Genomic DNA, 192761 nt, shown 5'->3' on the forward strand with positions numbered 1-192761 from the left:
TTGCCGGGTTGCTGTTTAAAGACTACTCGCCTCACTTAAAATGTCTATGATGGCTCTAATTTACTTCAATTAAGGGTTTTATCAAAATAAAAAAGAAGGCGTCCTTTACTTTTTGGACACCTTCTTTTTGCTTTTATACCAAACCTATTCAACAATTTTAATCCAAAGCTCATCCATATACCTGCCATCAATTTTGTTTTGACGTACTTGATTGGCCTTGGCATAAGTATCAAACTTAAACAGATACACGTAGTACATGTTGTTGTTTTTGTCTTGGAAATAACGCGCGTCAAAGCCCTTGTTTTTCAATTCGGCGGTTAAACGCTCAGCGTTGCCAAGGTTAGAAAACACACCGGCGACTACATAGAAGCCCCTAGAGCCTGGCACCACATTGCTTGCCATTTCTGATTGCTGTATGGATTGGCCACCAGAGGTGAATCCAGTGCCTCCTTGTGGTTGATTACTTCCTTGTGCCGGCTGCTGCGGTTTAGTATTGCTTTGAGTCGTTGGCTGAGTAGCCCTTTGTCCATCAGTTTGCTGATTGGTCTGTTGTTCGGCCTGACGTTGGTATTCACGGCGAATTTCTTCGCGAAGCTCCTCCAAACGGTCTTTGATCATTTTTTCGGTATTGTCGTCCTTTTTGCTTTGCTGTTGTTTGAGCTTCTTAATTTCAGTTTCCAGTCGATCCATCTTGGAGCTGCTGCCAAATCTCCACATTAGGATGATTTCATTGCTGTTGCCCATTGCTCGGCTGTATTCAGAGATAGAGAAATCGTGGGCGTAGCCGATCATGAGTTGATCAGTGAGATTAACCCCTATGTTAAGAGTTACGGCATAATCGGTGCGATACATAAAGCCTAAATGGCCGTATTTAGGCACTCTCAATATTGCCCCGGCATCGACCATCGCCGGAACTCCCTCAGCTCCGCGAATCATCACAAGGGGGCTCAGAAGCGCTCGGTCGCCTTGAACATTTAGATCGTACTGTGCCATCAAATTGTAGTGTCTGTAGGCACTAAACAGCACTTGAGCAGTGGGCTGATCGAGAAACTTAATTGGCGATGAAAACAGCTGAGGAACGGCAGCTCCTACCATTAAATTGTTGATGCGCGCGTTCACACCGATGTTTACATCAAAGATTGATCTGCCATTCACCTGTCCAAACACAGCAGGGTCAAAGCGATCGGAGTTGCGAATAAGAGTAACGTTGATTGATTGATTCAAGTAGCCGGCTCCAATGCCAAAATCGATGAAGTTCTTGTCGCCAAACTGCACTTTATAGGCATACGCTCCATAAATGGCATTACGCTCCAGCAAACTTGCCTGGTCGTTATACGCATAGACTGAATAACCGACTTTATTTGAGAGAGATGCACCGTTAAAAGCTAAAGCAGCTGTTTGAGGTGCTCCGTCGAAACCTGTCCACTGTCGGCGAAAAATAGCTGAAAGCTCAGGAGTAGCTGACAGACCACTCATGGCTGGATTGTATATGTACGGTGTGAAAAAATAATTGCTGTAAAGAGGTACTTGCTGCGAGAAAGCCGATATGGTCAGACTAAATGCTACTAGAGACAGTCTAATTTTTTTTATTGTATTCATTTCGCTACCCTTTTAAAATTGATTTTGAAGGATTGTCACTGAACCTCTGTATATCACCTCATCGTCGCAAACAACCAAAATGTAGTAGGCTCCATCGGGCAGAGGTGCACCAGCATTGTCGGTACCAGCCCAATTGTGTGTATATGGCAATGCATTGTAAACGATCTTCCCATATCGGTTCATTACTATCAGTTCGCATATTTGATTGTTTATCAGTTCACTCAAGTCAAGAACATCGTTTACTCCATCACCGTTTGGAGTTAGTAAATTCGGAACATTCCGGAAGATTTCGATACTGTCGTTAGCTACGGGTTTTACCACAAAAACCAACATACTGTCAATTCCCTGGCAGCCTCCTGCATCTGTTACGAGCAGATAATAAGTGATAGTATCCGGCTGATTTGTCTGAGGAATGGATGAAGTGACTTGTGACAAAGGATTGCTGAACGAAACCGGTTTGTTGGCAAACCAATAATACATTCCGCCCGGACCAGCTCCTGAACCAATCAGCGTTACGGTTTGACCGATTTCTATTGTTTGGTCAGGACCAGCATTAGCAATAGGATTGCTCAGGGTAAGACGGATGGTGTCGTACGATTCACATCCACTTTGATTAGTAGCCCGTACAGGATATACACCCGGATTTTTCAGAACAATAACATTGTTGTTTAATGGCGGAGTTGTTAACCATGTAAAATTTACACCTGGTTGATTCGCTGATGCGACAACTATGACGCTATCACCGGCACAAAGCTCAATGCTGCGGGGCACATTGAAGCTGATAACAGGAAAATTAACCACATTTACTTGTAGGACGTTTGAGGTAAATGAGCATGTTTGGTTTGATATGATCACTCTATATTGGGCAGTGTCGTTGATTGTTACTCCATTAATCACTGGAGTGACTGAAAACCAAGCATTTGTGGCACCTGCAATGTCAGTAAAGGGTGACCCTACTGGATAAGAAATCTGCCATTGATAGTTTAGCGAATTAGTGTCTTTTACTGAAAGCATTGTTGAGTCACCAGAGCAAATGGTTAGGCCTTTAACAGAATCGCCCGGATAAGCTACAGGCATAATGGAATCCTCTGGCGGAAAATCGGTAATAACGGTTATGTAGCTGGATGTATCCACACAAAAGCCGTCAAACACGCGTACACGATATCTGCCAGCCACATACACTTCTTTGAAAATCAAGGTGTCATTCACCAGAGTTTTTGGATGAGGATTATTAAACACATCTAAAGTATCTACCATCCATTGATACTTGCGGCCAGGGCCTGCTGGTGCTGTTATGGTGATGAAATTACCGTCGCAGAAGCGAAAAGTATCAGCACTAATAGGTATAACACCAGGTTGAGGTTGAACTGTAAGATTTGTTGTAGGTTTGTAAGCCACTACTAAGGTGTCTTTCGATATTGAGTCGCATGAACCCAATGAAACTCTCAAACTAATAGCAGCTGTTTGCCAAAACTTAAACGTCTTTTGATTAGCTCCCGGAACAGGGGCACCGTTTACTCGCCATTGGTAAGAATAGGTTTCGCCGATGCCCGGATCGGGTCCTTCAAAAGTGATCGTATCACCTTCGCAAAAGCGGTATTCACCTGGAAATTGAGGGTTTAAAAACCCGCCTGAGATGGTAAATTTTGAAGAGGGTCTTTTGCCAATGATTATGATCGCGCTTGAATCGCTTACAGCTGTAGGCGAGCTCGAAGTAACCCTAACCCGATAGGCGCCTTGAGGAGTATTACAAGGAACCACAGCTTGAATGGTGCCTACTGTTCCGTGTACAGGTCCGTTGGGTGGAACGTTGTTTCCAAAAGGAAGTGGAGCGATTTGTATAAAATTACCGCTGAATGTTGAGCCACCCGGATTAGAGAGTTCGACTCGAATTAAATTATCACTTTGTAAAACCCCCGGATTTACAAAAAAGGTAACTTGTACGGTATCGCATTGGCACAGCTGCGTATTAAGTGCAGGTGAGGCTACAAAAACCTGCCCACTGACTGAATACGAAAGTGCCAAGACGAATGAAAGGAGGTTAAATTTTAAACTTTTTTTCATTCTTTTTTATTTTTGAGCAAAATAAATGTTTAAACAAATATACCTTGAATCTTTATTACCTTCGATTTTACATTTAATCAAAAAGGGCTTTTATTACAATCTTTTGTTAATTTAAAGCTGTTTTTTATGCACTGTTTTTTTAAAAAAAAAAGTGTTTGAATAGCTTTGCCCGATTGAAAGCATTTTCACCAAAATGAAAAACGAAATTAGCATAGCTGATTTATATAAAATTCAACCGATTGGAAGGGAAATTACGATTAGCGGCTGGGTTAGAACATTCAGGAGCAATCGATTCATTGCTCTCAACGATGGTAGTACTGCAGCCAATTTTCAGTGTGTTGTTGATTTTGAAAAATTTGAAGATTCGCTGTTAAAAAGAATTACAACCGGATCATGTGTAAGAGTAAAAGGAATAGTCACTAAATCACTTGGAAAAGGACAGCCAATCGAATTACAAGTTCAAACGATAGAAATTCTTGGAGATTCGGATGCTGAAAAATATCCTCTTCAGCCCAAAAAACACAGTCTTGAGTTTTTACGTGAAATTGCACACCTGCGACCGAGAACCACCACTTTTGGAGCCATCTTTCGTATTCGTCATCATTTAGCTTTTGCAATTCACGAGTATTTCAACAAAAACGGATTTTTTTATATTCACTCACCCATCATCACAGCTTCTGACGCTGAAGGGGCTGGTGAGATGTTTAATGTGTCGGTACTCGATAAGAGGAATATTCCGCTTACTGAAAACGGTGAGGTAGATTATTCAAAGGATTTTTTTGGAAAGGAAGCTAACTTAACCGTAAGTGGTCAGCTCGAGGCTGAGCTTTTGGCTATGGGGCTCGGCAAGGTGTACACTTTCGGGCCCACTTTCAGAGCTGAAAACAGCAACACAGCTCGCCATCTGGCTGAGTTCTGGATGATAGAGCCCGAAATGGCCTTTTATGAGCTGAAAGACAATATGGACCTGGCGGAAGACTTTTTAAAATACATTATAAAATATGCTCTTACCCATGCCGCCGATGATCTAGCCATTCTCGACCAAAGATTAGCCGAAGAAGAAAAGTCAAAACCAGCCGATCAGCGCTCGATGCCACTACTGGAGAAGTTGAAGTTTGTAACAGAAAATGCTTTCCAACGCATCACTTATACCGAAGCAATAGACATACTCTTACAGTCTCCATATCACAAAAAGAAAAAGTTTCAATTTCCTGTAGAATGGGGTATCGATCTGCAGAGCGAGCACGAGCGCTATTTGGTAGAGAAGCACTTTAATTCGCCGGTAATAATCACTGACTATCCGGCGGCCATTAAGGCATTCTACATGCGACTTAATGACGATGGAAAAACGGTGCGCGCTATGGATATCCTAGTGCCCGGCATCGGTGAGATTGTAGGTGGGTCGCAGCGCGAGGAGCGTTATGACGTATTGCTTTCTAAAATTCGTCAGTTTGGCATTTCTGAAGAGAGTTTGTGGTGGTACCTCGATACGCGCAGATTCGGTACTTGTCCGCATAGTGGCTTCGGATTGGGTTTTGAAAGGCTCGTTCAATTCGTTACTGGTATGTCGAATATCCGCGATGTAATTCCCTTCCCTCGCACGCCGGGCAATTGCGAGTTTTAATCACATTACAAATCGCCAAATAAGCTTACCCATTACATTTACCGAAGCAGTGGTTAAGCCCCGATCAGGCAAAGGACGGAGGGTTTGATTCGCAATAAAAAAGAAATCAGCCCCTGGAAAGGGTATCCACTGCAGGCGGTAATTCATTAAATATTCTTGGGTAGCACTGTTGTACTGCGCTAAGATGAAACCAAAAGTGTTAGGATTGAAGGCATATCTCACGCGCAGGGAGGTTAGCAATACATCAAAACCAGATTGCTGAAACATCCCTTGCGAATAGGTATTAAGCAAAGTGAATTGAATAAACCGACTCGTGCGCACATTTACATCCACCGATACATCGGTGCTACGGCCGTCAAAGAGTTGACCAATTGAATAATTGCCTGAAAACCATATTTTCCTACCTCTGAAAGTGGACAACTCAGCGGAATAACGCGTAAACCAATATTCCCCTGGCTCAATTATCGTATTGGCAAAGATTCGAAAGGGAACAAAAATGCCCTCTGCATGTCGGGTGGCATATAGGTAAATGCTCTCGCCAGAGCGCGTTTCTAAGCCAATGGGGGAAAAAGAATATTGAAACGTTTGTAGGCGATTTCCTTCGTTTATACGCGTCAGAGTTACACTGCCCGGACTAATTACGAATTGACGTATCCACTTCCATCGACCATTGGGATTGGGGCGGGGCTGGTAATTAATGATGGCAAAATATTCGTTGAAGTCTTCTCGGCGCATGAGGCCTACCTTAGGTGAAAAGTTTCTTCCTGCTTGCTGTGTACTTAAGAAAATGTTGAATTTGTCGTTTGGATATTGTACGAAAAATCGGTAAGCGAAATTTTCATTATTCAATGCTGTTTGGCTAGTGGCAGTGCCTACCAGAGCTCCCCCGATGTTTAAATTTTTTGAGCCTAAAAAATGAGAGGTGCTATATCGAAAATTTACACCAGTGGTAGTGTGTTGATAGTTTTCGTTGATGCGGAGAATGGTCATGCCACCTACTGTCGATTGTATTCCAAGGTCTTTTCGCATTGAAAAGGCTGAAAAATTCTCGGCAATGGCATTGTTGGTTTTTGCTGTTTGTATGCTCATTGCGCCTAAGGTGGTTCCTTTTGATTTGCCAAGTAGTCGAACGCCTGCCAGTATAGGTATCGGTTGATAATTGCTGTCGAGTCCAATTCGGCGAGTGTAGAATGGGATAATTCGGTCGCCTCCAAAGCCCATGTCGAAAAAATCTTGGCCTTCGAGAAAAAATTCCCTCAACTCGGGGAAAAAAAGAGGAAATCGCGTAAGATTCACTTGCTGGCGGTCGCTCTCTATCTGGGCAAAATCGGTATTCAAGCTTATGTTAAGTCTGTATGAAGCATTGATGAGATAGTTGATATCTAAACCGGCATTTACCAGCGAGCGCCAGTTGAGCGAATTTTCACCGTTTCGCTGACCGCCTACGCCCGAAATTCCGTAGGGTTTAAACTCCGTAAATTTTTTAGAGTTGGGAACGTTCGAAAGGTGGATTTGGCCGGCATTTGTCACCAGATTTAAGCGAGAATCGCGTTTCCAGCCCATCCATAGCGATTGTTCTCTTAGATATCTGATGTTGCGCTCGAAATTGATGCCCCAAATTGTTGAATCTGATTTCGATTCAAAGCGAAGTGAAATAAACGGTATAACGAATTCGGCAGTCCATCCAGCTGAGTCAATGGAAGTTTTTACATCCCATACGGTGTTCCAATTCAAATTTGTGGCTTTGCCATTGTCAAACACTTGATAGTCACCTCTTGCTCCTCGAGGATTGGTGTAAAAAACAAAGGCATTTCGCTTGTCGTAATATGTGTCAATCAGTATATAAAATACATCGTCGAGCTGTACGTTGAAATCTCTCGCTAATTCATAAGCAGTGATCGTGTGGCGCGGCTGTTCGCAGCGGATAGCTATGTATAGATTTTGAGCGTCATGCGCTATTCCAATCCATGTTTTATGCTCTGATGGTTTGCCTTCAAAAAGCTCGCGCTGGGTGAGGGCAAGCGGTTGAAGTATTCCCTCCCAAACAGATTCGGAGAGCTTTCCATCTACTTTTATAGGTTCATTTATGTACTGAGATTTAAGGCTCTGTCCATTAATTTTCAAGAAAAAAAGAAAGAGGGTTATCCATGTAACCCTTTTCAATATCGACAGCATCAAAAAGGAGTAGAAGGTTTTTGTGTGCTTTGCAAAAATTATTTGTTCAATAATTTTTTAACTGCCTCTGAAATAGCTTTTCCATCGGCTCTGCCAGCCAGTTTTTTAGAGGCTACGCCCATTACTTTTCCAAAGTCAGCAGGTGAGGAGGCGCCCAGTTCTTGAATCAGTTTTGAAACTTCCTCATGAAGCTCTTCTTCAGTTAATGGTTTAGGGAGAAATTCTTCGATTACGCGCATTTGAGCCAATTCTTCGGCAGCGAGGTCTTCTCGATTTTGCTGAATGAAAATCTCGTAGCTTTCTTTGCGCTGTTTGTGTAGTTTTTGAAGAATTTTTACTTCTGTATCTTCAGATAGCGTATCAGTAGCGCCCTTTTCAGTATGTGCTAATAAAATGGCTGATTTTATAGCTCTCAAGGCATTTAATCTGTCTTTGTCTTTGGCCTTCATGGCCTCTTTTATTTTTTCATTGATCTGATTCTCAAGACTCATTTTGCTAAAGATTTAAAAGAAAATTTCATAATAAGTCTGACAAAAATAAAACAGCCTCCCAAGTTAAGCGGGAGGCTGTCTATAAGTTAAGATTATATCTTTAATTATTTCAGCGTAATTCTTTCTGTAAGGGTTGTTGTACCGTTTGTAATGTTGATCAAGTAAATGCCCTTAGCCATTCCGCTGAGGTCAAACTTGAAGTTTGCTCCATCGTGGAGGTACACATTTTCCGACTTCAATACTTGACCTAAAAGGTTTACAACACGTACATCGTATCTGCCAGCCTGAATATTTTCAACACTTAGATTGAGTTCTCCATTAGTTGGATTTGGATAAACCCTCACACGACCTCTTTCAAATTCATCCTTTCCAATGGTGCTGTTTCCGGTAACGAAGAATTCGATGTATGGGGCAAAGGTAAGACTGGGGCTTATCAACTCGTTGCTGAGCTGATTTGCACTGTTTCCATAACGGGTACCTACAAATAGGTTTCCGAAGACTGCTCTTGATTGTGGATATAAATCATAAGCTTCAAGGAAGGTTGGAACGTTTTGCTGCGCTTGTGGATCACGAGCGTATATCGGTCTGAAAAAGTTTTTTCGGATCGGATTTGTTGTGTTGTTTCCATCGTACAAGGTGTCACCAGCTTGATAGGTGTATCCTGGCTTGAAGTGTACTACTGCAGCCACTTTGTTGCCGGCAGGTATATTTAGCGACTGGGGCAGTGGCAGTCTAAATTCCACTTCTGCACTGTCCGAAACGGTAAGTCTGTAATGTAGTACTACTCTGTTTGTAGCAGTCAATCCATTATGGAAACCGTGATTTGGACTTCCACTATATCTAGGTACGGTTAGTGGGATAGCGGCAGTTTGACCGGGGAATGAATTAGCCGGATATTGTACACCAGTCCTCCAGGTGGTATTGTTGTTAATGTCCCCCCAAATAATATCTACGCGAATAGAGTCACCTGTGAAATTTTGAAGATTTGGGGTAGCTATATCATAAAACCCGTATACAATCACAGTATCAATGTTTATTGCATCAGTGGGTGCAAAGTAGTCGAGCTGAGCTAGAGCAAAAGCCTGAGAGTTCGGGTCTAATACACTGGAAACAGCGTGGATGTTTACTCTGGTAGCACCTGATGATGTAACCATCGTTAATTGAGAGTCGGGGAAAAAACCATTAGTTAACCATACAAAGTTTAACTGCTTTAATGCCGCAACGGGGTCGACATGACTCATGCGCTGTGCAACAGCTTTGTTGCCCTTATTGGTATAACGAATATTGCGGGCGTCTTGTAAAGCTTGAATCAGCTTTTCTTTTTTGTGCTGGGGAAGCTCTTGGAAGAGCAATTTAGATTCCATCATAGCTGCATTCTCAACGATGGACTGTGCTGAAGTTGAGATACCAGCGATGAGTAGAAGGCTTAGTAAGGTTTTTTTCATAGGTCTTTAAATTTTCGCTAAATTACATAAAAGTCACGATTATTTAAAACTTTTCTATTTCTAAAACGTACGTTAAAACTCATTCAGCATACGAAGAGGTTGGCTCACAGGTACATACGAGATTTCGGTCGCCATAGGCGTCGTCCACACGGCGCACTGAAGGCCAAAACTTGTTTTCAGCCACATAGTCAAGCGGATAGGCTGCTTTCTTGCGGGTGTAGGGCAGTGACCATTCTTCTGCCGTCAGCATCTCGAGGGTGTGAGGTGCGTTTTTCAATACATTGTTGATTTTATCGGCGTTGCCGAGGGCGATTTCTTCAATCTCCTTTCGAATGGAGATCATCGCATCGCAGAAGCGATCTATTTCGGCTTTGCTTTCGCTTTCAGTTGGTTCGATCATTAGGGTTCCGGCCACTGGAAAGGATACCGTAGGCGCGTGGAAACCGTAGTCCATTAAACGTTTTGCAATATCTACTACTTCAATGCTGGCATCGCGTTTAAAGGCGCGGCAATCGAGGATGAGTTCATGAGCCACTGTGCCATTTTCGCCTGTGTAGAGAATAGGATAATGTTTTTCTAAACGTGCCTTAATATAGTTAGCATTCAGAATGGCATATTTGGTAGCATTCGTTAGCCCCTCAGCACCTAACATTTTTATATAAGCATATGAAATAATCAATATCAAACCACTTCCGTAAGGGGCTGCTGATATGGGCGTAATGGCGTGTTCGCCTCCTGTTTTCACAATGGGATGACCCGGTAAGAAAGGTGCTAAATGTTTGGCTACACAGATTGGCCCCATACCCGGCCCGCCACCACCGTGCGGAATGGCGAAGGTTTTATGCAAATTCAGGTGGCATACATCTGCTCCGATGGCTGCAGGATTGGTGAGTCCTACCTGGGCATTCATGTTGGCTCCGTCCATATATACCTGTCCTCCATGTGTGTGGATGATATCGGTAATTTCTTTTACCGCACTTTCGAATACACCGTGAGTCGAAGGATAGGTAATCATAAGCCCTGCCAGTTCGTTGCTGTGCTTTTCAGCTAGCGAGCGCAGGTCGTTTACATCGATGTTGCCGTTTTCATCGCATTTTACTACTACCACTTTCATGCCGGCCATCACAGCTGAAGCTGGATTAGTACCGTGGGCAGAGGAGGGGATAAGTACTACGTTGCGATGTCCTTGGCCTCTGTGCTGATGGTAGGCACGAATTACCATTAATCCGGCGTATTCGCCTTGAGCTCCGGAGTTGGGCTGCAGCGATACGCTGTCAAAACCGGTGATTATTGCCAGGTCTCTCTCCAGCTCGCGGATGATGTGCATGTAGCCTTCTACCTGATCGGCTGGTGCAAAGGGATGAATGTCAGAGAACTCAGGCCATGAAAGAGGTATCATCTCCGTAGCGGCATTCAGCTTCATAGTACAGCTGCCGAGGGCGATCATACTTTGGTTAAGAGCGAGGTCCTTGCGTTCAAGTTTTTTCAAGTAGCGCATCATCTCAGTTTCGCTGTGATAGCTATTGAAAACCGGATGAGTCAAGAAAGGTGAGGTGCGCAATAGATCCTCAGGCATTGTGGTTTCAACTTCACCGGGTAATGAAACTGGGCTTACCCCCTTGGCCTCGGCAAATACGCGAACAATGTCTTCAAGGCTTTCGTCATAAGTGGCTTCGCCTAAGCTAATTGAGAGTGTTTTAGAATCTATATAGTTGAAATTCATCATATTGCGCTCAGCTATTTGGCGCAACTTCGAAATTTCGACCTCTCCGAGGTCGATACGAATGGTGTCGAAGTAACTTTTATTGAGTTGTTTATATCCAAGAGCGTCAATTGATGAAGCGAGTCTAATGGCGTTATGGTGAATTCTGCGGGCTATGTGGCGTAGGCCATCAGGTCCGTGGTAAATGGCATAGGCAGCAGCCATGACTGCTAGTAATACCTGTGCGGTACAAATGTTTGATGTGGCTTTTTCGCGCTTGATGTGTTGTTCTCGAGTTTGCAAAGCCATGCGCAGAGCCGGTTTGCCATCTTTGTCGATGGTTCGACCAATGATTCGACCAGGAATGAAGCGCTTGTACTCATCCTTCGTGGCAAAGTAGGCAGCGTGAGGCCCTCCGAAGCCCAATGGAATGCCGAAGCGCTGTGTGGTACCTACCACTACATCGGCGCCCCACTCTCCTGGGGGAGTGAGTAGTGCAAGGCTCAGGATGTCGGCCGCTACGATTACATGAATGCCATGTGCTTTACATTCATTTACAAATGTTCTGTAATCTTGAATTTCACCGTTGGCATCAGGATATTGAACGAGTACGGCGTAATATTCGTCGCGAGGTTTGAAGGTTCTAAAATCGCCAAATTCGAGTTCTATTCCCAGTGGTATAGCCCTTGTTTTCAGAAGAGCTTTGGTTTGAGGAAATACACTGTCGCTTACAAACAGCTTGTGGCTGTTCTGTTTTTCTTTCGTACGTGCGGAGTGCAGCATGGTCATAGCCTCGGCTGCGGCAGTGGCTTCATCGAGCAGCGAAGCATTAGCGATTTCCATACCCGTCAGGTCACAAACCATTGTCTGATAGTTCAACAGCATTTCCATGCGACCTTGGGCTATTTCGGCTTGATAAGGCGTGTAAGCTGTGTACCAGCCAGGATTTTCAAATATGTTTCTTTGAATCACACCCGGCAGCACAGTTCCGTAATAACCCATCCCGATGTAGTTGCGGAACAATTTGTTTTTAGCTGCAATTTTTTTCAAATGGGTTAAAAAAGTTCTTTCGGTCTTTGGCGCATCGAGTCCTTCGAGCGGTTTGATACGAATGTTTTCGGGTACAGTTTTTAGAATCAATTCGTCCAACGACGATACCCCAATTTCACGGAGCATTTCAGCTTCATCATCTTTCCGGATGCCTATATGTCGATAGGCAAATGAATTGTAATTCATATTCTTAAATTGTGTGAGTTCTATTGATTACAGTGAAAGTGTTGAAATGTTTTTCAATGCAAATGTAATGGGGCATCTGGCTTATTCGCTTGATGTGGTTGAGAATTATACTAACGCAATATTAACCAAGTTACATTTTTAATCCATTGATTACCAGAACAATACTCTCCAGGTGGTCGCCTATTCGCTCCAAGTCGTTTACAACATCCAAATAAAGTAGCCTTACTTGTGAATTAGATTGATTGTTCGAAAAATCTTTTAAAAATTTGGCTCTAAAGTCTTTGTATAAGTCATTGATTTGAAGTTCTATTTGTTCAGATTCCATCAATTTCTCTTCGCTTTTTTCAAAAGAATATACACTGTCTTTAGTGACTTCAAAAGCACGTTCAACGAGCATCATAAGTTGCAAAATGTCATTTCGCTGCTTGGGTGTAAAAAACATTTTATTTTCTTTCTTTCTTTTGAAACTGACTGCTATGCGCAAGGTAAGGTCAGTAATTCGCTCCAAATAGCTCACTACGCTGAGCATTTTGCGAATCAAAATGGATATTTCTACGCCGGCATCCTGTCCGTTTACTTTGAGTAAAAATTCTGTAAATTTTACTGAAGCTCTATCGGCTTTATTTTCAAAATCGAGAATTTTTTCAAATTTCTTTTCAAAGGTTTCGCCCTCGATTTCGTTCATTATTTCAGAGAGCAATACGAATGACTTTTCAGCATTTACAGTGTATTTGTATATTTCTTTTTCAGCTTCTAAGTAGTTGAGCGAAGGGGTACCAACTATGTAGTTCGAAATGAACTCTATTTCTGTCTGTTCGTCTTCTGTTTTAGATGGATAAATTTTTAAACAAAGTTTTTGAATTTGGTCAATAAATGGCAGAAGCAGTATTGTATTGGTTATGTTGAAAAGTGAATGGAAAATCGGAATTCCTTTCACCAAACCTTCAGAAGAATCAAATGGGGTAATTCCAGTGATGAAATGAGTAATTTCTGAAGAGATGTTAATGAGCGGTACGAAAAAGAGAATAGCCCAAAAAACACCAATTACATTGAAAATGGTATGAGCTATGGCAGCTCTTTTTCCTTGTATATTTGCCAGCAAAGCAGCCAAATTTGCAGTGGTTGTTGTTCCTATATTTTCACCCAAAACGATGGCTGCAGCCATCGGAAATGTAATAAGATTTTCAGAAGCGAAAATGATGGTTACAGCAATAGCTGCAGTGGAAGATTGTAAAAAGATGGACAGGAGAATTCCAATGAAAATAAACAAGAGAATAAAAAATAAATTTTGAAGGGTGAATTTTAAGCTTATGTCATAGAGCGATATCCATTCAAAAAACTCAGTATTTGATTCTATTAAAATCGTGTTGTTTTGCATAAATTTTAATCCAACAAAAAACAACGAAAGACCAACAATCATCTCGCCGTAATAGCGCACTTTTTTTGTCTTAAAAAAGAGCATCACAACCCCAGGTATGCTCAATATATATGCATAATCAATTAGATTAAAAGTTCCTAAACCCAGATAAGATATAATCCATGCCGTGAGTGTGGTACCAATATTGGCACCCATTATGAGTGAAATCGATTGAAAGAGCGTAATCACTCCAGCACTAGCGAAGCCTACAATCATCACTGTAGTGGCCGATGAAGATTGTACTAAAATGGTGGCTAAAGCTCCGGAAAGTACTCCTAAAATTCTGCTTTTAGTCATAAAATCGAGTACTTTTCTGAATCTGAGACCTGCCACTTTTTGCAGCCCTTCACTTAGCACTTTCATGCCATAGATAAAAATGGCTAAGCCACCAAGTAAATTGAGTATAATCAGAGTGATATTCACTGTTCGATTTTTTGAAGAAATGCAAGAAATTTTTCTAAAGCTCTTTTTCGATGACTTATAGAATTTTTTTCATCCAGCGTCATCTCTGCAAAGGTTTTATTAAATCCATCCGGTAAAAAAACAGGGTCATATCCGAAGCCTTGATTTCCTCTCGGGGAGTCAACTATTATGCCTTTAACTTCCCCTTCGAAGTAGTGCACATCACCGTCTTTTACGAAACAAAGCACTGTTACAAATCGAGCCGTCCGATCGGTAACAGTCTCAAGCTCGGTCAGCAGTTTTTCCATATTTCTTTTGGCATTGGCCTCCGGACCTGCATAGCGCGCTGAATACACGCCAGGAGCGCCATTTAGGGAATTTACTTCGAGCCCGGTATCATCGGCCAAAACAGCGTTTAATCCTTTTTTTCTCAAAAAATCGGCCTTGATAAAGGCATTTTCTTTCAATGTGTTACCCGTTTCTGGTATTTCGGCCTCTATTCCGGCCTCTTTCATGCTTCTTATATGCACACTTGGTGGTAACAGAGAGGCGATTTCCTCCAGCTTATAGGCATTATTACTTGCAAATACGATATCAATCATGATGGTACGGATGGTTGTGAAGAATGGTAAAAGCTCTGTAGAACTGCTCCAAAACTATGACTCTGACCAGTTGATGGCTGAAAGTCAATTTCGACAGCGATATGATCTTTTTTGCTTTTGAATATAAGTCTGAATGAAATCCATAGGCCCCACCTATTACCCATAGTGAATGACGCACAGAATTGTTTTGCAACTGACCAATTAAAGCTGCTAATTCTCTGCTGCTCAGCAGCTTTCCTCTTTCATCGAAGAGTATCAAGCAATCAGATCCTTCACTTTCGCGCAAGATAAGCTCCATTTCAGCCTTTTGGACCGATGTGATATCGGCATTCGCCACTTTTTTTGGCTCTTGTTTTAGGTATTCAAAGCGGGTGTAGTGGCGCAGTCTGGGCAGGTAGTAAGTTTCAGCTTCGTTTACGTAGCTAATGTTTGATTTACCAATCGTGAGAAGGGAAATTTTCAAATTCGTAGGGCTGATTGTAACCTTTGCAAAAGTATGAAGCCGCGATTTTAGATGAACAGACCGATGTACTTTGCCACTTTCGAAGAAGAACTCGACTATTTTTTAAACTATACACTACAAGAAGATATTGGCTCGGGCGACCACAGCAGCCTGGCTTGCATCTCTTCTGATGCTGTCGGGACTTCAAAATTGCTTGTAAAAGAGCCCTGCGTCCTTGCTGGATTAGAGGTGGTTGAGGCCATTTTTAAAAAATTAGACCCCAATACCCGCATCCATTTTTATAAAGTGGATGGCGCTGCCTGTGAGGTAGGTGAAATTGCCTTTGAAGTGAAGGCTCGAATTCATGCGCTTCTCTCTGGTGAGCGCTTGATGCTAAACATCTTACAGCGCATGAGCGGGATTGCTACACGCACGCGACGGTTAGCCGATATGATAAGTCATACCCGTTGTCGGCTGCTCGATACACGCAAGACCACGCCTGGCATGCGCTTTCTCGAAAAAAGAGCTGTAGCCATTGGCGGTGGATACAATCATCGCTTTGGTCTCTACGACATGATCATGCTTAAAGACAACCATATCGACTTTGCAGGTGGCATTGAAAAAGCCATCAAAAAAACCCATCAATACCTAGCCGAAAAAAACCTCTCTCTAAAAATTGAAGTCGAGTGCCGAAACCTCCCAGAAGTGGAACAGGTTTTGACTGTGGGCGGTGTGGATCGGATTATGTTTGACAATTTCTCACCTTCGATGATTGTAAAAGCCCTACAACTCGTAAAAGGTGCGTTCGAAACAGAAGCCTCCGGCGGCATTACCGAACAGAATATCGTAGAATATGCAGAAACTGGGGTGGATTTCATCTCCATGGGTGCTCTGACGCATAGCGTCAAATCCATTGATCTAAGTTTTAAGGCGGAATGAGGTTTTTGAATACTTTACTTCAGAGATACAAGAATTTTTTACGGTTAGTAAAAATTTACTTTCAGCTGTTTTTAAAGGTTTTGCGTTTTATCAAAATTCCGTTTTTTCAAGGCCAGAGCCTCTATGACGTTCTACGTTTTTTCTATATTGGCATAATTGAAGGCAATGTCACCTCTCGGGCTGCCAGTGTATCCTTTAGTTTTTTTCTTGCATTGTTTCCGGGTATCATTTTTCTTTTTACCCTCATACCTTACATACCGATTGACGGCTTTCAGCAAGTGCTCTTCGAATTACTACACGAAATAATGCCGCCCAATACCTTCGAAGCTGCTGAAAGCACCATCGACGACATCATCAACAATAAGCGGGGCGATCTTCTCTCCTTCGGTTTCATTGCGGCCCTCATCTTCGCTACCAACGGTACCAATGCTCTCATTAGCAATTTCAATGCGACTGTTCACCAATTCAAAACCCGGAGCTTCTGGCGACAAGAGCTGGTTGCTATACTTCTCACACTGCTTCTTTCCGTTTTGTTTATCATTGGCATCGCGCTTATCATCTTTACAGAGGGCTTCACCGATTGGCTCATTGAGATTAAAGTCATTCCTTCCGAACTCAAGTCATTTCTGCGCATCGGCCGATACGCTTCTCTCGTTGCGGTCATCTTTTTTTCCATTTCGCTGCTTTATTATTTCGGACCAGCGGATCGACGACTTTTTAAATTTCTTTCGCCAGGCTCTATTCTCGCCACTGTTCTCATCCTTATCGGTTCCGAAATCTTTAGTTACTACATCAACAATTTCAACCAATACAACCGCCTGTATGGCTCCATTGGTACTTTATTGATCATCCTTCTTTGGATTTACGTAAATTCGCTTATCCTCATCATCGGTTTTGAATTCAACGCTGGTATAGCGGCTGCTAAGCGCAATGAAATAAAACACATTTTAGGCGATAAAGTCTAATTTTCAAGCATACTACGGCCACTTTTAAGTAAGTTGTAAACAACCAAATTCTTTTCGAAGCACTACTTTTGCCCCACTTAACAACAATTCTGGCTTCATAGTACAATGGATAGTACGTGGGTCTCCGGAACCCAAGATTCCAGTTCGATTCTGGATGAAGCCACAATCTTCATAACACAAAAGCGCAATCAGCTTTTTTACACATGATTACTGTTTCTAACGTCTCTTTACAATTCGGAAAGCGCGTCCTCTTCGACGAAGTAAATCTCAAATTCAACGGCGATAATTGCTACGGCATCATCGGTGCAAACGGTGCTGGCAAGTCCACTTTTTTAAAAATCTTGACTGGCGAAATAAATCCTACCTCTGGCCGTGTGGAGATAGAGCCAGGTAAGCGCATGGCTGTGCTCAAGCAAAATCACTTTGAGTTTGATGCGTATCCTGTACTCGATACCGTCATTATGGGCCATAGAGAGCTTTACGACATCATGAAGGAAAAGGAGGCGCTCTATGCCAAGGCTGATTTCACAGAAGCCGATGGCATACGCGCTTCAGAGCTTGAAAATCGCTTCGCAGAGCTCGATGGCTGGAACGCCGAAAGCGACGCTGCGGCTCTACTTTCAGGTCTTGGCATAAAGGAAGATGCCCACTACAAGCTCATGAGCGAGCTCTCCGGTAAGGAAAAAGTCCGCGTACTGCTCGCTCAGGCCCTTTTTGGCAATCCCGACATACTCATTATGGACGAGCCTACCAATGACCTCGACGTCTATACCATTGGCTGGCTCGAAGACTTTTTGCTCAACTTCAAAAACACCGTCATTGTCGTTTCGCACGACCGACACTTCCTCGACACTGTGTGTACACACATCTGCGACATTGACTACGGCAAGATCAAGCTCTACACCGGCAACTACACCTTCTGGTACGAAGCCAGCCAACTGGCAGCCCGCCAGCGTGCTGCAGCCAATAAAAAAGCTGAACAAAAAATTGCCGAACTCAAAGAATTCATCCAGCGCTTCAGCGCCAATGTATCGAAGAGCAAACAAGCCACCAGCCGCAAAAAGCTCCTCGAAAAAATCAACGTCGAAGAAATCCAACCTTCCAACCGCAAGTATCCAGCCATCATCTTTCAACAGAATCGCCCCGCTGGCGATCAAATCATAGAAGTCAATAACCTCGCTGGCTACGACACCGATGGCACCCCACTGTTCCGAAACATCACCTTTAAGGTAAACAAAGGAGACAAAATCGCCTTCCTCGCCGACAATCCCCGCGCCATTACCATCCTCTTCAAGATGCTCGCCGGTGAGCTCCAGCCCGATGAAGGCTCCATCTTCGTTGGCCAAACCATCACCATCGCCTACTTGCCAAACGACAACTCTGAATACTTCCAAAAAGACCTTAACCTAATCGATTGGCTGCGCGACTATTCGCCTATTAAAGACGAAGTGTACATCCGCTCCTTCCTGGGCAAAATGCTCTTCACCGGAGAAGAAGTCCTTAAATCCGTAAAAGTGCTCTCCGGAGGCGAAAAAGTGCGCTGCATGCTCTCTAAAGTGATGATGACCGGCGGAAACCTCCTCATCCTCGAAGAGCCTACCAACCACCTCGACCTGGAGTCTATAACCGCCCTAAACAACGGCATGATCGACTTTCCCGGCAATATCCTTTTCACCTCCTTTGACCACGCTCTCAACCAATCTGTGGCCAATCGCATCATCGAAATCACTCCAAATGGCCTGATCGACAAGCTCATGACCTTTGACGAGTACATCGAAAGCGAAAAGGTAAAACAACAAAAACAAGAGCTCCTCTTAGCCTACTAAGGTTTTTTTGTTTTTCTTTTTTTTACATACCCCTGGTATTGCGCTGATTGCGCCTTCGCCATGGACGGGTTTATCCAGACAAATCGGCTCTTGTTCATTTAGTCTGTGACTAGTGGCTCCTATTCGCTACTATCCCTCACGCGGCAGCGGCCTCTATCCACTATTTAAAACTTAAACTACAACTAAAACTTTTTCTGCACAAATCTGCGAGTTCAGCGGGAAACACTCCCCCTCTTTGTCGCTTAAGGCAATAGAGAGGGGCTGGAGGGTGAGTAAGAAAAAGAATAGGGCGCTTCTCAGCGCCCTACCCAAAACACATGAAAACACAAACAAAAACCCCCCTTTTTGTTTGCTCCGCAAAGTTAACTCAATACTCTAAACCAACTCCGATGTATTTTGTTCTACTTCGAGTTCATTCCTAAGCCTGCGAATAATTACGCGATACCTCCATAAGAGCATTCCAGCAGACATCGTGAGTCCTATAGCCAGAAAAATCCAAATGGCCACTACACTCTTACTCTTGTACACCCCAAAGTAATAACTTCCCGGCAAAGCAAATACCCAATAAGCCACAAAGGTGATCAGCGTCGGTATCCGAACATCTTTAAGTCCTCGCATAATGCCCAGTCCGACCGCCTGCACACCGTCAGATATTTGAAAAAACACCGCCACAATCAAGAGCTTCGAGGCAATCTCCACCACTTCCGTTTCTCTGCTGTACAGCGTTGGGAAGAAATTTCTACCCATCAGAAAAACCATACCCGCAAAGCACATCCACATCACTGTCATTACCAGTATTGTGCGTACTGCTAAGTGTAGGTTTCTTCCATCGCGCTTGCCGAGCAAATTGCCTGTACGTATCGTAGCGGCAGCAGCTAATCCTGTGGCTGCCATGTACGAAATCGACGCCAAATTGATAGCAATCTGATGAGCAGCTTGACTCGCCGGACTAATCATGCCTGCTAATACCGAGGCCGCAGCAAAAGCACTAACCTCAAAAATGTACTGAAATCCGCTCGGTACACCAATAGCCAGAATTTCTTTTGCATCTGTTCGAACCACCTTTGACGGACTAAAAACAAATTCGATATGACGAAACAATCGACTTCGAAGCACAAAAAAGGCCATTGCCCCGAGCATCACAAGCCGCGCAATCAACGTGGCATACCCTGCACCATTGAGTCCAAGGGCTGGAAACCCAAATTTTCCAAAAATCAATAGGTAATTCAATACTACATTCAGCACATTCACAGCTATGGTGATTTGCATGGCCTGTCGAGTATGTCCCAGCCCCTCAGCAAACTGCTTAAAGGCGTAATAGCCCAAAATTGGAATGATCGACATTCCTACAATGGTCATATACGGCCCGGCTAGCCGCACCACTTCCGGATCTTGCCTCATGTGCTTCAGCACTGGTGTCAGACTCTCGAGCAAAAGAAAAAGCACCAGGCCAATGCCCAGATTCAGCCAAAGTGAGGCGTTCAACAGTAGGGGTAATTGCTTCAATCTGCCTGCCCCATGCGCATTAGCAATCAGGGGTGTAAGGCCATAAGCCACTCCAATTCCAAAAACGAGTATTACAGTAAAAATCCCGTTTACCAGCGATGCTGCCGCAAGCGGTTCTGTGCCAAGCTGACCTACCATTACATTGTCGGCCACTGCCACGGTGATTTGTCCCAACTGACCGATCATTACAGGCCAAGCCAGGCGAAAGTTTTCCCGGTAGTGTTGATGTGCAGCTGACGCCATTAGAGCAAAGAGATCAGAGCTGTGAGGTTGTCAATTTCATAGGTGGGTTTTACATCGCTTTTTTGGCCTTCGGGGTTGTACCAGATTTGGTCGATGCCCACATTGCGAGCTCCTGCAATATCAGCCTCCAGGTGGTCGCCGATCATTATGGTTTCTTCCCGTTTCGACTGGGTTTTCTTTAAGGCTGTTACAAAGATTTTTGCCTCCGGCTTATTTGCGCCAGCCATTTCGCTGGTCACGATTTCTTTAAAATATTTATCCAGTCCTGATGACTTCAATTTAACCAGCTGTACTGAAGTAAATCCATTGGTGATGATGGCCAGTTGGTATTTTTCGTACAAATAATTTAAGGCTTCCAAAGCTCCGGGCATCAGAGCGGTTTGTTGAGGTGATCGCTCTACATATTGCTGCTCAAAATAGTTGCCCAGGTGTACCTCTTGTATCTGAAAATGTGCTAAGGTATCTGCAAAGCGTTCCTTGCGCAATCGGTATTTGTCGATCTTGCCTTCGCGGTACAAGGCCCACTTTTGATCGTTCACGCGGTTATAAACAGTGTAAAACTCCTCAAATTCAAGACCTTTGAGGTGTAATCCTGTTTCAGTGAAAATTTCCTTTAGCACCGTTGTACTGTTGGTGTGAAAATCCCAAAGCGTATGGTCGAGATCAAAGAAGAGGGTCTCGTAGCTGCGCAAAGCCATTATAAGTACTTAATGTAAAATCAGAGGATTTAATAATCACCCAAAGTTTCCGGATTTTGTTCGAGGGCACGACGCAGTTGCTCGTCGTTAGGCGCTATGCCGTGCCATTCGTGGCTGCCCATCATAAAGTCCACCCCATGGCCCATTTCGGTTTTCATAATGAGCACCACAGGTTTTTCGTTGCGTGTGAGGCTTTTTGCGAGCAGTAAGGCTTCTGCCACTTCGACCAAATCGTTGCCATTTTCGCACTCTACCACGAGCCAGCCGAAAGCTTCAAATTTGGCTTTTAGATCGCCCAAATCCATTACCTCGCTCACATCTCCGTCGATCTGGCGATTGTTTCGATCGATGGTCACCACAAGATTGTCAACTTTGTGATGAGCGGCAAACATGGCAGCTTCCCATATCTGCCCTTCCTGTAGTTCGCCATCGCCTTGTAGCGTATACACGGTGTGTAGGTCGCCGTTGAGCTTTTTGGCTAAGGCTGCTCCGATGGCCACACTCAGCCCTTGGCCGAGCGAACCAGTCGCTACCCTTACCCCCGGCAGATGCTCGTGGGTGGCCGGATGCCCTTGCAAGCGAGAATTAATCCGCCGAAAGGTGGCCAACTCACTGACCGGAAAAAAACCGCTTCGAGCCAGTACGGAATAGTACACCGGTGTGATATGACCGTTGCTGAGAAAGAATATGTCCTGATCGCGCCCGTCCATTGTGAAAGTAGCCGGGTCGTGATCCATCACATACTGAAACAGCGCTACAAAAAATTCGGTGCATCCAAGACTACCTCCCGGATGACCGCTTTGTACAGCATGTACCATGCGCACAATATCACGGCGTACCTGTGGCAGCCATGCTTTTAATTCGTTTATATCTGATTTAATTCCCACGATTGCTTACGATTTTTTGGTTTTGCGTTCGATTGCTTTCATAGCAGCTTGTGCCACGTTTTCAGGTGTAAGGCCGTATTTGGCCAAGAGCTCTTCCGGTTTGCCGCTTTCGCCGAAGGAGTCATTTACTGCCACATACTCTTGTGGTACAGGGTGATGCGTTAGAATCACCTGAGCTACGGCATCCCCAAGTCCGCCAAAGCGGTTGTGTTCTTCAGCTGTTACGGCACAACCGGTTTTAGCTATCGACTTAAGGATGGCTTCGCGATCTATGGGCTTTATGGTGTGAATGTTGATGATTTCAGCGTCTATACCTTTGGCTTCCAGGAGTTTTTGAGCTTCTAAGGCGATCCACACCATATGTCCGGTGGCGAAGATGCTCACATCGCTGCCCTCGATCAGAGTAATGGCCTTTCCGATTTCAAAGGTTTGATTTTCAGGTGTAAAGTTTGGCCATTTTGGTCTTCCGAAGCGCAGATACACCGGCCCTTCGTAATCAGCTATAGCTATGGTAGCAGCCTTCGTTTGATTGTAATCGCATGGATTGATTACCACCATGCCCGGCAACATACGCATCAAGCCAATGTCTTCCAAAATTTGGTGGGTGGCACCATCTTCGCCCAAGGTGAGGCCGGCGTGTGAAGCACATATTTTCACATTCTTGTGCGAGTAGGCGATCGACTGGCGGATCTGGTCATACACGCGTCCGGTAGAGAAGTTGGCAAAGGTGCCGGTAAAAGGTATGTAGCCACCAATGGTCAATCCTGCTGCTATGCCCATCATGTTTGCCTCAGCGATGCCCACCTGAAAGAAGCGTTCCGGAAAAGCCTTTTTGAAAGCATCCATTTTTAGCGAACCGGTCAGGTCGGCACACAGCGCCACTACTCGTTCGTTGCGCTTGCCCAGTTCCAACAACCCCGCTCCAAAGCCCGAGCGCGTGTCTTTGGCACCGGTATCTACAAAGGTATTTTTCATTCTTTAGAATTGAATATCAAATAATTATGACAAAAAGTGCCGCAAAGGTACGATGGCTACTGGTTAAAAGGTGTGTAAAGTTTTACGGGTGGGGGGGGGGGGGGGGGGGTGAGACCACCCACACCTGCCAGGCGATGGCAACTGCCAAGGGTTACAGAGTATCTAAAGGGCTTTGAATGCGCCTAAGAGCCTCGTCCGTCACGTGCGTGTAGATTTGTGTAGTTCTTACAGAACTGTGCCCTAGAAGTTCCTGTAGCACACGGATGTCAGCGCCGGCTTCCAGCAAATGTGTAGCGTAGCTATGCCTGAGGCCATGAACACTTACTTGCCTGAAAATACCCGCCGTATGCATAGCTTTTTTAAAAACCATTTGCACACTTCTAGCGGAATACTGCCTGCCCGGCGCCCCCTCAAAGAGCCAAGCTTCAGGCCTGTAGGCATTGTAATATTCTGCCAATTGACTTTTTACCCGCTCGGGCAAGGGCACATAGCGATCTTTTTTGCCTTTGGCATGTTCGATCAATACCCGACTATCTGCACTATTGATATGATGTAATTTGATGCCTATAATTTCACTTACGCGCAAACCCATACCATAGCACATTTCTAACATCAGTCTGTGCTTTGGATTTTCTACGGCTGAAAAAAGTAGTTTAATCTCTTTTTTAGAAAGAACTTTTGGCAGCGATTTTTTTGATTTTGGGCGTGGAATTTCGATAAACATTTTCTTCTGCCCGAGCACTTGTTCGTAATAAAATTTTAGTGCATTTACTACCGAGTTAAGCGAGGATTCGCTGAGCTTTCTTTTCTTTAAAACATAGAGCAAATAATCTTTTATTCGTTCAGCTGTAAAAGATGCAGCCGGATGTGATTTTATTATAATTAAAAAACGCACAAATTCACCCACATATACTCTAATAGTATTGGCACTGTAAGCTTTGAGTTGTAGTTGCCGGATGTAATTTTTTAGATCCGAATGATGAATGGTGTGGACTTTTGAAAAATACTCTTCATAAGGGCTTTTTAATGGAAAATTCAATTTTTCCCTATGCTCTTTGGTATCAAGCACCCACCAGGCTTTCAACGTCGGATGCCACCGAACTTTAGGAAGAAGATTTTTTAAAAAAACCTTCCGCTCATCCGTATATTCAAATGAAATCCAAAGTACATCTCGATGCCCAAATGTACCGGTAGTAACAGTGTAATACTTTAAAGACCCCATGCTTCGCGAAATAAATATCAAACGTATGACATTTGAAGGGCATTATATGTAAAGATATCATTATCACGAACAAAAAAAATTGTCTAATCATATGAATATCAATGATCTAAAATTTTTAAAAAATTTTTCACATATCGATATATAAATTGCTAGTTGCGTATATTTTTGTGTTATAGCCTATGCTAAAAAGACGACAACAATGGAACTATCTGAAAGAATTAGAAAAATCCGAAAGGCATATAATTTGACTCAGGCAGATATCGCTTGTAGACTAGATATTGCACCTTCTAGTTATGGGCAAATAGAAAGAAATGCAATAAAGGCTTCCTGCCAAACGCTTTTAAAAGTGGCAAATGCCATAGGAGTTTCATTAACTTTTCTTGTTGACATCGAATCTAGAAAATTTGTTGAAGATAAAAATACAGGTTAAAGCCTGTTTTTAAATTCATTTTCTAGAAATATTTTTGTTCAACTAACTTTAAATTTTATCAATATGACACCACAAGCAAAACAAACAGCAACTACATTTCTTAGTAGCGTGAATTTCATTTTACCAGCTCTACCTCATGATGAACAAGTACCCAAACTCAAACAACTTGTTTACACATCTTCCGACTCGTGCGGCAGTTTTGGACAGTGTGACGAATATTTAAGACTTGCAGAGCGTTCTGCTGTTTTCGGACAGCCTCAACAAGTCATAGATTTTAACATACAACGAGGCGAACGCTTTAACATAATCGGCTTAAACACATTAGACCGTGCTTTAGAGCATATCAATGAAATTGTAGGAATAGATTTAGGAAATGATTTTGATATTCCACCAACGGAAGTTGGAAAATACAATAATTTTCTAGCCGCGTTAAAAGATGACCTTGCTGATGTAGATGTAAAGAAAGAAGATGCCCAAATTATTCTTGACATATTCAACGAAGTTGTGGGCGTGTATCAGAATAGTGGCGAAAATGGGTTAACTAATTATATAAAACTAAAGTTAGAGGAGCTTCACAACTATAGAAGCTAAGATAATAAAGGAAGGGTGAGCAATTTGCCTTGGTGGAAAATTGTAGCTATTGCAGCCCTAATTGGAATAGCGATATTTGTTGTAGTTAGGTGTTTCAGGAGGAACAAGTGCGAATATCTCGTAAGAGATTTTGCATATTTAGCACAAGGCATTTATTACCTCGTTAAACTTTGCTAGAATATGGCTAATTTAAAGCATCTACTAATATTCTTAACCGTTATTAGTTTAGACAACACTGTTGTCAAAGCACAAGAAAGTGATTTGCCACTCCAGAAAAATTATTTTATATTAAACTCATCCTTATTTGTTAATGAAGCAAGTTTGAACTCCGAAAAAAGTCAACTTATTGGCAGTGGACATTCATTTGCAATTGACTATAGAAGATTAATTATGAATAATGAAAGAGGGTCAATTTATGCAATTTTAGGAATAGGTGACTTCCGAATGGGGTATTCAGGATGGATAGACAATAATGGTGTTAGTGAAAATTTTAGTGCGACAGAACGCTACACTGTGCTAAGTGGAGGGTTTGTTGGTTCATTAAAATCTCGTCAAAACCCACTTGACTTTTTAGACTTAGAGATGACCTTTGCCTATTGGAGATTGAACAATCAAAGCTCATTTGTAAATGGCACAAGCACATTCCCCAAAGCAGAATCCAGACTTTCACTTATGTTTTATCCGCATTATTCGAAAGTTTTTGACAATGTAAAATTCAGCATTGGACCATTTGCAAACATTGATTTGGCAGAAATTAATGAAACAGGAAAGCCTTTTGACTTAGCATTAATTGGTCTTAGACTTGGTTTTGGAATAGGTTTCTAGTCCCATAAACGACAGGAAGCACAGGCTATAACAGCAGTTTTGCGTCAGGCGGGGTTTCGTACTTCGTTTGACGCATTTTTGCATATATTTAAGTTTGATTCTTCGTATAAAAATTAGTGCTAAAAATCCCGCCCGAACGCAAAGCTGCAAACCGTTGGGCGTAATGCTATGGTGACAGTTAACATTGAAAATTACGGTTCGACAAACGAACTTTTTGATTAAATTTAAAGATTGACTTTTAATAATATGGCGACAGCAAAAAAATATAAAATCAAGGACGAGAAACCTTCAATAGTTGAAGACCTTTTCAATCCTTACAATGTGGGTGCAAGACCATTTTTAAAATGGGCAGGCGGCAAAGGACAATTACTCGATAAATTTCGAGAACTCTATCCCAAACAGCTAAAACAAAAAAAAATTAAAACTTTTTACGAGCCGTTTTTAGGTAGTGGCGCAGTTTTCTTTGACATTGCACAAAATTACGACATAGAAAGTGCATATCTATACGACATTAATGAAGAACTAATTTTAACTTACCAAGTTATTCAAAAAGACGTTTCAAAACTGCTTGAATTTCTGTATCGTTACCAAAAAAACTATCTGAAACTCGACAAAAAACAAAGGCAGGAGTTTTATTACGAACAGAGGACTAACTACAATTTACAACGCTTCAACATTGACTACAACAAGTATTCAGAACAATGGTTTCCGAGAGCAGCCCAACTTATTTTCTTAAACCGGACTTGCTATAACGGACTTTATAGAGTTAATTCAAAAGGAGAATTTAATTCACCGGCAGGCGACTACGAAAACCCAACAATTTGCGATGAACAAAACTTAATGGCAGTTCACCAAGTTTTGCAAATTGCGGAGATTAAAAAAGCTGACTTTAGACAAGTTGTTGCAGACTTGAAGGAGAAATCATTTGTGTATTTCGATCCGCCATACAGACCTATTAGCAAGACAGCAAACTTCAAATCATACAGCAAACACGATTTTACCGACAACGAACAAATCGAACTTGCAAAGTTATTCAGAGAACTTGACAAGGAAGGAATAAAAGTAATGTTGAGCAATTCCGATCCCAAAAACAATGACACTACTGACAATTTTTTTGATAAATTATACAGCGACTACAATATATTGAGAATTCCTGCAAGAAGAATGATAAACTCCGACCCAGCAAAACGTGGTGCAATTAATGAAATCGTTGTTACAAACTATTCAATCGCATAAATGGAAAAGGGAACTAAAAGCAATATTACAGGTAATCAACTTGAAGTAGCAGTAAAGACAGTTTTGACAGGAAAAGGATTTGAGCTATTAAATTATCGAGTTTGGGAAAAAAACAAAGAGAAATACGGAGAAGAACTACTTCTCGAAAATGTTCCATTTACAACAATTTACGAGCATAAAGGTAACACAGAATTTCTGCTCATATCCAAAAAATATGACTTAAGAATAAGAATAGAATGTAAGTGGCAACAAGTCGCAGGTTCAGTTGACGAGAAACTACCCTATTTGTATTTAAACACCATAGAAGCAATGCCTGAAAATTCAATTATGATTTTAATTGACGGAGTAGGTTGGAAAGCGGGAGCAATTAAATGGTTAAAGGACGCTGTTAAACAAAAGAAATACACCACAGAAGATACAAAGAACAAAGAAATTTTTGTGTTCAGTTTGACAGAATTTTTCACTTGGGCAAACAAGACATTCAACAAGTGACGAAAGAAGAAGCACATACGCCCAACACGGGTTTTGCGTCAGGCGGGGTGACGTGCAAACTTGGAGCTTTGTGCTTCTATTCAAATTCAATGCTGGTTGACAGTTTTGTGCTCCAAAACCCGCCCGAACGCAAAGCCCGAAACCGTTAGCACACATTTTATGAAAGATTACCGTTTTAACTTTTTTAAAAGAAAATAATAGATGTTAAATAGCTATATTTGTGATGTTTAACCATTAAATGTTTTAATATGAAAAATTATGGAAACTGGGCAAATCTTGCAAAGTGCGAGATTCCAAACAAAAAGAACCCTTAAGACAATGCTGGGGCAGAGCATAACAGATTAATGGCTGTAATTGAATCAAAAGGTAATCCAAAAATGTCTTTGGACGAAGTTTTTGATTTGTGCGATGAAGTTCTAAGAGACGAATTTGGTTCTCAATTAATACCAAATTATTCGTCCAAAAAATTGGCTACTCCAATCATTAATATTAGTAGCGAACGAGAATTTGAAACATACATAAATAGTCTTGATTTAAATCAAGAAACTAAAGACTATTTGTTTGAGCTTTACAGCATTTTGTTTGAGTACGACTCTACTAATTTATGTTCTGTTGTCAGTAAAGTAAAAGAATTTGAAGATAAAATATTAGCTTCAAAAGGTTCTGCAAACATAGAAAATATCTTAATTTCATCTTCTGTTGGGCGGTATTCTTTAGCCTACTGGAATGACAGATATGGGAATGAAAACTTTGTGGCAAGAGCATTTTGGAAAAAGTTTTTTACCGCAGTGGCTGATTGTGTAGGTGCAACTGCTGGTGCAATTGCAGGGTCTGCAACTGTTGTCGGTGGTATAGCAGGTGGCATTACTGGTGCTATTGGAGCAAGTGCAGGTTTTTCAAGAGTTTGGGATGTTTTTGCAAATTAGTTAAATATTTAATTTATGAAAACTTTCAAATTAGGTTTAATAAAAGCTTGTCTGCTTTTATTACCAATAGTTTCTTGGGGTCAATTTGACCCCATATTCTACAATATTATGATTCCTCACGACAAAGTTGAAACAATAGCATCAATGTTAAAAAAAGAAGGTGTTGAACTTAATATTGAATCTCAAGGATATGCTATTGTTAATCAAGACAAAAATTCTTTCCTTTTATTCAAGAAAAAGGAAAAATCAGATATTCGTGCATTCAAAATATTGAGAAAAACAAATAATTTTTATTTGTTATGTTCAGATGACGTTGAATTATGCAATTGTAAAGGTAACACATTTTTATATTTTAGTCAGACCCATAAGCTTCAAAGAATACAACGTCCTTTTAGTGTATCAATGAAAAAAGATTTACTAAGAAGGATGGAGCAGTTTTCGATAAAGTTCCCGCAAGAACATAAACAACTTGATTTTTGTGAATTATTAAGTAAAATTGAATAATTATGAAAAATTATGGAAACTGGGCAAATCTTGCAAAGTGCGAGATTCCAAACAAAAAGAACCCTTAAGACAATGCTGGGGCAGAGCATAACAGATTAATGGCTGTAATTGAATCAAAAGGTAATCCAAAAATGTCTTTGGACGAAGTTTTTGATTTGTGCGATGAAGTTCTAAGAGACGAATTTGGTTCTCAATTAATACCAAATTATTCGTCCAAAAAATTGGCTACTCCAATCATTAATATTAGTAGCGAACGAGAATTTGAAACATACATAAATAGTCTTGATTTAAATCAAGAAACTAAAGACTATTTGTTTGAGCTTTACAGCATTTTGTTTGAGTACGACTCTACTAATTTATGTTCTGTTGTCAGTAAAGTAAAAGAATTTGAAGATAAAATATTAGCTTCAAAAGGTTCTGCAAACATAGAAAATATCTTAATTTCATCTTCTGTTGGGCGGTATTCTTTAGCCTACTGGAATGACAGATATGGGAATGAAAACTTTGTGGCAAGAGCATTTTGGAAAAAGTTTTTTACCGCAGTGGCTGATTGTGTAGGTGCAACTGCTGGTGCAATTGCAGGGTCTGCAACTGTTGTCGGTGGTATAGCGGGTGGCATTACTGGTGCTATTGGAGCAAGTGCAGGTTTTTCAGTCGTTTGGGACGTTTTTGCGAATTAAAAAAAATAAAAAAAACGTGTGCTAATTTTGTAAATAAAGGTACTGTTTTATTTGAAGTCGCCGATTTGAGCAATGTATGGGTTTTACTGGATGCGTATGAAATAGATTTGCCATTTTTGAAAGTAGGTCAAAAAATCACTTTGACCGTTCCATCACTTCCTGGAAAAGAATTTACAGCATACATATCTTTTATTGACCCATTCATCAATACACAAACGAGAACTGCTTCTGTAAGAGCTGAATTAAACAATCCACAACTAATTCTTAAACCAGAAACGTTTGTTATGGGTAAAATTAGAGCAAAACTACCTGTTTCTGAAAAGTCGGTGGTTATCCCAAGAACAGCTTTACTGTGGACTGGTAAACGTTCTATTGTCTATGTAAAAATTCCAAATGCAGAATTTCCTTCTTTTGAAATGAGAGAGATAACACTTGGAGCATCATTGGGAGATTACTACATTGTTGTAAGTGGTTTATCCGAAGGCGAAGAAATCGTTACCAATGGAGTATTCGCTATTGACGGTGCTGCACAACTCAATGGCAATTACAGTAAAATGGTTTAAGAATTAAATAATTTTGGAATTGACGGTGCTGCACAACTCAATGGCAATTACAGTATGATGAATCGGGCAGTGGATAACACAATTGCCGCTCCTGAAAAGTTTACCGAACAACTAACAGATTTTGTAAACCAATATTTCGAACTCAACAAGAGTTTAGTTCAAAGTGATTTTAAAATGACACAGTCCAACGCCAAAAAGTTGGAAATAAGTTTGAATAAAATTGATAAGAAGTTGCTTGACGAAGAAGCATACAATGCTTGGTTGGAGCAGTTTTCTACACTAAAAAAGCAAATTGGACAGTTGCAAACCGCTAAAGACATCGAGAAACAACGAGAAATATTTTCTGACCTTTCAAATCAAATTATTGAAATTGCAGAAACATTCGGACTAAAGATAGAGACCGTTTATGTAGCATACTGCCCAATGGCACTAGACGACAAAGGTGCATTTTGGTTAAGCGAAAAAGAAGAAATCAATAATCCATACTTTGGTGATAAAATGCTAAGATGTGGAGAAGTGAAAAAGAAAATAAGAACACAAAGTAAGCAAGGAACTAAAACAAATCAGCCACAAGGACATCAACACTAAGCCTACCCTATTTGCAAGCACATTGCCAAAGCCCCTCAGCTCTCCTGAGTTTATCGAAGGTAGCCAACACGCAGACCCCCGCCAACTTAAGAGAACGAAACATCGACCATGGGTTACCAGCACGGACGACAAAAGGCCTACTGGTAGCAACGTGTAGCCGCAGTTGGCGGTGATGTGAAAAATTGAAGCTGAGTGCAACGATCCACCTTTTGTCCAGGTTTACAGCTTTGCACTCCAATAGCCCCCCTTTACGGCAATTTTTAAGTCGTCGATACAAAAAGCTGAATCCGAAAAAATCAACCGAAAAAGAATGACTTTTAATACCAAAAAACAATCTTCTGGACAACAGCAATACTCGCTTCCGGTTTGACCTCTTGTGCAGGTCTTAAAAACACCCACTGTCCTCTCAACCTGATACAAACTATTGCCGCCAACACATTGCAAAAACCTACTCAAAAGACGATTTACCCAAACCCCTGCATACTCTTGCTATCGACAGTGCTCTGACAAACAGATTTTCCTTCCAATCGCTCAATGCAGCCAATGCAATAGGCATCCTTGATGCATTGGCTGAATTTGTACATTTAAAAAATTCTTTCGACATCCATCCTACCCTGGAAAAAAAACTAAAAATCGTAGAACTTTCTCAAAAAATCTATCAAAAAATCAACATTTCCTCTCTCGAAATTTCGGCCATCGCAAGTGAAATGGATTGCGAAGAAGAACGCGCCGATCAAATCGCCTCCTACGTAAAGGGAAAAGAAGATCATATTGAAACTAAACTGACAGTCAGCGCCATTGTAGCAGGAGCCATAGGTGCCATTTCAGCGGGTATCCTTTTAGCCAATACTGCATCCGGAAATACGCCTGAAGTGGTCGGTATTGGCACAGGTCTGATAGAAGCTACTCTGGGTATTCTCATCCTGACAAACAAGCGAAAAATCACGTATTACCACCCGGGAAATGCTTTAAAAGACATATGGACGGCGCCGGAAACTTCTTCAATTTTTCCCGTATCCATTTGGTAGTATTTGACCTATGAAAATCCACACTCCGGTGTCAAATCTCTCAGACAACAACTCGTGGACAGATGGTTAGGCTATGGACAAATCGCAGACACCAAAGAAAAAAACAAAGAAAAAATCTATGCCTTATATTTGGAAAAGGAGGAAAATACACCGCCTCTCAACTCATCAACAGAGCCAATATGTACGACCAGCCGGAAGCCTATATCAACTTAATGAAACAAGACCTGAAAGTATTGGCATCGGAGCTGGAGAAATTCATTGACGATTGATAAGAGCAAAATGCGATATGCCAACCATCACCGAAAGTTGAAATGGACCATGCAGTTGTATCAGAAATAAAAATTTTATCAATAGTTTTTTGATTCCACACATTCTGACCCAAAACGTGTCCATCCGATAGCCAAAAAGTTAACAAATATTTTAAATCAGCGCTGCATTTCGCACAAAACTTTTCGATTAATTGCACAGTACTATTTTCATTGCCTGTTGACTTCAATTTAGGAACATTTTGAATTTCAAGGTTAGATGTACTTATTTAACCAGTAAAAAATGCCATTTTTTTTTCACTTCTTCTGTCAACAGTTACTATTTTGAGTACACCTTTTCAAGTGGTATCACGAGGAGTTGAAACACAGAAACCTGTGCAAAGAGAAATCCGGATCGGTGCATACATCAGTTGTGTAACCCACTTATATGAGACGATGGGTCAGAAGCATGCCTTTTTGCCCCTTCAATCGGTTGGAGTCCCGGTTGGTATCAATCTATGGTTTGACAGGGATATAGCTTTTTCCATCGAGTTTGTGCCGGACGTTGGAGTCGGAGGACATATTTTGATGGACAATTTTTTGTTTCATCCTGGGTTTATCCGGAGTTTATCAGACCGCGCCAATATAGCCCTTCGTTTGGCTTTTGACACGTCCGGACGAATAGGTCTTACTCCTGTGCTCGGATATAAACTCTTCTCCACCAATCAATCTTCCGTTTCTTTGAGCATTCCGTTTCCGATGAGGTTTGGCAATGGTCTTCCCGCCTCATTTGCTACAGGAGTACAGCTTGGTTGGGGATTTTGAGCTACAATTTTTTGCTTCCAATGGCAGAATTCCGTCAGTTAACAAAATTGCAACCATGCATCATAAAAATACATCACTATTGGAGTTGGTTAAAATTTTATTGTATATTTGGTGTTCTTATATACAATGCTTCTGATATGTGGAGTACTCCGGAATCCTGTACTGTGCCAAACGGCCAAACGTCAGCAAACATGGGAAGAAGCATACTACATTTCAATATGAAGAAATTACACCAAACGCTTATCAGATTAAGTAAAGCTTTTAAGTATGACCCATCAATCCATTTACCAATACATTTTGTCAAAATGAGAGCAACAATTTCGTTGTGTTTTCTAACTTTCATTTCGCTTTCCGGATATACTCAGAATCCGGGCAATGATAAGAGCTGGATACTTGATAATTCTGTTTCAGATGATTTTAGTGGAATAACAATTGACCAAGCAAAATGGGACTATCATCCTCCTTGGAGTACCTGCCATGGTGAATCATGCCTGACTACTGATTCTAGTAATAGAAAAGTCGAAAATGGAGTTTTAAAACTAATAGTTCGAAAACAAACGTGTACATGCATTGATTGGGATGGAACAACTCATAATAAAAACTACACATCTGGTGCGATTTTTTCAAAAAGTACTTTTAAATATGGTTATTTTGAGATAAGATGCAGGATTCCTGAACTTAAAAATTCTTACTTCACAGGGAAAGGTTTTGGCCCAAATTTTTGGATGTGGCCGAGTTTAGATTGGAAGTCGACCTATCCTTCTGTGGAATGGAGTGAGATTGATATTTATGAATTTGATGCGGAGACCAATTTACATACTTGTAATGTTCATTACAAAGATACTTCTATGTTATATAAATGGGAATTGAGAAGTTATCCTGACCCTTATGATTTTACAGTGGATTTCAGTTCTTATCATACTTTTGGTTGCGAATGGACTCCATCGTATATTAACTTCTACATCGATGACAAATTAATTCGCTCGACAAACACGCCATATGCTGAAAATCTAATTCCTATGAATATATGGGTTGATATTAATGTACCTGCAACAAATTTCAATAAGAATTTTGTTCCAAACTCTTTATTCCCATATACATACGAAATAGATTATGTTAGAATATATAATTTACAAATGGATTGTAACACAGTTGTTAACCAGTCCAATATTAACTTTTCTACCTTTAATTATGCTTTAATTATGCAGTTAAAAAGTCCATTACAATTAGCAATTCAACGATACCTTTCTATAATAAAGTTACATTAAGAGCTACCGATTTTGTTCAAATCAACGGAGAATTTACCGTACCATTAGGAAGTGAATTTGCAATTGTACCAACTCCTTGTTTTTAAATATTGTATAAATTAAAAAATACTAGTCATGAAAAACGCAGCTATTACCTTATTACTAACTTTATTTACATTAAATGCAGGATTTTCACAACTAAAAGTGACTAGTGAAGGAAGTGTATCTATTAATTCCTATGCTCCAAATTGGGGAAGAGCACTAAGAACTACTGTACATTATCCACAAACTTGTGCTTATCATTTGACTTATTTAAACAAAGATAGGTTTTATGTTTGCGCTGAGGGATGGCTTTGGGTAGAGAAAGGAGGTTATTTTGGCTCTGACTTAAAAATAAAGCAAAATGTTAAAAAGATTAGTTCCCCATTATCTACTGTATTTAAGTTAAACGGCATCCAATTTACCTTTATTGATGAGGAAAATTCATTGAAATCTACATCATCAAATACTTCTTATTATCGCTTAGGTTTGATTGCCCAAGAGGTAGAACAAGTGCTTCCGGGAATTGTTAAAACCATGCCAGATGGTTCAAAGGCCATTGCATATACCGATTTAATAGCTTTAGTAATTGAAGCAATTAAAGAACAACAACTTTATATTAGTAATCTAAAAAATGAAATTCAAGAACTCAAGGAACAAATTGCGTCGAACAAAACTCAGTCAGCAAATATTGCGAAGGGTTTACCACAAATTGTAAACAGTCCATTAGTATTTCAAAACAAACCCAATCCTTTCAATCAATCAACTGAAATAAACTATTTTTTACCGGATACTGTAAAATCTGCACACATCTTTATCTATGATGTAAATGGTGCACAACTTAAAAAAATTCCCATTGAAAATAAAGGAGAAGGTTCTGTAATACTCCATGGGGCTGAATTAAAGGCTGGTATGTATCATTACGTTTTAATTGTCAATGGTCAAATAGTTGACTCAAAGAAGATGATTCTGACAGATTAAGTTTTGGAATGAATGTATAGGCAGGTGCAATAACCTGTTCTTCTTTTTAAATTTGTTTTGTTTAAAATTACGTGTATGATTATCCAATATTTTTCAACTTTCTTTGAAAGTAAATATCTTTTTTACGTTACTTTACTGATAAATGTACTTCTCCTTTTTTCTACAAAGTTTTATCCATCAATGGATGGTCCTGCTCACCTTTATAATGCCAATATTCTTTTACACTTACTAAGAGGTAATGATTTTTTAAGTGAGTTTTATTCCATAAATAACTTACCCATACCAAATTGGATAAGTCACATTATTCTGTTAATCTTTCAAAGTTTTCTACCTTCCTGGATGGCAGAGAAGATTCTTTTAATTATTTACGTATCTGGTATGGCTTTATCATTCAGATATTTGATAAAAGTGCTAAATCCAAAAAATATTTCTTTAAGCATTCTAATCTTTCCGTTTATCTACTCATTCTTATTTCATCTTGGTTTTTACAATTTTAGTCTTTCGTTTATATTATTTTTTTCAACCCTGGGATATTGGATTCATAGTTTTAACTCAAAAAATAAATATAAATATTTCATTCTCTTCTTACTGATTACAATGACCTATTTTTCCAATCTTTTAATATTTGGATTTTTGGGGTTAACCATGGGACTATATGTTCTGTATTTTTCTGTAAAAAAATATTTGGACGACCATGATATGCTCAACGCATTGCGGTTTTGCAGCAGGAATTTATTAATATTGTTACTTATTTCACTGCCTGGATTAATATTCTTTTTAATATTTTATGTAAACGTACAGTTTTATCCTTCAGAGGAGGCATATTCTGTAAAAGAATTGATTAAATGGATAAATGATGCAAGACCATTCATAGTATTTGATTATGCCGACGAAGAAATTATAACGGAACAATTTCTTCACGTTTTATTGCTGCTTTTAGGCACCAGTTTTCTGCTAAACAATGAGGAAAAATCGAATTACAACAACATTGAAAAAGCTAATGTAATAGCAATACCTTTATTACTCTCTATCTTCCTCTATTTCGTTACTCCAAATGGTTCAAGTGCCGGGATGATGTCTGACAGATATTGTCTGATTTTATATATGCTGGGACTTGTTTGGGTAGTTTCCAGGTCAGTTGCTACAAAGTTTAATGGCATACTCATTTTTAGCATCCTAATTTTACATTTTGGTCTACTTTTTAAACATTTAAATGACACAATTAAAAAGCTTGATGCAAATGCAATTGCCATAAACATGGCTGATGAATACATTTCCGAAAATAGCATTGTGTTGCCGGTTAATCTTTCTGATCATTGGTTGGAAACTCATTTTTCTAACTATTTAGGAGTTGACAAGCCGATGGTAATCTTGGAAAATTACGAAGCAAGTGTGAACTGGTTTCCAATCAAATGGAATTCCGAAAAAATTCCGAATATTCTCCTGAAGGACAAAAATTCAATTTCTGAGATACAGTGGATAAACAACATAAATTCCACATCAACCAAACAAATAGATTACGTCTTATTGTATGGAAACCTGAATAAAATAAATGATCCGAAATGGAGTGATTTAAAAGAACAATTATCAGCGGGCTTTAAAGTAAAGTACATTTCCGAAAATCATTATGTGGCACTTTACGAGAAAATATAATATTATCTTCATTTTGCTTTTCATCTTTGCACCTTGTAATTTTCCACACACTTCAACACTAAAAAAACATAAAGCCGCCGGAAAATGGACTTTATTTCCACTCTATCGACACAGTATAAACTGCTAATATGATTGGAGAATAAACCCCATTTGCTAATATGCTGTCATAGGTCTTTAACGGATTTGTGATGTATATTTAAATGTACCAGCTTGCATCAAAAACAGTTGAAAAAGAAGGACAAGCAACGGTTGTATTCGTTACAATTAAACCCAGAGAAGATTTGTGGTTACTTTTTCACCTGGGACTAGTAAAAAAAACTTATACTCAATGGGGTAGGTTACGATTATCAAGACCTGCATGAATATCAAAAGTACGTTGTGCGATTAATCATAAAATATAAAAATAAAGCACAGACCATGATTCGTAATGCGGAATCTGTAATTGACGAATGTTACGTTTATCAAATTTTACCCGACACTTTTGACAACGACGTTTTTCAAGGTTATGATAAAATACATATCTCATGAGACCAGATAATACAAGTTATATAGAAACACAACTGGAAAACTGCATTATAAAATCAAAAAGGCGTTTACCTGATTACCGACAAGTCAAATGGCAAAATGTATGTTGGCCCGGCTTATGGAGAAAATAGGATTTTAGGACGTTGGAGAGCATATATTGCAACCGGACACGGTGGAAACGTTGGACTTACAAAACTATCCTTTGACCATATAAAACAATATTTCAAATACTCAATCCTCGACATTTACAAACCAACAACCGATGACCAAATCATAATTGACAGAGAAAATGGGTGGAAAGAAATATTGCAAGCAGACAAATTGGATACAATGAAAGCTAACGGGCGATAAAGGACCACTCGCTGTAATTAGGCTTCTGCGTCCGTAAAATACAGAGCAAAATTTTTATTATCTTGCATCTACAAGCTTTCATTTTCTTGATTATTTATAATTCAGTTTTAAATTAGCACACAGATATAAAAATCTAATTTTAAAAGCATATCCATTATAAAATTGATATAAACAAAATAGTTTTGCGCATAAAAACTAAGTACAGAGTACTAGAAAAAGACAAATAACAAAATAAATGGGAAAGACATTAAGAAGAATTAGAACTCATAGAAAAGCAAAGCAGACAATTAATAGTCTCTATGACAATGATTCCTATTGTTTAATAATTCACTTTTCCTGTGAAAATTTCTATAATACTAAAGATGTTAAGACACCAAGAGTAACTTCAATAGCAGTCAGATATTTAAATTCTGCACAGACAAAATCATTTTCAATCCATAAAGTAGCGGAACTTAATCAAATTCCAATTCACGAAATCAATCAAAACTATGACCAACTGGAAAAAGAAATGCTTAACGAATTTTACGAGTTTGTAGAAGAACATAAACATTATAAATGGATACATTGGAATATGAGAAACATCAACTATGGATTTGAAGCATTGGAACAAAGAGCAAAAATTTTTGGAGTAAAAACATTTGATATTAAAGTCGAGAACAAATTTGACCTAGCAAGATTACTTATTGACAAATATGGAGAGAATTATTCATCACACCCAAGACTTAATTCAATAATGCAAATGAACAAAATCAGTCCCAAACATTGGCTAAATGGTGACGAAGAAGCTACTGCTTTCGAAAATATGGAATATGTTAAATTGCATCAATCGACATTAGCGAAAGTTGATGTACTTGAGAACATCTTAAATTAACGGCAGAAGAAAGTTTAAAAACGAAGTCTAAGTTAAAGGACATATATGGCATTAGTCCACAAGGACTTTTCGAACTTGCTAAAGACAATTGGCTCTACAGCATAATTTTAATAATATTATCAGCTCTACTAGGTGCATTTTTTGGAAAACTAATATGACGACAACTTAAAACATATTAAGAAAAGAATTGCAATCCACCTACAGCCATTTGCTAAATGTAAAGTTACAGTTCTTTGGTAGATGGGTTTTTAATATAATATATTTGTTCAAGGTTAATCCAAATAATCGGTAGTATTTTAAAGCTCTCCCTACGCCAACCCGCAAATCGTTAGCTGAAAGTATAAACAACAAGACCAGACAAAATAAAAAGAATGACAACATTTGGAAAAAGCATTAGAATTTACCTTAAAGACGGGACTGTAACCGGGATTAAGTTTGGAGAAGTAGTAAATCAAACTATCCAATCTATTTCTTGCCCTAGACTTCGTATCTCAGAACTTAATGAATATAATGAAGCTAAAAGACCAGGAGTATATTTCCTATTCGGACAAGACGAAGATACGGGCGACCCAAAGCTTATATTGGAGAGGCAGAAAATGTTTATGACAGACTTCTAAATCACGTAGCAAACAAAGAGTTTTGGAATGAAGTAATTCTATTCGTCAGCAAGGACGAAAATCTGACTAAATCACATGTTAAATATTTAGAAAGCCGGCTAATTCAAATAGCCTTTTCGACAAGAAGATATAAAATTGACAACAACAATCAATCACAACTTTCTTCTTTGCCTCCTGCTGACCGAGACGCAATGGAAGAATTTTTAATCTACATCAAGTTACTAATTGGTGTTTTAGGACATAAGCTTTTAGAAGATGTCACTACTTCAAGTAAAAAAAATGACGAACACAATACATTTACTGCAACAACCCAAGACAATCAAGTTGTTTCAATGACACGTAATTTAGAACTATTCCTATCTGTTTCAGGACTTAAAGCATCGGCTTTGCAGACTGACGAAGGTATTGTGGTTTTAGAAGGCTCAGAAGCAGCAAAAGACATTAAACCAAGTTTGCATAGAGGTTACAGAGAACTTAGAGAGAAATTAATAAAAAATGAAACTCTTGTTTTGGAAGGTAACAAATATGTATTTAAGAAAAATACACTTTTTGACACAGCAACACCTGCTGCAGCAGTAATCGTAGGTTATAGTATTACCGGACCACAGACTTGGAAAAACAAAGATGAAAAATCATTAAAAGACATTGAACAAGAACTACTAAAAAAACAGAACAGCAGCCACTAACCTCCGTTTTACCCCACCCGGCGGGTGACGTGGTTAATTGAACATTCTGCCTCGCATCAACTTTTGTGGTGTATTGACAGTTTTGTGCTTCGAAATCCCCCACTGCGGCAAGCGGCAAACCGTTAGCTGCAAGCGTATTACGACACGACACAACAGAAAATGACCGTTAAACAGACAAGAAAAAAGTAAACCATTTTGACAGTTGACAGACAACATAAAGACCATACTTCAACAGGACATTTGAGCCGACACTCAAGCCGACCCGATGTTTTTTATTTTTTTCCCACCGCACATTTTTTAAAACCATTTTTGAAAGACAGCCACCGCACAGCAAGCACATTTGCATTTTTGTCAATGCACAAGCCGACCCAAAAAATGCAAAAGAGCTTGCTCTTGCCTACGCACCCAAGCCCACCCACCACTCTGACACAATACGAATGGATTTCAAGAGAAAAACGGGCAGACAACGGTATTAAATTTTAACTTTGACAATTGGATAATTGAAGTAATAAATGACGACAAAAACAGAAACAAAACAGTTTCAATACGAAATACAAAGCTATCAAGAGGACTGTGTTACAAACATTATCAGTCTTTTTGAAAGCCTTCGCCAAAAAGCGAATTTTGGTGAGGTGCTGACAGCACACCATAAAAAGAACAAATACAATTTTCCTGTTCAAGATACCAAGAACATTGACATAATGATGGAAACAGGAACAGGGAAAACTTTTACATATATTAAAACTATCTTTGAACTTTGTAAACACTTTGGCTATAAGAAATTTATCATACTTGTTCCGTCTGTTGCCATCCGTGAGGGGGTTAAAACAAATTTAGACGATACCAAAGAATATTTTAAGAGTTTATATGCCAATGAAAAAGAAAAAGAAATCGAAGTTTTTGTTTACGAAGGAGGAAACATTTCAGCCGTAAGACAATTTATTGGCACTTCTCACTTATCGGTTTTGGTAATGACACCAAGCTCATTTAGCCACAAAGACAATATTCTAAATCGACCGTTAGAACGAGAAATGAACCATCCCGAATTATTTGTAAATAATCAGGAACCGCCAAAATCATATTTGGAATGCTTAAAACGCTTAAATCCAATCGTAATAATGGACGAACCTCATCGTTTTGATGGTGATGCCTTTAAAAAATACTTTGAAGGGTTTGATAATTATTACTTGCGTTTTGGTGCTACTTTCCCGAAAAAGAAAGATAGTTTGCCTTTGTCAAATGTAGCGTATGTGTTAGACAGCATTTCTTCGTTCCGACAAAGTTTAGTTAAGAAAATTGTGGTTTATACCCAAGACATAGTTGAGAATACAGACACACTCATTGGCATTGAAAACAAAAAAGCAATTGTAAGCACTTTAACCAACGGAATTATTACTAGAAGAGAATTAGGCATAGGTGCAGTTTTCAACGGAAAAAGCATTAAAAAAATAAACAAGGACAACATTGTTTTATCGGACGATACGATTGAAAAGGTTGATTACTCTTTGTCGGACGAATCGTTGCGGGCAATGATTAAGGAAACCATCAAAATTCATTTTGAAAAAGAAAAGACATTATTTGAACAAGGCATAAAAGCATTGACCTTATTTTTTATGGGTAATGATATAAGTCTTTACAGAGGCGACAATCCTAAAATCAAGAACTTTTTTGAAGAAGAATACATAAAACAACGCCTTGAAATTTTAAGCAAACTTGACCAAACAAGTGAATATTATAAATACTTGCAAAACGATTTTGATAGCGAAAATAATTTACAGGTTCATAAAGGATATTTTTCTGGCGATAAAGGAAACACAGACGAAAAAGTAAAAGCAGGAGTTGATGAAATTCTGAAAGACAAAAAGAAGTTGCTTTCGTTTGAAAGTCCTACTCGTTTCATTTTCTCCATTTGGGCCTTACAAGAGGGTTGGGACAACCCGAATGTATTTACCATCTGTAAACTTTCCAATCAGGGAAGCGAAATATCAAAATTGCAACAAATTGGTAGAGGTTTACGCATTTGCGTAAATCAAAATTTACAACGTCAAACACTCAAAAACCTGAATGACGAACAGGAAGCATTTTGGAAAATCAATAACCTTGATGTGGTTGTATCAAACAAAGAACACGGTTTTGTTGAGGCTATTCAAAATGAAATTTTAAGTAATTCATTCCTCATTTCTGAAACATTTACCGAACAAGAACTCATTAAGATACTTAAAGAAAAATCGGGCTTTGATGATGATACAATTGTTACATTGGTTGATGATGTATTGATAGACAAGAAAATGATTGTTCGTAAGGCAATTGTTGACGGACAGAAAATTTACGAAAAATCACCTGATTTTTCAAAAATTCTTAAAGAGCAGAATTTACCCGAAGAACAAGTAAAAGCAATTGAAAGCTTATTTGCAACCGATACAAGCACTTACGTTCAGAAAGCGGAGAAGAAAAAAGAGAAAAAGAAAGTTTTCATAAAGCCAACGCATTTGCAAGAGTTCCAAAACCTTTGGAACGCTATCAATAAAAATGCTTTTTATGTGTTGGAAAATTTGACCGAAGAACAAGAAGAACAATTGATACAAAACATTAAAACTCAAATAGAAGACCTCAACATTGATGAAATTTTGTTACAAACCATTCGTGCGGAACTAAATGTAAACAAAATTGGCCAACATGGAGCAATTACAGAAAAACTAACCGACACAGTTTCCTACAAAAGCAAAGTTGATTATTTGGAGTTGGTTCGCACTTTGTCCAACAACACCAAAACGCCAATTTCTTTTGTGGTAAAGATTTTCAATGCCTTGAGCAATGATTTCAAGACCAAAATGCTCTGCAACAATCCTGAACAGGCACAAAGGGAAATTACCCAAATAATCAACAATAACTTAATTGCTATGCTCAAAGCAAATATTAAGTATGACGGTATTAACGGGACAGGTTTGCCAAATGTCTTCAAAACAGAAAAAGGCAAAACCTATTTAGATACAGGAAGCGTAGGCAAATTTCAAAAAGACATTGCAGGCGATTTCAGTTTGAAAACCAAATGGGTATTTGAAGAAGTAATTGAATACGACAGCGATTTTGAATTGGAAATTGTGGAGCAAGACCCTGATATTGAAAGTATTGAAATTTTCGGTAAATTGCCTCGCCTGAAAATCAAAACACCATTGGGAGATTACAACCCCGATTTTTGCTATTGCTTAAAAAGCACCAAAGGCAACAAAATATACCTTGTAGTAGAAGCCAAAGGATATAAATCGTCAACAGAAATTCCCGAAGATGAAAAAGGAAAAATTGACTTTGCCAAAAAGTATTTTGAGGCATTAAACGAACACTACAAAGGCCAAAAGATTAAAATTTCATTTAAAGAACGTATCAATAAAACACAATTAGCAGCATTGATAAAAGGAGATTAAATTATGACAAGTAAAGAAGATTTTATACAAGCAGGTTTTACAGTAGTTGGTTCAGAAACCAACGAAAACAAACTTTTAAAGTTTTTGAAAGAAAACTACCCAAGTGTAATAAAGGGTAATGAAATTAACCTACAAGAACTCAAAGCCATAGCGGGTTTACCTATTGACACAAAGGTAAACGGTTACGGATTAAACTTTGTGGGCAGAAACTTTGCCCGAGCTAAATATGTCCAAAAGACAGATAAAGAACTACGCCTTAATACTGCAATGAGTAAAAACATTGACACAACCCAAAACTTAGTATTAAAAGGCGATAACCTGGATTGTCTTAAAATACTTAAAAGTCATTACAGTGGTAAAATAAAGTGTATTTACATAGACCCACCTTACAATACCGATAGCGATGAATTTGTTTACCCCGATAAGTTTGACAAGGAAGAATTAGAAGTGTTGGGCTTGGCAAATTTAAGTGAAGATGATATTGCACGTATGGAATTTAGCTTCAAGACTAAAAAGAGCCATAACGGTTGGTTGGCTTTTATGTATCCTCGCCTTTTATTGGCAAGAGATTTATTGAGTAAAGATGGGGTAATTTTTATAAGTATTGACGACAACGAACAAGCCAACTTGAAACTACTTTGTGATGATGTTTTTGGAGAGGAGAATTTTTGCGGGCAAATAGTTTGGCGAACGGCAACGGACAATAATCCAACTCAAATTGCAACGGAACACGAATATGTTATAGTGTATGCAAAATCAAAAGATGTTCAAGATAGTTGGGAAGCAAAATCCGAAAAAGGGCAATTGATTCAGAATAAATACGAAGAATTAAAATTACAGTATGGGGATAATATTGATGTAATTCAAACCGAGCTTAGAAAATGGATAAGAAAACAAACCAACGGCGACAACTTGTCGGGAGTTGCTCATTATTCCTATGTAGATGAAAAAGGAGTTTATTATCCGGGCAATTCGGCAAACACAAAGCCCGGTGGTTACGATTATGATATTATTCACCCGATAACAAAAAAAGTTTGTGCCAAGCCCGAGTTTGGTTATAGATGGAAATATGAAACATTTAAAACGGCAGCAGATAACGGAGATGTTTTGTGGGGAGAAACTGAGAAAACGATTCCTAAAATTAAAAAACGTCTTGACACGACAGTAGAAAAATTGAAAAGTTATTATTACGAAGATAATAGAGGAACTTCGGCAGAGTTGAAGGCTCTATTTAATGGCAATATGGTATTCAAAAACCCTAAATCCACTAAATTTTTAATACATATTTTGAAATTTGTAACAAATTCGGATTCCACTATCCTCGACTTCTTTGCAGGTTCAGGCACAACAGGACACGCAGTAATGCAACTCAACGCAGAAGATGGTGGCAACCGTAAATTCATTTTATGCCAAATAGACGAACCAATCAAAGAAGATAAACCTGCCTATAAATTTTGCATAGAAAACAATTTGCCTCCTGTAATATCAAGCATAACTATTGAACGTCTAAAACGTGCAGGGGAAAAAATCAAAAAAGAAATAGAAGACCAAAACAGCAAAACAGGTTTGTTTGAAGAAGACAAAAAGCAAGTTCCTGATATTGGCTTTAAAGTGTTCGATACTGTAGAAGCCCCAAAACTGAAAGTTGATGACAACGGGCAAATACAATTCCCTGAACTGAATAACGACGCTTTAAGTCGCATTTACAATATGATTTTTACTGTTGGTTTAGACGAACCGACACAAGTTCCTGAAGAAGTGGTAGAAGACTGCATTTACAAAATCGGCAACCATTATTACATCACTAACAGTGAGAAAGTAGGCAAAGAACAATTTGCCGAATGTATCAAAAACGGAAAAGTATTTATTGACGGTTGGACAGCGAGCTTGAATGGGACATTACAGAACTATAAAGAAGATGTGAAGATTGTGTTTTAAGCCAACGCATTTTGCAAGCACATTTGCAAACCGCTCAAGCCAACACACAAGCCTAGTTTTGCAAAAGAGCTTTCAAAGCCAACGCAGACAAAAATGGTTTTAAAAAATTTTCCGACCCTTCAAAAAAAATAAAAAACGCCACGCACAACCCGACAGACAAAAGACAGGAAACCGAACAACGACAATGGTTTACAGGCACGGTGGACAAGAACGCCAGCAGCTAACAGCGGCTTGGCGTAATGGCGGGTGCAGTGCTTCGTAAGACAGTTTTGTGGTAGGTTAAAGTGCAGTTCTTCGATTGAACTTTTGTGCTAAAAATCCGCCACTACGCCAAGCCGCAAACCGTTATGCGGCATTTATCATGAAGCTTGGACTAACAATAATATTTCTAGGACTGGTTACTGGACTAAATGCTCAGTCATTGACAGACATTGAGAAGAGATTAAGATTTCTGGAAAAAAGTGCTCCGCTAACTTATGACACGACAGGCTTTTCAACACTCCCTAAAGTTAAGTATTTGTGTGACGAACACTTTGATGCTTACGAATTCCCCGAGAACAAAAAGACTGAAGACTACTATCATGTAGTTGATTTGAATAATGACGGACTTAAGGACCTAATTTATTCTGGACCGTGCCTACCTTATGACCAGACTGGTATATTTTTGAATGACGGAAAGTCTTTGAAACTAATCCATGGTTATCCAGGAGAAGTTGTTTCACTGGAGAAGTCGATTGACAAAACTACAATCAATATTCTCAAAAAATCCTGTTGCTGTGACTACTACTCAGACTATATCCAAGTGACAATTTGGAATGACTCACGTGTTGACAAACATCAGATTACATTTTTCGGCAATCCAGAAATTAAAATTGATAAAGTAACAGAGTTAAAAACGAAAGGAGTACTGAGAACCTCACCAGAAGTAAATGATATAAAGAAAAAAGACGACTGCTCTGACCAAATAATGGAAGGAAACCACTTGACAAGAATTGACAAAATAACAACAGTAGTTCAGTTGAGTCAATCGGGACAATGGAAATTGGTTTTATATTCAGTGGACAAAGAGAATTCTTACATAGGTTGGATCAAATAAACGCCCCACAACACCAGGTTTATGCCAGCTGCGGGTGACAGGTTGAAATGTAATTTGGTTTTACTAACTTCGTTTTCAACACATAGGACAAACCCGGCTTTGAAAACCGCAGCCGTCATAAACCCAAACCGTTACCTGCTATGTTAGAAAGACGACCATACAAGACAACGACACGTTTTGACGGACTGACAATCTACCTTAGCGGACAAACGGGGATGCCGAAAACCGACCAGAGTAGGCACAACAAAAAACAATTTTTAATATGGCATTAAGCTGGTATCAATGCAAAAATTGCGGGACTTCTATCAAGAAGGATTCCAGTCCAAGCACCTCTGGTTGCTCGGCAAAAGCTTTTCACTCTTGGACAAAGTTGGGTGAAGTTGGCGACACTAATTACAGTTGTAAAAAGTGTGGCACAACAATTCAGACCAAATCTTCTCCAAGCACATCAGGCTGTCCAGATTCGGCATTTCACTCTTGGACAAAGCTCTAAACGATTTAATCGGTGGTGGCTTCGCCACCACCGATTTTTTTAACAACACGAATAATTTAAAATGGAAGCATCAACAACAATAAAACAAATGTTAGCAGGGAACAGAATTTTTGTTCCTACTTATCAAAGAGCATATTCTTGGGACACAGAATTTGAAAAAAGCAAAACGCCAAAACAGGTAAATGTTTTTTTATCGGACTTGGAGGACTACAACAAGAGTTCAACAAAATCATTTTACTACTTCGGACACTTTCTTTTTGAAGAGAAGCTCGACAAAAAATTTGGCGTAATTGACGGACAGCAAAGACTTACAACAATTGTAATTTTTCTTTCTGCTCTATTCAAACGACTAAGTTCAATTAGAAAACTCACAGAAACCGAACAAGAAATTTTTGAAGATATTATCAAACGAAATTCAACTTATCGTTTTGAAACAGTTGATTATGACAAACAACTTTTCAAAGATTATGTAATTGACCAAACCAAAAAAGACAAGAACGGACTTGAAACTGCATCAGCAAAAAGAATTGTAAACGCTTTTGACTTTTTCACTTCGCAATTAGAAAACAAGGACGAACCTTATTTACTTAAAATGTTGAACACAGTGCAAAACGCAACTTGCACAACACATCCGGTAAAAGACGAATCGGAAGCAATTCAGATGTTTATTTTCCAAAACAACAGAGGTAAAAAACCTTCAAACTTGGAAATAATCAAAGCTCAATTTATGTTCAACGTTCATCTTTACGGTGGCGAAGAAAAAGAATCACTAATTGAAGAAATCAAAAATCGCTTTGAAAAAATCTACAAATCAATTTCATCAATAGAATACAACATCAATGAAGATGATGTTTTGGTTTACACTTTAAGAGTTCATTTCAATTCACTTTGGGAAACAAACGCAATTGAAAAAATCAATAAACTACTTTCAGACGGAAATCCAATTCCGTTTATAAAATCATTCACTCACTCATTAGCAATCAGTTTTGAGCATCTAACAACATTCTTCGGTAAAGACGAAAGAGAACAATTAGAAGTTCATTCACTAATTACGCTTGGAGGAATTGGAATCGCAATTCCTTTTGTAATCAAAGCTTACAAATTCGGTTTGCCGATAAATACGATAAATCAACTTTGCAGTAAACTCGAATCAATCGTTTTACGACATCGTTTAATAGGAACAAGAGCCGACATTACTTCAAGAGTAAATGAGGTTTTCCAAAATTTCACGGAAGAGAAGCCAGACATTAAACCAATCACTGACAAAATAGACTGGATGAAAAAAGCAGGTGGCGACTCTTGGTGGTGGGCATATTGGAATGACACAGAATTTGAACGTTCAATTCAAGCAGCAATTCCTCACTCGACAGCTAAATATCTTCTTTGGAAATACGAAAACTACCTAGAAGGACAAGGTAAAAGCGGTTATTCACCGACACGTTTTGACAAAATTATTAGCCCTGAATTGGAACACATTGCACCGCAAACACCAACGGACGGAAAACCCGTTGCAGCAGGTTATTGTGAGTATGACGAGGAATTTAAACAACAATACATTGACTGTTTAGGCAACTATCTATTACTTTCAAAATCTCATAACTGTTCCGTAGGCAACAATCCATTTGCGGACAAGAGAGCAACATATAATCACTTGGCTCAACAGCGTGAAATTCAAGAAATGACAAAGGATAACTTGACTTGGACAAAACAAGAAATCCAATTCCGAAAGGAGAAAATCATCAAATTTTTAAAGGAGAACATATAAAATGGAAAAAGACCAAATTATTGAACAACTAAAAATCATTCGTGACAAAAAAGAAAAAGCAATTACAGCTCAGAGTTACGAAATGGCATCTCAACTACGTGACAGGGAGAAAGACTTGTTAAAACAATTAGAAGAAATCGAACAGAATGACAATAAACACAGCAGGTAACAGCCGTTTGCCGCAATGGGGGCTGACGTGGTTAAATCAAGTGCAGTGCTTCTATCAACATTTGTGCTTGGTTGACAGTGAAGTGCTCCGAAATCCCCCACTGCGGCAAGCGGCAAAACGTTGTGTGCAATGTTTTCGGAAAACGCCTAAATTTTGACACTCCTAAAAATTTAATTTTCTTTGCAAGAAAAATGAATGTAAACATCATTACATACAATATTGAACATAAAAACTACATTGTAGAAATTTTTAAATCTAACTGTCCTAAATATTTTGACATAAATGATTTGGACGACTTGCTCGATTTTTTGGACAAATACGCTGACGAAAATTTTAAAGTTTTAATTATTGACAACGAAATTATTGGTTGCGGAGGACATTATGTAAACGAAAATGAGAAAATATTTGGAATAGCTTGGGTAATGTTTAAGAGGAATTCATTAGGATTGAGGAAGTTTTTAACCGTTTCCAATATCTTCTTTGAGCATCTAATGGAAAATATAAGAAATGAAAATAAGCCTTTTGACATTTTAATTAACACAACTCAACTACTTGAAAAAACGTTTAATAATTTTGGATTTTACACGGAGAAAATTATAAAAAATGGATTTGGAGATAATTTAGACCATTACGTAATGCGAAAAAAAATAGTTGAAAATTAACACTGCACATAACACGGGTAACTGTTGCACAACCTCTATTTAAATGCTATTTCTCAGCTTTTGAGTTTAATTTCAACAGCATTAGGCCTGTTTTAAACTACCCTTTATTTTACAACCGATTTTCTCATTTTAATTTTTGACTGGCCTATGTCAGCTCTAATGTGGTTTATAACCTTCTATTAAAAAATTTTTCCTTGCTTGCCATTCTATCTGGGGTTTCAACATGGATTGCGCTTTGCTTTGAGCTTTTCTTTTGATGAAGTTTATATATTTCTTCAGGTTATAACTCAACGCACTGAATAATACATGCTTGTTCGCTCCACTCATCCCTCGGGTGTTCACTCTCCGAAGATTCATATAGTTCAGCAGCAGCGTGCCCAATACCGGCTCTACCGTTTTGCTTCTGATTTTACACATTGCATTCTTTGCCATAATACTTCGCTATAGTCTTACACAAAAAGTGTAGTTCAACTGCTTAAGACAACTTGCGATAAAATTTACCTTCAGGTACCATAAGGTCAATATGCAGCTTAAACATTATGAGATATAATTTTTTTCTGCTCTTCAAATTTCGATTTTTACCAATTATTTTTCAATAAATTTTCCTTCTTCTAGCTTGTATTTAACTAATTTAGGTCGTCAGAATCACAGGGACAGCCGTTTTCCGCAATGGGGACTGATGTGGTTAAATCAAAAGTAATACTACTATCAACATTTGTGCTTTGTTGACAGTTTAGTGCTCCAGACCGAAACCTCTTAGTAGGTACAAAAATCGCACGAACGCGATGGCGGAAAACGTCAATTGTACTAAAAAAATAAATACGATGTTTTTAATCAACAATTTTAAAATTTATCTACAATCATCCATTTAATTCTGATAACAAATTTGGCGGAATAATGAGATTCCTGAAATGGCAAATTAATTGTCGTTAAAATCCTTATCCGATTGTATATTCTTTTACTGAAAATTCAAAATTTATAATGTGGAGGGGTTTGGCTGGTGCCACAGGAAATCTCTACTGTGGTTAGGTTGAAAACGATGAAATGGCATTTCTTCTGCACTTTTTACGACCAGAAGATTTTATTGTTGATGTAGGAGCAAATGTGGGTGTCTTCACTATTTTGGCTTTTGCAGAAGTTAAAGCAACCACAATAGCAATCGTGCCTGTTCCTTAGACTTTTAAACACTTGATGGATAATGTTTTGATCAACAAAATACAGGACAAAGTAAAAGCATTGAATATTGGCCTAAGTAGCAGTAAAGGATTGTTAAAATTTACACAGGAGTTAGATGCCGTGGATCATTTAGTAACCGAAAATGAAACAAATACCATCGATGTTGAAATTAACTCACTAGATTCAATTTTGATAACCGAGCAATTTCCTGTTCTGATAAAAATTGATGTCGAAGGATTTGAAACAGAAGTTTTAAATGGTGCCACAATAACTTTAGCTGACAAAACATTAAAGGTAACAATAATAGAACTAAAGGGTTCTGGTTAAAGGTATGGTTATAACGAAAATCAAATTCACCATTAATTAATTGAATACGGATTTAAACCTTACAGCTACGATCCTAAACTAAGACAAATAATTAAATTAGATACCTTTGGAACTAATAACACAATCTATTTAAGTGATACAGAATTTGTTAACAACAACATTAAAACTTCAAGACGGAAAAAAATCGGCAACACTCAATAAGTGGTGTAAAACATTTTTCTGGCATCTAAGTGTCAGATAACCAAAGAGATAAAGCTGATTATATCTGTTGCAGATTTTCCGAACATCCTAAAAGTTTACAAGTAGCCAAAGTGCGGTTTTTTGTTTCTAACGTTGCGATTGTAGGCGTAAAAGCGGAGTTTTTATGAAGGGTCTTACTTGTAGATCGGTCTAATCCCGCTAATGAACATTTTGCTATTAGTACTCATCAGCGTATAGGAAGTACTTGACACTAAAACTTTGTGTAATAATCGCTTTTAAACTCCTTGTTCTATCTGTTGCGTTATTTTTCACATTCCTTCTTTAATAATTCAAGCCATGTGTGCATACCTTTTTCCAGGTTCTTATTGAAGGACTTTTTAAAGAGTTTTGCCAGGAAACCGTCCATACTTTCATCCACCGTAACCATAGTTTGTCCGTTAATTTCCGTTAATGTCCAGTTGTGAATCGCAAACATACCCGTTGCTTTTCCTGTCCAGCCAAACCTTTTAAAAGGCTCAACCGTGTGAAGCGTAGAGTGAATTTTTACTCCCCCGGTTTTCCAATCAAAAGTTGTTTCCGGCAGTAACTCACCATTCAGTTTCGGATTATGAATCTCGGTTTGCCAGGTATTCCAATTGTCAATATCTGTTAAGATTTTCCAAACCCGTTCGCTACTTGCGTTAATAGTGATGCTTTTGCTGCATTTTACGGGTGCCTTGTTGTTGATGCTTTTCATTTTGCCGTTATTTTGTGCAAATAAGCCTGCAGAAATGATCAGGCTATTTACAGTTAGTAAAATGGATTTTAAGTACATGATCGTTTGTTTTAACGATGCAAAGGACACCATAAAATCAGGAACTACACTTGATAAAAATCAAGAAGTTTTGCCTAAGGTTTTTTTTCTGATTCGGCTCAATGTTTCAGGTGTCATACCAAGCATTGAGGCCAGGTATTGCAACGGCACTTGATTGAACAGTTCTTTATTAAAAGTAAAAAGTTGGTTATAGCGCTCTTCCGCTGTAAGTGCAATATGTTGTATAATCCTGTCTTCTAAAACGGTGAAGCATTTTGCGATGAAAAGTTTTTCTAACTCGGTCCATTTGGGTACGATTTGTCCTATTTGTTCATAGTCTTTTTTATGAATTACGTACAGTTCGCAATCTGTGAGGGCCTGAATGTTCCAACGAGCTGTTTGCAGAAATAGAAAACTGGCCAAATCCACCATGAAATACCCCCTGGTTGAAATCCATTTCGTTACTTCTTTGCCATCTATGTAAACAAACTCCCTAACCATACCTTGCTCAACAAATCCGAGTTTATCGGAATAGGTTCCGGCTTTCAGAAAAAAGTCTCCTTTTTTCAGGGTTAATGGTTTGAAATATGAACGGATCTTTATTAGATCGTCCTCATTTACGGAAAAGAAATTTTGTATTTGTTTTTCCAATTCAGTCATACTTTTTGGTAGTTTTTCAGTGATCGAAACATTTTATTTCGTGTATACAATTACACCAATGCTGCTGTTGAAACCTTACAAGATTACCGAAGCCCGATTTTCAACATTCTCAGGGAGTTTGATGCTGGCAAAAATATCCAGGGTATTGCCCGCGATCGCTGGATTTCGAAAGCTGCCATTTACAACAGGAAGGCAGCACCGCAGCTGAATAGAAGCATAAACTTTCAATTTTGCTCGTTACCCGTCATTACGCCAAACCGCTGTGCTTGTTGCACAACATTAACTGTTTCAAACATACAGAAAACTTTGAAGTGGAAAAAATTTTGTTTTTTATGGTTATAAAAAATTGAATATTAATATATTAAGCTGTTTGATTGCTGCGATTTGCGTACTTTTATGGTATGCAAGGAAGAAAAAATTTCACTCAAAAAATGTTTTACCAGGTTAGTCTGGATGAGAACTGGTGAAATAATGCTACGCCCTCAAAAAACTGATGAAATGGAGTCGAAAAAGGGTGAAAATTGCCATAAAAGCCCTATCCAAAGACCCACCATTAAGCCCAAAACTACAAAACGTGGAAATTAATCTTTTTCAATGGGTGACAAAAGCCGTTAAAGCGTTCTCTTTCAGAACAATCATTTTTACAAGATAAATGTAAACTACACCTCAAAAGACCTAAAAATCAGTCATTTTTTAATGAAGTTTGAAGTGATTTGAAAGAATTAGGTAGTTGTGCAACGGTTACGCCTGTTGGGTGCTGGTGTTCTGTCTGCTCGTCTTTGAAAACCATTGTCAGTATTGAGTTTTCGTATTATTGTCTGTCGGGTTGTGCGTTGCGTTTTTTATTTATTTTGAAGGGTCAGGAAATTTTTTAAAAACAATTTTTCTCTGCCTTGGCTTTGCAAACTCCCTGCCTGCCGGCAGGCAGGTTTGACAAAGCTTTGCCTTGTGGGGCGCTGGCAATGTGCTTACAAAATGCGTTGGGTCATACGATTTTAATTAGTGGTTTCTCAGTTCCTTTCAGTAGTTCTTCCAACTGTCCGCCAGGGCTTGCGTAACCAATGGTGATTTGGTCTGCAAGGTTGGTCATTAGTTGGTTGCGTAGCTGTGCGTTTTGGCTGCTTACCCGTTTTACCGATTTATCAAAGGGTGTGATGATGAGCAATCTGCCTTGTTCCAATGGTTTTACAAATTCAGGTTCTACTTTTTCTTTTAGCCCTCTTGCCAATGCCAATATGATGGGCTGTTTGCCTTTGAGCAGATAATGCAACACATCTTTTTCTATTTGGCTGTGAAAACCACTGATAACACAATTTCCTTTTTCTCTTTGCTCTATGGCCCAATCATAGCATTTCAATACCACCGATGCAGGCACTTGGCGGCTGCATAAAAAAGCTGTTTTCGGTAGCTTTAAAAGGTCGGTATTGCCAAGGTTTTCTATAATCATTCTTCGTCTACTTCTTTGCCCATTCTGAATTTCAAATCATAGTTAAGAATGAACTCTAATTCTTTTTCATTTAAGCCATAATACTCTGCTAAAGCAATATCAATTTCATCAATAATCCCTTTTGACTTTTGAGGAAAAAACTGTTGAAATTCAACATCACCAGTTTGGTATCTTGCTTGTTGCATTATAGAATTTTTGTCTAAATCCTTCATAAGTTTATTACAAACAGATAAAAGCTTCTTTTTTATTTTCTCGGAAAGCTTATCAATATCAACAGGAAATTCTTTTAAATCACTTGGATTGTTAGTTCGAGCATCAGAATGCATAACATAATACCAATAATAAATTGAACTATTTAAAATGGCGACAGTGATTTGTAGCGTTGTGTTATCATTGAAGTATAGATAACTTTCTCTTGAAGACACACCAGGCTTACTATTGAGTATAAATTTCGGTTGAAAGTCAGTAATTATTTTCCAGTATCTACCACCACTATTGCGATAGTATAAATAATGATTAGTTTTGTTTCTTGATGTAAAAAAACCAATGTTCTTTTTTATTGCTCGTAGTTTTTTAATAATTGAAAGTTCTTCAGTTGAGCTAATCTTTGGAACAATTCCTTTTATTATGGTTGATTTTGCTTCTGTGTAAGAAATGTTTTCAAATAAAAACTCACGGAATGTGGAGTTCCATTTGTAGTAGTAGGTAGTATATATTTTTTTGATGTTTGTTTTGACTTGTTTTCTAAACAATGAAATTACTAAGTTCCGCTCTGCTCCTTCAAAAAGTTTGCTTGGTCTTTCAGCATAATAGCTTAAAAATATTTCCGAACAATTTTCAAATTCAAATTCTTGAAATGAAGCCATCCTGTCCGTGCAATACGCACTCAAAGGAATGATCATCCCATTATAAGAACCATCTTTTTGAATTTTTATTGAACGTTCAATTACAAAAGAGTATAAATTACCTGAAGATAAACATTCATAATCTTTGAGAATGTAGTTTTTTTTCGCAGTTGAATACTCGACATAAGGCGGATTTCCAATGATTACATCAAAACCACCCTTCGACTGGCTCAGGGCATCGCCATTTCCCTGAACTATCTCATAAAACTCCGCAAACCAGTGAAAAGGTTGGTGGGTTTGCAGCCAGTGTGTGTATTTTTCTTTGTTTGTAATGTCAATGCCATAGTGTGCTTTAGCCAAAAGCTGGTCGAGTTCGACAGTGAGTTGTTTCAGCCGGATGTGGAGTTCGTCTTTGGCTTGCTTAAAATCGCTGTGGTTGTCGCCTGTGGTGAGTTGTATTTCTTTAAAGCGTTTGAAGGTACGGGCAACGATGTCGCACTTTTCTTTGATTTTTTCAGTGTCATTATCAAAATCCAGCTTTCCTGCAAAAGCATTTTGTAGTTCTGCTTCTGTGGCAAAGCCAACCAACGTATTTCCTGCACGGATGTTAAAATCGATATCAGGCAATGGTTCTAAACCTAAATTGGGTTTGCGGTAATCGGCTTCTACGGTGGCTACCAGTTTCAGGAACAAACGCAGTTTGGCAATCTCCACGGCTTCTTTCATAATGTCCACACCATACAAATTCTGCAGGATAATGCTTTTGTAAATGAAGTATTGCAGGTTGGGATGTTCGGGACTTTTTACCTGTGCCAGCGTTTCTTCAAAAAACTTGTATTTGCCTTTGGGCGCTTCGGCAACAAAGTTTTCCATGCGTTGCAAACAAGCCTCATAAAGCGGTTCTAAAATGTTCATGGCCGCAAACAAAAATGCACCGGAGCCGCAGGTGGGATCAAGGATGGTAACGCTGTTGAGCGCTTTGTAGAAGTGTTTGAGCAGTTCGGGGTCGTTGGTGTTTTCTACCACATCTTGTGCAAACTGGCGAATGTTCAGGTTGTAGGTAATAAAGTCGTTGATTTGGGTTATTTCGCCTGCCTCGATTTTTTTGCGAAGTTCCCAATAGCGTTTTCTGCGTTCTATGAGTTCGCGATAAATTTCTGTGGGCAGGGCTATATTTGTAGGGGCAGGCTTATTCCACTCTTTACGCAGTTCCCACAGGTGCGGGCCTTCGCCTGAAACGGGTTTGTCTTTCAGGTCGGGGCGAAAGCCGGCTCGAATTTCTTCGGGCAAATCGTTCCATAGTGGATGATGCGGGTCGTCAATGCTTACGGAAGTTCCAAAATCGAGGTTTTCTATGTCAGTGCCTTTTTTCACTGCATCGTAGATGTAGCAGCCGCCACTTTGCTTTACCATTTGCCATATTTCACCTTCAGGATTAAACGCCTTAGGGTAATGCCGTTGGGTTTCGTCAAACAACCAGGGGATGATGCAATTTTTGCTGATGTAGTCGGTAATGTCTTCTTTGGTATAGTAGGCACCCATTTGGGCGCGGTCGTTGATGTATTTCTCAAAAATATAGCCGATTACATCGGGGTTGATGTCTCTTCCGCTGGCGGTGTGGCGGGTATCTAAATGCCATTCGTATTGATCGAAAAAATCAAACAGGCGTTCAAAGGCTTGGTCGTCAATGTCAATGTTTGTATTGTTTTTTTCAATTTCGTGTTCGTCAAACAAACCACCATTCAGGTAAGGGATTTTGCCTAATTCAATTTTGGTAGCCGGGCTATGGTTGGGTTCGTTCAATCCTTTATGGAACAGCACCAACAGGAAATCGCGATAAAAAGAGTAGAATTTTATTTTTTCTTTCTTTGATTTACACTCGTTGAGTTTATCTCGCAGGTAGTTTTTGTTGTTGTCTAAGAATCCTTTTTTTTGAATGAAGTAGCAAAACATTAGGCGGTTCAGCATCAAGGAGGCATACCATTCCTGCTCTGTTCTGTCGGTAATGCCTTGAATGAAGGAGAGAAATGCTCCGTGTTCTTTTTTGAATTTTTCGTAGAACTGCTTGGTAACTTTCTCGTTGTTTTGTTGGAAATTTTCTGCTATGCGTCTTGTAACATCTACAATCGTGATATGTTCTTCTTCATCCAGTTCAAAGACAATGCCTGATGCCCGTTGATAAAGCAATTCAGGGTCCTGATTGATGTGCCAGCGGGTTTCGGATAATTTGGTAGGCTTGCCCGATTGCCTGACCACCAGTTGCCATATCTGTTCGGTTTTTGGGGCGTCAATAAATATAATTAAGTGCTCCTGAAACAGCTTGGTTACTTTGGTTTCAATTTTTTTTCGGGTGTTGTAATCGGGAATTAAGCCCCTGGCATTCGGATGGCACACTAAAATTTTGAAACCGCTTTTTTCGGCAACAGCCTGTAATGTGTAAGTTTCGTTATCAACTATAATGGGTTGGGTTGTTTTATCGTTGTTCCAGCCCATTTCGTTAAACAGTTCCCGGAATTTGAACTGCTTGATGTAGTTTGAAAAGTCTTTTTTATCTAAGCTCATTTCAGTTTTTTAATTTGTTGGTTAGCGACCAAAGATTTCATTTGTGTAATGGCAATTTGATTGAGTTGTTTTAAGCGTTCAGATTGTGATAAGCCCTGATTGATTAACACCGCATTGATGCTTTCAAGATTAGAAAGTACCACCAATTGTTCAATGGTGGCATAATCTCTCACATTACCTTCCTTTTCGGGATTAGCATCCCGCCATTGCTTTGCCGTAAAGCCAAACAATGCCATATTGAGCAAGTCAGCTTCATTGGCATATACCAAGCTTATTTGTGCTTTGCTCAATTCTTTGGGTATCAGATTTTCTTTGATGGCATCGGTGTGAATATGATAATTGACCTTAGCCAATGTTCTCTGGAGGTTCCATTCGAGTTTTAATCGGTCATTTTCATCGGCTTTCAGGCGTTGAAACTCTTTGATAACATAGAGCTTGAATTCAATGGAAATCCAGGAAGCAAACTCAAAAGCAATGTCTTTGTGAGCAAAAGTTCCGCCATACCTTCCTGATTTTGAAATGATGCCAATGGCATTGGTGGCTTCAATCCATTTTTTAGGAGTCATAACAAAACTGTTCAATCCGGCTTGTTTTCTAAACCCCTCGAATTCGAGGGGTTTAAAATTTGGGTTGTAGATGCTTTCCCAAAAGCCCAATAATTCAATGGTATTACGATTACGCATCCAGTTTTGGATGATGGTATCTGTATGTTCCGAATCTTTATGACGGGCTATGTCAGTTAGAGAAATATAATCTTCCGCTTCATTTCTGAGAACGGTAATTTCTGTGCCTTTAATATCTATCTTTTGATTCTTTGCCATAATTCTACCTGTTGGTTAAGCCCAAAGAGCAAATGATTTGCGGTTCTTTATAGGGTTGTTCATCTTCATTTACAATTGCCAATTTATCTTCTTCACGAAGCGAAACCACCAAACTTGCCAACTGGTCGTCTGAAATACCTGCTTTGAGTTGGCGGTTCAAGGTTTCCCGTGCAAACTCTTTCAATGGATATTTGTAAATGTCGTCAACGGCTTTTTTCAGTTGCTCATTTACAAACAAAGTTCCTTCATACTCTTTGCAATAGCGGTCGAGCCGCATATACACACGATATTTCACGCCTGTTTTTTTACCCAATGAACCGCCTGTGTTTTTTTCCTCTTCACGGATAAAGTCAATGCCACTTTTCACCAATTCGTGGTGTTTTTCCAATTTATGTTTTGGTTCGGTGTCGGGTGTGCATTGAGCCGCTTTCAAAATGGTGTATTGCGATTGGGTAATGATTTTTCCGTTTTTGTCAACCCAAGTTAAAACATCGTTATCTTCTGATGTTCGGGTGTAAACAATGACACCTTCTTTTACACGATGAATAGGATTTTCTTGATTGTCATGATTATCGCTTATTTCGTCCTGAAACAAATCCTGTCCATCTTTTAATCTTCTTAAATCGTGTTCTGACGATGATTTGGTAGCGTAAATCACATTTGGTAAGTCGGGAATGATTTTATTCAGTTCGGGATTAGCATCGGTTGCATTTTTCCAAATCTGATAAGCGTAAGAAGCCAGGTCTACTTCAGTATCGTCATCTTCACCGTCTAAGATGCCCGATTTTTCGTTGTAAAGATCGGCAAGGTTAACCGGATCGCCCTCAAAAAAGGTTTCATCGCTGCCCACCACTTCTGCATTTTCCTTTATGCGATAAGTCAAGCGATCTCTTAGTTGAATGATGTTTTCGATACCATCTTCCGGCAAGAATGAGTAACATAAAATTTGCTCTGCTTTTTGTCCGATACGGTCCACACGGCCTGCCCGCTGAATAAGGCGAATGATAGCCCATGGCAAATCGTAATTTACAATGATATGAGCGTCTTGCAAATTTTGTCCTTCGCTCAACACATCGGTGGTTATCAAAATCCGTAACTCCTGTCCACTTTTGATAATGTCCTGTTTTTGGTTACTGTGCGGACTAAAGCGTTGTGCTTTAGCTGTTGGATTCTCATCATCGCCTGTTACACTTTCAATTTGGGTAACGCCTCTTTTCTTCAATTGCTCGGTGAGGTAATAAGCCGTGTCGGCAAATTGGGTGAATACCAACACTTTTTCTTTGCTGTGGGTTTTGGTCAATAATTCATGCAAAGCATTCAGTTGCCTGTCCTCATCAGGGTTCCAGTCTTTGCCCAATTTCAGAATTTCAATAATTTTTCTACTATCGCTGATGAGGTTTTGCTGTAGTGAGCCTGCAAAAAACTCACTTCTAATCCAGTCAAAACGGTTTTTATAGCTTTCGCTTGCAAAGAGTTTGTAAAGTTCTTCTGCTTTTTGAAGATAGGTTTCTTCATTTAGAATGAGTTTTAAATGGTTTTTATCATCTCCGTCATTGTCGGTGTCGCTATCCTCCAGAAAATCATCTAAGTTTTGCGAAATGTTTTTACCGATGGGAAAAGGCAAATGATTTTGTGCTGCATACACAAACACATAGTTTCTCAAAATGTGTCGGCTCAATGATAGCAGAAACGAATAACCGCTGCTTTCTAAGCGCTTAAACAAATTCGTTCGGCAAAAGCCCATTAACCTGCGTCCGGCACGGCTAAGGTTTTGCATTATTTGTTCTTCGTCCTTTGTTGGTTTGATTAAAGGTTTATCGTTCAAATATTGTTGCAGTCCGTATCTCGGCAATTCCAAATCGTTGATGATGTCAACTACTTTGTTTGAATACAATTTTGCATATTGATCTTTCGGGTCATTCGGATCAAATACATATTCAACACGTTTGGGAATACGGTCGGGGAAATAGGATTTTGAGCCATCGGCAAAAGTTAAAAACTTTCGTTCGTTGATTGGGTCGGTTTCTGCATAATTGTTTTTGATGAAACTTCTTGTTCTGCGAACCAAATACAATCGCATCAATTCCCGCCAGTCATCAGCAAAATTGCTTTTCTCAAACGCTTTAATGCTTCTGATAAAAGTTTCCGTGTGCCGTGAAGCAAATTGAACTTGTCCGCCAATGCTTTCAATGTAGCGTTCAGGGCTAATGCCTAAATCTTTGTCGTCTGAAATAAACAAACGAAGTTGGTTTGAAAGGTCGAAGTAAGATTTATTGTAAGGTGTAGCCGAAAGCAAAATCACTTTGCTATCGTTCTCTTCCAAATAGGATTTTATGGCACGATAACGGCTGCCCTGGTCGTTTCGCAGGTTGTGGCTTTCATCAATAATCACCAAACGGTAGCGCCTTAAGTTGGGTAAAATGGTTTGCACTGTACTCAGAGAAATCACTTTTGCTCTTAACTGGTATTTGTGAGCATAATCTTCCCACATTTCCACCAAGTTTTTTGGGCAAATGATGAGTGTTTCCAAAAAGAAATCATCTTCAAAAAGTTTTGCCAATGCAGTTGCTGTTATGGTTTTCCCCAAACCAACTACATCACCAATCATAACTCCATCACGTTTATGCAAATGATGAGCAGCTACTAAAACTGCTTTCTGTTGGAACTCCAATAACTCATTTTGGAAAACCTTCGGTAGTCTAAATTCACTAATACCTGCACGCGCCTCTCTGGAAAGGTGGTAAGCAATTTTCAGGTAAATATGATAGGGTAATACCAATCTGTCAGCAGCCCACGAATTATCTATGATATCAATAAGATCTCTAGTAATATCAATACACCAACGGTCGTTCCATCGATCGTCAAACCAAGCCGCCAACTTATTGGCTGCATCTTGGTCCATAACATCAATGTTCAGTTCGCCTTGTTTGGCAAGACCTGCAAGGGTTAAATTACTGCTGCCTAAAAAACCAACCACAGGAACGCGTTTGTCATCGCTGTAAGCCAAATACAATTTGGCGTGTAGCGGGTATCGCAAATGCAGTTTAACAACGACTTTATTGTCCTTCATTTGTTGGCTCAACTTACGGAGAGCTTTCTCGTCTTCCTCGGTAGGTGTGCCAATAGTCAGCTGGTCTTTGAATTCCTGCGCCAGTCGTTTTTTAAGTTTTACAACCTCGGCTTGGTCAATGAGATGGTCATCGGTTTTGAAAAAGTGGTCACGAATAATGTCAACAGGCATTTTCTGCATCCCGATAAGCAGCCGGCAAACGCGATGAACATCGTTATTGCCTTCAACTACTGTCGCACCCGATAAGCGGTCTATTGTGTCTGCCACTTCTTTCCAACCTCTAAGGTTAAAATATCCTACACAAAAGTCTGTCCGCTGTGATAGTTCAAGCGTTTCATTAAGTCCTTTGGTTAAGTGGTTTTCTATATTATCGTAAATCTTTGGCATAGTCTCACAATATAATTTTAGTCGGTTAAATTAAAGGAAATAACCCTGTCTATTTTACTCGTTACTGTTTTCGTGTGTTGGCTAAAAAATGGCTCTTTGGCTTTTGCCCCTACCCGCAAAGCCAACCCTTCGGCAAAAGCCAAAGAGCCGTTTGCGTATCGGCATAAAATTACTCGCTTGATTAATTTGCTTTTTAGCGGTGCTCGTGAATCGCTTCGCTTATTTGAATTAAAAAAAATGTGTGGTGGGGAAAATAAAAAATAAAGAAGGGTCGGCAATGAGTGTCGGCTTACTCTTTGTCCGTTTGAAGTATGGTCTTTATTTCTTTGGTCACTTGTCAAAATGATTTGTTCTTGTGTTAATATTCAGTTTTTAGTCGTCTGTTTGTCGTTGTAGTGTCTTATTTAGGCTTACTGGTTACGTTTTGCGGTTTTGCGCAGTGGCGGATTTTTAGCACAAAAGTTCAATTGAAGAACTGAACTTGAACCTGCCACAAAACTGTCATACGAAGCACTGCACCCCCGCTTGCGGCAAACGGCTGTGCCTGTTGCACAACATTAACTGTTTCAAACATACATAAAATTTTGAAGTAAAAAAAATCTGTTTTTTAAGGTTACAAACAATTGAATATTAATATATAAAGTTGGTTGAATGGGATTTTTTGCTTATTTTTTTGGTATGCAAGGAAGAAAAAATTTCACTCAAAAAATGTTTTACCAGGTTAATCTGGATGAAAACTGGTGAAATAATGCTCCGCCCTCAATAAGCTGATGAGATGGAATCGAAAAAGGGTGAAAATTGCCGTAAAAGCCCTATCCAAAGACCCACCATTAAGCCAAAGTCTTCAAAACGCAAAAAACGCCCTTTTTCAAAGCCTAAAAGAAGCTGTTAGAGCGTACTTTTTCAGAACAATCATTTTTGTAAGATAAATGTGAACTACTCTCCAAAAGCCTAAAAATCGATCATTTTTTAATGAAGATTGAAGTGATTCGAAAAAATTAAGTAGTTGTGCAACGATTACCCGTGTTATCGGTTCGGGCTTCATTTTTCTTGTCCTTAAACACCTTGAACAACAATCATTTTTGTCATTGCAGTTCTCTGTCTAATTATTTTTGCTTTAGTATAAATTTCAGAGTTCCACCATTCTTTTGCACGTTCTACAGTCAGAAATTCCAAAACTACAATTCTGTCGGGTTGCCAATCACCTTCAAGAGTTTCGGTCTGTCCGCCCCGAACAACAAATTTGCCGTCAAAAGCAGCCAATGTCGCTGGAGTAAGTTTTTTATATTCTTCGTATTCTTTATGGTCGTGAACTGAAACTTCTACGATTACAAATGCTGCCATATTTAAAATTTTATGTTTTCTAATCTCTCAATTTTCTTTTTTAAGTCGTCTGGAAATGCAATTTTCTTGTTTTGGTTAAAGTCAAACATAACCATAATGTCCTGTGCTTCTGCTGCAATTTGTCCTTTGTCATCAATAATTCTATGACAAATGCTGAAACTCGTATTTTTAATAAAGTCAACACGTGAAAGAATTTTTATTTGTCCGGGGTAAAAAAGCGGTTGTTTAAAGTCACATTTACAGGAAGCAAGCATAGGTCCAATATTTGTCTTTCTGTGAAATTCTGTCAAACCAATTTTGTCCCAATAGTTCACTCTTGATGCTTGTATGTATTTGAAAAATGAAACGTTATTTACGTGTCCAAAATAGTCAAGTTCACTCCAATCAATTCTGAGTATTAATTCTACTGAAAAATTCCTTTCTGTCATATTTCCTATTGTCATTCTGATTAATTGTCAATTAGTTGCGGTGTCTTTTTAGCCTGACCGATAACGGTTTGCAGCTATACGCAGGTGGGGCTTTCTCGAACCAAACTTTCCTACGAAGAACTACTCTTCAAATTTAGCACTTATTTTTCATTCGAAGCACAGAACCCCCACTTGCGTATAGGTGCTGTTGTAGGCAGTTTTTCTTTCAGTCGTTTGGTCAATAGCTTTTCGTTTTTCAGTTCGCATTCCCAAAGTCGAATAACAGTCCAATCTTTTTGTTTTAAAGTCAGTGTTACTTCTTTGTCTCGTTGTTTGTTTCTCTCAATTTTTTTATTCCAATACTCTTTGTTGACTTGAGGTTTTGTATTTCGGCAATTGTGTCCGTGCCAAAAACAGCCATCAACAAAAACAACTGTTCTCAAAGTCGGAAATGTAAAATCTGGTTTGCCAAAGAGTTTGTAATTCCTTCGCCACCCTTTGATATTGTTAGTTTTGAAAAAGTCAATAAGTTTTAACTCGGTGGATTTGTTGCGACTTGATTTTACTTGTCGCATTACTGCGCTACGCTGTTCTTTGGAAAAAACATCAGCCATTTTTTTGGATTACAGTTATCCAAGATTTATCAAATCCAAGCGCTTTTAAAATCTGTTCTTTGTCGAGTGTTTTCGGTTGCTTGATACGAATTACCAAACTTTTTTCAGGAACTTCTTCAATGATTGTAAACTGTGAACCGTGCGGTTGCCAAGTAAAACGATGCTCTTCCGTTTTCTTGTCAATGCCAATCAGATTGTTATTTTTGTTGCATTCCCATTTATAAAGTTCGAGGTCATAGCGAATAGTTTCAAACTCGAAAACTACTACTTCTGAAAGGTCATTTGATTTGATTAAAACAACTGTACGCAAATGTTTAAATTTCTCTCTGATTGCAGAAACTCTCTCGTTCCAAATATCTAAAACAAGTTTGCCGATTAAATTTGGGTCTGCCGATGTATCAATTCTCTCACCGAACGAATAAACAGGAGAGTTACGTCCCGAAATTAGTCTTACTTTCTTTTGATTTGAGGGCTTTGATGATTTTACAGTTTTTGCACCCCAAGCTGTGTTACCCATCACAACATCATCTAACCCAACATTTGATGGTTTCCAATCTGCACCAATGCAATTGGCGAAAATATTCTCCCATTCAGAACCTTCTAATTCAGCTTTCCCTTTTGAAGCCAAAAGATAAACCAACTCTTTTCCTAAAAGAAATGGGAAGTCTTTTGGAAATTCATTTAGCGGAAATGCTGAAACAGATTTGTTTACTGTCCGAAGTTTCGGTGATTTATCCTTTGCCATATTCTACTTCGTATTCTCTTAATACCGAAGTCATATCCAATGAGGAGGCAACATACGGTAATAGTTTCAGAATAACTGCTTTAACTAAATTCACAGGAACTGCATTGCCGGCTTGTTTTCTTGCCTGGCTGTCATTCACAACAATTTTGTAAATATCTGGAAAACCTTGCAAACGAAACATTTCTCTTGGTGTTAATCTTCTCTCACCGTTCACTAGCAAATAGTTGTAAGATGCACCTGCTCTCAATGCACACGAATAGGGATAACTGCAAATGTTACCTGCTTTGTTCTCGTGCCAAATAGAAAGTTTGTATGCTGATTTATGCTTTGCTTTACGCTTGTTTACTATGTATTCCGATGCGTAATATTTCTTGTCAACTTTCTTTTCAAGTATTTCAGAAAGCGGTTTGAATGGTCTTACTGGTGATGGAAATGAAAACATAATAGGTTCTCGGTGTCCAACAATTATTACTCTTTCACGTTTTTGTGGTAGTCCATAGTCTAGTGCATTTAAAACTGCATACTGAACATGATAACCAAGTTCTTGTAAAGTTTTAATAATTATCTTTAAAGTTCTACCCTTGTCGTGTCCAACAAGTTGCTTTACGTTTTCTAGCACAAATGCCTTAGGACGTTTGTGTTTGAGAATTCTTGCAATGTCAAAAAACAAAGTTCCACGTATGTCATTGAAACCTTGCATCTGTCCTATAATACTGAACGGTTGACACGGGAATCCTGCGAACAAAATATCGTGGTCAGGAATATCTTTCTCGTCAACTTTTGTGATGTCGCCTGTAGGCCGATGTCCGAAGTTGGCTTCATAACTATCTTGACAAAATGTGTCTATGTCCGATGAAAAAACACATTCAGGAATGAGGTCGTTTTCCCTGCACGCTTCTTCCATAGCTATCCGAAAACCGCCAATGCCACAAAATAGGTCAATAAATTTTATTTTTTCCATTGTCGTACAATTAAGATTTCGCCAAATTTAAGTTTTTTGTCGGTTTGCGAAGTCGTTAAAGTACACATTTTTTCAACCGTTTTTGTTAGTGGTGTCCGCTCTAATAAAATTGCCTACAACGGTTTGCAAATAGGCGCAGGCAGGGATTTTTACCACAAAACTTCCTACGAAGAACTGAACTTCAAACTTACCACTTATCTGTCCTACGAAGCACTAAAACCCTGCTTGAGCTTATTTGCTGTTAGCAAACGTACATCTTTCTGTCGAGCGATGGAGAAAATGCGCTTTTGCAAAGTTTTGGTTCTGCCTTGTTTTGTGTGCCTTTGCAAATGGGCATTTTTAGCTGTTGGCTTACTCCTTTACCAATTTTTTTGTACGTAGAATTTGTTTATTGTCACTTATACTTATAAAGTAAAATCCTGTCGTCAGTTTGTCTGTTATTATGATTGTTGTTTTGCTTTTTATTAATGTTGTAAGTATAATTTTTCCGTGAATATCTGTTATAGTTGCTGTGTAGGTTGGGTTATGCTTGTCAGTTTCAACTATTATATAATTATTTGTTGGATTGGGATAAATATTAAAATCGAGGATTGGTTTTAAAGTAGAATTTGTGCTTAATGGATTCACAGTGATGTAATATAAAGGAGAACCAGTCCTCTGACACCCCATAGAATCGGTTACAGTAACATAATATTCAATCGTAGTGTTCGGTTTTGCCCAAAAGCCAGTAAAAAGTGTAGTGTCGCTCAATCCATGTGAAGGCTGCCACAAATAAGAAAGATTTCCAATACCTCCTCCCACATTTGAACCTTCGTTAAGAAAAACAGAATCTCCTTGATTTATTGTCCAACCATACCAAAGCAAATGATGAAAAAAGCTAGATGCTGTTATTTGCACTGAATCTGTCAGGGTTGTACCTAAGGCATCAGTAACTGTTAATCTAAAATAATTTGTATTGAGACAATTCATTGGATAAACCCCTATTAAAACGGGGTTAGGTATAGTTGTGTCATTTAACAAGTCTGAAGCATTGAAATAAATACCTGAACCCGGGAAAAAAGCTTCAATTGGAGTTATAGACCACGTATATGTATATGGCGGAATACCTCCAGTAGCGGTTGGATTACCTCCAATTATTATTGTGTCGTTGTTCCAATCAGGGTCACAAAGATGTTGATTTGCTCCGGCATCAACTATCATTTGAGAAAATGCTAGAATAGGGGAGAGAAATATCAATATTAAACAATACTTTTTCATTTCTAAAGAAATTAAACCCATATAGGGGGAGAAATCACCCTATATGGGTTAGTTTGTTAATAAACAATCAAGTTCTTTGAATCAACGCCTATACCGTTTACAACAAGTATTACACTATATGCACCGGGAGTGTAGTTTGAAACATCTACAGAATGCGAGGTGCTATTCAGCGGAAGGATATAGTTGTTGTGAATTGTGCCAAACGAATTCATGATTATGAGGTATGCACTGTTAGTATTTTCAATTTCGTATGAAATTAAAGTCTGTGAATTCGTTGGATTTGGAGAAATTTGTTCAATCCAGAATTGCTTTACTGTAACAGTAACTTCATCATAATCTTTGAAACCATCCGTATTTGCAATTACTTCAAGCTTGTATTTGGAAGTTATATCAGGCGAAACTGAAACGTCTTTCGCTGAGTATATTAAATTACCTTGTGGGTCATACCAATTGTATGTGGCAGTTTCTGAAATGTCCACAGCGTGAAAAGTGGTGCTTTCATTTTTACGAATCTCTCTATCAGAACCAGCATTTGCATAAAATGGTGTTCTTGGTGATTTATGAATTATAAAGTGTTCAGCACCAGTAATATGTTCTAAATCAGAATGATAATTTTGATAAACTCGATAATTATAGGTTTCTTCGTTCGTAATTTCTTTTGTTAAAAAGCTAAACCCGACATAGATGGGGATTCGGGTTTCAGCAGAAAAGTAAATATTTTCGAGTGTTACTCTTGGTGAAAGTACTAAAAATTCACGCTCTTTGATAATTCTTATGTCAGGGTGTTGCTCTAATGCAGTTTGAAGTAATTCCCATCCTTCATTATCTAATATAATGTGTACCTCGGCTTCTTCAAGAATTGACGCTCCTTCCTCTTCTTCTGGAATTTCAAATGTTAAATCAAAATTACCATCAGTTGTTGTTGCGTTTCCTACAAACATAAATCGACCATGAGGATAACGAACACCGCCAATTTCGGGAAGAACTAAGCCGGGATGAATATCCACAACTGTTACGTTCCTTAAGGCAATATTGTTATTGTGATAAACATCAAACTCTAACTGATTAGGGTAGAGTGTTATTGGGTCGGAAATAATGTCTTCAATCCTTGCTAATAGACAAGATGCCCAATTTTGGTGAATGTAAGGGTTTAGAATATTCCATTCAAATTCGAATATTTTACTATCTCCTGGACCTAGATTTGGAATTGGCAAAACATCTATCACGTCTCCAATTGTTGGTTGAGAGCCATCCCAGTTTTGAGGCCAAGAAGATGAACTTGAAGCTTTTGACCAATACAATGCGAGGTTGCCTTGTGCATAACTTGAGTCGCAACTTTTGTTCCAAACCCTTACATATACATAAACAGGTTGAGATGAGCTATATTCAGGCTCTTGGTGTGTTTGATTTGTAAACCCATCAGCTTGGTTTCTTACCCATATGTCAGGGCTCTTGTCAAACCACCAACCCCAAGCATAGCTTCCGGGATAACCAAAATCTTCAGGCCTATCTTTTATATAAAGGTCTAATGAGGTACTGTGGGAGCCTTGAGCAGCTTGAACTGCTTTAAAGGCATTTAATCTTCCAGTTCCAACTACGCCAGGGAAATTAGCAGCATCGGTTATTGGGTCGGTAGTATTTTTTAAAATATCCTGTGTCCAATTTGAGTTAAGACAAGGATTTACTGCATACATCAAAGCGGCAGTTCCAGAAACTATAGGCGTACTTTGCGAAGTTCCTCCCCAACAACCATAATATGGCCAAGTATTTGTTCCGCCATTTGTTGATGTACCTCCCATAATTCTATATCCAGGGGCACACAGGTCAACTTCAGGGTAATGACTATTAGTACTAGAATTTGAACAAGATTCGCTATTTACATGCTTATCATCTTTTCCGGTACTACTAATGACAATTGTTCTTGGGTCTTCAAATCCTGAAAACGGATATAGTCTTAAACCTCCACAATGAATAGTGCCATTTCCTGCAGCACGGATTATTGTCGTTCCATTATTTAAAATCTCCTGTTCAGCTAATAAGTAGGAAGTTGGTGGACTACAACCAGCATACCAACTTAAGGAAATTATATTAGCACCTAAGACGCTACTAGCATATACACAAGGTGATAGCCCCCATGAATTAAACATGACTCTTGTATTATAGCCAATAGAAGCCATTTGTCCATTGGCAACCTGCCCTGAGTCTACCGTTTCAGCAGCTAGGATTGTTGCAACAGAAGTGCCATGTGATTGAGGTGTAAAAGGACTACCAGATTGATAATTATAGGGTGGATGAATTTTTCCTATAAGGTCAGGATGGAGAGGGTCTATTCCATCATCCGTAACAGCGACTTTAACGGCAGTGTCACCTTTTGTAATATTCCAAGCTTGAGGAGCCTGAATTGTTTGCAATGACCATAACCAGTCGTTATTCGGGTCATTTACCGTAAGCCACCACATATAATCAGCAGGGTCTGAAACGGTTTTTGGTACATAGCATTTTTCAATAGATAGAAATAGTTCATTGTTTGGATTGAGCCTAGTTAATGCAGCAAACAAAGAATCTTCGCTCAAAGAGGTACTGAGCTCATAAAGTCTTTGCAATTCAGGTGTTTTTGCAAAGCTCATAGGTTGTGAGATTTCCGTGATGCCAAAATCTGTCAATAGTTGAGCAAATTCTGGATTATTAGACTCCCGTTCTCCTACCGGGATAATTTCATGGTCATGAACTATAATCCAAATTTTACCGGGGTAATAGTCGCTTTGAGCGAATAAAGATAAAGGTCCAACTATTAAGACCCAAATTAAAAGTCGTGTAATTGTTTTCATCTTGTTGTTTTTTAAAGTATTAGTAAAAGCGTAGAGCTAAATTAAACATTTTTTTGAAATTTTGTCTTTCAACATTGTTGTTCTTCCAACAAATCTTCGGAAAGTTAAGGAGGAATAAATTTGATGGACGGCTGAAATGTCCAAAAATAATCTTTGTCTTGTAATTGCAAAGAAGCAAGTGTTTGGCAAGCGATGTGGTCGCTTGTGAGATGGGGCTTGCCAAACTTTTGCTTTGTGTGTCGGCAAGTTACCTGATAAGTTCTATTTTCCGCTCCGTCAGTCATTTTTGTATGTTTGCTAACGGCTGAGTATATGCGTTCGGGCGGGATTAATAACGAAAACTTAAATAGAATGAATAAAGATGAATTAACCACAAATGCTGATACAGAGCAAGTCGCCCCGCCTGACGCATATACTTTGTTACCTGCCGTGCTTCTGGATGATGAAGGTTATCCAACTGAAGAATGGTTGCAATACATTAAAGGCTATAAGCCTGATGAAAGTTTGCCTTTGCTGACTTTTGTAAAAACGGTGCTGATTGATGGATGGTATATGTCGGACTGGGGATTTAAGTTGCATAAGAAATACAAAGGCAAACATAAACTTGAACTGCATACAGGTGGATGGAGTGGAAATGAAGAAATTATTGCAGCCATAAAATCAAATATGTGGCTTACTCATTTTAAGATGAGATATGTTATGTGGCGAACTGGCGGTCATCATTACTTCGAGTTGTCTGTTGTGTAGCATGGCAGGTAACACACAAATATACGCAAATCGCTTTTTAAGAAACCTTTTCTATTAACTATATATTCAACACCTTTAAAACAATGAAAATCAATGATATATGCCAGTTTTCCCATTCTTATTTATCGTTTCATGTAATAGATATTTAATTTCGTATCATTTTATTGATATTCATTGTACGAATTGAAAAATGAATGGAGGTATCTCGCCTTTTAAGGGTTATTTCAGACTATAAATGTAAGATGGTATCATCATTTTATTGTTGATTTCAAAATCTGGAATTGAGTAATAAAAATATTCATTTTTGGATAAAGTTTTCTACTAAATCGGGTATCGATAGTTGTAGAAAATTTACTCTTTCACCCCCCAAACAAATCTGGTTCGAAGAATTTGCTGACAAACTTTCGGCGGTGATGGGGGGTAATGCCTTGGCGTAGTAGGGCCTCGATATGGGGGCGGGTAGGGTAGCCTTTGTTTTTATCCCATTGAAAGTGTGGGTAGTCCTGGTGCAGCTGCAGCATCAGCCGATCGCGGTATACCTTGGCTAATATGGAGGCTGCAGCTATGGCCTGATAGCGGGCATCGCCCTTCACCATGCAGCGGTGGGGAATGTGCCAACGGGGAAATCGATTGCCATCGATCAGCAGGAGCCCGGGCACAACGGTCAATTTGAGTACTGCTTGTTGCATGGCCAGCAGAGAGGCATTCAGAATGTTGATGCGGTTAATTTCTTCTACCGAAACTTCCGCGATGGCCCAGGCTTTTGCTTGTTGGCAAATGATATCAAACAAGCTTTCGCGCTGTCTGGCGGTGAGCTTCTTGCTGTCGTTGAGCAGTGGGATCGGCTTTTGGGAGTCTAAAATCACGGCTGCGGCTACGACAGGGCCAGCAAGACAGCCACGACCGGTTTCATCGCAACCGGCCTCGGGCACTTCGGTTTGAAAAAAGTCGATCAATTCGCTCATGATTCAATGGCAGCAAGTATAGTATTCCACAATCTTTCGGCGGTCTTCTGCCAGGTAAACTCCCTTGCCCTAACCATGCCTTTTGTTATGAGCTGTTGCCTAAGCCCGGAGTCTGAGGTGATGGTGTGCATGGCTTGGGCGATTTGTTCGTAGTCTGTTGAATTGCAGTACAAAGCAACTTCACCGCCTACTTCGGGCAGTGAAGTCGCCGTGGAGGTGATTACAGGCACACCTGCCCGAAAAGCTTCTACTACCGGAATACCAAAACCTTCGAAGTGCGACACAAACCACAGTGCCTCGGCTGCGGCAAGTAATTGGTTGAGCTCTTCTCCTTGCTTGCGGCCGACGAAGAGTACTTTGTCGCTATGCTCCATGGCGTGATAGGTCTTTTCCATTTGCGGTGTCCAGTGCATTTTTTCGCCCACCACTACCAACCGAAAATCAGCAGTGTGACGCGAGCAAAACAGATCAAACGACCTGAACAGGCCTTCGATGTTTTTTCTTGGATTGAAGGCGCCGATAAAGATGAAATATGGCTTTCCCTCACTCACCTGCAAACGAACTTCCTGTTTTTCTTTTTCGCTGATGGGTTTAAAAATTTCAGAAGCGCCATTGTACACTACATCTATTTTTTCAGCTTCTACTCCGTAGGTAGATACCAGGTCGCTTTTTGACCACTGGCTTACGGTTGCTATTCTGCTCGCTTTATGAGCAAACCGGGGAAAGAAATGGCGGTAATACCTTCTGACTAAAGGTGGTACAAACTCCGGATGGTGCTCAAAGTTGATGTCGTGAATCACAGCGATCTGTGGGGTAGAGGAGTGCCGCAAACTGAGATAGCCGTCAGGACTGAGATAAATGTCGTGTGGATGCTTTTGCAGATATGCGTGCACCGAATGTTCAAAATACCAATACCAAAGCACCGGATGCCTTGCCGGTGGAAAGAGCTTAACAGGCGTAATGTTTGTGCTGAATACAAATTTTTCGTCCCAGGGACGGTCGAACAGAAAGGTAAAATGAACATCGGGGTACCTTTGGGTGAGCACTTTCAGCGTATTGTAAGTAAACCATCCGATGCCTTCGAGCCGGCCGGGGAGTAGAAACCGGGTGTTTACAGCTATGCGCACAGCAGAATTTTTGGCAAGTTTATCACAAGATGATCAGTTGCCCTGACGAATGGCCTCTACAGGATCGAGCTGGCTGGCTGAGCGCGCAGGGGCATACCCTGAAATTAACCCAATGGCTACACTGATCACTACACCTTGAACAATGTTTTTGGCACTGAGGTAAAAGGGAAATTCCAACGCCCCGGTTACGATCAGCAGCGTGGCAAAGACCAGAACAAGACCAATCAATCCACCTACCACACACAGGGCGACACTTTCGGTTAAAAATTGTCCGAGAATAAACCGACGTGGAGCGCCGAGGGCTTTGCGGATACCGATTTCTGAGGTGCGCTCCTTCACACTTACAAACATGATGTTAGCTATTCCAAAGCCGCCCACCAAAATAGAAAATCCGCCTATGAAAATACCCGCGATGGTCACTATGCGAAAAATCTGATCCAGACTTGAGCTGATGAGTGAGATCTCATTGAGGGCAAAGTTGTCTTCGGCCTTGGGCTTGAGCCTTCGAATGGCGCGCATGTTTTGACGCAACTCGTCTTTGAACTCAGTCAGAGTTACATTTTCAGGGGCGCGCACCATGATGAAGCTGCCATTGATTGCGTTTTCATTCACAAACTTTCTTCCAAAATTTACAGGTATTACGATGTTCTGATCGTTATCGTTGCCTACCAGGCTTTTACCGGTTTTTTCAAATACACCTATCACCGTAAGTTTCTTACCCTTGAGCTGAATGCGTTGACCGACAGCGTTCATTTGCGGAAAAAGTCCTTCGGCTACATCGTACCCCAACACGCAAACCGGCGCGCCAGAGCGCGACTCCTGCTCGGTGAAGAATCGCCCTTGCCAGATTTTGTGGTTCCAAAGAGCCAGGTAATCGTGCGAAGTGAACAGCACAGAGGCACCTTCTACCTGATTACCATAGGCCTTAGCGGTAGCAGTAAGGCCAAAAGCATATACCATTTTGTCGTAGTTGCGCACAAGGCGCGAAAGTTTTTCAAAGTCCTCGTAACGTGGTTCAGGTCGATTCAGATACTTCCACCAGGGGTATTCTCCCCCGCCACCCCAGGGCCATTTTTGAATGTACACCACGTTGTTGCCGAGCTGTTGTACCGAGTCGCGAATATTGCGCTCCAGCGAATCGACCATTGCAAATACGGTGATGATCGAATAGATTCCCACCGTAATGCCCAGCAGCGAGAGCAGGGTTCGAAACTTATTGACGCTCAGCGAGCGTATTCCGGTTTGAATGCTTTCGAGCAGCAGGGGGAGTTCAGCAAGTAGTTTATTTAGCTTCACCTGTCTGACCTTTTTCAGTTACTTCAAAGTGCGTTGCCGTCTTCTTATTGATGCGTAGGATGGATCCGATCAAGGCCACAATCGCTACTGGTATGTGCGCAATGGCGCGAAGCAGATCCTTGTTGTACATGCTAGCAGGTACAGAGATCAGCATGGCAGAGTAGTACAGCACCGTGAGCAGCAGCCAGTTGTAGGTGAGCCAGTCGGTGAAGTAGTCCACCACACCTACAATGCCCATCAGCCCAATGAGCAACACCTTGGGAATCAACGCCATTTGAAAGCACTTGTCGAAGTAATCTACATTGCCCTTCAAAATCAGGTGCTTCAATCCATCCAAAAAGTAGTTTCTAAAAAAGTAAAATTGCGCTCCTAACCAGCGCGTGCGCTGCTTGCCGAAGTTTTTGGTAGTCGATACCTTTTCGTCGTACACATAGGCATGCTCGTAAAACTCTATGGTATGCCCGTCTTTGAGCAGCAGCATTTCGAGTTGTTTGTCCTCGCCGGCAGTGTCGGTGATTTGAGCCATATACTTTTTGTAGAGATGGTATTCGAAGACCATTCCCGAACCGATTAAAGCTGATGAAAGGCCCATATTCCTGTGTCCTTTGCGGAAGATGTGATTGCCTATTTCTTCATTGGCCGCATCGAGTATGGCCATAGGTGTGTTTTTATTTTTGGCCGTGCGATGTGCTTGAATTATCTGATGCCCGCTTTTAAAAGCATCTGAAACTTTCCGAAGAAAGAAGTGCGCCATCACGTTGTCGCTGTCGAGTATCACTATGGCCTCCGGCGGATCGTTTTCCAGGTATTCCAATCCTTTATTTATGCTTTTGGCCTTGGTACTGTGGTCAAAAATTACCTCCAGTACCTCTGCGCCAATGGCTCTGAGCTTTTGCACAGTCTCGGGCTGAAAGCTATCGGCCAGAACGATCACGCGATACCTCTCGCGCGGATAATCTACCTCCAGCGCTTGGCGGGCAGTATCTACAATGATTTTATCTTCCTTGTAGCCAGGTATGAGTACAGCAAAACGCGTGAGTGGCTGACCTTTTTTCAAGATCAATTCATGAGGTGCCAGTCCGGCAACGGCAAAAATGAAAAAGTAAAAAACCTGTATGCCGATGAGTACAAAGAGCAATAATTCTACGTATTTCATATCGGGGGCTTTTCTGCAGTTTGAGCGATCGTTTCGTGTTTCTTAAAAAAGTCTGCCGCAATCGGCACGACCCGTGCTATGACTTTACTTTGCCAAAAATATGCTTTTTCAAATGGTCAGAATTCCCTTTGCCAAAATACTTTTTTTCGTCGTACTTACTCTTACCACTGCAGCGCAAAAATCTTCAAAGCCAAAAGCCATTACCTATCCCGGTGAAGTTCATCTCAAAAACCTTCGCCAGCTCACCAACGGGGGCGACAATGCCGAAGCCTATTGGAGTTTCGACAACCGAAAGCTCGTGATGCAGAGCAACAATCCCGCCTGGGGCCTGAAGTGCGACCAAATCTTCTGGTGGGACATCCGTCGCGATAATCTCTTCCAATCGCGCCCTCAGATGGTCTCCACCGGTCGCGGTCGTACCACGTGCAGCTTTTTTCTACCCGGCGATACATTGATCCTCTTTGCTAGTACGCACGAAGGGGGCGATGCCTGCCCACCCGAACCTGACCGCTCCGAGGGATATGTATGGCCACTCTACAATACGTATGATATTTATGTGGCTGATTTAAAAGGCAATATTGTAAAAAAACTCACCGATCGCAAGGGGTATGACGCTGAAGCTACTGTTTCGCCAAAAGGTGATAAAATAGTCTTCACTTCTGACCGATCTGGCGATCTTGAACTGTGGGTGATGGATATCGACGGCTCCAATCCCGTGCAAATCACCAACGAACTTGGGTATGACGGAGGTGCATTTTTTTCGCCCGACGGCAGTAAAATCGTCTTTCGCGCCAGCCGGCCAAAGACACCCGAAGAGATCGCTGAATACAAAGCTCTACTGGCCAAAGGCCTCGTAAAACCCTCTAATATGGAAATCTTTGTGTGCAACGCCGACGGCTCCGACCTGCGCCAGGTCACTAATCTCGGTAAAGCCAACTGGGCACCATATTACCACCCCGACGGCAAGCGCATCCTCTTCTCATCCAATCATCACAGCCCGCGCGGCTATCACTTCAATATCTTTATGATCAACGAAGACGGAACAGGCCTCAAGCAAATCACCTTCGATCCTACCTTCGACGCCTTCCCCATGTTCTCGTGGGACGGCAAAAAGCTCGTTTTCAGCTCTAATCGCAACAACGGTGGCACCCGCGATACCAACGTCTTCATCTGCGATTGGGACGAAAAGGGAAAAACCAAAAAATCCTCTACTCAAAAGAAGAAATAGTTTTTTCTTTTTTCTTTTTATTTGGGCGTGCCCCAGGCTCGGCGCCTTTCCGTCTTTTTTAATATAGCATGTTCAGACAAAGAAGCCAAAGCTACCTTCGCCATAGGGCTTGCCCAGGCATGGAGCCGACAGGCGCCTTCGCCATAGGGCTTGCCCAGGCATGGAGCCGACAGGCGCCTTCGCCACAGGGCTTGCTCAGGCATGGAGCCGACAGGCGCCTTCGCCATAGGGCTTGCCCAGGCATGGAGCCGACAGGCGCCTTCGCTGTAGGGCTTGCTCAGGCATGGAGCCGACAGGCGCCTTCGCCATAGGGCTTGCCCAGGCATGGAGCCGACAGGCGCCTTCGCCATAGGGCTTGCCCAGGCATGGAGCCGACAGGCGCCTTCGCCATAGGGCTTGCCCAGGCATGGAGCCGACAGGCGCCTTCGCCTGGGTCGGGCTGCTCCAGGGTACGCTTCGCTCCCGTGCTTTGGCACCGCTCCGCAGTGCCTTCGCACCGCGCTTGCGCGCGCCTTCCGCATCCCTCACGCGAAGCGCGCTTCTTCGAAAGCGCGCTTCAGATTGCCTGATAATTCATTCAATTTCTAAAGTCCAAAATCAGCGATTAATTTTCAAGGCTTTTCGCTCTAATTATAGATGACATCACCTTTTAGTAGACCTTTTTTGATAGGTAATTTGACCGAGCACTTGTCTCAGAATTGAATTAATTTTTATCATTCCATATTACTGAGTCTGCAAGGTTGGCCTGCTTTTCTATCACATCGTATTCACTTGACTTCCGTAGCCGAATCATCCGTTCTATTTCCCCATCCGTGCGACCCTTCCACCTGTTGAGTTGATAGAGATTCTTGTAAAAAGTTTCTTCGCTCACCGCACAAAATAGCTTCCAGTCATATATATCCACAAGGTTTTTAAGCATCAAAGCCACGATGCCTTCCACGATTACCACATCTGTCTCAGATGTCAATTGATACATAGGAGGCGCAATTTTCCATGTAGGATTTCGCTGGTAACCCGTGGGCGTAACCGATTTGCCTTCTAGGAATTCTTTTAAATCTTTTTCCAGGCGATTTATTTGGTAAATCTCGTGTAAATCATGAGCTGAAGAGCGCTTTTCTGGCGCCAAAATCCAGTGGTCGAGTTCCACTTTAAGTACACTTAAGCCATTTTTACGCAAGTGTCGCTGTATGTAGGTTGCTAATGTCGATTTTCCAGTGCCTGTATTGCCAGCTATGGCTATAACATATGGTTGTTTTGATAAATTTTGAATTTTTTTGAATAAGTCTTCGGCAAGGGTTTTATGAGGTTCATTTAGAATGTATTCTACGGCTTCAGCTACCGAATAAAAGGTAAAATCAGGCGCTATTCGCGTGTTTTTCAAACCATTTCCCGTCATTACTCCCGCGGTGGTACAACCAGCGCTTTTACCGGCTTCTATATCGGACTCTCGATCGCCGATTATCCAACTTTCTTTTAAATCAATGTTGTACCGCTCAGCAGCTTTCAGTAGCATACCGGGTTTTGGCTTACGGCATTCACACTCGATTTTCAATTCTACCACTTCGCCCTCAAATCCCTTGTCTGGATGATGCGGACAGTAATAGAGGTCGTCGAGATAGGCATGCCCCTCGGCAAGTTGAAAGTCGAGTTCGGCGTGAATTCGGTTAAGGCCAGCTTCGTCGGTGAGTCCACGAGCTACAACGCTCTGATTGGTCACTGAGATGGCCAGGTAGTCGCTTTGATTGATTTTTCGCACTGCTTCGGCTGCAAAAGGAAAAACCTTCAATTGCTCGGGTCGATGAATCAAATCGTTGTCTTCGTTGAGCACCCCGTCGCGATCTAAGAAAATGGCCTTTTGCATTTGTCGCAGATTTCTTCGTTGTGGCTTTCCTGCTTTGAGATCTGCTTCTACCTTTTGAATGCGATCTGGAGTGCCCATGTCTTTGATGTATTCCGCAGTGCGCCACGCGTAAATGGGCAATTCCTTGCACAGCTTTGGCAATTGATGTCTTCCCCAATCGCTTTTACCGGTAGGTAAGTAGTGTATAACTTCCTTTTCGACCAGATAAAGGGCTGCATTCACCAAATTCCTCACCCTAAGTTCTGGAGCATGTGGTTTGGGATGTACCTGAATAACCCGATCCGAAAGATCGGTTTCTATCAAGTCGCTGTCGTAGGGATGATCGTTTGGATGAACGGCTATGGTCATTCGGGCTTTCTTGGCTTTATGGAAGTCGTACATCCTTTTTAAATCCACGTCAAACACTACATCACCATAGAATACCCAGAAAATTTCTGGCAATTCAGCTTCTAGTACTTTAAAAGCTCCTGTGGTTCCGAGGGGCTCAGCCTCCCTGAAGTATTGGATTTCAACATTCCAGTTGTTGCCGTCTTTAAAGTATTCTTCGATTACATTACTCAAAAATCCTGTAATCAGATGAATGCGATTAATGCCATTTTGTACACATTGATTAATGATGTGTTCGAGCACTGGCTTGCCCATTAAAGGCAGCATGGGTTTGGGAAGGTTATAAGCCAGTTCCCCCATTCGAGTACCCTTGCCCCCGCATAAGATATACGCATTAGTCACCATTTTCGAGATGTTTCAGTAGATCGCCCACCACAAAGGTGCTTCCACCTACGTAAATGGTATCATGTGGTTGAGCTCGTTCTAAAGCTCTTTGATAGGCAACTGGCACACTGGGCACCTTTTCGTAATTTAATTTAAAATCAGCAGCCGCTTTTTCCAATTGATCTAAAGGCATAGCGCGCGGAACGTCAGGCGTAGTAAAAATATAATAGGCGTCTTTTGGCAAGAGTGTGAAAATCTTGATGGCATCTTTATCGCTCACCATACCCCACACGATGTAGAGTTTGCCTTTACGCACCTGTTCGAGCTGCTGAAAAACAATTTGAATACCGTCAAAGTTATGGGCCGTATCAGCGATTACGAGTGGCTGCTGTGAAAGTACCTCCCATCGACCGCGCAAACCAGTTAGTTGAACTACATGAGAAAAGGCGTATCGAATCTGCTCTTCCGTCGGTTTAAGCGTCTCAGGCAGCAGCTGCAAGGCAGCATAGGCAGTTTTTGAATTTTTTAGCTGGTAAGATCCCTTGAGTTCACATTCGAGTAGAAGATCTTTATATGCTTCAGACGCAAATAAAAGGGGAGCATGTTTAGCTTGAGCGACATTTTTAAAAACATCTGCCACTTCCTCCTGCAGTTCTCCAATTACTATGGGCACTTCTGGTTTTATAATGCCGGCTTTTTCAAAAGCGATTTTCGGCAAAGTATCTCCTAAGAATTGCATGTGGTCCCATCCAATGTTTGTAATGACGCTCACTATTGGCGTTATCACATTGGTCGAATCCAGGCGCCCTCCCATACCTACTTCGATTACCGCCACATCTACCGCTTCTTGGGCGAAGTAATCGAAAGCCATTGCCATAGTGAGCTCAAAAAAGCTCGGATCAATGGCTTGGCCTTCAGCCATGAATCGATTGACAAAATCAACGACAAATTCCGAGCGTATTTTCTGTCCATTGATTTTAATTCGCTCTCTGAAGTCGTATAGGTGTGGACTGGTGTAAAGTCCGGTTTTCAAACCTTTCGTTTGCAGTGCAGCCGCAAGCAGATGTGATACGCTACCCTTGCCATTGGTGCCTCCTACATGCAGTGTCGGATACCGCTTATGTGGATGTCCAAGCCAATGCATAAGGGCAAGCGAGCGTTCTAAACCAGGCTTGTAGGCAGCAGCACCTTGCCTCTGAAAATAAGGAAGCCGGCTTGTGAGCCAGCTCAAAGCTTCCTGATAATTTGCAATCAAAGATTACTTGATGTTAATTAAATCAACCAATTTTGAGTAATCAGGAGTAATAATGATTTCGGTACGCCGGTTTTGAGCTTTTCCTTCTGGAGTATCGTTTGATGCAACCGGTTGAAACTCTCCACGGCCACCGGCTGAGATTCTGGATGGATTGATCTTACCTTGTGAAAGCAGCGCTTTAATCACAGCTGTTGAGCGCATTACTGACAAGTCCCAATTGTCTTTTACGGCCGATTGACCTCGATAGGCATCACTGTCTGTGTGCCCTTCCACCAATACACTCAGGTCAGGATTGTCTTCTAACACTTTCGCCAAATTGCGCAAGGCTGGCATAGCGCGTTCGTTCAGCGTCCAGCTACCTGGCTCAAAGAGCAAAGCGTTTTCTAAGGTTACGTACACCTTACCATCGCGCATATGTACGCGTAAACCCTTGCCCTGGAATGGCATTAACGCTCTCGAAACCCGCTCTGAGAAGAATTTGAGTACACTGTCTTTTCTTGCTACAGTTGATTCAAGTTCGCCTACGCGTTTCTCTCTCTCGCGCAGCTTCAGGGAGAGTTGCTCAAGTTTCATTCGTTCTGTTCGCAGACTGTCTTCGCGTTGCTGAAGTTCTTCTTGCATTCTCTCAAGGCGCTGCATCAACTTGCGGTTTTCAGCAGTGCTTTGATTCATGAGCAGCTTGTTGTTTTCCAAAAGAAATTCATAAGAACGATTGAGCTCATCTATCTGTCTAGCCTTGCTCATGATGTTGTGGTAGTAGTCCAGCGAATCGCTCTTGAGTTTCTCAACGTATGCAGTTAGAGCTGCCACGTCGTTGAGCAATGCTCTGTTTTCAGCCTTCAGTTGATTGTTTTCTTGAAGGGTTGCCATATGAAGACTATCGAGGTGTTTGTAATTGTTCATCAGGTTTTTATGAACCTTGGATGAAACGCAAGAACCTAATAGCAGTATGGAAATCAGATGCAAACCGTATTTCATGTGATTTTAGGTAATAAACGCTCAAAAGTACTGATGCTTCGCTACTTGTTGGGTTAAAAGCTTTGGATAGTTATTGTTACATACGTGTTGAAAACTCCTTCAAATTTTTCGAATTTGAGAAATCATAGCCTTTAAAAACACCGGAATGTTAACCGAACTCATGATTTTTAAATCTTGTAACAAATTAGATTTTTCATTCAAAAAATTAAAAACCTCCTGAATTTTTAGTTTGAAAAATAAATCTTCAAAAATTTTATAAGCAGGTATTTTCTTTTCTTGAATTACGCGCAATAAAACGCTGTCATACAATCTATATTTATATCTTGGCTTATACAGTTTTTGAATCTTTCCTCTTTTAAGTTGCTGTATGTAAAAATGTGCTTGTTTTTGAATGAAATAAAACGTATAACCAGTCGATGCTTTAGTGGCTCCTCCTATAGTTCCAATGTTTATTACAGACGAAGAAATGTTTGATGTGTAAAGAATATCGCTCATCGGAATTACACCAAATTCTTTGTGTTTAATCGTGTATTTTACTTTTCCAAAGACATTTTGAATATACTCATCTAAAAGATATTCATATTCTTCGTCTTTTAACATATTTTCTGAGAATATGGTATATTCAACCATAGCCTCTTTTTCACTGTATGGCAAAATGTAGCAAAATCTGCATTCATTGTATTGATCGATTGTAAAATCCATTAATGTTGCCACATTAGCATCAAAAATAGGTTCTGCTGTTTCTATCTGCCAACCTTTAAAGTGCTGTAGAAGGGTAATATTTCCTTCCTTATATCGAATCGCATTACCAATACTGCTAAAAATATGTTCACCTCGGTAAAGCGATTTTTCGGTCACTATCGTTCCATGATTTCGTATTTCTTCAATCGATTCGTAAAGAATTTTAAAATTCTTTTTTGATGCTAAAATATTTAAAACATAAGCATAAAAATCATTGCTTTTTATCAAATGATAGCTGAATGGATGAATGTCAAAAATATCTTTTTTTTGGGGTGTTTTGATCTGAATTTTTTTCCATGATTTAGAAATTATTTCTGGAAATATGTGTTCATTTTCTGTCCAAAAGCACCACGTTCTATCGTAAGAAGTCTTAGGCTCTTTATCGATTATTAGGATTTTTTTGTTGTCAAAAAATGGATCGATAGCCATGTAATAAGCCATGCTTAGGCCAGCTGCACCAGCTCCAGCTATTATGTAGTCGAATGTTTCCAAAATTAGTCTTTTTATAATTAATTTATATTGCTATTAACTCACGGCTTTCAGCAGTATTCGTTTAGCTACCGGAAGCCAAGTAGCCGACAATGGAAGGGAGTGTTTAATGCTTATCATGTAGCTGGCCGGATTGGGTAATTCTTTGAAATGCTTTATTAAACGCATTTTAATATTTTCTGGTGTATTTGTTATTGAGAGTTTATCTCTGCCCAAATATCTTGTCTCTAAAGCTCTAAATTGATCAGAATCTGTCTGAATAAGTTTGATTCGATAATAAAAGATCAAAATATCATCAGTGCTTTTATCACGCAGCATGAAGTAACCTTCTTTTCTGTAAAGAGGCACTATGCCTATCGGTTCAAGATCTATGATCGATGCTGCATACTCAAAGAGTTCTCTGCCCGATTCGATGCTCTGCCTAAATCGCGGCAGCGCAAATTCGATGATTTCGTCTATGGTCTTCAGGATGTCGTCGTCTTTGTACAAATCTTCGTAAATCACTTCCATTCGCTGGAAATTAATATCGGCTACCGATTGCGGAAATTTACTGCGCACCGACTCTTTTTGTTCCTTGATTTCCAGTAGATTTCTGTAATGATTAATGAGATCAGCTAATTGTGGATAAATCTTTTTCTGAGCAAAAAGTGAGTGAATTTTCTGTAGATAACCCAACAACTGGTAACTTTTGTACTCAAAGTCAATCAAACCGTCGATGTACCAATTGTCGTTGAGCTTTGCGTATTTCATGGTTTTTGGCTTTTGTTATCTCAAAATTAAAAAACGTATTTTTTCATAAAAATTATTTTACACTCTGTTATTAAACGTTTGACATTAATTATGGCTTAAATCTGCTTCTGAAGTACTTTTGTTCGCATTAATTAAAGTAAAAGATGAAACAAGTATTCGTATTGCTTTTTTTTATTATGGGAATTTCACTTCATGCTCAAGACAAACACGCTCTTGGAATCAGAGGAGGCTTTAACAATGGATTGACCTACAGAAATTACGCATCCAGTTCCAAGGCTTACGAATTTATCCTTTCACCTCGCTGGGGAGGCTGGAGCATTACTGGCCTAATCGAATACTATAACCCCCTCGGAAATGAGCCTGGCTTGACTTGGTTTTACGGTTTTGGTGCGCATTTGGGTACCTATCGTACCGGTAAGCCAAATGTGCCTGCAGCTAATGACAATCTTTTGCTTGGAGTAGATGGCATCATCGGAATAGATTACAAGTTTCAAAAGTTGCCTTTAAATATTTCGCTCGACGCCAAACCAGAATTCAATATCGTTCCTACCTTCTTAGACCTAATCAATTTTAATCTAAGTTTTCGCTTCACTTTTTAAAAAGAGCACATATTCCTAGCCGAAAGCACGATTTTGTTCTAAAAAAATCGTGCTTTTTTATTTACATTTGTGAGAATGAAAAGGATGGTTTTGCTGATTTGGGTTATTTTAATCATTGCTCCATTTTCAGCGATTCCATTTCATATTGTCGGAGGCGAACTTTCTTATATATGTCAGGGCACTGCCCCAAACGGCAACAAGTTATATCAAGTCCGCCTTACAATTTACCGCGATTGTAACTCGCTCAATGGAGCTCCCTTCGACAATCCTGCCATTATTGGAATTTACAACAACACTACCTTCGTTCAGCGTTTAGCTCTTCCTCTACAAAGTACTTTTTTGCTGCCTTATTCTGCACCAAGTCCCTGTGCACCACCACCGCCAAATACCTGCATCGAGCACACTTCATACGTCACTACCGTCAGTTTACCTCCAGTACCAGGGGGCTATACTATTGTATATCAACGCTGTTGCAGGAATTCTACAATCATAAATCTCGTAAATCCAGACTTCAATGGAGCGACGTACATGGCTACCATTCCTTCTATGGACACAGCATGCAACAGCTCACCTGCTTTTCCAAACCATCCGCCACTTATTCTTTGTCGTAACATGGGATTTAATTACCCACATCACGCCATCGATCCCGATGGTGATTCGCTTTTTTACACCCTTTGTAATGCTTATCACGGAGGAGGTCGCGATAATATCCCCGGCGGACCAACCTCCCCCCAGCCCGATCCACCGCTGCCTCCACCTTATCCCATCGTTACCTATGCTCCCGGATACAGCGGGGCTAATCCCATGATGGGCAACCCATCTATGACCATTAATCCTTTTACTGGTCTATTGTCAGTCAATCCGTCAGTAAATGGTATTCACGTTGTAACCGTGTGTGCACAAGAGTGGCGAAATGGGGTATTGCTCGGTGTCCACCGTCGCGATTATCAATTTACAGTATATGGTTGTGATCTTTCGAAATTTGCAACTATTCGCCCACAAAACCTTATTCCGCAAACATATTGCGCTGGTTTGACGATACCCTTTGTCAGCTACAGCAATAATGCTATTAGTTATTATTGGAAATTCAACGATCCGGGTAAGGCACCTGCTGATACTGCAAACGTCCAAAATCCCGTTTACACCTTCTCCGACACTGGAGTTTACAATGTAATGCTGGTAATCGATGCTGGTAATGGTTGTAAAGACACGGCTTACGAAACATATGAAGTGCGATATCCTTTACAAGTTTATTTTGAAGCACAAGGAAGCCTCTGTCTCCCAAATACGTCTTTACAATTTAAGTTAAAAGGCACACCCTTATCGCCACAGGCTAAGATCAATTGGTTTTTCGGAAGCGCTGCTTCCCTGTCATTCTTTCAAGGTAATTCACCTCCCACCATTGTATTCAATAATCCAGGTCCACATTTGGTAAAAGTAGAGGTGGAAGATTTCGGCTGCAAGAGCGAATATTCAAATTTTGTTCAATTTTACGCTCCACCCTCCTTTAGCGCGGCTGGTTCGGCACAATCGGTTTGCCTTGGTGAGGGAGTTCAATTTTTTAATCAATCAGTGGCCGAAACTCCACTTATTTGTTTGTGGAATTTTGGCGACGGAGTTACATCTACGCTGTGTAATCCCACGCATTTTTATCAAAAACCAGGTTTTTATATTCCAACGTTAAAGGTTTATACAGCAGTAGGGTGCATTGACTCTTCTGAAATTACACTTCCACCTATTGAGGTTTATCCCTCCCCGCAGTCAGTATTAGATGCAAAACCATTGAAGGCATCCATATTTTTCCCGGAAATTACTTTTAAAAACCAGTCTCACAATACTACAAACACACAATCGAATTTGTATATAAGTGATGGAACTGTGATTCAAAATTTCACCCAACAATACAAGCATAGCTTTGCTGATACTGGTAGATATACTGCCGTATTAGAATCAGTAAATGAATTTGGATGTGAAGCATATGATTCTGTAACCGTTTGGATTTATCCTGAAATTACGATTTTTATCCCAAATGCCTTTACACCAAATGGCGATGGAATAAACGACAATTTTGAAGTTTCAGTTACCGGAATGGTGTCTTATGAAATATCCATTTTTAACCGCTGGGGAGATATTATTTTTCAATCAAATAATCCAAAAAAATCATGGGATGGTAGACATCAGAATCTGCCAGTTCCAGCAGGTGTTTATCAGTATGTAATTCGCGCTATTGACTATCTAGGTGTACTGCATGTACGCAGAGGAAATATCTATCTGATTTTATAATGAAATTCCGTAGCGAATTCCCACCATAAAATTTAATCGCGACAGGCTCCAGGGACTACCTGATAAATCTAATGTTTCAATAGAACCATTCATATCTCTTTTCACCGAAAACAAGGCTGCTGAAATAAAATTAATGCCTCCATCGATATACAAATTATCAGTTAATTTATACTGACCAGAAACCCGCAGTGAGTAGAATAAATCACTCCCGGTATAGGTGGCTGGTAGGGAAAATATATCTAAATCTGAAAAATATTTATAGTGAAATTGTCCGAGCGCTAGACCAAAAGACATTAAAGCTTTTTCATTAAATAATGTATTGTAATTAATTCCAAGAGAATAGCTAGGCATATTTTGTTTGGAGCGGAAAATGTGTTCTGAAGGATTTCCCGGATTTCCGGGATTGATAAATTGATATGTCCTATTTACACTGCTCGAAAAATTTTGAAATTGTGCAAACATTCCAAAAGATTCAGAAAACATATATGATACCTCTAAATCATATACAAAACCGTAACGTTCCCTATTTTGAAAATCTTTAAATTGCGGAGAAGCATTTGGATCGATTTGGTAAGACATTCTTCCCAAACCAGTTCTGCCAGAGATCATAAGATTATGGAAAGTAGGACTTTTAGGTTTTTTGTCGAGATTCAAAATGGGATTTTTATAAAAATTTTTATCTATTTTTTTTATTTGACTCTTGGGTAGTAATGTATATTTTAATTCACCATCTTCAAGCATTTGAAAATAGACGAAATTTTTATCCTTTATCGGTAAAATTTTGCATTCAATACGTTGATTTTTTTTAGTAATAATTCTATCCTGTCCTAAGACTAAAAGCGGAAGTAAAAGAAAGATGTAAAAACAATATAAAATACCGTACTTTTTCATCGCTTCATCTTATTAATAAGATCAATAGCAACTTCAGGTTGTAATGTTACAAACTGAACTTGTGGTAACATAAATCCGGTGGGAATTTCGTTACAAAAAATGAAATAATCATATCCAGGTTCAACATTTAGAACCAATTGTGTCTTTGATTCGGTTTTTGCCCAAATAATTAGAGGTTCTTTATTTTTTGTTTTATATTCAATTATTTCACCACCTTTTACTAATCCAAGGTTTTCTTCGTTTACATAAATAGAATAATTTGTGGCGAAGGAAGGCTTAATAAAAACAACTCTTGCAAAATCATATTTATTTTTCAATCCACCATTTACTCTGTATTTTTTAAGTTGCGAAATCAAATTTTCTTCAATATTGTAAATATATCCGTTAATTTCTCCACAGCCATTGGTTGCAAGATTAATGTTTCCAGAGATTTTGTCTAATACGATTACATTACCGCCCACTTTCCTGGCTTCCAAAGTGGCTGCTGTAAGTCGCTCCACCCATCCACATGGTACCTGGTGATAATCTGACTTTTTTATCGTAATCGTGCCTACCTCCGTGCGCTGTTTTGGAAGTCGCTCAGCATCATTTAGAATGACAACATCTTCATAAAAGTCAAGAACGGGAATTTTGCGAATTGTGCGAACTTCAGCTCCTTTATATGTAGCACAAGAAGTTGTTGTTACTAGGAAAATAGGAAAAATCAAATTTTTAATTTGAACCATTGGAATGTTGAAACACTTGATAGCATAAAAGCAAAAAGCCGGCCAATTTTTTTGGCCGGCTTTTTTGGCGGAGAGAGAGGGATTCGAACCCCCGGAGGCTGTTAACCTCAACGGTTTTCAAGACCGCCGCAATCGACCGCTCTGCCATCTCTCCGGGGGCAAAATTAAAGTGGTTTGTTTTTTGAGCAAGTTTTTTCGTATCTTTATTTTCTTAAATTAAAAATTGATTAAGAAAAATGCAATTGTTTCGTAAAGTTTTGATTTTTAGCCTATTATATTCTGTAAGTTTTGCTGGTAAATTAGAGCTGAAGTTTGCCTACTATCATTTTTATCATCCAGAGACAAAAATTTACACCGAAACTCACTTCAATGTGAACGGAAATTCGGTCAAGGCTGTAAAAAATTCCGCTGGGAGATACACAGGCTCGGTGCTTATCACAATGTCATTTTATCATGACGACAAGATTATTCAAGGTGAAAAAATTCGGATATCCTTACCTGAAACGACTGACACCTCTTACTACAATAGAGGTTTTACAGCAAAATCGCAATTCAGATTGCCAACTGGCAGGAATCTTTTGAAGCTTGATATCCTCGATGAAAACAATCCATCTGAAAAATATCACTTCGAAATACCAATTGAAGTTCCTGATCCGAATGCATTTAAAGCATCTGATGTGATTTTAATTGCTGGAATGCCCGAAGGTGAAAATCGGGAGTTTTCAAAGAAAGATTTCATTCCCTACATTTCTTCTAGTACCTATTTATACGATAAAAATGTAAACGAATTGCTTTTTTACATGGAATTTTATGATCTCCAATCTACAGATGAGAAAGAACGACCATTTTTTGTGAATTACTTTCTCGAATCACTGATGTCGCCTATTTCATTAGAGAAGTTTGCAGGAAGAATAAAAATTCGTAACGAAGGTGTGCATCCTATTCTTGGTAGGCTAAATATCACAGAGCTGCCTTCAGGCGTTTACAATCTAGTAATTGAGTCAATCAATCGAAAAAACGAAATTTATGAACGAAAAAAAGTCAGATTTGAAAGGATATCTGATTACCAGCCAGTTTCTATTTCGCTCGATATGTTAGAAAACTTTAGTCTCGATAATTCAATCATTCCAGTAGAGATTTTGAAAGACAGCGTATTTGATTTCTTGTTGTACATGCTTCCGATAGCTACCTACAGCGAGCAAAAAACCATCGACAGGCTACTGTCAGAAAACAATAAAGATATAATGATGAAATACTTTAACTCTTTCTGGATCAACAAACAAAAATCTGGAATTACTTGGGAAGACTATTACAACAGAGTAACTACTGCAAATAAGCTTTACGGAACGCGGCTGCTTAAAGGATATCGGACAGATAGAGGTAGGGTCTACTGTTTATACGGTGCGCCTACCATAGTCGAAAGCAGGAAGCATGAGCCTAATACTTATCCCTACGAAATCTGGCAGTACGATCGATTAATTCCCTTAAATGGAACAAATCCACAAACAGATCGAATTTTCATCTTTGCTGATCGAGAGATTAACACCGGTACCTATCGACTCATTCACAGCACTGCTGCCGGAGAAACTTTCAACGAACGCTGGCAATATTTGCTCATGGAGCGCGATATGTGGACACCTAACGTCGACGATGTAGAACTGCCTGCTCAGGCTGGCGATTGGGGAACCAGATTTAACAACAGTATTATAATTAACCCTACTAAATTTGGACGCTATAATCGCTGGTAAATCATTACAGTATTAATGGCCTTTTTGATAAAACTAATTTCAAAGTTGCCACTAAATGTCTTATACACTCTTGGCAACTTTTTTTATTTGTTGTCATCTGTTTTTGGATATCGTTCGAAGGTAATATTAAAAAATTTAGAGATCGCATTTCCGGATTTCAAGGTAGAAGAGAGAAAGAAAATACAGAGAAAATTTTACAAGTATTTCTTTGAACTTCTTGCTGAAAATTTAAAAGATTTTGATCCTAAGTGGAAGGAGCACAAAAAATATGTTTTCATTGAGAATATTGAAGTGATTAAAAATATAACAAATCAAAACAAAAAAGTAATTATCATGCTTGGCCATCATGGAAATTTTGAATGGCTTAGTGTGATCCCAGAATTGCTTCAAGAAAGTGTGTATGCTGTGTATAATGAAGTAAAAAATAAAAGCATCGAACAACTCATTTTGCAAAAAAGAGCTAAATACAACCTTGGCCTTTTTCCAATGAAAGATACATATAAATTCATCGAATCAAACACAGATCAAAGAGCAGTTTACGGCTTTATAGCCGACCAAAGTCCACATGAAGGCCGCATAAATCATCGCTCAAAATTTTTTGTAGAAAATACCCCTACACATGTAGGGGCTGAGAAGATTGCGAAAATGTATAATATGGCTTTGGTATATTTAGAATGTGTACAATTAAGAAGAGGAAAATATGTTTTTAAACCTGTTTTAATAACCGAGCATCCACGAAATTATCCCGATTACCAATTGACTGATTTATACAATCAATTACTTGAACAAAACATTCGAAATCAGCCAGAAATTTATCTATGGACACATAAGCGCTGGAAGCACTTGCGACCAGGCGTATATCAATAGGAAATTCCCCATTTTTTATACAAAAAATGCATAAGCCAAGCCGGGCCAATTAATAAAAATTGCAAATCTTTAAAAAAAGAAGGTTTTTTGCCTTCGATTTTATGACCAATAAATTGACCAATCCAGGCCAGAACAAAAACAGTAATGGATATATAAAAAATTGACAGTCCGGAACTATCTAATAACCAAAGAATAGATAAACAAATAAGGGTAAATAGTGCTATTCCAACGAAAAGATTGAGAGACAAACGAAGGTAAAATATTAGGCTTAGTAGAATTAAAACATAGCTCCAATTAAACCATGTCATTGTTTCAGGAACTGGGATTGCGTAAAACAAACCCAAAATACTCCAAAAAATAAGAGGAACACATATCCAATGGATGGTTTTGTTGGTAGGATTCTGATGGCTTTGTCCATACTCGTCAAACCACTGATCTGCTGTTTTCATTGATGTTTAAGTTTTTTTAACATTTGACAAAAATAAAAAACCGACCAAAAAAAAAGGCCGGTTTTCATGAATTCCGTAACTATTTTGAAAAGCTATCTATTTAAACCATGTTTCTACTTCAGTCAATTGAAGAGCCGGAATGTCGAGTTTCTTTTTCTTTCTCAAGCCGTTGAGCTGCTGATGTACCTGAGTAGGCTTGAGCGATCGCATGGTCGAAATGTTTCCAAAAGCTTCTTTTGCCAAAGGAACCCAGGCTTCAGGTATTCCTACCTCTGTCCAATCTTCATCTTTAGGAGCAGCGGTGATTTGTTCTGGTTTCATCTGCGGAAAGAAAATAACCTCCTGAATGCTGACTTGATTGGTTAGCATCATTGTTAGTCGGTCGATGCCAATACCGAGTCCGGCGGTTGGAGGCATGCCATATTCGAGGGCCCGTAGAAAATCGTGGTCTATGAACATGGCTTCGTCGTCACCGCGTTGGCTGAGTTTAAATTGTTCTTCGAATCGCTCGCGCTGGTCGAGGGGATCATTGAGCTCTGAATAGGCGTTGGCTATCTCTTTACCGTTTATGATTAATTCAAAGCGCTCTGTGAGTGCTGGATTATCTCTGTGTTTTTTGCACAAAGGCGACATTTCCACAGGATAATCGATGATAAAGGTAGGCTGAACAAAGTGGTGCTCACACTTTTCGCCGAAGATGGCATCAATGAGTTTACCTTTTCCCATCTCAGGGGTTACTTCTATGCCCAATTGGTTGCACACCCCTCTGAGCTGCTCTTCATTCATACCTGAGATGTCGAATCCAGTATACTGCTTTATCGCATCATACATGCGCACGCGCGGATAAGGCGCTTTAAAATCAATAGTTTTATCACCTACTTGTACTTGTGTATTGCCTTCATTCACGGATTTAGCCACATGTTCTAGCAGATTTTCTGTGAATCGCATCATCCAGTGGTAGTCCTTGTATGCGATGTAAATTTCCATTCCCGTAAATTCGGGATTGTGCGTGCGATCCATCCCTTCATTTCGGAAGTTTTTAGCGAATTCATACACACCTTCAAAACCGCCAACAATTAATCTTTTTAAATACAATTCATTGGCTATTCGAAGGTAAAGAGGAATATCGAGGGCATTGTGATGGGTTACAAAGGGGCGCGCTGCAGCACCACCTGGAATCGGTTGGAGAATGGGAGTTTCAACTTCCAAGTAGCCAAAGGAATTGAAATATTCGCGCATGGCTTGTATGATGCGCGTGCGCTTTACAAAAATTTCTTTCACATGTGGATTTACGACCAAATCGACATAGCGCTGTCTGTAGCGCTGCTCAGGGTCGTTGAAGGCGTCGTGTACATTGCCTTCGGCATCGACCTTTACTACGGGCAATGGACGAAGTGCTTTGCATAGAAAGGTGAATTCTTTTATATGAATTGATATTTCACCCATTTGGGTGCGAAACACATGACCTTTTACGCCGATAAAATCGCCAATATCAGTAAGCTTTTTGATTACCTCATTGTAGAGCGTTTTATCTTCCGATGGGCAGATTTCGTCTCGATTAAAATAGACTTGAATTTTTCCTGTGGAATCTTTCAGGTCTACAAAGGCAGCCTTGCCCATGATACGCTTGCTCATTACTCGACCGGCGAGCGAAACTTGAGCGAATTTTTCAGGCTCATGATCGTTGAAGTTGGCTAAAATCTCTGCCGCAGTGTGTGTTACTGGATATTCGTCTGCAGGATATGGATTAATTCCAAGCTCTCTTAGTTTCTGTAAGGCTTCTCTACGTTGAATTTCTTGCTCAGATAAAACGCTCATTTGAACCGTGTTTTTGAAAAAACGGCTGCAAAAATAGCACGTTTAAGGAGGATTGACTTTTTTTAAATCTGATGAATTAGTGAAAAGAGAGGGAATCTAAGGGAGAATAAATAAAATAAGGGAGAATAAATAAAAAAAGCGGTCCGGACGGGACTCGAACCCGCGATCTCCGCCGTGACAGGGCGGCATCCTAACCAACTGAACGACCGGACCAGCTTGTGAAAGACCTTGATGCTAAAAGCGGTTGCAAAGATACGCGCACTAATTATTCTGCAAAATTATTACTTCGAAATGAACAAAAATTTTGATGCTATGTTTCAGTTACTTAAAAAATATCAGTGGGTATTTAACAAATTGTTTGCGGTAATTCTGTGACTTTTTTTTCTCAGATCTGTTAATATGATTTCAACCTCAAATGAGAAATTCCTACAATAGCAGCCGTTTCTGTTCTAAGTCTCAGATTACCTAAAGATATTGGAATACATCCATAAGCAATGGCTGCTTCAGCTTCTTCGGTTGTAAAATCCCCTTCAGGACCAATAAATAAACTGTATTCTGTAGAATTAACAGGCCAAGCTGTAGGTGCAAGTCTTCCTTCTCCAAAGCAAGTAGCGATGTATTTAACGCCTAGACCAGATTGGAAAGCCTCTTTTGAATTTGTAATTAATTTAATTTCAGGGAAATAACAATTCAAACTTTGCTTGGCAGCAGCTATGGCTATTTTTTCATAACGATCGAGATTTATGTTTCTTCGGGCTGTACGATGGCAAATGAGTAAACATATACTGGTGCATCCCAATTCAGTTGCTTTTTCTATCAACCATTCTGTGCGTTCGGTAGTGCGCGTTGGCGATACATAGAGGTGTACAATAGGTTCATTTTTTGGCTGTATAGAAAGAGATTCAATTTGTACTCCAACTTTTTTATTGCTTATGTGAACGATTGTTCCGTTACCAAATGTCCCTTTACCGTCAGTCAATGCGATGGGCTCCCCCACTTGCATCCTAAGCACGCGAGCTACATGATGACTTTCGTCGGGTGAGAGTGTAACAAGTCCTTCTTTAACTTCGTCAGCTACAAACAACCCCATCAGGCGCCTATATTATCTGATTTACCTGGTCTGTTAACTTGTTTTTCTATGAACTTGATGATTGCTGTGGCTACGTCTTTGCCAGAGTAGCGCTCCACGCCTTCAAGACCGGGAGAGCTGTTTACTTCCATTACCAGTGGGCCGCGATTGCTCTGCAAAATGTCGACTCCGGCTATGGAAAGTCCGAGACTTTTTGCTGCAAGCACGGCAATTTCTTTTTCTTCTTTTGTAAGCTTCACAGGTTCTCCAGTGCCGCCTCGGTGAAGATTGCTTCTGAAATCACCCTCTTTGCCTACTCTGCGATAGGCGGCAATCACTTTGCCATCTACTACGATAGCGCGCACATCTTTGCCAGCGGCTTCAGCGATAAATTCTTGCACTAAAATGTTGGCCTCCAGGCCATAAAAGGCTTCAATTACCGACTTTGCAGCTTTCTTGGTTTCGGCCAGCACTACTCCAAGTCCTTGAGTACCTTCTAACAGCTTAACGACCAACGGCGGACCGCCCACTTGCTTGATAAGATGGTCTATGTCGCTCGGATATTTTGCAAAGGCTGTTCTGGGTATAGGTACACCTTTAGAAGCTAAAATTTGAAGAGCTCTCAATTTATCGCGGGAGCGCACTAATGCCAGCGAACTGAGGGTAGTAAAAACTTTTTTCATCTCAAACTGCCGAATGATGCTGCTGCCGTAAAAGGTGACAGAAGAGCCTATGCGTGGTATGATGGCATCTACATCAGTGATTACATGATCGCCATAATACACATCGAGGTTGTTGGTTTCCATTACCACATAGCACTTGGTATGGTTCATAACCTTTACGTTGTGACCGCGTGCCAGAGCAGTTTCTACTAATCTCCGGGTAGAATATAAAAATCTATTGGTGGAGAGAATGAGAATATTCATGCTTTGAAATCAATCTACTCACATGAAAAATTAGCTATTTTTTGTCGGTACGAGAGGTCTTTTAAGCGAACATCAACAATAAAGCCTCTTCTCAGAAGTCTTCGACCCAGCAATACGGGATACTTCATCGACTCTCGGTCTGCAAGGGTCATTTCTGTTTTGAATTTACGACCGAAAAGTATGAGTATTGTTTTAATAGAAAACCGTTTTTCTATTTGTCCAAAAGAATTTTTTATGATTTTTTCTTTGAAGTCAAAGGAATAATACTCGCGGTCTTGGTAGGAAGGATGTTCAGGGTCGAGCAACATAAATGAGACTGCTGGTAGTCCCATTTTTTCAACCAACTGCACATTGTGGCAGTGAATGGCTGAGGTAGCAGCTCCAGTATCAATGCGGCATGCCAAGTTATATAGCTCAAATTCTGGAAGATCGATGTGATCTGAAGCCCCGATGAGCAAGGTTTCTATCTTTTTGTTTTTCATTTTGTTATGTCTTTTTCCAGCCTTTTGGCACACCTATTATGACGTTTTGGAGCCATATGCGCAGTTGTACGGCAAAAATGATAGCAGACAGTACTGGATACCACCAGCCCAGCTTGCCTTCACCGCCTAGTTTGCCGAGTTTAATCAATGCCCACCAGCGTTTTACAAAATACGCTGTACCTAATCCAAAAGGAATAGCAAACCAAGTATTTCCCATTGAAAGTAAGGCAAGGGACAGTACTGTAACTGTCCAAATTACAAGTCTTGAGACTTGGTAGGAGGCTAAGAAAATCTTAGAGCCAGTGCGATAATGCGATGAGGTAGAGAAATGTCTACGGCGTTGATAGATATATTCTGCCCAAGTCTTCTTGGGGATACTTACGGTTACTGCCTCAGGATGGATCACTACTTGGGTATTTTGACGGGTAGCTACTTCATTTATAAACAAATCATCGTCGCCTGAGGCAATGTGCATGTGTTTGTAAAATCCTTTGTTTTTGAAGAAAAGCTCTTTTCGATAGGATAGGTTGCGCCCTACGCCCATAAATGGCCAGCCAGCCCATGCAGCTGTGAGGTATTGCCAAGCGGTATGTAATGTTTCCATTCGAATAATCAGATTCAACAGGCCTTTTTCATTTTGGTATCTGCCATAGCCGAGTACTATTTCTACTGATGGGTCCGTGTATCCCTTCATCATGTGCTGCACCCAGTATTCGCTGGCCGGGGCACAATCGGCATCGGTGAGCAATACAATATCATGCTTTGCGGCTTTGATACCCAGCGTGAGTGCCAGTTTTTTACCTGCCCAATAATTGTCATTATCGGGTACTGTCACAATTTTAAGATTCGAATGCTGAGAGGCTTGCTCTTCGAGATAAAATCTTGAGTCGTCCCACGACCGGTCATTTACCACGATTACTTCCAGTTCAGGATATTTCTGGCTTACCCATTTGGGCAGGTTTTTTTGAAGGTTTTCCAACTCATTCCGGGCACAAACGATGAGTGAAACGGGTAAATTTTGATGGACGTTGGATTTGTTTAATCGTTTTTGAGCTGTAAAAAAAGCATAAAACAAATACCATTGAAACAGCAACGCCGGTGCCATCACCACTGTGAGCACCCACCATTCAGCAGTTGTAATCATTATTTTGTAAAAAATCTTTGATTTGGTATTTGAATGTTTTTTAAAAACCTATTAAAAGCTCAGCATCGCTGTAAGGCAAATTGTACCATTCGCCTATGGCTTTATTGGTCACAATTCCATTGAAAAGGTATAAACCTGATCGCAAATTGGGATTTGCCTTTAGCGCCGAGAGGTAGCCACCTTTTTCAGAAATATCCAATAGTAAAGGGGCTAAAACATTGCTGAGCGAAAAGGAAGCCGTACGTGAAACGCGCGATGCGATATTCGGTACGCAATAATGAATGACACCGTGTTTTATAAAGACAGGATTGTCGTGCGTGGTGATTTCGGAGGTTTCAAACACACCGCCGTTGTCGATGCTTACATCTACGATTACCGAGCCGGGTTTCATCTTTTCAACCATGTCTTCTGTTACGACAGTGGGTGTTCGACCTTTTTCGGGTCGTAATGCACCTATGGCCACATCGGCTCGCTTTAGCGCTTTAGACAAAATATTGGGCTGTAGTATACTTGTATAGACGGGTTGATTGAGTGTCTCTTGCAATCGGCGCAGGCGCATAATCGACTTGTCGAAAACCTTCACCATTGCCCCCAAAGCAAGTGCCGTCTTAGCAGCAAATATGCCTACTGTGCCTGCACCTATGATGAGCACTTCAGTAGGCGGCACACCCGATATGCCACCGAGCAAATATCCTTTGCCCTCGCGCATATTGCTCAAATATTCAGAAGCAATAAGTATAGACGTGGTACCTGCGATTTCACTCATGGAGCGCACGATGGGTACTATTCCGTCCTCGTCTTTTATATGCTCATAAGCAAGCGCAGTTATTTTTTTATCCATGAGTTTTTTAAAGTACTCGCGCTTACGAGTCTTGAGCTGGAGTGCAGATATAAGGAGTTGTTTGGGTTTGAAAAAGTCGATTTCAGAAAGCGATGGGGGTTCTACCTTCACAATCACATCTGCCTCATACACTTCTTTGGTGTCGTATACGATCTCGGCTCCGGCTTCTGAAAAATCCATGTCGCTGTAGCGTGCACCTTGACCGGCTTCGGTTTCGATGCGGATTCTGTGGCCATTGTTTACCAGTAGTCTTACTGCCTCAGGGGTAAGGGCTACTCGTTTTTCTTGAAGCCACGATTCTTTTGGTATGCCTATAAACAAGGATTGTGCTTTGGACGGGATTTCGAGCATCTCTTCTTTCGGAATCATCGAAAATCCCGGAACCCACATCTGCGATGGATTACTCATACGTCTTTAGTTCTGTTAGCACACTGCGGTGATTGTCAATTTTTTCAAAAGTAATTAAAAGAGCTGTGCCCCAAAGCAATGGTTCAATGATTTTTGGCCATTCGATTAAACACCACTTTCCTGAAGTCACAATTTCGTCGATACCTGCTTGTATTGCTTCGTCAATTCCTGACAATCGATAGCAATCAAGGTGATAAACAGGTTCGCCATCTGCTCTTTCGTATTCGTTTACAAGGGCAAAAGTAGGACTTGAAACTACATCCTTAACCCCGGCTTTCTGCATTAATGCTCTTATGAAGGTCGTTTTGCCTGCTCCCATCGGCCCGTCGAAGAGCCATAGCTTGATGTGCTTGTAGGTAGTGAGTAAGATTTCAGCTACTTTTTCATACTCTTCGGGCGAATAGATCTGTATCATCCCATCCATTCAACAGGCCCCAAAGGTACAAGGTCGGTATGAAATACTTTCGAAGGTGAAGCAATTTAACGCGGTCTAGTTCATTAAATTTTTAAACCTTATCGATGTAATTGCGTATCGAATAATATGATCAAAAAGCACGGATTACCAACAAAAATCTGTCCCGTTTGTAACCGGCCTTTTACCTGGCGCAAGAAATGGGAAAAGGTGTGGGACGAAGTGAAATACTGCAGCGATCGCTGCCGAATGTCAAAAAAATTAGTAGCTAAATGAAGGAAATAGCTCTAGTATGGTATCGATTTAATTTGAGAACCATCGACTGTGCACCCTTAGATGCTGCAGTTCGCAGCGGTTTACCGGTTGTTCCCTTTTATTGTTTTGATACGCGGTATCATTCAACTTTACATACAGATTGGCCCCGAATGGGTCAGTTTCGAGCTAAATTTTTGATGGAATCTGTACAAGACCTTCGAAATACGCTTAGAGCCTTGGGGAGCGATTTGTACGTGGTTAAAGGTTTTACTGAAACTGAAATTCAAAAACTTCAAAAAAATTCAAAAATCATAGCAATTTATTACCCAAAATATTACACAGAAGATGAGGTAGAAATTGAACAAAAAGTGGCTGATTTGGGAATTAAAATGATTGGTTTTGACGATCACTCGTTAATTGCACCTAAAGACTTGCCATTTTCTATAGAAAACTCCCCTAAGGTCTTTACTGATTTTCGAAAAAAAGTGGAAAAAAACCTCAAAATTAAACCGGAATATCCTAAGCCTTCTTCTATTAATACTCCCGACGAATATATTGAAAAAACCGAGCTCCCTACACTTAGTGATTTGGGAATCAGTCAAAATCTCCTTTTTGATTCACGCTCGGCTGTACCTTTTGTAGGTGGTGAACATGAAGCTTGGCAGAGGTTAATTCATTATTTTTGGAATACAAAAAAATTATCGGTTTACAAAGAAACAAGGAATGGATTAATTGGTACAGATTATTCGTCAAAATTTTCTGTCTATCTAGCTCATGGATGTATAAGTGCTCGCTCGATCTTCTGGCAGATTAAAAAATATGAAGAAAGTGTTGAAACTAATGAATCAACGTATTGGTTGTTTTTCGAATTGCTTTGGCGAGATTTCTTCTTCTTTACAGCTATGAAATTAAAAGGTAACTTTTTTAAAGTTCCAAGAAATTATACACCAAAAAAAACCAAAATATTTGAAAAATGGCGACAAGGCGAAACACATGAACCTTTTGTAAACGCCAATATGAAAGAACTGCTCTACACCGGATTTATGAGCAATAGAGGCAGGCAGAATGTAGCCAGCTACCTGGTACATAATCTAAAACAAGACTGGTATCTGGGCGCCATGTGGTTCGAAAGTCAGCTGATTGATTATGACGTATGCAGCAATTACGGGAATTGGACCTATGTAGCTGGTATTGGCAATGATCCACGCAATCGGGTATTTAATGTAAAGCGGCAAGCTGAAATGTACGATCCTGATGGTTCATATCAGAATCTTTGGCTGGGTTAATTCAGCCTTTTACAATTTGTTAAATATCAAAAATCTTCGTTTTTAAAAGGTATAACCTCAATTACATTTGAGCGCAAATTCATTAAATCTTTAGAAAATGAAAATCACTGTAATAGGAGCCGGTAATGTGGGTGCTACCTGTGCCAACGTATGTGCCGAAAAAGAATTAGCCGAAGAAATCGTTTTGCTCGATATTAAGGAGGGCTTCGCTGAAGGTAAGGCCCTTGACATGTGGCAGACAGCCCCTATTAACATGTACGACACCCGTATCACAGGTGTTACCAACGACTACACTGCCACAAAAGATAGCGATGTAGTGGTAATCACATCAGGTTTGCCACGCAAGCCGGGCATGAGCCGCGACGACCTCATCGCTACTAACGCTGGCATTGTAAAATCAGTAACAGAAAACATCATTAAATACTCACCCAATGCCATCATCATTGTAGTGTCAAACCCGCTGGATGTAATGACCTACTGTGCTTACAAAACAGCGGGTATCGACAGCAAGAAGGTATTTGGCATGGCGGGTATTCTCGATACTGCCCGATACAAAGCTTTTCTGGCTACTGAGCTCAATGTTTCGCCCAAAGACATCCAAGCTGTGTTGATGGGTGGTCATGGTGACACAATGGTACCCCTGCCGCGCTACACCACTGTAGGTGGTATTCCGGTAACTGAACTCATCGACGAAGAAAAGCTCACGGCCATCATCGAAAGAACTAAGTTTGGCGGTGGTGAAATCGTTAAATTGCTCGGTACATCAGCGTGGTATGCTCCGGGTGCAGCTGCCGCTCAAATGGTAGAAGCTGTGGCGCGCAATCAAAAGAGAGTTTTTCCTGTATGCTCATGGTTGCAAGGTGAGTATGGCCTAAAAGACATCTACGTAGGCGTACCTGTAGTGCTCGGCCGTAATGGTGTAGAGCGCATCATAGAGCTCAATCTGAATGAAGAGGAGAAAGAACTGCTCTACACCAGCGCCCACGCCGTAAAGGAAATGATGGACGTGCTGGACAATATGAATTCTTAATAACTGATAGATTGAACCTACTGCGAAAGCTGCCAACATCGCTTGGCGGCTTTTTTTATTTGGATTTACTTTTTTATTCACCATAGCTGATGATTAGCTACTATGAAGGCTTTAAAATTCTCTTCTTTTAAAAAAATTTTCCAACTCTACACTTACATTCATCCCTATCGCTGGAAATTTCTGTTAGGCCTGCTCTTTCTAGTACTTTCAAGCGGAGCCAATCTGATTTTTCCAAAGTTGCTTGGCGATCTGGTCGATGCCTCTCAGCTCTCCGACTTTTCTTCAGCAATTAATAAAACCGGATTGTTGTTGGTGATCATACTTATTTTACAATCGCTGTTTTCATTTTTCAGAATTGTTTTATTTGTTCAGGTGACCGAATATTCCCTTGCAGCCTTGCGAAAAGCTGCCTTTTCACACCTGATTTATCTGCCTATATCTTTCTACAACGAACGCAGAGTAGGGGAGCTGAGCAGCCGATTGTCAAACGACATCGTAGTGCTACAAGAAACGATGACCACTACTCTAGCCGAGTTTCTTCGACAGTTGCTCATCATCGTAGGTGGCGTGGCATTGCTTGCGTATACATCTTGGAAGTTGACACTTTTCATGCTCGCGATTTTGCCACCTATTGTTTTGATTACCATGTATTTCGGTCGATATATACGATCACTCTCCAAGAAAGTTCAAGATGAAATTGCCGGCGGGCAAACCATTTTGGAAGAAACGCTACAAGGTATTTACAATGTAAAAGTGTTTGTAAATGAATGGTTTGAAGAGAAGCGCTACGCCAAAGAAATTGATCATGCCTGCGATACAGCCATTAAGACCGGTATTTGGCGCGGGGCTTTTGCTTCATTTATCATCCTCGGACTTTTCGGGGCAATGGTGGCCGTACTCTGGAAGGGAACAACACTAATCGCACAAGGTGAACTTGCCACTGGCCAGTTATTTTCTTTTGTGATTTATTCAGGCTTTATTGGCGGTAGTATCGGAGGAATGGCTGACATCTACACACGTATCCAAAAAGCCATTGGAGCTACCGAAGAATTACTGAAAATATTTGAATATCAGAAAGAAACCGATGCTTTTTCACAAGCTGAAAAAATACAACTGCCTGCTGCAGTGAGAGGTAGCATACAAATCCAGAATCTTACCTTCTCTTATCCGAGTCGTAAAGATATACAGGTTCTAAAAGGCATCGATTTAAACATACACTCAGGCGAAAAAGTAGCTCTGGTAGGCAGTAGTGGAGGAGGCAAGAGTACTTTAATTGCTCTGCTGTGCAAACTGTATGAAAATTATGAAGGTGAAATTGCTCTCGATGGAATCAATTACAGAAATCTAAGTCCACAGCAAGTGCGCAGTCATATAGCCGTAGTGCCTCAGGAAGTTTTGCTGTTTGGTGGTACCATCAGAGAAAACATAGCCTACGGAAAGCCCAATGCCACAGAAGAGGAAATCATAGAAGCTGCTAAATCGGCCTATGCATGGGATTTTATTTCTAAATTTCCTGAGAAATTAGACACAATAGTGGGCGAACGCGGTGTTCAGCTTTCCGGTGGGCAAAGGCAGCGCATCGCCATCGCACGAGCTATTATAAAAAATCCCTCTATTCTCATTCTCGACGAAGCTACATCTTCTCTAGACTCTGAATCAGAATACTACATCCAGCTGGCTCTCGAGAAAATCATGGAAAATCGTACATCGATCATTATAGCACACAGACTTTCTACCATCAAAAAAGTAGATAAAATCGCAGTAATTGACAGCGGAAAAATAGTAGAATTAGGCAAGCATGATGATCTGTTAATAAAAAACGACAGTTTATATAAAAAATGGTTTCAACTTCAAAATTTTTAATACTTTTACACATAATAGCCTATAATAAATGACTTTGTGGCAAGTAATTGTAGATTTTTTATTTTTCTTGTTGTACTGTTTAATACATTAACTTTATCAAGTTATGCACAGTATAGACTTTCAGATAACGATAGCCTGAACAATTACTTGATAAGAAGAATCTTTGTAGTTCGATCTTTTGGCGATCAAAAATCTATTGACGAGTTACTTAAAAAAATCAACGAAATTCCTGATGAAGACTATGCAGAAGAACGTGAAATTGTAAAAAATTTTCTCTACATACGAAAATCTTATTTAGATAAAAATTTACCGCTTTTATTTTACTACTTCGATTTAAATGCTAAGCTCAAAACAGATAATATCTATCTCGACATTCAAAAAAATCAACATACAGGGATTTACTTTTTACTTTTTGATTCTTTAGACAAAGCCATTGATGAATTTTTTAGATTCGCTTCTTATGAACAAATGCAAGATTCTTCTTTACTATCTATTTCTAATTATCAGGCGGCACAGATATTGTTTCGCCAAGAAAACTACCTAAAAGCTAAGGAATTCTTTTTTAAAAGTATTCCATATTTCTTCTTTCTTCCTGATTCTTCTTATATCTTCAATCGTTTTCAAGAAATTTATTCCAATATTGCCCTATGCTACTTGAAGATGGATGATTATAAAACTGCCAAATACTACTTTCAAACATGTAAGTATTACATAGATATGTCTAAAAAATACATACAAAAAAACAAAAGAAGATATTTTGAAGATGAATATGAAGAACTAAATCGCTTTATATATGAAGCTAGAGGCGTACTTTACGGAAATTTGGGTCAGATTTATATATTGACTGGAAATACGAAAGAGGGAATAGAGTTATTAAAAAAATCGATTGATATAAATATACAAATTACATTCGATAATAAAGATGCCTACATAACTGCTGGCCATTTGATAAATACTTATTTCAATTTAGAACAATATGACAGTGCTCTTTATTACATGAACTTATATTTCGATAAAATTCAAGAATATGACCTTCACAAAATAAATGCTGATATTTCATTTAATGCGTTAAAATATTACCTGCCGAAAGACAAGGAAAAATCACTTTACTATATCAAAATTTATGAACAGGCTAAGAAAAATTATGAAAAAATAAACAGAAGCAAAAAATTCTTTGAAAAATACATAGACCTCATCGATCAAAAATATGCACTTCACTTTGAAAATGAACGATTAAAACAAGAAAAGAGACTTCAAAGAGAGGAATTTAATAAACTAATATTGCTCATTATAATTACAGTTTTGGTATTCACTATTTTAATGTATCTCTTTTTCTACTCAAAAATTAAACAGCGAAACGAGATAATTGAATCGTATAATGCAGAGCTGCAAAAAATTAACAATGAGCTTGAAACTGCAAATATTCAAAAGTCTTCCATAATGGGTATGGTGGCTCATGACCTTCGTGGCCCTATTTCATCCATAAAATCCTTAAACGAATTGCGAAGAGACAATGCTATATCATCTGAAGAATTTGATACCCATGTGAATGACCTTACAAATACTTCTTATGAAGTAATTAATGACATCATTGACTTTGTAAAAACAGAGCAAAGTAGAAACGAAAAAAACTTTGAGAATGTTGATATCAATCCGATTATTGTTCAAACGATTGAAGAGTTAAAACACGTCTATCATCAAAAAGGCATACAAATCAATTACACCCCGCGCGAAACCTATGTAAAAACTGAAAAAATCTTGTTTAAACGATTGATACAAAATTTACTGAGTAATGCATTAAAATTCAGTCACAATAATGGCTCAGTAAATATTAGAGTAGAAGATAAAAGAGATGCAATAAAACTTGAAATAGAAGATGAAGGAATTGGAATACCAGAAATGATGCTCGGCAGCTTATTTGAACCCTTTACTAAAGCTTCTAGAAAGGGTACAAATAATGAACCGTCTCACGGTTTAGGTATGAGCATAGTAAAGCGCATTGTTGATTACCATAAGGGAAAAATTACCGTAAAATCAAGCGTAGATGTTGGAACTATTTTTACCATTGAATTACCGAAATAATCTTAGAGATCTGGATTTCGTACATAAAAATAAAATCCATTTTTAGAGTAAAGAAATTCAGCATCCTTAACCGTTTCCTCAAATTGTTTTACGTGATATTTTCTAACGGAAAAATATACAGGTTTATCCACTTTTCCTGTTTCCAACCAAATTGGATTATGTTTATTCAAATTCATTGATTTATTGCACTGAGTATAAAAGTATTGTGCATAACTTTTATATTTAAAGGTAGTAACATATACGTCTTTATTATTGAGTGATTTAAAAAATTCGATATTTGCTCTTTGCGAAATTCGTTCAATATTTCCAACATGAGCATATAAGGTAGTTTGAATCCAGACAATATGAAAGAATGAAGTGAGGTATAGAGTGCTTATTCTTTTATTTTTTAAAAAGTATATCCCAAAAATTAGAAACAGCAATGCAGCTAAAATAGGTATAAAATCTAACCAAGGCCATTGAACTAAAACAGCTTGTAAATTTTCCTTAGCAAAGTCATCTTGTATTTTTAAAATGAGAATAGATTTCACATGGGGCAACAATAAAAGAGCTACGGATATTATTAGAATAATTATTGAAATAACTACATATAAAATCTTTGGTAATAAAGTAAACGAACTTCTCTCGCGAATATTTTTATATATGTAAATAGATGCAATAAAAGTAAGCGGGTAATAGGCCAAACTACTGTAATGAACAATTTTCGTTTTGACTAAGGAAAAGAGAATTAAAACAACGAAAAACAATATGGACATCCATCGAATATAATCTCTTGTAATTACGTTAAAAGTTTGACGATTTTTTTTGTCAAAAAGCCATGCTGTAAAAAAGACTGAGGCTGGGAAGCATCCGAAAAGAAGTACAACAACGTGATACCCGAAGAAGCCCCTGTGACCGGCATCGGGTGTAGTGAGTAACTCCCACTGTCGAATAGTAAATTCAATTAAAAAATCTGGTCCGTTAATACTGTAGTCAACTAAAAGCCAAACGCCAAATGTGAAGAGACTTGTACATAAATAAACAATGAAATGCCAAAACGGCAAATACCAGCTAAATCGTTCAAAAATCCAATACACAAATGCTACCAATGAAATAATAAGTAAAGCTACTGGTCCTTTTGTCAAAATAGCAAAACCACCAAACAGCCCGGCAAGTAAAAGTTTATATAGCGATTTTGAAGATCTTTTATAGGAGTGATAATGGCTAATTATGCTGATTAATGAAAGAAAAATAAAAAAGTTGAACCAAGGATCGATTATTCCACTTTTAAAATAAAGATGAGGTAAAATAGATGCCCACCACATAACAACCCACACCCAAGCAAATTGAATGGAAATAATTTTTTTACCGTACCAAAGTAAGAAAGCTGAAACGACTACTCCGAGAATTGCATTGGGTAGGCGAGCAGCAAATTCATTTACTCCAAAAAAATGCATACTTATTGCTTGAAGCCACATAAAAAATGGCGGTTTCTCTGTAAAAACTTGAAAGTCGATTTGTGCATTCAAATAGTTGCCAGAAACAACCATTTCGCGGGCTATTTCTGCAAAATTTATTTCATCCCAATCAAATAAGTGTACGTTGCCAATAAAAGGTATAAAAAGCAATAGCGATACAGCAAAAGCTAGAAAAAGATTTTGATAAAATCTCATTTTTTTGGATAAAAAACTTTGACCAATCGCACACAAAAATGCGATATCAAGATACCTAAAAGACCACCAGCTGCCACATCAGGTACAAAATGTTGTGATAAATACACCCGACTGATACCCACCAAAATAGCAATGAGGGAAAACAGATAGCCTATTTTTTTAGGTGCTATTACGGCGATCAAACTCCAAAAGGCAAAAGCTGCCATGGTGTGCCCTGAGGGAAAACTGTATTTGGAATGCATGCGCACTCCTTCCACGAGTTGGAGTTTATCAGTACCTATGGCTAAAATCGGACGATCGATGTTTGGGAAGAGAACAGATTTTCCGAGGGCTGTGATAATCAAAGTGATAACTGCTGTCGACGTGAAAAGAAAGAAATATTCCCAATTTTTTTTGAAACCGAAATACAGGATAAATGGGACAAAAATCAAACCGTCGCCTAGATGAGTGATGTACTTAAAAAAAACGTCGGAAACAGGATGCTTCCAAACGTTCAGTGCTAAATGTAATTCTACCTTGTCAAAAAAAAAGGATAAAAAGCTGGTAACAGCGAGGAAGATTGCTGTCGGCACCAGAAATGTTGTTGGTATTTTGAGCTCAGAGGTCATTTAGTTGGAGCCAAGGAGGTGAAGTAAATCTCCTATCTGACTGTTCCATAGCTTTTTAGACTCCTCGAGTTCGTCTTCGTAGGCAAAATCGATTACCCAGAGCGAGAGGTCGTTGGTAATTTCGTCTTCAACGAGCCTGAACTCAAAGAAATATTTATTGCCTGCTTGTTCGTCTTCTTCCCAGCGAAAGCGAACATACTGTTCAGGTCTTTTCCCGATCATTTTGGCTTTTTGTTCGGTATCGCCCCAAATAAAGGTGAAGTTGTCCCCTTTATTGTTTACGTCGTCACAAAACCATTCAGCCAAGCCATTAGGGGTACTTAAATATTGAAAAAGCAGTGGTTTTGAACATTTTACTGGATATTCGAGTTCAAATTTTACTTTTTGAGCTTCAGCCATTGACTAATTTTTTTTAGAAACAGTTTTGATTGGTTTTAAAAATCGGCCGAATATAGAAAAATCAAAATATCTACAAGAACTAGGGTCAAAAAAATGTGAATAAATCGAATTTATTTGATTCGCTGGTCGTAAACAGCGCCCATTCCGGGATTTTCACCTAAAAGGGTATTTGTGATGTATCGTTTGATGGCGTGAAAGGTCATCATGTGGAGGTCTTCGACGATTTCCATGTCTGACATTGGAATGTGAATGCTGATGTCGGCTATTTGGGCACATAGTCCACCCTTGTAACCGGTAAGTGCTGCTGTTTTTATGCCTTGATTTTTAGCCCATTGGAGTGCATTTACAATGTTTTTTGAGTTGCCACTTCCAGAAAGACCGATTACCAAATCGCCGGGTCGAGCAAAGTTTTTGAGTTGCTCTTCGAAGATGGCTTCGTAACTGATGTCATTTGAGATAGCCATTAAGGCGGGAATATTGTCGTTTAGGCAGATGAATCGGAAACGTTTCTCAAGGCCAAAAGAAGCACCTTTTACATAGTCGCCGGCTACGTGCGAAGCTGTGGCACCGCTACCGCCGTTGCCCATAGTATAAATGGTGCTTCCTTCGTGGTAAGCGTGCATGATGGCTTCTGCCAGCTCAGCTACTTTATTTGTTGGTATTAGGCTTACAGCATTTTGGGAATTTTGTAAGTATGTTTCGATGTCTTTAATCATTGGGCTAAGAATTGAGCAACTAATGTAAAAACTTTATCCGGTTGTTCGGCATGAACCCAGTGACCAGCGTCATTGACTGTTTCAACTCTGGAATTTGGAAAATGTTTCGAAATGAGGGGAAAATCGCTGTCGCGAATGTAATCGCTGCGGTTGCCGCGAATGAAGAGTGTAGGGCCTTGATAAACAGCGTATTCAGGTAAAGCGCGGCCAACTTCTTCGATTTTATCGGCTATTACATCGAGGTTGAAGCGAAATTCAAAGCCAACGGGGGTACGGTGTAGGCTTTTGAGCAAAAACATTCGGATGTCGGGTTGGGCAATTTTTTGAGCGAGTTGTTCTTCGACGTCGGTGCGGCTTTCGGTTTTCAGGTTAAGTGAACGCAGAGCTTCGATGATGAAGGTGTGATGCACGGGATAGTATCGCGGGGCTATATCTACTACGATTAATCGTTCCACTACATCTGGGCGAAGGGTAGCTAGTAGCATAGCAGTTTTGCCGCCCATCGAGTGGCCTAATAAATTGGAGGGTGTTAAGTGATTTGTTTCAAGGTATTCCAAAACGTCGGCAGCCATAGTTTCGTAGTCGAAGTGTTTGGTTTTGTACGATCGACCGTGATTAGGCATGTCGAGTAGGTGTACTTCGATTTGCTCTTCTTCAGCCCATCGGCGTGCAAGGGTGGCCCAATTATCGCCCATGCCGAAGAGGCCGTGCAGGACGATGAGCTTACAGTGATTTCCGGAACCATAGATTTTGCTGTATAGTTTCATGAGCTGTGGAATAGTGGGCAAATGTAATGGCGAACGCAGTGAGCCTCGCGTGAGGGATGCGGAAGGCGCGCGCAAGCGCGGTGCGAAGGCAACGCGAAGCGGTGCTGAAGCACAGAAGCGAAGCGTACCCTGTAGCAGCCCGACCCAGTCAAGAGCGCGTATGCGCTCTGCCTGGGGCACGCCCAAAAAAGGATAAAAAAATTATTTTCTTTTAAAAATGGGAACGTTAGAACAAGCCTCGCCGTACATGAGTGAGCGCACGCATGGTTGTAGCTTATGGGTAATGGCGGTAAAGGCAGCCGGTGTGATGGCGGGATGTTGACAGCCGTTAATGAGCACGCGTTGACCTCGATATGGCTCTACAGGTAGATCGGCGATAGCAGCGAGGAGTTTGGCTTTTTCGAGGTCTTGTGGGTCGGAGTAAAGTGAGTGTGCTTGGTGCGCTTCTAATCGGCTGGAGATGAGCATCCATGCCCACATGGGTACAATAGCATCGGTGGTGCAAGTGAGCACTACTGTACGACCTGTGTGCTGTGACCAGTGATATGCTCGAATGTGAGATTTGAAGTCGTCTTCGCGCAGTATGATGCCTTCGTAGAGCCAGTGGGCAATGTCGAGCACAGGCACATCGGCCTGGTGGAGGAGTTCTTTGAGGCTCAGATTGATGAGGCCGCTTTCGGCTACTTTGTTCTGAATGATTTCCATCGGAGTATATCCAGTTCAGAAAATTCCGAGTTCGAGTTTGGCTTCTTCGCTCATCATGTCTTTATGCCAGGGCGGATCGAAGGTGATTTGCACTTTCACGTCGGTAACCACGTCGAGGGTTCGCACTTTCTCTTGCACTTCGGTAGGAAGGGTTTCGGCCACCGGGCAGTTTGGCGAGGTGAGTGTCATGAGAATTTCTACCTCTCCGTGGTCGCTTACTTTTAGGTCGTAGATGAGACCTAGATCGTATATGTTGACCGGAATTTCGGGATCGTAGATGTTTCGCAAAACTTCTACTACTTGGTCGGCAAGCTCTTGCATTTGATCGTCGGTAAGCATAGCAGTACTGTTTTAGCTTGGTTGAGTTAATTGGTTGAGAGCCAGTGCGTAATACTTCATTTGCTTAATCATAGCCAATAGACCATTGGCCCGCGTAGGTGATAAGTGCTGTTTTAGGCCAATTTTTTCTATAAAGTGAATGTCAGCATCTACTATGTCTTGGGGCAATTGATTGTCGAAAACGCGAATCAATAGAGCTACTATGCCTTTTGTGATTATTGCATCACTATCGGCTGTGTAGCGGATTCTACCATTATCGCCAAGGTGGGCGTGTAGCCATACACGGCTTTGGCAGCCTTTAATGAGGTTTTCGTCAACTTTGTATTTTGGGTCTAAGAGCGGAAGTTCTTTGCCGAGGTCGATTATATATTCGTATTTCTGTTCCCAGTTGTCAAACATCTCGAACTCCTGTACGATTTCCTCTTGAATTTCAGCGATGGAGGGCATTTGAAATTTTTTTTACAAAAATAGGGTTATGGCTGAATTGTCCCAAATGTCAGGAATCACAAAGTATTTTTGAAGGTATAGAAAAATAATGAAATTTTTTTATCATTAAAAATTAGTCGTCCCGATTTTATTTGTAATGATATATAAGGAAAATTTAAAATCCTTGAAATAGTGTTGTTGATTTTTAAAGAGTCTTGAACTTTGTAATATGAATAGACATGTGTTTGTAGCGAGCACCATCGCTGCACTTTTGATGGTAGCATGTAAAAACAATCAAGAAACTTCTGAAATTGTCGAAAATCAACCGAAAACACCTATTGATAGTTTAACAGCATTAATTGAAAAGAATCCCGATAATGCGGTGTATTTGGCAGAGCGGGCGTCGCAGTATTTAGATGAGCGAAAATTTAAAGAAGCTCTCGAAGACATTGATAAAGCTTGGCTGCTGGACTCTAATCACGTGAGAGTGCAGCTGATTAGGGGCGATGTGTATTATGTACTCAACAGAACTCGTGCTTCGCGCGACAGCTGGCTAAAATGTGTGGAGCAGGAGCCCGATAACGAAGTATGCAGAATGCGTTTAGCTGAACTGTATCTGGCCGTCAAAGACTTAGAGGCAGCTCAAGAACATCTAAAAGTAGTACTGGAAAAAAATAAAACAAATGCCAATGCTCATTTTATGATGGGTGTGGTAATTAGAGATTTGTATGGAGATACAGATCGCGCCCTGTTGTCGATTCAAAGAGCTATTGAAATAAAAGAAGACTACGTTGATGCGCTCGATATGATGGGTGTACTGCTCACGGCTAAGGGTGATCCATTGGCAATCAAATATTTACAAAATGCTCTTGAGTACAATCCCAATAGACATGACTTGATTTACAAGTTGGGATATGCCTACATGCGTTTTGGGAAATTTAATGAAGCGATGGAGATGTTTACTAAAGCTACTATGCTAAATCCGAAAGATGAGGACAGTTTTTTCAACATGGGATTTATTCACGTTGAGACGAAAAACTACTCTATTGCAAGGGAATACTTCGACAAAGCAGTGAAAGCAAATCCTGAGTCGTTTAAGGCGTATTACGGTCGAGGATATACGAATGAGATGCTGGGAAATGCCAAAGCCGCCATCGAAGACTATACGCACGCGCTCACGCTCAATCCGGAATATACACCAGCTGCTGAAAGCTTAAAGCGACTTGGAAGATACTAAAGTGAAGAAGTAGTGAAAAAAAAGCTTATTGTTCTCATTTTTAACATAGTCGTCGTCTTTTCTTCTTTTGGTCAAGCATCACGGATCGATCTGTATAGGGTGATGTTTTATAACGTTGAAAACCTTTTTGACCCAAATGACGACCCTGAGAAGAACGACAACGACTTTACTCCAGAAGGCAACTATCGTTGGACAGAATATCGGTGGAGGGAGAAGACGGCCAAGATTGCAAAAGTAATTCGCGCAGTGGGTGAGGGTCAGTTGCCTGCAATTATTGGTTTTTGTGAAATCGAAAATCGATTGGTCTTAAATGAGTTGTCTCGTCATCCCATCATTCGCGATGGAAAATATCAGGTAGTTCATTATGATTCACCTGATCGCAGGGGGATTGACGTTGGTCTGTTCTACCGCGACGGAGTTTTTACTCTTCTTTACTCAGAGCCATTGAGAATACAAGTTGATAACAAACCTGATTTCGCAACCCGAGATATCTTATATGTTAAAGGAGTGCTGGCTGGAGTGGATACCATACACCTTTTTGTAAACCACTGGCCATCGAGATTGGGGGGTGCAGCCACCAGCGAACCTAATAGAATAGCCGCTGCTCGCACACTTCGCAACAAAGCGGATAGTATAATGACCGTTATTAAAAATGCCAATATCTTAATCATGGGCGATTTTAACGACGAGCCTGAGGATGTCAGTCTGTCAAAAATTTTGGGAGCTGAAAAAAAAGAAGACAGAAAAGCTAGCTTAATCAATCTTATGCTCGATATGCCACCGGGTGAGGGGAGCCATCGCTTTCAAGGTCGCTGGGGATTCTTGGATCAAATCATTGTTTCAAGACCATTGGTAGAGGGGTTAGGAAAATTACAAGTGGCTGAAGGCAAAGCATATGTGTTTAAAGCCGATTTTTTGCTCGAAGACGACAATCGCTATCCAGGCAAAATGCCTTACAGGCAATTTATCGGTTTTAAATTCAACGGAGGCTATAGCGATCACCTACCTGTGTACGTAGATGTGACAGCGAAAAAATGATTTGTAAAATTGCTTCATTGATGCATTTTTGCCTTAAATACACAAACTTGATGAAATCAGTGACGAAAATTTCCTTTTTGGTTTTTTCTTTTTTACTTATTCTTACAAGTTGTAAAAGAAAAAGCTCGAATGACGATGCCGTTGGAGATCCTATTCTAAGCCTGCCGATTGAAGAGAAGACTTTTATACTGCTTACTAATACTTTTGGTCCGAACGATCCGAATGCTGGAGGTGCAGCTGCTCTTTTTCAGCTCTATGCCGACTATTTACCCGGTCGGATTTTTATGATGAACATACCCTCACAAGACAATCCAGCATATAAGGCCGGAGTGACAGACAGCATCATGATGACATTTTTTAAAAAACCACCAGTGCCTGCTTTGCATCTGAATAATGAGTTTGTGGATTTAGATCTGGCTGAAAAAATTGACCTTGTATCAAACCGTGCTCCTAAAGCAGCTGTGAATCACTTGGTAGCAGATAAAGGCGATTATTACGAAGTAAGAGCTAAGTTGAAAATTTTGGATTTTTTCTACACATCTTCGTTTTATATCACATCTTATTTGCTAGGTGATTTTGAACCTAAAGATTACGGTGGTGGAGTGAATTTCAGCACACAGCCACTACCCGGAGTTACAGAAATTTCAAATGGAAGGCTCTCTTATGCATTAGACATCAAATCTTTGAGAGATACCTCTCGAGTGGTGGTGCGCAAGGGGGATCCCGTAATGCACTATCGCGTATTGCTTTCGACTGATTCCCTTGCCTTTGCTCCTGGTCTTTTGCTCGATACCATCAACATCTTCGGCAGAAGTTTTGACGCGGGCGATATTTTCGGTTTGCAGCAAACACCTTTGAGATTCAAACTACCTAAAACTCCAGCTTCAGAGGTAGCTGCCAATCTGTATGTAGTAACTTTGGTATTCAGAAAAGAAGACGGAGATCAGCAAATTCGATTGGAAAACTCCTTTCAAACCCGAATTCGATGAAAATACGCATTATAATAGCTCCAATCTGGATACTTCTTTTAGTTTTCACTACTGTAACTTGTAAAAGAGTGCCTATCACCGGTAGGAAGCAATTAGCATTCTTACCTGCTTCGGAGCTCAATACTTTGAGCTTTTCACAATATCAACAGATTAAGGAAAAAGAGCAAGTGATTAAAGGCACGCCTGAAGCCCAGATGATAGAACGCGTAGGGCGTCGTATTCAAAAGGCTGTAGAAGATTATTTGAAAGCCAATGGTCAGTCGCAACTATTAAATGGCTTTGAATGGGAATTCATTCTTATAAAAAGCGATGTAATAAATGCCTGGTGTATGCCTGGAGGTAAAGTGGCTTTTTACACGGGCATTCTTCCGATTTGTAAAGATGAAACAGGCGTAGCAGTGGTAATGGGCCATGAAGTCGCACATGCCATCGCTCAGCACGGCAATGAACGCATGTCGCAAGCTATGCTACAGCAATTTGGAGGAATGGCGCTCGCAGTGGCACTGCGCGACAAACCAGCTGAGACACAGGCCATCTTCTTAGGAGCGTACGGTGTAGGCACTACTGTAGGTGCTATTCTGCCATTCTCAAGATTGCATGAAAGTGAGGCTGATCGATTGGGACTAATCTTTATGGCTATGGCGGGATATGATCCGCGAGAAGCTCCAAAATTTTGGGAACGCATGTCGAAACTGAACGGAGGCCAGAAACCGCCTGAGATTTTAAGCACCCACCCTTCCAACGAACGGAGAATCAGTGATCTAAATGCACAGATTCCTGAAGCATTGAAATATTACAAACCTTAAAATTCAATAGTCGTTGAAAATCAAGGATTTTGTTAAAATTTACTCAACAGTGTTGCTCGCACATGTGGCTGCACAAGCAGTGGCTAAAGATTTTTCACTGCTGTTTTTTACCAAATTGCTCATTCCACTGTCCGTTTTGTTGTACAATTTCTACTTTAATAAAAACACGCTTATAAACATTTTTCTTTCATCGTCTTACACGTTTTTCCTATTCGGAAATGTACTGATGATGGTAAGTCCGCAGTACGATCCGTGTAGGTTTGATATTCCCATGTTTTCGTATTCAACAGCCTTTTTATTTCTAGCTATTCTGCCTTTGATTCGCTCTGAATGGAATACGACCAACGTATTGACGGGACTACTTGTGGCCGTTATTAATGGTTTTTTGTCTTATCTTTATATTTTAAAAGGTTTACAATCAAACCAGTACATTTTCATCATCTTTGTAGTTAGTTTTGTTTTAATGTCTTTTGCTACTTTTTTATACAAAACTGAGGCAAAAAAGAAACTTTATATCACTGGTGGACTTTTTGGATTGTCGATTTCTAATCACTTGTTAGGATTTTGCACATTCCGCGAAAAAATACCTTTTTTGGTACCAGTAGCGATGCTGTTTTATGGGTTGAGCTTACTGCTTTTTCTCTTTGGGTATATTGATTTAGATGAACAAGCTATAAATGGAACATCAAAATATGACGGCAATTCCAACAGTTGATTTAGCAGAATTTTTATCAAACGACCCATCTCAAAAAGCAGCATTTGTCGAAAAACTGGGCAAGGCATACGAAGAAATCGGTTTCGTAGCCGTAAAAAATCACGGATTGAGCGATGAGCTGCGAGATTTACTGTACGAAAAAGTAAAGGCTTTTTTTGCGCTGCCTGAAGAAGTCAAGAAAAAATACGAAATCCCTGGATTAGCGGGGCAACGTGGTTACACACCATTTGGCAAGGAGCACGCCAAGGGATTTAATAAAGGTGACTTAAAAGAGTTTTGGCAGTTTGGTCAATGGGTCACTGAGCCGGTAGAGGGCGAAGTGTATCCAGCAAATGTAGAAGTGACCGAAATTGAAGGATTCAATGAGGTTGGGCGTGAAGTGTATAAAACGCTTGAAAACACAGGCATACAAATTTTAAGGGCAATTGCGCTGTATTTAGGTTTAGAAGAAAATTACTTCGATCGATATGTACACAATGGAAACAGCATCCTTAGGGCTATTCACTACCCGCCTATCACTCAAGAGCCTGAAGATGCTGTGCGCGCTGCCCAACACGAAGACATTAATCTGATTACCCTTTTAATGGGTGCTTCCGCTGCAGGGCTTGAGGTACTAAATAAAAAAGGTGAATGGATCGCAGTGACTGCACTGCCAGAACAAATCATTGTAAATGTAGGCGACATGCTTCAGCGGCTTACAAACAACGTATTGCGCTCTACTACTCATCGTGTTGTCAATCCGCCAAGAGAAGAGTGGCATGAGCCAAGATATTCGATCCCGTTTTTTTTACATCCGGTATCGTCAATGCCACTGAATTGTTTACCTCAGTGCATTTCTGCCGATCGGCCTAAGGCTTACGATGACATCACTGCCGGAGAATACCTCGATGAGCGCTTACGCGAAATTGGATTGAAGAAATAGCCTGATGTGGCTTCCGGAAGTTTTGTTCTGGGGTTCATTAGCCTCTGTATTTTACACATATAAAGGCTATAGTTGGCTTTTGAAGGTTTTACCGGCGGAAAAATTTATAGATATACCTACCTGCAAAGACTGGCCAAAGGTAGAAGTCATCTTTGCGGCACACAACGAAGAGGCAGTGATTGCTTCGAAGCTGCAGTCTCTAATAAAATCGACTTACCCGGCTGAGTTGCTCACTGTGACGGTAGGCTCAGATGCCTCTACGGATCGCACCGATGAAATTGTAGAAGAATTCAGTAAAAAAAGCTCTATAGCCATTCGCCTAGTGCGCTTTTCAAAGCGCACAGGCAAGGCGGGCATTATTAATAAACTGGCTACGGACAGTACAGCTGACATTTTGATCTGTACTGACGCAAATATTTTGCATGAAGCAGATTCCATAACAAAGGCTGTGACCTTACTTACCACGGAACCCAAACTGGGGGCTGTAGGGGGTACTTTGCACTTTGTGGTAAAAAGTGCCGAAGGCATTGCCCTGCAAGAAAACTATTATCGAACATGGGAAAATACTGTTCGACACCGTGAGTCAGCCCTATGGCAACTACCGATGGGTTTTGAAGGAGGGTTTTATGCCATTCGCAGGGAACTCTTCAAACAAATTCCGAAAAACTTCTATATGGAAGATTTTTTTCAAACCCTCCACTTGTATTGCAGTGGCTTTAAGGCGTATTTGCACCCCGAAGTCATCGGGTATGAAGATGTGAGCACGCTTCCTGAGGAGGAATTTCAACGCAAGAAAAGGATTTCTATAGGTAACTTTCAGAACCTTTTCTACTTTTTCCGTTGTCTTCATTCAAACATGCGACTGGCCTTCGTCTTTTGGTCGCACAAAGGTTTGAGGTGGATTACACCTCTCCTGCTCCTGATGGCACTGGTTGCTAATTTGTTTTTAGCACTTTTTACTACAAAAAAACTTTACAGCATCACTCTCCTGATGGCTGGTTTTATTTTATTTTTAAGTCTCTTGGGGAGGATTTTATCAAAAAAGAAACAAAAATTCGCACTTGCAGTCTTCATCTATCACTTTGTGAATATGAACTTTGCTCTGCTTATAGGACTTATTCAATTTATCAAAGGCGTAAACTCCAATGTCTGGCAACCCACCCGCAGAAACCAAGCCTAAGCTCAACACGATAGAAGAAGCCATCGAAGACATTCGAAAAGGAAAAATTGTAATCGTGGTGGACGATGAAGATCGGGAAAATGAAGGCGACTTTGTAGCAGCTGCTGAGAAGGTAACTCCCGAAATGATCAATTTCATGGCCATACATGGCCGAGGCCTGATTTGTGTGCCTTTGCTCGACAGCCGATGTGACGAGCTCGACTTACCACCTATGGTTATGCACAATACCGATCCACATCACACGGCTTTTACCATTTCAGTTGATTTGAAGGGACGGGGAAACACTACGGGTATCTCGGCAGCTGACAGAGCGCGCACCATTCTGGCATTGGTCGATGAAAACAGTAAACCTGAAGATTTCGCCCGACCGGGTCACATTTTCCCGCTGCGGGCGCGGCCGGGAGGGGTTTTACGCCGTACGGGTCACACAGAGGCAGCTATTGATTTAGCGCGCTTGGCAGGACTTAAGCCCGCCGGTGTAATCGTTGAGATTATGAACGACGACGGTACGATGGCTAGACTGCCCCAGTTAATGAAAATTGCTGAGCGATTCGATTTGAAAATCATTTCGATCGAAGATCTCGTGGCGTATCGAATGAGGAATGAGTCGCTCATTCAATTGATCGACCACTTTGACATCCAGACCCCCTATGGGCCTTTTCACTTTTATGCATTTGAACAAACCACAAATCACCAAATACACATGGCTTTAACTATGGGCCAGTGGACAGAAGATGAAACCGTAATGGTTCGCATACATTCAGCCCTTGCAGGTGCTGATCTGCTTTCGCTCATTTTTGCTGATCCCTCTCAGCAATTGCACAAAGCGCTAAAGCGCATTTCAAAAGAAGGTAAAGGTGCCATTGTCTATTTAAATCAATCAAACAATCCTTCGCTCAACCTCCTGGATGTGATAAAATATTACAAAGAAAAGTTGGAGCATATCAAACCCTCTTTTACCCGCGATGCGCGCGATATAGGCATCGGAGCTCAAATCTTGCGTTTTTTAAAAATTCGAAAAGTCAAACTCTTGACCAACAACCCCATTAAACGCGTGGGCGTAGTCGGTTATGGGCTCGAAATAGTTGATAATGCAACTTTTGATGCATAATCACTGATGAGCTGCAAAGTCATTTTTACGGGTACAGGTACATCGCAAGGGATACCTGTAATTGGATGCAAGTGTCCAGTTTGTACTTCTCAAAATCCACGTGATCGCAGAACTCGTACCTCGGTGCATGTGATAGTGGGCGACATTCACCTCCAAGTTGATGTGGGCCCGGACTTTCGGCAGCAAATGTTGGCAAACCAGCTCGATCGGGTTGATGCAGTTCTTCTTACACACGAACACATGGATCATCTGGCTGGGATTGATGACCTCAGGCCTCTGATTTTCAATCAAAAAAGGCCAATGCCGATCTATGGAACAAGTCGCGTATTAAAAGTCGTACGCCAACAGTTCCCTTATGCTTTTGCCTCGGAGGAGGATCGCTATCCGGGAGCTCCAGAGCTAAAAGCAGTGGAGATCGATGGTCAAAAGCCTTTTAAAGTAGAGGGTGTTTCGGTCATTCCCTTGCCAGTGTTACACGGAAATTGGCCAGTTTTAGGCTTCCGAATGGGAAATTTTAGTTACATCACAGATGCCAATCAGATTCCCAACAGTACATATGCTCTTTTACGAGGGTCTGAATATTTGGTGCTCAATGCGCTGCGAAAAGAACCGCATTATTCACATTTTACCCTCGATGAGGCAATCGATGTAGCAAAGAAAGTAGGGGCGAGGCATACGTTTTTGACTCACATTTCACACGATATGGGGCTTGAGGAAGAAGTAAGTCGCATGCTACCGGCTGGTATATCGCTGGCTTATGATGGTTTGGTGGTTGAATGTTGAGTAAATTTAAATTGAAAAATTATCAGAAATTGTTTAGTAACAGCACTCATTCAATGCAAGATACGATGTTCCTCCGAATAATCTCATCTGTCGCTGAATCCAAGCTGATCTGCGCTGAACATACGGCCCCGGGGGATTTACGCTCCATCGGCGGGGACTAGGAAGTATAGCAATGATTTGAGCGGCTTGAGCTGCTGTGAGTTCTGCTGCCGATTTCCTAAAGTATTTGCGAGCTGCTGCCTCTATTCCAAAAGTGTTTTTACCCATTTCAACAACATTCAGATATGTGGAAAGAATTTTCTTTTTTGGCCAATAGAGTTCGATCAGAACTGTAAAATAAGCTTCTAAACCTTTGCGTATCCAACTGCGTCCGGGCCAAAGGAAGAGATTTTTAGCCAATTGCTGACTGATAGTGCTTGCTCCGCGCTTCCGGCGAGTATTGCGCTTGTTATGTTCAATAGCTTTTTCTATGGCTTTTAAGTCGAATCCTGAATGTTTGAAGAAGTTTTGGTCCTCTGATACTATGGCAGCCAGATAGGCATGTTGGCTGATGTTGCGAGCTTTTACCCAATGATACCGAAAGGGGATTCCTTCGCTGTAATGCTCTATGTAGCGAAAGACCATGAGGGGTGTAAAGGGCACAGGCAAAAAACGATATATCCAAACCAAAATATGGGTAATGATAATGAAATAGACGAAAATTCGAAGTAAAACCTTACTCAGCTTCTTCATCTTTCAGATTTCTGATCAGTGCAATGAACTGTTTGAGGTTTTTGTATACTTCGGCAGTGGGCAGCCCTACTACATTGGTGTAAGAGCCTTTGATTTCCCGCACTTTTACAATGCCTAGCCACTCTTGCATGCCGTAAGAGCCAGCTTTGTCAAAGGGCTTGTAATCATCTACATAAAATTCAATTTCTTCATCGTTTAATTGCTCAAAGAAGACATCCGTACAAACGGAAAAGGTAGTTTGCAGTTTGGGATGCGATAGGGTAACACCAGTGTAAACTTGATGCCATTGGCAGGAGAGCTCTCTGAGCATCTCTATAGCTTCTTCTCGCTTGCGTGGTTTTTCGAGGGGGTGGTCTTTGTGCCAAACGATCGTATCGGCTGTGATAAGAATTTCGTTGGGATGTAGATTTTTGAAATAAGCAAGAGCCTTTTTACGGGAGAGGTATTCGGGGATTTCTTGTCGAACAAGTTCGGGCGGATAGCTCTCGTCCACGTGCAATTTTACAACTCGATAGGGCAAGTTCATGAGGTAAAGGAGTTCATGTCTGCGAGGGCTAGCTGACCCAAGTAGTAGTTCGTAATCGAGCAGAATGGATTTCATAAGGCAGTTAGATATACCTGGAGGCTTTCTTTTTCTTCACTTCGCGCAGTTTAACCCCAGAGAGGAAAATGATCGACATCAAGAAAAAGAGGGCTAAAAGAAGTGCTGAGGTTTTCATATTTCCCGTAAGTCCAATGACTTTTCCATATAGAAACGTGCCGATCACAATGGCGATTTTTTCAGTTACGTCGTAAAAGCTAAAAAAGCTGGTTGTGTTTTCAGTGGGTGGTATCATCTTAGAGTAAGTAGAGCGCGCGAGTGATTGGATGCCTCCCATTACAAGACCGACTGTACTGCCGAGCGCAAAGAATTTGTAAATCACATACTTATCTGAAGCATCGAGAAAGTAAGCCATGGTAGCTATTGTAATCCAAACACTTACATTGACCATTAGGGCGCGAATGTTTCCCACCTTAGAGGAGATAAAGGCAAAGAGCTGAGCCCCGGCAATACCGAAAAATTGAATCAGAAGAATGGTCAGGATTAATTGGCGGGTTTCCAGCTTTAGCTCTTGCCTGCCGAAAAGAGTAGAGATCAGAATTATGGTTTGAACTCCGACACTGAACAAGAAAAAGGCAAACAAATACAACCTTAGGTAAGGCATTCGCAATATTTGCTTAAAAACCTGCCGAATACGGATGTAGCCGGCCAATAGATAGGCGCGTCTGTACATACGACGGCGAGGAAAGTTTGGTAGATAGTTAAAGGTAATCTGTGCAAAACCTGCCCACCACAATCCTACGGTGAGAAAGCTGAATCGAGTGGCCTGTGCTGCATTTTTAAATCCAAATGTTTCAGGAAAAGTGATTGTCAGGAGATTGAGTATCAAAAGAATGCTGCTTCCGAAATACCCTAAGGAATACCCTCGTGCGCTGAGTTCATCGTGCTGTTCGGGTGGAGCAATTTCGGGAAGATAAGAATTGTAAAAAACGATGGACCCCCAAAATCCGATACTTGCCAAAGAGCTGAATATGAGTGCCATGAGCACTTGATTCTGATCGGTAAAAAAGTACAATGCCATGGAGCTCAAAGCGCCGAGATAGCAAAAAAGACGCAGGAAAAATTTCTTGTTGCCCGTGTAGTCGGCAATGCCTGAGAGCAAAGGTGAAATAATAGCAACTACCAGGAAACTCCAGGAAAGTGAATAGCTGTAAAGCTCTGAATTGGCGTATGTTTTCCCAAGAAATTTAACCGTAGCATTTCCGTTGCCTGTCACTGAAGCGTAGTAAATTGGAAAAATGGCCGTGCCTATGACCAGTGAGTACACCGAGTTGGCCCAGTCGTAAAAGGCCCACGTCCATTGCTCTTTTGGCAATTTGCGTCTGTACATGCAGTTAAATTTCGTGCTAAGATAGCGCCACTACCGGGTTGGCTTCTTTTTTTTCACGTGAAAGAAAAATTCCTTTCCCATTCTGGGCTGTATGCTTTTGTTGGTTTTTTCGAGGGTAAGGATTTCAAAATATCTTGAAAACCGATCGAGGTATTCCTCGTAACAACCACCAAAAGGGGGGCCAGCCTCAGTGAGAGGAAAATCGAAAAGAAGACCAGCCATTTGACCATCGGATGTAAGCAGTTCATAGGATTTTCTCACATAGTTGTCGCGCAGCGATGGATTTAGTGCGCAATAAAAAGTTTGTTCGAGGATAAAGTCAAATTGGTAGCCTTCAAGGTTGAAATAGTCGTTGTGCAAAAGTTGATTGGTGGGAAAGTCGGGAAATCGCTTTTTCAAGTTGCGCAAAGGCACTTCCGAAATATCAACCACATACACATGACTGTAGCCTAGGTGCAAGAGCTCCTCGGCTTCATAGGCATTACCGGCTCCAGGAATGAGAATACGGGCGTCAGTCGGAATGTGATTTACAGCAAAATCAATCAGAGCAGGGGAGGGATGCCCTATGTCCCATCCAGTCTCCCCTTTTAGCCATCGCTCTGTCCAATAGGCTTGATCTAACTTCATCAAGGTATCCAGATTTTTTGTGTGTTTAACATTGTTTGTTCATCAAAAATTACAAAGAGATGTATTCCGCTTTTTAAATCACTAACTTTTACAGTAGCTGAAGTTGTTTTTCCAAAGTCTTCTTTTTTTGCCAATCGACCATCTAATGTGAATATTTCAACGCGAGAAAAAGGAACAACATTTTCGATTTGAACAAATTCACTCTTGACTGGATTGGGGAAAATTCGCACAGCTGGCGTTTTTGTTTCATTGAGTGAAACAGAACTTTCGCCTACTATTAAACTTCCTAGAATGGTTTGGTCGCCTGAGGTAGTTCCATTTCCGTTCACCGCATTAACGGCTGCGTAAATTGCAACTGCTCCAGTTCCGGCGGCAGGAGCTGTCCACTCTACTTGCCAGGTTCGGGCATTATTTGATCCCTGCGTGCCTTGCGAAGTATGCGAAACATATCGATTGTTTATCCGTAGCTGTGTCTGATTGTTTAGTAGCGACCAAGTACCTACGTGAATGGGATTTGTAGTATTCGTTTGAGCTGTGAGCATAAATCCAAATCTATTGAGGGTAGGGTGCTGGGCATTGATGGTTATTTGATATTTTGTTCCCGGTACATAGCCAGTTGGAGGTATGTTGGAAGTTATGAGCGAGGTGCTGTTTGACGTTTGTCCACCATGACAACCAGAGCAGTTCATACCGTTGTCTATGGGTGCACCGGTGTAACCTGTTGAAAAAGCACCATTTGAATTGGATTTAATCATCCCTGACAATAAAATCAGCAATGCAGTGGCTGCCGTGAGTTTGTATTTCTTAATCATAGGAAAGTTTTTTGGTAATAAGGTTTAAAAATTCAATTTTGTTTTCAATATCTACTGTAAGTTTAAGTACATAAATCGTGTTGTTAAACTTTTCAGCTAACACAGAGGGCAGTTTTACATACTCTTTGTCAGTCATTATGCATAGAGCGTCCTTTCTGTTGCAAGTTTCAAAAATTGCTTCCCATTCGCGATGGGATATTGGATAATGGTCTTTAAACAGAAATTTTTCTATGATTTTAAGATTCCATTGACTCAAAAAATTTAGAACATAAGATGGATTGGCTATCGTGGTAACAATCACGACATCCCTTTTATTTTCTGGCAATGGAGGAAAGAAATAATTGTGATTGTGTGAAAAAAATATTGGGGCATTAGAATATTTCTGGAGAGAGGAGATGATTTTTTCTTTTTCAGCTGTAGTCGCTGCCACTGGAGTCTTTGTTACTACGATGGCATCCACATATTTAGCTCTGCTTTTTACATCTCGAAGGGTTCCTATTGGCCAGAGAGCATCTGCGCTAAAGGGCTGATTCCACGTTGTGAGTAAAATTTTTATATCAGGAACAATGGCACGATGTTGCAGGGCATCATCGAGAATCACCACCTGGGTATCCGGAAATTTTTGCAGAATTTTTTTTACACCATCGACCCGCCTTTCGCATACTGCCACAGGAATGTTTGGCAGATTTTTTTTTAACAATAAAGGTTCGTCTCCAACTTCCAAAAAAGCAGAAGTATCATCTACCCACAAGAATCCTTTTGACACTCGGCCATATCCCCTGGAGAGAATAGCAATTTTAAATTCATTGCTCAGTTCTTTTGTCAAAAAAAGAGTCATCGGTGTCTTTCCCGTACCACCTAGCGCAAGGTTACCAATTGCAAGGACTTTCGTTTTTTGGAAGTTTTCCGAAAAAAGCCATTTGCGATCGTATAAAAAATGCCTTAAGTAGATGAGGAATTTTAATAAAAAACTGACCGAAGAGAATAGGATTTTAAAAACTTTGTTATGCGATTTTTTCAATGTTTAAAAATCTTTTGATACTTGTATTTTTGTGCGGTTTTTGAAAAATGGCAAATAAAAAACAAATCATGGTGGTAAACGACGATCAGATACAAAATCTGATTTGTCGCAAAGTTTTCACAATGAATTTAGATGGGGTAGAAGTTCTTGATTTCGTAGATCCATCTGAAGCGTTAAAAGCAATTGTTGACAAAAGAGCTGAACCGAAATTCATTTTAGTAGATGTGAACATGCCCGGAATGAACGGTTGGGAATTTATTGAAAATGTAGAAAAAAATGGTTTTGAATATCCTGTAGTAATGTTTACGGCATCTGTCGATGAAGAAGATCGCGAAAAGGCCAGCAAGACTAAAATGGTCAAAATGTTTCTTGACAAACCTATGACCAAGGACAAATTACCCCTACTCGAACCGCTGCTGAATGGCGAACACGATTAAATCGAAAATTCTATTTGTACTTCTTTGTAAATTATTCATTTACAGCGCTTTTTCTCAGTCTTTTTCAGGTATTTTGATTGATGCTCAAACAGGCGAACGCCTGCCCTTCGGAAACATTGTTGTAAAAAATTCAAAGCGAGGTACTTCGAGCGACATTGAGGGGCGATTTCAACTAGTGCTTCTTCCTACGGATAGTGTGTTGATTTTTAGCTACGCTGGATACGAAAAATTAGAACTAAACATTCGAAAAGCTTCTTGTACAGTCAATTGCACTATTGCGCTCAAGCCTACATCGCTCCTCATTGCTGAGGTAAAGGTGTATCCCGGTGAAAATCCTGCTCTTAGAATCATTAGTCAGGTGCGAAACAATAAAGACAGAAACGATCCGGAAGGTCTTGATTCGTATTACTACAAGGCCTACAATAAATTAGTTATAGCATTTGATACCAACGATTTAAAGGTTATTAGAGATTCAATAAATCCAGAGAAAATCGATTCCTTTGCCCTCAGAGCTATTGAATTTTCAAACCGCCAATATCTCTTCCTCTCAGAGTCAGTATCTGAAAGGAGATATCTAAAGCCCAACAAAGTAAACGAAACTGTACTGGCTTCACGCATTTCAGGTATTAAGAATCCTCTCTTCAGCATACTAGCTACCCAGCTACAAAGTTTTTCGTTTTACAGAGATGAATTTGAACTCTTTAACATTACTCTTGATAATCCTATCTCAAAAAAAGCTGAAAATCAGTATTTTTATCTTATTGAAGACACCTTGTATGACAGGCCTGACGCCGATACTGTTTTTGTCATTTCCTTTAGACCCAGACCCGGGCACGAACACAAAAGCATGAAAGGGCTGCTGTACATTGCTACGCCCGACTATGCCATTGCTAATGTGATTGCTTCGCCCGCTAAACAACAGAATTTTTCTGTTTCCATACAACAACTCTACGAAAAAACTACGGGCAGGTGGTTTCCGATGCAGCTTAATAGCGACTTTAAAATTTTGAATGTCGCCATAAATGGCCTAAGTCTGTATGGAAGCATGCGTTCGTATCACCGCGATATCTATCTTTCGCCGGGATTGAGACTAAAAGATTTTCGAAGCGTTGATATTAAAATCAATCCCGATGCAGGTGAGAAAGATAGCGTCTATTGGAGCCAGTTTCGTGCACACGATCTAACTCCGATGGAGGCAAGAACCTATGAATTCAATGACTCCATCGGTCAGGCACTAAATATTGATCGCAGGCTTGTATGGCTTACCGCCTTTACTGACGGGAAGTTTCGTGTGAAATTCATCGATTTGGACCTGAAAAGAATTTTAAATTTCAATCTCTATGAAGGCTTGCGAACAGGTATAGGAGCCTCCACCAACGAACGCTTGCATCCTCGTCTTCGGCTTAGTGGATTTGCCGGATACGGATGGAGCGATCGACTTTGGAAATTTGGCTATCAGGGAGCATGGCAGTTTTTGGAGGCTTACAATCTTTGGGCCGGAGCCGGATACTCTTACGACATGGTCGAGGCTGCTCAGCCTCAATTTTACTTCTATCAGAGAAGAAATTTGCTCGAGTCAGCCGTCAGAAGGCTCTACATCACAGGCTGGGACTATGTTTCATCAGCTTATGTGTTTGTGTCGTGGGAATGGACACCTCGTTTTAAAAATATAGTGAGGTATAATCGCGAATTTCGCAAACATGCACAGCCCTATTACTATTACAATCCTGATCAATCCATTACTCAATTAACCAACGGAATTGCCTTGCATTTGGCCGAATATTCGATGGAATATGCACCAAACGATGTAGTAACTGAAACCTTTCTCGGTCGTCGCACGGTGCGTTACACCTTTCCTAGGTATTTTTTTAATGTCACACAAGCCTTTTCATCAGATGTTGGAGAGGTGCGTTTTACAAAAGTCGATTTCAGAGCTAATTTTCGCTTCGGTCGGCGAAGGATTGGTTTTTTATATACTGAAATAGCCGGTGGACATATTCAGGGTGGAGCACCTTATGGATATCTATACGCCGGCAGAGGGAATTTGTACAATGGCGATATTGCTCGATTGCGCCGATTTGCACTTGCCGACCGCCATAGCTTTGAAACAATGCTTTTCAACGAATTTTCAATGGATACGTACGCTCAGATTATGCTCCGTTATGACACTTGGAATCTTTTCTTTGACCGCAAGCCTCGACGTCCTCACATCGAATTTGTGTATCGAGCATTGTATGGAGTAAACAGCCAATCTTCATATCATTACGGAGTAAATGCTACGGCTCCTTCTCAAGTTTATCAGGAATTTGGAATTGAGATAAATAGGTTGTTTTCAGCTAATGGTATTGGAATTTACTACAGAGTTTCTCCTTCGCAAATTTCAGAAATTACTGTACCACAAATTTTGTTTAAGCTAACAACTAAATAGCTGTTTTTCTATGCATTTTTTGAGGCTAATATTAGATAGATTATTAGCGTAATAAAAATCGAAGATATTTCTAATACAATTGCGAAAAAAGGCAAACTATCTTTTGCTTTTAAAACTGAGTAAAAAATATGAAAAAAAATAAGTAAAATAATCAACTTCAGAATTCGAAGCATTCTGACTGCTAAAGTGTATTGATAGCTGGCGTTATTTGAAGTTATAACTATTGGGTAATTAAAAATGTGAGGAAATTTTTTTAAAAATGTCAAAGAGAGGTAGATTAGTATAGTAACTAATAAAAGTAACCATACTTCTCTTTTACTTCCAAATCTATCAGCTTTTCCACTTAGATCGTAATGAAGTGGAATTTCATCCGGCAAGTCTTGATATCTACAAAAAAACAGACCAATGATACTTACTAACACGAGGAAAGACACAACCTCTAATAAATAATCAAGCCATTTGTAATGTAAACTAATTTTTGGCCTCATATTTTTGGCAATATATTTAAAAATTTAATCAGTTTGACTATTAAAAGCATATGTATAAAACATTTCTAAATAAAAAATAATCTTTTTAAACTGCAATAAATTTATCGACAAATTCCTTTGCGAATTTCTTTATTTCATCGCGCACTTTTCTAAACTCTGCCATTATTTCCTCCTCTGTGCCGGTAGCCTTGGCCGGATCTTTAAAATTGTGATGAAATTGTTGTGCATTAGATGGAATATAGGGACATACTTCGCGTGCGTGATCACATACAGTGATTACGTAGTCGAAATCAATGTTTCTATATTCATCTACGTGATTTGAGGTATGAGTAGAAATATCTATTCCATCCTCAACCATTGTAGCAATTGCTCGTGGATTTACTCCATGCGTCTCCATTCCTGCGCTGTACACTTCAGCCCTGTCGCCGGCGAAGTATTTGAAGTATCCTTCAGCTATTTGTGATCTACAGCTATTCCCTGTACAAAGGATGAGAATTTTTGGTTTCATTGCTATATTTTATATTATATTTCTCTTTTAAAAACAAACTTACTTTTACTAACAAAATCAAAACAGGAACTTCAATCAATGGGCCTATAACACCGACAAAAGCCTGAGGAGAATTTAGACCGAAAACAGATATAGCTACTGCTATAGCCAATTCAAAATTATTTCCCGATGCTGTAAATGAAATGGCAGCATTTTTATCATAGGGTATTCCCATTTTAATTCCAATGAAAAAACTTGTGAAAAACATTAATATAAAATAAAATACAAGTGGTATTGCAATCTTAATAACATCAAAAGGGAGCTCAACGAGTGTATCGCCTTTTAAACTAAACATTACAACAATGGTGAACAATAAAGCGATTAGAGTTATAGGTGAAATAATGGGAATGAATTTTCTATTGTACCAATCAATCCCCTTGCTTCTAATTAATAATAATCTACTCAAGTAACCACTTATAAAGGGAATTCCAAGATAAATGAGAACACTCTGAGCAATTTCTTTGAATGAAACTGAAATTTCTTGGCTATTTAAACCCAAAAAATTAGGTAAAAAATATACAAAAATCCATGCATAAAAACTATAAGTGAATACCTGAAAGATGCTGTTAAGAGCTACTAACATGGCACCGTATTCTCTGTTGCCTCCGGCCAAATCGTTCCACACGATTACCATCGCAATACATCTGGCAATGCCAATCAGGACTAGACCTGTAAAATATTCCGGCTCTTTTTTAAGAAAAAATACAGCGAGAAGAAACATCAATACTGGGCCAACAATCCAATTGAGTAGAAGAGAAAGGACAAGAATTTTTCGATTTTTAAGCGCTTGAGGTATTAATGAATAATCTACTTTGGCTAACGGGGGATAGATCATCAGTATCAATCCGATGGCTAAAGGAATGCTCGTGCTTCCATAGCTCATCTTTTCATTCCATTCTTTGACATCTGTAAAAATGTTTCCTATCAAAATACCAAAGACCATCGCCAAAAAAATCCACAAGGTGAGGTATCTGTCAAAGAATTTTAAACGTTTATTCATTTTATCTATTAAGAAGGCGAGTCAAAAGTAGTTTTAGAATTAAAATGCTCAACTTAGTATGGTATTAAGTAATTGTTAGGAATAAAAATGCTTGAATGCTTGATTGATAAATAAAAATAGGCCTTATTAATTTTCCGTGTATTTATCTAAAAGATTTCGGTATGACTTATTCTTTTTAAAGAAGTAAAAAACCAATGAATTATATTTTATGTTGTGGTAGAATTTTGTGGAATGATTATATATCATCGATAATCCATTTATACCGAAATGATTCATAATATCTTTTAAAAAATATGAAGCTTTTTCTCTAGATATATTATTGAATTTTTCGGGTTCTCTTGTAATTACTTCAAGACAAGATTTCAGCAATTTATCTTTAAGTATATCATCTGGTTTCGTAAAGTCGATGATGAAATAATCAGGATTATATTTATTGTAAATTACTGTATATGTATCACTTTTATAAGCCGGAAAACCATTTGGTAAATAGGTTGTTTCATTGAAGTAATTACATCTCAGCTCTTTTCTCTTTTCACCATATAGCGTTTGGTAAACTATACCTACTTGATACCCTAATGTATAATTGATAGATGCTACTGATTCTAACGGATTTTTGAATACAATAAATTTTGTGTAGGACGTTGAAAGAAAAGGATAAATAATATTAGAAAAAATAGTGAAAAGTATGGCCCATATCATGCCGGTTTTCAAAGCTTTATAAGCTTCTTCAGAGTTTTTTTGTCTTATGCGTTCAGAAGCAGCTTTTCTCTTGAGCCATTCTTCTTTTGAAATTCCATATTTTCTTCGAAAATCATCCGATTTTTTATGCGAAAAGGTAGTTTTTCTGTTTACGGTAGAATAATTATTAAAAGTAGAAAAAGATGCTGAAAATCTTGGTCGCTGTTTACCAGTGAGTATTTCGTATGCAGTTTGTATTTGTCTGAACTTTTGTAAGTCAGAAGGATTTTTAGCTACATCGGGATGAAATTTTTTTGCAAGACGACGGTAAGCCCGCTTAATGTCTTCTTGAGAGGCACCGGGCGAGAGACCTAAAACGTAATAGCAATGGCGTCTGTCTATCGTTTTTTTTTACAAAGTTAACTTTTTTTGCTTGCGAGATGCAATGATTGTGTACTTTTTACACAAATCGGTTGCTTCGACACGGGATGAATGAATTCTAATTGGTAAGCCTGCAAACTGATGGAACCGTCAGGATTAGCCCTTTTTGCGCCGTACTTCACATCTCCTTTTATACAATGGCCTAGGTGGGCGAGTTGACAGCGAATCTGATGGTGACGGCCAGTGTATAATCGCACTTCTAATAGACTGTAATGATCAAAATTTTGAATGCATTGATATTCGAGCTTAGCTAATTTTGATTGAGGTGTATCTGGCGCTACTACATAAGTTTTGTTGTTTTTTGGATTTTTTATAAGGTTGTTTTCCAGAATCTTACGTTCACCAAAAGCTAATTGACCTTCTACAATAGCTCTGTACGTTTTTGAAATACTGCCTGTTCGCAGCAGTGCATTGATGCGTTCGAGAGCTTTGCTGGTTTTTGCGAAAATTACTAACCCTAGTGTAGGTCGGTCGAGGCGATGTGTTACTCCTAAAAATACATTTCCCGGTTTTTGGCGGGTAATCTTTATATAGTTTTTTAAAATTTCTAAAAGCGGTGTATCACCCGTTTTATCTCCTTGAACTAACTCACCAGCGCGCTTATCGAATATCAGAAGGTGGTTATCTTCATAGACAATTCTATTTGCAATATCTTGCAAATCAATATCTTTCATGTTCATTTGGGAAGTCGCCAGACTTTACATCAACTACGTACTGACTTATAGCATTCGTAATTTCTTGGTAAAGATTGAGATATCGCCTCAAAAAGCGCGGATGGAACTGATAGGTCATTCCAAGCATGTCGTGAGTCACAAGTACCTGGCCATCTACATCAGGACCCGCACCTATACCTATGATGGGTATTTTTACGGCTCGAGCTACTTTTTTTCCAAGTTCTGAAGGGATTTTTTCTAAAACAATCGAGAAGCAACCTGTTTGTTCGAGTAGCAGGGCATCTTCGTAGAGCTTAGCGGCTTCAGCCTCTTCTCGTGCTCTTACTGTATATGTTCCAAATTTGTAAATACTTTGGGGGGTTAGGCCTAAATGTCCCATTACGGGGATACCGGCGGATAAAATGCGCTTTATTGAATCAATAATTTCAACCCCACCTTCCAATTTTACGGCATGTGCGCCTGATTCTTTCATGATGCGTATAGCGCTGTTGAGGGCTTGTTTGCTATCGCCCTGATATGATCCAAAAGGAAGATCTACGACTACTAACGCTCGCTTTACTGCCCTTACTACCGATGATGCGTGGTAGATCATCTGGTCGAGGGTGATGGGTAAGGTGGTTTCATGTCCCGCCATTACGTTTGATGCTGAGTCACCTACCAAGATTATATCAATACCTGCTGCATCTACCATCTTGGCCATAGTGTAATCATATGCCGTGAGCATGCTGATTTTTTCACCACGGCGTTTCATTTCTTGTACTGTATTGGTGGTAACCTTTTTTTCAGGTGTTGATTGGGCGGTTGACATTACTTATTAATCGATTTGAATGCAAATAAAATAAAAAAAGCTGTCAAAACTATTCTGACAGCTTTTTGAAAAGATAGATTGTGATTTTATGCTTCAGCTACCTGAACGGTATAACTGAAACGTAAGATTTGTTATCTTTTTTCTTTTTGAATTCTACGATTCCATCTACAAGAGCGTAGAGGGTGTGATCCTTACCCATGCCGACATTTTTGCCTGGGTGATGACGTGTGCCGCGCTGACGCACAATGATGTTGCCTGCAATAGCAGCCTGACCACCGAAAATTTTTACGCCAAGGCGTTTGCTTTCTGATTCACGTCCGTTCTTAGAGCTACCTACCCCTTTTTTATGTGCCATGACTTTAAGGTTTTATGCAATTATGTCTTTAACTGTTATTTTACTGATTGACTGACGGAAACCATTGAGCTTTTGGTACCCTTTTCTTCTCTTCTTCTTAAAGATTAACACTTTATCAGCTTTCAGGTGCTGATCAACTACGGCCTTCACTGAGGCACCTTCTATAACCGGGGCGCCAACCTTTACTCCGTTGTCATCGCCTATTAGCAATACTCTGTCGATGGTGATTTCTTCACCCTCGGCATTGGCAAGGCGATTTACGAAGATAGATTGGTCTTTTCGTACTTTGTACTGATGCCCTGCTATCTCTACAATTGCGTACATTTTGTTGGTTTTAATTTCGGGCCGCAAAAGTACAATTTTTTTATCATTAATTATCAATTGAGATACTTATGGCAAAATTTTTTTAAGATTTTGAGAAGATTCTAAAGAACAAATCTCTTTCCTTCCAAACCAAGCAAAGCGCTTTTTTGCTACATATCGATATAAGAACCAATTGATTTTGGTGGGTAAAAGTTTAAATACCAAAAAAATAGAATATGGAAACCCAAGTGTGCGCAAAATCTCAAATATTGCCATAGGCCCATCAAACCACCTGCCGTGAGAGTACACTTCAACGTATTGCAATTGATTGGGAGGCTGTGGATTTTGGGCAAGCATTCGGTAGGTTTCGCCTGTCAAAGAAGCTATTCGGAAATAATCTTTCTTATCGGCCCAAAGAATTACTTTGGATAAAAAGTCACATAGCACACACTGTGCATCAATAAAAACGATAACCTTCTCCGTATCTTTGTTCATTATAAAGTAAACACAATAAATGATAAAAAAGTTAGCATTCTCAATTTTAGCAGTAAGTTTTGGAATCTTTGCTTTCGCTCAGTCAAACTTATTTGTAAAAGTTGATAAAGAGCTTTACAAAAGAACAGATGCACAGATTGTGGCTAATCATTTTGAGCTATATGAGTTTGATCGGGCAAAAGTGTTAGAACTTTTTCAATCGACGCCATCATGTGAATTTTGGGAGAGTTGTGCATTCACCTACATGAATATACCAGCACCTGACGGCAGAGTTTTTACTTTCACATTGGCCCAATCGGGTGTAATGCCACCAGCCATGATGGATGAATTTCCTCAGATTCGTGCTATCAGAGGGTATTTTATTAGTGGTGATACTTCTTTGTACCTGAAAGCCGAAATTGGTCCGCGCGGTTTTACAGCTATGGTTACTGGCCATCCTGAAGGCAGCTGGTTCATCGATCCGGTGTATCGCAATGAGCCTCAACTTTCGATATGCTACTTCAAAAAAGATTTTATCACCGACAAACAAGCGGTTTGTCATTTTTCAGGTACACCCATCGAACGCGATGACGAGTACGAAACGTCTGAAAGAACGCAGAACAATGTAGTAGTGGTGGAGAAAATCAGAAGAGAATACCGCTTGGCCGTAACTACTACCGGCGAATACAGCCAATTTCACGGAGGTACCATCCCAACAGTGATGAATGCGATAATTACTACTGTTAATAGAGTGAACAGCGTGTATGAACGGGATATTGCAATTCGCTTGGTCCTTGTTCCAAACAATAGTCAGCTTATTTTTTTAAATCCGGCTACCGATCCTTTTCAAAACAATAGTGCAAGCCAGCTTTTATCCACCAATCCAAATGTAATAAATAATGCCATTGGTTTTAATGCGTACGATATTGGTCATAATTTTAGCACAGGTGGGGGAGGTTTAGCTTCTCTAGGATGTGTGTGCCTTACAAATAAGGCTCAAGGAGTAACAGGCAGTTCAGCACCGGTAGGCGATCCGTTTGACATTGACTATGTGGCACATGAAATGGGACATCAATTCGGTGCAAATCATACCCAAAACAACAGTTGCCAGCGCAATGGCAGTACCGCATGGGAACCAGGAAGTGCTTCAACGATAATGGGATATGCCGGAATATGCCCACCAAATCTGCAGAACAACAGCGATGATTATTTTCACATAGGTTCTATTGGCGAAATGTATAACTATGCGATCATTGGCCCCGGAAATTCATGTGCTAATAAGATCACTACCCCAAACAACGCACCGGTAATAGATAGCATTCGCCTGCCTAATACCACCATACCAAAGGAAACACCTTTTCGTCTTGATGGATTTGCTTCCGATCCTGATGGCAATCCAATCACCTACACTTGGGAGCAATTTGATACCGGCCCCTCAGGTGCACCTACTAGCCCTAGTGGCAACGCGCCTATTTTCAGAAGCTTCAGTCCGGTGAATACCGGTACGCGATTCTTGCCTCGTTATACATCTATTCTCACGGGTGTAAATGTTATTGGAGAGATTTTGCCAACCTATGCTCGTAACCTTCGCTTTAGGCTTACTGTGCGCGATGGTTCAGCTGTGAGCTATCGACAAATTCAGCTGGCAGTTGATGGAAATGCTGGCCCTTTTACAGTCACATATCCCACTCAGGGTGCCCAGCTTCGTTCAGGTACCATCACACGCATCATATGGAATGTAGCTGGTACCGACGCAGGAAACATCAATTGTAAAGAAGTGGACATTTATTTAAGTACTGACAATGGACAAACTTGGGCGCACTACCTCGGTCGCCGGCCGAATAACGGTGAGGCTTTGGTCATCATTCCTCCAGGTTTAAATACCTCTATTGCGCGTTTTAGAATTGATGGGGTAAATCAGTTATTTTTCGCTGTATCAAGATTTGTAACACTAACACCAGCCGTGCTTTCTGCCGATGAACAGAGTTCATTGTCTTCTGCTTCAGTCCATCCTAATCCGGTATCGGGAGGTCAAAGAGCCTACTTGACCTTTGAAAAACTGCTGCCAGGCAATGTTGATATCCAGATTCTTACGATGGAGGGTAAAATTTTGTACAGTCAAAAGCACGCTCTGCAAGTAGGTCTGCGGTCGATTGATCTTTCAACAGAATCGCTCAAGACTGGTATGTACTTGATTCGCCTTAATGCTGATGAAGGCAGTAAAACCTTTAAGTGGATCGTACAGTAATCTTTAAACTCACTGATAATAGGGAGAGATTCGCTTAAGAATCATCTCCCTTTTTCTACTCGAAATTGAAATAATACTTCCGTCCGACATTTCTACGAATCCCCCGCTGTAAGGCAGATATTTCTTAATGTGTTCACAATTGCAGATATACGATTTATGTACGCGCATCATTTTCGAATTCTGAAGCATGGCGTCGTAAAAACGTATAGGGCGGGTCGATTCAATTTTTTCTCCATTAGCCTTAACTACCAATGTGTGTGCTTTATATGTCTCTATCCATAGAATGTCGTTGATGTTCAGAAATTCTACACCATCGTTAGTATAAATCGGAATACGCTCGTTTTGATAAACGACATGTTGAGTGTGGGTAAGCGGTTGTGTAAACTCCTGAAGCTTTTTGGATTGCACTTTCTTCACCTTTTCAAGTGCAGCCTGTAGCTCATCTACATTTACAGGTTTGAGTAAGTAGTCAATAGCATTTACTTTAAAAGCTTTAACTGCATACTCGTCATAGGCGGTAATAAAAATGATAGCCGGTTCGTATTCTTCGAATTCAAGTTGTAATTCATTTACCAATTCAAAACCGCTTTCATCGTTGAGATGTATATCGAGCAAAATAGCATCTGGCCTTTGGCTGTCGATTACTTTAAGTGCATCATCGATGTTAGTAGCAGTGCCTACCACCACTGTATCTGGGCAAAACATTTCAATTTTCGACCTTAGTGATTCAATGATGGTGTTTTCGTCATCTACCAATACTACTTTTAGCATACTTCTGTATTTTTAAGAATGGGCAAAGTCATTCGAACTCGAGTACCCGAAGGTACACCAAAGTCATCAAACAAGTCTTCGATCGAAATTAAAAATGTTTTATTGTGGGTTTGGCTCAATATTTTTAGCCTTTGTGCATTGATATTTAGTGCCATTGATTTTGATTTTACGTCATTTTTTACTGAAAATTCGGAAGATTTTGACCGACCGACGCCATTGTCGTCTATCAGCACTTCGAGTTCATTGTTGTTTTCGTTGATTGTAAAAATTATTTTTATAAGACCTTTTCTGTCCTTTAGAGGGCGTATGCCATGTATGATTGCGTTTTCTACATGAGGTTGAATTATCATTGAAGGAATTAAAAGCTGATCAATTTCTACGTTCTCCGGAAAAATGTGTATTTGATAATCAAATTCGTTATTGGCGCGCATTCTTTCTAAATCGAGGTAATAATACAAAATTTCCTTTTCCCTTTTTAGAGAGTGAAATCCTTTGTCGCTGCCTTCTAAAATCAGACGCATCAATCGCGTGAAATTGTTTAAATGTCTGATAGCAGACACTTTATCTGATTTTAAAATAAAACCTTCAATTGACTCCAATGAATTATAAAGAAAATGAGGGTTCATTTGCAATCGAAGTGCACGAGTTTCAGTCTCGAGAAGCGTTTCTTTTAGTCTTACCTTTTCGCGGAGTTGATTAGTTCGCCATTTGACAAAAGCAACAGAACCACTGATTAAAAACACTAATGTGCCGGTCACGACCCACCATCTTTGCCAAAGAGGTGATGCTATGGTAAAATGAATTACATTACGATCAACTACTGTATTTTCTGGTGAAATAAGTTCATAAATCAATGTGTAATTTGCTGGATAAATGTTTGCCAAATAAAGTTCTGGAAGCGATGAATCGATTGTGTCATTTTTAAATCTATTCGATGTTAAAATATATCTGTATCTGTATTCTTTTTCTGTGAAAATATCTGAGGGAGTTGAAAAGTAAAAATGAAGTGTATTTTCGTTGCTATTAAGAAATATATTTTCTGATAAATTGCGATCGTTTCCATTAACCATTGTACGAAATAAAAGAATTTTAGGATTAGAGTAATTTGAGAATATTTTATTCGAAATTTTCAAAATAGAATTTGTAGAAATAGCATATATTTCAGATTGGTATTCGAAAAAGTCTAAAATTTGATTTACCCCATTTATCCAATTGAAGTAGTTGAGTGTTATTAAATTTATTTTATTATTTTCGATGTAAGCCATTTGAATTTTATCGCCTAAGATTATAAGTGTATCTTCACCTAAATTTCTAACCTTTAAAATGTTATCTATCCGTATGGATGTTGAATAAAATGTAGTTTGAATTGTATCTTTAAAAACTTTTATAGTCCCATCATCAAGTAACCAAATTTTTCTTGATTTATCTCCATTGAATATCAATGCATTTGGCGAGATTTTAAAAGTTCTGATTAAACTTAATTCTGAATTTTTGAAACTATAGAATTCAAGTGTATTATCTGTTTGTATCCATATTCTGTGAGTATCTGTCCAATGGTGTGATAGTATGGTTCTGTCTAAATCAATTTTTCGCTCTTCTTTTTCGCAGTGCAATGAGATAGCTGAATGACTTATGTAACTCAAACAACCTGCAGGATACTCACTAGCACTTCCAATATATTTTCCTTGCAGGGATGGATATGGCATTGCATTTCTTTTGTAAAATGGGATTAAACCATTTTCAGTGTTAAATAAAATATCCTTTTTATCCTTTAAAATCTGTAGGACAAGACCATTTTTTGTATTAAAAGGAATTTCACGAACTTCATTTGACGATAAATCGACAAGTATAATAGAAGTTCCTGCAGATATGAACAATTGATGATTGATGATTTTTAAATCATATACTTTACTTATTCGGTCTTTGGAAAATTCGAATACTCGCTCTACTGATGGATATAAATAACACTTCACTCTATTGCCTTCAGAAATCCAGAGTTCTCCATTATCGAGCAAGGAAAATTTATTTGTCTCTGCAGGAATAGAAATATATTTTACCCTATTACTCGCATCAAGAGAAAGAAGTTTATCTTCATCAATTCGGCATAAAAGATATTGATCATTCTTTACAAGATTTTTTACGAAATTTAATTTTTTTTTCGTTCGAATAATTGTTTTTATAGTTTTTTTAATTTTAATGATGGAAACATCTGAGAAGATATATAATGCATCTGACAATGATCCGATATTAAGAATTTTTAAAGTGTCGACATAAAAAGCTTCAAGGATGTTGTCTTTTACTTGATAAAGGCAGGTATCGTCTTTAGCAACGATTATTCGCTGATTCCATTTGGTAATTTTCGCCGGAGAGGTAAGTTTTATTTCATTTATAAGTTGTACTTTTTCACTCTTTTCAAAAATCCATAATTTATCATCATTTGTTAATACATAAATTCCTCTTGCATTTGAAAGTATTTTTCGCACTTTACTCTTTGATGGAAAGCTGTATAAAAGATGGAAGGTATTAGATTTTGTGGAAAAAAAATACATTTCATTTTCAGAACCAACGAGTATTGAGTCATCGTTTACAACGCAAAGTGTTGAAATAAATGGGTAGCGAAGCCCCTCTGGCAAGCCATAATAATAAAATCTGCCTTGCTGGAAATGAACTAAGCCATTACCTTCTGTAGCGAAATACCTATCGGTGCCATTTAAAATTACGACATCGTTAATCAGAGGATTGTAAAGACCATTTTCTATTCCAAAAGATTGAAAAATCAAGGGTAATTCTGTTACTTGAGCTTTTGAATGAATGTAGAAAAAAGTCGTAAGTAGAATCAAACAACATCGAATTTGCATGTATATATGAGTTGCAAGTGGTAAAATTGCATCGAAATATACTTCCTTCGAATGCTTAAAAAGCAGCTTTTTTTCTGGTATTCCTTCGCTGTATTTTTTTTTCAAAGTTTATGTGTGTCCTCACAAACCATCTATTCTCTAAGCGGAATGCGCTCCTTAGGATTGGCTGGTGTAAGTTCCGTACTGGTAGATGGTTTTTCGGTTATCAACAATTCAGCGGGGCTTGCTTACTTGTCACAATCCTCAGTGGCTGTTTCAGTTCAAAATCGCTTTGGAATAAATGATTTAAATATTTTTCACCTTTCAGGTCAATATCGATTAAGGGGTGATCAGGCCATTGGTCTAGCATTAGCCTCTACTGGCATTGAAGGTTTTAGGGAAAATCATGTAACAGCCGGATATGGACTTAAACTCATGAATGCCTTTTCGATAGGGGTTAAACTCAATCTCACAAACTATCACCTAGCAGAGCGAGGTAATTTATTTCGAGCTCATGCGGATCTTGGGGCGATGTACCAGGTAAACAATCGCTTAAAGCTGGGACTGGTTTTTTTCAATCCTTTTCAAATTACACGTCTCCGGGAGTACGATGAGTATTTCCCAACAGGAGTTTCTTTTGGCGCTTCTTATTTAGTGGGCAACGGATTGGGTTTGTATAGTGAAGTAAGCAAGACTGAACTATCGCCCATGCAGTTCAAAATTGGTATCGAGTGGCATTGGTTGGAGCAGCTTTGGCTGAGAACTGGTTATTCACACACTAACTCTGCCTTCAGTCTGGGAGTAGGCATCCACCGGAAATATCTTACAGCCAATTTTTCGTTTGTGCATATGGCTCTACCGGGTGGAGTTTCTGGAGCTGATTTTGGGTATTCATGGTAAAAAGAATTTTTCTTTTTTTATTCATTGTTACTTTGCACTTTAGTTCAGCTCAAGTAGAACTCAATGAGCTGGAACAAGAAACTGAGGCCATTGCAGAACAGTTAGGCGATGAGGCTGACTTGATTCAACTAGCTGAAAATCTCGACTATTATCGCGAAAATAAAATCAATCTCAACACTGCTACCAAAGAAGTACTGGCACAGCTCGGTTTTTTGAATGCCTTTCAGATTTACAATCTATTAGAGCATCGCCGGAAGTATGGTCGAATTGTCACCTTCTACGAGTTAGAGTATTTGAATGGTTTTGATGCTTCAGTGCTTCAAAAGTTAGAGCTCTTCACTTATTTGGGACCCACTGAAGGAAGAAAACATTCTTTAAAGGATTATTTGACGAAGGGCAGACATCTGACGTTAATACGAGCCCAGTGGGGCCTCGAAGAGCGAAAAGGATTTGAACTAAGAAGACGAGTAGCTGGAGGGGATACGACGATCTCAAGCTATTTTGTGGGCGATCCATATCGCACCTTCGTTAGGCATAGATATGTGTATGCCAATCAGTTCAGTATAGGGTTAACTGGCGAAAAAGATGCTGGAGAACCCTTTGTATGGGAACCAGGCCAGCGCGGGTTTGACTTTTACAGTGGCCATATAGCCCTGATGAGGCAAAAAAGACTTAAGACTTTCATTTTAGGCGATTATCAGATTCAATTCGGACAGGGATTAGTGCTCTGGAGTTCACTGGCTTTTAGAAAGTCGCCGGCTGTACTTAATATTCAACGATTTGGACGGGGATTCATTCCTTACAACGGATTGGACGAGAATAGATTCTTAAGAGGAGCAGCTGCTACATATTCCTTTGGTAAAGTCGATCTTTCGGTTTTTTATTCCAGTAAAAGAATGTCTTCAGCTATTTCAACGATTGAAAATGAAGAATCTGGTGAGACCTTTGACGAGGCTGGTTCCATTCGCCTTTCAGGGTTGCATCGCACCCCTTCAGAGCGAGCTGCACGAAATACGCTTTCAATTGAAAGCTATGGCGCCCATGTAACTTCTGACTTTAGCTCTGTGCGGGTAGGTGGTACAGTGGTAGAGCATCGCTTCAATCCGCCTTTGGCCAGCTCTACTCAGCTTTATCAAAAGTATAATTTACAAGGTTCATCTGTAAGAAATGCATCGATCGATTACCAAATTCTTTTGCCCTCTGTTCAAGTTTTTGGTGAGCTGGCTACCAATTCTTTTGGCGGATATGCCATGACACATGGTGCCTATCTGAGTGCTGGCAGTAAATTCACTTACGCGCTCTTGTATCGCTATTTTCATAAAGAGTATGCGGCTCTTTTTAATGCACCCTTTGCAGAAGGCACCGGAAGGGATGCGGAACGGGGTTTTTACACAGGGTTTCGCTGGGAGGCAGCTCCACGTCTTTACATTAACGCTTTTGCCGACCTCTACCAATTTGACTGGCCCCGTTACGATGTGAATCAACCCAGCCGAGGTAGGGATGTATTTCTACAGGCCGAATACCTTGCAAACAGAAGATACAATATGTATATACGCGTGCGCAGTGAAGACCGTCTTGTGAATGGGCCTGATGAATTTGTTGTACGGCCAATAGCTGAAGAGGGCAGAAGGAGTTTTCGATTTCATCAAAATATGGTGCCTTCCAAGAATTTTTCGCTCGCATCGCGTATAGAATATGTTCTTTTCGAATCATATAATGGAACCAGCTCCGGTTGGTTGTTATTTCAGGACATCCGATACATGCCCTCTACCATCCCTCTAAAGTGGACGTTTAGACTCGCTGTATACGATACTGACGATTATAACAGCCGGATTTACGCTTTTGAAAACGATGTGTTGTATTCCTTTTCTGTGCCAGCGCTGTACGACAGAGGTGTTCGTAGTTATTTGTTGGTAGAATATACCTATGGTCGAGCTACTATTTGGTTGCGCTATGCTGTAACAAGGTTTAGTGACAGATTTACAGTCAGCTCAGGACTTCAAGAGATTAATGGAAATCGTTCATCCGAAATAAAAGTGCAGTGCAGATTAAAGCTCTAAAGAATTAATCTGCCCTTCGCTCGGGCATTTCTCTCAGTTCCCTTACGATCGCGCGCTTAAACTGTACTTCGCTTCGATAGAGCTCTAATGCTCTGCGCGAGCCCAGTAGCTTCTGAAAGCGCTTGTAATATTCGTTTTGCACCCGAGCATATTCATCGTTTATTTTGAGAATAGAGCTCAAGACCTTTTCAGCTTCACCGTCAGAAAGTGCATTTACAGAGTCGGATTGCATCTTTCTGTCAATGAGTTCCATGCGGTCTTGATGGAGTTTGTCTATTTTTTTGCGGTATTCATTGTACAAGGGCCAAAACTTCTCCGATTCTTCGGTAGTGAGATCAAGTCTCGAAGTGATGATGGCAATCCGCATGTTTTCAATGCGTGTCCGTGCCTTTTGATGAATCTTATCGTGCTGAGCACCTGCGCACAAGACACTCATCAAGAGTACAGTGAGTGCAACTATTCGCTTAGCCATAGGATGTCTTCTTCAGTGGTTGATAGGGATTGATTTTCTAAATACCTGAAGTACTCCGTCGTAAGTATTGCTTCGTCGGTAATGGCAATCCATTCACTTTGCTTAACAAAGTATTCTTGTTCTTTGACCTTTATATTTTGTTGATATTTATAGAGAGATAACCCAAGCAGCAGCAGAATCGCGGCTGCCACTGATGCTGACAGGTAAAACAGTTTCTTTCTCTTTGTGTTGTATGCTGTAAAATAAAGGGTAAAGTCACCTTTTGCTACTTGCGAGTTTTTATTCAAAAGGATGTTTTCCCGGATTGCTCCTAGGTGAGGAAAGTTTTTTAATTCTTTATCGAGTGAATCTTTCATTTCAGAACATTTGACAATTTTTAGCGATCTTCGTTTAATTTATCAATAAGATATTTTTCTACTTTTACCATTGCGTGGTGGAAGGAGGCCTTTAGAGAGCCCTCTGAAATTCCTGTAATTTCACTTATTTTGTCGTAAGGGAGTTCGTCGTAGTATCGCATCAAGAATACAGCTCTTTGTCTAGGTGGCAGAGTGGCTATTGCCTCGTCAAACCACTCTGTTGCTTTTGAAAAATCTATTTCTTCTTCATGATAGGATGTTTTCAGAATTTCAGATGACTCGTATTCGGCGAATTTTTCAAAATCCTTTGACTTTTTCCAATTGATGCATTCGTTGTAAGCTATGCGATATATCCAGGTGTAAAGAGCAGAATTTCCTTTAAATTTTCGGAGATTGCTAAACACTTTAATCCAAACATTTTGCATTACATCTTGAGCATCGGTTGTGTTTTTAAGAAAAGATTGCACAAACATCGAGATTCGAATAGCGTATGCTTCATAAATCAATTTACATGCAAGCTCAAAATCCTTTCGGCTATGCGTATTTAGAAGGGATTCGATCTTCTGATTAATGTCTTTATCTGCCACTCAGCAATGATCTTAGTTGTGTTTAAGCTAAAAGAACAACCTTAAAAAACTTTAGCGAATACAAAAATCAAAAACAGCAATGTAATAATACCAAGCAGCAGATATACAGTACCTGAATAAAAGTACTTGTGTACCGGTGCATCTTTCTTATAACTCCAAGCCAGGTATATGACAAAAAGGGTCATAAAAACAGCGGCAAAAATCCAGTGGCCAGTGGTAATGTGTTCGTTGATCATATTTTTTAATTGTTTGATTTTAAGGTGCTAAACGGAACAATTTCCAGCTTTTATTTTCTGTTAGTTCATAAACTATTCGGTCGTGTAGTCTTGAGGGTCTGCCTTGCCAAAATTCAAACTTTTTTGGTTTAACGATATACCCTCCCCAATTTTCAGGACAGGGTATTTGCTCTGTGTCTTCAAACTGTTTGGCCAATTCTTGAAAGCGCTTTTCTAAATATTCACGCGACTCGATGATTTGACTTTGAGGTGATACATGCGCTCCGATTTGGCTTTCGCGCGGACGAGTCTTGAAGTATGCTTCGCTTTCAGCTCTTGACACTTTTTCAGCCAGCCCATCGATGCGCACTTGTCTCTCAGCTTGTGCCCAGTAGAAGAGTAGTGAAACTCTTGAATTAGCTGCTATTTCTTTTGCCTTGTCACTTACGTAATTGGTGTAAAAAACAAAACCATCGATTGAATACTCTTTCAAAAGTACTTGGCGCGACTTCGGATAACCATCCAGTCCAACGGTGCTCAACGTCATGGCGTTAAAGTCGTAAGCATTGATCTTTTGAAAATCTTCAAACCAGATATCAAAAAGCTTTAATGGACTGTCAGGTAGATGGGATTCTATTAATTCTCCTTTGTTGTAGTGCTCTCTAGCGTTGTGGAGTACTTTTTTCATCGGAATATCGATAATCTTTGACAAAAATATTTTGAGCTTACCACCTCCCAGTATGACATTTGTTTATACTTTTATACTTACATAGCTTTAAGTTGTTCGAATTATGAAAGTGTTAGACAAACCAAAGCAAGGATGTTTACTCGTTTCAGAACCGCTTCTGGGCGATCCAAACTTTGAGAAATCTGTCATTTACCTGGTAGCATATTCCAACGAAGGAGCTGTAGGTTTTATCATCAATCACGAAAGCGATTTAATGATCAGCGACTTCTTCGACAATCTCGACAATGTCGATATGTTTATTCTCAATGGTGGGCCAGTAGAAACGCAAAATCTTTATTTTGTTCACAAACGCCCTGATCTGGTGGAATCAAATTATCAAATTACAGACAACTTTTACTGGGGTGGTGATACGGAAAAACTCTTTGAGAAGATCAGAAACCGCGAAATAACTGACCAAGAAGTTGTATTCTTTAGAGGTTACAGCGGCTGGGCACCCGGTCAACTTGAAAATGAGATAAAGCACAAATCGTGGATCGTGGTAGAAGACTCAGTGGATGAACTGCTGAGCATTCCACCCGAAGAGAGATGGCCACACATGCTTCGAAAAATTGGTGGGGAATATCTATTGTGGATCAACACTCCCTCTGATCCGGTTTTGAACTGATTTTTTCCTTAACAAAAAATTAAAGAATTGGATATACTTTTCGGTATTTTGAAAATCAATAAGTTGAAAAAATAAAAAAATTTTTCAAGGGTATTGCGAGAATCGAAAGGGCTCTATCTTTGCAGCCGTTCTTTACACAATACGGGTTCATAGCTCAGCTGGTTCAGAGCACCTGCCTTACAAGCAGGGGGTCACAGGTTCGAATCCTGTTGAACCCACTAATCACTAGGTAGTTAAGGGTAACAAAAAGTAACTCTCTGCCGAATACAGAAAAATACAAAAAAATTTTAGGGGTTATCACTTAAATAGTGTAACCCCTTTTTGTTTTATCTCTTAAAAGTCCTTCAAATTTTTAACCTGAAAAGCCTAGTAATGCATGAGAAGTGGATTTTTCTATCCATCTGCCAATAAAATTTAAAAGGGAGCAACGCCTTATGCGATGCTCCCTTTTAATTAGATTGTAATATCTGCTTATTTTACGTATTGAAAATGCCAGCTCTGTTTTACAGGCACTATCCAATTGTTTTCCAAATCCTTTTTGGTATTTACCACATTGTTGAATACCAGCGTTTCGAGGCCTATTTCGCCATCTTTTACTAATCTCTTGAATGTTTGCAAGTTACAGCCTACAATTGCGTTGCCATCGCGGTAGGCTACTTGGAAGCGGTCAAAGAGTGTGATGCCGCACTCCTTTTCGATTTCGCTCAGTACGCGAACTGAAGCATCGATGGCACAGCCACTCACTTGATTAAAACTTTCGTCAACTGCCAGTACCACAAATCTGTCAAAAAAGATGGCAAACGACGCCAACAACGGCTTGTTGTGTGCCTTCCAATCCTGACAGAAGTTGTAGAGTTTTTCAGAGATTTTGTCGAGATTCGACTCTGTGAAGGTCTTATCGCTTTGAAAAATCCATATACGCGATGAATCCTTCATTTCGTTAAAAGGTACGTACATAACGAAAAGTTTTTAGATTTGTTAGACGAAAGTAGGGGATTTCACTAAATTTTTTCTAAGATTAATAAAAAAAACTAACTATTTCAAAAATCAGTAAATCAATCATTTACATGATTTTAACAAGCCAATATTATGCAAGCAGAATAAATTTTAACACTAAAAAAGAAAAAATATCCCGTTTGTTTAACTTTTTGATGGATTCGTAAAACAAACTTCGGTTTTCACAGTTTTTTCCTTCAAAAAAGTGCTCATGAAATTTTGGTTTTCTCTTTGGATATGGATTACAGTTGCAGTTGCCTTGGGGCAAAATTCGGTTAAGTTCCAGATTCGCAATATGGGTTCGATTGTAGAGGGCTCCTTTGAGCGTTTCTCCCTCGACATCCGTTGGAATGCGACAAATCCATCAGCCTCAATGGTTTCAGGTAAAGTTCAGGTCGAAAGCATCAATACGGGTATCTCTCTTCGCGATAATCACCTTAGATCTTCATCGTATTTTCATGTTTCACAATATCCGGAGATTTCTTTTACATCAACCAAAATCGAAAAATCATCTTCCGATGGTTCTTACATTATTATGGGTCAATTAAGCATTAAAGGTGTAACTAAAGATCACACTTTTACAATGCGCATGCGCCCCGACGGCCGAAAAGAATTCACTACTTCCCTAAATCGACGCGACTTCGGAGTAGGTGGCTGGAGCCTGACTATGGGCGACGAAGTGCAAGTGACGGTGACGGAATAAGCGGGTATTTGCCTTAGCTTAGGCGGCAAAAACAACATTACACTATGAGGTTTTACAAAATTGGGACAACGCTCCTGTTTTCATTTGTTATTTCGTCATTCATATCAGCTCAAAAAAAGGACATTACCCTCGAAGACATCTGGCTGCGCGGGGCCTTTCGTTCTGCTGGCTACAGGGCGGGAGAGAGCATGAACGATGGACTGCACTACAGCTTAATGGTGCAGACTCCGGCTGGCTTTTCGGTAGTAAAAAACAGATATTCTGACGGTAAGACAATCGATACACTCATAAGTGCAGCAGCTCTAACCAAAGCGTTTGGAAATCCTTTCACCTTCAGTGGATATGAGTTTTCGGCTGATGAGAAGTTGGTGCTCTTGACCACTGATGTAGAGCCTATTTACCGCCATTCTTCACAGGCAGTGTATTACATCTACAATCCCGCTACCAACGAATTGCAAAAGCTTTCAAAAACGCCCTCGCAGCGCTTGGCCTTTTTTAATCCGGAGAAAAACATCATCGCCTTTGTAAACGACAACAATCTCTACATTAAAAACTTTCAAACCGGCGAAGAAACTCAAATCACCACCGACGGTAAGAAAAATGAGATCATCAACGGAGCTACCGATTGGGTGTATGAAGAAGAATTTGGCTTCGATCGCGGCCATTACTGGTCAGCTAAAGGCAACTTTTTAGCTTTCTACCGCTTTGATGAGAGGGAAGTTCCCATCTTTAGCATGGACATCTTTGGCAGCGACTTGTATCCGCGTCAGGAACAATTTAAATATCCGAAGGCGGGGGAAAAAAATGCCGTAGTTACTATTAAAATCTACCAACTCGCTACCAAAAAGACTATCGTGGTACAGTTGCCCGAAGACTATGAATACATACCTCGCATCAAATGGACTCCCGATGATGCTACACTCATGGTATATGCCATGAACCGCCATCAAAACACACTTGATCTCTACCTTGTGGACGCAATTATTGGCAAAGCAGAAAAAATATTCACCGAAACCGACCGTGCGTATGTAGATGTAAACGACAATATTCAATTCCTTTCAGCCAATTCCTTCATTTGGACCAGTGAGCGCAATGGATATAATCATTTGTATTTAGTTGAAAATCGCGGCAAAAAGATCACTCGCATTACCAAAGGCAAGTGGGATGTTACGGAATTCTATGGCTATGATCCATCTACGCGCACATTATTTTTTCAAGCATCAGCTCTTCATCCGGGTCGTACGGAAGTCTACAGCATCGGCCTAAATGGACGCAACCTGCGTCGGTTAACCCCTGACGATGGCACAAATACGGCTTCCTTTAGCAAGACATTTAGATACTTCATCCACACACACTCCAGGGCCGGAAAACCACCAGTAATCGCCATGCGCGACAATACCGGTAAACTCGTGAGAACACTTGAAACCAATGAATCTGCCCAAAACCGCTTAGAAGCCTACAACCTCTCGACAACCGAATTTTTCACATTTAAAACCTCTGAAGGCGTCGAACTCCACGGCTGGATGATTAAGCCTGTCGATTTTGATCCAAACAAAAAATATCCCGTACTGATGCACGTGTATGGCGGGCCCGGAGCTCAAACAGTGGTCGATCGCTACGATCCGGCCAATCACTTCTGGCATCAGATGCTGGCACAAAAAGGTTTTATCGTCGTATCGGTTGATAATCGTGGCACTGGCCATCGCGGGGCTGCTTTTAAGAAGGCAACCTATCTTCAGCTTGGCAAGCTCGAGCTCATTGATCAAATCGAAACAGCTAAATACCTTGGTGATCTTCCCTATGTTGACAAAGAGCGCATCGGCATCTGGGGTTGGAGCTTTGGCGGCTATTTGTCTTCTTTAGCCATCACTAAGGGAGCTGATTATTTTAAATTGGCAATTGCTGTGGCTCCGGTTACTCACTGGAAGTTTTACGACACCATTTACACCGAGCGGTACTTACGTACCCCCCAGGAAAATCCATCAGGCTACGACGACAATTCACCCGCTCAATTTGCCGGCCGCCTTAGAGGCAAGTATCTGCTCATACACGGTACAGCCGACGACAACGTGCATTACCAAAACGCCATGTATATGACCGAGCGCCTCGTACAAGCCAATAAAGACTTCGACATGATGATGTACCCCGATAAAAATCACGGCATTTACGGTGGCTATACACGATTACACCTCTATCGGAAAATGACCGATTTTATTCTTAACCATTTGTGAAAGCTGTTTAGATTTGCCGCCTGTCAAAAAAAACGTAATACTCACATAACATGCATCCAGCCTACAAACTCATGTTGATTGCCTGGGCCGCCGTGGCCGCCTGGGTCGCCTTCGTAATTCTGCTCAACCGAAAAGTTCACCCCAAAGCTCTCTTCGCTCTCTTTATGGTAGAGTTGTGGGAGCGCTTTAGCTACTACGGCATGCGCGCCATTCTGGTTTTATACATGACTAGTGAATTGGCTAAGGGCGGATTTGCCTTCGACGACGCTAAGGCATACGGTATATACGGAGCTTATGGGGCTTTGGTGTACCTAACTCCCATTTTGGGCGGATTTTTCGCCGATAAGATTATGGGTTTCCGCAAGGCCATTATTTGGGGTGCCCTCCTTATGGCTGCAGGCCAGTTTACACTGTTTCTCAACAATCAAACAACCTTTTACATAGGCCTGGCCTTGCTGGTGATTGGTAACGGATTTTTCAAGCCCAACATCTCCAGTATGATTGGTCGCTTCTATCCTGAGGGTGACCCACGTCGCGACGGAGCTTTTACCATTTTTTACATGGGTATCAATATCGGAGCCTTCCTCACCCCTCTGACCTGTGGTGCCATTGGCGAGATTGAAGGCTGGCAATACGGCTTCCTAACCGCTGGTATTGGTATGGTGCTCGGATTTCTCATCTTCATGTGGGCGCAGAGTGCCGGCTGGTACGAAACACATGGCCTAAAGCCTGAAGAAGAGGCCAAACCCATCATCAAAGGAATAAGCAACCAACTCATTCCCTACATTACTACCCTTATTCTCATACCCATTGCCTGGCTTCTCATTCTTAAGAACGACGTGGTAGATGTAATGCTTGGCATTTTAGCAGTGGGCATTCTCGGCTATTTGCTCTTTTTAGCCGGCAAGTACGACACCGTGCAGAAGCAGCGCATTTGGGTCATCGTGCTCCTGTTGCTTTTCACTACCGTGTTCTGGACCTTCTTCGAGCTGGCAGGCAGCGCCATGAACCTCTTTACCGAACGCAATGTAAACAAGACTTTCCTCGGAATGACCTTCACCACTACCTTCTTTCAGAGTATCAATCCGCTCTTCATCATGCTCTTTGCCCCGGTATTTTCATGGCTGTGGATTACGCTGAGCAAGGCTGGTAAAGAGCCTGCCGCACCCTACAAGTTTGCAGTAGGTCTATCGCTGCTAGGCCTCGGATTTCTGGTGCTCACCCTTGGAAAGGCAGCTGCAGTTGCCGGGCTTGTGCCTGCTTTTTTCCTCATTATGCTTTACTTGCTCCACACACTAGGCGAGCTCACCCTTTCGCCTGTAGGTCTCAGCTTGGTGACTAAGCTTTCGCCAGCTAAAATCGTCGGTATGCTCATGGGCATTTGGTTTCTGAGTTCATCCATTGCACATCAGGCCGGTAAGCACATAGCCCGCTTTACTACCGTGAGCGAATCCAAAATCATCCAAAATCCGGAATTCAAAAAGTACATTGAAGACCAACGACTCTTCGAGGTGCTCTCTGGCGAGGAATTCGGCCAGCTGATGAAAGAAATGTCGGTCGAAAAAGCCCTTATAAACGAAAAGACCCTTCAGCTGCTCAATCAAGGCCTCGAATCGCCCAAATACGCTGTGGCCACCCTTCAGATACAGGAAGCCATCGACCGCGCTAATAACCTCAGCAACGGAACACAGCGCCAAAAGGCACTGGCCGAAAGCCAAAAAACCTTCCTCGTATATTCCGACAATGGAGCTACCAAAGACTACGGCATCGTACCACAAAGCAAGGCCTCTGAACTACTCGATGGCAGCATCAGCGGTACAGTGATTTCTTCCTTGCGCAACGACTCACTCGACCTCGGCCTCGGCGTATTCCGCAAGCTCGGCCTCTTTGCCATCGGTTGTGGCGTGCTGCTCTTCATCCTCGGCCCAATGGTCAGCCGCTGGATGCACGGCATTAAATAGCTACTATTTCAATGCACAACTCTTAAGGCCTCTTCTGAGGCCTTTTTTGTTTCGTTGTTTTTTAAGAGTTTTTTCTGTTTTTTTTTGGGGCGTGCCCCAGGCCGAGGCGTAAAAAGGCGCCTTGGCCTGGGTCGGGCTAGAGGCTCATATTCCCCTTGCAGGTGGGCACGGTACATCGGGCTGCGTTGTCTGCCCTTGCGGGCCAGCCAGCCTCGCCCTGTGTACCGTATGCCCACCTGCTTCGGCTCATATCCGCCACTATCCCTCACGCGTTCAAGGCTTTCAGCCTTGTTTGTTTTTAAAAACACAATTACTAGAATACTCTTTTTATTAACAGCATTTATCTTTATTAAACAACTGATTTAGTGCTTTCTTTTCCCCAATATTGCTGATTCCCATTTTGTAAGTATCAATACTACCTTTGCCCTTTAACGAATACATTATGTCACATCCGCTTTTGGCTATTTCACCTATCGATGGTCGCTATGCCGAGCTCACGCGCGAATTGTCAGAATATTTTTCAGAATACGCTTTTTTCAAATACAGATTTTTAGTTGAAATTGAATATTTCATCGCTTTATCACAAGTCCAAATCATCAAAGATCTACACATAGATGCTGAGAAAAGCGAAATCCTGCGTGGCTGGATTAAAGAATTCTCCCTACAGGAAGCGCTGAACATCAAAGAAATTGAAAACACCACCCGCCATGATGTAAAAGCACTCGAATATTTCATCAAACAAAAATTTGAACAAGTAGGGTGGGGGAGTCTGAAAGAGTGGATTCACTTCGGGCTTACTTCACAAGACGTAAACAACACAGCTATTCCCCTGATGCTCAAGGAATTTACTAACAAAATCTACCTACCCCTTTTGCATCAGCTGCTCGATCGATTGAAAAACTTAGTTTCGGAATGGAAAGACATTCCCATGCTCGCCCATACCCACGGACAGCCAGCCTCACCCACTGTGCTGGGCAAAGAAATTCAAGTCTTTGTCGTACGTCTTGAAAATCAATTATCACTGCTTCAGCAGATTCCTTTTTCTGCCAAATTCGGCGGTGCCACCGGCAATATGAATGCCCACTATGCAGCCTTTCCCCAGGTCGATTGGCACGCCTTTGCCGATCGGTTTGTGAATCAGCAACTCGGACTTAAGCGATCCTACCCAACTACCCAGATTGATCATTACGACCACCTTGCGGCCTATTTCGACGCGTTAAAGCGCATCAATACCATACTCGTTGACCTGAGTCGTGACATGTGGCAGTACATCAGCATGGAATATTTCCTCCAGAAAGTAGTGGCTGGCGAAGTCGGCTCATCAGCTATGCCTCATAAAGTAAACCCCATCGACTTCGAAAATGCAGAAGGCAACCTTATGTACGCCAATGCACTTTTTGAATTTTTAAGTCAGAAACTCCCAATTTCAAGGCTTCAGCGCGACCTTACCGATAGCACCGTATTGCGAAACATAGGGGTACCTCTTTCGCATACCATCATTGCTTTTAAATCCCTTTTAAAAGGCCTTTCAAAAATTAAGGTCAATCACTCAGCCATTCAGCGCGATTTAGAGAATAACTGGGCAGTAGTAGCCGAAGCCATTCAAACCATCCTTCGTCGCGAAAATTACCCCAATCCCTATGAAGCTCTAAAAGCTCTTAGCCGTCGAGAGACTCCTCCGGGTAAGCATGATTTCATTGATTTTATCAATAATCTTCAAGTTCCACAAGCAGTAAAAGAAGAGTTATTCGCCATCAGTCCGTTCAACTACATCGGAAAATGGAAGACCTCTTAATCGATACCCAACCTGTCAGTCCGGGTACGCACAAGCGCATCGATATCGAAGTAGCTCGTCTGCCGTCAGGTACGGTGATTCACATGCCCGTCTTTGTGTACCGCAGCAGAAATCCAGGTCCTGTTGTGATGCTATCTGGTGGCTTGCATGGCGATGAAATCAACGGCGTAGAAATCATCCGTCGTGTAGTGGCCGGCAAATGGATTCATCAATTGCTGGCCGGTACTGTGATAGCGCTACCAATAATCAACGTGTACGGATTTATCCACTTCTCGCGCGATGTGCCCGATGGCAAGGATGTAAATCGATCCTTTCCGGGTAATCCTGATGGTTCGCTTGCCTCTATTGTAGCCTCTATCATCAGCCGCAAAATTTTACCCATCATCGACTTTGGCATTGATTTTCACACAGGTGGAGCCAGCCGCACCAATTATCCGCAAATTCGATATGACAAGCGCGATCTAAAAGGCGCTGAGCTTGCTAAGGCATTCAACGCACCCTTCACCCTTTACTCGTCGGTAATCGATGGTTCACTTCGTGCCACAGCTGCACAAATGGATAAAACCATCGTGGTGTACGAAGGCGGAGAGTCTATGCGCTTTGATATGCTTGCCATCGAAGAGGGCCTTAAAGGCATTAGGCGAGTGCTCAAGCACTTCGGCATGATAAAGGTCGGAGCCTCCTCTACCCAAAAGTCAATCATTTGTGCAAACTCCACTTGGGTGCGCGCTGAGGCTTCAGGGCTTTTTACTTTCCTCAAACAATCAGGCCAGGAAGTAGCCGAAGGCGAGATCATTGGGTACATTCACAATCCATATAATCTATATAACATTCCTGTACTTTCGACTGTATCAGGTTACATCATTGGTCACAACAACATACCTTTAGTTCATAAAGGAGATGCCCTTTTTCACATCGGATATTCATAACCTGTAATTTAGCAAAAATTGCAACTGAAAATGAATCAGTTTTACACCTACTATAAAGACATAAAAATAGCCTACTACACGTTCGGCAATCCGAAGGGAAAAGCAGTCGTTTGGCTTCACGGCTTTTTGGAAGACAGCCGAATGTGGACGTATTTGCTCGATCAGTTACCACAGTCGTTTCGCCACATTTTCATTGACCTACCCGGCTTCGGTAGGAGTCAATGCATCGCTTACGTTCATACAATGGACGAAATGGCCGATGTAGTAATGGCTGTGCTTCGCGAATTAAAGGTGCGCAAGGCAGCTTTTATCGGCCACTCCATGGGAGGATATGTGTCTCTAGCCTTTGGCGAAAAATATTCAGAGTCGGTAAGAGCGCTTTGTCTGTTTCACTCTACTGCTGCAGCCGATAGTCCTGAAAAAATTGAGAACCGAAACCGCGGAATTGAGCTGGCTAAAAAAAATCCGCAGCTTTTTGCGCGTACTACTTTTCAAGGTCTTTTCGCCGATTGGGCGCACGACCTCTACAAAAACGAGATCGAAGAGCAGACACAAATAGCTGTTTCTACGCCCTTACAAGGCATAGTGGCTGCTCTTGAAGGGATGAAAATTAGACCTGACCGCACAGTTCTTCTGCACTTTGCACCGTACCAAATTTTTCACATCGTGGGCAGCGAAGATCCCGTATTCAAAGGCCATTCGCTCGACGATCAGCTCACTGCCCCAAAGGTTAAAGCCTTTGTGCTTAAAGCCGGACACATGAGCCATATCGAAAATCGAAAGGACCTACTGCCGGTGCTTCGCGAATATTTTAAATCTTTGTAATACAACTAATTGAAAAGAATGCTCAACGTCGAGACTCTACGTCGTATCACACTGCCGATCGCGCATGTCTCGGCTCGAGATTTTTATACAAAACTCGTTCGTTGGGGCTTTGAATATCCCGAGTGCTTTGTTTTTGACTCGGGTGGATATACATCTGACCGCTTTTATCGATATGATTGGCTGATAATGGTCGATGCAGTGCATCGGCTTTCTTGGAGTGAAGTGGCACACATTCAGCCGAGCCAAGTCGCTGATTGGATGGGATTTCTCTTACCTTACGATTTTAAACAAACCCTTTTAGGCCATTTAAACTCTGGCAAAGTCTTTTTTGAAATTTCAGATGGGATCTTTTTTATTCCTCGGTGGGTGTTTTACTCGAAAAACGGGAAGGTGTTTGCTGAGCTTCGGGAACCCGATGTTCACAAATTGCCGCAGATTCTCGCTTTCATTGACAATCAACCAGATCATGTACCCGAACAGGCGAATTTACCCGCCTACAGAGCCCATACCGGTAAAGAGGAGTATCTCGCAGCATTTGAAAAAGTGGTAAATCACCTATTGAGGGGCGATATCTACGAAATGAATTACTGCGTCTATTACAGTAGCAGAAAGCCCATCGACGACATTCCGGGTGTTTGGCTCAAAATCTCTTCTCAGAAAGGCGCACCTATGAGTGGACTCTTTAAGTTTGGCAGTACCTGCGTGTTGAGTCAATCTCCTGAGCGCTTCTTCACCCTTCGGTCTAGCACCATTTATTCACAGCCCATTAAAGGCACAATCAGAAGAGGGTTGGATACGGCATCAGACGATTCTTTGAAAAAAAAGCTCTTTGAGAGTACCAAAGAGCGCGCTGAAAATGTAATGATCGTTGACTTGGTGCGCAACGACATATCGCGCATTAGCGAGCCTGGATCTATTTGTGTAGAGGAGTTATTTGGCATACACACCTTTGCTAAAGTACATCAGATGATCAGCACCATAAGCGGCAAGCTTTCTGAGAATGTTACTTTAGAACAGATTTTCAAAGCCCTCTTTCCAATGGGAAGCATGACGGGTGCTCCGAAGCTCAGTGCCATGAACATCATCAGGCAGGTTGAGTCGCATGACAGAGGTATTTATTCGGGTACAGCTGGTTATATCGATCCTAAAGGCGATATGGACTGCAATGTGATCATTCGCTCGATTGTGACTGATTTAGCCACGGGCATTTCTTACATTGGTGTAGGCTCTGCGGTAACAGTGTATGCCAACGCTGAAGATGAATACCAAGAATGTTTGCTTAAGCTCACTTCCGTAACTTGCTGAAAATTGACACATTACAGCAATAAATTTTTTCCATTAGTAAATGCTTTTTTAAGCGAAGTCAAACGTCTTGGCCTCGAGAATAAAGTTTGCGTTTTGGGAGTAAGCGGTGGGGTCGATTCCATGAGCCTTTTGACCTTATTTCATTTACATCAGTTTAAGGCCATAGCTGTCCACGTGAATTATCACCTGCGCGGTGAAGAGTCGGATGCCGATGAAGAGTTAGTAAAATCGTATTGCAAAAGGCTCGGAATACCTCTGCACATCATTCATTTTCAAAAAGAAAGGGAGATACTGAAAAGCGAGAGCCTTCAGATGGCCGCTCGCAGGTTCAGATACGAGAAGTTTGAATGGGTCAGAATTCAGGAAAAGGCCGATTTCATCGCTTTAGCTCATCACTTCGACGATTGGGTAGAAACATTCTTCCTTCACCTGTCTCGCGGCTCAGGGTTAAGAGGCTTAGTACAACCTCCCGATGACTCTTTGATTATTAGACCACTTCGATTAGCAAGCAAAGGCGATATTTTGCAATTTGCCCAAGCATATGCAGTGCCTTGGCGCGAAGATGCTTCTAATTCAACTTCTAAATACGAGCGAAATCGCATCCGAAATGAAGTTCTGCCTCTTCTACAGTCCATACATCCCAGAGTCGCAACTGGGTTGAGGCATACTTTTGAAAATCTTGAAGTTACCTTTAAATATCTTCATCTACAAGCTCAAGAATATTTGAGACTGTATAAATTTCTTATTTTTCAAGGATACAAAATTTCGCTCAAGCCCCTATTGCCTTGGAGGGAGGAATATGGGGCCCTACTTCAGGAAATACTTTTTCTAGAAGAGCTTCCCATTTCTGATCTAAACAGTCTTTCCAAAGCTTTAACTACGACTGAATCAAAAATTTGGCATATTGGATTTCCACTGATTTTTTCCCGCAACGCTGAACTTTACATTTATCCGAACGAACATCGGTTCAATAAAATTTCCGTTGAGAAGGTATGGACAGATCTTCAGAAGCCCTGTGACCTGTCAGGATGGGGGAGAGTATATGTGACTGATCAAGATGCCGATGCCTGGATGAGTTTAGACCCTCAAAACACTAAAATTCTCTTTCGTCCGTGGCATTCAGAAGATTTTATTTTGATTCCCAACTCAGGTCGCAAAAAGGTAAGTGCTTTGTTAAAAGATAAAAAATTGACTCTCGTTCAGCGTAACAAAACCCTTGTAATGACCGTAAATGGTGAGGTGGCTTGGGTAGTAGGGTTGCAGGTAGATGGCCGTTTTAAAGCTAAACCGGGGCAAGGTATTGGTTTAAAGGCCGTTAGTGGATGGCTTGAATAAAAAACCCGGCCAGAGGCCGGGTGCAAGCTCGAGAGGATTAAACATTCATTTTTACTTGACAAAGATAATCAATCCCGGGATTAAATCAGGCTCTTTAATGTTTGGATTAAGCTGTTTTAATTCTTTAACAGGTACTCCTGTTTTCTGAGAGATGGTTTTAAAGTTATCGCCTTGTTCTACGCGATAGCGCTTGCTGTCGTATTCGGTGTAATCGCCCCCAGGAGTCACCTTCAATTCAAGACCTTCGAAGACGCGCACACCTCTCAGCCCACCATTGAGTTCTCTCAGGTCGCGCAGGGTGATGTTGTATTGCTGGGCAATTTTCCCGAAGTTGTCTTTAGCATCGCAAACGTGTATTTGACCGATGGGCTTAGCAGGAGCAGCTGGTTCTTTCGAGTCAGTACCGGCAGCCGCTTCACTACCTGTAGCAGGTGTTTGTGTGGGTTTAGCTTTGGGTACGTAGTTTTCTGAAATTACTTTGAAATCCGTACGTCTGTTGATTTGGTTGGCAACTTCTTGTAATTCTGGTGACAAGGTCTTTATATATTTTTCAGTCAATACAGTTCCCGGTTTGAAGAGGCCTTTTCCGTATCCATCGTAGTTTTCCGGTACAGTAAAAGGTTCTCTCTCACCTCGACCCACGGGTACCAGTCTTTCCGGATCAATGCCTCTTTCTATCAAATAATCTACGCATGCCTGCGCTCTGCGCTGTGAGAGCAGGTCGTTATTAGCATCTGTATCGCGGTAGTCGGTATGTGAGCGCAGTTCTATGACAATGTTGGGGTTTTTGATCAGAATGTCGTACACCATGTCGAGTGCTTCTTTGGATTCTGGTCTCAGATCCCACTTGGCTAAGTCGAAGAACACATTTGGCAGAATGATTGGCTCTTCAATCGGGTCAAGCGATTTTGTCAATTTAAAGCTGTACAAGAAGTGGTTTTCGGCCGGGATGAATTCGTATTGTTCCATAGCTATTCCCACGGTCGAGAAGTTTATAGAACCGCTGAGAAATTTTTTCTTTTCAAAATTGATTTGATAGTTTACGTTTTCCTTAAGCGTACCTGGCTCTACAATAAACACACCATTCTTATCCGTATTAATTGTAATAGATGAACCATCACTGCCATCGATACGAGCTGTTACTTGAGGAATGGGCTTTTTGTCTTTTGAGTTGGTTACTTGTACTTCCAGCTTGTATTCGAGCGGAGCGAGGTAAATAGCATAGATATCATCGCCACCTTTTCCTCCCTCTCGATTCGATGAGAGAAACCCTTTTTTTGCGCCACCGCTTTCGAACACTATAGCAAAGTCATCGAAGTTTGTGTTGATCGGATAGCCCATATTTTCAGGTTTACCAGTGGGCATACCTTCTTCGTTTACAGGCACTCTGAAGATGTCAAGACCGCCCATGCCCGGATGGCTAGTGCTTGAAAAGTAGAGGTAGCCATCGTCGTGTGCAAATGGGAAGAGTTCGTCGCCAGCACCATTCACCATAGGTCCGAGATTTTTGGGGGTGTCCCAGGAACGAGTGCGACGATTGTATGTCGTGATCCAGATATCTTTTCCACCTAATCCCCCCGGCATATCGCTGGCAAAGTAGAGGTATTTATCGTCGGGCGACAGGGACGGATGCCCCACACTGCTTACAGAATCAGGAGCAAGGAATATTACTTCGGGCTCTTTCCAATCTTGACCTAACCGCTCGGATACATAAATTCCACAACCGAGGTTTTGGCTCTTCTGCTTGAGGCAACGCGTGAAATAAATAGTTTTTCTTCGCTTGTCAAAGGTAACACCTCCTTCGTGATACTGTGTATTGAGCATTGCGCTTTCAGGCTTGGGTTCGAGCCATTTCGTTTCAGACATGAGCGACTTATTCTCACCTCTCTTCAGCCTCTGTTGTTTTTTGGCTGTTTTGCGCTCAGCCTGAGCTAAGAAAATATCGGTAAAGTTACCTCCAAACCAGCCTTCGCGCTTCTTGCCAGTGGCACCCAATCGGTCTGAGGTAAAAACGATTTCGTCATATGAACCTGGCCTACCCGAATAGACAACCCCAAATTCGTTCTCTTTTGTGTTGAGATCCTTTACATTTTCTACCAGGTACCTTGAGCGATTCTTCTTGTACTGCACTGCCAACTTACAGCCTTCGATGCCATTTTTTGCTCTTTGGTCATCAGGCACAAGCTTCAAATAGTTTTCATATTCTTTTGTAGCGTCTTCGTACTCACCTAAATTATGAAGCGACTGAGCCAGCAACAGACGTACTTCAGGCTCGCTATAACCGGCCGAAATTGCTCTTTGAAAATAATTAGTCGCATATTTGAAGTTGAGCATTTTAAAATAACAGATACCTAAATGATAGAGAATTTCAGTTCTTTCAGACTTGCTGCGGGTTTTAGAATACGCTTTTTTAAATTGTTCTGCAGCAAAATAGAATTCGTTTGACTTAAAGGCATCTAAAGCTTGCCGGAAGTCTTTGCTCTTTTTTTCTTCTTTTGGGGCTTGCGTCGCTGTGGTTTGTTTGGATGCGACATCTTGAGAAAATCCTGTAATTGAGAAGTTTAAAGCAACTAAAATACTTGCTATTAATGTGCGGCTCATTCGTTTTTTGGTTGGAAACTATTTTAATTGCCAAAATAAAGATTGATTAATGAAATATCAAAATAAGATTTTTTGTTTGCAAGTGTGCATATTTTAAAATGCTGAAAAGATACTAACACAAACGAAAGTGATCATTCGTCATTTTTTCATCTAATAAAGAATAACATTTTGATAATAATACACCTATACATTTGTTCAAAAACTATTAATGAAAATAGCTACAGCCTCTCTGATTGCACTGATAGCTCTCAGTTCGTGTCTGAAAGACAGAAAGTTGCCCATCGATCAAGGTACTAACCCTCCGCCTCCGCCTGTTCGCGACACAGTTTCGTTGCTCCAATCTAACACATTGCGCATAAATGAACTGGTAGCAAGTAGCAGTAATTTGTCGGATGAGTTTGGGCAAAACAGCGATTGGGTAGAAATTTTTAATCCTTCTAACACGAGCTGGGTGAAAGTAACCGCTGGAAAAACCTTTTTGAGCGACAGTAAAGGAAATCCCACCAAATATGCATTCACGCGTGATTGGTATATACCCCCGAGAGGTTTCCTGATAGTATTTTGTAATTCCCGCAGCAGCGAAGGACAGTTTATCAATACTTCTTTTGGCCTTTCTTCAGCGGGTGAAGATTTTGTTATTTCCTTCCAGGAGTCACCTTCATCGCCATTAGTGAGAGTTGACGAAATGTCTTATGCTCCATATGATTTTACAAAATCTATAGGTTTAAGGCCTGATGGTACTGGCACTACTTACTACGAAATGGTGATGACGCCTAATGCACCGAACCAATAAGAAAAAAATAGAATTTCAATTATGATGTATTTTAAATTTCGCATTGCGGTTGCATTGTTTGTTCTTTCTATCGCAAGTGCTTATCCCCAAAAGATAAAAAAGACGAAGATAGCACCTTACATGTCGCATTACATCGAAGTATCAGAGCCAAGCGGATTGGTGTATTACCCAAACAACAATTCGCTCTTTATCGTAAGCGACAATGGCGATTTGTTTGAAACTACACTCGACGGAAAAATTCTTCGACAAGCTCATTACGAAGGGGTTGATTTTGAAGCAGTAACATTTGTCAACGGGCTACTTTATGTAGTCGAAGAGCGTCATAGAAACGTCTTGGTTTTCGATCCTAAAGAGTTAAAACTGCTGCACACCTTTCACATTCCCTATTCCGGAGGTAGAAATAAAGGATTCGAATCTATTGCATACATACCCGATAGCAGAAAATTCATTCTCATTACTGAAAAAGATCCGGTATACGTGATGGAATTTGACACCGCCTTTCGTCCATTGAACGTTTATCGCTTTGAAGCCGCTCGCGATATTTCATCGGCTACGTATTTCGAGGGTTTTCTCTATCTGCTAAGCGACGAAGACAGAACTATTTTTCAACTTTCGCCCAAGGATTATTCGATCGTACAAGCTTGGAAGGTGCCCATCATTAATCCAGAGGGTATCATGTTTTTACCTGACAGGAGCCTCCGCATTGTAAGTGATGATCGTGAAAAATTGTACTATTTCAAAAATCCAATTCAATGAAAAAAATTATACTCATCCTTGTATGTATATTTCTATGTAATGGTCTAATTTTTAGTCAGGTAACTTTGACAAATGGCGATCATACTATTGAGATTACTGGTGCTGTTTCTACATATTACAACAAGCGCTTTTTAAAAGAAGGTGAACTCAATAAGCGCAAAGACCGATTTAATCTGCGCGATGCACAAATTCAAATAGAAGGTCGATACAAACGCACAGTAGAATACGAGCTTCAGGTGGACTTTTCAGACCTTGGGCAGGCAGGTACCGGAGTAATTGACCCAGAAAATCCCGGAATAATGGATGCTTACGTGCGTTACAAAGGATTGCAGGTAGTGGATGTAACTTTCGGATACACGAAATTACCCTATTCCCGTTCATCACTCGTACCATTTATATTTACACCTTACTGGCAAAGGGCAGAAATCGTTCGTGGCGATGTCTTTGCGCGTCGCGATGTTGGAATCTCTCTTGGAAAAACAATTTGGAGGCAGCGCGCTCACATAGTGGTAGGTGTCTATAACGGGCTTGGTGAATTAAGTCTTAGAGGTGATAACGATCCTTCAGGAACTTTAGAGTATGTAGGTAGAGCAGAAGTGGCCTATCCTTCGCGCTTCAGATACAGGGATATAGACGATCGCATCACTCCTGTTCCCATGCTTGCTTTCGGTATCAACGGTCGATACACCGACAAGCGACAACCTTTATCCAACAGAACACTACCAGCTGGAGCCGGCGGAGAGTACGGTGTAAAAGTGATCGACGGCATTAAATATGTCTATGGCTTTGATGTAGCTTTTCAATGGATGGGTTTTTCCGCACAATACGAATTTCACTTTTACCGAGCCACACCGCGCGATTCAAACAACTTCATGCTCCTTGGTCTGCCCAAGTGGCAAACAGGTGGTTTTTATCAAGGCGGTGGTATGTACGGACAAATTAATTACTTTGCCAAACCTCTAAAATCTATTTTCTCACTTCGCTATGAAGAGCTAATGCTCAACGATTTGATACCTGGTAAACTCGTTCGGTTTGGCGGTGCCTATGCTTTTCAGTTAAATGGTTGGAAATCAATGCTAAAAGTACAATACTGGCTTGTTGACAAGGAAGATCCCCTCGAAGAATTGAGCTGGAAGTCACAGGTAAGAGTAGGTTGGCAGTATTTGTTTCAATAGAAATTTTAAGGAAATACTTTTTTAGATATCTCTGTACAATCGATTTTAAAATACTTTTGCAGCCGTTTTTTAGGTTAAATGATTGAAATAACATTTCCCGACGGTAAGAAAAGAACATACGAAGACGGCACCACGGCCTTACAAATCGCTGAAAGCATTAGCAATCAACTGGCTAAAAACGTGCTATCAGCTGAGTTAAACGGCAAGATCATTGAAGCCAATCAGCCACTGTATGAGAGCGGTTCGCTTCGACTTTTCACTTGGGATTCTGACGAAGGCAAAAGAGCCTTTTGGCACTCATCAGCCCACCTGATGGCGCAAGCCATACTCGATTATTATCCGAATGCGAAACTCACAATAGGCCCTCCGATCGAAAATGGCTTTTATTACGACATCGACTTCGGCGACGATGTTTTCGGGGAAGCTGATTTTGAGAAAATCGAAAAGCAAATGCTCAAGCGCGCGCAGGAGAAAGCTGAGTTTAAAATGCGCAACGTATCGAAACAGGAGGCTTTGGAATTTTATAAAGATAACCCCTACAAAACAGAACTCATCCAAAACCTGGAAGATGGCACTATCACCTTCTGCGACCACAGCACCTTTACCGACCTTTGCCGTGGAGGCCATATTCCCAATACCGGCTTTATTAAAGCTGTAAAAATCTTAAATGCAGCCGGCGCTTATTGGCGTGGCGATGAGAAAAACAAACAACTCACGCGCGTTTATGGCATTTCCTTCCCAAAGCAGTCAATGCTCGACGAATACCTGCAGCGACTTGAGGAGGCAAAGAAACGCGATCATCGTCGCCTCGGCGCTGAATTAGAGTTATTTGCCTTCAGTCAACGGGTAGGGAAGGGTTTACCGCTTTGGTTGCCTAAAGGAACTGCCCTCCGTGAGCGCCTTGTTAAATTTTTGCAAGAGGCTCAGAAAAAGGCTGGTTATCAACAAGTGATCACTCCTCACATTGGTCATAAAGACCTCTATGTTTGTTCTGGCCACTATGCAAAATACGGTAAAGACAGTTTTCAACCCATCACTACTCCTGAAGAAGGTGAAGAGTTCTTACTCAAGCCGATGAACTGTCCGCATCACTGCGAAATCTATCGCGTGAAGCCCAGGTCGTACAAAGAATTGCCCTTGCGATTAGCCGAATTTGGTACCGTGTACCGCTATGAACAGAGCGGTGAGCTTCACGGCCTCACACGCGTAAGAGGTTTTACACAAGACGATGCACACATCTTCTGTACGCCTGATCAGCTAAAAGACGAATTTAAAAAAGTTATAGACCTCGTTTTATATATCTTCAAAGCCCTCGATTTCAACGAATACAAAGCTCAAGTATCGCTTCGCGATCCGAACAATCCCGATAAATACATCGGCTCGGAAGAAAACTGGCAAAAGGCCGAACAAGCCATCATCGAAGCCGCTGCTGAAAAAGGCTTGCCTACGGTAGTTGAATATGGCGAAGCTGCCTTTTACGGTCCGAAGCTCGACTTTATGGTAAAAGATGCACTCGGACGCATGTGGCAGTTGGGCACCATTCAGGTCGATTATAACCTTCCTGAGCGCTTTGAGCTTGAGTACAAGGGTGCCGACAATCAGATGCATCGCCCAGTGATGATTCATCGGGCACCCTTTGGCTCCATGGAGCGCTTCGTGGCAGTACTCTTAGAGCATTGTGGCGGTAACTTCCCAATCTGGTTGGCTCCTGACCAAGTCATCATACTGCCTGTGAGCGAAAAGTACCACGAATATGCTCTGAAAGTAGCCGAACAGCTCAATCACCATGATATCCGCGCCATCATCGACGAACGCAATGAAAAAGTAGGCCGTAAAATACGCGATGCCGAGGTATCAAAGATTCCCTACATGATCATTGTAGGTGAACGCGAACAGGAGCACAACATTCTTAACGTTCGGAAACACGGAGGTGAAACCCTTGGAGAAATGAATATTCCTACCTTTGTAGAACGTTTAACCAATGAAATCAATAATTTAATTCCACAATTTACTAACCCTTAAAACCCTATAGAAATCGAATGTCGAAAGACACTATATCCTTTAGAATCAATGAAGAAATCACTGAGCCTCAGGTCAGGCTCGTAGGTGATAATGTAGAGCAAGGTATCTACAGCACTACTGAGGCACTTAGAATGGCCGAAGAACAAGGTATGGACCTCGTATTGATTACTGAAAAGGCCAATCCACCTGTATGCAAAATCATTGATTACAAGAAGTTTCTCTACGAGCAAAAGAAAAAACAAAAAGAAATACAGGCCAATGCGGCCAAAATTATCGTAAAAGAAATCCGATTCGGCCCGCAAACTGATGATCACGACTTTGAGTTTAAGAAAAAACATGCGAAAGCCTTTCTCGAAGAGGGTGCTAAAGTGAAAGCTTATGTTTTCTTTAAGGGAAGGTCTATTGTATACAAAGAACAAGGTGAGATACTTTTGCTCCGCCTCGCACAAGAGCTTGAGGATGTAGGAAAAGTTGAATCAATGCCTAAGCTCGAAGGTAAGCGAATGATAATGATAATAGCACCTAAGAAGAAAAAATAAATCGCCGAATTCTATAAATAAAGTCTGTTGGATATGCCAAAGATGAAGACCAAATCAAGCGCTAAGAAGCGCTTTGCGATCACAGCCACAGGCAAGATCAAGAGAAAACAGTCAGGTAAGCGTCACATCCTGACCAAAAAGGCTACAGACCGCAAAAGAGCTCTTACTAAGTACGCTCTTGTGCACAAAGCTGATAAGCCCAACGTAAAACTGATGCTCTGCATCTAATCGATTCATGGTTTAAAAACCCTGTGTCCGGCTCTTAAAGTACTTGAAAATCAAGTCGCCTATCACAAAAAAATCTAAGTAATATGCCAAGATCCGTCAATCACGTAGCTTCCAGAGAAAGAAGGAAGAAAATTATGAAGATGGCTAAGGGCTACTATGGTCGCAGAAAAAATGTGTGGACTGTAGCCAAAAATGCCGTCGAGAAAGCACTCACCTATCAATACCGCGACCGCAAAGCACGCAAAAGAAATTTCCGCTCGCTGTGGATTATGCGTATCAATGCCGGTGCTCGCATGCACGGTATTTCTTATTCGCAGCTGATCAATAAGCTCAAGCAAGCCAACATACAGCTCAATAGAAAAGTGCTTGCTGACTTATCGATGAATCATCCCGATGCTTTCAAAGCTGTAATCGATCAAGTAAAGTAAATAACAACATAGAATTTGGCGATTTTAAAATTCCCGGCTTGCTTCAGGTCGGGAATTTTTTTTACACGATACCCTTCTTATAGGCAATCTTAATGGCTTGTGCCTTGTTGTTTACGTGCAGCTTTTTATAAATGTTGGAAATATGCGTGCGCACGGTGTTGGGGCTTATAAAAAGTCTTTCGGAAATCTGTCGATAATCAAGCCCATTGATCAGATGCCTCAAAATGTCCACTTCCCTTTCGCTGAGTACATCTTCTTTGTTTTTTACAACCTCCACATGTGCACGAGAAAGCAGCTGTAGGGTTTTACGAGCGATTCTCGGACTCATGGGCACTACACCAAATTCTACCACGTCGCGTACGTGTTGTATAAGCTTATCTGCACTTTCTTCTTTTAAAAGATATCCCACAGCCCCTGACTTGATGGCTTCAAAAATCTTGTCGTCGTCGTCAAATACTGTGAGCATGATGAATTTGATGGACGGATAGAGTTCAGAAGCAATAGAAACTGCTTCTATACCGTTCATCACAGGCATATCGATGTCCATAAACACTACATCTGGCAGATCTTTCGCTAGTTTGCACTTCTCTAAGAAGTCTTCCCCGTCACTAGCCGTGAAAACGATTTGAAAATCAGGACTATGGCGAATGCGGTCGATTAAACTCTGTATATTGATGCGTTTATCATCTACTAAGGCTAACTTGATCATTTTGAATGAAGTATTTTCTTTTTAAACAAAGTACGGATAAAAGCCCGTCAAGTCGCATACTGCATTTGATGTAAATCAATTTCAATTTCAACAAGGGTGCCATTGAGCTTTTCAGAGCGAATCACGATGGAAGCATTTATTTCATCCGCTCGAGCTTTCATATTTTTTAAGCCATAGTGGTCAAGAAATTCTGTATTCAGATTAAATCCTACACCGTCATCGATTATTTGAATTTTAAGTTTGTTATTTAGTGTTTCAAAGTAGATTTTTATTCGATTTCCTCGACTGTGTTTAAGCGAATTGGTAATTGATTCTTGTACGATTCTGAAGAGATTGATGGCCAAAGTAGGCGGTATAATAATGGAATAATCTACATTTTCATAATACTCGATTTCAATCGATTCATTAAGCTCACGTATCGATATAACATATTGCTTTGTTTTGTCGATAAATTGTTCTATAGAAAGCTTTTTTGAATTTAAAAGCCAAATGGTTTCTCGGATTGTTTGAATCGCTTCTTTTGATACTTTTTCTAATTTTTTCAATTTTAAACGATCATCGTCATTTAGTATCTTAAAGTATTTTTCAGTAAATAAATCGATCTGAGAAATCATATACGAAAGTTGGGCTCCGAGGTTATCGTGAAGCTCTCTTGATATGCGCATTCTTTCATTTTCTAAATTTTTCTGTACTTCGTATCTCAATAGTATCTTTTGTCGATTCCGTTCATACAGATAAATGATGAAGCCTGAAATCATTATCAAAATAGATAGTATTGCAAGTGTATAAAACCACCACGTCTTCCAAAATGGGGGTAATACTTTAATGAAGAGCTTTTTTATATCACTTTTTTCTCCATATTGATTTACCACATAAAATTCAAGGGTATATGATCCCTGAGGAAGATTGGTATAACGAATAAAATTGTTGTTTCCCGTGTTAATAAAATTGCTTTCAATGGGCGATAATTTGTGAAAATACTCTGATTTTTCCTTACTTGTAAAGTTTATGTGTCTTACGGATAATGAAATTGTGTTATTTGAATAATTTAATGTAATACTATCTATTGAATTTTTTAATTCAATTTCGTCGTCCACCAAAACGTTTGTATAGTAAATATTGGGCTTTAATTGGTTATTGTAAATGTTTTCTGTATTGATAATGTTTATTCCATTTACACCACCGAAGTAGAGAAGATTTCCATTTTTATAATAGGCATTTGTGTTAAATTCGTTTGCTTGTAAACCGTCATTCAGGTTGTAATTAATTGTCTTTTTACTTTTTAAATTAACAACATTAATGCCCCTGTTAGTTGATATCCATATGTTTCCATCCAAATCAATTAAAGTAGCATAAATAAAATTATCTGAGATATTGTGTGTTTTTTTTGTAATTACTTCTTTAATTGTTAACTGATCATCTAAAATGAACAGGCCTTCGTTGGTCGAAATGTAAATGAGCTCGTTCTCCCTCATAATAGCTTGAGCTCTGTTCGATAAAAATTTTCTTTTAGTTCCCGTATTTATATCAATAGTATAAACGCCGTCGAATGAACTACAAAGAAGTGTATGGAAGTCTTTCTGAAATACATTGAGAATATATAAGTCTGTTTCGTACTTATCTAGAGTTCGAAAATTATAATCTATTCGTTCAATTATAATTTTTTTTCCACTTTTATTGGTAACAGAATAGGTGAGAAAATAGTTATTTATACCTTTTGTAATGTTTAAAAAATTGATGTTTGGATTATTTCTTAATATTTTTTTAAATTTCTTATTTTCAAAATAATATAAACTTGAAGTGCTAATTGCATAAAAATTGTCAGGAGATTCGAAAGATGCCTCAATGTCCCAAATCGCATCCATACCTGGTAAAATTATATTTTTATAATTTCCATTTGTGTAGTAATAAATTAGCCCACCTCCATATAGTCCTGTTACGATGGTCGAATCGCTTAAAAGGTGAATACACTTCACCATATTAAGCGATGAATTGGGATTTTTTATATGGATAAATTTGTTGTTATCTCGTGAAAAAATATAAAATCCATTAATGTTAGTATAGATATAAAGATTGTCTTTATAATCTGTAAAAAAGTCGTAAACAAATAATCTGCTGAAAGTCGGTAAAATTTCACTTTTATCTATTTTTAAATACCTTCCGGGATTTGTTTGATATATGTATAATTCATTTTCCTGTGCAATCCAGATTTTATCGTTGTATAAGTAAAATGAACGAATATCTTCAATCGATTGAGTCTCGAGGTAGTGGATTTTAGATGAAATTTCAGCTGGTAACGTATTATTAAAGTCTTTTGTATGTATTATAATTGGTATGAATGTTTTTCTATATTTTACTTTTTTTAATCTACAATTTTTCAGTGAATACACCTTATATTTTTCATTTAAATCAATTATTGTTGGTTTATCATAGTTGTATAAGTACAGAAAATCATCGAATGCGAATATGGTGTAAAAAGAATTTTTTAATTGTACCTTATTAATTTTTTTTAAATTGTCTAAACTAATCGTTTCGATTATGGTATCGCTTAGTATGTACAATAAATTTTTATTTACATCAAAAGTTTGATATGCTTTAAATTCATCTCTTGTGAGTATGGAGTCTTTTACAATGTCAATAATTTCAATACCAAAATCGTTAGAAACGATACAAAGATTATTATAAAGAGTTAATTTTTTGATGTTTTTTGACTTCAGATATTTAGTTCCCTTAAAAATATCAGAGTACATTTTAAATTCATGACCATCCCAAATGTTGATATCATTAGCTGTTCCTATCCAAAGTCTTCCAATGCTGTCTTGATCGATACTGTAAACAGAATTTTGGGAAAGTCCGTTGTTTGAATTAAAGTTTAAAAAGTTGTATTGTACAATTTGTCCATACAATTCAGGGATGGACACAAGAGCATACGTTGCTAAAACGATTAAAATATATCTACGTATGCTCAACATTTTTTTTAATTAACAATCAAAGATATTTTATATTACGATATCTACCATTCGTCCTTCATACGTTCGAATGTTGAGTGCGGTTGAATTATTTAAGACAATGTATTGTCCTCTTAGGGCTGTGAGTTCACCTTCTAAACTAGTATTTTTTTCAATGTTTACTGAAGTTATTTTTTCTGGAACGGCAATTTTTGGATATTCAAATCTGTATATAGTGTCGTCTGATGAAAATTCTTGAATTCTATCGGGATACATTTGTTTGACTTCTTCTTTTATTGACAGTAAATCGATATCAGGGTCTTTCCAAGTAAGCATTTCGCGCCAGGCAGTTTTATCTGAAAACTTTTTTTTGAGTTCTACTTCCCACATTCCTGCCTGGTAGCGATTTTCCACCAGCAGCAAAGGCAGGGCTGCAACAGCACCTTGGTCGATCCAACGGGTGATTTGTTGGCTTGTGCGCGTTACGCCAACTTTTAGTCCGCCGGAAATCGCCAGGTAAACAGTGTGAGGCTGAAGCTGATAGGCCTTCTCAAACTCTAAATCGCGCTCTTCGATACCCAAGTGCGCCTTGCTGAGTTCAGGCTTTAGAATAGCATCTGAAGCTTGCGGGAGTGTAAAAAAACACGATTGACAAAAATTCATTCGATATACTGAATCGACGATTTTGCCGCAAAAACACTTGATTTTATGCAAATACGATATTTTGATTTTTTTGCCCAAAAGATCGTTAAGGAAAAATAAATCGTTTTCAGTGTTTAAGTAATATCTTACTGGATTGTGCTGATATACAGCCATTTTGTTTAAATATCCGGTATAGTGCATAAAGGTTGTATACAGTATTTTTACACGGTAAAAATATTGAGTTCATGCTTAAATCCATCATCAATAATGTGCTGAAATGGAACCTGCAAGCCCGAATGGAAGAGTTGGATTTTTTTAGAGAATTTCCTGAAAAGACACAGCGCAAAATATTGCATGAGCTCATCGATCAGGCTCGCTACACCGAATATGGAGTAAAATACAACTTCCCGAAAATTGAATCGTACGAAGACTTTCGGCGATATGTACCTGTTGTTCAATACGAAACCATTGAACCGTATATAGCTCGCATCAAAAAGGGAGAGCACAATGTGATGTGGCCCGGCGAGATTTCCTACTTTGCCAAGTCGTCGGGCACTACCAACGACCGAAGCAAGTATATACCCGTGAGCCCGCATGCCTTGGAAGAGTGTCATTTTAAAGCAGGGCGCGATATGCTGGGCATTTACTTCAGTTTATTTCCTGAAAGTAAGCTTTTTCACGGTTTGAGCTTGCGCATCGGCGGTAGTACACAGTTTATAAACGAAGCTAATGGCAGTTACTCTGGCGATTTAAGTGCCATTCTCATAAAAAATTTTCCTGCATGGGTGCAGTGGCGGTCTACACCGAGTCAAGACATAGCTTTGATCAGCAATTGGGAAGAGAAGATTGAAAAAATCATCGACATCACCATTCACGAAGATGTAACCAGCATGGCAGGTGTACCCTCGTGGCTGTATGTGATGGCACAGCGTATAATGGCTAAAACGGGTGCAAAACACCTACACGAAATCTGGCCAAATATGGAGCTCTACATTCACGGTGGAGTGAGCTTTACACCCTATCGACACGCTTTTAAGAGACTATTTCCCGGTGATCGCGTCCATTATCTCGAAACGTACAACGCTTCAGAAGGTTTTTTTGGCATTCAAGACCTAAAAGAACCCGGCAGCATGCTCTTGATGCTCGATTACGGCATTTTTTACGAGCTCATTCCTGTCGATCGATTAAACGATGAAAGGGAGAAGCATATCATACCTGTGTGGGAAGCTGAGCCGGGAGTTAATTATGCATTGGTGATATCGACTAACGCAGGCCTGTGGCGCTACATGCCAGGCGATACGGTGATCTTCACAAATACTAAACCCTTGCGTTTTTACATCTCCGGCCGCACAAAGCACTTCATCAATGCCTTTGGCGAAGAGCTAATGATCGAAAATGCCGAACGCGCTATTGAGGCTGCTTGTGTAGCCACAAATGCAGAAGTTCGCGATTTTACTGCCGGACCTTATTATTTCGGTGAAAACTCCAGCGGTGCCCATGAGTGGATCATCGAATTTTCAAAAGAGCCCGATAATTTTGAAAAGTTTTGTACAATACTTGACACTACGCTGCGCGAGGTAAACTCCGATTACGATGCCAAGCGTTTTAAAGATATGACGTTAAAATTTCCGATCATTCATCGCGCACCACAACATTTGTTTTACAATTGGCTGAAGTCTAAGAACAAATTAGGAGGTCAAAACAAAGTGCCAAAGCTTAAAAACGACCGCTCGATTTTAGACGAATTACTACCGCTTATCAAATGAAGAAATTCACGGCATTACTGCTATACACTGGATTTATTCTTTCAGCTAAAGCCCAATTTGGCGACCTATCCACACTCGATACCGTGCTGTGGGTACCCGACCCGGCCATTAAGTCGTTTACAACTGACAATCTCGGAAATATTTACCTGATTTACGAAGAAGAAATCAAAAAAATAGTGCCATATCCGGCTGCTAATTCTGTGAAAATTAGTTTCTCAGAGCCTCAGCTCGGCAAGGTGGCCGCTATCGATGCCTTTAATCCTATGCAGATTTTGGTGCGCTATCAACCGTTTAACAACATTATTTTTTTGGACAATAAACTCAACAAAATTCAGCAGTCACTCCAGCTCGAGGATCTTGGCCTTATGGATGTGCAATTGGCCAGCATGACCACCCAAAACCGCATTTGGCTTTATGATCAGGTACTCGATCAAATTGTGCTCTACAACCCACGCTTAGAAGGCATCGAGTTTTCTACTCAAAACATCACCCAACTCATTGGCATCGAGAACTCTCCGGAATACCTGCAAAGCGATGCCTCGGGTGTGTATCTGTATCTGAAAGAAGCCGGACTAATGATTTTTGACGTATTTGGTAATTTCGTAAAAGTTTTACCTATCAAAAATTTGACTTCTGTACAGATAAAAGATAAAAAACTCTACGGATTAGAAGGTAAAAAAATACTCATTAGCGGGCTGAATGTGAATTTTTTGCGACGCATTGAGCTTCCTTACAAAGACTCCATTGAACAAGTGCGCTTCGAAAATCAATTTATTTTCCTTCTCTTTGAGGGTAAAGGATTACTTGTGGCACTGTTTCCCGGTTAATCTTTTCCTGTCTTGCGCTCTTTTTAACAAGTCTTATAACTTCTCCTTAAAAAAAGAGGCTGTTACATCGGTTCATCTAGGATTGGTAGATGGACTATTTACTTTTGGAAGATGTTGTAGTAGTCCGTTCACGTAAAGCGGGTAAAGACGCTATATGAAGTGCCAGAATCTCTAGCCTATACCGTTAAGGAATGCACAAAATTGGAGGTGAGAGAGGAGAGGGTGGAAAGTGGAGGTTACTTTTGTAGCATTAAAAAGAATTCAACTATTTAAATTTTTACTCATGAGCATGCCAAAATTTTTAATCGCTGACAACACCGATTTTCCTGAAGATATCTTCGTAATTCATACGGAATATCCTCGCTTCATCTTAAACATGTCAACCGATGAGCTGGAATGGCTCGACGATGTGGATCTCGGTGAAGAAGACGATATTCCGGCTGAAATCATGCAGTTGCTTGAAGAGGCTGACAGCTTTTACGATAGAGAAATGGAGCGCTACGAAAATTTTGACGCTGAATAAAACAAACTTTTTTCGATTTATACATAAAACCTTTTCACTGTATTGCAGTGTTAAGGTTTTGTTTTTTTATGGTAATTGAACAGAATGGAAGTAAAACCCTACAGCGATAAAGCAGGCAGCAAGAAGGAGCAAGTGGCTGAAATGTTTGACAACATTTCGCCTAAATATGATTTTCTAAATCATACGCTCTCACTTGGCATTGATCGAGGCTGGCGAAAGAAGCTGTTGCGCTTAGCATCGAAGGCTAAACCTAAAATCATACTCGATGTAGCTACCGGAACAGGTGACTTAGCCATTGCATTGGCAGAACTTAATCCTGAGCACATCATTGGGGTAGATATTTCAGAAGGCATGCTCTCATACGGGCACAAGAAAATCGAGAAAAAAGGCCTAAAAGGACTTATCACTCTACAAAAAGGCGATAGTGAGGCACTTGAGTTTGCTGACAATACTTTCGATGCTGTAACGGTGGCTTTTGGGGTTAGGAATTTTGAACATCTGGAGGCAGGCCTAGCTGAGATGCTTCGTGTCACAAAGCCAGGCGGGAAAATCTACATCTTAGAGTTTTCGCAGCCTGAAGGGTTTCCATTTGCTCAGCTCTACAAGTTTTACTTTAAAAATATCCTCCCTTTGGTAGGTCGCTGGGTGAGCAAAGACAGCCGAGCTTACAGCTACCTGCCTGATTCGGTTGAGGCATTTCCCTTTGGAGAGGCTTTTGCCAACATTTTAAAAAAATTAGGTTACAAAAACATTCGACTGCATCGCTTGACGTTTGGTGTAGCTACCATCTACGAAGCTGAAAAATAATGCAGTGTATTTTGCGTTTTTCAGAGGTAATGAAGATTTTTAGACAGAGCATATTGGCTGTAAGCCTTCTGATAGGCAGCTCAGTGTACGGGCAACGCATTCTGAACATGCCCACCTACACGAGTAAACCGTACCACTTCGGATTTTACCTCGGAATCAATTGGTATAACTTTCACATTCGCCACAAACCCAATCTCGACGACTACCCTGGGTATTATTCTACGATTACGCGAGTAGATCCAGGCTATCACGTAGGTATTATTTCTGATCTTCGCTTGGCCAATCACTTAAATCTGCGCTTTAATCCAGCTTTTGCCGCTACTGTACGCCGGCTTGAGATCGATACCTATAATCCGAATTTTTTACGAAGGCAGGTGTATGTCAAGGATGTGGAATCGTCGTTTGTCGAGCTTCCGCTCGAGCTGAAATTTTCGAGTAAAAGAATTCATAACTACTTGGTGTATATCACTGGTGGTCTGCGCTATAACATTGACCTTGCCTCTCAAGAAAAGGTGCTCGACGACGAGCTGTTTAAAATTCGGCGCAACGATTTTGCTTATGAAGTGGGCTTTGGAATTGATATCTTCTTCGAATACTTTAAAATGTCGCCACAGCTAAAGGCGGGTTTTGGCTTTGCCAACTTGCTGGTAAACGACGGCTCGGTGTATGTAAACAATATTGATAAAATTTACACGCGGTCGGTGTTGTTTTGTATCACATTTGAATAAGCTGCCCAAAGGGTGATCAAGGAAGTTGAAATCAAATCGTTGCCGGCTCTGGCGTACAACGATGAGTTTGTAAAATCAGAAATATTAAAGCAACTAAAGGCAGAACCCGGTGAACTGACCGGCTATCGCACTTTGCGCTATTCGATCGATGCACGTAGGTCACCGGTTCAGATCGTACAGCGAGTGCAGGTAGCACTCGACGAGCCCTTGCCAGCTGATGAGCTCACCCCTTTGATGTATAAAAATGTGGGAGATGCGCAAAAGCGCGTGTTAATCGTGGGCTTAGGCCCGGCAGGCATGTTTGCTGCCCTCCGACTCATTGAGTTGGGCGTAAAACCCGTAGTGCTGGAGCGTGGATACGATGTGCGCACGCGTCGTCGTGATCTAAAAGCCGTAAACCGCGACCACATTGTAAATCCCGACAGCAACTACTGCTTTGGCGAAGGAGGAGCCGGTACCTACTCCGATGGAAAGCTCTACACGCGCTCCACTAAGCGCGGAGATGTGCGTCGCATCTATGATTTGCTGGTCCATCACGGCGCTAATCCCTTTATCCGGGTTGATGCTCATCCACACATCGGTACCAATAAATTGCCTGGAGTAGTACAGGCCATTAGAGAACGCATCTTAGAACATGGCGGAGAGATTTACTTTGGCACTCGGGTAGTTGATTTTGTTCTCCAGGGAGGCCGAGTGACCGGCGTGGTGACTCGCGATGGAGCAGTGATCGAAGGTGACGCTTTGATCTTAGCTACAGGTCATTCAGCTCGCGACATTTTTGAATTGCTGCAACGAAAGCAAATTTCACTTGAGCTGAAACCCTTTGCCCTAGGCGTGCGCGTAGAGCATCCGCAGGCTCTGATTGACCATATTCAATATCACGGTATGGAGCGAGGCGAACATCTGCCGGCTGCCAGGTACAAACTGGTGCATCAGGTAGCAGGTAGAGGTGTTTACAGCTTCTGCATGTGTCCAGGTGGCTTTATCGTACCGGCTGCTACAGCTCAGGAAGAAATTGTGGTAAACGGTATGTCGCCCAGCAAACGCGACAGTAGGTTTGCCAATTCGGGGATTGTGGTCGAAATACTTCCGGACGACGTGGCTGAATTTAAAAAAGATGGTCCGCTAGCAGCTTTGCGCTTTCAGCAGATGGTGGAACGCCGAGTATGGGAGGCCGGCGGTAAAACGCAATCAGCACCTGCTCAAAGGCTTATCGATTTTATCAATGGTAAGGTGAGTACCTCGCTACCGGAGTGTTCGTATATACCCGGCCTCACGCCGGTAAATATGCACGAGGTGTTGCCCGAGTTTGTAAGCTTTCGGCTCAAGGAGGGTTTTAAAGCCTTTGGACGTAAGATGAAAGGCTACTTGAACGAAGAAGCTCAAATCGTGGCAACAGAGAGCCGCACTTCATCGCCGGTAAAAATTCCCAGAAATCCGGAAACACTTATGCATCCGGAGGTAGGAGGACTGTTTCCGGCTGGTGAGGGCGGTGGCTATGCTGGTGGCATCGTTTCAGCGGCTATGGATGGCGAACGTGTGGCAGAAAAAGTTGTTGAATTTTTGCAAAAACTTCCATAGACACATATGCGTGCACTGGTAATAGGCGCTACCGGAGCTGTAGGCTCTGAGGTCATAAAAGGATTGTTGAATATTGAAGGCTGGAAATTCGTGCGCGTTTTAGCGCGACAAAAAGCTTCTATTGCGCATCCCAAACTTCAATGGCATGTGGGCGATTTGTTTTCTGACGAGTTTATTTCTACTCATTTAGAAGACATTACCCACATCTTTATGTGCATTGGCACTACGCGAAAGAAGACACCAGATCGAGAGACTTATCGCACCATTGATTATGGTATTCCGGTGCGCACAGCCCAGCTGGCTGCTAATACCGATGTGTACCATATGCTGGTGGTATCGGCTATCGGTTCTAATCCCAAAAGCTGGATTTTCTATTCTAAGCTTAAAGGCGAGATGGAGCGCGATGTAGCATCTACTGCACTACCGAGAGTTGATTTCTTTAGGCCTTCAACCATTATCGGTCAGCGACCTGAGCGCCGACCTGCTGAAGAGTGGGCCATCAAAATAGATCGTTGGCTGGGTGGCTTAATCCCAAATACATACAGAGCTGTGCGGGCAGAGCAAATCGCACGCGCTATGATTGACCGAGCTAAACTGACGGAAGAGGGGCGCTATTACGTCGAAAACGCTGAAATTTTAAAATATTGACCAGTATGGTTCAAGTCAATGTGTGAGCATTCGACTATAACATTTTGATTTTCTGTGTTTTAAAAAAATCCTAGACCTCTGTTTTTTTGATTATTTCAGCCTAATAATTTTTATAAAGATTTTAAAAAGTTATTAAAGATTCTACATTAGCTGGTGTTTTACCTAAAGGATTTGCAAATTTTTAGTAAATGGTAATCGCCACTTCTATCTTCTTGGCCCTTTGGGCTGGTATTGTGTTGTACTTCACTGTAATATCCCGTAAGAGCACTGGCAGCATTCGCGACTACGCCTTGGGCTCAATGATGTTTTCGCCGGTTTTTGTTGGGCTGAGTTTAGCTGCTGGCATGACGAGTGCTGCTACGTTTATCATCAATCCTGGGTTAATTGGTTATTACGGCATTAGCGGGGTAATCAGCTATGCCATTTCTCTGCCGCTGGCTGCGCTGATTTCGCTTGTCATTCTAACCAGGAGGTTCAGAAAGGCGGGCAGTTCTACCAAGGCGCTATCGCTGGCGCAATGGATGGGGCACATGTATCAATGCAGGGCAGTTTCTACATTGTTTGCCGTGCTGTCGCTTTTACTTATCACTTTTCTAGTGCTTATCACAGTTGGCCTTACTAAGGTGCTCACATCGGCTTTGAAGGTAGATTACCGATATGTTTTATTAGGCATCACCGTATTTGTGTTTGGCTATATGGCCTTTGGCGGAGCTAATACGATGGTGTATTCCAATGCCATACAGGCTGTACTGATGCTGGTAGTGGCCATCACGCTACTGGGCAGTGGCTGGAGCTATTTTTCAGAAGGGTTCTCGGGCTTTTTTGCAAAACTGAAAAGCATAGACCCTCGGCTGGTGCAGCCCACCAATCCTGAAAGTCCGTTGTTTCGCGATTATTTTGAGATCGTGGTAGCGCAAATGATTGTTGGCGTAGCAATTATCTGCCAGCCTCACATCATCACAAAGTCTTTGTTGCTAAAAAGTGAAAGACAGGTAAAGCCCTACTTAGTAAGCGGAGTAGTAGTGCAAACGCTTTTTTTCCTCGTGGTAATTGCAGGGCTGTACGCCCGAATTGAATTTCCAGACCTCTCCCTAAATGGACAACCCATAAAACCGGATGCGCTTATGAGCACCTTTGTGACGCATCACTTCCAGCCGGCTGTGGCAGTACTGGTGGTGTTTGGTCTGCTGGCAGCGGGTGTTTCTACGATCGAGTCGCTCATACAATCGCTTTCAACCACCATCACGGTCGATTTGTTGCAACCCCTTCTCTTACGCGAGGCGGACCAACATCAGGTGGTGCGGATAAATCGAGTGGTAATTTTCTTACTGGCAGTAGTGACGTTTTTCATCTCAAAACAACAGATCGAGCAACCCAATCTTTCGGTAGCCATGCTGGCGCAAAACGGTGTATATGCCTTTTTTGCCTCTGCCTTCTTTCCTGTGCTGATGGGCATTTTTGGCAAGCAAAAAGTACCTTCAGCCGCCCTTGCCTCAGCCGTAACAGCCATCGTTGTGCACTTTAGCGTGTACTATCTTCGCCTGACGCCTTATATGCAGGGAGCAGTTCGTAATCCTGCAATCCCGGCAGCTCTAGCTATCGTGAGTGCACTGCTTGTGGGTTGGGTAGTGTACCGTGTAAAGTCGAAAGAGGCAATCTAAAGGGAAGAAGGATTCTTGGTGGAGCGTCTTTGTTTTTTAAATGGTTTTTATGTTGCTCTTGTATAGAGGTACAAGGCCTTCTCTGTGGAAATAGTGCATGCGTGAGGTGCCTGGAGGGTGCCGGCGAAGCCGGCAGTGCGAAGCGAAGCGCAGCACCGAGCGAACAGCGAGCCCGGAAGGGACCGACCCGAGCAGATGCCCTACAGGGCAACCTGCGAGGGACACGCCCAAATAAAAAATAAAAAAAAATTAATTCATAAGATCATCGGTAGGATTGAATGATCGATTTGGCATTAAGCAATGCAGAGTCTGTAATAGTGCTGCCACTGAGCAGTCGAGCGACTTCTTGCAGGTGTTCTTCGTCGCTGAGCTTTTTTAGGTTGGTTTGGAAGCGGCCGTTTACATCGCCTTTGTAAACGAGGTAATGATGGTGCGCAGCAGCGGCTATTTGAGGCAGGTGGGTGATGGCAATCACTTGAATATCGCTGCCGAGAGCGCGTAGCAGATGGGCAATCTTTTCGGCAGATGCGCCAGATACTCCCGTGTCGATCTCGTCGAACAGTATGGTGGGCAACGACTTCTTGCGGGCGAGTACAGACTTAATGGCCAACATCAGTCGAGAGAGCTCACCGCCGGAGGCGATTTGTCGTACTGGGGCCATTGGCATGCCGGGATTGGGGCTGAAGAGCATATCGACCGCATCAGTACCTGCAGTGGAGTAGGGGGCTGCAGAAAGCTGAATTGCAAACTGAGCGCTGGCGAAGTTGAGTTGCTTGAGCAACTCGCTGATTTCGCGTTCGAGGGCAGGTATTACAGCTTCTCGCGATTGCGTAAGTGCCTGGGCTGCCTGGTGAAGCTGCTCTTCTGCTTGAGCGATTAGTGCGTCGAGCTCTTGCCGGTACGACTGATGACTTTCGAAGGCGTGAATTTCTGCTTCGAACTGTTTTTGAAGGTCGAGCAGTTGGTCGCTGTCGTGGGTACGGTGCTTGTTACACAGGTGCATAAGCAGGTCGAAGCGCTGGCGCAATTGCTCGAGGTGGGCGGGATCGAGGTCGGCTGTAGCAGCCTGGTCGTCAAGGGTTGTGGCTATGTCTTTGATCTCTGGGACTAGGGCTTCCCAACGCTGATAGAGGTTTTCGTAAGTAGGGCTCAGGCGTGCCAAATGGCGCAGATCAGCCTCTACTCTTCGAAACTGGGAGAGTATTCCGACTTCGTCTTCGTAAATCAGGGAGCTTATCAGCTGAAGTCGGTTGAGGGTGTCTTCAGCGTTTTCGGCTAATTGGATTTCCTGTTCGAGTTTCCGAAGTTCGTCGGGTTTGATTTTAGCCGATTCCAACTCCTGGAGAAGAAATTTTTTATAGTCAATGTCGCGGTCGGTGCCTTCGGTGCGCAAGAGTTCTTCTTTGTCAGCCAAAAGTTTTTTGTAGCGCTGGTAGGCTGAATGATAGCTGTTAATGTGAGCATCATTGTCGGCAAATCGGTCGAGCAACCGTAGCAGATACGACTGCTGCGTGAGTAAGAGGGTGTCGTGCTGCGAGTGAATGTCGATGAGGAAGCCAGCGAGTTCTTTTAAAGTTTGAAGATTGACAGGGGAGTCTTGCACAAAGGCGCGCGACTTGCCACCAGGCAGCAATTCGCGACGGATGATGAGGTGATGGTCGTAGTCGAGATCGTTTTCGGCAAAAAAAGATTCCAGTCCATAGGGCTGAATGTCGAAGACGGCCTCAACGATGCACTTCTGATCGGGATTACCGGCTATATCTGCCGAAGCTCTGCTGCCTGATAGCAGGGAAAAGGCTGAGAGAATAACAGATTTACCGGCACCAGTTTCGCCGGTAAGGATGGTTAATCCGCTCTGAAAATCAATGGACAATCGGTCGATGAGGGCCAGATTTTGGATTTTCAGATGCCTAATCATGCCGTTTTACTGATTTTGTGTATTTGAACTGTTGAGGGGTACCATCTTGTAATTGCGTGCGGTGAGTATTTGAACTGCGTCGTTTTGAAAAACGCCTTTTCGTCGAGTTGACTTAATTTGAATAAATTCGGCTTTATAATGCGAATCGGTGAGCGATTTCAGCAAATCATAGGTACTTTGATAAGCATAAAGCGTAATGTCGCTAGCCTCCAGTTTGTGCTGTAGAGCAATGGTTTCAGCAGCAGATTGCACTAGTGGATGTGTATAGTGCACGTAGCGTGGCGCAGCAATGAGAAAATTTACTTGATTTAAGTAACGCGGTTCGAGCAAAGGGTTGTCGAGTACCTTGCGGCTTATGACTAAAGTATTCGTCTTGTTGCGACGCATGCGGTCGATGAATTGAGAGGAGAGGTAGTTGTCTTCAGCAAAGAATACCACCACTTTAGCTTCAGCTGCATCGGTTACCACATTGAGACCTTGTAGACCAGAGCTAAGGCGTACTTCACGTACAGTTTTGTTTGTCAGGTATTTTCGAAGTTGATCATTGAGCTGGTTGGCTTTGGGCTCTTTTTCGGAATAAATGAAGTATACTGGTTGGTTGCTGTAATAAGACTGTATGGCTATAGCAAGGGCGCGCATCTCGAGTTCTTCGTTTTCCTGCATCCAAACAGAGCCTTCGGCTGAGCTGTTAAGGGTGCCAAAGGGAAGGATAACAGGTATCTTGCCGGCATCGGGGAAATTTTCAAGAAATGATTTCGCTTGTTGTGGCACAAAGGGGCCAATCACGATATCGCTTCCACGCACACTGCTGGTAAGACCACTACAATCTGCAGCGCTTTCAGGTAATTCTATTACGGTAAGGGTAAATTGATATCCTTGTGCCGTGAGGTTTTCGAGTGCTGTACGAACGCCGAGGTAATAATCCATAGCTATAATGTCGGAGGGACGCAGGTCGCGTACGTCTGAATCGATATTTACCGGCAATATCAGCGAGATGCGCAAACGTCGCTTTCCTAGCAAGCCAAAGTAATTGACGTACTCTACTGAGCTCGCGTCGGCTACCTCGGGTATGACGGAATCTTTAATTTCTACAAGGGCCGGACCTCCATTACCGGGTATTTTTATTGGGATGAGCAGGAGCATGCCTACTTTGAGCGGCATTTGTTTAAGTTCGGGATTGTATCGCTCGATGTCGTCAACTTTAATTCCGTATTTGCGCGCAAGGGCAGAAAGTGTTTCTCCCTCTTCGACGCGATGCATGGTAAAGCGGACAGAGTCGGCAGACGTCGAACCATTTTGTGCTTGAGAGGCTGTAATAGAAGACTTGCCATTTTTCGCTGGGGGAAGTACGCGCAGCAATTGTCCTGGTTTGATGATGCTGTCGCTTATTTGGTTGAAATTCAATAAATCAGCTACGCTTAGTTGATAGATACGCGCAATGGAATAGAGCGATTCACCCGGCTTTACGCGGTGAAAGCCGGGTGGTGCTGATTCTTCAGCGACCCATTCGGGCAATTGAACGGGTGCGAGCTTGGGATTCTTGGGTATAAGCAGCCTCATACCCGGGCGGATGACCTTATCTTTAATTTCAGTATTGTTGGCTTCGATTAAATCAATAGGAACGTTGAACTGACGGCTGATGCTGTACAGTGTTTGTCCTTCTTGTACAATGATTACATGAAAGCGGTTGGTGTCAATGGCCTCATCTTTTGGTGAGGCCGCAGCAGGTATCATCACTACATCGCCGGCCTTGATGCCTTGGCGAGTTTCGGGATTGAATTTGTAAAAATCTTCAACTGAAATATTGTATTGGCGCGAAATGGAAAATACCGTTTCACCCGGCTGTACGCGGTGAAATTTGAATGACTCTTGAGCGAAAACTTGTAAAGAAAGCAGCGTAAGTAAGAAAGTGAAAGTTTTAAGTTTCTTATTTATCTTTTTCCAATCCATTGTTGTACAAGCAATTATTCCCATTCGATGGTTGCGGGTGGTTTAGAGCTGATGTCGTACACCACGCGATTAACTCCAGGAACGCGGTTGATGATTTGATTAGAAATCCTTGCCAAAAATTCGTACGGCAAATGCACCCAATCGGCAGTCATGCCGTCGGTAGAATGTACAGCGCGTAAGGCTACTACGTATTCATAAGTGCGTTCGTCGCCCATAACGCCGACCGATCGGCTGTCGAGCAAAATGGCTCCTGCCTGCCATACGTGGTCGTAAAGTCGTTCTTCTTTGAGGCCATTTATAAAAATGTAGTCCGCTTCTTGTACCAGGGCCACTTTTTCAGGAGTCACTTCTCCCAAGATGCGAATGGCCAATCCTGGACCGGGAAAAGGATGGCGTCCTAAAAGTTCATCAGGTATGCCAAGGGCTGCACCAACTCTACGCACTTCGTCTTTAAAGAGCATTCGGAGCGGCTCTACCACTTTAAGCTTCATTACATCAGGCAAGCCACCAACATTGTGGTGCGACTTAATGGTGGAAGATGGACCAGCCACAGAGGCACTCTCGATTACATCTGGATAAATGGTGCCTTGTGCCAAGAAGCTGACATCTTCGATTTTATGCGCTTCTTCGTCAAAAACTTCGATAAACAGTCGGCCGATGATTTTGCGCTTTTGTTCAGGGTCGGTCACACCGCGCAGGGCTTCGAGGAAGCGCTCAGAGGCATCCACACCCTTTACGTTTAGACCCATATCGCGGTATTGGTGAAGGACGTTTTGAAATTCGTTTTTTCGCAGCAAACCGTTGTTTACAAAGATGCAGTGTAGCTGATCGCCTATGGCTTCAGAAAGCAATACTGCAGTAACGGTGCTATCAACACCACCGGAGAGGCCTAAAACGACCTTTTCGACACCGATTTTTCGACGGAGACTTTCGATGCTAGATTGTATAAAAGATTCAGGAGTCCAGCTTTGGTCGCATCCACAAATGTTTACTACAAAGTTTTTCAGGAGTTCTTTGCCGTATTCGCTGTGATATACTTCTGGATGAAACTGAATGCCCCAGGCTTTCAAAACCGGAATTTCAAAAGCGGCATTTCGGATGTCTTCAGTGGAGGCGATGCACTCAAATCCTTCGGGCAGCTCATCGATGGTGTCGCCATGACTCATCCACACTTGTGATTTTTCGGGAATTTTGTTCAGCAGCGGATTGTTTGGTTGAAGCACGTGAAGTTTTGCTCGACCGTATTCGCGTAGGCCGCTGGCCCCCACCTTGCCGCCGTGCATATGTGTGAGCAACTGTGCACCGTAACAAATGCCCAGCACAGGTATTTTACCTAGAAATGCAGATAAGTCAGGTTTTGGAGCATTGTGGTCGTTTACAGAAAATGGACTACCCGAAAGGATTAATCCTCTGATATGAGCAATGTGTTTGGGAATGTGGTAGAAGGGATAAATTTCGCAGTAAACATTTAACTCACGAATTTTTCGGGCTATTAATTGTGTGTATTGAGATCCGAAATCTAAAATTAAGATCATGTCTTTCATGGGGCAAAGTTAGTCGCATGTGCATCGAAAAGATAATAAGATGCAACTTCGGTATGGAGATTTAGCGCTTCTTTTTCAGAATGAACCTAAAACAAATCCAATCGATAAAAAGGCTGAGTTGTAATTCTTAAGATTGCCAATAAGATTAAAAGAATACCCAGCCTGTAGCTGAATATTGAATTTTTGAAAAGCTTCTAGATTGTAAAGCAAATTAGGTTCAATTCGCATTATGTTTCCATTGGTTATATTTCGTACAGAATTGATCTCATCGATATTAGCATAAGCTCCAAAACCCAATCGTGCACCCGGTGCAAGTTTTTGATTTTGGCTTAATTCAAGAGTAGCGCCTCCAAAGATTCCACCGTATCCAAGTACAACGGTGTTGTTATTTCGTTGCGCTGTGCCACCATATCCAAAACCACCGATAAATCCATTGAGACCGAAAGCTGCACCTCCCATACCTCCATAAGCCAGTCCGGCACCGGCTCTACCAAAATTCATTATTTGCATATGAAAGCCTCCGAATCCCCCAGCATCATACTGAGCTGAAGATTTTAAGGCGTATAGACTGAAAATTAATGTACTGTAAAAAATTACTTGAATCTTTCTCATATTAATTAGAATTTAGAGTTGCTTCAAAATTTAGATGACAAGACAAATGGCAACATTTTTCGCCAAGTTGGCCAGTCGTGTTCGATGTCCCAGCCCCATACGTCCAGATCGTGAGGAATGCCTTTATGGTAAAGAAGACTCGAGAGAGCTCGCGATGCGTTGGGATCTTCATAAGCACCTGAGCCAGTGAGGATGTGAATGTGACCACTTCGTCGGATTTGTTCCAACGTGTTGTGATCGTTTAAGTTTTGAAGGTAGTGCATAGGCGAGTTGAAGTAAACATTGTCGTCCCAATACCCTTGGGTGTAAACACTTAGGTCATACACTCCACTCATGGCGATGCAACCATTAATGGCCCAGGGATTCTTAAAAAACAAATTGGCCGCATGCAGTGCACCAAAAGACGCTCCCGCGATGTAGATGGGCGTCGATGGGCTGGTTTGGCTTTTGATAAAAGGAACAACCTCGTTGTACACATAGTCGTTAAATTGGGCATGGCGCAGTGATTTATCGCGTGGATGCATGCGCGAATTCAGCCAGCTCTCACTGTTTATCGAATTGATGCTGAAGACTTTCAGCTTTCCTGCATCTATTAAAGGTTGTATGGCGTCGATCAAGAGAAAGCGTTCGTACTCCAGATAATCAGCTGCAGCGGTGGGCACCATAAGCAGTGCAAATCCAAAATGGCCGTATATGGCGATTTCCATTTTTCGATGCAGAGCATGGCTGTACCAGGCGTGTATTTCGCGATGCATTATATAATGAGTTTTGCACAAAGAAATTTACTTTCTTTGAAGAATTGAAATAATTGTTACAAAATTTTTCAAAATTTACACAATTTCAATGAAGATTTCGTTTTTAGGCGGTACGAGTACTGTAACCGGTTCAAAGCATTTGCTTGAGGTAGGCAATAAAAAAATTCTTTTGGATTGTGGTCTATTTCAGGGTCTTAAAGAGCTTCGATTGCTCAACCGCGCACCTTTTCCCGTTTCACCTTCGTCCATCGATGCTGTTATCATTTCGCATGGACATTTAGATCATGTAGGCTATTTGCCAGTTTTAGTAAAAAATGGTTTTAGAGGCTACATTTTTTGCACGGAAGCTACGGCCGAAATTATGAAAATTATCTTACAAGACAGTGCCCGAATTCAGATGGAAGAGGCTGAGCGTGCACGTAGAGAGGGGTATTCGCGCCATAGTGATCCGAAGCCGCTGTACACCACTGACGATGTAGAAGATGTATTTCCATTGGTGCGTGTGATCGCCTTTAATGAAACGATCGAGCTTACTAAATCCATTTCCTTTAGACTTACTCCGGCTGGTCACATCTTGGGGGCTTCGGTCATAACATTAGAGATAGAGGGTAAGAAGATTGTGTTCACGGGCGATTTAGGCAAATATAACGACCTGCTGCTGCCACCACCTGAGCCCGTAAGTGAGGCAGATGTTTTGTTGTGTGAATCGACCTATGGACATACTTTACATCTAACCCAATACGAGGAGATTGAAAAACGATTGATCAAGCACATCGTGTATGCATGGGAAAACAAGAGCTTGCAGTTGATACCCGGCTTTGCCGTAGAGCGCGCACAAGTGCTTATGTATCTAATCAGTAAACTGAAACACAGCGGCCGAATTCCACCCATAGCCCTCTACCTCGACTCGCCTATGGCAAGTGCCGTTTCGGATGTTTTTGGTCGTTTTTCTGAGCTTCTGAAAATTGACGGTCTTGAACTCTATCGAGCCCTCGATAGCTATGATTTTGTGGAATCTTTGGAGGAAAGCAACAAAATCGTACACAGCTCGCAGCCCAGAGTGGTGATAGCCGGAGGTGGCATGCTCGCCGGAGGCCGAGCTCTGAATTATTTGTTTGAACACTTAGAAAATCCTAAATCTATTCTCTTGCTCACCGGTTATCAGGCAGAGGGTACGCGCGGACGCGCAATACTCAATGGTATGGATGAACTCAAAATCTTTGGCCGTTATCTAAAAATTCGCATGCGCACCGATCACATCGACGGGTTATCGTCGCATGCTGATCGGGGTGATATTTTGCGTTGGATTGAACATTTTAGGGCGTATCCCAAGCTGATTTTTCTGGTTCACGGCGAGGCCCATTCAGCCGATTCACTTCGATTAAAGTTGAAAGACACTTTTAGAAATACAGAGGTTTTAATTCCAAAAATTGGCGATTCGTTTGAACTTTTCTGATTTTGAGAGGTGTTTAAAACTTTGTTGAGAATTAAATAAAACTTAACAAAAAAATAACTTCGTTATTTGCAGGAACTTTTATCGTTGTTGTGCAAAAAGTACAGCTATGACGTCAAAAATGGTGTTTAAAGACAATGCTGGCCGCAAAGTGACCGACATACGTGCTTTTGTGGAGCAATGGTTAGCCGACCATCCAAAAGGAAGGATTTTTATCGGCGCCGATTCGAAGGTCAAGGGCGAGTATGTGAAATACGCCATCGTCATTTGTCTGTGGGATGTCGGAAAGGGCGTTTCAGAACTATATGCCCATACCATGATGCCTAAACCTACTGATTCGTTTTCAAGGCTATGGAATGAAGTGACAAAAGCCGTGGAGATAGCCGAATGCATAAAAGACTTGGCGCGCATCGAAATACACGTAGATATCAACTCAAAGCCGGGGTATCGTTCCCATCAGTTGTACGATGCCTCCATGGGCTTTATTAAGAGTTTTGGTTACGAGGCAGCCGGTAAGCCTTTTGCATGGGCGGCCAGCTGTGGCGCCAATAGGCATTGTCAATAGATAGGTCAATCTGGTTAATTTTTTCTTAGAAGTTTATAAACGGACTCTACAAGGCTAACAGGCATAAGTCGCACTGTAGTCCGAATTAGGAGTTGGATCACATAGTGATACCACTTGTAAAAGCCCATTTGGTAAATCATATACATCGATTTGTACTCCAATTTTAAATATTTCCGGCCTCTTCGCCGGTAAATGAGCGAAGTGCCAGCGCGTACGCGAACGAGGGCTTTGGGAATATTTGCTGCCAAGTAGCCGGCATGCAGCAAGCGCGTCCACAGCACATAGTCTTCGCCCATAACTTTTTCTAAGGGATACCCACCCACTGATAGTACGGCATCGCGTCTATACAGCACCGTCTGATGATTGAAGGGGCAGCGCCAATGTGCAAATCGAAAGATATCTGCGTGCGAAGTAGGAAGCTCTCTAGATGCAAGTTTATACTTCATACCCTCATCGTACTCGTCAATCCATGAACCGATGATGGCTACCTCTGGGTGCCTTTGTAAAAATTGCCATTGTATTTCAAATCTGTACGGCTCTGCGATGTCATCCGCATCCATACGAGCTATCCAAGGTTGAGAAGCAGCTTGAACACCGGCGTTGAGTGCAGCAGGAATGCCCCGGTTTTCAGGGAGTTTTACTATTTTGATTTCAGGTAAATGCTTTTGCCAACGGTGCAATTCTTCTTCCAATTCGCCCGAGATAGGACCATCTTGTACAATAATGATTTCAGAGGCTTTTGCTGTTTGAGCTTCTATGCTTTTTAGCGATTCTCGAAGCCAAAGAGCTTTATCGCCGTGATAAATGGGCAATAGTACAGTTATGGGTAGCCTGTGCTCAGAGAAGGGATTCATACAAGCGCAAATATGCGGTTACTACTGCCTGTGGCGAAAATTCAGCATCAAATCGAGCTTTTGCTTTAGTGCATAATGTATCTCGATGTTCGAGTGCATATCGAACCGCACGAAAAAATTGTTCTAGTTCTGTCACAACACATTTTACAACTTCATCCAAAAATAGACCCTCGAACGTCGGGATATCATTAACGACCACAGGCACCTTGCGCTGAAAGGCCTCAAGCACCACCAGTGGAAAGCCCTCGCTCAAAGAAGGCAGTAATAAAACATCCGCAGCACTCAGGAGTTGGTTGCCGTCAGGCACAAATCCCGCAAAATATACCCGATGATGTAGCCCGAAGTATTCAACTTCTTTTTTTAAAGCTGGTAGCAAGGGACCATCGCCGACATGAATCCATCGCCAATCTGGATTCTTTTTTAACAGTGGAACTACTGCCTGCAGATTTTTGCGCTCATTTGCTGTACCTAGGGTCATGAGCAATGTGTTTCCATCAGCCCACTTTTTGATGCTTTCGGCAAGTTTTAGATTGTCGCCATTAGGCGATTGTAACATTCGAGTGTTAGGGATGTAATGGACATTTCTGAAGCCCTTTCGCTTATAAAACTTCTGCATGTGTGGGGTAATGGCTACCAGGGCACTTTTGTTGCTCAAACTCCAGTGATGAGCCGCGATGCCTATTAGAGCTGGTATTTTTGGATATTCCAGGCGATATTCTTCATAGAAATAATTGTGCAACGTACTTACGGCAATGATTTTTGGCTTTAGGAACTTGCGGATGAATAAGAATACATCAGGTCGTAGTGTATGGCTGTGAAGGATATCGTACTCTAGATATTCAAAAAATTCAAAAGCTTTAAAAAAAGATATTTTCTGACCGTATTTCCAATGAAAGCCTTTTTTCTCATCGAAATATGCAATCGATGCTTCAATTTTGGTTTGCAGTGAATGTACCAACTCGTGCGCTACTGTTACCGGTCCGGTGATTGCAGGGGATGGAACTAGGTGTAGAACTTTCAAAAGGAGCGATTTTTCATTTTAAAATGAGCCACAAAACTATCTAAAAGACAAAGAAACGACTTTACCAAATTATCGCACACTCAGCGCACGAGTTGCATACTTCAATCGGTGAAACTTTTACATTTGCGAAAAGAAAAACCGCTTAAAGTTGGACGAAAAAAAGCTCAAAGCCCTCGACACCCTTCACATCCCCGTGTGGCTCGCTAAGGATATCGCATGGTTATTGGTCTATAAACCACTTGGAATAGCAATGATTTTACCAGCAGTTGCCATAGCGCTGCACATTTGTGTAAAAACGGTGTTCAATAAATTTCTCTTCTACCAAAATTTGGCTGTATTATTTTGGATTTCAGCGAATTCTACTTGGATGGCTGGGGAGTTTTTCCACTTTGCTTACAAACTGCCTGCTGCACTTCTCTTTGCTGCAGGTATCATTTCTATCTTATGGCACTATGTAATCGAATTTAATTCAAACGACGAATTGTTAACAAAACCAGGATTTGTCCGTTATTTTAACAAGCGAAAAATTTAAAATAAACTTCCTTAAATCACACGATGAATAAAAAGCCTTTGCGTTCATTGGCCTCGCTAGTGGTCACGTCTTTTATTTTGATCAGTTGCATACCTGGCAGTACCACCAACAAGGTACAGCAGCGCGAAAAGCTGATTATGCAAATTACCTATTCTGCTCTATTTACTCAACACCTTCAACCTCCAGTAGCAAATGCTGAGCTGTCGCAGCGCATTTTCTCTAAAGCCGTTGAAAACTTCGATGTTTCGAAAAAATTCTTTTTAAAGTCGGATATCGATGAATTTTCAAAACAAAAGAATAATATGCTCAAAATGTTGCAAGACGGCGATGTGAGTTTGTTTGAGAAGATGTATCAGCGCATTTTACAACGTATCAAAGAGGCAGAAGAGCTCGCAAACTCACAATTAAATGAACCTATTAAATTTTCTAAAAAAGAAGTTTATGAAACAGATGACGATCGCCAAACTTTTGCAAAAAATGCCAAAGAACTCCAAGAAAACTGGAAAAAATATTTGAAATACAGAGTTTTGGTAAGGCTTTATGAATCGATCGATACAAGCACTACCGACCAACTGCTCGTACCTGAGATTACAGAGCAAGCCGAACAAGAAGCACGAAAGAAGGAGCGCGAACAGCTAAAAGAGTGGTTTGACATGCTGCGCGATATGGATCGCAACGACTGGTTTGGCCTTTTCATCAATGCATATTCACAGAATTTTGATCCTCACACTGAGTACTATCCACCTCAGCGTCAGGAGGATTTCGAAATCGAAATGACTGGCCAATTTGAAGGTATCGGCGCCCAATTGGTCAACCGCGATGGCTTTGTTACCATTGAACGCATCGTGCCGGGCAGTGCCAGTTGGCGCCAAGGTGAGCTTGAGGAGGGCGATAAAATTCTCCGCGTGACACAAGAAAATGGTGAAGCTACCGATGTGGTGGGCATGAGCATTCAAAAAGTGGTAAAGCTCATTCGCGGCAAAAAGGGCACAAAAGTTACCCTCACCGTTCGCAAGGCCGATGGTAGCCGGCGCGACATTACCATTGTGCGCGATGTAGTGGAGATGGAAGCTGCCTTTGCCCGCTCAGCCATTGCTGAATACAATGGGCTAAAGCTTGGCTACATTCGCTTGCCAAAGTTTTATGTAGATTTTTACAAAGAGACCAATCGAAACTGCGCTCAAGATATGCGCACAGAAGTAGATCGCCTTAAAAAAGAAGGAGTGGCAGGCATCATCGTTGACTTACGCAGCAATGGCGGTGGTACACTCGAAGGGGCTATTGATATCGCAGGATTATTCATTCCCTCAGGTCCGATAGTACAGGTAAAAGCCACTGGACAGCCTGCGCGCGTACTCTCTGATCGTGATCCTGCTTTGGTTTACGATGGACCTCTCGTTGTGATGGTCAATCATTTCTCAGCCAGTGCCAGCGAAATCTTTGCTGCTGCTATGCAAGATTATGGCCGGGCACTCATCATCGGTCCTAACCACACCTTTGGAAAAGGCACCGTACAAAACATGCTCGACTATGACCGTGCCGTGGGCTTTGGCAATCGAGATATGAAACCTCTGGGTTCTCTAAAAATTACTATCCAGAAATATTACCGCATCAATGGAGGTACTCCGCAGCTCAAAGGGGTAACGCCAGATATCGTAATTCCCGATCAATATAGCTATCTCGACTTTGGTGAGCGCGAACTAAAAAATGCCATTGCCTATTCCGAAATTGCCCCAGCTACCTACACCCGCTGGACGCAAAATGCTACCTTCCCCTCAGCCATCGAGAAAGCAAAAAAACGCATCGCTGAGAATCCAAAATTTCAGCTGATGGAAAGCTACGCCCGTTGGTTGGCCAACAACAAGGAGAAGTCAGCTATATCACTCAAGTGGGAAGAGTATATCGCCACCCAACGTCGCTTGAAAGAGGAATCGAAGCGCTACAAGGATGTGTATATAAGCACCGACAGCATACCGTTTGTGATTCCGACTTCAACGGTGGCAGAGCTTACTCAAAAGGGCGATGACCAGCGGGAGTGGAAAAAGTGGGTCGGCGATTTGAGCCGTGATGTGCAGTTGCAAGAGGCAATTCGCGTACTTTACGACCTTAGATAATAAGTGATGTTTGTCAGTAGAAGACGCAATCCACTATGGGGTCTTCCTGCCTTTTTTATTGGGATGTTTGTCTCCATTGCTGCGCTTTCTTTTTTACTGCCCAAAGAAGGTCCGGGTGCTTACGATCACATTCAATTGGAATACGCACTCATACCTCCTTTTACACATATTCAATTTGTTAAATTGACAAAATCGGATAATGCTACTCAGGTAATTCAGTACTATCCTGCCGACAGTATTGTTAGAATTTCTAAAAATGCTCTACTTATTTACTACAATAAAAAAGAAACTCAGGTTGCACTAAAAGAAGGATCTGAATACTCCCTTGAGCAAAAGATATTTTATCTCGGCACCGACCGCTTTGGGCGCGACATGTGGGCGCGCATAGCTCATGGCTCTCGTGTATCACTTTCTATTGGCTTTTTAGCAATGATTGTAAGTTTATCGGTAGGTATACCCCTTGGTGCAGTAGCCGGTTATTTTAGAGGTGCCGTTGATAGAAGCATCATGTGGCTGGCTACGGTGGTGTGGAGTGTACCATCGGTGTTGCTGGTTATGTCGTTTACTTTGGTGTTTGGCAAATCGCTGGCACAGGTATTTGTAGCTGTCGGACTCACCATGTGGGTAGATGTGGCTCGTACTGTGCGCGGTAAGGTGATGTCGATTCGGCAGAAGGAATACATCCTCGCAGCTCAAATCGGCGGTCTTTCAACCTGGCGCATCTTATCGGTACATATTTTTCCAAACATATTAGGGCCAATCCTCATTTTAGCCGCATCCAACTTCTCAACTGCCGTATTGCTCGAGAGTGGTATCAGTTTTTTAGGGCTTGGCGTGCAGCCACCTACACCCTCTTGGGGCAACATCATTCGCGATCACTACGCGTATCTACTTATGGGTAAACCCTGGACGGTGCTCTTTCCTGCCCTATGCATCGTCGGCTTAATACTATCTCTCATTTCTTTAGCCAATCAATTGAGAGATTATTACGATGTAAAAGGGGAGTAGAAAGTATTTTTATAAAAAATCTCCTTAGTTAAAAAATTGTAAGTCTTGTTCTTAAATGTTTTTTCCTGACTTCCGCAGATTTTTTATTTTTTGCTTAGTTGTAATTATAAATATTTGTTATACAATGATTTATAAAATCCATTTTCGTCATTTTGGGTGTTAATTTTATTTAGAGGCAAAAATTTGAAGTG

At 40.7% G+C, this 192761-nt stretch carries 176 protein-coding genes, 4 tRNA genes and 1 pseudogene; 90 read left to right on the forward strand and 91 right to left on the reverse strand.

Annotated features, from left to right (window positions below):
* Positions 1-144 precede the first annotated feature (144 nt).
* The gene (locus EIP89_RS01930; RefSeq protein WP_124396982.1) at positions 145-1599 is read right to left on the reverse strand and encodes a PorP/SprF family type IX secretion system membrane protein; all 1455 of its coding nucleotides are present in this window, start codon (positions 1597-1599) and stop codon (positions 145-147) included.
* A 12-nt stretch (positions 1600-1611) separates the two neighbouring features.
* Complete coding sequence (locus EIP89_RS01935; RefSeq protein ID WP_124396983.1) at positions 1612-3663, reverse strand: T9SS type B sorting domain-containing protein; 2052 nt, start codon at positions 3661-3663, stop codon at positions 1612-1614.
* Between the two features lie 193 nt (positions 3664-3856).
* On the opposite strand from EIP89_RS01935, the gene asnS reads away from it, so the two are divergent.
* Positions 3857-5287: an asparagine--tRNA ligase gene (gene asnS, locus EIP89_RS01940; RefSeq protein ID WP_124396984.1), complete on the forward strand. Its 1431-nt coding sequence runs from the start codon at positions 3857-3859 to the stop codon at positions 5285-5287.
* On the opposite strand, the gene EIP89_RS01945 is transcribed toward asnS, so the two are convergent.
* The 7 genes from EIP89_RS01945 to EIP89_RS01975 form a co-directional block, all read right to left on the reverse strand.
* On the reverse strand, positions 5288-7462 hold the full coding sequence (locus tag EIP89_RS01945) for a carbohydrate binding family 9 domain-containing protein (RefSeq protein WP_124396985.1): 2175 nt from the start codon (positions 7460-7462) through the stop codon (positions 5288-5290). It lies immediately after the preceding gene.
* Positions 7463-7500: 38 nt separating this feature from the next.
* Positions 7501-7953, reverse strand: coding sequence for a GatB/YqeY domain-containing protein (locus tag EIP89_RS01950; RefSeq protein ID WP_124396986.1), 453 nt, complete (start codon positions 7951-7953; stop codon positions 7501-7503).
* A 104-nt stretch (positions 7954-8057) separates the two neighbouring features.
* Positions 8058-9398 carry a T9SS type A sorting domain-containing protein gene (locus EIP89_RS01955; RefSeq protein WP_124396987.1) on the reverse strand — a complete coding sequence of 447 codons (1341 nt, stop codon included), beginning with the start codon at positions 9396-9398 and terminating at the stop codon, positions 8058-8060.
* 79 nt (positions 9399-9477) lie between these two features.
* Positions 9478-12336 carry an aminomethyl-transferring glycine dehydrogenase gene (gcvP, locus tag EIP89_RS01960; protein ID WP_124396988.1) on the reverse strand — a complete coding sequence of 953 codons (2859 nt, stop codon included), beginning with the start codon at positions 12334-12336 and terminating at the stop codon, positions 9478-9480.
* 130 nt (positions 12337-12466) lie between these two features.
* Complete coding sequence (locus EIP89_RS01965; RefSeq protein WP_124396989.1) at positions 12467-14176, reverse strand: Na/Pi cotransporter family protein; 1710 nt, start codon at positions 14174-14176, stop codon at positions 12467-12469.
* Positions 14173-14757: an RdgB/HAM1 family non-canonical purine NTP pyrophosphatase gene (gene rdgB / locus EIP89_RS01970; protein ID WP_307718663.1), complete on the reverse strand. Its 585-nt coding sequence runs from the start codon at positions 14755-14757 to the stop codon at positions 14173-14175. Before rdgB ends, EIP89_RS01965 begins: the two co-directional genes overlap by 4 nt.
* A complete protein-coding gene (locus EIP89_RS01975; RefSeq protein ID WP_160160489.1) occupies positions 14750-15220 on the reverse strand; it encodes a 23S rRNA (pseudouridine(1915)-N(3))-methyltransferase RlmH in 471 nt (156 codons plus the stop codon). The genes rdgB and EIP89_RS01975 overlap by 8 nt, the downstream gene beginning before the upstream one ends.
* A gap of 63 nt (positions 15221-15283) precedes the next feature.
* Between EIP89_RS01975 and nadC the strand changes: the two genes are divergently transcribed.
* The 4 genes from nadC to EIP89_RS01990 all read left to right on the forward strand — a co-directional run bounded on the left by nadC (position 15284) and on the right by EIP89_RS01990 (position 18929).
* Positions 15284-16138, forward strand: a complete 855-nt coding sequence (nadC, locus tag EIP89_RS01980; RefSeq protein ID WP_124396992.1) for a carboxylating nicotinate-nucleotide diphosphorylase — start codon at positions 15284-15286, stop codon at positions 16136-16138.
* Between the two features lie 80 nt (positions 16139-16218).
* A complete protein-coding gene (locus tag EIP89_RS01985) occupies positions 16219-17103 on the forward strand; it encodes a YihY/virulence factor BrkB family protein (RefSeq protein ID WP_160160490.1) in 885 nt (294 codons plus the stop codon).
* 91 nt (positions 17104-17194) lie between these two features.
* Positions 17195-17266, forward strand: a tRNA-Arg gene (locus EIP89_RS11435).
* A 40-nt stretch (positions 17267-17306) separates the two neighbouring features.
* Positions 17307-18929, forward strand: a complete 1623-nt coding sequence (locus EIP89_RS01990) for an ABC-F family ATP-binding cassette domain-containing protein (RefSeq protein ID WP_124396994.1) — start codon at positions 17307-17309, stop codon at positions 18927-18929.
* 375 nt (positions 18930-19304) lie between these two features.
* On the opposite strand, the gene EIP89_RS01995 is transcribed toward EIP89_RS01990, so the two are convergent.
* The 5 genes from EIP89_RS01995 to xerA form a co-directional block, all read right to left on the reverse strand.
* Complete coding sequence (locus tag EIP89_RS01995; protein ID WP_124396995.1) at positions 19305-20678, reverse strand: MATE family efflux transporter; 1374 nt, start codon at positions 20676-20678, stop codon at positions 19305-19307.
* On the reverse strand, positions 20678-21376 hold the full coding sequence (locus EIP89_RS02000; RefSeq protein WP_124396996.1) for a YjjG family noncanonical pyrimidine nucleotidase: 699 nt from the start codon (positions 21374-21376) through the stop codon (positions 20678-20680). Before EIP89_RS02000 ends, EIP89_RS01995 begins: the two co-directional genes overlap by 1 nt.
* Positions 21377-21405: 29 nt before the next feature.
* The gene (locus tag EIP89_RS02005) at positions 21406-22257 is read right to left on the reverse strand and encodes a transketolase (RefSeq protein WP_174706042.1); all 852 of its coding nucleotides are present in this window, start codon (positions 22255-22257) and stop codon (positions 21406-21408) included.
* Between the two features lie 12 nt (positions 22258-22269).
* Positions 22270-23238, reverse strand: coding sequence for a transketolase family protein (locus EIP89_RS02010; RefSeq protein WP_124396997.1), 969 nt, complete (start codon positions 23236-23238; stop codon positions 22270-22272).
* Between the two features lie 151 nt (positions 23239-23389).
* On the reverse strand, positions 23390-24460 hold the full coding sequence (xerA, locus tag EIP89_RS02015; RefSeq protein ID WP_148086779.1) for a site-specific tyrosine recombinase/integron integrase: 1071 nt from the start codon (positions 24458-24460) through the stop codon (positions 23390-23392).
* Positions 24461-24659: 199 nt separating this feature from the next.
* On the opposite strand from xerA, the gene EIP89_RS02020 reads away from it, so the two are divergent.
* From EIP89_RS02020 to EIP89_RS02140, 28 genes are all read left to right on the forward strand, one after another.
* Complete coding sequence (locus EIP89_RS02020) at positions 24660-24890, forward strand: helix-turn-helix domain-containing protein (protein WP_124396999.1); 231 nt, start codon at positions 24660-24662, stop codon at positions 24888-24890.
* 63 nt (positions 24891-24953) lie between these two features.
* Entirely contained in the window at positions 24954-25481 is a 528-nt protein-coding gene (locus EIP89_RS02025; RefSeq protein WP_124397000.1) for a hypothetical protein, read from the forward strand.
* A 180-nt stretch (positions 25482-25661) separates the two neighbouring features.
* On the forward strand, positions 25662-26306 hold the full coding sequence (locus tag EIP89_RS02030; RefSeq protein ID WP_124397001.1) for a hypothetical protein: 645 nt from the start codon (positions 25662-25664) through the stop codon (positions 26304-26306).
* Between the two features lie 246 nt (positions 26307-26552).
* Entirely contained in the window at positions 26553-27542 is a 990-nt protein-coding gene (locus EIP89_RS02035) for a DNA adenine methylase (RefSeq protein WP_084180081.1), read from the forward strand.
* Positions 27543-28034 carry a PD-(D/E)XK nuclease superfamily protein gene (locus tag EIP89_RS02040; RefSeq protein WP_037356318.1) on the forward strand — a complete coding sequence of 164 codons (492 nt, stop codon included), beginning with the start codon at positions 27543-27545 and terminating at the stop codon, positions 28032-28034.
* Positions 28035-28378: 344 nt separating this feature from the next.
* Positions 28379-28960, forward strand: a complete 582-nt coding sequence (locus tag EIP89_RS02045; protein ID WP_124397002.1) for a hypothetical protein — start codon at positions 28379-28381, stop codon at positions 28958-28960.
* Positions 28961-28975: 15 nt separating this feature from the next.
* Positions 28976-29464, forward strand: a complete 489-nt coding sequence (locus EIP89_RS02050) for a hypothetical protein (RefSeq protein WP_124397003.1) — start codon at positions 28976-28978, stop codon at positions 29462-29464.
* Between the two features lie 98 nt (positions 29465-29562).
* Positions 29563-30144 (forward strand): hypothetical protein, encoded by a 582-nt coding sequence (locus EIP89_RS11440; protein ID WP_160160491.1) that lies wholly within the window; start codon positions 29563-29565, stop codon positions 30142-30144.
* Positions 30123-30707 carry an efflux RND transporter periplasmic adaptor subunit gene (locus tag EIP89_RS02055; RefSeq protein WP_160160492.1) on the forward strand — a complete coding sequence of 195 codons (585 nt, stop codon included), beginning with the start codon at positions 30123-30125 and terminating at the stop codon, positions 30705-30707. Before EIP89_RS11440 ends, EIP89_RS02055 begins: the two co-directional genes overlap by 22 nt.
* A gap of 54 nt (positions 30708-30761) precedes the next feature.
* On the forward strand, positions 30762-31295 hold the full coding sequence (locus EIP89_RS02060; protein WP_124397005.1) for a DUF3347 domain-containing protein: 534 nt from the start codon (positions 30762-30764) through the stop codon (positions 31293-31295).
* Positions 31296-31861: 566 nt separating this feature from the next.
* Positions 31862-32323 (forward strand): hypothetical protein, encoded by a 462-nt coding sequence (locus EIP89_RS02065; protein ID WP_124397006.1) that lies wholly within the window; start codon positions 31862-31864, stop codon positions 32321-32323.
* Between the two features lie 62 nt (positions 32324-32385).
* Positions 32386-32592: a hypothetical protein gene (locus EIP89_RS02070; protein ID WP_124397007.1), complete on the forward strand. Its 207-nt coding sequence runs from the start codon at positions 32386-32388 to the stop codon at positions 32590-32592.
* Between the two features lie 372 nt (positions 32593-32964).
* Positions 32965-33393 carry a hypothetical protein gene (locus tag EIP89_RS02075; protein WP_124397008.1) on the forward strand — a complete coding sequence of 143 codons (429 nt, stop codon included), beginning with the start codon at positions 32965-32967 and terminating at the stop codon, positions 33391-33393.
* A 20-nt stretch (positions 33394-33413) separates the two neighbouring features.
* Positions 33414-34661 (forward strand): glycoside hydrolase family 16 protein, encoded by a 1248-nt coding sequence (locus tag EIP89_RS02080; protein ID WP_124397009.1) that lies wholly within the window; start codon positions 33414-33416, stop codon positions 34659-34661.
* Positions 34662-34775: 114 nt separating this feature from the next.
* Positions 34776-35660, forward strand: coding sequence for a tail fiber domain-containing protein (locus EIP89_RS02085; protein ID WP_051889464.1), 885 nt, complete (start codon positions 34776-34778; stop codon positions 35658-35660).
* Between the two features lie 180 nt (positions 35661-35840).
* A complete protein-coding gene (locus EIP89_RS02090; RefSeq protein WP_124397010.1) occupies positions 35841-37313 on the forward strand; it encodes a hypothetical protein in 1473 nt (490 codons plus the stop codon).
* A 624-nt stretch (positions 37314-37937) separates the two neighbouring features.
* Positions 37938-38189, forward strand: coding sequence for a GIY-YIG nuclease family protein (locus tag EIP89_RS11620; RefSeq protein ID WP_051889463.1), 252 nt, complete (start codon positions 37938-37940; stop codon positions 38187-38189).
* A gap of 235 nt (positions 38190-38424) precedes the next feature.
* The gene (locus tag EIP89_RS02100; protein WP_218019310.1) at positions 38425-39060 is read left to right on the forward strand and encodes a hypothetical protein; all 636 of its coding nucleotides are present in this window, start codon (positions 38425-38427) and stop codon (positions 39058-39060) included.
* A gap of 371 nt (positions 39061-39431) precedes the next feature.
* Positions 39432-39677 (forward strand): GIY-YIG nuclease family protein, encoded by a 246-nt coding sequence (locus tag EIP89_RS11625; protein ID WP_245966077.1) that lies wholly within the window; start codon positions 39432-39434, stop codon positions 39675-39677.
* Positions 39678-39844: 167 nt separating this feature from the next.
* Positions 39845-40363: a DUF4357 domain-containing protein gene (locus EIP89_RS11630; protein ID WP_245966078.1), complete on the forward strand. Its 519-nt coding sequence runs from the start codon at positions 39845-39847 to the stop codon at positions 40361-40363.
* Positions 40364-40875: 512 nt separating this feature from the next.
* A complete protein-coding gene (locus EIP89_RS02110) occupies positions 40876-43785 on the forward strand; it encodes a restriction endonuclease (protein ID WP_124397011.1) in 2910 nt (969 codons plus the stop codon).
* 3 nt (positions 43786-43788) lie between these two features.
* Positions 43789-45723, forward strand: a complete 1935-nt coding sequence (locus EIP89_RS02115) for a site-specific DNA-methyltransferase (RefSeq protein ID WP_124397012.1) — start codon at positions 43789-43791, stop codon at positions 45721-45723.
* A 298-nt stretch (positions 45724-46021) separates the two neighbouring features.
* Complete coding sequence (locus EIP89_RS02120; protein WP_124397013.1) at positions 46022-46819, forward strand: hypothetical protein; 798 nt, start codon at positions 46022-46024, stop codon at positions 46817-46819.
* 554 nt (positions 46820-47373) lie between these two features.
* Positions 47374-49077: a DUF262 domain-containing protein gene (locus tag EIP89_RS02125; protein ID WP_124397014.1), complete on the forward strand. Its 1704-nt coding sequence runs from the start codon at positions 47374-47376 to the stop codon at positions 49075-49077.
* Position 49078: 1 nt separating this feature from the next.
* Positions 49079-49246, forward strand: a complete 168-nt coding sequence (locus EIP89_RS11445) for a hypothetical protein (protein WP_160160494.1) — start codon at positions 49079-49081, stop codon at positions 49244-49246.
* Between the two features lie 191 nt (positions 49247-49437).
* Positions 49438-49908 (forward strand): N-acetyltransferase, encoded by a 471-nt coding sequence (locus EIP89_RS02135; RefSeq protein ID WP_124397016.1) that lies wholly within the window; start codon positions 49438-49440, stop codon positions 49906-49908.
* Positions 49909-50952: 1044 nt separating this feature from the next.
* Complete coding sequence (locus EIP89_RS11670) at positions 50953-51084, forward strand: hypothetical protein (RefSeq protein WP_262607383.1); 132 nt, start codon at positions 50953-50955, stop codon at positions 51082-51084.
* A gap of 15 nt (positions 51085-51099) precedes the next feature.
* Positions 51100-51411: an FkbM family methyltransferase gene (locus EIP89_RS02140; RefSeq protein ID WP_124397017.1), complete on the forward strand. Its 312-nt coding sequence runs from the start codon at positions 51100-51102 to the stop codon at positions 51409-51411.
* A 502-nt stretch (positions 51412-51913) separates the two neighbouring features.
* Here EIP89_RS02140 and EIP89_RS02145 read toward each other — a convergent pair.
* The 6 genes from EIP89_RS02145 to EIP89_RS02170 all read right to left on the reverse strand — a co-directional run bounded on the left by EIP89_RS02145 (position 51914) and on the right by EIP89_RS02170 (position 62197).
* Positions 51914-52426 carry an SRPBCC family protein gene (locus EIP89_RS02145; RefSeq protein ID WP_245966079.1) on the reverse strand — a complete coding sequence of 171 codons (513 nt, stop codon included), beginning with the start codon at positions 52424-52426 and terminating at the stop codon, positions 51914-51916.
* A 60-nt stretch (positions 52427-52486) separates the two neighbouring features.
* On the reverse strand, positions 52487-53056 hold the full coding sequence (locus EIP89_RS02150) for a Crp/Fnr family transcriptional regulator (RefSeq protein WP_371851055.1): 570 nt from the start codon (positions 53054-53056) through the stop codon (positions 52487-52489).
* 994 nt (positions 53057-54050) lie between these two features.
* Positions 54051-54512 carry a DNA-binding protein gene (locus EIP89_RS02155; protein WP_174706041.1) on the reverse strand — a complete coding sequence of 154 codons (462 nt, stop codon included), beginning with the start codon at positions 54510-54512 and terminating at the stop codon, positions 54051-54053.
* Positions 54509-57919, reverse strand: coding sequence for an Eco57I restriction-modification methylase domain-containing protein (locus EIP89_RS02160; RefSeq protein WP_124397019.1), 3411 nt, complete (start codon positions 57917-57919; stop codon positions 54509-54511). Before EIP89_RS02160 ends, EIP89_RS02155 begins: the two co-directional genes overlap by 4 nt.
* Positions 57916-58740: a KilA-N domain-containing protein gene (locus EIP89_RS02165; protein ID WP_124397020.1), complete on the reverse strand. Its 825-nt coding sequence runs from the start codon at positions 58738-58740 to the stop codon at positions 57916-57918. Before EIP89_RS02165 ends, EIP89_RS02160 begins: the two co-directional genes overlap by 4 nt.
* 4 nt (positions 58741-58744) lie before the next feature.
* Positions 58745-62197 (reverse strand): helicase-related protein, encoded by a 3453-nt coding sequence (locus EIP89_RS02170; protein WP_124397021.1) that lies wholly within the window; start codon positions 62195-62197, stop codon positions 58745-58747.
* A 96-nt stretch (positions 62198-62293) separates the two neighbouring features.
* On the opposite strand from EIP89_RS02170, the gene EIP89_RS11450 reads away from it, so the two are divergent.
* Positions 62294-62461, forward strand: a complete 168-nt coding sequence (locus tag EIP89_RS11450; protein ID WP_160160495.1) for a hypothetical protein — start codon at positions 62294-62296, stop codon at positions 62459-62461.
* A 792-nt stretch (positions 62462-63253) separates the two neighbouring features.
* Here the strand turns inward: EIP89_RS11450 and EIP89_RS02175 are convergent.
* From EIP89_RS02175 to EIP89_RS02205, 7 genes are all read right to left on the reverse strand, one after another.
* A complete protein-coding gene (locus EIP89_RS02175; RefSeq protein ID WP_124397022.1) occupies positions 63254-63541 on the reverse strand; it encodes a DUF1330 domain-containing protein in 288 nt (95 codons plus the stop codon).
* Between the two features lie 2 nt (positions 63542-63543).
* Positions 63544-63984, reverse strand: a complete 441-nt coding sequence (locus EIP89_RS02180; RefSeq protein WP_245966080.1) for an acyl-CoA thioesterase — start codon at positions 63982-63984, stop codon at positions 63544-63546.
* 125 nt (positions 63985-64109) lie between these two features.
* Positions 64110-64562: a very short patch repair endonuclease gene (locus tag EIP89_RS02185; RefSeq protein ID WP_124397023.1), complete on the reverse strand. Its 453-nt coding sequence runs from the start codon at positions 64560-64562 to the stop codon at positions 64110-64112.
* Positions 64555-65307 (reverse strand): hypothetical protein, encoded by a 753-nt coding sequence (locus EIP89_RS02190; protein ID WP_124397024.1) that lies wholly within the window; start codon positions 65305-65307, stop codon positions 64555-64557. The genes EIP89_RS02185 and EIP89_RS02190 overlap by 8 nt, the downstream gene beginning before the upstream one ends.
* Positions 65294-66268 (reverse strand): DNA (cytosine-5-)-methyltransferase, encoded by a 975-nt coding sequence (gene dcm / locus EIP89_RS02195; RefSeq protein WP_124397025.1) that lies wholly within the window; start codon positions 66266-66268, stop codon positions 65294-65296. The genes EIP89_RS02190 and dcm overlap by 14 nt, the downstream gene beginning before the upstream one ends.
* 351 nt (positions 66269-66619) lie before the next feature.
* Positions 66620-67525 (reverse strand): T9SS type A sorting domain-containing protein, encoded by a 906-nt coding sequence (locus EIP89_RS02200; RefSeq protein ID WP_160160496.1) that lies wholly within the window; start codon positions 67523-67525, stop codon positions 66620-66622.
* 56 nt (positions 67526-67581) lie between these two features.
* A complete protein-coding gene (locus EIP89_RS02205; protein WP_124397027.1) occupies positions 67582-70353 on the reverse strand; it encodes a S8 family serine peptidase in 2772 nt (923 codons plus the stop codon).
* A gap of 351 nt (positions 70354-70704) precedes the next feature.
* On the opposite strand from EIP89_RS02205, the gene EIP89_RS02210 reads away from it, so the two are divergent.
* Entirely contained in the window at positions 70705-71100 is a 396-nt protein-coding gene (locus tag EIP89_RS02210; RefSeq protein ID WP_124397028.1) for a hypothetical protein, read from the forward strand.
* Between the two features lie 359 nt (positions 71101-71459).
* On the opposite strand, the gene rnhB is transcribed toward EIP89_RS02210, so the two are convergent.
* The 4 genes from rnhB to EIP89_RS02230 are packed head-to-tail and all read right to left on the reverse strand — an operon-like array spanning position 71460 to position 75644.
* Positions 71460-72032 carry a ribonuclease HII gene (gene rnhB / locus EIP89_RS02215; RefSeq protein ID WP_307718664.1) on the reverse strand — a complete coding sequence of 191 codons (573 nt, stop codon included), beginning with the start codon at positions 72030-72032 and terminating at the stop codon, positions 71460-71462.
* A 29-nt stretch (positions 72033-72061) separates the two neighbouring features.
* Positions 72062-73192: a glycosyltransferase family 4 protein gene (locus EIP89_RS02220; protein ID WP_124397030.1), complete on the reverse strand. Its 1131-nt coding sequence runs from the start codon at positions 73190-73192 to the stop codon at positions 72062-72064.
* A 33-nt stretch (positions 73193-73225) separates the two neighbouring features.
* Positions 73226-74488 (reverse strand): ABC transporter permease, encoded by a 1263-nt coding sequence (locus EIP89_RS02225; protein WP_245966081.1) that lies wholly within the window; start codon positions 74486-74488, stop codon positions 73226-73228.
* Positions 74475-75644, reverse strand: coding sequence for a glycosyltransferase family 2 protein (locus tag EIP89_RS02230; protein ID WP_124397031.1), 1170 nt, complete (start codon positions 75642-75644; stop codon positions 74475-74477). The genes EIP89_RS02225 and EIP89_RS02230 overlap by 14 nt, the downstream gene beginning before the upstream one ends.
* 112 nt (positions 75645-75756) lie before the next feature.
* Between EIP89_RS02230 and EIP89_RS02235 the strand changes: the two genes are divergently transcribed.
* Together EIP89_RS02235 and EIP89_RS02240 are read left to right on the forward strand one after the other, a co-directional pair.
* On the forward strand, positions 75757-76872 hold the full coding sequence (locus EIP89_RS02235) for a TolB family protein (RefSeq protein WP_124397032.1): 1116 nt from the start codon (positions 75757-75759) through the stop codon (positions 76870-76872).
* 68 nt (positions 76873-76940) lie between these two features.
* Entirely contained in the window at positions 76941-77183 is a 243-nt protein-coding gene (locus EIP89_RS02240) for a hypothetical protein (RefSeq protein WP_124397033.1), read from the forward strand.
* A gap of 392 nt (positions 77184-77575) precedes the next feature.
* Here the strand turns inward: EIP89_RS02240 and EIP89_RS02245 are convergent, their stop codons facing one another.
* The 5 genes from EIP89_RS02245 to EIP89_RS02265 all read right to left on the reverse strand — a co-directional run bounded on the left by EIP89_RS02245 (position 77576) and on the right by EIP89_RS02265 (position 83657).
* On the reverse strand, positions 77576-79465 hold the full coding sequence (locus tag EIP89_RS02245; RefSeq protein WP_124397034.1) for an HAD-IIIA family hydrolase: 1890 nt from the start codon (positions 79463-79465) through the stop codon (positions 77576-77578).
* A complete protein-coding gene (locus EIP89_RS02250) occupies positions 79455-80699 on the reverse strand; it encodes a bifunctional folylpolyglutamate synthase/dihydrofolate synthase (RefSeq protein WP_245966082.1) in 1245 nt (414 codons plus the stop codon). Before EIP89_RS02250 ends, EIP89_RS02245 begins: the two co-directional genes overlap by 11 nt.
* Positions 80700-80702: 3 nt before the next feature.
* The gene (locus tag EIP89_RS02255) at positions 80703-81677 is read right to left on the reverse strand and encodes an OmpA/MotB family protein (protein ID WP_124397035.1); all 975 of its coding nucleotides are present in this window, start codon (positions 81675-81677) and stop codon (positions 80703-80705) included.
* Between the two features lie 99 nt (positions 81678-81776).
* Positions 81777-82910 carry a lycopene cyclase family protein gene (locus tag EIP89_RS02260; protein ID WP_124397036.1) on the reverse strand — a complete coding sequence of 378 codons (1134 nt, stop codon included), beginning with the start codon at positions 82908-82910 and terminating at the stop codon, positions 81777-81779.
* A gap of 33 nt (positions 82911-82943) precedes the next feature.
* Positions 82944-83657: a hypothetical protein gene (locus tag EIP89_RS02265; protein WP_124397037.1), complete on the reverse strand. Its 714-nt coding sequence runs from the start codon at positions 83655-83657 to the stop codon at positions 82944-82946.
* Positions 83658-83800: 143 nt separating this feature from the next.
* Between EIP89_RS02265 and EIP89_RS02270 the strand changes: the two genes are divergently transcribed.
* Both EIP89_RS02270 and EIP89_RS02275 read left to right on the forward strand, forming a co-directional pair.
* Complete coding sequence (locus EIP89_RS02270; RefSeq protein WP_124397038.1) at positions 83801-84256, forward strand: hypothetical protein; 456 nt, start codon at positions 83801-83803, stop codon at positions 84254-84256.
* Positions 84257-84331: 75 nt separating this feature from the next.
* A complete protein-coding gene (locus EIP89_RS02275) occupies positions 84332-86539 on the forward strand; it encodes a PKD domain-containing protein (RefSeq protein WP_124397039.1) in 2208 nt (735 codons plus the stop codon).
* Here the strand turns inward: EIP89_RS02275 and EIP89_RS02280 are convergent.
* The 3 genes from EIP89_RS02280 to EIP89_RS02290 all read right to left on the reverse strand — a co-directional run bounded on the left by EIP89_RS02280 (position 86534) and on the right by EIP89_RS02290 (position 88309).
* The gene (locus tag EIP89_RS02280) at positions 86534-87430 is read right to left on the reverse strand and encodes a hypothetical protein (protein ID WP_124397040.1); all 897 of its coding nucleotides are present in this window, start codon (positions 87428-87430) and stop codon (positions 86534-86536) included. The genes EIP89_RS02275 and EIP89_RS02280 overlap by 6 nt on opposite strands.
* Positions 87427-88155, reverse strand: coding sequence for a hypothetical protein (locus EIP89_RS02285; RefSeq protein WP_124397041.1), 729 nt, complete (start codon positions 88153-88155; stop codon positions 87427-87429). The genes EIP89_RS02280 and EIP89_RS02285 overlap by 4 nt, the downstream gene beginning before the upstream one ends.
* 65 nt (positions 88156-88220) lie before the next feature.
* A tRNA-Ser gene (locus tag EIP89_RS02290) sits at positions 88221-88309 on the reverse strand.
* Between the two features lie 82 nt (positions 88310-88391).
* Here EIP89_RS02290 and EIP89_RS11575 point away from each other — a divergent pair.
* Together EIP89_RS11575 and EIP89_RS02300 are read left to right on the forward strand one after the other, a co-directional pair.
* Positions 88392-89903, forward strand: a complete 1512-nt coding sequence (locus EIP89_RS11575; protein ID WP_218019311.1) for a GWxTD domain-containing protein — start codon at positions 88392-88394, stop codon at positions 89901-89903.
* Between the two features lie 15 nt (positions 89904-89918).
* A complete protein-coding gene (locus tag EIP89_RS02300; RefSeq protein ID WP_124397042.1) occupies positions 89919-90770 on the forward strand; it encodes a lysophospholipid acyltransferase family protein in 852 nt (283 codons plus the stop codon).
* Here EIP89_RS02300 and EIP89_RS02305 read toward each other — a convergent pair.
* The 9 genes from EIP89_RS02305 to tsaE all read right to left on the reverse strand — a co-directional run bounded on the left by EIP89_RS02305 (position 90764) and on the right by tsaE (position 98322).
* Positions 90764-91219, reverse strand: a complete 456-nt coding sequence (locus EIP89_RS02305) for an Mpo1 family 2-hydroxy fatty acid dioxygenase (RefSeq protein WP_124397043.1) — start codon at positions 91217-91219, stop codon at positions 90764-90766. The genes EIP89_RS02300 and EIP89_RS02305 overlap by 7 nt on opposite strands.
* A gap of 96 nt (positions 91220-91315) precedes the next feature.
* Positions 91316-93037: a lysine--tRNA ligase gene (lysS, locus tag EIP89_RS02310; RefSeq protein ID WP_124397044.1), complete on the reverse strand. Its 1722-nt coding sequence runs from the start codon at positions 93035-93037 to the stop codon at positions 91316-91318.
* Between the two features lie 139 nt (positions 93038-93176).
* Positions 93177-93250: transfer RNA gene (locus tag EIP89_RS02315), tRNA-Asp, on the reverse strand.
* Between the two features lie 181 nt (positions 93251-93431).
* Complete coding sequence (locus EIP89_RS02320) at positions 93432-94127, reverse strand: RsmE family RNA methyltransferase (protein ID WP_124397045.1); 696 nt, start codon at positions 94125-94127, stop codon at positions 93432-93434.
* On the reverse strand, positions 94127-95032 hold the full coding sequence (gene rimK, locus EIP89_RS02325; protein ID WP_124397046.1) for a 30S ribosomal protein S6--L-glutamate ligase: 906 nt from the start codon (positions 95030-95032) through the stop codon (positions 94127-94129). The genes EIP89_RS02320 and rimK overlap by 1 nt, the downstream gene beginning before the upstream one ends.
* 14 nt (positions 95033-95046) lie before the next feature.
* Complete coding sequence (locus tag EIP89_RS02330; RefSeq protein WP_124397047.1) at positions 95047-95514, reverse strand: ATP-dependent zinc protease family protein; 468 nt, start codon at positions 95512-95514, stop codon at positions 95047-95049.
* A gap of 4 nt (positions 95515-95518) precedes the next feature.
* Positions 95519-96658 carry a glycosyltransferase gene (locus EIP89_RS02335; RefSeq protein WP_124397048.1) on the reverse strand — a complete coding sequence of 380 codons (1140 nt, stop codon included), beginning with the start codon at positions 96656-96658 and terminating at the stop codon, positions 95519-95521.
* 40 nt (positions 96659-96698) lie between these two features.
* Positions 96699-97907 (reverse strand): alanine dehydrogenase, encoded by a 1209-nt coding sequence (locus EIP89_RS02340; protein ID WP_245966083.1) that lies wholly within the window; start codon positions 97905-97907, stop codon positions 96699-96701.
* Positions 97900-98322, reverse strand: a complete 423-nt coding sequence (gene tsaE / locus EIP89_RS02345; protein ID WP_160160497.1) for a tRNA (adenosine(37)-N6)-threonylcarbamoyltransferase complex ATPase subunit type 1 TsaE — start codon at positions 98320-98322, stop codon at positions 97900-97902. The genes EIP89_RS02340 and tsaE overlap by 8 nt, the downstream gene beginning before the upstream one ends.
* A gap of 126 nt (positions 98323-98448) precedes the next feature.
* Here tsaE and EIP89_RS02350 point away from each other — a divergent pair, with 126 nt between their 5' ends.
* From EIP89_RS02350 to EIP89_RS02370, 5 genes are all read left to right on the forward strand, one after another.
* Positions 98449-98595 (forward strand): DUF2256 domain-containing protein, encoded by a 147-nt coding sequence (locus tag EIP89_RS02350; RefSeq protein WP_371851056.1) that lies wholly within the window; start codon positions 98449-98451, stop codon positions 98593-98595.
* Complete coding sequence (locus EIP89_RS02355; protein ID WP_124397050.1) at positions 98592-99860, forward strand: DASH family cryptochrome; 1269 nt, start codon at positions 98592-98594, stop codon at positions 99858-99860. Before EIP89_RS02350 ends, EIP89_RS02355 begins: the two co-directional genes overlap by 4 nt.
* A 97-nt stretch (positions 99861-99957) precedes the next feature.
* Positions 99958-100890 carry a malate dehydrogenase gene (gene mdh / locus EIP89_RS02360; protein WP_124397051.1) on the forward strand — a complete coding sequence of 311 codons (933 nt, stop codon included), beginning with the start codon at positions 99958-99960 and terminating at the stop codon, positions 100888-100890.
* A 102-nt stretch (positions 100891-100992) separates the two neighbouring features.
* On the forward strand, positions 100993-102753 hold the full coding sequence (locus tag EIP89_RS02365; protein WP_124397052.1) for an ABC transporter ATP-binding protein: 1761 nt from the start codon (positions 100993-100995) through the stop codon (positions 102751-102753).
* A 147-nt stretch (positions 102754-102900) separates the two neighbouring features.
* Positions 102901-104835: a tetratricopeptide repeat-containing sensor histidine kinase gene (locus EIP89_RS02370; RefSeq protein ID WP_148086781.1), complete on the forward strand. Its 1935-nt coding sequence runs from the start codon at positions 102901-102903 to the stop codon at positions 104833-104835.
* A 2-nt stretch (positions 104836-104837) separates the two neighbouring features.
* On the opposite strand, the gene EIP89_RS02375 is transcribed toward EIP89_RS02370, so the two are convergent.
* The 8 genes from EIP89_RS02375 to EIP89_RS02410 all read right to left on the reverse strand — a co-directional run bounded on the left by EIP89_RS02375 (position 104838) and on the right by EIP89_RS02410 (position 110468).
* Positions 104838-106487 carry an ArnT family glycosyltransferase gene (locus EIP89_RS02375; RefSeq protein ID WP_124397054.1) on the reverse strand — a complete coding sequence of 550 codons (1650 nt, stop codon included), beginning with the start codon at positions 106485-106487 and terminating at the stop codon, positions 104838-104840.
* Positions 106484-107095, reverse strand: coding sequence for a phosphatase PAP2 family protein (locus EIP89_RS02380; protein ID WP_124397055.1), 612 nt, complete (start codon positions 107093-107095; stop codon positions 106484-106486). The genes EIP89_RS02375 and EIP89_RS02380 overlap by 4 nt, the downstream gene beginning before the upstream one ends.
* The gene (locus tag EIP89_RS02385) at positions 107096-107494 is read right to left on the reverse strand and encodes an START-like domain-containing protein (RefSeq protein ID WP_124397056.1); all 399 of its coding nucleotides are present in this window, start codon (positions 107492-107494) and stop codon (positions 107096-107098) included. It abuts the gene before it with no gap.
* Between the two features lie 110 nt (positions 107495-107604).
* Positions 107605-108210 (reverse strand): SIS domain-containing protein, encoded by a 606-nt coding sequence (locus tag EIP89_RS02390; RefSeq protein WP_124397057.1) that lies wholly within the window; start codon positions 108208-108210, stop codon positions 107605-107607.
* Entirely contained in the window at positions 108207-109157 is a 951-nt protein-coding gene (locus EIP89_RS02395) for an alpha/beta fold hydrolase (RefSeq protein WP_307718665.1), read from the reverse strand. The genes EIP89_RS02390 and EIP89_RS02395 overlap by 4 nt, the downstream gene beginning before the upstream one ends.
* A gap of 21 nt (positions 109158-109178) precedes the next feature.
* Positions 109179-109682, reverse strand: coding sequence for a DUF2480 family protein (locus tag EIP89_RS02400; RefSeq protein WP_124397058.1), 504 nt, complete (start codon positions 109680-109682; stop codon positions 109179-109181).
* Between the two features lie 15 nt (positions 109683-109697).
* On the reverse strand, positions 109698-110021 hold the full coding sequence (locus EIP89_RS02405; protein ID WP_124397059.1) for an SUF system Fe-S cluster assembly protein: 324 nt from the start codon (positions 110019-110021) through the stop codon (positions 109698-109700).
* Positions 110022-110033: 12 nt separating this feature from the next.
* Positions 110034-110468: a SufE family protein gene (locus EIP89_RS02410; RefSeq protein WP_124397060.1), complete on the reverse strand. Its 435-nt coding sequence runs from the start codon at positions 110466-110468 to the stop codon at positions 110034-110036.
* Between the two features lie 208 nt (positions 110469-110676).
* Between EIP89_RS02410 and EIP89_RS02415 the strand changes: the two genes are divergently transcribed.
* Genes EIP89_RS02415 through EIP89_RS02455 form a run of 9 tightly spaced genes read left to right on the forward strand, consistent with a single transcriptional unit; the run spans position 110677 to position 119228 of the window.
* Positions 110677-111684, forward strand: a complete 1008-nt coding sequence (locus EIP89_RS02415) for a tetratricopeptide repeat protein (RefSeq protein ID WP_124397061.1) — start codon at positions 110677-110679, stop codon at positions 111682-111684.
* Between the two features lie 12 nt (positions 111685-111696).
* Positions 111697-112722, forward strand: coding sequence for an endonuclease/exonuclease/phosphatase family protein (locus EIP89_RS02420; RefSeq protein WP_124397062.1), 1026 nt, complete (start codon positions 111697-111699; stop codon positions 112720-112722).
* 50 nt (positions 112723-112772) lie between these two features.
* Positions 112773-113711, forward strand: coding sequence for a hypothetical protein (locus EIP89_RS02425; protein WP_124397063.1), 939 nt, complete (start codon positions 112773-112775; stop codon positions 113709-113711).
* Complete coding sequence (locus tag EIP89_RS02430) at positions 113708-114517, forward strand: M48 family metallopeptidase (protein WP_124397064.1); 810 nt, start codon at positions 113708-113710, stop codon at positions 114515-114517. The genes EIP89_RS02425 and EIP89_RS02430 overlap by 4 nt, the downstream gene beginning before the upstream one ends.
* Positions 114518-114530: 13 nt before the next feature.
* Positions 114531-115232, forward strand: coding sequence for a hypothetical protein (locus EIP89_RS02435; protein ID WP_124397065.1), 702 nt, complete (start codon positions 114531-114533; stop codon positions 115230-115232).
* Positions 115210-116154 (forward strand): isopenicillin N synthase family dioxygenase, encoded by a 945-nt coding sequence (locus EIP89_RS02440; RefSeq protein WP_124397066.1) that lies wholly within the window; start codon positions 115210-115212, stop codon positions 116152-116154. Before EIP89_RS02435 ends, EIP89_RS02440 begins: the two co-directional genes overlap by 23 nt.
* 4 nt (positions 116155-116158) lie before the next feature.
* The gene (locus EIP89_RS02445; protein WP_124397067.1) at positions 116159-117334 is read left to right on the forward strand and encodes a glycosyltransferase; all 1176 of its coding nucleotides are present in this window, start codon (positions 116159-116161) and stop codon (positions 117332-117334) included.
* On the forward strand, positions 117300-118445 hold the full coding sequence (ribB, locus tag EIP89_RS02450) for a 3,4-dihydroxy-2-butanone-4-phosphate synthase (RefSeq protein ID WP_124397068.1): 1146 nt from the start codon (positions 117300-117302) through the stop codon (positions 118443-118445). The genes EIP89_RS02445 and ribB overlap by 35 nt, the downstream gene beginning before the upstream one ends.
* Before the next feature lie 6 nt (positions 118446-118451).
* A complete protein-coding gene (locus EIP89_RS02455) occupies positions 118452-119228 on the forward strand; it encodes an MBL fold metallo-hydrolase (protein WP_124397069.1) in 777 nt (258 codons plus the stop codon).
* 33 nt (positions 119229-119261) lie between these two features.
* Here EIP89_RS02455 and mtgA read toward each other — a convergent pair whose 3' ends face one another.
* From mtgA to lpxK, 6 genes are read right to left on the reverse strand one after another with little or no spacing between them, the layout of a single operon-like run.
* On the reverse strand, positions 119262-119960 hold the full coding sequence (mtgA, locus tag EIP89_RS02460) for a monofunctional biosynthetic peptidoglycan transglycosylase (protein ID WP_170157615.1): 699 nt from the start codon (positions 119958-119960) through the stop codon (positions 119262-119264).
* On the reverse strand, positions 119944-120561 hold the full coding sequence (locus EIP89_RS02465; protein ID WP_170157616.1) for a Maf family nucleotide pyrophosphatase: 618 nt from the start codon (positions 120559-120561) through the stop codon (positions 119944-119946). The genes mtgA and EIP89_RS02465 overlap by 17 nt, the downstream gene beginning before the upstream one ends.
* 7 nt (positions 120562-120568) lie before the next feature.
* Complete coding sequence (locus EIP89_RS02470) at positions 120569-121891, reverse strand: MFS transporter (RefSeq protein ID WP_124397070.1); 1323 nt, start codon at positions 121889-121891, stop codon at positions 120569-120571.
* A gap of 30 nt (positions 121892-121921) precedes the next feature.
* Positions 121922-122518, reverse strand: coding sequence for a methyltransferase domain-containing protein (locus tag EIP89_RS02475; RefSeq protein WP_124397071.1), 597 nt, complete (start codon positions 122516-122518; stop codon positions 121922-121924).
* Positions 122518-123330, reverse strand: a complete 813-nt coding sequence (locus EIP89_RS02480) for a choice-of-anchor V domain-containing protein (protein ID WP_124397072.1) — start codon at positions 123328-123330, stop codon at positions 122518-122520. Before EIP89_RS02480 ends, EIP89_RS02475 begins: the two co-directional genes overlap by 1 nt.
* Positions 123323-124351, reverse strand: a complete 1029-nt coding sequence (lpxK, locus tag EIP89_RS02485) for a tetraacyldisaccharide 4'-kinase (RefSeq protein WP_124397073.1) — start codon at positions 124349-124351, stop codon at positions 123323-123325. The genes EIP89_RS02480 and lpxK overlap by 8 nt, the downstream gene beginning before the upstream one ends.
* Before the next feature lie 47 nt (positions 124352-124398).
* Between lpxK and EIP89_RS02490 the strand changes: the two genes are divergently transcribed.
* Positions 124399-124788 carry a response regulator gene (locus EIP89_RS02490; RefSeq protein WP_124397074.1) on the forward strand — a complete coding sequence of 130 codons (390 nt, stop codon included), beginning with the start codon at positions 124399-124401 and terminating at the stop codon, positions 124786-124788.
* Positions 124772-127216 (forward strand): DUF5686 and carboxypeptidase-like regulatory domain-containing protein, encoded by a 2445-nt coding sequence (locus tag EIP89_RS02495; protein WP_124397075.1) that lies wholly within the window; start codon positions 124772-124774, stop codon positions 127214-127216. Before EIP89_RS02490 ends, EIP89_RS02495 begins: the two co-directional genes overlap by 17 nt.
* An 8-nt stretch (positions 127217-127224) precedes the next feature.
* On the opposite strand, the gene EIP89_RS11725 is transcribed toward EIP89_RS02495, so the two are convergent.
* The 10 genes and pseudogenes from EIP89_RS11725 to EIP89_RS02540 all read right to left on the reverse strand — a co-directional run bounded on the left by EIP89_RS11725 (position 127225) and on the right by EIP89_RS02540 (position 133005).
* Positions 127225-127704 (reverse strand): DUF1648 domain-containing protein, encoded by a 480-nt coding sequence (locus tag EIP89_RS11725; protein ID WP_124397076.1) that lies wholly within the window; start codon positions 127702-127704, stop codon positions 127225-127227.
* A gap of 85 nt (positions 127705-127789) precedes the next feature.
* The gene (locus EIP89_RS02505) at positions 127790-128212 is read right to left on the reverse strand and encodes an arsenate reductase ArsC (protein WP_124397077.1); all 423 of its coding nucleotides are present in this window, start codon (positions 128210-128212) and stop codon (positions 127790-127792) included.
* On the reverse strand, positions 128175-129251 hold the full coding sequence (gene arsB / locus EIP89_RS02510) for an ACR3 family arsenite efflux transporter (RefSeq protein ID WP_124397078.1): 1077 nt from the start codon (positions 129249-129251) through the stop codon (positions 128175-128177). The genes EIP89_RS02505 and arsB overlap by 38 nt, the downstream gene beginning before the upstream one ends.
* Before the next feature lie 126 nt (positions 129252-129377).
* Complete coding sequence (locus EIP89_RS11635) at positions 129378-129950, reverse strand: hypothetical protein (protein WP_245966085.1); 573 nt, start codon at positions 129948-129950, stop codon at positions 129378-129380.
* A 210-nt stretch (positions 129951-130160) separates the two neighbouring features.
* Positions 130161-130331, reverse strand: a pseudogene (locus EIP89_RS11675) (DnaJ domain-containing protein); the annotation flags it as partial.
* 17 nt (positions 130332-130348) lie between these two features.
* On the reverse strand, positions 130349-131044 hold the full coding sequence (locus tag EIP89_RS02520) for an RluA family pseudouridine synthase (protein WP_124397079.1): 696 nt from the start codon (positions 131042-131044) through the stop codon (positions 130349-130351).
* Complete coding sequence (panB, locus tag EIP89_RS02525) at positions 131031-131852, reverse strand: 3-methyl-2-oxobutanoate hydroxymethyltransferase (RefSeq protein WP_124397080.1); 822 nt, start codon at positions 131850-131852, stop codon at positions 131031-131033. The genes EIP89_RS02520 and panB overlap by 14 nt, the downstream gene beginning before the upstream one ends.
* A 97-nt stretch (positions 131853-131949) precedes the next feature.
* On the reverse strand, positions 131950-132207 hold the full coding sequence (gene rpmA / locus EIP89_RS02530) for a 50S ribosomal protein L27 (protein ID WP_124397081.1): 258 nt from the start codon (positions 132205-132207) through the stop codon (positions 131950-131952).
* 12 nt (positions 132208-132219) lie between these two features.
* Positions 132220-132531, reverse strand: coding sequence for a 50S ribosomal protein L21 (gene rplU / locus EIP89_RS02535; protein ID WP_124397082.1), 312 nt, complete (start codon positions 132529-132531; stop codon positions 132220-132222).
* 66 nt (positions 132532-132597) lie between these two features.
* On the reverse strand, positions 132598-133005 hold the full coding sequence (locus tag EIP89_RS02540; protein ID WP_124397083.1) for a thiol-disulfide oxidoreductase DCC family protein: 408 nt from the start codon (positions 133003-133005) through the stop codon (positions 132598-132600).
* 19 nt (positions 133006-133024) lie between these two features.
* Between EIP89_RS02540 and EIP89_RS02545 the strand changes: the two genes are divergently transcribed.
* On the forward strand, positions 133025-135232 hold the full coding sequence (locus tag EIP89_RS02545) for a reprolysin-like metallopeptidase (protein ID WP_124397084.1): 2208 nt from the start codon (positions 133025-133027) through the stop codon (positions 135230-135232).
* A gap of 9 nt (positions 135233-135241) precedes the next feature.
* On the opposite strand, the gene EIP89_RS02550 is transcribed toward EIP89_RS02545, so the two are convergent.
* Together EIP89_RS02550 and EIP89_RS02555 are read right to left on the reverse strand one after the other, a co-directional pair.
* Complete coding sequence (locus EIP89_RS02550) at positions 135242-136003, reverse strand: LytR/AlgR family response regulator transcription factor (protein ID WP_124397085.1); 762 nt, start codon at positions 136001-136003, stop codon at positions 135242-135244.
* A complete protein-coding gene (locus tag EIP89_RS02555; protein WP_124397086.1) occupies positions 135997-138966 on the reverse strand; it encodes a sensor histidine kinase in 2970 nt (989 codons plus the stop codon). The genes EIP89_RS02550 and EIP89_RS02555 overlap by 7 nt, the downstream gene beginning before the upstream one ends.
* A 9-nt stretch (positions 138967-138975) precedes the next feature.
* Between EIP89_RS02555 and EIP89_RS02560 the strand changes: the two genes are divergently transcribed.
* Positions 138976-139740, forward strand: a complete 765-nt coding sequence (locus EIP89_RS02560) for a PorV/PorQ family protein (protein ID WP_124397087.1) — start codon at positions 138976-138978, stop codon at positions 139738-139740.
* On the forward strand, positions 139734-141800 hold the full coding sequence (locus EIP89_RS02565) for a helix-hairpin-helix domain-containing protein (protein WP_124397088.1): 2067 nt from the start codon (positions 139734-139736) through the stop codon (positions 141798-141800). Before EIP89_RS02560 ends, EIP89_RS02565 begins: the two co-directional genes overlap by 7 nt.
* Positions 141801-141804: 4 nt before the next feature.
* Here the strand turns inward: EIP89_RS02565 and EIP89_RS02570 are convergent, their stop codons facing one another.
* The 5 genes from EIP89_RS02570 to pdxH are packed head-to-tail and all read right to left on the reverse strand — an operon-like array spanning position 141805 to position 144118.
* Complete coding sequence (locus EIP89_RS02570; RefSeq protein ID WP_124397089.1) at positions 141805-142272, reverse strand: hypothetical protein; 468 nt, start codon at positions 142270-142272, stop codon at positions 141805-141807.
* Positions 142257-142628 carry a hypothetical protein gene (locus EIP89_RS02575; protein WP_124397090.1) on the reverse strand — a complete coding sequence of 124 codons (372 nt, stop codon included), beginning with the start codon at positions 142626-142628 and terminating at the stop codon, positions 142257-142259. The genes EIP89_RS02570 and EIP89_RS02575 overlap by 16 nt, the downstream gene beginning before the upstream one ends.
* A 20-nt stretch (positions 142629-142648) precedes the next feature.
* Entirely contained in the window at positions 142649-143215 is a 567-nt protein-coding gene (locus EIP89_RS02580) for an RNA polymerase sigma factor (protein WP_124397091.1), read from the reverse strand.
* A 41-nt stretch (positions 143216-143256) separates the two neighbouring features.
* A complete protein-coding gene (locus EIP89_RS02585) occupies positions 143257-143451 on the reverse strand; it encodes a hypothetical protein (RefSeq protein ID WP_124397092.1) in 195 nt (64 codons plus the stop codon).
* Positions 143452-143470: 19 nt separating this feature from the next.
* Positions 143471-144118 carry a pyridoxamine 5'-phosphate oxidase gene (pdxH, locus tag EIP89_RS02590; RefSeq protein WP_124397093.1) on the reverse strand — a complete coding sequence of 216 codons (648 nt, stop codon included), beginning with the start codon at positions 144116-144118 and terminating at the stop codon, positions 143471-143473.
* A 103-nt stretch (positions 144119-144221) separates the two neighbouring features.
* Between pdxH and EIP89_RS02595 the strand changes: the two genes are divergently transcribed.
* Together EIP89_RS02595 and EIP89_RS02600 are read left to right on the forward strand one after the other, a co-directional pair.
* Positions 144222-144782, forward strand: coding sequence for a YqgE/AlgH family protein (locus EIP89_RS02595; protein WP_124397094.1), 561 nt, complete (start codon positions 144222-144224; stop codon positions 144780-144782).
* A gap of 143 nt (positions 144783-144925) precedes the next feature.
* Positions 144926-145000 (forward strand) — tRNA-Val (locus EIP89_RS02600).
* Between the two features lie 253 nt (positions 145001-145253).
* Here the strand turns inward: EIP89_RS02600 and EIP89_RS02605 are convergent.
* Positions 145254-145739 (reverse strand): ABC transporter ATPase, encoded by a 486-nt coding sequence (locus tag EIP89_RS02605; RefSeq protein ID WP_124397095.1) that lies wholly within the window; start codon positions 145737-145739, stop codon positions 145254-145256.
* Positions 145740-145989: 250 nt separating this feature from the next.
* Here EIP89_RS02605 and EIP89_RS02610 point away from each other — a divergent pair, with 250 nt between their 5' ends.
* From EIP89_RS02610 to tilS, 8 genes are all read left to right on the forward strand, one after another.
* On the forward strand, positions 145990-146481 hold the full coding sequence (locus EIP89_RS02610) for a YceI family protein (protein WP_124397096.1): 492 nt from the start codon (positions 145990-145992) through the stop codon (positions 146479-146481).
* 44 nt (positions 146482-146525) lie between these two features.
* Complete coding sequence (locus tag EIP89_RS02615) at positions 146526-148712, forward strand: S9 family peptidase (protein ID WP_124397097.1); 2187 nt, start codon at positions 146526-146528, stop codon at positions 148710-148712.
* A 50-nt stretch (positions 148713-148762) separates the two neighbouring features.
* A complete protein-coding gene (locus EIP89_RS02620; protein ID WP_124397098.1) occupies positions 148763-150673 on the forward strand; it encodes a peptide MFS transporter in 1911 nt (636 codons plus the stop codon).
* A gap of 442 nt (positions 150674-151115) precedes the next feature.
* Positions 151116-152468: an adenylosuccinate lyase gene (purB, locus tag EIP89_RS02625; RefSeq protein WP_124397099.1), complete on the forward strand. Its 1353-nt coding sequence runs from the start codon at positions 151116-151118 to the stop codon at positions 152466-152468.
* A complete protein-coding gene (locus EIP89_RS02630) occupies positions 152453-153397 on the forward strand; it encodes a succinylglutamate desuccinylase/aspartoacylase family protein (RefSeq protein WP_124397100.1) in 945 nt (314 codons plus the stop codon). Before purB ends, EIP89_RS02630 begins: the two co-directional genes overlap by 16 nt.
* 30 nt (positions 153398-153427) lie before the next feature.
* Positions 153428-154222 (forward strand): alpha/beta fold hydrolase, encoded by a 795-nt coding sequence (locus EIP89_RS02635; protein WP_124397101.1) that lies wholly within the window; start codon positions 153428-153430, stop codon positions 154220-154222.
* Between the two features lie 18 nt (positions 154223-154240).
* Positions 154241-155527 (forward strand): chorismate-binding protein, encoded by a 1287-nt coding sequence (locus EIP89_RS02640; RefSeq protein WP_124397102.1) that lies wholly within the window; start codon positions 154241-154243, stop codon positions 155525-155527.
* Positions 155528-155530: 3 nt separating this feature from the next.
* On the forward strand, positions 155531-156862 hold the full coding sequence (gene tilS / locus EIP89_RS02645) for a tRNA lysidine(34) synthetase TilS (RefSeq protein WP_148086782.1): 1332 nt from the start codon (positions 155531-155533) through the stop codon (positions 156860-156862).
* Between the two features lie 51 nt (positions 156863-156913).
* Here tilS and EIP89_RS02650 read toward each other — a convergent pair whose 3' ends face one another.
* A complete protein-coding gene (locus EIP89_RS02650) occupies positions 156914-159463 on the reverse strand; it encodes a LysM peptidoglycan-binding domain-containing protein (RefSeq protein WP_124397104.1) in 2550 nt (849 codons plus the stop codon).
* Between the two features lie 208 nt (positions 159464-159671).
* Between EIP89_RS02650 and EIP89_RS02655 the strand changes: the two genes are divergently transcribed.
* The 7 genes from EIP89_RS02655 to rplT all read left to right on the forward strand — a co-directional run bounded on the left by EIP89_RS02655 (position 159672) and on the right by rplT (position 165404).
* Positions 159672-160256, forward strand: coding sequence for a lamin tail domain-containing protein (locus tag EIP89_RS02655; RefSeq protein ID WP_124397105.1), 585 nt, complete (start codon positions 159672-159674; stop codon positions 160254-160256).
* Positions 160257-160277: 21 nt separating this feature from the next.
* Positions 160278-161012, forward strand: coding sequence for an SdiA-regulated domain-containing protein (locus EIP89_RS02660; RefSeq protein WP_124397106.1), 735 nt, complete (start codon positions 160278-160280; stop codon positions 161010-161012).
* A complete protein-coding gene (locus tag EIP89_RS02665) occupies positions 161009-162187 on the forward strand; it encodes a porin (RefSeq protein ID WP_124397107.1) in 1179 nt (392 codons plus the stop codon). Before EIP89_RS02660 ends, EIP89_RS02665 begins: the two co-directional genes overlap by 4 nt.
* A gap of 78 nt (positions 162188-162265) precedes the next feature.
* Entirely contained in the window at positions 162266-164209 is a 1944-nt protein-coding gene (gene thrS, locus EIP89_RS02670) for a threonine--tRNA ligase (protein ID WP_124397108.1), read from the forward strand.
* 17 nt (positions 164210-164226) lie between these two features.
* Positions 164227-164748 (forward strand): translation initiation factor IF-3, encoded by a 522-nt coding sequence (gene infC / locus EIP89_RS02675; RefSeq protein WP_124397109.1) that lies wholly within the window; start codon positions 164227-164229, stop codon positions 164746-164748.
* Positions 164749-164781: 33 nt separating this feature from the next.
* Complete coding sequence (gene rpmI / locus EIP89_RS02680) at positions 164782-164976, forward strand: 50S ribosomal protein L35 (protein ID WP_124397110.1); 195 nt, start codon at positions 164782-164784, stop codon at positions 164974-164976.
* 83 nt (positions 164977-165059) lie between these two features.
* Entirely contained in the window at positions 165060-165404 is a 345-nt protein-coding gene (gene rplT, locus EIP89_RS02685; protein WP_124397111.1) for a 50S ribosomal protein L20, read from the forward strand.
* A 61-nt stretch (positions 165405-165465) separates the two neighbouring features.
* Here rplT and EIP89_RS02690 read toward each other — a convergent pair whose 3' ends face one another.
* The 3 genes from EIP89_RS02690 to EIP89_RS02700 are packed head-to-tail and all read right to left on the reverse strand — an operon-like array spanning position 165466 to position 169877.
* Positions 165466-166113, reverse strand: coding sequence for a response regulator transcription factor (locus EIP89_RS02690; RefSeq protein WP_124397112.1), 648 nt, complete (start codon positions 166111-166113; stop codon positions 165466-165468).
* 47 nt (positions 166114-166160) lie between these two features.
* Positions 166161-169085 carry a sensor histidine kinase gene (locus EIP89_RS02695; protein ID WP_124397113.1) on the reverse strand — a complete coding sequence of 975 codons (2925 nt, stop codon included), beginning with the start codon at positions 169083-169085 and terminating at the stop codon, positions 166161-166163.
* Positions 169086-169112: 27 nt separating this feature from the next.
* Positions 169113-169877 carry a DUF2797 domain-containing protein gene (locus tag EIP89_RS02700; RefSeq protein WP_160160499.1) on the reverse strand — a complete coding sequence of 255 codons (765 nt, stop codon included), beginning with the start codon at positions 169875-169877 and terminating at the stop codon, positions 169113-169115.
* A gap of 71 nt (positions 169878-169948) precedes the next feature.
* Between EIP89_RS02700 and EIP89_RS02705 the strand changes: the two genes are divergently transcribed.
* From EIP89_RS02705 to EIP89_RS02740, 8 genes are all read left to right on the forward strand, one after another.
* Entirely contained in the window at positions 169949-171469 is a 1521-nt protein-coding gene (locus EIP89_RS02705; protein WP_124397115.1) for a GH3 auxin-responsive promoter family protein, read from the forward strand.
* Positions 171466-172296 carry a hypothetical protein gene (locus EIP89_RS02710; protein WP_124397116.1) on the forward strand — a complete coding sequence of 277 codons (831 nt, stop codon included), beginning with the start codon at positions 171466-171468 and terminating at the stop codon, positions 172294-172296. Before EIP89_RS02705 ends, EIP89_RS02710 begins: the two co-directional genes overlap by 4 nt.
* Before the next feature lie 283 nt (positions 172297-172579).
* The gene (locus EIP89_RS02715) at positions 172580-172819 is read left to right on the forward strand and encodes a DUF8828 family protein (protein ID WP_124397117.1); all 240 of its coding nucleotides are present in this window, start codon (positions 172580-172582) and stop codon (positions 172817-172819) included.
* An 84-nt stretch (positions 172820-172903) separates the two neighbouring features.
* On the forward strand, positions 172904-173626 hold the full coding sequence (gene ubiE, locus EIP89_RS02720) for a bifunctional demethylmenaquinone methyltransferase/2-methoxy-6-polyprenyl-1,4-benzoquinol methylase UbiE (protein ID WP_124397118.1): 723 nt from the start codon (positions 172904-172906) through the stop codon (positions 173624-173626).
* The gene (gene porT, locus EIP89_RS02725) at positions 173626-174354 is read left to right on the forward strand and encodes a type IX secretion/gliding motility protein PorT/SprT (protein WP_124397119.1); all 729 of its coding nucleotides are present in this window, start codon (positions 173626-173628) and stop codon (positions 174352-174354) included. Before ubiE ends, porT begins: the two co-directional genes overlap by 1 nt.
* A gap of 12 nt (positions 174355-174366) precedes the next feature.
* The gene (locus EIP89_RS02730) at positions 174367-175935 is read left to right on the forward strand and encodes an NAD(P)/FAD-dependent oxidoreductase (protein WP_124397120.1); all 1569 of its coding nucleotides are present in this window, start codon (positions 174367-174369) and stop codon (positions 175933-175935) included.
* A gap of 6 nt (positions 175936-175941) precedes the next feature.
* On the forward strand, positions 175942-176583 hold the full coding sequence (locus EIP89_RS02735) for an NAD(P)H-binding protein (protein ID WP_124397121.1): 642 nt from the start codon (positions 175942-175944) through the stop codon (positions 176581-176583).
* Positions 176584-176771: 188 nt separating this feature from the next.
* Positions 176772-178244, forward strand: a complete 1473-nt coding sequence (locus EIP89_RS02740; protein ID WP_124397122.1) for a sodium:solute symporter family protein — start codon at positions 176772-176774, stop codon at positions 178242-178244.
* A 262-nt stretch (positions 178245-178506) separates the two neighbouring features.
* Here EIP89_RS02740 and recN read toward each other — a convergent pair whose 3' ends face one another.
* From recN to EIP89_RS02765, 5 genes are all read right to left on the reverse strand, one after another.
* A complete protein-coding gene (gene recN / locus EIP89_RS02745; protein ID WP_124397123.1) occupies positions 178507-180162 on the reverse strand; it encodes a DNA repair protein RecN in 1656 nt (551 codons plus the stop codon).
* A 6-nt stretch (positions 180163-180168) separates the two neighbouring features.
* A complete protein-coding gene (locus EIP89_RS02750) occupies positions 180169-182112 on the reverse strand; it encodes a LysM peptidoglycan-binding domain-containing protein (protein ID WP_160160500.1) in 1944 nt (647 codons plus the stop codon).
* Between the two features lie 14 nt (positions 182113-182126).
* On the reverse strand, positions 182127-183656 hold the full coding sequence (gene guaA / locus EIP89_RS02755; protein WP_124397125.1) for a glutamine-hydrolyzing GMP synthase: 1530 nt from the start codon (positions 183654-183656) through the stop codon (positions 182127-182129).
* Between the two features lie 75 nt (positions 183657-183731).
* The gene (locus tag EIP89_RS02760) at positions 183732-184268 is read right to left on the reverse strand and encodes a hypothetical protein (RefSeq protein WP_124397126.1); all 537 of its coding nucleotides are present in this window, start codon (positions 184266-184268) and stop codon (positions 183732-183734) included.
* A gap of 23 nt (positions 184269-184291) precedes the next feature.
* Complete coding sequence (locus EIP89_RS02765) at positions 184292-185023, reverse strand: esterase family protein (protein WP_124397127.1); 732 nt, start codon at positions 185021-185023, stop codon at positions 184292-184294.
* Between the two features lie 88 nt (positions 185024-185111).
* On the opposite strand from EIP89_RS02765, the gene EIP89_RS02770 reads away from it, so the two are divergent.
* Entirely contained in the window at positions 185112-186479 is a 1368-nt protein-coding gene (locus EIP89_RS02770) for an MBL fold metallo-hydrolase (RefSeq protein ID WP_124397128.1), read from the forward strand.
* 106 nt (positions 186480-186585) lie between these two features.
* The gene (locus tag EIP89_RS02775; protein WP_124397129.1) at positions 186586-187041 is read left to right on the forward strand and encodes a ribonuclease H-like YkuK family protein; all 456 of its coding nucleotides are present in this window, start codon (positions 186586-186588) and stop codon (positions 187039-187041) included.
* 14 nt (positions 187042-187055) lie between these two features.
* Here the strand turns inward: EIP89_RS02775 and EIP89_RS02780 are convergent, their stop codons facing one another.
* The gene (locus EIP89_RS02780) at positions 187056-187895 is read right to left on the reverse strand and encodes a glycosyltransferase (protein WP_124397130.1); all 840 of its coding nucleotides are present in this window, start codon (positions 187893-187895) and stop codon (positions 187056-187058) included.
* Complete coding sequence (locus EIP89_RS02785) at positions 187879-188916, reverse strand: glycosyltransferase family 4 protein (RefSeq protein WP_124397131.1); 1038 nt, start codon at positions 188914-188916, stop codon at positions 187879-187881. The genes EIP89_RS02780 and EIP89_RS02785 overlap by 17 nt, the downstream gene beginning before the upstream one ends.
* A 148-nt stretch (positions 188917-189064) precedes the next feature.
* Here EIP89_RS02785 and EIP89_RS02790 point away from each other — a divergent pair, with 148 nt between their 5' ends.
* Genes EIP89_RS02790 through EIP89_RS02800 form a run of 3 tightly spaced genes read left to right on the forward strand, consistent with a single transcriptional unit; the run spans position 189065 to position 192570 of the window.
* Complete coding sequence (locus EIP89_RS02790) at positions 189065-189448, forward strand: hypothetical protein (RefSeq protein ID WP_124397132.1); 384 nt, start codon at positions 189065-189067, stop codon at positions 189446-189448.
* A 23-nt stretch (positions 189449-189471) separates the two neighbouring features.
* Complete coding sequence (locus EIP89_RS02795) at positions 189472-191562, forward strand: carboxy terminal-processing peptidase (RefSeq protein ID WP_124397133.1); 2091 nt, start codon at positions 189472-189474, stop codon at positions 191560-191562.
* 6 nt (positions 191563-191568) lie between these two features.
* Entirely contained in the window at positions 191569-192570 is a 1002-nt protein-coding gene (locus tag EIP89_RS02800) for an ABC transporter permease (RefSeq protein ID WP_218019312.1), read from the forward strand.
* Positions 192571-192761: the final 191 nt, after the last annotated feature.

This window comes from Thermaurantimonas aggregans (assembly GCF_003851885.1).
In the GTDB taxonomy this organism is placed as follows: Bacteria; Bacteroidota; Bacteroidia; order Flavobacteriales; family Schleiferiaceae; genus Thermaurantimonas; species Thermaurantimonas aggregans.

Bases quoted from the DNA above. Each gene is read 5' to 3' on its own strand.
- EIP89_RS01930 (WP_124396982.1), bottom strand. From the start codon at position 1,599: ATGAATACAATAAAAAAAATTAGACTGTCTCTAGTAGCATTTAGTCTG.
- EIP89_RS01935 (WP_124396983.1), bottom strand. From the start codon at position 3,663: ATGAAAAAAAGTTTAAAATTTAACCTCCTTTCATTCGTCTTGGCACTT.
- asnS (WP_124396984.1), top strand. From the start codon at position 3,857: ATGAAAAACGAAATTAGCATAGCTGATTTATATAAAATTCAACCGATT.
- EIP89_RS01945 (WP_124396985.1), bottom strand. From the start codon at position 7,462: ATGCTGTCGATATTGAAAAGGGTTACATGGATAACCCTCTTTCTTTTT.
- EIP89_RS01950 (WP_124396986.1), bottom strand. From the start codon at position 7,953: ATGAGTCTTGAGAATCAGATCAATGAAAAAATAAAAGAGGCCATGAAG.
- EIP89_RS01955 (WP_124396987.1), bottom strand. From the start codon at position 9,398: ATGAAAAAAACCTTACTAAGCCTTCTACTCATCGCTGGTATCTCAACT.
- gcvP (WP_124396988.1), bottom strand. From the start codon at position 12,336: ATGAATTACAATTCATTTGCCTATCGACATATAGGCATCCGGAAAGAT.
- rdgB (WP_307718663.1), bottom strand. From the start codon at position 14,757: ATGATTGATATCGTATTTGCAAGTAATAATGCCTATAAGCTGGAGGAA.
- nadC (WP_124396992.1), top strand. From the start codon at position 15,284: ATGTACTTTGCCACTTTCGAAGAAGAACTCGACTATTTTTTAAACTAT.
- EIP89_RS01990 (WP_124396994.1), top strand. From the start codon at position 17,307: ATGATTACTGTTTCTAACGTCTCTTTACAATTCGGAAAGCGCGTCCTC.
- EIP89_RS01995 (WP_124396995.1), bottom strand. From the start codon at position 20,678: ATGGCGTCAGCTGCACATCAACACTACCGGGAAAACTTTCGCCTGGCT.
- EIP89_RS02000 (WP_124396996.1), bottom strand. From the start codon at position 21,376: ATGGCTTTGCGCAGCTACGAGACCCTCTTCTTTGATCTCGACCATACG.
- EIP89_RS02010 (WP_124396997.1), bottom strand. From the start codon at position 23,238: ATGAAAAATACCTTTGTAGATACCGGTGCCAAAGACACGCGCTCGGGC.
- xerA (WP_148086779.1), bottom strand. From the start codon at position 24,460: ATGGGGTCTTTAAAGTATTACACTGTTACTACCGGTACATTTGGGCAT.
- EIP89_RS02020 (WP_124396999.1), top strand. From the start codon at position 24,660: ATGGAACTATCTGAAAGAATTAGAAAAATCCGAAAGGCATATAATTTG.
- EIP89_RS02025 (WP_124397000.1), top strand. From the start codon at position 24,954: ATGACACCACAAGCAAAACAAACAGCAACTACATTTCTTAGTAGCGTG.
- EIP89_RS02030 (WP_124397001.1), top strand. From the start codon at position 25,662: ATGGCTAATTTAAAGCATCTACTAATATTCTTAACCGTTATTAGTTTA.
- EIP89_RS02035 (WP_084180081.1), top strand. From the start codon at position 26,553: ATGGCGACAGCAAAAAAATATAAAATCAAGGACGAGAAACCTTCAATA.
- EIP89_RS02040 (WP_037356318.1), top strand. From the start codon at position 27,543: ATGGAAAAGGGAACTAAAAGCAATATTACAGGTAATCAACTTGAAGTA.
- EIP89_RS02045 (WP_124397002.1), top strand. From the start codon at position 28,379: ATGGCTGTAATTGAATCAAAAGGTAATCCAAAAATGTCTTTGGACGAA.
- EIP89_RS02050 (WP_124397003.1), top strand. From the start codon at position 28,976: ATGAAAACTTTCAAATTAGGTTTAATAAAAGCTTGTCTGCTTTTATTA.
- EIP89_RS11440 (WP_160160491.1), top strand. From the start codon at position 29,563: ATGGCTGTAATTGAATCAAAAGGTAATCCAAAAATGTCTTTGGACGAA.
- EIP89_RS02060 (WP_124397005.1), top strand. From the start codon at position 30,762: ATGATGAATCGGGCAGTGGATAACACAATTGCCGCTCCTGAAAAGTTT.
- EIP89_RS02070 (WP_124397007.1), top strand. From the start codon at position 32,386: ATGGTTAGGCTATGGACAAATCGCAGACACCAAAGAAAAAAACAAAGA.
- EIP89_RS02080 (WP_124397009.1), top strand. From the start codon at position 33,414: ATGGCAGAATTCCGTCAGTTAACAAAATTGCAACCATGCATCATAAAA.
- EIP89_RS02085 (WP_051889464.1), top strand. From the start codon at position 34,776: ATGAAAAACGCAGCTATTACCTTATTACTAACTTTATTTACATTAAAT.
- EIP89_RS02090 (WP_124397010.1), top strand. From the start codon at position 35,841: ATGGATGGTCCTGCTCACCTTTATAATGCCAATATTCTTTTACACTTA.
- EIP89_RS11620 (WP_051889463.1), top strand. From the start codon at position 37,938: ATGTATGTTGGCCCGGCTTATGGAGAAAATAGGATTTTAGGACGTTGG.
- EIP89_RS02100 (WP_218019310.1), top strand. From the start codon at position 38,425: ATGGGAAAGACATTAAGAAGAATTAGAACTCATAGAAAAGCAAAGCAG.
- EIP89_RS11625 (WP_245966077.1), top strand. From the start codon at position 39,432: ATGACAACATTTGGAAAAAGCATTAGAATTTACCTTAAAGACGGGACT.
- EIP89_RS02110 (WP_124397011.1), top strand. From the start codon at position 40,876: ATGACGACAAAAACAGAAACAAAACAGTTTCAATACGAAATACAAAGC.
- EIP89_RS02115 (WP_124397012.1), top strand. From the start codon at position 43,789: ATGACAAGTAAAGAAGATTTTATACAAGCAGGTTTTACAGTAGTTGGT.
- EIP89_RS02125 (WP_124397014.1), top strand. From the start codon at position 47,374: ATGGAAGCATCAACAACAATAAAACAAATGTTAGCAGGGAACAGAATT.
- EIP89_RS11445 (WP_160160494.1), top strand. From the start codon at position 49,079: ATGGAAAAAGACCAAATTATTGAACAACTAAAAATCATTCGTGACAAA.
- EIP89_RS02135 (WP_124397016.1), top strand. From the start codon at position 49,438: ATGAATGTAAACATCATTACATACAATATTGAACATAAAAACTACATT.
- EIP89_RS11670 (WP_262607383.1), top strand. From the start codon at position 50,953: ATGGCATTTCTTCTGCACTTTTTACGACCAGAAGATTTTATTGTTGAT.
- EIP89_RS02140 (WP_124397017.1), top strand. From the start codon at position 51,100: ATGGATAATGTTTTGATCAACAAAATACAGGACAAAGTAAAAGCATTG.
- EIP89_RS02145 (WP_245966079.1), bottom strand. From the start codon at position 52,426: ATGTACTTAAAATCCATTTTACTAACTGTAAATAGCCTGATCATTTCT.
- EIP89_RS02155 (WP_174706041.1), bottom strand. From the start codon at position 54,512: ATGATTATAGAAAACCTTGGCAATACCGACCTTTTAAAGCTACCGAAA.
- EIP89_RS02160 (WP_124397019.1), bottom strand. From the start codon at position 57,919: ATGAGCTTAGATAAAAAAGACTTTTCAAACTACATCAAGCAGTTCAAA.
- EIP89_RS02165 (WP_124397020.1), bottom strand. From the start codon at position 58,740: ATGGCAAAGAATCAAAAGATAGATATTAAAGGCACAGAAATTACCGTT.
- EIP89_RS02170 (WP_124397021.1), bottom strand. From the start codon at position 62,197: ATGCCAAAGATTTACGATAATATAGAAAACCACTTAACCAAAGGACTT.
- EIP89_RS02175 (WP_124397022.1), bottom strand. From the start codon at position 63,541: ATGGCAGCATTTGTAATCGTAGAAGTTTCAGTTCACGACCATAAAGAA.
- EIP89_RS02180 (WP_245966080.1), bottom strand. From the start codon at position 63,984: ATGACAATAGGAAATATGACAGAAAGGAATTTTTCAGTAGAATTAATA.
- EIP89_RS02185 (WP_124397023.1), bottom strand. From the start codon at position 64,562: ATGGCTGATGTTTTTTCCAAAGAACAGCGTAGCGCAGTAATGCGACAA.
- EIP89_RS02190 (WP_124397024.1), bottom strand. From the start codon at position 65,307: ATGGCAAAGGATAAATCACCGAAACTTCGGACAGTAAACAAATCTGTT.
- dcm (WP_124397025.1), bottom strand. From the start codon at position 66,268: ATGGAAAAAATAAAATTTATTGACCTATTTTGTGGCATTGGCGGTTTT.
- EIP89_RS02200 (WP_160160496.1), bottom strand. From the start codon at position 67,525: ATGAAAAAGTATTGTTTAATATTGATATTTCTCTCCCCTATTCTAGCA.
- EIP89_RS02205 (WP_124397027.1), bottom strand. From the start codon at position 70,353: ATGAAAACAATTACACGACTTTTAATTTGGGTCTTAATAGTTGGACCT.
- EIP89_RS02210 (WP_124397028.1), top strand. From the start codon at position 70,705: ATGAATAAAGATGAATTAACCACAAATGCTGATACAGAGCAAGTCGCC.
- EIP89_RS02230 (WP_124397031.1), bottom strand. From the start codon at position 75,644: ATGAAATACGTAGAATTATTGCTCTTTGTACTCATCGGCATACAGGTT.
- EIP89_RS02235 (WP_124397032.1), top strand. From the start codon at position 75,757: ATGGTCAGAATTCCCTTTGCCAAAATACTTTTTTTCGTCGTACTTACT.
- EIP89_RS02240 (WP_124397033.1), top strand. From the start codon at position 76,941: ATGTTCAGACAAAGAAGCCAAAGCTACCTTCGCCATAGGGCTTGCCCA.
- EIP89_RS02245 (WP_124397034.1), bottom strand. From the start codon at position 79,465: ATGGTGACTAATGCGTATATCTTATGCGGGGGCAAGGGTACTCGAATG.
- EIP89_RS02255 (WP_124397035.1), bottom strand. From the start codon at position 81,677: ATGAAATACGGTTTGCATCTGATTTCCATACTGCTATTAGGTTCTTGC.
- EIP89_RS02265 (WP_124397037.1), bottom strand. From the start codon at position 83,657: ATGAAATACGCAAAGCTCAACGACAATTGGTACATCGACGGTTTGATT.
- EIP89_RS02270 (WP_124397038.1), top strand. From the start codon at position 83,801: ATGAAACAAGTATTCGTATTGCTTTTTTTTATTATGGGAATTTCACTT.
- EIP89_RS02275 (WP_124397039.1), top strand. From the start codon at position 84,332: ATGAAAAGGATGGTTTTGCTGATTTGGGTTATTTTAATCATTGCTCCA.
- EIP89_RS02280 (WP_124397040.1), bottom strand. From the start codon at position 87,430: ATGAAAAAGTACGGTATTTTATATTGTTTTTACATCTTTCTTTTACTT.
- EIP89_RS02285 (WP_124397041.1), bottom strand. From the start codon at position 88,155: ATGGTTCAAATTAAAAATTTGATTTTTCCTATTTTCCTAGTAACAACA.
- EIP89_RS11575 (WP_218019311.1), top strand. From the start codon at position 88,392: ATGCAATTGTTTCGTAAAGTTTTGATTTTTAGCCTATTATATTCTGTA.
- EIP89_RS02300 (WP_124397042.1), top strand. From the start codon at position 89,919: ATGGCCTTTTTGATAAAACTAATTTCAAAGTTGCCACTAAATGTCTTA.
- EIP89_RS02305 (WP_124397043.1), bottom strand. From the start codon at position 91,219: ATGAAAACAGCAGATCAGTGGTTTGACGAGTATGGACAAAGCCATCAG.
- lysS (WP_124397044.1), bottom strand. From the start codon at position 93,037: ATGAGCGTTTTATCTGAGCAAGAAATTCAACGTAGAGAAGCCTTACAG.
- EIP89_RS02320 (WP_124397045.1), bottom strand. From the start codon at position 94,127: ATGGGGTTGTTTGTAGCTGACGAAGTTAAAGAAGGACTTGTTACACTC.
- rimK (WP_124397046.1), bottom strand. From the start codon at position 95,032: ATGAATATTCTCATTCTCTCCACCAATAGATTTTTATATTCTACCCGG.
- EIP89_RS02330 (WP_124397047.1), bottom strand. From the start codon at position 95,514: ATGAAAAACAAAAAGATAGAAACCTTGCTCATCGGGGCTTCAGATCAC.
- EIP89_RS02335 (WP_124397048.1), bottom strand. From the start codon at position 96,658: ATGATTACAACTGCTGAATGGTGGGTGCTCACAGTGGTGATGGCACCG.
- EIP89_RS02340 (WP_245966083.1), bottom strand. From the start codon at position 97,907: ATGAGTAATCCATCGCAGATGTGGGTTCCGGGATTTTCGATGATTCCG.
- tsaE (WP_160160497.1), bottom strand. From the start codon at position 98,322: ATGATACAGATCTATTCGCCCGAAGAGTATGAAAAAGTAGCTGAAATC.
- EIP89_RS02350 (WP_371851056.1), top strand. From the start codon at position 98,449: ATGATCAAAAAGCACGGATTACCAACAAAAATCTGTCCCGTTTGTAAC.
- EIP89_RS02355 (WP_124397050.1), top strand. From the start codon at position 98,592: ATGAAGGAAATAGCTCTAGTATGGTATCGATTTAATTTGAGAACCATC.
- mdh (WP_124397051.1), top strand. From the start codon at position 99,958: ATGAAAATCACTGTAATAGGAGCCGGTAATGTGGGTGCTACCTGTGCC.
- EIP89_RS02365 (WP_124397052.1), top strand. From the start codon at position 100,993: ATGAAGGCTTTAAAATTCTCTTCTTTTAAAAAAATTTTCCAACTCTAC.
- EIP89_RS02375 (WP_124397054.1), bottom strand. From the start codon at position 106,487: ATGAGATTTTATCAAAATCTTTTTCTAGCTTTTGCTGTATCGCTATTG.
- EIP89_RS02380 (WP_124397055.1), bottom strand. From the start codon at position 107,095: ATGACCTCTGAGCTCAAAATACCAACAACATTTCTGGTGCCGACAGCA.
- EIP89_RS02385 (WP_124397056.1), bottom strand. From the start codon at position 107,494: ATGGCTGAAGCTCAAAAAGTAAAATTTGAACTCGAATATCCAGTAAAA.
- EIP89_RS02390 (WP_124397057.1), bottom strand. From the start codon at position 108,210: ATGATTAAAGACATCGAAACATACTTACAAAATTCCCAAAATGCTGTA.
- EIP89_RS02400 (WP_124397058.1), bottom strand. From the start codon at position 109,682: ATGGAAATCATTCAGAACAAAGTAGCCGAAAGCGGCCTCATCAATCTG.
- EIP89_RS02405 (WP_124397059.1), bottom strand. From the start codon at position 110,021: ATGCTTACCGACGATCAAATGCAAGAGCTTGCCGACCAAGTAGTAGAA.
- EIP89_RS02410 (WP_124397060.1), bottom strand. From the start codon at position 110,468: ATGCCCTCCATCGCTGAAATTCAAGAGGAAATCGTACAGGAGTTCGAG.
- EIP89_RS02415 (WP_124397061.1), top strand. From the start codon at position 110,677: ATGAATAGACATGTGTTTGTAGCGAGCACCATCGCTGCACTTTTGATG.
- EIP89_RS02425 (WP_124397063.1), top strand. From the start codon at position 112,773: ATGAAATCAGTGACGAAAATTTCCTTTTTGGTTTTTTCTTTTTTACTT.
- EIP89_RS02430 (WP_124397064.1), top strand. From the start codon at position 113,708: ATGAAAATACGCATTATAATAGCTCCAATCTGGATACTTCTTTTAGTT.
- EIP89_RS02440 (WP_124397066.1), top strand. From the start codon at position 115,210: ATGACGGCAATTCCAACAGTTGATTTAGCAGAATTTTTATCAAACGAC.
- EIP89_RS02445 (WP_124397067.1), top strand. From the start codon at position 116,159: ATGTGGCTTCCGGAAGTTTTGTTCTGGGGTTCATTAGCCTCTGTATTT.
- ribB (WP_124397068.1), top strand. From the start codon at position 117,300: ATGTCTGGCAACCCACCCGCAGAAACCAAGCCTAAGCTCAACACGATA.
- EIP89_RS02455 (WP_124397069.1), top strand. From the start codon at position 118,452: ATGAGCTGCAAAGTCATTTTTACGGGTACAGGTACATCGCAAGGGATA.
- mtgA (WP_170157615.1), bottom strand. From the start codon at position 119,960: ATGAAGAAGCTGAGTAAGGTTTTACTTCGAATTTTCGTCTATTTCATT.
- EIP89_RS02465 (WP_170157616.1), bottom strand. From the start codon at position 120,561: ATGAAATCCATTCTGCTCGATTACGAACTACTACTTGGGTCAGCTAGC.
- EIP89_RS02470 (WP_124397070.1), bottom strand. From the start codon at position 121,891: ATGTACAGACGCAAATTGCCAAAAGAGCAATGGACGTGGGCCTTTTAC.
- EIP89_RS02475 (WP_124397071.1), bottom strand. From the start codon at position 122,518: ATGAAGTTAGATCAAGCCTATTGGACAGAGCGATGGCTAAAAGGGGAG.
- EIP89_RS02480 (WP_124397072.1), bottom strand. From the start codon at position 123,330: ATGATTAAGAAATACAAACTCACGGCAGCCACTGCATTGCTGATTTTA.
- EIP89_RS02490 (WP_124397074.1), top strand. From the start codon at position 124,399: ATGGCAAATAAAAAACAAATCATGGTGGTAAACGACGATCAGATACAA.
- EIP89_RS02495 (WP_124397075.1), top strand. From the start codon at position 124,772: ATGGCGAACACGATTAAATCGAAAATTCTATTTGTACTTCTTTGTAAA.
- EIP89_RS11725 (WP_124397076.1), bottom strand. From the start codon at position 127,704: ATGAGGCCAAAAATTAGTTTACATTACAAATGGCTTGATTATTTATTA.
- EIP89_RS02505 (WP_124397077.1), bottom strand. From the start codon at position 128,212: ATGAAACCAAAAATTCTCATCCTTTGTACAGGGAATAGCTGTAGATCA.
- arsB (WP_124397078.1), bottom strand. From the start codon at position 129,251: ATGAATAAACGTTTAAAATTCTTTGACAGATACCTCACCTTGTGGATT.
- EIP89_RS11635 (WP_245966085.1), bottom strand. From the start codon at position 129,950: ATGATATGGGCCATACTTTTCACTATTTTTTCTAATATTATTTATCCT.
- EIP89_RS02520 (WP_124397079.1), bottom strand. From the start codon at position 131,044: ATGAAAGATATTGATTTGCAAGATATTGCAAATAGAATTGTCTATGAA.
- panB (WP_124397080.1), bottom strand. From the start codon at position 131,852: ATGTCAACCGCCCAATCAACACCTGAAAAAAAGGTTACCACCAATACA.
- rpmA (WP_124397081.1), bottom strand. From the start codon at position 132,207: ATGGCACATAAAAAAGGGGTAGGTAGCTCTAAGAACGGACGTGAATCA.
- rplU (WP_124397082.1), bottom strand. From the start codon at position 132,531: ATGTACGCAATTGTAGAGATAGCAGGGCATCAGTACAAAGTACGAAAA.
- EIP89_RS02540 (WP_124397083.1), bottom strand. From the start codon at position 133,005: ATGAACAAAGATACGGAGAAGGTTATCGTTTTTATTGATGCACAGTGT.
- EIP89_RS02545 (WP_124397084.1), top strand. From the start codon at position 133,025: ATGATAAAAAAGTTAGCATTCTCAATTTTAGCAGTAAGTTTTGGAATC.
- EIP89_RS02550 (WP_124397085.1), bottom strand. From the start codon at position 136,003: ATGCTAAAAGTAGTATTGGTAGATGACGAAAACACCATCATTGAATCA.
- EIP89_RS02565 (WP_124397088.1), top strand. From the start codon at position 139,734: ATGGTAAAAAGAATTTTTCTTTTTTTATTCATTGTTACTTTGCACTTT.
- EIP89_RS02570 (WP_124397089.1), bottom strand. From the start codon at position 142,272: ATGGCTAAGCGAATAGTTGCACTCACTGTACTCTTGATGAGTGTCTTG.
- EIP89_RS02575 (WP_124397090.1), bottom strand. From the start codon at position 142,628: ATGAAAGATTCACTCGATAAAGAATTAAAAAACTTTCCTCACCTAGGA.
- EIP89_RS02585 (WP_124397092.1), bottom strand. From the start codon at position 143,451: ATGATCAACGAACACATTACCACTGGCCACTGGATTTTTGCCGCTGTT.
- pdxH (WP_124397093.1), bottom strand. From the start codon at position 144,118: ATGAAAAAAGTACTCCACAACGCTAGAGAGCACTACAACAAAGGAGAA.
- EIP89_RS02595 (WP_124397094.1), top strand. From the start codon at position 144,222: ATGAAAGTGTTAGACAAACCAAAGCAAGGATGTTTACTCGTTTCAGAA.
- EIP89_RS02605 (WP_124397095.1), bottom strand. From the start codon at position 145,739: ATGTACGTACCTTTTAACGAAATGAAGGATTCATCGCGTATATGGATT.
- EIP89_RS02610 (WP_124397096.1), top strand. From the start codon at position 145,990: ATGAAATTTTGGTTTTCTCTTTGGATATGGATTACAGTTGCAGTTGCC.
- EIP89_RS02615 (WP_124397097.1), top strand. From the start codon at position 146,526: ATGAGGTTTTACAAAATTGGGACAACGCTCCTGTTTTCATTTGTTATT.
- EIP89_RS02620 (WP_124397098.1), top strand. From the start codon at position 148,763: ATGCATCCAGCCTACAAACTCATGTTGATTGCCTGGGCCGCCGTGGCC.
- purB (WP_124397099.1), top strand. From the start codon at position 151,116: ATGTCACATCCGCTTTTGGCTATTTCACCTATCGATGGTCGCTATGCC.
- EIP89_RS02630 (WP_124397100.1), top strand. From the start codon at position 152,453: ATGGAAGACCTCTTAATCGATACCCAACCTGTCAGTCCGGGTACGCAC.
- EIP89_RS02635 (WP_124397101.1), top strand. From the start codon at position 153,428: ATGAATCAGTTTTACACCTACTATAAAGACATAAAAATAGCCTACTAC.
- EIP89_RS02640 (WP_124397102.1), top strand. From the start codon at position 154,241: ATGCTCAACGTCGAGACTCTACGTCGTATCACACTGCCGATCGCGCAT.
- EIP89_RS02650 (WP_124397104.1), bottom strand. From the start codon at position 159,463: ATGAGCCGCACATTAATAGCAAGTATTTTAGTTGCTTTAAACTTCTCA.
- EIP89_RS02655 (WP_124397105.1), top strand. From the start codon at position 159,672: ATGAAAATAGCTACAGCCTCTCTGATTGCACTGATAGCTCTCAGTTCG.
- EIP89_RS02660 (WP_124397106.1), top strand. From the start codon at position 160,278: ATGATGTATTTTAAATTTCGCATTGCGGTTGCATTGTTTGTTCTTTCT.
- EIP89_RS02665 (WP_124397107.1), top strand. From the start codon at position 161,009: ATGAAAAAAATTATACTCATCCTTGTATGTATATTTCTATGTAATGGT.
- thrS (WP_124397108.1), top strand. From the start codon at position 162,266: ATGATTGAAATAACATTTCCCGACGGTAAGAAAAGAACATACGAAGAC.
- infC (WP_124397109.1), top strand. From the start codon at position 164,227: ATGTCGAAAGACACTATATCCTTTAGAATCAATGAAGAAATCACTGAG.
- rpmI (WP_124397110.1), top strand. From the start codon at position 164,782: ATGCCAAAGATGAAGACCAAATCAAGCGCTAAGAAGCGCTTTGCGATC.
- rplT (WP_124397111.1), top strand. From the start codon at position 165,060: ATGCCAAGATCCGTCAATCACGTAGCTTCCAGAGAAAGAAGGAAGAAA.
- EIP89_RS02690 (WP_124397112.1), bottom strand. From the start codon at position 166,113: ATGATCAAGTTAGCCTTAGTAGATGATAAACGCATCAATATACAGAGT.
- EIP89_RS02695 (WP_124397113.1), bottom strand. From the start codon at position 169,085: ATGTTGAGCATACGTAGATATATTTTAATCGTTTTAGCAACGTATGCT.
- EIP89_RS02700 (WP_160160499.1), bottom strand. From the start codon at position 169,877: ATGGCTGTATATCAGCACAATCCAGTAAGATATTACTTAAACACTGAA.
- EIP89_RS02705 (WP_124397115.1), top strand. From the start codon at position 169,949: ATGCTTAAATCCATCATCAATAATGTGCTGAAATGGAACCTGCAAGCC.
- EIP89_RS02710 (WP_124397116.1), top strand. From the start codon at position 171,466: ATGAAGAAATTCACGGCATTACTGCTATACACTGGATTTATTCTTTCA.
- EIP89_RS02715 (WP_124397117.1), top strand. From the start codon at position 172,580: ATGAGCATGCCAAAATTTTTAATCGCTGACAACACCGATTTTCCTGAA.
- ubiE (WP_124397118.1), top strand. From the start codon at position 172,904: ATGGAAGTAAAACCCTACAGCGATAAAGCAGGCAGCAAGAAGGAGCAA.
- porT (WP_124397119.1), top strand. From the start codon at position 173,626: ATGCAGTGTATTTTGCGTTTTTCAGAGGTAATGAAGATTTTTAGACAG.
- EIP89_RS02735 (WP_124397121.1), top strand. From the start codon at position 175,942: ATGCGTGCACTGGTAATAGGCGCTACCGGAGCTGTAGGCTCTGAGGTC.
- EIP89_RS02740 (WP_124397122.1), top strand. From the start codon at position 176,772: ATGGTAATCGCCACTTCTATCTTCTTGGCCCTTTGGGCTGGTATTGTG.
- recN (WP_124397123.1), bottom strand. From the start codon at position 180,162: ATGATTAGGCATCTGAAAATCCAAAATCTGGCCCTCATCGACCGATTG.
- EIP89_RS02750 (WP_160160500.1), bottom strand. From the start codon at position 182,112: ATGGATTGGAAAAAGATAAATAAGAAACTTAAAACTTTCACTTTCTTA.
- guaA (WP_124397125.1), bottom strand. From the start codon at position 183,656: ATGAAAGACATGATCTTAATTTTAGATTTCGGATCTCAATACACACAA.
- EIP89_RS02760 (WP_124397126.1), bottom strand. From the start codon at position 184,268: ATGAGAAAGATTCAAGTAATTTTTTACAGTACATTAATTTTCAGTCTA.
- EIP89_RS02765 (WP_124397127.1), bottom strand. From the start codon at position 185,023: ATGCATCGCGAAATACACGCCTGGTACAGCCATGCTCTGCATCGAAAA.
- EIP89_RS02770 (WP_124397128.1), top strand. From the start codon at position 185,112: ATGAAGATTTCGTTTTTAGGCGGTACGAGTACTGTAACCGGTTCAAAG.
- EIP89_RS02775 (WP_124397129.1), top strand. From the start codon at position 186,586: ATGACGTCAAAAATGGTGTTTAAAGACAATGCTGGCCGCAAAGTGACC.
- EIP89_RS02780 (WP_124397130.1), bottom strand. From the start codon at position 187,895: ATGAATCCCTTCTCTGAGCACAGGCTACCCATAACTGTACTATTGCCC.
- EIP89_RS02795 (WP_124397133.1), top strand. From the start codon at position 189,472: ATGAATAAAAAGCCTTTGCGTTCATTGGCCTCGCTAGTGGTCACGTCT.
- EIP89_RS02800 (WP_218019312.1), top strand. From the start codon at position 191,569: ATGTTTGTCAGTAGAAGACGCAATCCACTATGGGGTCTTCCTGCCTTT.